Source organism: Geodermatophilus bullaregiensis, from assembly GCF_016907675.1.
GTDB classification, from domain to species: Bacteria; Actinomycetota; Actinomycetes; order Mycobacteriales; family Geodermatophilaceae; genus Geodermatophilus; species Geodermatophilus bullaregiensis.
In genome coordinates this window covers 400,442-631,127 of sequence record NZ_JAFBCJ010000001.1, presented here as the reverse complement: position 1 = coordinate 631,127, position 230,686 = coordinate 400,442, and the positions used below count along the sequence as shown (strand labels likewise).

The window sequence follows — 230,686 nt, the reverse complement described above, 5'->3', positions numbered from 1 at the left end:
GCGTGGCCGGGCCGGTGCAGGCCTTCCTCGACCGCGGCGAGGACTTCGTCACCGCCACGACCCTGCCCGAGCTGGTCGCCGGGATGAACCGCGTCACCGGCGGCGGCCCGGTGGTCGACCTCGCCACCGTCGAGCGCGAGGTGCTCGCCCGCGACCGCGAGGTGGCCAACGCGTTCACCAAGGACCTGCAGCTGACCGCCGTCCGCGGCGCCCGGCGCTACCTCGGCGACAAGCTCATCCGGGTCGCCCCGCCGCACCGGCTGCTCGACCCGGAGGCCGGCCCGCTCATCGCCGTCCGGCTCAACCTGCTCACCCGCAAGACCCTCGGCGGTCTGGAGACCGACCTGTCCGGCCGGGTGCTGCGGCCCGGCGGCGACCCGTTCCCCGGGCTGTACGCCGCCGGTGAGGTCGCCGGGTTCGGCGGCGGGGGGATGCACGGCTACCGGTCGCTGGAGGGCACCTTCCTCGGCGGCTGCCTGTTCTCCGGCCGCGTGGCCGGCCGGGCACTGGCGGCGGCGCTGTGAGCAGCCCCTGGTCGGACCCGGCCGCGCAGGCCGACCCGGTCGCCTACGCCGGCCCGCCCGTCACGGCGCCCGCGCCGTACGCGGCCGCCGCGTACCCCCCGCCGGGCCCGTACACGGCCGCCGCGTACCCGCACCCGGGGTACGGGTGGCCCGGCCACGGCGTCCCCGTGTGGGGTCCGCCGGCGCCGCTCCGCCCGCGCCGGCCGGGACAGGTCGTGGCCGCGGCGGTGCTGGCCTTCGTCCAGGCCGGCCTCGTGGCCGTCGCCTCGGCCTACGTGCTCCTGCTGGCCAGCACCTTCGGCTTCCTGGCCACCGTGCCGGGGGCGTCGGACGCCGACGAGGCGGGTGCGCTGGTGACCGAGGCCACCGTGCTGACGGTGGTCCAGCTGCTCTCGGCCATCGCGCTGGTCGTCGGCGGCGTCATGGTGCTCAACCGCCGCAGCCGGGCGTCCTGGCTGACCCTGGTCGCCGCCGTCGCCGCGCAGCTGGCCCTCGCCCTCTACTGGCTGGTGCGGCTGTCCGCGCTGGGCGGCTTCCTCGACGACACCACCGGCTCGGACCCCTCCGGCGTCCTCGTCGTCGGGGTGCTGTTCTTCGCCGCCGCCCCGGCGGTCGGCCTCGGGCTGCTGCTGGTCGGCGCCGTCCGCCGCTGGGCCGCGGGCGACGACGCCGCTCCCGGCACCGGCCGGTGACCCGGGGCGGCCGCCGGGGCCGCTGACCGGAGCGGTCCCCGCCCGGTGGGACGATCGACGGCATGTCCGCCGTCCCCGCCGCCGAGTCGGCGCTCGACCCCGCGGTCGCCGCGCTGCTGCGCCGCGACCCCGCCGGGCTGGTCGCCGCGGTCGTCCAGCAGCACGACACCGGTGAGGTGCTCATGGTCGCCTGGATGGACGACGAGGCGCTGCACCGCACGCTGAGCACCGGCCGGGCCACCTACTGGTCGCGCAGCCGCGGCGAGTACTGGGTGAAGGGGGAGACCTCCGGGCACCGGCAGTGGGTCCGCGACGTGCGGGTCGACTGCGACGGCGACGCGCTGCTCGTGCTCGTCGACCAGGAGGGCCCGGCCTGCCACACCGGCGAGCGCTCCTGCTTCCACCGCGGGCTGGAGGTGTCCGGTGCGGCTCGGTGAGACCAGCCCGGCGCGCGAGGAGTTCGCCGGGCTCGACCAGCCGGTGGTGCCGGTGACCCGGCGGCTGCTGGCCGACGGCGAGACCGCCGTCGGCATCTACCGCAAGCTGGCCGGCAACCGCCCCGGCACGGTGCTGCTGGAGTCCGCCGAGCAGGGCAAGCGCTGGTCGCGCTACAGCTTCGTCGGCGTCCGCGCCGCCGGGGTGCTCACCGAGCGCGACGGCGCCACCGTGTGGCTGGGCGACCCGCTGCCCGGGCTCACCGACGACCTGCCCGCCGACCCGCTGGCCGCCGTCCGCACGCTCGCCCGCCGGCTGCGCTCCCCGCGCCGCCCCGACCTGCCCCGGCTCACCGGCGGCCTGGTCGGCTACCTCGGCTACGACGTCGTCCGGCGGCTGGAGCGGCTGCCGACCACCAGCACCGACGACCTCGGCATGCCCGAGCTGGCGCTCATGCTGGTCACCGACCTCGCCGTGCTCGACCACACCGACGGCACGGTGCTGCTCATCGCCAACGCGCTGACCGGCTCCGGCGACCCCGGGGCCGCCTGGGACGACGCGGTCGCGCGGCTCGACGCGATGGCCGCCGACCTGAGCAAGGCCGTGCCCCCCGGCGTCGCCACGTTCACCCCGACCGAGCCGCCGCCGGTGACCAGCACGATGGCGCCCGGGGTCTACGAGGCCGGGGTGGAGACCGTCCGCGAGCACATCCGTGCCGGCGACGCCTTCCAGGTCGTGCTCGCCCAGCGCTTCGAGACCGAGACCGACGTCAAGGCGCTGGACCTCTACCGGGTGCTGCGGGCGACCAACCCCTCGCCGTACATGTACCTGCTGCGCTTCGCCGGCCGGGAGTCGCCCTTCGACGTCGTCGGCTCCTCGCCGGAGGCGCTGGTGACCGTCACGGGCACCGGCGCGGTCGTGCACCCGCCGGCCGGCACCCGCCCGCGCGGCGCCACCGAGGAGGAGGACCTGCGGCTGGCCGAGGGCCTGCTCGCCGACCCCAAGGAGCGTGCCGAGCACGTGATGCTGGTCGACCTGGCCCGCAACGACCTGGGCCGGGTGTGCGTGCCGGGCTCGGTCGAGGTGCCCGACTTCATGCGGGTCGAGCACTACAGCCACGTCATGCACCTGGTCTCGACGGTGTCGGGGGAGGTGGCGCCCGGCCGCGACGCGCTCGACGTCTTCGACGCCACGTTCCCGGCCGGCACCGTCTCCGGCGCCCCCAAGCCGCGGGCGATGGAGATCATCGAGTCGCTCGAGCCCACGCGGCGGGCGCTGTACGCGGGCACCGTCGGCTACGTCGACGCCAGCGGCGACATGGACATGGCCATCGCCATCCGCACCGCCGTGCTGCACCAGGGGCGGGCCTACGTGCAGGCCGGCGCGGGGGTCGTCGCCGACAGCGACCCCGCCACCGAGGAGGCCGAGACCCGGCACAAGGCCCGCGCGGTGCTCTCGGCCATCGCCACGGCCGAGGGGATGCGGGAGGTCCGGTGAGCGGCTCCGCCGTCCCGCCGGCTCCGCCGGACGGGAGCGGGCCCGGGACGCCGGACCCGCGCCGCGAGCTGGGTGCGGCCGTCGCCGGCTGCGCGCTCGCCGGCGGGCTGGCCCTGTCCGCGGGCGGGCAGACGTGGGCGACGGTCACCGTGACCCGCCCCCCGCCCCTGCCGCCGGTCACCGAGGCGCTCGCGGGGTCGGCCGTCGCCCCGCTGGCGACCGCCGCCGGGCTGCTGCTGCTGGCCGCGGCCGTCGCCGTCCTCGCCGTCCGCGGCGTCGGGCGGGCAGCCGTCGGCGTGCTCGTCGCCGCCGCCGGGGTGGTCCTCGCCTGGGCGGGCGGGCGGGTCCTGGTCGCGGGGCCGGACCCGGTGCCGACGGCGCCGGGGGAGACGGTGAGCACCGACCTGTCCGCCGGGTGGCCGGTGCTGTGCCTCGTCGCCGCCGCGGTCGCGCTGGCCGCCGGGCTGCTGGTCCTCGCCCGCGGACGGCGGTGGCCGGGCATGGGCCGCCGCTACGAGCGGACGCCGGGCGCCGCCGCACCCGCGCCGGCCCGCGCGCGCACCGACGAGGACCGCGCGCTGGACGCCTGGCGGGCCCTCGACCGCGGCGACGACCCGACCGACGACCCGACCGGGGACCCCACCGGCGACCTCGCCGGTGATCCGGTCGCCGATCCCGCACCCGGGGTCGCCGCGACCACCGACGACCCGGCGACCAGGGCTCCCGGCCGCCGCCCTTAGAGTGGGTCCACCCGTCCGGCGGGTTCGAGGCCGGCCCGGACGACTACCCGGTCCCGCGCGGGACGAACCGACCAGCAGCGAGGAGGCGGAGTGACCGTCCTCGACGAGATCGTCGCCGGCGTCCGCGAGGACGTCGCGGCGCGCGAGGTGGCCACCCCGCTGGCCGAGGTGAGGGCCGCCGCGCGGGACGCCCGGCCGGCCCTCGACGCCCTGGCGGCGCTGCGCGAGCCGGGCGTCGGCGTCATCGCCGAGGTCAAGCGCCGCAGCCCCAGCAAGGGCGCTCTCGCCGACATCCCCGACCCCGCCGTCCTCGCCGCCCAGTACGCCGACGGGGGCGCCCGGGTCATCAGCGTGCTCACCGAGCGCCGCCGCTTCGGCGGCTCGCACGCCGACCTGGCCGCCGTCCGCGCCGCCGTCGGTGTCCCGGTGCTGTGCAAGGACTTCGTGGTCAGCAGCTACCAGGTGCACGAGGCCCGGGCGCACGGCGCCGACGTCGTCCTGCTCATCGTCGCCGCGCTCGAGCAGAACGCCCTCACCGGCCTGCTCGAGCGGGTGGAGTCCCTGGGCATGACCGCGCTGGTGGAGGTGCACACCGAGGCCGAGGCCGACCGCGCGCTGGCCGCCGGGGCCTCGGTGATCGGCGTCAACGCCCGCGACCTCACCACCCTGGCCGTCGACCGCTCCACCTTCGAGCGGATCGCCCCCGGCCTGCCCTCGGAGGTGGTCAAGGTCGCCGAGTCCGGCGTCCGCGGCCCGCACGACCTCATCGCCTACGCCGGCGCCGGTGCCGACGCGGTGCTCGTCGGCGAGGGGCTGGTCACCGCCGGCGACGCCCGCCAGGCCGTCGCCGACCTGGTCACCGCCGGGTCGCACCCGGCCACCCCGCGCACCACCCGCTGACCTCGCCGCGGGCTCGGCCGGCCGGGTCGCCCAGCTCGGCCCGCGTGACCAGCGCCGTCACCGGGCCCAGCCGCACCCGGACGTCGTCGGGCAGCTCGTCGACCACCGGCGAGACGCCGACCAGCGCGGCGCCCGACCGGCGCACCAGCCCGGCCGCCGCCTCGGCCTGGCTGCCGCGCTCGGCCCAGTCGTCGACCAGCAGCACCCGGTCGCCCGGCCCGAGGACCGCCGGCAGGTGCAGCCCGGAGCGCCGGCCGCGGTGGTCGGGGGCGGTGGCCGTCGTGAGCGCCGGCCCGGGCAGCGGGCCCGCCCGACGGTAGGGGAGGGTCGGGCCCGGCCGGGTGGCGCACGACCCGCTGACCCCCTCCGCCACCAGGACGCCGCGGCGCGGGACACTGGGCCCATGACGACCAGCGCCGTGCACCCTCCCGAGCAGCGACTCGAGTCGGCGCGCCCCGCCTGGCCCGACGCCACCGGCCACTTCGGCGTCTTCGGCGGCCGCTTCGTCCCCGAGGCGCTGATCGCCGCGCTGGACGACCTCACCGCGGCCTACGAGGCCATGCGGGTCGACCCGGTGTTCATCGAGGAGTTCGCCGCGCTGCAGCGCGACTACACCGGCCGCCCCAGCCCGCTCACCGAGGTGCCCCGCTTCGCCGAGCACTGCGGCGGGGCGCGGGTGTTCCTCAAGCGCGAGGACCTCAACCACACCGGCTCGCACAAGATCAACAACGTGCTGGGCCAGGCGCTGCTGACCAAGCGGATCGGCAAGGAGCGGGTCATCGCCGAGACCGGCGCCGGCCAGCACGGCGTCGCGACGGCGACCGCGGCGGCGCTCATGGGGCTGTCGTGCACCGTCTACATGGGCGAGGAGGACACCCGCCGCCAGGCGCTCAACGTCGCCCGCATGCGGCTGCTCGGCGCCGAGGTCGTCCCGGTGACCACCGGCTCGCGCACCCTCAAGGACGCCATCAACGAGGCCTTCCGCGACTGGGTGACCAACGTCGAGACCACCAACTACGTCTTCGGCACCGTCGCCGGCCCGCACCCCTTCCCGGCGATGGTCCGCGACTTCCAGCGGGTGATCGGCGACGAGGCCCGCGCCCAGTTCCTCGAGCGGGAGGGCCGGCTGCCCGACGCCGTCCTCGCCTGCGTCGGCGGCGGCTCCAACGCGATCGGCATCTTCACCGCCTTCGTCCCCGACGAGGGCGTGCGGCTGGTCGGCCTGGAGGCCGGCGGGGACGGCGTGGACACCGGCCGGCACGCCGCGACGATCACCGGGGGAGCGCCGGGGGTGCTGCACGGCGCCCGCTCCTACCTGCTGCAGGACGACAACGGCCAGACCATCGAGTCGCACTCGATCAGCGCCGGCCTGGACTACCCGGGCGTGGGCCCCGAGCACTCCTTCCTGCACGACACCGGCCGCGCCGAGTACCGGCCGGTCACCGACGCCGAGGCCATGGAGGCCTTCGCGCTGCTGTGCCGCACCGAGGGGATCATCCCGGCCATCGAGTCCGCGCACGCCCTCGCCGGCACGATGCGGCTGGGCCGGGAGGTCGGTCCGGACGCGCTGCTGCTGGTGAACCTCTCCGGCCGCGGCGACAAGGACGTCGAGACGGCGTCGCGCTGGTTCGGGCTGGGCGACCGCAGCGAGGTCGACCCGGGCCCGGGCATGGACACCGACCAGCAGGCCACCGAGGGCGCGGTGTCCTCCGGCGACGCGGTGCCCGGCCGCGAGGCGGGGGAGACGGCGTGAGCCTGCTCGCCGACCGCATCGCCGCCGCCCGGGCCGAGGGCCGCGCCGCGCTGATCGCCTACCTCCCGGTCGGCTACCCCGACGTCGACACGTCGATCGAGGCGATGGTCGCGGCCATCGAGGGGGGCGCGGACGCCCTCGAGGTCGGTGTCCCGTACTCCGACCCCGGCATGGAGGGCCCGGTGATCCAGGAGGCCATGGACGTGGCCGTCCGGGCGGGCACCGGACTGCGCCACGTGCTGCCGGCCGTGCGTGCGGTCGCCGCGGCCGGCGGCGTGCCGGTGGTGATGAGCTACTGGAACCCCATTGAGCGCTACGGCGTCGACCGGTTCGCCGACGACCTGTCCGCCGCCGGGGGAGCGGGGGCGATCACGCCCGACCTCATCCCGGACGAGGCGGGGGCGTGGCTGGCCGCGACCGACCGCACCGGCCTCGACCGGGTCTTCCTGATCGCTCCGTCGTCCACCGACGCGCGGCTGGCCGCCACCGTCGCGGCGTCCCGGGGCTTCGTCTACGCCGCCTCCACCATGGGCGTCACGGGCACGCGGGCCACCGTCAGCACGGCCGCCGGCGAGCTCGTCGCCCGCACCCGCCCGGTGGCCGGGGACCTGCCGATCTGCGTCGGACTCGGCGTCTCCAACGGCGACCAGGCCGCCGAGGTGGCCGGCTTCGCCGACGGGGTCATCGTGGGCTCGGCCTACGTCCGCGAGATGCTCGACGGGCGCGGCGCGGAGGGGGTCCGGGCCCTCTCCGCGGAGCTGGCCGACGGGGTGCGCCGGGCGGGGGTGCGGGGGTGACCCTCGCGGCCATCCCCAGCCCCACCCGAGGCGTCTGGGAGCTCGGCCCGTTCCCGATCCGGGCCTACGCGCTGTGCATCATCGCCGGCATCGTCGCCGCCTGCTGGATCGCCGAGCGGCGCTGGGTCGCCCGCGGCGGCCGGCCCGGCGAGGTGCTCGACATCGCCGTCTGGGCGGTGCCCTCCGGCATCGTCGGCGGCCGGCTCTACCACGTGGTCACCACGCCGCAGCCCTACTTCGGCGAGGGTGGCGACCCGCTGCGGGCGTTCGCCATCTGGGAGGGCGGCCTGGGCATCTGGGGCGCGATCGCCCTCGGTGGCGTCGGCGCGTGGATCGCCTGCCGCCGCCGCGGCATCCCCCTGCCGGCGTTCGGCGACGCCATCGCCCCCGGCCTGCTGGTCGCCCAGGCGATCGGCCGGCTGGGCAACTGGTTCAACAACGAGCTCTACGGTTCCCCCACCGACCTGCCGTGGGCCCTGCGGGTCCACGAGTGGGACGGCGGGCGGGCCGCCCTCGGCGCCGACGGGCAGCCGGTCGTGGCCGGGCTGTTCCACCCGACCTTCCTCTACGAGCTGCTGTGGTGCCTCGCCGCCGCGGCCGTCGTCGTCTGGGCCGACCGGCGCTTCCGGCTCTCCCACGGCCGCGCGTTCGCCCTGTACGTGGCGCTGTACTGCGCGGGCCGGTTCTGGATCGAGCTGCTGCGCATCGACCCGGCGAACACCGTCCTCGGCGTCCGGCTCAACGTCGTCACCGCCGCCGTCGTCGGGCTGCTCGCCGTGGCCTACCTGGTCTGGCAGCGCGGCCGGCCGCGAGAGGTGATCCACCCCGGGGACCGGACCGGCGACGGTGCCGACGACGACACCGCCGGGACCGGTGGCGGGACCGCGGACGAGGCCCCGGGCAGCACCGACGCGCCCGGCGCCCGGCGGTCCGGTGACCGTTCCCACGACGCACCCGGACAGTCCTGACGGGACGCGCCGCGCGCCGTCTCTCGGCGGGTGAGCCGGGGGTCGCGGCTGTGTACCCTTCCGGTGAGACCTCCCAGTGATCCTGGTGGGTCGCACGTGTCGGACCGGGCCAGCGCTGCCCCGCGGACGACGACCCCGTGGCACCACCCGCGGGGCCGCTGACCCCAGTCGGCCCGGGCACACCGTGCTCCAGCCGGTCGCGGGCTCGACCGCAGTCCTCGCCTGCACCTCCGCCTGCACCGCCGCCGCACCGCCGCCGCACCGCCCCCTTGACCACCGGCCGGGCCCAGCGCCCCCGCGCCGTCCTCCTGAGGACGGCGCGGCAGCCGACGACGGGAGTTGTCATGCTCGGGTCTCCCGACCTCGCCCCCCAGGCCGCCGCCTCCGCGGCCACGTCCCCGGCCGTGCCGTTCTCCGCGGTCCCGTCCGCCACCGGTCTCTACGACCCGGCGAACGACTCGGACGCCTGTGGCGTGGCCTTCGTGGCCGACGCCCGGGGCCGCCGCTCCCGCACGATCGTCGCCGCGGGCCTGACCGCGCTGCACAACCTCGACCACCGCGGTGCCGCCGGGGCCGAGCCGAACTCCGGTGACGGCGCCGGCATCCTCACCCAGGTCCCCGACGGGCTCCTGCGGGACAGCGTCGACTTCGACCTGCCGCCCGTGGGCGAGTACTCCGTCGGCATCGCGTTCCTGCCCGTCGACGTGGACGAGCGCGCCGCCCGCGTCGAGGACGTGGCGCGCATCGCCGCCGAGGAGGGCCTGACCGTCCTCGGCTGGCGCGACGTGCCGGTCGACCCCGACGGCGCCGACCTCGGGCCCACCGCCCGCGCGGTCATGCCGCACTTCGCCCAGGTGTTCGTCGCCGAGACGATGGGCGCCCGCGCCGACGCCGCCGCGTTCGGCGGCCCGCGCGTGGTCAACGGCGTCACCCGCCTCGAGCGGCGCTCCTTCGTGCTGCGCAAGCGCGCCGAGCGCGAGGCCCGCGAGGCCGGCAGCTCCCTCTACGTCGTGTCCCTGTCGTCGCGGACGCTGACCTACAAGGGGATGCTGACCACCGACCAGCTGCCGGCGTTCTTCCCCGACCTGCGCGACGAGCGCTACGAGTCGGCGATCGCCCTGGTGCACAGCCGGTTCTCCACGAACACCTTCCCGAGCTGGCCGCTGGCCCACCCGTTCCGGTTCATCGCCCACAACGGCGAGATCAACACCATCAAGGGCAACCGCAACCGGATGCGCGCCCGCGAGGCCAAGCTCGAGACCGAGCTGTTCGACGGCCCCGCCGGCCCGGCGAGCGAGCTCGGCCTGGAGCGGGTCTTCCCGGTCACCGCCAGCGACTTCAGCGACTCGGCGACCTTCGACGAGGTGCTCGAGCTGCTGCACCTGTCCGGCCGCTCGCTGCCGCACGCGGTGCTGATGATGATCCCGGAGGCGTGGGAGAACCACGACGAGATGGACCCGGCCCGGCGGGCCTTCTACCGGTTCCACGCCTCGATCATGGAGCCCTGGGACGGGCCGGCCTGCGTGGCCTTCACCGACGGCACCGTCATCGGCGCCGTCCTCGACCGCAACGGCCTGCGCCCCGGCCGGTGGTGGCGGACGAAGGACGACCTGGTCGTCCTGGCCAGCGAGGCCGGCGTGCTCGACATCCCGGCCGGCGACGTCGTCGCCAAGGGCCGGCTGCAGCCGGGTCGGATGTTCCTCGTCGACACCACCTCCGGGCAGATCGTCTCCGACGAGGAGGTCAAGGGCGCCCTCGCCGGCGAGCACCCCTACGACGACTGGCTGCACGCGGGCCTGGTGCACCTGCCGCAGCTTCCCGAGCGGCGCCGCGCGCGGCCCAGCCACGAGTCCGTCGTCCGCCGGCAGATGCTGTTCGGCTACACCGAGGAGGACCTGCGCGTCCTGCTCACGCCGATGGCCTCCAGCGGGGCCGAGCCGATCGGCTCCATGGGCACCGACACCCCGATCGCGGCGCTGTCGGACCGCTCCCGGCAGCTCTACGACTACTTCGGGCAGCTGTTCGCCCAGGTGACCAACCCGCCGCTGGACGCCATCCGCGAGGAGCTGGTGACCAGCCTGGGCCGCACCTTCGGCCCGGAGCAGAACCTGCTCTCGGCCACCCCGGCGTCCTGCCGCCAGGTGTTCCTGCCCTACCCGGTCCTCGACAACGACGAGCTGGCCAAGATCCTGCACATCGACGACGACGGCGACCTGCCCGGCTTCGCCGCCGTCCGGATCACCGGCCACTTCGACGTCACCGGCGGCGGGCCGGCGCTCGTGCAGGCCGTCGAGGAGCTGCGGACCAAGGTCAGCAAGGCCATCGCGGCCGGTGCCCGGGTCATCGTGCTCTCCGACCGCGACTGCGACGAGCGGCGCGCGCCCATCCCCTCGCTGCTGATGACCGCCGCGGTCCACCACCACCTGGTGCGCGAGCGCACCCGCATGGAGGTCGGCCTCGTCGTCGAGTCCGGCGACTGCCGGGAGGTGCACCACGTCGCGCTGCTGCTCGGCTACGGCGCGGCCGCGGTCAACCCCTACCTCGCCTTCGAGTCGATCGAGGACCTGATCCGCGACGGCGTCCTCACCGGCGTCGAGCCGGCGCAGGCCGTGCGCAACGTGGTCAAGGCGCTCGGCAAGGGCGTCCTCAAGGTCATGAGCAAGATGGGCATCAGCACCGTCGGCTCGTACACGATGGCGCAGATCTTCGAGGCGGTCGGCCTCTCCCAGGAGGTCGTCGACGAGTACTTCACCGGCACCTCCTGCCCGCTGGGCGGCGTGGGCGTGGACGTGCTCGCCGAGGAGGTCGCCATGCGGCACCGGCGCGCCTACCCGGAGAACCCGACCGAGCGCGCGCACCGCCGGCTGGAGACCGGTGGCGAGTACCAGTGGCGCCGCGAGGGCGAGGTGCACCTGTTCAACCCCGAGACGGTGTTCCTCCTCCAGCACTCCACCCGCTCGCGGCAGTACGAGGTCTTCGAGCGGTACACGCAGACGGTCGACCAGCTGTCGGAGGACGCGGCCACCCTGCGCGGCCTGTTCACCGTCAGGAAGGGCGTGCGCCCGCCGGTGCCGATCGAGGAGGTCGAGCCGGTCAGCGAGATCGTCAAGCGGTTCCAGACCGGCGCGATGAGCTACGGCTCCATCTCGCAGGAGGCGCACGAGACCCTCGCCATCGGCATGAACCGGCTCGGCGGCCGGTCCAACACCGGCGAGGGCGGCGAGGACCCCGACCGGTTCGTGCCCGACCCCAACGGCGACCTGCGCCGCTCGGCGATCAAGCAGGTGGCCAGCGGCCGCTTCGGCGTCACCAGCGAGTACCTGGTCAACGCCGACGACATCCAGATCAAGATGGCGCAGGGCGCCAAGCCCGGGGAGGGCGGCCAGCTGCCCGGCGGCAAGGTCTACCCGTGGGTGGCCCGCACCCGGCACTCGACGCCCGGCGTCGGCCTGATCAGCCCGCCGCCGCACCACGACATCTACTCGATCGAGGACCTCAAGCAGCTCATCCACGACCTGAAGAACGCCAACGACGCAGCAAGGGTCAACGTCAAGCTGGTCGCCGAGGTCGGGGTCGGGACGGTCGCGGCCGGCGTCAGCAAGGCGCACGCCGACGTCGTGCTGATCTCCGGGCACGACGGCGGCACCGGTGCCGCCCCGCTGACCTCGCTCAAGCACGCCGGCTCGCCGTGGGAGCTGGGCCTGGCCGAGACGCAGCAGACGCTGCTGGCCAACGGCCTGCGCGACCGGATCGTGGTGCAGGTCGACGGCCAGATGAAGACCGGCCGCGACGTGGTCGTCGCGATGCTGCTCGGCGCCGAGGAGTACGGCTTCGCCACCGCCCCGCTGGTCGTGTCGGGCTGCATCATGATGCGGGTCTGCCACCTCGACACCTGCCCGGTCGGCGTGGCCACCCAGAACCCGGAGCTGCGCAAGCGGTTCACCGGCCGGCCCGAGTTCGTGGTGACGTTCTTCGAGTTCCTCGCCGAGCAGGTCCGCCAGTACCTCGCCGAGCTGGGCTTCCGCAGCGTCGAGGAGGCCGTCGGCCACGTCGAGCTGCTCGACACCCGCCAGGCGGTCGACCACTGGAAGGCCCGCGGCCTGGACCTGTCGAGGATGCTCGCCCTGCCCGAGCTCCCCGAGGGTGCTCCGCGGCGGGCGGTCCGCACCCAGGACCACGGCCTCGACGCCGCGCTGGACCAGACGCTGGTCCAGCTGTGCGAGGGCGCGCTGCTCGACGCGCGGCCGGTGACCCTCGAGCTGCCGGTGCGCAACGTCAACCGCACCGTCGGCACGATGCTCGGCTCGATGGTCACCCGCCGCTTCGGTGGCGAGGGCCTGCCCGACGGCACGATCGACTTGACCTTCACCGGGTCGGCCGGCCAGTCCTTCGGCGCCTTCGTGCCCCGTGGGATCACCATGCGGCTGCTCGGGGACGCCAACGACTACGTCGGCAAGGGCCTCTCCGGCGGGCGGATCGTCGTCCGGCCGGCGCGGGAGGCGAGCTTCGCCGCCGAGGACAACGTCATCGCCGGCAACGTCATCGGCTACGGCGCCACCGGCGGGGAGATCTTCCTGCGCGGGCGGGTCGGCGAGCGGTTCTGCGTCCGCAACTCCGGCGCGGTGGCCGTCGTCGAGGGCGTGGGCGACCACGCCCTGGAGTACATGACCGGCGGCCGCGCGGTGATCCTCGGCCGGACCGGCCGGAACATCGCGGCCGGCATGTCCGGCGGCATCGGCTACGTCCTCGACCTGGCCCGACACCGCGTCAACGCCGAGATGGTCGACGTCGAGCCGCTGGACGTCGAGTCCGCGCAGTGGCTGCGGGAGGTCCTCGTCCGGTACCAGGCCGAGACCGAGTCGACCGTGGCCGCGGCGCTGCTGGCCGACTGGGGCCGCTGGTCCGAGCAGTTCAGCGTGATCATGCCGCGCGACTACCGTCGCGCCCTGGAGGCCCGGCGCGCCGCCGAGGCCGCCGGCACGGACGTGGACCGCGCGGTCATGGAGGCGGCTCGTGGCTGACCCGCGCCCCCGACCCTGCAGCGCACCTCACGACGAGACGACGGAGGCCGCACGTGGCTGACTCCACGGGGTTCCTGAAGTACGAGCGGGCCATGCCGCCGCGGCGGCCGGTCGACGTCCGGATCCTGGACTGGAAGGACGTCTACCTCACCCGCGACAGCGGTGAGGACGCCGTCTACCCGGTCACGGCGCTGCGCCAGCAGGCCGCCCGGTGCATGGACTGCGGCATCCCGTTCTGCCACCACGGGTGCCCGCTGGGCAACCTGATCCCGGAGTGGAACGACCTCGCCCGCCGCGACGACTGGCGCGACGCCATCGAGCGGCTGCACGCGACCAACAACTTCCCGGAGTTCACCGGGAAGCTGTGCCCGGCCCCCTGCGAGGGCGCCTGCGTGCTGAACCTGCAGGACTCGCCGGTCACGATCAAGCAGATCGAGTGGGAGATCATCGACCAGGCCTTCGAGCGGGGCCACGTCCAGCCGCAGACACCGGCCGAGCGCACCGGCAAGAAGGTCGCCGTCGTCGGGTCGGGCCCGGCCGGGCTGGCCGCCGCCCAGCAGCTGACCCGCGCCGGCCACGACGTCACCGTCTACGAGCGCTCGGACCGGGTCGGCGGGCTGCTGCGCTACGGCATCCCCGAGTTCAAGATGGAGAAGGCCGTCCTCGACCGGCGGCTGGACCAGATGCGCGCCGAGGGCACCCGCTTCGTCACCGGCGTCGAGGTCGGGGGCAGCGGCGAGGCCGACCTGTCCACCGAGCAGCTGCGCGCCGAGTTCGACGCCGTCGTGCTGGCCGCCGGCGCCACCGTGGGCCGCGACCTGCCCGCGCCCGGCCGCGAGTTCGCCGGCATCCACCTGGCCATGGAGTTCCTGCCCTTCGGCAACCGCCAGGCGCTCGGCGAGCTGGACGACCCGCCGATCTCGGCGAAGGGCAAGGACGTCGTCATCATCGGCGGCGGTGACACCGGCGCGGACTGCCTGGGCACCTCGCACCGGCAGGGCGCCCGCTCGGTGACCCAGCTGGAGATCATGCCGGCGCCGCCGGACGAGCGGTCCGAGGGCAACCCCTGGCCCACCTACCCGATGATCATGCGGATCTCCTCGGCCCACGAGGAGGGCGGCGAGCGGCTGTACTCGGTCAACACCGAGCGCTTCCTCGGCGACGACGAGGGCCGCGTGCGCGCCCTGGTCATCCACGAGGTCGAGCGGGTCGACGGCCGCTTCCAGAAGATCGAGGGCACCGAGCGCGAGCTGCCGGCCCAGCTGGTGCTGCTGGCCATGGGCTTCACCGGCGCCCAGCGCGAGGGCCTCGTGGAGGCGCTCGGGCTGGAGGTGGACGCCCGCGGCAACGTCGCCCGCGACGCGGAGTTCATGGCCAGCGTCCCCGGCGTCTTCGTCGCCGGGGACGTCGGCCGCGGCCAGTCGCTCATCGTGTGGGCGATCGCCGAGGGCCGCGCCGCCGCCGGCGCCGTCGACGCGTTCCTCACCGGCAGCTCCATGCTGCCGCGGCCGGTGACCCCCACGGCGGTCGCCCTCCGCTGACGGAGGACCCCGTCCCGGGTCGAGGAGCCGGGTCCCGCGACACCGCGGGACCCGGCTCCTGCCCGTTCCCGACGGCCCGTCGGCAGTGACCCGCCGTGAGCCCGCGAGTGGTGGGGGGTCAGCAGGGGCCTTCTACTAGCGTCTACGGCATGAGCCGCCGCGCGAAGATCGTCTGCACACTGGGTCCGGCCACGAGCTCCCTGGAGCAGATCACCGCCCTCGTCGAGTCGGGGATGGACGTCGCCCGGCTCAACTTCAGCCACGGCTCGCACGCCGACCACGAGTCCGCCTACCTCAAGGTGCGCCAGGCCTCCGACACGACCGGTCACGCCGTCGCCGTCCTGGCCGACCTGCAGGGCCCGAAGATCCGCCTCGGCACGTTCACCGACGGGCCGGTCACCTGGGTCACCGGCAGCCGGGTCTGCATCACCGTCGACGACGTCCCGGGCACCGCCGAGCGCGTCTCGACGACCTACAAGGGCCTGGCCGCCGACGCCCGGGTCGGCGACCGCCTCCTGGTCGACGACGGCAAGCTGGCGCTGTCGGTGGTCTCCGTCGACGGCCCCGACGTGTGGTGCCTGGTCGTCGAGGGCGGGCAGGTCTCCAACAACAAGGGCCTGTCCCTGCCCGGCGTGGCCGTGAGCGTCCCGGCGCTGTCGGAGAAGGACGAGGAGGACCTCCGCTTCGCCCTGCACCTGTCGGTCGACTTCGTCGCCCTGTCCTTCGTCCGCTCGCCGGACGACGTCGAGCTGGTGCGCGACATCATGCGCCAGGAGGACATCAGCGTCCCGGTGATCGCCAAGCTGGAGAAGCCCGAGGCGGTGGAGAACCTCGAGGCCATCGTCGAGGCCTTCGACGGGATCATGGTCGCCCGCGGCGACCTCGGCGTGGAGCTGGCCCTGGAGACGGTGCCGCTGGTGCAGAAGCGCGCCGTGCAGGCCGCCCGCGAGCGCAACAAGCCGGTCATCGTGGCCACCCAGATGCTCGAGTCGATGATCGAGAACTCCCGGCCCACCCGCGCCGAGGCCTCCGACGTCGCCAACGCCGTCCTCGACGGCGCCGACGCGGTGATGCTGTCCGGGGAGACGTCGGTGGGCCGGTACGCGATCGGCGCCGTCCGCACGATGGAGCGGATCATCGACGCCGTCGAGAGCGACGACGCGTGGGTGCCCGACCTGCACCGCAAGTCGCGCTCCCGCTCCGGGGCGATCGTGCGCGCGGCCCGCGACATCGCCGAGGCGATGGACGTCAAGGCGCTCGCGACCTTCACGCAGACCGGCGACAGCGCCCGCCGGCTGGCCGCGCTGCACCCCCGGCAGCCGCTGCTGGCCTTCACCGTCGACGGGCGGGTCCGCAGCCAGCTGGCGCTGTCCTGGGGCGTGGAGACCTTCCTCGTGCCCTCCGTGCAGCACACCGACGACATGGTCCGCCAGGTGGACTTCTCCCTGCTGTCCATCGGCCGGCTCCGGGAGGGCGACCGCGTCGTCGTCGTGGCCGGCAGCCCGCCCAACACCCCCGGGTCGACCAACCTGATCCGCGTCCACGAAGTCGGGACCGACTCGTGAGCGGTGGCGGGTCCCAGGCCGCCGCCCTCATGACCGTCCTCGACCTCGAGGAGCGCGCCCCCGACGTCTTCGTCGGGCAGACGCCGACCACCCGGCTGCAGCGCATCTTCGGCGGGCAGGTGGCCGGGCAGGCGCTCGTGGCCGCCGGGCGGACGGTCGCCGGGGGCCGTGGCGTGCACTCGCTGCACTCCTACTTCCTGCGGCCCGGCGACCCGCACGAGGAGCTGCGCTACACCGTCGAGCGGATCCGCGACGGCCGGTCGTTCTCCTCGCGCCGCGTGATCGCCTGCCAGCGGCGCCGCGGGGAGGACGTCGCCGTCTTCGCGCTGACGGCGGACTTCCACGCCGGCGAGCACGCCGTCGTCGCGCACGCCCGGCCGATGCCCGACGTCCCGCGACCGGAGGAGCTGCCCTCGCTGGCCGACCACGCGGCCGGTCACGGGGAGCTGGCGGCGCCGGCGCTGGAGATCAGCCGGGCGGTGGAGCAGCGCCCGCTGGGCAACCCGTTCGCCCCCGAGCCGAAGACGCCGCCGCACACCCAGACCCACGCGTGGATGCGCGTGGCCGGCCGGCTGCCGGACGACGCCGCCGTGCACGCCGCCGCGCTGACCTTCGTCACCGACCTGACCCTGCTCTCGGCCGGGCTCGCGCGGGTCGGCGGTGGCTGGGGCGGCCGCTACGTGGGCGCCAGCCTCGACCACGCCGTGTGGTTCCACGCGCCGGTGCGCGCCGACGAGTGGTTCCTCTACGAGACCGACAGCCCGGCCGCCTCGGCCGGTCGCGCGCTGTGCTTCGGCAGCATCTGGTCCGCCGGCGGCACCCACGTGGCCACCGTCGCCCAGGAGGGGCTCATCCGGACACTGGGGGAGTGACCGGGGCCGCTCCCCACTCCTCCTCGGTGACCGTGTCCCCGGTGTCGGTCCGCTCCCCGGGCGCCGGCGGCTCCCCGGTCCGGGCCGCGCGAGCCACCTCGGCCTGCTGCTCGGTCCGCTGCTCGGCCTCGGCCAGGAGCCGGGCCTCGGCGAGGCGGTCCGCCTCCGCCTGACGGTCGGCCTCGGCCTGACGGTCGGCCTCGGCCTGCCGGCGGGCCTCCGCCCGGCGCTCGGCCTCGGCCCGGCGCTCGGCGTCGGCCCGCGCCCGCTCGGCGGCCTGCTCGGCGAAGTCGGCGGCCAGCCAGTCGTGGCCCTCGCACAGCAGCGCCCACGCCCGCTCGACGTGCGCCCGCGTCGTCGTCGGCGCGCCCACCGCCACCCGCAGCACCACCTGGCCGCGCACGGTGGTGTGGGTCAGGAAGACCTCGCCGCCGTCGTTGAGCCGCTCCAGCAGCGTCATGGTGGCCACGTCGGCGTCGACGTCGGCCGGCCAGCGCGGCCGCAGGCAGACCAGCGACAGCGGGTGCGGGGCGGCGACGTCGAAGCGGTCGTCGTCGGCGGCCCAGCCGGCCAGCTCCTGCGCCAGCGCCACGCCGGACCGGACGTGCGCGCGCAGCCCCTCGGCGCCGTACCAGCGCAGCACCGCCCAGAGCTTCAGCGCCCGGAAGCGGCGGCCCAGCTCGATCTGCCAGTCGCGGTAGTCGACGACGGCGCCGGCGTCGGTGGCCGCGTTGCGCAGGTACTCCGGCAGGATCGCCAGCGCGCCGGTGAGCGCCGCCCGGTCGGCGACCCAGAAGAGCGTGGCGTCGAAGCCGGTGAGCAGCCACTTGTGCGCGTCGGTGGTGTAGCTGTCGGCCTCCTCGACGCCGGCCTGCAGCGACCGCAGCTCCGGCGCCACGGCGCTCACCCCGGCGTAGGCGGCGTCGACGTGCAGCCAGGCGCCGTGGCGGCGGCAGACCGGCCCCAGCTCGGCCAGCGGGTCGATCGCGGTGGTCGACGTCGTCCCGACGGTGGCGCAGACGAGCACCGGCCGCAGTCCGCGGGCGGTGTCGCGCTCGAGCCGCGCGGCCAGGGCGGCCGGGCGCATCGCCAGGTCGCCGTCGACCTCCACCACCCGGATCGCGTCGGTGCCCAGGCCCGCGATGCGGACGGCCTTCTCCATGGACGAGTGCGTCTCGGCGGAGACGTAGACCGTGTACTCCTCGGGCCGCACGCCCTGCCGGACGGTGCCGCCGCCGCTGGCCCGGTGCAGGGCCGCCAGCAGTGCGACCAGGTTGGCGCCGGAGCTGGAGTCCTGGACGACGCCGCCACCGCTGCCGGTCGACCGGAACGACGCCGGCAGCCCGAGCAGGTCGGCCAGCCAGTCCATGACGTGCTGCTCGAGCTCGGTGGCCGCCGGGCTGGTCACCCACGACATGCCCTGCACGCCGAGGCCGGCCGAGAGCAGGTCGCCGAGCACGGAGGGCCCGGAGGTGTTGGCCGGGAAGTAGGCGAGGAACCCCGGGTGCTGCCAGTGGGTGACCCCGGGCAGGACGACGCGGTCGAGGTCGGCCAGGACGGCGGAGAAGGGCTCGCCCTGCTCGGGTGCCGACGGCGGCAGCGCGGCCCGCACGTCGCCGGGGGAGACCCGCGAGCGGACCGGGAAGGACTCCAGCCGCGTCCAGTAGTCGGCGATCCAGTCGACCACCTCGTGACCGTGCTGCCGGAACTGCTCGGGGGTCATGTGGGGCACGGGCTCGCTCACGGGACCCACCGTATGGCGGGGGTCACCCGTGCTCTCGCGCGACCCGGCCGGGACGGCGGTGTCCGGTGCCCCCGGTGCGACTCGAACGCACACTGCGCGGGTTTTGAGTCCGCTCCCTCTGCCGATTGGGGTACGGGGGCCCGCCGCGACCGATGTCACGGCGGGTGCAGCCTAACCGGGCAGCCGGGACCGCCCGTCGTCGCTAGGCTCCCCGGCGTGAGCAGCGAGCCGACCCGGGTCCTCATCGCCGAGGACGAGGCGCTCATCCGCCTCGACCTCAAGGAGATGCTGGAGGAGGAGGGGTACGTGGTCGTTGCCGAGGCCGGCGACGGCCAGACCGCCGTCGACCGCGCCCGGGAGCTGACGCCCGACCTGGTCATCCTCGACATCCAGATGCCCGTGCTCGACGGGCTCGCGGCCGCCGAGCAGATCGCCTCGGCGCGGATCGCGCCGGTCATCGTCCTGACCGCCTTCAGCCAGCGCGAGCTGGTGGAGCGGGCCCGTGACGCGGGCGCGATGGCCTACCTGGTCAAGCCGTTCTCCAAGAACGACCTCGTGCCGGCCATCGAGGTGGCCCGCGCCCGGTTCACCGAGATGGCCGCCCTCGACGGCGAGGTGCGCACGCTCGAGGAGCGGCTGGAGACCCGCAAGGTCGTGGAGCGGGCCAAGGGCCGGCTCATGAGCGAGCAGGGCATGACCGAGGCCGAGGCGTTCCGCTTCATCCAGCGCACCGCCATGAACGAGCGGACGTCGATGAAGGCGCTCGCCGAGCGGATCCTCGCGCCCGACACGCCGATCCCCACGGACGGTGCACCCGCCTGAGCGACAGGGTCACCCGACCGGAACACCCGAGGTCACGACACCGTATCGGTGTCCTGCCGGCCGGCTCGATCTCCCAGGACAGCAGTTAGGTTCGGCGGGCTGACGGGGCCGGCGCTCCTGCGCCGGCCCCCGGACCGACGTACGACAACTGGGAGTTGCTGGATGCGCACGCGTACCTACGCCCGCAGCATCGCCGTCACCTCTGCCGCCCTGGTCGCCCTCACCGCGTGCGGTGGCGGCGACGAGGGCGGCGGCGAATCGGGCGGCGACGCCTCGGGCGGCGGCGAGAAGCAGGTCAACATCTACGGCACCGACGGCAACATGGGCTCCACCCTCGGCGACGACTTCGAGGAGGAGGGTGCCCTGGCCGGCATGAAGGGCACCACGCCCCTGACCGAGCTGGCGGGTGACTTCCGCGACCAGCTGCTGGCGATCGACCCCGACCTGGGGAACACCTTCAACTACGCCGGTGAGACCTACGACGCCGTCGTGATCACCGCGCTGGCCGCGCAGCGGGCGGGCACCAACGACGCCAACGTCTTCAAGGCCTACGTCAACGGCATCACCGCCGGTGGCGAGAAGTGCGACTCGTACCAGGCCTGCCTCGACATCATCAACGCCGGTGGCAACCCCGACTACGACGGCCGCAGCGGCCCGCTGGCCTTCGTCGACGCCGGTGAGCCGGCCGCGGCGAGCTTCGGCATCCTGCAGTTCGGCGACGACAACGTCATCGACGACTCGCAGACCGAGTACGTGCTCGCCGGCGACGAGGCCAACGCCACCACCGACGAGGGCCCGGCCCCCGCGGCACCCGGCACCACCGGTGAGCCGCTGGTCATCGGCACCCTGCTGCCGCTGACCGGTGACCTCGCCTTCCTCGGCCCCCCGGAGGTCGCCGGCGCCCGCCTGGCCGTGCAGGACATCAACGGCGCGGGCGGTGTCCTCGGCCAGGACGTCCGCCTCGAGGAGGGTGACTCGGGCGACGCCACGACCGACACCGCCACCCAGACCGTGGACCGCCTGCTGCAGGCCGGCGTCAGCGCGATCGTGGGTGCGGCGTCCTCGGGCGTGAGCCTCAACGTCATCGACCGGATCACCGGTGCCGGTGTCATGCAGATCAGCCCGGCCAACACGTCGGACCAGTTCACCGAGTACGCCGACAACGGGCTGTACTTCCGCACCGCCCCGCCGGACGTCCTGCAGGCCCGCGCCCTGGCCGACCTGATCGCCGCCGACGGCAACAACACCGTCGGGATCCTCGCCCGCAACGACCCGTACGGCACCGGTCTCGCCGAGAACACCGTCGAGAACCTGCTGGCCGGCGGTCTGTCCGAGGACCAGGTCGTGAGCATCACCTACGACCCGAACGCGGCGAACTTCGACTCCGAGGTCCAGCAGATGGTGGACCTCAACCCCGACGGCATCGTCGTCATCGGGTTCGAGGAGTCCTCGCGGATCATCCAGGGGCTCAACGAGAACGGCATCGGCCCCCAGCGCTGAGGCACGAGGCGCTGGAGTGACCCGGCGCTGAGGCAGCTCGGCACCGGCAGCGGCCCGGTACCCCTCAGGGGGTGCCGGGCCGCTGTCGTGCGGCCGGTGCTGCAGGGACCGGCCCCCGAGCGCCCGGGCGGTGGAGCGCCCCGGTGGTCGGAGGACTCCCCGGCCCACCGCCACCGGCTGAGGCGGGGCGGTGGGCACGGGCACGCGGGAGGAGCCGCCGGCGGTCATCGCCGGCCCCGCACCGGCGCCCGGCACGACGGAGGCCGGCGTCCCGGGGGTCGGGACGCCGGCCTCCGTTCGGGGCCTCAGGCGCTCACCGGGCCTTGGCGAGGGTCCCCAGGTAGAGCTCGATGACCTTCGGGTCGGTCATCAGCGAGCGGCCGGTGTCGGTGTAGGCGTTGCGGCCCTGGTCGAGCACGTAGCCGCGGTCGCAGATCTGCAGGCAGCGCCGGGCGTTCTGCTCGACCATGATGATCGAGACGCCGGTGGCGTTGATCCGCCGGCAGCGGATGAACACCTCGTCCTGGTAGGCCGGCGAGAGGCCCGCGGACGGCTCGTCGAGCAGCAGCACCGACGGGTCCATCATCAGCGCGCGGCCCATGGCGACCATCTGCCGCTCGCCGCCCGACAGCGAGCCGGCCTTGCCCTTGCGCCGCTCGCCGAGCAGCGGGAACAGGTCGATGACGTAGTCGAAGCGCTCCTTGAACGTCTTCGACCGCAGGTAGACGCCCATCTGCATGTTCTCCTCGATGGTGAGCGAGGGGAACACGTTGTTGTTCTGCGGCACGTACCCGACGCCGAGGGACACCAGCCGGTGCGCGGGGGCCGAGGTGATGTCCTCGCCGCGCAGCGTGACGTTGCCCGAGCGGACGGGGATGAGCCCGAAGAGCGTCTTGAGCAGCGTCGACTTCCCGGCCCCGTTCGGGCCGATGATGCCGACGAGCTCGCCCTCCTGCAGGTAGAAGTCGCAGCCGCGCAGGATGTTGACCCCGGGCACGTAGCCGGCGACGAGGTCGTCGGCGCGCACCAGGGCGCCCTCGGCCAGCCGCAGGTGCTCCTCGCGGGTGGCCGCCTTCTCCGCGGGGGTGAGCTCGGTGGCGCCCGCGGCGGCCTCGTCGGCCCGGGTGACGTCCTCCCCGGACTCGTCGACGTCGAACAGCGGCTCGCTCATCGGTCGGCCTTCCCGGTGCTGGTGGTGTCGGTCCCGAGGACCTCGCCCTCGCCGTGCTCCTCACGCGCGATGCGCGCCTCCGCCTCGGCGAGGACCCGGTCCTCCTCCTCGACGGTGAGCGGCGCGTCGTGGTGGGCGCCGAGGTAGGCGTCGACGACCGCCTGGTTCTGGCTGATCGACTCGGGCGGGCCCTCGGCGATCACCCGGCCGGCGGCCATGACGACCACCCAGTCGCTGATGTCGCGGACGACGTCCATGTCGTGTTCGACGAAGATGACCGTCATGCCCTCCTCGCGGAGGTCCTTGACGTGCCCGAGCAGGCTCTGCGTCAGCGCCGGGTTCACCCCCGCCATGGGCTCGTCGAGCATGACGACCTTCGGGTCGCTCATCAGCGCCCGCGCCATCTCCAGCAGCTTGCGCTGGCCGCCGGAGAGGGTGCCGGCGAACTCGTCCTTCTTGGCGTCGAGCTTGAACCGCCGCAGCAGGTCCATGGCCTTCTCGGTGTTGGCCGTCTCCTGCTTGCGCCAGGTGCCCGGGACCAGCGCCCGCAGGAAGCTCTCGCCGCGCTGCCCCTGCGCGCCCAGCAGCATGTTCTGCAGGACGGTGAGCCGGGACAGCGCCTTGGTGAGCTGGAAGGTGCGGACGACGCCGAGCCGGGCCACCTGGTGCGGCGCGAGCTTGCCCAGAGGCTGGCCGTCGAAGCTCCACGTGCCGGTGTTGGGCTGGTCGAACCCGGTGAGCAGGTTGAACAGCGTCGTCTTGCCGGCGCCGTTGGGCCCGATCAGGCCGGTGATGCCACCGCGCTGGATCTCCAGGCGGTCGACCGACACCGCGGTCAGGCCACCGAAGCTGCGGGTGACGTTCTCGACGACGACCACCGGGTCGGGCTTGGCGACGCCCACCTCCCAGGGCAGGTCGCGCAGCGCCGCCTGAGCCAGGCGCTGCGGCGCGTGGCCGGGAGCGGGCGAGCCCTTCTGCAGGGACGCCGCCGTCGCGCCGGTGGGCTGCTCCGCGTTGTCAGCGGGCATCGAGCATCACCTCTCGTCGGTCGCCGAAGATGCCCTGCGGCCGGAAGACGAGCAGCAGCATCAGGCCCAGCCCCACCAGGACGAACCGGATCTGCGCCACGTCGGTGGCCGACAGCAGCCCCTCCGGGATGACGCCGTTGGTGATCAGTGCCCGCAGACCGGTGTCGGCGAACTGGATCACGAACAGCAGGATGACCGCGCCCACGACCGGGCCGAGCACGCGCGCGGCGCCGCCGAGGATGAGCACGGTGTAGGCCAGGAAGGTGTTGGCGTTCTGGAACTGGTCCGGGTTCGCCGCGCCGGTGGCCACCACGTAGACCATGCCACCGAGGGCGCCCATGACGCCGCCGAGCACCAGCGACTGCATCTTGTACAGGTAGACGTTCTTGCCGAGGGCGCGGACGGCGTCCTCGTCCTCGCGGATCGCCTTGAGCACCCGCCCCCACGGGCTGCGCATGAGCAGCCACACGAGCAGGCACAGCAGGCCGACCAGCAGCCAGCCCACCAGGGCGACCCACAGCTCGCCGCCGCTCCAGCGGGTGCCGAGGATCGGGTAGCGGCGGCTGGTGTCCCACGGCGCGAGGCTGATGAAGTCGCCGTTGAAGGCCGCCAGCCCGCGGGTGCCCCCGGTGACGGGGCTGGCCGACACCGACCGGAAGAGCAGTCGGAGCCCCTCGGCCGCGGCGATGGTGGCGATGGCCAGGTAGTCGGCCCGCAGCCGCAGCGTCGGCAGGCCGAGCAGCAGCGCCAGGACGACGGCGGCGACGATGCCGACGAGGACGCCCACCCAGAAGGGCAGCCCCCACTGGGTCACCGAGATGGCGATGCCGAAGCCGCCGAGCATCGCGAAGCCGATCTGCCCGAAGTTCAGCAGGCCGGTGTAGCCGAAGTGCACGTTGAGGCCGATGGCCAGCAGCGCGAAGAACACCGCCTGGAAGCCGAGCGCCGACTTGCCGGCGACGGCCAGTGCGTTGAGGAGGTCGCCCATGGCTCAGCCGATCCGTGCGCGGCTGCCCAGGATCCCCTGGGGCCGGATGACGAGGATGACGATGAGGAGCAGCAGCCCGCCGACGTACTTGACGTCGTTGGGGATGACCAGGGTCGACATCTGCACGAAGACGCCGACGATGACGCTGCCGACGAGGGCGCCGTAGGCGGTGCCCAGGCCGCCGAGGGTGACCCCGGCGAACATGAGCAGCAGCAGCTGGAAGCCCATGTCCCACCGGACCTGGTCGGACAGGCCCAGCAGCACGCCGCCGAGCGCGGCCAGCGCGCCACCCATCATCCAGACGACCAGGATCACCCGGTTCACGTTGATGCCCGAGGAGGCCGCGAGGTCGCGGTTGTCCGACACCGCCCGCATCGCCTTGCCGATCTTGGTGCGCTGCAGCATGAGCGCGACCAGCACCAGCACGACGACCGAGATGACGATCGACACCAGCGACTGGTTGGTCAGGCGGAACAGGCCGTAGTCCACCGCCCGCGAGGTGCCGAGTCCCGAGTAGGGGTTGGAGAACCCGCCGTAGACGATCTGGATGAGGTAGCGCAGCAGCAGCGACAGGCCGATCGAGACGACGAGCGCGGCGACCAGCCCCGTGCCGCGGCGGCGCAGCGGCCGCCACAGGCCGAGCTCGTTGAGCGCACCGAAGGCCGCGCCGCCGATCATGGCGATGATCCCCGCCGGGATGATCGGCACGCCCAGGCCGGTGTTGACCCACCACGCGAACAGCGCGCCGATGGTGACCAGCTCGCCGTGGGCGAAGTTGGTCAGCCCGGTGGTGCCGAAGATCAGCGACAGACCCACCGCGGAGATCGCGATGAGCAGGCCGAAGCGCAGCCCGTCGACCAGCAGCTGGATCGCCTCGACGTTGCTGCTCCCGGCGCCCCGGCTGCCGTCGTCGAGACCGAACTGCACCGGCTGGCGTCGTCCGGCGTCGACGGTGACCGTCCGGCTGTCCTCGCCGGTGATCACGACGCCCTCGGGCAGGGAGTCGGCGTCGATGCTGACGGTGTACTGACCCGGCCCGGGGACGTCGATGGCGAACCGGCCGTCCTCGTCGGTCTCGACGCTCTCGACCTCGTCCCCGGTGGTGGTCGCGACCGTCACCTCGATGCCCTCGATCGGGCCGCTGCGGCTGGTCTGCAGCGTGCCGATGACCTGCTCACCCCCCTGGGCGCTCGCGGTCCCGGGGACCAGGACGGCCAGGCCGGTCGCGGCGACGAGGACCAGCAGGAGCCGCAGCAGCACCTGGCGCGCGGCCGTCCCGGGGCCGGAGCGGATCGCGCTCCGGACGTCCCTGGTCCGCCCGGCACGGGCTGACGGGTGCCTCACACAACCTCCCAGGTCGTGGCAGTGGAGCCCGGACGGTAACCCAGTCACGTCACGTCGCCGTTCCCTGTCGCCCAGCTGTGACCGAAGAGCGACACGCCCGCGGTGTCACTCCCGTCCCACGACCGGCGCGTCGGCCCGGTCGGGAGACGACCCGGGTGCACGCTCCTCCCACCGTCCAGGGGAGGACTCCCGTGTCAGGAACCGGTCAGCGGTCCCGCGTGGTGACGCGCACGGCGCGTCCCGACGACCTGCCCGCCGTCCTCGCGCTCGTGCGACAGCACCGCGTCGAGGCGCACGCGGAGGGGGTGCTCACCGGGCAGACACCGGGTGCCGCGGCCGCCGCGGGCTTCCGCCGGCTGCTGGCCGACCCCGGGTACCGCGTGGTGATCGCCGTCCTCCCGGGGGCCAACGCGCCCGACCCGGGCGCGGCGCGCACGGGGGAGGTGGCCGTGGGCCTGGCCGTCCTGGGGCTCGACCCGCTGTCGGCGCTGCTCGGCGTCCCGCAGGTCACCGTGGACAACCTCGTCGTCCACCGCGACCACCGGCGCCGCGGTGTGGGCGCGGCGCTGCTGGCCGCGGCCGCGGCGCACGCCGGGGACGTCGGCGCCGACCACGTGGTGGCCGCCGTCGGCGGGCACGAGGCCGAGCGGCAGCGCTTCTTCGCCCGCATGGGCTTCGCGCCGCTGACCGCCCGCCGGATCGTCCCCCGCGAGACGCTGGTCCGGTCGCTGGCCGCCTGGCAGCGCGGGGGCGTCGCACCGCCGCGGCGGCCGGTGCCCCACCGCCGGCCCCTGCCGCGCAGCCTGCCCGCGCTCGGCGCCGCCGCCGAGGCCTGAGGCCCCGCCGCGGTGCGGCGCGGCGCGGCGGGGTGCTCCCTCAGGCCGGGACGATGGCGCAGGTGAGCCGGGCGCTGGCGGTGGGCCGCCCGCGCTCGTCGGTGACCTCGACGAGGAAGGTGGCCAGCGTCCGGCCGCGGCGCACCGGCGTGCAGACGGCGGTGACGGTGCCCTCGGTGGCCGGGCGCAGGTAGCTGGCGTTGAGCTCGACGCCGACGGCGCGGTTGCCCGGGCCGGCCCCGATGACCGCCGCCCACGAGCCGATGGTCTCCACCAGCGAGCAGGTGGCGCCCCCGTGCAGCAGGCCGAAGGGCTGCTCGTTGCCCGACACGGGCATGGTCGCCACCAGCCGGTCGGGGGAGTAGTCGAGGACCTCGATGCCGAGCTTGTCGTCGAGGGGGCTGCGCGCGTCCTGGGGGATCCAGGCCGGGGGAGACGTCGTCACGCCCGGCACGGTAGCCAGCCGCGGCCCCGCTGCCGGGACCCGACCCGAGCGTGCGAGGGCCGGGAGGCAGCGGGGTCCTCTCACTAGGATCGGTGGCGATGTCCGCTCCGGTCACCACCTCCGCGCCCGCCGCCCCGCCGTCCGCCGGAGCCCAGCCCGCCCCGCCGAGGCCGCGGCTGCTGCTCCTCGACGGGCACTCGCTGGCCTACCGCGCCTTCTTCGCCCTGCCCGTGGAGAACTTCTCCACGACGACGGGCCAGCCGACCAACGCCGTCTACGGCTTCACGTCGATGCTGATCAACGTGCTGCGCGACGAGCAGCCCACGCACCTGGCGGTCGCCTTCGACGTCGGGCGGCAGACCTTCCGCAGCGAGATCTACGCCGAGTACAAGGCCAACCGCAGCGAGAGCCCCACCGACTTCCGCGGCCAGGTCAGCCTCATCCAGGAGGTGCTCGCGGCGCTGCACGTCCCGGTGATCACCGCGCCCGGCTACGAGGCCGACGACGTCATCGCCACGCTCACCGTGCAGGCCGTCGAGCAGGGCATGGACGTGCTCATCTGCACCGGCGACCGCGACGCGCTGCAGCTGGTCGGCGAGCACGTGACCGTCCTGTACCCGCGCAAGGGCGTCTCCGACCTCACCCGGTTCACCCCCGAGGAGGTCGAGGCCAAGTACGGGCTCACCCCGGCCCAGTACCCCGACTTCGCCGCCCTGCGGGGGGACCCGAGCGACAACCTGCCCAGCATCCCGAGCGTGGGGGAGAAGACCGCGGCCAAGTGGGTCCGCGAGTACGGCTCGCTCGACGAGCTGGTCGACCGGGTGGACACGGTCAAGGGCAAGGTCGGCGAGAAGCTGCGCGAGCACCTGTCCTCGGTGCTGCAGAACCGCCGGCTCACCGAGCTGGACCGCTCCGTGGCCCTCGACCTCGGCCCGCAGGACCTCGCCGTGCGCCCCTGGGACCGCAACGAGGTGCACACCCTCTTCGACAACCTGCAGTTCCGGGTGCTGCGCGACCGGCTGTTCGCCACGCTGACCAGCGCCGAGCCCGAGGTGGACGGCGGCTTCGACGTCACCGCCGACGACGTCCCGGCCGGGCAGCTGTCGGCCTGGCTGGACGCGCACGCCCGCACCGGGCGCACCGGCGTCGTCTTCCGGGGCACGTGGGGCCGGGGTACCGGCGAGCTGACCGGCCTGGCGCTGGCCGCGGGCGACGACCACGCCGTCTTCGTCGACGTGGGCCCCGACCTCGACGTCGCCGACGAGCAGGCGCTGGCCGACTGGCTGGCCGACCCGGCCGCGGGCAAGGTCGTGCACGACGTCAAGGGGCCGCTGCTGGCGGTGTGGGCCCGCGGCTGGGAGCTGCAGGGCCTGGTCAGCGACACCGCGCTGGCCGCCTACCTGGCGCTGCCCGGGCAGCGCTCCTTCGACCTCGCCGACCTCGCCGTCCGCTACCTGCGGCGCGAGCTCAAGGACGACGCAGCCCCCGAGGCGCAGCTGACCCTCGACGGGCTGGGCCCGAGCGAGGCCGACCTCGCCGCCGAGGCCGCGCACGCCGACGTCCTCAAGGCCGTGGCGGTCAACGACCTCTCCGACGCCCTCGAGCAGGTGCTCGGGCAGAAGGGCGGCGACCACCTGCTCGGGGAGATCGAGCTGCCGCTGACCGTGGTGCTCGCCGGCATGGAGCGCCGCGGCATCGCCGTCGACGTCGACCTGCTCACCGAGCTGCAGCGCGAGTTCGCCGAGGGGGTGGCCGCCGCGGCCGCCGAGGCCTACGCCGTGATCGGACACGAGATCAACCTGGGCTCGCCCAAGCAGCTGCAGGCGGTGCTGTTCGACGAGCTGGGGCTGCCGAAGACCAAGAAGATCAAGTCCGGGTACACCACCGACGCCGACGCGCTGACCAGCCTGCTGGCCTCGACCGGCCACCCGTTCCTCGAGCACCTGCTGCGCCACCGCGACGTGACCCGGCTGCGCACGGTCATCGACGGGCTGATCCCGATGGTCGACGACGCCGGCCGCATCCACACGACGTTCCAGCAGACGATCGCCGCCACCGGCCGGCTGTCCTCGATCGACCCGAACCTGCAGAACATCCCGATCCGCACGGCGGAGGGGCGGCGGATCCGGCAGGCCTTCGTCGTCGGGCAGGGCTACGAGTCGCTGATGACGGCGGACTACAGCCAGATCGAGATGCGGATCATGGCCCACCTGTCCGAGGACGCCGGGCTGATCGAGGCCTTCACCTCCGGGGAGGACCTGCACTCCTTCGTCGCCTCGCGGGCCTACGACATCCCGATCGAGCAGGTCGACCCGGAGATGCGCCGGCGGATCAAGGCGATGAGCTACGGCCTGGCCTACGGGCTGTCGGCCTACGGGCTGGCCCAGCAGCTGCGCATCTCCCCGGAGGAGGCGCGCGAGCAGATGCACGCCTACTTCGAGCGCTTCGGCGGGATCCGCGAGTACCTCGACGGTGTCGTCGACGACGCCCGGCAGACCGGCTACACCGAGACGACGCTCGGCCGCCGCCGCTACCTGCCCGACCTCACCAGCGACAACCACCAGCGGCGGCAGATGGCCGAGCGGATGGCGCTCAACGCCCCGATCCAGGGGTCGGCCGCCGACGTCATGAAGGTGGCCATGCTCGGCGTCGAGCGCGCGATCCGCGCCGAGGGGCTGTCCTCGCGGATGCTGCTGCAGGTGCACGACGAGCTCGTGCTCGAGGTCGCGCCGGGGGAGCGGGAGGCGCTGGAGACCCTGGTCCGCCGCGAGATGGCCGGAGCGGCGCAGCTGTCGGTGCCGCTGGAGGTCTCGGTCGGCCTGGGCGCCAGCTGGGACGCCGCTGCCCACTGAGGGAGGACCCCGGTGCTCCCGACCGGCGTGCAGCGGGTCCTCGTCGCCGGGAGCCCGGGTGCGGGCAAGACGACGCTCGCCCGCGAGCTCGCCCGCCGGCTCGACCTGCCGCACACCGAGATGGACGCCCTGTTCCACGGGCCCGGCTGGGTGCCGCGACCGGAGTTCGAGGCCGACGTCGACGCCCTGCTCGCCTCGGGCCGGTGGGTGACGGAGTACCAGTACCCGTCGGTGCAGCCGCGGCTGCTCGCCGCCGCCGAGGCCGTCGTCTGGCTGGACCACCCGTGGTGGCTGGTCGCGGGGCGGCTGGCGCGCCGCACCGTCGTCCGGGCGGTGGACCGCCGGCCGCTCTACAACGGCAACACCGAGCGGGTGCGCAACTGGGCCCGGCCGTCGCACCCGCTGTGGGTCGTGCACGGCCGGGGGTTCGCGGCGATCCGGCGGAGCAACGCCCAGGCCTTCGGCGCGGCCGCGCGGACCCGCGGGCTGGTCGTCGTCCGGCTGCGCGGCGCGCGGGCCGCCGAGCGCTGGCTCGCCGCCCAGGGCCGCACCTGAGCCTCGACCTCAGGTCGACGGTCAGGGTCGGTGCGCGACGAGGACGAGCGTGCCCGGGACCAGGGCGCCGCGGGCCGGCGACCACTGGCCCCACTCCTGCGTGCGGCCCGGCGTCCACTCCGGCTCGACCAGGTCGTCGAGCACCAGTCCGGCACCGACGACGGCGCGCACCCAGTCACCGACGGTGCGGTGGTGCTCGACGTAGACCGTGCGCCCCTCGCCGTCGGTCTCCACGTAGGGGCGGCGGTCGAAGTAGGAGGACACGACGCGCAGGTCGCCGGGGTCGGGGGAGTCCGGCAGCGGCCAGCGGAACGGGTGGTTGACCGAGGCGGCCAGCCGCCCGCCCGGTCGCAGCACCCGCGCCGCCTCGACCAGGGCGCCCTCGACGTCGGCGACGAACGGCAGCCCGCCGAACGCCGAGCAGACGACGTCGAACGACGCCCCGGCCAGCGGCAGCGCGCCGACGTCGGCCTGCAGCAGGGGGACGTCGATCCCGGTGGCGCGGCCGAGCGCGGCGGCGCGGGCCAGCATCCCGGCGGACAGGTCGAGCGCGACGACCTCGGCGCCGGCGCGGCGCAGCCAGCGGGCGCAGGGCGCCGAGCCGCAGCCCACCTCGAGCACCCTCCGCCCGGCGACGTCCCCGAGCAGGTGCGCCTGCGCCTCGCGCAGCCCCTCGGGGCACCAGAGGAAGTCGACGTCGCCCAGGTCCTCGCCGTGCTCGGCGAGGTAGGCCGGCGCCGCGGCGTCCCACCAGCCGCGGTTGGCGCGCACCGACTCGGCCGTCCCGGCCGTGCGGCGCTCGACGCCACCGGCCGCGGGGTAGCCGTCGGGACCCAGGGGGAGAGCGGGCGGCGGGGTCATGACACGCCGATCGTGACACGCCGCGGAGGGCGGGCAGAGGTCGCCCACCCAGGTGGACCCGCGCGCGCTCGCGTCCGTACCATGGAGCGGCGCCAGAGGTCTGTCAGTGCTGTACCCGCAAGGGATCGGCCCGCGCCGGCTCTCCCCGCCCCCGCGGTCACCCGGCCGCGGTACCCCCGTCCCTACGCACCCCCCGTCCGGAGCACTCGACCACATGACCTCCACCCAGGTCCGTCCTGACAGCACCCCCCAGATCGCGGTGAACGACATCGGCACCGCCGAGGACTTCCTCGCCGCGATCGACCAGACGATCAAGTACTTCAACGACGGCGACATCGTCGAAGGCGTCATCGTCAAGGTCGACAGGGACGAGGTGCTGCTGGACATCGGCTACAAGACCGAGGGCGTCATCCCCTCGCGAGAGCTGTCCATCAAGCACGACGTCGACCCCAACGAGGTCGTCAAGGTCGGCGACGAGGTGGAAGCCCTCGTCCTCCAGAAGGAGGACAAGGAAGGCCGCCTGATCCTGTCCAAGAAGCGCGCCCAGTACGAGCGCGCCTGGGGCACGATCGAGGCCAAGAAGGAAGCCGACGAGGTCGTCACCGGCACCGTCATCGAGGTCGTCAAGGGCGGTCTCATCCTCGACATCGGCCTGCGCGGGTTCCTCCCCGCCTCGCTGGTCGAGATGCGCCGCGTCCGCGACCTGCAGCCCTACGTGGGCCGCGAGCTCGAGGCGAAGATCATCGAGCTCGACAAGAACCGCAACAACGTCGTCCTGTCCCGCCGGCAGTGGCTGGAGCAGACGCAGTCCGAGGTCCGCAGCGAGTTCCTCAACAAGCTCGCCCGCGGCCAGGTGCGCACCGGCGTCGTCTCCTCGATCGTCAACTTCGGCGCGTTCGTCGACCTGGGTGGCGTGGACGGCCTCGTGCACGTCTCCGAGCTGTCCTGGAAGCACATCGACCACCCCTCCGAGGTCGTCGAGGTGGGCCAGGAGGTCACCGTCGAGGTCCTCGACGTCGACCTCGACCGCGAGCGGGTCTCCCTGTCGCTGAAGGCGACGCAGGAGGACCCGTGGCGTCAGTTCGCCCGCACCCACCAGATCGGCCAGGTCGTGCCGGGCAAGGTCACCAAGCTGGTGCCCTTCGGTGCGTTCGTCCGGGTCGACGAGGGCATCGAGGGCCTGGTCCACATCTCCGAGCTGGCCGAGCGCCACGTGGAGATCCCGGAGCAGGTCGTGCAGGTCGGCGACGAGATCCTGGTCAAGGTCATCGACATCGACCTCGACCGGCGGCGGATCTCGCTGTCGCTCAAGCAGGCCAACGAGGGTGTCATCGGAGACGAGGAGCAGTTCGACCCCGCCGCCTACGGCATGGCCGCGGCCTACGACGAGCAGGGCAACTACATCTACCCCGAGGGCTTCGACCCGGAGACCGGCGAGTGGCTCGAGGGCTACGACGAGGCCCGCGAGACGTGGGAGCGGCAGTACGCCGAGGCCCAGTCCCGCTTCGAGGCGCACCGCAAGCAGATCGCGGCGGCCCGCGAGGCCGACGCCGAGGCTGCGGCCGGTGGCAACTACTCCTCCGGTGGCGACACCGCCAGCCCCGAGGCCCCGTCGGGCGGCACGCTGGCCAGCGACGAGGCGCTCGCCGCGCTGCGGGCCAAGCTCGCCGGTGGGGAGTGACCTGCTGACCGCACGCTGACGGTCACCGAGACGACGGAGGCCCAGGACCTGCGAGGTCCTGGGCCTCCGTCGTGTCCGGGGACGGACAGGGGGAGCGACGCCCGCCCGGCTTCCCCGACCGGGCGGGCGCCGCGGCTCAGAGGCTGAGGATGATCGCGAAGGCCGAGCGCGGCCGGCCGCCGGCGGCGGCCAGGCCCTGCCAGGTGTGCCGGCCGGCGGGCGCGGCGTCGAGCAGCCAGCGGAGGAAGGTGCGGCGCGGCGGAGCGGCCTCGCGCAGGGCCAGGCGCTCGCGGACGGCGGGCAGGTCGGCCACCCGGACGCCGCCCGCACGCTCGATCCGGTGCCGACCGGCGGCGCGCGAGCGCGGAGCGACCGACGGGGGAGCGGTGCGGGTCTGCGACATCGGGGTGCCTGCCTTCCTGGGCTTCGGTCCGGCGGGGGGATCGCCGAGGCGGACGTTAGGAGCTGTGACTGGTGTGACTGGTGCGACGCGCCGGGCAGGACGGGCGGGTGTTACCGGTCCGTGACCGCGGACGGCGTGCTGGCTACCGTCCGTGCATGCTGCGGATCGGGTTGACCGGTGGGATCGGGTCGGGCAAGAGCACGGTGGCGGCGCTGCTCGCGGCCCGCGGTGCGGTGGTCGTCGACGCCGACCGCATCGCCCGCGAGGTCGTCGAGCCGGGCACGCCGGGGCTCGCCGCTGTCGTCGGCGCCTTCGGGCCCGGCGTGCTGGCCGGGGACGGCTCGCTGGACCGGGCCGCGCTGGCGTCGATCGTCTTCGCCGACCCCGAGGCCCGGGCGCGCCTGGACGGGATCGTGCACCCGCTGGTGCGGGCGAGGGCGCGGGAGGTCATCGAGCGGGCCGACCCGGACGCCGTCGTCGTCCAGGACGTGCCGCTGCTGGTGGAGACGGGGCAGGCCGGCGCGCACGACCTGGTGCTCGTCGTCGAGGTCGACCTCGAGACCCGGGTGGCCCGGCTGGTCCTGCGGGGCCTGCGCGAGGAGGACGCCCGTGCCCGGATCGCCGCCCAGGCCACCGACGAGCAGCGGCGGGCGGTGGCCGACGTCGTCCTGGACAACAGCGGCGGGCCGGAGTCGCTGGCCGAGCAGGTCGACCGCTTCTGGACCGAGCGCGTCCTCCCGCGCACCGGGGGAGCCGCCGGTGACTCGTGAGCGGCGGCCGCCACGGGACCACCGGACGGCGGGCCCCGCGAACGGACCAGGGCCCCAGGTCGACGACCTGGGGCCCTGCTGGTGTGGGCGATACTGGGTTCGAACCAGTGACCTCTACCGTGTCAAGGTAGCGCTCTACCACTGAGCCAATCGCCCGAGTCCGGTCTGCCGACCGACCCGCTCCACCGGCGCGGAGGCGAGGTGGAGACGGGATTTGAACCCGTGTAGACGGCTTTGCAGGCCGTTGCCTCGCCTCTCGGCCACTCCACCGCACACACGGGCGCCGGTCTCGCGACCAGCGCCCGAGGTCCCGAGCGGACGACGGGATTCGAACCCGCGACCCTCACCTTGGCAAGGTGATGCTCTACCAGCTGAGCCACGTCCGCGTTGCTGTCGTACGGGAGAGACCATACCCGACCTCGAGGACCCCTTTCACGCGGGGTGCCCCGCAGGTCAGCGCGCTCCGGGGTCGGCGCCGCCGTTGGACAGCAGGGCGGCCAGCTCCTCGTCGACGTCGAGGGCGGCCGTCTCCTGACCGGTGGGCACCAGCGTCTCGGTCCGCTGCAGGAAGGCGGCCACCGTCGCCCGCGACAGCTCGAACAGCGCCTCGCCCGAGGGCGCGCGCAGGTGCAGGTACAGGACGTCACCGCTGGCGCGCCCCGGCCACAGGCGCACGTCCCCGTCCCCGGCGGGGCGCTCGAGGCCGGCGGCGAGCAGCTCGCGGCCCAGCAGCCAGGTGATGCCGTCGTCGGCCGCGTCGTCGGCGTCCCCGAAGCCGATGCGGACCGCGAAGGGGTCGTCGACCGCGTAGCGGAGGACCGCGGGGACCTCGGTCCAGGACGTCGGACCGACCAGGTGCAGCGTCGTGGGGACGGTGTACCCGAGGGGAGCTCGGTGGGCCATGACGGGTAGAACGACCGGAGCCGCCGGATGTTGCGCACCCTCGTCCCCGGGCGTGTCGCCCGTCCGGGTGGTCCCCGGCGGCGCCGTCCCGGCGTGGTGAACCGAGGTGGCTGCGCCGCACGAACGCGGCGTGTGACGATGGGAGCCGTGACGCGTCCGGCACGACGCCCGGAGGGCGACCCCGGTGACGCGGACCTCGTGGCGCGCGTGCGCGCCGGGGAACGGGGAGCCGTCGACGACCTCTACGACCGGTTCCGCCGGCCGGCCTTCGCCCTGGCCCGCCGTGTCCTCGCCGACGACACCCTCGCCGAGGACGTCGTCCAGGACGTGTTCCTCAGCGTCTGGCGCGACCCGCACGCCTACGACCGGGCGCGCGGCAGCTTCTCCTCCTGGCTGATGGCGATGGTGCACCACAAGGCGGTCGACGCGGTCCGGCGCGAGGAGTCCCACCGGCGCCGCCAGACGCGGGCCGGGGACGACCTGGCGCTGACCGCCCCGACCACCGCCCGGGACGTCGAGGACGAGGCGTGGGCCCGCGTGGTCTCCGAGCGGGTGCGCACCGCGCTCGGGACGCTGCCCGACGCCCAGCGGGAGGCGCTGACGCTGGCCTACTACGGCGGCTACACCCAGCGGGAGGTCGCCGCCCTGACCCGTGCCCCGCTGGGCACGGTGAAGACGCGCATGCTCGCCGGCATGCGCCGCCTCAAGGAGGAGCTCGGAGCGGTGGGCGGTGCCACGGCCGGGGGCGCGCTGAGCGACCCCGCCGCAGTCGACGGAGGCGCCCGGTGAGCGCGCGCCCCGACTCCCACGAGCCCTTCGACGAGCTCGCCGTCGGCTGGGCGCTGCACGCGCTCGAGCCCGAGGACGAGACCGTCTTCGGCGCCCACCTGCCGCAGTGCCCGCGCTGCGCGCGCACGGTCGCCGAGACCTCCGAGGTGATGTCCGCGCTGGCCTCCGACCTCCCGCCCGCCGAGCCCTCCCCGGACCTGCGCGACCGGCTGCGGGCCGCCGTCGAGCGCACCGAGCAGCTGCCGCCGCCGGCCGGGATCCGGGACCCGGCCCTGACCGACCCCGGCCTGCCGGCGCCGACCGGCCCCGCCGTGCCCGCGCCGCCCGGCCCGGCCGCCGGCCGGCGGCGGACCGACCGGCCCGCGGCCACCGGCTTCCCCGCCTACCGCCCACCGGCCGAGGACCCCGAGCGGACGGCGTGGCGCCGGGTGGTGCCCAACGCGCTGGCGGCCGCGGCGGTCGCGGCGATCCTCGCGCTGGGCACCTGGAACGTCGTCCTGGGGTCGGCGCGCGACGAGGCGCGGGCCGTGGCCGCCGAGCAGGCCGAGATCGTGGAGGCGCTGCTGCAGCCCGGCCGGGCGACGATCGCCCCCGTCACCGACGACGGCACCCCCGTGGCGACGGTCGTCGCGCGCGAGGGGCAGGTGGAGGTCGTCGCGCACGGCCTGCGGGTCAACGACAGCTCCGACTTCACGTACGTGCTGTGGGGCGTGCAGGGGGAGACCCCCGTGGCGCTCGGCACCTTCGACGTCGTCTCCCCACGGACGGACCTGCGGACCGTAGGCTCCGCGTCGACCGGTCTCGACGACTACGAGGCGTACGCCATCAGCATCGAGCCCGGTCGTCAGGCTCCGTCGGAACCGACGGACGTGGTGGCGAACGGGCAGGTGACCAGCTGAGCGGACAGGACACGGTGCCACCCGTCCCCCGGGAGCGGCGGGCACGACCGACCGTGGCGCAGCGGCGGGAGCACGTCGCGCAGGACGGTCACCACAGCCTCCGCGAGCGGGTCGCGGGGACCCGCTGGCGCAGGCGGGTGGCCGCCCGCCGGACGCTGGACTCCGGCTACCGGCTCGGCGTCGGCATCACCGGCGGCCTGGTCGTCGCGGTCGGCCTGGTCACCATCCCGCTGCCCGGACCCGGGTGGCTCACCGTCATCGCCGGGCTGTTCGTGCTCGCCACCGAGTTCACGTGGGCCGAGCGGCTGCTGGAGTTCACCAAGCGCCACGTCAGCGCCTGGACCGAGTGGCTCGGCCGCCAGCCGGTGTGGGTGCGGCTGGGCATCGCGGCGCTGACGGCGGCCTTCGTCTACGGCGTGCTGGTCGTCGGCCTGCACGTCATGGGCGTCCCCGGCTGGGTGCCGGGGTGGGTACCGCTCTGGCGCTGAGCGTCTGGCATCATGGACGCCGCAGCGGGCGATTGGCTCAGTGGTAGAGCGCTTCGTTCACACCGAAGAGGTCACTGGTTCGAACCCAGTATCGCCCACCGGCACGACGGGCCAGGTGAACCCGGAGACGGGGGACCTGGCCCTTCGTCGTGTCCGGGGGAGTGCGCTCACCGGCCCCGGCCCTGTCCTCGGCAGGGCCGGGGCCGGGTGCGGCTCAGCGGGTCCGGTAGCGCGTGTAGACCAGTCCGCTGTCGAAGGCGCGCTCCTCGACCAGCTCGAGATCGAGGCGCACGCCGTCGGGGAAGAACCGCTTGCCGCCGCCGACCACGCTCGTCGTGACGAAGAGGTGGTACTCGTCCACCAGGCCGGCCGCGATCGCCTGGGCGGCGAGGTCCGGGCCGTCGACGGTGAGATCGGACCCCGCCTCGGCCTTGAGCCGGCGGACCGCGTCCGGGTCGAAGGTCCGCTCGATCCGGGTCTTCTCGCTCGACACCGACCCCAGCGTCGTGGAGTAGACGATCTTCTCGGCGGCCTGCCAGTCGCGCGCGTACTGCAGGACGTGCGGCGGCGCGGCGGGGTCGGTGTGCGCGGTCTCCCAGAAGACCATCGTCTCGTACATGCGCCGGCCGTAGAGGTACGTGCCGACGGAGCGGAAGACGTCGCCGATGAAGGCGTGCACCTCCGGGACCTCGGCCCCCGCGCCGAGGTCGCCCTCGGCTGCCTCGGCGTAGCCGTCGAGCGAGGTGATCATCGAGTAGATGAGCTTGGCCATGCGTCTCCTCCGGGTACGGGCGCGCCGGTCTCCGAGTCGTCCCGGAGGCTGGGACCTGCGCCGGACCGGGAACTCATCGATCGGCCGGCCGGTCCGTCCCGTCGACCGTCGGGACCCGTGCGGACCGCAGCCCGGGTCGTGCGCCCACCCGCACCGTTCCGGAGCCCACGGACCCGGCCGGCGTCAGCGCCGCCTGCGAGGCGAGGTGGTCCGGCGGTCACCGGTCCGGACCGGGTGTCGCCCGCGCACGCCGGAGGGCCGGGCTCCCGGACGGGTGCCCGGCCCTCTCGTCGTCCCGGGGTCAGCCGGCGGCCGGCCCGTAGGACAGGTGCGCCACGCCGTTGCTCAGGGCCTCGGCGCCCAGCAGCGACATCGGCGTCCTCGGCGCGCCGTCGGGGAACAGCCGGATCCCGGTGCCGACGGCCAGCGGGTAGACGTAGAGGTGCAGCTCGTCGACCAGCCCGTCGGCCAGCAGCGCCCGCACGAGCGTGGCGCTCCCGCTGACGTAGAGGTCGCCGTCCTCGCGCTCCTTGAGCTCCCGGATGCGGCCGGCGTCGTAGCCGCCGAGCACGCCGGAGTTGCGCCAGACCGACTCGGCGTCCGCCAGCGTGGCGGAGACGACGTGCTTGCGGGTGTCGTTGAAGAACGGCGCGCCGGGGTCGTCCTCCACGGTCCGGGTGGACCAGGCCGGCGCGAACATCTCGAAGGTCGTGCGCCCGAGCAGGATCCCGGACGCGGCGCCGGTGAGCGCGCCGATCGACTCGGACAGGTCGTCGGGGAAGCCGTAGTCGACCGTCCACATCGGGACGTCGACGACCCCGTCGACGGTGGTGAACTCGTGCACCTTGATCGCGCCCATGTCGTGCTCCTCGTCAGGTCGGTGGCCCGGGGCCCTCGTGCGCCGGCGGCTCGGTCGTGGAGGAGACGACGGCCGGCACCGGAACTCATCGCTGGTGGCGCGCCGACCCTGCCACGGCGCCCCGGGTGACCGGCGGGGGAGCCCGACCAGGGGTCCGGCCCCGACGCCGCCGCCCGTGCGCCGATCGGGCGCACCATGGGGGAGATGGCACTGGACAGGGCCGCTCGCCTGGAGGCGGCCGTGGAACGGGACGGCCCCACCTGCATCTGGTGCGGCCGCGCGCTCTCCGGGCAGGTGACCCCGACGACCGAGCACGTCGTCCCCCGGGTCAAGGGCGGCCCCTCGTGGCTGGAGAACGAGGTCGCCGCCTGCCGCCGCTGCAACGCCGCGCGCGGGCACACCGCGCCGGTCGAGTGGCTCGAGGAGTGCCTGCGCCGCGGCTGGCCGGCCGACGAGGAGCGGCTCGGCCGGGTCCTCGGCGAGCTGGCCGAGGCGATCACCGTCCGCGGCGGCCAGCGGCGCGCCCGGCCCTACCTCGACGCGCAGCTGCGCCGGCTGCGCCGCCGCAGCGGGCAGGCCGCCTGAGCCGCACCGGTCACCGCGCGGTGGCTACAGCCGCCGTAGCGTGGCGGTCGTGAGCGCGGGCACGGTCGTCACGGTCTCGGTCTACCCGGTGCGCGGGTGCGCCGGGACGCCCCTGCCGCGGGCCGACGTCGGTCCCGCGGGCCTGGCCGGCGACCGCGCGTGGGTCGCCGTCACCGGTGCCGGCCGGCAGCTGCGCGGCAAGGACGCGCCCGCGCTGGCCGGGGTCCGCGCCACCGGTGACCCCGCCGCCGACGCCGCCGCGATCACCGCCGCGCTCGGCGAGCGGGTGCGCCTGCAGCCGCTCGGGAGCCGGCCCGACGGCGGGGCGGCGGTGCACCTGGTCTCGCGGCAGGCGCTCGACCGCGCGGCCTCCGGCGTCGTCCCGGCCGGGTGCGGCGCCGACGACCCGCGCGCCAACCTCGTGCTCGACCTGCCCGGCGACGACGAGCGCGGGTGGGTGGGCCGGCGGCTGCGGCTGGGCTCGGCCGTGCTGGAGGTCACCCGCCTGCCGAGGCACTGCCTGGGCGTCTACGCGGAGGTGGTGCAGCCGGGCTCGGTCGCCGTCGGCGATCCCGTCACGACGGAGTAGCCGGGCCCCGTCGCGGCGTCGGGTGGCCCGGGGACGGCGGACGGGCTCGTTACGCTGGCCGGTGCCCGTCCGGACCGGACGGACGCCGACCCGCACCCCGAGCGACCTCCAGGAGACCCCGTGTCCGCCGCGCCCACCCCCGCCGCCGCCGCCCCGATCCGGGTGCCGGCCGGGACGACGGCCGAGCAGGCGCTCAAGGGCGCCGGGGTCGCGCTCAAGGGTCCCGACGGCGCCGTCGTCGTCCGTGACCTGGCCACCGGCGACCTGCGCGACCTGGCCTGGGCGCCCGGGGCCGACGCCGACGTCGAGCCGGTCGCGGCGGCCAGCCCGGAGGGGCGCGGGGTCATCCGGCACTCGACCGCGCACGTGCTCGCCCAGGCCGTGCAGGACCTCTTCCCGGGCACCCGCCTGGGCATCGGCCCGCCGGTCGAGAACGGCTTCTACTACGACTTCGACCCCGAGCGGCCCTTCACCCCCGACGACCTGCAGGCGCTGGAGAAGCGCATGCAGCAGATCGTGCGGGCCGGGCAGCGGTTCGCCCGCCGCGAGATCGACGACGACGCCGCCCGCGCCGAGCTGGCGCACGAGCCGTACAAGCTCGAGCTCATCGGCCTCAAGGGCGGCGCCGGAGAGGCCGCGGAGGGCGCCGACGTCGAGGTCGGCGGCGCGCAGCTGACCATGTACGACAACCTCGACGCCCGCACCGGCGACCGCGTGTGGACCGACCTGTGCCGCGGCCCGCACGTCGCGCGCACCAGCACCATCCCGGCCTTCAGCCTGACCCGCTCGGCGGCGGCCTACTGGCGCGGGAACGAGAAGAACCCGCAGCTGCAGCGGGTCTACGGCACCGCGTGGGAGAGCCGCGAGGCGCACAAGGCGTACCTGGAGCACCTGGCCGAGGCCGAGCGCCGCGACCACCGGCGGCTGGGCGCGGAGCTGGACCTGTTCAGCTTCCCCGACGAGATCGGCTCCGGCCTGCCCGTCTTCCACCCCAGGGGCGGCGTGGTCAAGCGGGAGATGGAGGACTACGTCCGCCGCCGGCACATCGAGTCGGGCTTCGAGTACGTCGGCACCCCGCACATCAGCAAGCGCGGGCTGTTCGAGACCTCCGGGCACCTGCCGTACTACGCCGACACCATGTTCCCGCCGATGGAGATGGAGAACAGCGAGTACTACCTCAAGGCCATGAACTGCCCGATGCACAACCTGGTCTTCCGGTCGCGCGGGCGGTCCTACCGCGAGCTGCCGCTGCGGCTGTTCGAGTTCGGCTCGGTCTACCGCTACGAGAAGTCCGGCGTCGTCCACGGGCTCACCCGGGTGCGCGGCTTCGCCCAGGACGACTCGCACAGCTACGTCACCCCGGAGCAGGCGCCCGGCGAGATCCGGCACCTGCTGTCGTTCGTCCTCGGCCTGCTGAGCGACTTCGGCCTGGACGACTTCTTCCTGGAGCTGTCGACCCGCGACGACTCCGACAAGTTCATCGGCTCCGAGGAGGAGTGGGCGGTGGCCACCGCGGTGCTGGAGGAGGCGGCGCGGGAGACCGGGCTCGAGCTCGTGCCCGACCCCGGCGGCGCGGCGTTCTACGGGCCGAAGATCTCGGTGCAGGCCCGCGACGCCATCGGGCGCACCTGGCAGATGTCGACCATCCAGTACGACTTCAACCAGCCGGCGCGCTTCGCCCTGGAGTACAGCGCCTCCGACGGCACCCGCCGGCAGCCGGTGATGATCCACTCGGCCAAGTTCGGCTCGATCGAGCGGTTCCTCGGCGTCCTCACCGAGCACTACGCCGGCGCGTTCCCGGCGTGGCTGGCGCCGGTGCAGGTCGTCGGCATCCCGGTCACCGACGAGCAGGTGCCCCACCTGCGCGACGTCGCGCTGCTGCTGCGGGAGCGCGGCTTGCGGGTCGAGGTCGACGACTCCGACGACCGCATGCAGAAGAAGATCCGCAACGCCAGCAAGCAGAAGGTGCCCTTCGTGCTGATCGCCGGGGCGACCGACGCCGAGGCCGGTGCGGTGTCCTTCCGCTACCGGGACGGCAGCCAGCGCAACGGCGTGCCGGTCGAGCAGGCCGTCGCGGCCGTCGCCGCGTGGGTGGGCGCGCGCCACAACGCCGACCCCACGGCCGAGACGCCGCTGGGGAGCGCGTGACCACCGGCCCGGACGGGTTCTCCGTCCCGGTCTCCAGCGACGACGGCGGCCCGGCCACCGTCTTCGAGCACCTGTGGACGCCGTACCGGATGGCCTACATCCGCGGCTCGGGCAAGCCCACCGGTGAGCACGACTGCCCGTTCTGCCTCATCCCGTCCATGCCGGACGAGGAGGGACTGGTCGTCGCCCGGGGCGAGACGGTGTTCGCCGTCCTGAACCTCTACCCCTACAACGCCGGACACCTCATGGTGGTCCCGTACCGGCACGTGCCCGACTACACCGACCTCACCGACGCCGAGGTCGCCGAGCTGGGCTCGTTCACGCAGACGGCGATGCGGGTGGTGCGACAGGTGACCGGCGCGCACGGCTTCAACATCGGGATGAACCAGGGCGCGGTGGCCGGCGCCGGCATCGCCGACCACCTGCACCAGCACGCGGTGCCGCGCTGGGGCGGTGACACCAACTTCATGCCGGTCCTCGGGCTGACCCGGGTCCTGCCGCAGGTCCTGGCCGAGACGCGGGCGCTGCTGGCCAAGAACTGGCCGGCGTCCCCGGTGCGGGAGGGCTGACGTGCTGGGGCAGGGAGCCCGCGCCGCCGTCGGCCGCTTCTGGGCGCCGGTGGTGGCGCAACTGGCCCGGGCCGGGGTGACCCCGGACATGGTCACGGTCACCGGCACGCTCGGCGCGATGGCCGGCGCGGTGCTGCTCATCGCGCACGGCTCGCTGTTCTGGGGCGCGTTCACCGTGACGCTGTTCGTGTTCCTCGACATGCTCGACGGCGCCCTGGCCCGGGCCCGCGGCGGCGGGTCGGCGTTCGGCGCCGTCCTCGACTCCACCTGCGACCGGGCCGTCGACGCCGCCGTCTTCGGGGCGCTGGTGTGGTGGTACACCGGCAGCGGCGGGAACCGGCTGCTCGCCCTGCTCGCCCTGCTCGGCCTCGTCCTCGGCGTGCTGACCAGCTACATCAAGGCCCGCGCCGAGGGAGTCGGCATCCCCTGCGACGTCGGGCTGGTCGAGCGCACCGAGCGGCTCATCCTGGTGCTCACCGGCACCGGCCTCACCGGCCTGGGCCTGCCCCACGCCGTCGACGTCGGCCTGTGGCTGCTGGTCGCCGGCGGTGCGGTGACCGTCGCGCAGCGGGTGGTCGCCGTGCACCGCGGCGCCCGCGGCGAGGCGGCGCCGGCGGCGTCCACGCCGGCGCGGTGAGCGGTGTGCGCGCCCGCGTGGCCGACCGGCTCACCGACCTCGGCTACGCGGCGGGCTGGCAGGCCGTGCAGCGGCTGCCGGAACCGGTGGCCCGCGGCGCGTTCGACGCCGGCGGCCGGTGGGCGGCCGGGCGCGACGGGCGCCGCGTGCGCCAGCTGCGGGCCAACCTGCGGGTGGCCACCGGGGGGCGGCTGAGCGAGGACGAGCTCGCCGACCTCACGGTCCGGGCGGTGCGCTCCTACGCCCGGTACTGGCAGGAGGCCTTCCGCCTGCCGCGGCTGCCCGGCGAGCGGATCGTGGCCGACACCGCCAGCTCCGGCGTCGAGCACCTCGAGAAGGCCCGGGCCGACGGCCGCGGCGTCGTCGTCGCCCTGCCGCACAGCGGGAACTGGGACGCCGCGGGGGTGTGGCTCGTCGACTGGCTGGGCGGGCCGTTCACGACCGTCGCCGAGCGGCTGCGGCCCGAGTCGCTCTACCGGCGGTTCCTCGACTACCGCGCGTCCCTCGGCATCGAGGTGCTGCCGCTGACCGGGGGAGCGCGGCCCAGCTCCGCCGTGCTGCGCGAGTGGCTGGCCGGCGGCGGCTTCAGCTGCCTGCTCGTCGACCGCGACCTGGGCTCCGGCGGCGTCCCCGTGGACCTCTTCGCCCGGCGGGCCACGATGCCCGGCGGCCCCGCGCTGCTGGCCGCCCAGACCGGCGCGGCGCTGCACCCGGCCGTCTGCCGCTTCACCGACCGCGGCTGGGAGTTCGCGGTCCGGCCCGAGGTGCCGGTCGACGGGCCGGGGAGGTTGCGCGACCGGGTCGCCGCCGCGATGCAGGGCGTCGCCGACGCCTTCACCCAGGACCTCGCCGTCCGCCCCGAGGACTGGCACGTGCTGGGCCGGATCTGGGCCGACGTGCCGCCGGACCCGCCGGCGGGGGAGCGCGGCTGATGCGGATCGGCCTGGTCTGCCCCTACCAGTGGGACGTCCCCGGCGGGGTCCAGTACCACGTGCGCGACCTCGCCGAGACGCTGCGCGGCCTGGGCCACCACGTCGAGGTGCTCACCCCTGCGGAGCACGAGGAGTCGCTGCCGGCCGAGCACGCGACCTGGGCCGGGCGCGCCGTGCCGGTCCCCTACAACGGCTCGATGGCCAGCCTGCAGCTCGGGCCGGTCAGCGCCACCCGCGTGCGGCGCTGGTTGCGAGAGGGCGACTTCGACGTCGTCCACGTGCACGAGCCGGCGACACCCTCGGTCTCCCTGGTCGTCTGCATGATCGCCACCGGCCCGATCGTGGCGACCTACCACGCCGCCACGATCCGCTCCAAGTGGCTGGCTGCCGTCGGCCCCCTCATCCGCCCGTGGCTGGAGAAGATCTCCGGGCGCATCGCGGTGTCGGACTCCGCCCGCCGGGTGCAGGTCGAGCACCTGGGCAACGACGCGGTGATCATCCCCAACGGGGTGCACGTCGCGCCCTTCGCGCAGGGCCCCTCGCTGCCCGGCCACACCCGCGGCGTGGACGGGCCGACGATCGGTTTCCTCGGCCGCTACGACGAGCCGCGCAAGGGCCTGCCGGTGCTGCTGGAGGCCATGCGCGGCGTCGTCCGCGAGCACCCCGGCGCGCGGCTGCTGATCGCCGGCCGGGGCGATCCCGACGCGGTCCGGGAGCTGCTCGGCGAGGACCTCGCCCCGCACGTGTCGTTGCTCGGCGAGCTCACCGAGGCGCAGAAGGCTGCCTTCCTGCGGTCGGTCGACGTGTACTGCGCGCCCAACCTGCTGGGTGAGTCCTTCGGGATCGTGCTCATCGAGGCGATGGCCGCCGGCGCGCCGATCGTGGCCAGCGACCTCGACGCCTTCGTCCGCGTGCTCGAGGACGGCGCGGCCGGCGTGCTGGTCCGCCGCGGCGACAGCGCCGCGCTGGCCCGGGCGCTGTCCGACCTGCTCACCGACCCCGACCGCCGGGCCCGCCTGTCCGCGACCGGCCGGGAGGTGGCGGCCGGCTACGACTGGCAGGTGGTGGCCCGCCGGGTGCTCGCCGTCTACGAGACCGTCGTCCTGCCCGGCGCCGGTGGGGTCACGGCCGCCGACGACGGGGACCTGGCCGCGGTGACCGATGACGGGGCGTGGCCGTCCCCGCCACGGGGGGTCCGCCGCTAGCGTGGGGTGAGTGACGCCCGACGCCCTGATGCTCCTCGCCGGCGTCGTCGTCCTCCTGCTGGCCTGGACGGCGTGGACGCTGACCCGCCTCCGTCGCCTCGAGGGACGCATGGCGCGGGCCTGGACGGTGCTCGACGCCCGGCTGCAGCAGCGCGCCGCGCTCGCCGCCGACCTGGCCTCCGAGCACTCCGCCGTCCTGGGCGAGGACCGCACCACCCGGCTCAAGACCGCCGCCCACGAGGCCCGCGAGCTCCCGGCCGGCGACCGCGAGCTGGCCGAGAACGCCCTCGGCCGGGAGCTGCGGGCCCTGCCGGCCGACCTGCCCGGCGTGCCGCCGGCGCTGCTGGGCGCGCTCGCCGAGGCCGAGGACCGCATCGCGCTGGCCCGCCGCTTCTACAACGACGCCGTCCGCGACACCCACCTGCTGCGCGAGCGGCGGCTGCCCCGGCTGCTCCGGCTGCACGCCGACCAGCCGCTGCCCCGGTTCTTCGACGTCGAGGACGGCCTGGACGCCGTGACCAGCGGCACCTCCGCCCTGCGCTGACCGCTCTACGATGGGCGGGCCGTGCGCCGTGTCCGGCCCGGCCGTACCCCTCCTGGAGCAGCCCGTGTCCTCGCACGCCGACGTCCCCGCCTCCCCGACCGCCGTGCCGGCCACGGGCACCGACCGCGTCAAGCGCGGCCTCGCCGAGCAGCTCAAGGGCGGCGTGATCATGGACGTCGTCACGCCCGAGCAGGCGCGGATCGCCGAGGACGCCGGCGCGGTCGCGGTCATGGCGCTCGAGCGGGTGCCCGCCGACATCCGCGCGCAGGGCGGCATCGCGCGCATGAGCGACCCCGACCTGGTCCAGGGGATCATCGACGCGGTGTCCATCCCGGTGATGGCCAAGGCCCGCATCGGCCACTTCGTCGAGGCCCAGGTGCTGCAGAGCCTCGGTGTCGACTACATCGACGAGTCCGAGGTGCTCACCCCGGCCGACGAGGCCCACCACATCGCCAAGCGCGACTTCACCGTGCCCTTCGTCTGCGGCGCCACCGACCTGGGCGAGGCGCTGCGCCGGATCGCCGAGGGCGCGGCGATGATCCGGTCGAAGGGCGAGGCCGGCACGGGCAACGTCGTCGAGGCCACCCGGCACATGCGCGCGCTGCGCACCGGCATCAAGCGGCTGGCCACCCTCGACGAGACGGAGCTGTACGTCGCGGCGAAGGAGCTCTCGGCGCCGCACGACCTCGTCGTCGAGGTCGCCCGGCGCGGGGAGCTGCCGGTGGTGCTGTTCACCGCCGGCGGGATCGCCACCCCGGCCGACGCCGCGATGATGATGCAGCTGGGCGCCGAGGGCGTCTTCGTCGGCTCGGGCGTCTTCAAGTCCGGCGACCCGGCCCAGCGCGCCGCGGCGATCGTGCAGGCCACCACGTTCTTCGACGACCCCGCCGTGATCGCCAAGGTCTCCCGCGGGCTCGGCGAGCCGATGGTCGGCATCGACGTGGCGACGCTGCCGCCGAGCGAGCGGTACGCCACCCGCGGCTGGTGAACCGGGCGTGACGGCGCAGCGGGAGGCCGTCGGGGACGCCGGCGCGCCCGCCGGTCCGGAGCCGGTCGCCCCGACCGGACGGCGGGTCGCCGGTCTCGACGTCGCCCGCGGGCTGGCCGTCCTCGGCATGTTCGGCGCCCACCTGGGCGACACCGGCGACCTCGGCTGGGACCCGGCCACGTGGCGGGCGCTCGTCGACGGCCGCTCGTCGATCCTGTTCGCCACGATGGCCGGGATCTCCATCGCGCTGCTGTCCGGCGGCCGCACCCCGTTCGCCGGCCGCGAGCTCGCCCGGGCCCGCACCCGCGTGCTGGTCCGGGCCGCGTGGGTGTTCGCCATCGGCGGCGTCCTGGAGCTGCTCGACACCTTCGTGGCGATCGTCCTCGGCGTCTACGCGGTGCTCTTCGTCCTGGCGCTGCCGTTCCTGCGCTGGTCGCCCCCGCGGCTGCTGCTCGCCGCGGGCGTCGTCGTCCTGGCCGCGCCGCCGCTCACCGTCGCCGTCGGGCAGTACGCCACCGAGCACGACGCGGAGGGCGACGCGTTCACCTTCCTGCTGTTCACCGGCTACTACCCGGCGGCGGTCTGGCTGGCCTTCGTGCTGGTCGGGCTGGCGGTGGGTCGGCTGGACCTGCGGGCCGCCCGGGTGCGCGCGGGCCTGGTCGCCGCCGGGTCGGCCGCCGCGGTGCTGGGGTACCTCGGTGGCCTGCTGAGCACCCGGGAGCTCGCGCCCGGGAGGCGGCTGGTCGGGATCGAGGCCGGCTTCGGCTCCTCCGGCGAGTGGGACCCGGCGTGGTTCGCCGGCGCGCAACCGCACAGCGGCACGCCGTTCGAGGTGGTCGGCTCGGGCGGGTTCGCGGTCGCCGTCGTCGGGGGGTGCCTGGTGCTCGCCGACCTGCTGCCGCGGCTGACGTACCCGCTGGCGTCGGTGGGCGCGCTGGCGCTGTCGGTCTACACCGCGCAGATCGTCGCCATCCGGGTGGTGGAGTCGGGGTCCTCCGCCGACTGGGGTCAGTGGGTGCGCTTCACCCTCACCGCCCTGCTGCTGGCCACGGCGTGGCGGCTGCGGCTGGGCCGCGGCCCGCTGGAGCGGCTGCTGACCTGGAGCTCGCAGCGGGCGGCCGGGCCGTGAGGGGCGCGCCGTAGCCTGGTCCCTCGTGTCCCGGACCCCCGTCGTCGGTGTGCTGGCCCTGCAGGGCGACGTCCGCGAGCACCTCGCCGTCCTGGCCGCCCTCGGTGCCGAGGCGGTGCCCGTCCGGCGTCCCGACGAGCTGGCCGCCGTCGACGGGCTGGTCCTGCCGGGCGGTGAGTCGACGACGATGACGAAGCTCGCCGTCCGCACCGGCCTGCTCGAGCCGCTGCGCGCCGCCGTCCGCGGCGGGCTGCCCGCCTACGGCACCTGCGCGGGCCTGGTGCTGCTGGCCGACCGGCTGCTCGACGCCCCGCCGGACCAGCCGACCGTCGGCGGCCTCGACGTCACCGTGCGGCGCAACGCGTTCGGCCGGCAGGCCGACTCCTTCGAGTCGCGGGTCGCGCTGGACGGCGTGCCGGGCGGGCCGCTGTCGGCGGTGTTCATCCGCGCGCCCTGGGTGGAGGAGGCCGGGCCGGGGGTGCAGGTGCTCGGGCGGGTCGTGGGCGGACCGGCCGACGGTAGGATCGTCGCGGTGCGCCAGGGCGACGTCGTGGCCACCAGCTTCCACCCCGAGCTGACCGGGGACACCCGGGTCCACGCGCTGTTCGTGGGGATCGTGCGGCACAGGGCCGCGGTCGGCCGGGCGGTGGCAGTCCCCAGTGGCGCCGGCGCCGGCGCCCCCGACCTCGGAGGAGAGCAGTGAGCGGCCATTCCAAGTGGGCGACCACGAAGCACAAGAAGGCCGGGATCGACGCCAAGCGCGGCAAGCTCTTCGCCAAGCTGATCAAGAACATCGAGGTCGCCGCCCGCACCGGCGGCGGCGACCCGGCGGGCAACCCCACGCTGTTCGACGCCATCCAGAAGGCGAAGAAGAGCTCGGTGCCCAACGACAACATCGACCGGGCGGTCAAGCGGGGCGCCGGCCTCGAGGCCGGTGGCGTCGACTACCAGACGATCACCTACGAGGGCTACGCGGCCGGCGGCGTCGCCGTCCTCGTCGAGTGCCTGACGGACAACAAGAACCGCTCGGCCATGGAGGTCCGCACCGCCATGACCCGCAACGGCGGGTCGATGGCCGACCCCGGCTCGGTCTCCTACCTCTTCTCGCGCAAGGGCGTCGTGGTCGTGCCGCGGAGCGGCGGCGTCGACGAGGACACCGTGCTCGTGGCGGTGCTCGACGCCGGCGCCGAGGAGGTCCGCGACCTCGGCGACACGTTCGAGGTGGTCTGCGAGCCCGGCGACCTCGTCGCCGTCCGCACCGCGCTGCAGGACGCCGGCATCGACTACGACTCGGCCGAGGCCGGCTTCGTCCCGAGCGTCACCGTCGAGCTCGACGAGGAGGGCGCCGGGAAGGTGTTCCGCCTCATCGACGCGCTCGAGGACTGCGACGACGTGCAGAACGTCTACGCCAACTACGACGTCTCCGACGAGGTGCTCGAGAAGGTGGGCTGAGGGAGGACCCCGCTGCCCCCCACCCCTCGCAGGCTCGCCGCGGGCCCCTGCAGCGGGGCCGTTCCAGCAACGTCACCAGGCTCGCCGCGGGCCCCTGCACGGAGGCGCGGGCGTGTCGCGCCGTCACGTCGTCCCGGGCGGTTAGCCTTCCGTCGAACACCAGTTCGGGCTTTCGGAGGCGGCTTCACATGCGGGTGCTCGGCATCGACCCGGGGCTGACCCGGTGCGGCTGGGGCGTGGTCGACGGCCGCCCCGGCGCCCGCCCGGCCGCCGTCGGGGTGGGGGTCATCCGCAGCTCCGCCGAGCTCGACCTGGAGCTGCGGCTGCTCGAGCTGCACACCCAGGTGACGGCGCTGCTGCGCGAGCACCGGCCCGACGTCGTGGCCATCGAGCGGGTGTTCACCCAGAACAACAAGGGCACCGCCACCGGCACCGCCCAGGCGGCCGGGGTCGCGGCGCTGGCCGCCGCGCAGGCCGACCGGCCGGTCGCCTGGCACACGCCGAGCGAGGTCAAGGCGGCCATCTCCGGCAACGGCCGCGCGGACAAGGAGCAGGTCACCCTCATGGTCACCCGGGTGCTGGGCCTCCCGGCCGCCCCGAAGCCGGCCGACGCCGCCGACGCCCTGGCGCTGGCGGTCTGCCACGTGTGGCGCGGCCCGGCGCAGGACCGGCTGCGGGTCGCCGCGATCGCCGGTGGCATCGGCGCGCCGGTGCGCTCGACGACGCTGCCGCGGTGGACGGGGGTGTCCCGGTGATCGCCAGCGTCAACGGCCGGGTGGCCGCGGTCTCGCCCGACGGCGCGGTGGTCGAGGTCGGCGGGGTCGGCCTGGCCGTGCAGTGCACGCCGGGCACCATCGCCCGCCTCACGGTGGGCCAGGACGCGCGGCTGGCCACCAGCCTCGTCGTCCGCGAGGACTCCCTCACCCTCTACGGCTTCGCCGACGACGACGAGCGCCAGCTGTTCGAGCTGCTGCAGACGGCCAACGGCGTCGGCCCGCGGCTGGCCCAGGCGGTGCTGGCCATCCACCCGCCGCGGGAGGTCCGCCGCGCGGTGTCGATGGCCGACGTCAAGGCGCTGATGCAGGTGCCCGGCATCGGCAGGAAGGGCGCCGAGCGGCTGATCCTCGAGCTGCGCGACCGGCTGGGGACGACGACGGCGGACACCCAGCTCGACGGTCCGGCGTCGGCGCCGGCCGGGCTCGCCCCGCTCACGCCGGTGGCGCCGTGGCGGGACCAGCTCGCCTCGGCGCTGGTCGGGCTGGGCTGGAGCAGCCGCGAGGCCGACACCGCGATCACCGCGCTCACGCCGGTGGCCGACGAGCAGCTCACCACCACCGGCCGGGTCGACGTCGCGCTGCTGCTGCGCCAGGCCCTGCAGCTGCTGGGCCGGTCGTGAGCGGCCCGGCTGACCCGCCGGCCGGCAGCGGACGGGAGGCACCGTGAGCGCGCCGTTCGACCGGGGGCTCGCCGGCGAGGTCGAGGCCGGTCCGGGCCGGGAGCTCGGCGTCTCGCCGCAGGCCGGTGACGAGGAGCGGGTGGTCGAGTCGGCGCTGCGGCCGCACTCGCTGCACGACTTCATCGGCCAGCCCAAGGTGGCCCGCCAGCTCGCGCTGGTGCTCGAGGGCGCCAAGCGCCGGGGCCGGCCGCCGGACCACGTGCTGCTGTCGGGCCCGCCGGGGCTCGGCAAGACCAGCCTGGCGCTGATCATCGGCTCCGAGCTGGGCACCTCGGTGAAGATCACCAGCGGTCCGGCGATCGAGCGCTCCGGCGACCTCGCCGCGATGCTGTCCAACCTCGGCCCCGGCGACGTGCTGTTCATCGACGAGATCCACCGCATCGCGCGGCCGGCCGAGGAACTGCTGTACATGGCGATGGAGGACTTCCGCGTCGACGTCGTCGTCGGCAAGGGGCCCGGCGCCACCGCCATCCCGCTGGAGATCAACCCGTTCACCCTGGTCGGCGCGACCACCCGGGCCGGGCTGCTCACCGGGCCGCTGCGCGACCGCTTCGGCTTCGTCGGGCAGATGGAGTTCTACGAGCCCGCGGAGCTGCAGCTGGTGCTCGCCCGCAGCGCGGAGCTGCTCGGCGTCGAGCTGACCGAGGACGGGTCGGCCGAGATCGCCGGCCGCTCCCGCGGCACGCCGCGCATCGCCAACCGGCTGCTGCGGCGGGTGCGCGACTACGCCGAGGTCGAGGGCGACGGCCGGGTGACCCGCGCCGTCGCGCAGGCCGCGCTGGCGCTCTACGACGTCGACGACCTCGGTCTCGACCGGCTCGACCGCGCGGTGCTCGAGGCGCTCGTCGCCCGGTTCAACGGCGGCCCGGTGGGTGTGAGCACCCTCGCGGTCGCGGTGGGGGAGGAGTCGCACACCGTGGAGGAGGTGTGCGAGCCGTTCCTCGTGCGGGCCGGCCTGCTGGCGCGCACGCCGCGCGGGCGGGTGGCCACGGAGGCGGCCTGGCGGCACCTCGGCCGGCCGGTGCCGCGCGGCGGGATCCCCCTCGGCGGGGTCACAGCCGTCCCGCGCGACCCGGGTTCGTCGTCGGAACCGTTGTTCGACGCCTAGACTCGACCGCGCTGGCGCGCAACTCGACCCTCGCGGGTCGACCCGGTCCCGGCCGCGCGACCCGTGTGTCGGCGGCCGGTCGCCGTGCGCGCCGTGACCGACGTACCCGAGCGGTCCCGACCCGGGCCGCACCGACCGCGTGCACGCGAGCGCGGTAGAGAGGCACTCCCGTCGTGGAACTGTTCCCCCTGCTCCTGCTGGTGCTGGCGTTCGTGGCGCTGGTCGTCCTGCCGGCGCGGGCCCGCAAGCGCCAGCAGAACCAGACGCAGTCGGCCCTCGCCGTCGGCGTCCCGGTCACCATGGCCGGCGGCGTGTACGCCACGGTCGCGGGTCTCGACGACCCGGCCACCATCCAGGTCGAGATCGCCCCCGGCGTCGTGGTCACCTACGCGCGCCAGGCGGTCGTCCAGGTGCGCCAGCCGCTGGTGGCCGGCCCCGTCGACCCGGCGGTCGACCCCGTGGCCGACGAGCTGCCGGCCCGGGACGACCGTCCCGGTGACGGCCCCTCCGGCAAGACCCTCTGACCGGAGGACCCGTGGCCAACCGCGCCCTCCCCGCGCGCCGCTACTTCGGCGCGCTGGTCCTGATCACGGCCGTCATGTACGGCCTGATCTTCTTCACCGGCACCGACCGGACGCCGCAGCTGGGCCTGGACCTGCGCGGCGGGACGACCGTCACGCTGACCGCCCGCACCCCCGACGGCCAGGCGCCCGACCCCGAGGACCTCGAGCTGGCCCGCCAGATCATCGAGCAGCGGGTCAACGGCCTCGGCGTGGCCGAGGCCGAGGTGGTCACCGAGGGCGAGTCCAACATCGTCATCTCCGTCCCCGGCGACGACGGCGAGCAGGCCCGCGAGCTGGGCCAGACGGCGCAACTGCGCTTCCGGCCGGTGCTGGCCGGCCCCGAGCCGGCCGCCCCGGCCGAGCCCACGGACGGCGCCGAGGCCACTGACAGCGCGGCCCCGGCCGACCAGGCGACGGCGGGCGACGGCACCACCCCGACCGACCCCGCGGCCCCGACCGACGGTGCGGCCCCGGCGGACCCCGCGACGCCGACCGACAGCGCGACGCCCGCCGACGGCGCGGCCGCGGAGACCACCTCGGCCGACGGCGCGGTCGAGGACCCCTCCATCCCGGACGCCGACGCCCCCGCCGTCACCCAGGAGGAGGCCGCCGCCGAGTACGCCACGCTGACCTGCTCGCCCGAGGAGGTCGCGGGCAGCGTGGACCGGTCGATCGACCACGTGGCGGCCTGCAGCGAGGACGGCGCCCTGAAGTACCTGCTCGGCCCGGCGATCCTCGAGGGCACCGACATCGCCGACGCCAGCGCCGGCACCCAGCAGGCCACCGGCGAGTGGGTCGTCCTGCTCGACTTCAACTCCAGCGGCCGGGCCACCTGGGCCGAGTACACGGCCACCAACGTCGGCAGCAACGTGGCCTTCACGCTCGACGGCCGGGTCGTCTCCGCGCCGACGATCCAGGGCGCGATCAACGGCCAGACCACGATCACCGGCCAGTTCGACCAGCAGAGCGCCGAGGAGCTGGCCAACCAGCTGCGCTACGGCGCGCTGCCGCTGACCTTCACCCAGGCCACCGCGCAGTCGATCTCCACCGAGCTCGGCGCCGAGCAGCTGCGGGCCGGCCTCATCGCCGGCGCGATCGGCATCGCGCTGGTGTTCCTCTACGCGCTGGTCTACTACCGCCTGCTCGGGCTGGTGATGATCGTCAGCCTGCTCCTGTCGGCGGTCGTGGTCTACGCCAGCCTGGTGCTGCTCGGCCGGGAGATCGGCTTCACGCTCAGCCTCGCCGGCATCGCCGGGTTCATCGTGTCCATCGGCATCACCGCCGACTCGTTCGTCGTCTACTTCGAGCGTCTGAAGGACGAGATCCGCGAGGGCCGCACCCTGCGCTCGGCGGTGCCGCGCGCCTGGGTGCGCGCCCGCCGCACGATCCTCTCGGCCGACGCGGTGAGCTTCCTGGCCGCGGCGATCCTCTACTGGCTGGCGATCGGCGACGTCAAGGGCTTCGCGTTCACCCTGGGCCTGTCCACGGTGCTCGACCTGGTCGTCGTCTTCCTCTTCACCCACCCGCTGATGGCCGTGCTGGCCCGCTTCCGGACCTTCGGCACGAGCCGGTTCTCCGGCCTCGGCCGGGTCGACCGGACACTGCGGACCACCGGCCCGCGGAGCCCCGCCGAGCGGGAGCTGGTCGGGGCCGGCAGCGGCCGTGGCACCCGTGGACCGCAGGACAGGAGCCGGGCATGAGCCGCGAGCAGGACACCGGGACCGACGCCGAGCTGCCCGTGGGCACCGCGGCCGACGAGGCCCGGGCCGCCGGTGCCGCCGGCTCGGCGGCCGACGACGCCGCCGCGGCTGCGGACGACACCGCGCTGGCCGACGCCGGCCTGCCCGCCGAGGGCGGCGCGGCCCCCGCCGGCGGGTCGCACCGCCGGGCGTCCCTGGCGCACCGGCTCTACAACGGCGAGGCGGGCCTGGACGTCGTCGGCCGCAGCCGGCTGATCTACAAGGTCACCGCCGTGCTGCTGCTGGTCTGCATCGCGTCGATGGTGTTCCGCGGCTTCAACTTCGGCATCGACTTCGCCGGCGGCAACAGCTTCCGGCTGCCGGGCACCGGCGCCGAGCTCGAGCAGGTGCGCGACGCGGCCACCGACGCGGGGGCCGACGTCGCCTCGGCCCAGGTGGTCGGCGGCAACTCCCTGCTGCTGCGCACCGGCGCGCTGGACAACGACGAGGAGCGGGCGGTCGTCGACGCCGTCGCCGGCGCCGCGGGCATCGCCCCCGAGGACGTCAGCCCCGAGGCGGTGAGCGCCGAGTGGGGGCAGGACATCACCGACCAGGCGCTGCTGGCGCTCGCGGTCTTCCTCGTCGCCGTCATCGCGTTCCTGGCCGTCCGGTTCCAGCCCAAGATGGCGATCGGCGCGATCGCCGCGCTGCTGCACGACCTGGTGGTCACCGCCGGCGTGTACTCGCTGATCGGCTTCGAGGTCACGCCGTCGACGGTCATCGGCCTGCTGACCATCCTCGGCTTCTCGCTGTACGACACCGTCGTCGTCTTCGACAAGGTCGACGAGAACACCCGCGGCCTGGCCGCCGGCGCCCGCATGACCTGGGGCGAGGCGGCCAACCTCGCGGTCAACCAGACGCTCATGCGCTCGATCAACACCTCGGTGATCGCGCTGCTGCCGGTCGCGGGGCTGCTGTTCGTCGGAGCCGGCCTGCTCGGCGTGGGCACGCTCAAGGACCTCGCGCTGGTGCTCTTCGTCGGCCTGGCCGCCGGCGCCTACTCGTCGATCTTCCTGGCCACGCCGATCGTCGCCGACCTCAAGGAGCGCGAGCCCGAGGTCCAGGCGCTGCGCCGCCGCGTGCTCGCCCGCCGCTCTGCGGCCGCCCGGCAGGGCGCCCGGGCCGCCGCCGGCCCGGTCGCCAGCGCCCGCCGCAACCGCGGCGCCGCCCGCGGCGCGGTCGCCCTCGCCGAGCGGGACCCCGGCGAGCTCGGCCCGGCGCAGGCCGACGTCGTCGTCGAGTCGCCGGCCTCCGTGGGCCCGGAGCCGGCCCGCGGCCCCCGCCCCGGTACCCGCGGCGCCACCGCCGCGCCGCGGCCCGGCCAGCGTCCCCAGCGGCCCGGCGGCCGCTCCGGGAGCACCAGCAGCAAGAAGCGCCGGTGAGCGCTGCCGGGGCGCTGCAGCCGCTCGACGGGCTGATCGCCAGCCTCGCCGTCGACATCCCGGACTTCCCGGTCCCCGGGGTGGTCTTCCGGGACCTGACGCCGGTCTTCGCCGACGGCCCGGCGTTCCGCCGGATGGTGGAGGGCCTGGCCGCGCCGCAGGCGGCCGACCCCCGGGCGGCCGCGGTGGGGCACACCGCCGACGGCGGCCCGCGCGACCCCGGCTTCGACGTCGTCGTCGGGGTCGAGGCCCGCGGCTTCCTGCTGGCCGCGGCCGTCGCGCTGCACGCCGGCGTCGGCGTCGTCCCGGTGCGCAAGGCCGGCAAGCTCCCGCGCGAGCGGGTGAGCGCCGACTACGCGCTGGAGTACGGCACGGCGACCGTCGAGATGCACACCGACTCGCTGTGGCGGGGGCAGCGGGTGCTCCTCGTCGACGACGTCCTCGCCACCGGCGGCACGCTCGGCGCCGCCATCGCCCTGATCGAGGAGCTGGGTGCGGTGGTCACGGCGGTGTCGGTGGTCATCGAGCTGGCCGACCTCGGCGGGCGCCAACGGATCGCCCCGCACGCCGTGCACGCCCTCTGGACCACCTGAGGGGGAGGTCTCCCGCGCCGTCCGGCCTGTCCGGGGCCGGTCGCGGCTAGCATGGGGACAGCCGTTCCTCCTCAACAGCGCAGGAGTCGCCGTGGCCCCCGACGCGCCCGCCACCAACGTGGCTGGTGCGCGGCCCGAGGAGCCGGCCGGTGCCCAGCCCGACCAGCGCGCGCCGCTCCCCAGCCGGCCGGTGGTCCGCCGTCCCGAGGACGTCGGCAGCGAGCCCCCCGACGAGGGCGGCGCCCCGCGCCCGCGCCGGGTCCGCGACCGGCTGGCGCGGCGGATCGTCACCGGGCAGCGCAGCAGCGTGGTGCGCCCGGTGCTCGAGCCGCTGGCCTCGCTGCACCGGCAGAGCCACCCCAAGGCCGACCTGGTGCTGCTGCAGCGCGCCTACGACGTCGCCGAGGCCGCGCACGCGACGCAGAAGCGCAAGAGCGGCGACCCCTACATCACCCACCCGCTGGCCGTGGCCACCGTCCTGGCCGGGCTGGGGATGGACACCACCACGCTGGTCGCCGCCCTGCTGCACGACACCGTCGAGGACACCGGCAAGACGCTGGAGGCCATCAGCGCCGACTTCGGCCCCGAGGTCGCGCACCTCGTCGACGGCGTCACCAAGATCGACAAGGTGAAGCTGGGCGACGCCGCCCAGGCCGAGACGATCCGCAAGATGATCGTCGCGATGGCCCGGGACCCGCGGGTGCTGGTCATCAAGCTCGCCGACCGGCTGCACAACATGCGCACGCTGCGCTTCCTCCCGCCGGAGAAGCAGGAGAAGAAGGCGCGCGAGACGCTGGAGATCCTCGCCCCGCTGGCCCACCGCCTGGGCATGAACACGATCAAGTGGGAGCTCGAGGACCTCGCGTTCGCCACGCTCTACCCCAAGCGGTACGACGAGATCGTCCGCCTGGTCGCCGAGCGCGCGCCCTCGCGGGACACCTACCTGGCCGAGGTCACCGCCTCGGTCACCGAGCAGCTCAAGGCCGCCGGCATCGAGGCGGTCGTCACCGGCCGGCCCAAGCACTACTACTCGATCTACCAGAAGATGATCGTCCGCGGCCGGGACTTCACCGACATCTGGGACCTCGTCGGCATCCGCATCCTGGTCGACACCGTCCGCGACTGCTACGCGGCGCTGGGCATCATGCACGCGCACTGGCAGCCGGTGCCGGGACGGTTCAAGGACTTCGTGGCGATGCCGAAGTTCAACATGTACCAGTCGCTGCACACGACGGTGATCGGCCCGCAGGGCAAGCCGGTCGAGCTGCAGATCCGCACGCACGACATGCACCGCACCGCCGAGTACGGCATCGCCGCGCACTGGAAGTACAAGGAGAAGGCGCGGGCCGGCGGGCGGCCGGGGCCGGGTGAGCTGGGGGCGGCGAAGGTCGGCTCGCCCGACGACATGCTGTGGCTGCGCCAGCTGCTGGACTGGCAGCGCGAGGCACAGGAGCCCGGCGAGTTCCTCGAGACCCTGCGCTACGACCTCGGTCCGCAGGAGGTCTTCGTCTTCACGCCCAAGGGGGACGTGATCAGCCTGCCCGGCGAGTCGACGCCGGTCGACTTCGCCTACGCGGTGCACACCGAGGTCGGGCACCGCTGCATCGGTGCGCGGGTCAACGGCACGCTGGTCAGCCTGGACAGCCGGCTGTCCAACGGCGACGTCGTCGAGATCTTCACCTCCCGCTCACCGACGGCCGGCCCGTCGAAGGACTGGCTGGGCTTCGTCGGCTCCTCGCGGGCGCGCACCAAGATCCGGCAGTGGTTCACCAAGGAGCGCCGTGACGACGCGGTGGAGGCCGGCAAGGAGGCCCTGACCCGGGCCATGCGCAAGTCGGGCCTGCCGCTGCAGCGGCTGCTCGGTGGCGACGCCCTGGTCACCCTGGCCAAGGACCTCCGCTACGCCGACGTCACCGCGCTGTACGCCGCGGTGGGCGAGAACCAGATCTCGGCGGCGTCGGTGGTCGAGAAGCTGATCACCGCGCTGGGCGGTGCCGAGGGCGCGGCGGAGGACATCGCCGAGACGGCGATCCCCACCCGGGCGCCGGCGCACCGCCGCCCGGCCAGCGGCGACCCGGGCATCGTCGTCCACGGGATGAGCGACGTCTGGGCCAAGCTCGCCAAGTGCTGCACCCCGGTGCCCGGCGACGACGTCCTCGGGTTCGTCACCCGTGGCGGCGGCGTGAGCGTGCACCGCACCGACTGCACCAACGCCGGTGACCTCCAGCGCAAGCCCGAGCGGCTGGTGGAGGTCGAGTGGGCCCGTCAGCCCGGCTCGGTGTTCCTCGTCTCGATCCAGGTCGAGGCGCTCGACCGGCACCGGCTGCTCTCCGACGTCACCAGGGCGCTGGCCGACGAGCGGGTCAACATCCTGTCGGCGTCGGTGCAGACCAGCCGCGACCGGGTGGCGGTCAGCCGGTTCACCTTCGAGCTGGCCGACCCGGCCCACCTCGGCGCGGTGCTGCAGACGGTGCGCAACGTCGAGGGCGTCTTCGACGTCGAGCGCGTCACCGCCTAGCGGACGTCGCGGCGGCCGCTGCGGGGGAGCACCAGCTCGATGCGGGCCGGCAGGTCGGGGCGGCCGACCGCCTGCCGGGCGTGCGCGACGGCGTTGCCGACGATCCGCGTGTGCAGCTCCCCGGCGTCGGCCCGGCCGTCGAGGGTGACGGTGAGGGTGAGCAGCGGCGCGGTCCTGGCGCCGGAGAGCCCGGCACGCGCCCGGGTGACGCCGCGGTAGCCCTCCACCTCGTCCTCCACCGCGCCGGTCAGCGCGGCGGCGTCGAGGTCGGTGTACCCCTGCCGGGGATCGCGGGACAGCGGCAGCCCGGCCACGCGGTCGGAGCGCGCCTGGACCAGCAGCCACCACAGGCACAGCAGCGCCAGCACGCCGCCGGCCACGGCCACCACCGGCCAGAACCACGGGCTGGCGTCGACGAACTCCGACACCGGTGAGTCGAGCACGGGCCGGTCGCTGCGCCGCGAGCCGAACGGACCGGCCGCCGCGGCGAGCGCGGCGGCACCGGCCGCGGTCAGGAGCAGCCCCAGCAGGGCCAGCACGACGCGGTTGGCCCGCACCACACCGCGAGCCCGGGTGCGCGGCCGCAGCGCGGCCGGGCCCGAGGTGACGGGCCGGTCGGACGCGGGGGCCGGGCGGTCCTCGGTGGTGGTCATCGGGCCTCCTGTCGGGTACGGACCCGGAGCTTCGGCGTCCGGCGCAGCTGCAGTTCCTCGAGCGCGGACGTGGCGTTGGCCTCCGCCTCCCGGCCGATGCGGGCCACCTCGGCGGCGTCGCGGACCGGGATGTGGACCGACAACCGCGCCCGGCGCGCCCGGGCGCGGGCGGAGGCCCGCTCGACGCCGGGGGTGGCCGTGGCGGCGGTCTCGAGGAGGCGGCCCAGGCTGCGGGTGGACAGCGTGGTGGTCACGGCGGGGTCGTGCTCGGTCAGCACGAGGTCGGTGCGGCGGCGGGGCGTGAGCTCGGCGAGCAGCAGGACCAGGCCGAGCACCAGCAGCGCGACGGCGATCGCGACGACGATGCCGGCGGACCACGGGTTCTCCCGCAGCCACCCGGCCACCGGGCCGTGGGGGAGGACGACGGCGGGCCGGCCGAGGGCGGCGACCACCACCTCCACGACGACGAGGCCGCCGAGCAGCAGCCCGGCCACGGCCAGCAGGACGGCGAGGACGCGGTCGAACGTGCGCACCTCAGCTCACCCGCCGATCGCCGGAGCGGGGCCCCGGCAGGGCCGTGACCCGGATGTCGACGCCGGCCGTCCGGACGCCGGCCAGCGTGGCCAGCCGCTCCACGACGTGCCGCCGGACCTGCTCGGTCACCTCGAGCACCGGCGCCGGCCAGGCGACCGACATGACGACGGAGACGGTCGCGACCGGCCAGTCGACCTGGGCGCTGACCTGCGGGCGCTCGTCGGCCGACCCGAGCGCCACACCCAGCACGCGGCGCGGCGAGCCGGTGGCGCGGTCGACCTCGGTGGCGGCCTGCGCGGCGATCTTCTCGACCACCCGGTCGGCCACGTCGAGTCGGCCGCGGTCGTCGAGGGGCCCGGGGACGGGACCGTCGGGCAGGAGGGCCCCGGACGTCGTCGCCGGAGTGGCCCCGGAAGCCGTCCCGGTCGGTGACGCGGGTGCCGACGAGGGGGCGGTCACCGCCGCCCACCGCTGCCGGTGAGGTAGGAGGACAGGTCGATCCGGCCCTCGACGACCTGGCCGACGAGGAACCCGACGGCGCCGAGGACGGCGACCAGCAGGAAGGCGTCGAACCCGCCGAGGGCGCCGGCGAGACCGAGGACGAGACCGACCAGCAGGCCGGTGAGGCTGGGGCGCATGGGGAGCTCCTGAGGGGAACGGTTCAGTGGAGGGTGCGGGCGGGCCGGCGGGGCCCGAGCAGGCGGCGCAGCCAGGCGCGGGGCCCGCGGCTGCGGACGACCGTGACCCGCGGCCGGGGAGGGGTGGCGCCCGGCAGGCCGGCGTCCGGGGGGAGACCGGCGCGCAGGGCGGCCAGCCCGGCGGCGAACACCGCCGGGTCGCCGCCGACGTCGGGGTGGTGCGTGCGGATCCAGGCCCGGGCGGCCCGGCGGTGCTCACGTGCCGCCGGGCCGTCCGGGCCGGACGGCGCAGTCATGGGGTGCCGTCCGCGAGGGGGTCGAGCACGTCCTCGATCGCGACGTCGACCGGCGAGCCGGGTGCCAGCGGCGCGACCGCCGTCCGGACCTGGCCGGCCACCTCGCCGACCGGCACGCCGGTGCGGGCGACGACGTGCACCGCCACCCGCGCCGGGCCGCCCGGCGCGGGCCGGACGGCGACGCCGGCCACCCGCCGGCCCGGCAGGTAGCTGCCCGCCCCCGCGCGGCCGGCGGTCAGCCGGGCCACGGCGGGACAGGCGGTCACCGCGGCGGCCACCGCGTCGACGTCGACGCCGTCGACGAGGGCGGGAGCGGCCGGGGACGTCACGCGACGCGGCTGGGCTGCGGCTGCTGCTCGGTGTCCTCGTCGGTGGGCAGGTGCACGTCGTTGACGCTGATGTTCACCTCGACGACCTCGAGACCGGTCATCCGCTCCAGGCTGCTGATGACGTTGCGGCGGATGCCCGATGCCAGGTCGGCGATCGGGACGCCGTACTCGGCGACGATGTCGATGTCGACGGCGGCCTGGGTCTCGCCGACCTCGACCGAGACGCCCTGGGAGACGTTGGGGCCGCCGGAGCCGGGGATGCGCTCGCGGATGGCGCCGAAGGCGCGGGCGACGCCGCCGCCGAGCCGGTGGACGCCGTTGACCTCACGGGTGGCCATGCCGGCGATCTTCGACACGACGGTGTCGGCGATCGTGGTCCTGCCCTGCGTGGTGGTGAGCTGGGTGCCGCTGGTGGTCCCGGCGTTCTGCTTGGTGGCCACGGCGGTGCTGGCGCTGGTGGACGTGGCGGTGGGGGAGCTCATGGGTTTCCTCCTCAGGACCCGCGGTGCGGGATCGGATGACGTGGCACTCGGTAGGACACGTCACTTCCCGCTTCGTCACGGTGCCGCCCGGGATCGACGCTGTGAGCCACCTCCTCCGCTCGTGTCGGTACGGGCAGTGACGGACCAGTGTCACGGTGGTGTCGGACCTCGGGCCCGGGGGTGCCCGCACGCCGGGGCGCTGGGACAGTGGCCGGGTGCACGAGGGGGAGGGCTGACCGCGGCGGGAGCCGGGGACCGCCCGGACGACGAGGTCCCCGACGCCGACCTCGCGGCCCGGGCACGCGCCGGCGACGAGCGGGCGTTCGAGGTCCTGGTGCGGCGCTACCAGGCCCCGCTCCACCGGCTCGCGGTGCGGCTGCTCGACGACCGGCAGGAGGCCGAGGACGTGGTGCAGGACGTGTTCGTGACCGCGTGGCGGCGGCTGCCGGCACTGCGCGACGACGCCGCCGTCGGGGGCTGGCTCTACCGCAGCGCGACCAACCGCTGCCTCAACCACCTCCGGGACCGCCGCACGGTGCCCGACGCGGAGCTGGAACGGCTGCCCGACGCGCGTCCCGACGGGCGGCCGGAGCGGGTGGTCGAGGCCGCCGCGGGCGTGCACGCGCTCGCTGCCGCGCTGCGGCGGCTGACGCCCGACCAGCGCGCCGTCTGGGTGCTGCGGGAGCTGCACGAGCGGTCCTACGACGAGATCGCCGGGACGCTCGGCACCACCCCGGTGGCCGTGCGCGGGCGACTGGCGCGGGCCCGCGCGGACCTGGCGGAGGCGATGGCCCCGTGGCGCTGACCCCGGACGGCGCGACCCCCGCCGACGACGGTGCGGAGCCGCCGGTCCCCGACCTGCTGGCCGCCGCCACCGAGGCCGTCCGCCGCGAGGACGCCGCCCTGCCCCCGCCGCCCGACCTGCTGCGCCGGGTGATGGACGTCGTCCGTGCCGAGCCGCGGCGCCCGGGCCTCGCGCTCGTGCTGTCGGACACCCCGGGAGCCCGGGTCGAGGTGGCCGAGGCGGCCGCCGTCCGGGTGCTGCGGGCCGCGGTCGACGGGCTCGGGGACGTCCGTGCCGGCGCGTGCCGGGTCGCCGTCGACGCGACGGCCGGCGAGCGGGTGCTGCGGGTGACCCTCACGGTGACCGCCCGCGCCGGCGTGCCGCTGCCGGAGCTGACCGAGCGGGTGCGGGCCCGCGTGGCCGCGGCGGGGGAGGAGGCGCTCGGGCTGCCGGTGGCCGCCGTGGACGTCACCGTCGCGGACGTGACCTGAGCCGGCTCAGCGGGCGGTGGCGACCACGGCGTAGAGCGGGTCGCCGACGCCGGGCTCGGTGCGCAGCTCGACCACCGGCTCGGTGAACCGGCCGGTGCGGCGGACCAGCTCGGCGACGATCGTGCCGTGCTGGGCGTCGTCGGTGAGCAGCCAGCCGCGGACGGCCTTGGTGGGGAAGCAGCGGTCGGAGAAGGTGACGGCCAGCGTCCCGCCCGGCCGCAGCACCCGCCCGACCTCGGCGAGCACCTCGATCGGCCGGGTCAGGTAGTCGATCGACACGCAGCAGACGGCGGCGTCGACGTCGTCGTCGGGCAGCGGCAGCCGCGGGTCGGCGTTGAGGTCGTGCACGACCCGCTCGGTGGCGGCCGGGTTGGCGGCCAGCTCGTCGGCGTTCATGCCGAGCACCACGAGCTCGGCCGGCGGCGTGCGGAAGTGCGAGACCCAGGAGGACATCAGGTCGAGCACCCGGCGCGGTGCGCGCGCCGACCCGTCGATGCCCAGCTCGGCGTACAGGTCGCCGACGGCGGCGGTCGCGGCGTCGTCGATGTGCGTGACCAGCCGCGGCGGGCCGTAGAAGTCGGCGTCGGGCCGCTCGTCGTCGCGGGCGAAGAAGCCGGGTGGGAAGCCGGTGTAGGGGTCGTGGTGGTCGGCGCGGTCGGGAGCGGGGTCGGCGGACACCGCACCCAGTCTGCACCGGCGGGACCGCCGGCCAGCGGAGCGGCCCTCAGCCCACCGGGACCACCGCGGTGATCGTCACCGGGACGGTCGGTGCGCCGCCGCCGGGGCTGGGGTCGAGCGAGCCGTCGTTGCCGTTGGCCGCGACGACGTCCAGGACGGCCAGCCCGGCGTCGTCCACCGTGCCGACGACGGTGTAGTCCGGCGGCAGCAGGCTGTCGCCCCAGACGAGGAAGAACTGGCTGCCGTCGAGGCCCTGCCCGCTGTTGGCCATCGCGACGGTGCCGCGCCGGTAGGTCTCCGAGCCGTCGACGTCGGTGGGGAAGGCGTAGGTCGGCCCGCCGGCGCCGGTGCCGGTGGGGTCGCCGCACTGCAGGACCTGCAGGCCCTCGCTGTCGACCTCGCGGTGGCACGGGGAGTCGTCGAAGAACCCCTCCTCGGCCAGGTGCAGCGTGCTCGCCGCCGCGCAGGGGGCACCGGCCCGGTCGAGGGTCAGCGTGAGCTCGCCGAGCGTGGTGGTCACCCGCAGCGCCGCGGTGCCCTCCGCGGGGACCTCCTCCGGCGGCGGGGCGACCTCCACGGCGTAGGGGTTGCCCGACCGGGCGGCCACCCAGTCGCAGGTCGCCGTCTCCGCCTGCCCGCCGCTGCCGGCCGCGGCGTCCCCGGCGGCGTCCCCCTCGGAGGCCGCCGGGCCGGCCGCGGTGCCGCCGCACGCGGCCAGCGACAGCAGCACCCCGGCCAGCGCGGCGGCCGACGCCCGGCGGGTCACGCGACGACGGTCATCGAGGTGATGGTCACCGGCACGTTCGGCGCACCGCCGCCGGGGCTCGGCTCGAAGGAGCCGTCGTTGCCCGCCGCGGCGATCGTGTCGAGCACCGCGAGCCCGGTCTCGTCCACCGTGCCGACGACCGTGTAGTCGGGCGGCAGCTGCGAGTCGGTGAAGACGAGGAAGAACTGGCTGGCGGTGGAGCCGGGCGCCCCGCTGTTGGCCATGGCGATCGTGCCGCGGGGGTAGGTGGTCTCGGGCGTGACCTCCTCCGCGTAGGTGTAGGAGGGGCCGCCGGAGCCGGTGCCGGACGGGTCGCCGCACTGCAGCACGCCGAAGGTGGGCTGGTTGACCTCGCGGTGGCAGATCGTCCCGTCGAAGAACTGCTGCGAGGCCAGGTGGGTGAAGCTGGCCGCGGCGCACGGCGCCTTCGCGCGGTCGAGGGTGAGCGGGATGTCGCCCTGGCTGGTGCTCATCAGCACCGGGACGGTGCCCGTGGCCGGCGTCGAGGCGGGGTCGGGCGGCGTGCCGACGTCGACCAGGTCGGTGTTCCCCGAGGTGTCGGGCGCGTAGGTGCAGGTGACCGTGCCGTCGGCGTTCGTCGTCGCCGGGGCGGCGGTGGCCGCGGCGCTGCTGCTGGCGGCGGCGTCGGCGCCCGGGTCGTCCTCGCCCCCGAGGCCGGCCACCAGGGCCACCGCCCCGGCCACGAGCACGACGGCGACGACGGTCACCACGACGAGCAGGTTGCGGCGGCGCCTGCGGGCCAGCTCGGCACGCCGCTCGAGCTGCTTCTGCAGGCGGCGCTGCGCGGCAACCCGGCGCTGCTTGTTGGTCGGCACGGGTCGGACACTCCTCGGACGGACGGCTGCTCGGCGGGGCGTCGGGCCGCTGCGGCTCCCGGCCGCGCCGCGGTGCCCCGCTGGTCGGCCGCGAGTCTAGGTGCGCTCCCTGAGCGGCCCCGGTCGCCGGACCGGAGGGGCGCGAGGATCACCCGCGTAACCTGCACGGGTGCTCATCCGCTCGTTCCCGGCCGGCGCCTTCGGCACCAACTGCTACGCCGTCGCCTCCGGGCCCCGCTCGGAGTGCGTCGTGGTCGACCCGGGCATGGACGCGGTGGAGCCGCTGGCGCGGATGCTGGCCGACGACGGCCTCAAGCCCGTCGCCGTCGTGCTGACGCACGGCCACCTCGACCACACCTTCTCCGTCCTGCCGGTGTGCGACGGCTACGACGTCCCGGCCTACCTGCACCCGGACGACCTCGGCATGCTCAGCGACCCCGCGCGCTGGCACGGCCCGGCGCTGGCCCCGCTGATCACCGGCGTGCGGCTGCCCGACCCGTCGGAGGTGCGCCCGCTCGACGACGGCGCCGTCCTGTCGCTGGCCGGGGTGGAGCTGACGGTGCGGCACGCGCCGGGGCACACGCGGGGCTCGGTCGTGTTCTCCCTCGACCTCGGCGAGGCGCCCGGGCTGCTGGCCGGTGACGTGCTCTTCGCGGGCTCGGTGGGCCGCGTCGACCTGCCCGGCGGCTCCTGGGAGGCGATGCTGACCTCGCTGCGCGACGTCGTCCTGCCGCTGGCCGACGAGACGGTGGTGCTGCCCGGCCACGGCCCGGCGACGACGATCGGCCGGGAGCGGGCGACCAACCCCTACCTCGCCGAGGCCGGCGCGGCGGCGCCGGGGGGGCGCGGGCTGTGAGCGGTCTGACCGCGCCGAAGGGGACCTTCGACGTCCTGCCGCCGGAGTCGGCGCGCTTCCTCGCCGTCCGCGACGCGCTCACCGCGCCGCTGCGGCGGGCCGGGTACGGCTACGTCGAGACGCCGGTGTTCGAGGAGACCGCCGTCTTCAGCCGCGGGGTGGGGGAGTCCACCGACGTCGTGACGAAGGAGATGTACACCTTCGACGACCGCGGCGGCCGCTCGCTGACGCTGCGCCCGGAGCTCACCGCCGGGCTGGTGCGGGCCTTCATCGAGCACCGGCTGCACACCGGCGCGCTGCCGGTGAAGCTGTGGACGGTCGGCTCGGCGTTCCGCTACGAGCGCCCGCAGGCCGGCCGCTACCGGCACTTCACCCAGGTCGACATGGAGGCCCTCGGCGTCGACGACCCGGCGCTGGACGCCGAGGTCGTGGCGCTGTGCGTGCAGGGGTACCGCGACCTCGGGCTGACCGACTTCGAACTGCTGCTCACCTCGCTGGGCGACGCGACCTGCCGGCCGCAGTACCGCGAGCTGCTGGTCGAGTACCTGGCGGAGCTGGACCTCGACGAGGAGACCCGGCGCCGCGCGGAGATCAACCCGCTGCGCGTGCTCGACGACAAGCGGCCGGAGGTGCAGGCCCAGCTCGACGACGCCCCGCTGATGGTCGACCACCTCTCGGACTCGACGAGGGCGCACTACGACGCCGTCCGCCAGCACCTCACCGACCTCGGCGTCGCCTGGGCCGAGGCGCCCCGCCTGGTGCGCGGGCTGGACTACTACACGAAGACGACGTTCGAGGTCGTGCACCGCGGCCTGGGCGCGCAGTCGGCGATCGGGGGCGGAGGCCGCTTCGACGGCCTCTCGGCCGCACTCGGCGGGCCCGACGTCTCCGGCATCGGCTACGCCGTCGGCGTCGACCGGACGCTGCTGGCGGTGCAGGCCGAGGGGCTCGACGTCGCGGCCCCGGCCGGGGTGCAGGCGTTCGTCGTCCCGCTGGGCGCCGAGGCCAAGCGGCTGGCGGTGACGCTCGTGGGGCGGCTGCGCGCGATCGGGATCGCGGCCGACACCGTCTACGGCGACCGCGGGCTCAAGGGCGCGATGCGGGCCGCCGAGCGGTCGGGTGCCTCGCACGCGGTCGTCGTCGGCGACCGCGACCTGGCCGAGGGCGTCGGCCAGCTCAAGGACCTGCGCACCGGGGACCAGCGCGCCGTCCCGGTGGGCGACCTGTTCGAGGCGCTGCGGACGGCGGTGACGGGTTGATGGAGCAGAGGCCCCTCGGGCGGACCGGCGCGGAGGTCTCCGTCGTCGGCCTGGGCACGTGGCAGCTGGGCGGGGACTGGGGCGACGTCGACGAGCAGACCGCCGGCGAGGTGCTCGCCGCGGCGCTGGACTCCGGGGTGACGCTGCTCGACACCGCCGACGTCTACGGCGACGGGCGGTCGGAGGAGCGGATCCGCAAGGCCCTGGCCGACCGGGGCGCGCGGCCGTTCGTCGCGACCAAGGCCGGCCGGCGCGCCGACCCCTTCGAGGCGGCGTCCTTCACGCCGGAGGACCTGCGGGCCTGGGTCGACCGGTCGCGGCGCAACCTCGGCGTGGACACCCTCGACCTCGTGCAGCTGCACTGCCCGCCGCCCGCCGTCTACTCGGACCGGCGGGTGTACGACGCGCTGGACTCCCTCGTGGCGGACGGCGCGATCGCGGCCTACGGCGTGTCGGTGGAGACCGTCGCCGAGGGGCTGACCGCGCTGCAGCACCCGGGCGTGCAGACGATCCAGGTGATCCTCAACGTGTTCCGCCGCAAGCCGCTGGAGGAGCTGCTGCCCGCGGCCGCCGCGGCCGGCGTCGGGGTCCTGGCGCGGGTGCCGCTGGCCAGCGGCCTGCTGTCGGGCAGGTACACCGAGTCGACGACGTTCGCCGCCGACGACCACCGGAACTTCAACCGCAACGGCGAGGCCTTCGACGTCGGCGAGACCTTCGCCGGCGTGCCCTACGACGTCGGTGTGGCCGCGGCGCGGGAGTTCGTGGCGATCTGCGGCGACCGCACGCCCAGCGCCGTCGCGCTGCGCTGGGTCATCCAGCAGCCCGGCGTCACCTGCGTCATCCCCGGTGCCCGCTCCGTCGAGCAGGCCCGCGGCAACGCCGCGGCCGCGGACCTCCCGCCGCTGACCGACGCCGAGCTCGCCGACCTCGAGCGGCTCTACGACGAGCGCATCCGCGAGCACGTGCACGACCGCTGGTGAGCCGACCACCCCCCGACCCCGAGAGGCCCTCCTTTGCTCCGCACCCATGACGCCGGCACCCTGCGCGCCTCCGACGCCGGCTCCACGGTGACCCTCGCCGGCTGGGTGGCCCGCCGGCGCGACCACGGCGGCGTCGTCTTCGTCGACCTGCGCGACGCCTCCGGCTACGTCCAGGTCGTCGTCCGGGAGGAGGAGGCGCACGCCCTCCGCAACGAGTTCTGCGTGCAGGTCACCGGCGAGGTCCGGCAGCGCCCGGCCGGCAACGAGAACCCCGAGCTGCCCACCGGCGCGATCGAGGTGGCCGCGGCCGCGCTGACCGTGCTGTCGACCGCCGCGCCGCTGCCGTTCCCGATCGAGACCGACGCCGCCGCCTCCGACGACGTCCGCTACCGGTACCGCTACCTCGACCTGCGCCGGCAGGGCCCGGCCCGGGTGCTGCGGCTGCGCAGCGAGGTCAACCGGATCGCCCGCGGGGTCATGGCGCGGCACGGCTTCGTCGAGGTGGAGACGCCGACGCTGACCCGCTCGACGCCCGAGGGGGCCCGCGACTTCGTCGTCCCGGTGCGGCTGCAGCCGGGGAAGTGGTACGCGCTGCCGCAGTCGCCGCAGCTGTTCAAGCAGCTGCTGATGATCAGCGGCCTGGAGCGCTACTACCAGATCGCCCGCTGCTTCCGGGACGAGGACTTCCGCGCCGACCGGCAGCCGGAGTTCACCCAGCTGGACTTCGAGATGAGCTTCGTCGAGCGCGACGACGTGCTCGCCGTCGCCGAGGACGTCGTCGGCACGCTGTGGCGGGAGCTGGCCTCCTACGAGGTGCCCGAGATCCCGCGGATGACCTACCGCGAGGCGATGGACCGGTTCGGGTCGGACAAGCCCGACCTGCGGTTCGGCATCGAGCTCACCGAGCTGACCTCCTACTTCGCCGACACGCCGTTCCGCGTGTTCCAGGCGCCCTACGTCGGCGCGGTGGTCATGCCCGGCGGCGGGTCGCAGCCGCGGCGGGCGTTCGACGCCTGGCAGGACTGGGCGCGCTCCCGGGGCTCGCGCGGGCTGGCCTACGTGACCATCGCCGAGGACGGCACCCTCGGCGGGCCGGTGGCCAAGAACATCTCCGAGGCCGAGCGGTCCGGCCTGGTCCAGGCCGTCGGCGCGCAGCCGGGGGACTGCGTCTTCTTCGCCGCGGGCACCCGCCGGACCTCGCAGGAGCTGCTCGGCGCGGCCCGCAACGAGATCGCCCGGCGGCTGGAGCTCATCGAGCCCGGCTCCTGGTCCTTCCTGTTCGTCGTCGACTTCCCGATGTTCGAGCAGACCGAGGACGGCGACTGGACCTTCATGCACCACCCGTTCACCTCGCCCACCCCGGAGTGGCGGGAGCGGTTCCCCGAGGACAGGGGCGCGGCGCTGTCGGACGCCTACGACCTGGTGTGCAACGGCAACGAGCTGATGAGCGGCTCGGTCCGCATCCACGACGCCGCGCTGCAGGAGCGGGTGTTCGAGACCCTCGGGATGTCGCGCGAGGAGGCCCGGGAGCGGTTCGGCTTCTTCCTCGAGGCGTTCGCCTACGGCCCGCCGCCGCACGCCGGTGCCGCCCTGGGCTGGGACCGGCTGACCGCGCTGCTGGCCGGGGTCGACTCGATCCGCGAGGTCATCTCCTTCCCCAAGACCGGTGCCGGCTACGACCCGCTGACCGGTGCGCCGACGCCGATCACCGAGGCGCAGCGCAAGGAGGCCGGCATCGACACGGTGGCCGACGAGCCGCCGCTGCCGGGCCCCACCGACCCGACCGGCTGAGGGCGTCGCCTGCCTGCCTGCCCAGTTGATCATCGGGTCGTTACCGCTGACACGCGCCGACGCGCCGGCGCGAGCGGCAAGGACCCGATGATCATCTCCGAGGCGGCGGTCGGTCCACAGGCGTCGCCTCGTCCACAACCGGCCGCCACGGCCCGACCGGTGCCCGGGTCGACGGCACGGTCCCGGACGTGGACGACGTCGAACTCCCGCTGGTCTACACGTGGGTGCAGGCGCGGAGGGCCGGAGCGCGCCGCCGGCAGGTGGCTGCCGACGGGCACCGGCTGACGCGGGGCCTGTACCTCTCCCGGGCCGCGGACGACGGGCTGGCCACCCGCTGCAGTGCCTGGACCCGTCTGCTGCCACCGGACGCGGCCTTCGGCCTCGGCACCGCAGCGGCCCTGCTCGGGGCGGGGACTGACCCTCCACCTGAGGTCGAGGTCGTCCTGCGGCCCCGGCCGGTGCTCCCGCAGCGACGCGGGCTCGCGGTGCACGTCCGCGACCTGCGCGCGGAGGACGTGGTGGAGGCCGGCGGCCTGCGCGTCACCTCCGGTGCCCAGACCTTCCTCGACCTCGCCGCCCGCCTCCCGCCGGCCGAGCTCGTGGCGACGGGGGACGCACTCCTCCGCGCGGGCGCCCTGGACGCGGCCTCCCTGCAGCGGCGTCTCACCAGGGCCGGTCGGGTCCGCGGTGTGGTCAGCGCCCGGACCTGCGCGGGGTTGCTGTCGCCCGGTGCCGTGTCCCGGCCGGAGAGCCTGCTGCGGTACTGGCTGACCACCGGCGACCTGCCCGCGCCCGAGGTGCAGGTGCCGGTCCTCGACCGCCGGGGCCGGGTCGTCGCGCACGCCGACCTCGGTTACGCGCGGTACCGGGTGGCCGTCGAGTACGAGGGGCGGCACCACGCCGACGTCGGCCAGTTCGGCCGGGACGTCGACCGGTACTCGCTCATGGCCGCGGACGGGTGGCTGGTGCTGCGGTTCGCCGGACGGCACCTGGCGGGTCCGGCCGCCGTGGTCGGGCGCACGCGGCGGGCGCTGCTCAGCCGGGGATGGCGGCCGACGAGCCGATGACCGACGCGACGGCAACGCAGCTGTGTCAGGCGTCCAGGCGGGAGAGCTGGTCGGGGGTCAGCTGCAGGTCCGCGGCAGCGGCGGAGTCCTGGATGGACGCCGGCCGCGACGCCCCCGGGATCGGCACCACGACGTCGGCCTGCGCGAGGTGCCAGGCCAGCGTCACCCGGTACACCGACACGCCGAGCTCGTCGGCCACCTCCGCGAAGGCCGGCGCGGTCGACGGCAGCGACCCGGCCGCGCTCACCCCGCCGAACGGGCTCCACGGCAGGAACGCCAGCCCGTGCGCGGCGCAGTGCGCCACCTCGTCGGCCGAGAACCGCCAGCCCGGCGAGAACTGGTTCTGCACGCTCACCAGCGCCCGGCCGACGATCGACCGGGCGACGTCGATCTGCGCGACGTCGGCGTTGGAGACGCCGACCATCTGCACCAGGCCGTCGTCGGCGAGCTGCCGCAGCGCGCCCATCGAGTCCTCCCACGGCGTGTCCGGGTCGGGCCGGTGGAACTGGTAGAGCCCGACCGAGTCGACGCCGAGCCGCCGCAGCGAGGCCTCGCACGCCTGCCGCAGGTGGGACGGCGACCCGTCGAGCAGCCAGTCGCTGCCGCGCCGCGTGTGCCCGCCCTTGGTCGCCACCAGCACGTCGCGGGCACCGTCGCCGTAGGCCGCCAGCGCCTCGGCCACCAGCGACTCGTTGTGGCCGAACTCCGACTCGTCGTGGGCGTAGGCGTCGGCGGTGTCGACGAGCGTCACGCCGGCGTCGAGCGCGGCGTGCACGGTGGCGATCGCGTCCTCCCGGGAGGGTCGGTCGGTCTTGCTGGAGAGGGGCATCGCGCCCAGACCGATGGCACTGACGGGCACGTCCCCGATGCGTCGCTGCTGCACGGGAGGTGTCGTGCCCCGCGGGTAGCGTCGGCAAGCGTGACCAGCCTGTTCGACGACCCGGCGCCGGACGACGGCCCCGCCGGCGTCGACCCGGGCGCGCCGCTGGCGGTGCGCGTGCGGCCCCGCTCGCTCGACGAGGTGGTCGGCCAGTCGCACCTGCTCGGCCCCCGTGCGCCGCTGCGCCGGCTGGTCGAGGGCGACGAGCCGATGTCGCTGGTCCTCCACGGCCCGCCCGGCACCGGCAAGACGACGCTCGCGCACGTCATCTCGCTGGCCACCAAGCGCCAGTTCGTGCAGCTGTCGGCGCTCGACGCCGGGGTCAAGGAGGTCCGCGCGGTCATCGCGAGCGCCAAGCGCGAGCTGACCTACGCCGGCCGGCGCACGGTGCTGTTCATCGACGAGGTGCACCGGTTCTCCAAGACGCAGCAGGACAGCCTGCTGTCCGCGGTCGAGGACCGGATCGTCAGCCTGATCGCCGCCACCACCGAGAACCCGTTCTTCTCCGTGGTCAGCCCGCTGCTGTCCCGCAGCCTGGTGCTGGCCCTGCAGCCGCTGTCCGACGACGACGTCCGCACGCTGCTGCGCCGCGCACTGACCAGCGACCGCGGCCTGGACGGCGCGGTGACCCTCACCGGGGAGGCCGAGGACCACCTGGTCCGCATCGCGGGCGGGGACGGGCGCAAGTCGCTCACGGCGCTGGAGTCCGGCGCCGGGGCGGCGCTGGCGGCCGGGCAGACGGTGATCGACCTCGCCACGCTGGAGACGGCGGTCGCCCAGGCCGCGGTGCGCTACGACCGGCAGGGCGACCAGCACTACGACGTCGCCAGCGCGCTGATCAAGTCCATCCGCGGCAGCGACGTCGACGCCGCGCTGCACTACCTGGCGCGCATGGTCGAGGCGGGGGAGGACCCCCGTTTCATCGCCCGCCGCCTGGTCATCGCCGCCAGCGAGGACATCGGCATGGCCGACCCCACGGCGCTGCTCACCGCGGTCGCCGCCGCCGACGCGGTCGCCTTCATCGGCATGCCGGAGGGCCACTTCCCGCTGGCGCAGGCCGTCGTCCACCTGGCCACCGCGCCGAAGTCCAACGCCGTCACCACGGCCATGGGCGAGTCCGTCGCCGACGTGCGCGCCGGGCTGGCCGGCCCGGTGCCCGCGGGCCTGCGCGACGCCCACTACGCGGGGGCGAGGAAGCTCGGCCACGGCGGCACCTACGTGTACCCGCACGCCCACCCCGACGGCGTGGTGCCGCAGCAGTACCCGCCGGACGCCCTGGTCGGGCGGGACTACTACCGGCCCACCAACCGCGGCGCCGAGGCGACGATCGGGGCGCGGCTGGCGAAGCTGCGCGCCATCGTCCGCCGCTCCCGGTGACGGATCGGCCCGCGACTACTGTGACCACGCCGGGGCGGGGCGACCACCCCGGACAGCGACGAGCAAGCCGACGAGCAAGAGGAGACGCCGCGTGTCCGCAGGAGAGTGGGCCGGACTGATCGCCGCCCTGGCGCTGGTGCTGCTGGTGGTGCTGCTCGCCGTCCCGTTGCTCAAGCTGGGGCGCACCCTCGACGAGGCCACGCTGACCATCCGGCAGACGCGGGAGCAGAGCGGGCCGATCCTCAGCCAGGCGCAGACGACGGTGGCCCACGTCAACAGCAACCTCGAGCGGGTCGACGACATCACCGGCAACGCGGCCAACGTGTCGAGCAACGTCGCGGCGCTGACCAGCGTCGTCGCCGCCACCGTCGGCAGCCCGCTGATCAAGGTCGCCGCCTTCAGCTACGGCGTGCGCAGCGCGACGAAGAAGCGCCGCGAGGGGCAGGCGATCGCCGAGGCCGCCGCCCGTGACAAGGCCTCGCGCCGCGAGCGCCGCGGTGCCCGTCGCGATGCCCGGCGGGCCGCCTGATGCGCCGGCTGTTCTGGCTGGCCATGGGCATCACCATCGGTGCCCTCGTCGTCCGCAAGCTGTCCCGCGCCGCCGAGCGGATGACGCCCGCCGGCATCGGCGCCTCGATCGCCGACGGGCTGCGCGACCTCGCCGACGCCATCGGCGACTTCGGTGCCGACGTGCGCGCCGCGGCGGCGGTGCGCGAGGAGGAGCTGCGCAGCGGCACCGGCCTCGACGCACCGCTGCCCGAGCGCGACCAGGTCCAGCTGCCCGGACGGCAGCTGCCCGGTCGCCAGCTGCCCGGTCGCGGGGCCCACGCCGCCGACCGCTGACCTCCCGGCGGCGGCGCGCCTCTCCGCGCACCGCCGCCACCCCTCGCAGGAGACCCGAGTCCAGATGCAGACCGCCGAGATCCGCCGCCGCTTCCTGCAGCACTTCGAGCAGCGTGGGCACACCGTCGTCCCCAGCGCGTCGCTGGTGTCGCCGGACCCCTCGCTGCTGTTCACCGTCGCCGGCATGGTGCCGTTCATCCCGTACCTGACCGGCCGCGAGCCGGCTCCGTTCCCGCGGGCCACCAGCGTGCAGAAGTGCGTGCGCACCCTCGACATCGAGGAGGTGGGCAAGACCACCCGCCACGGCACGTTCTTCCAGATGAACGGCAACTTCTCCTTCGGCGACTACTTCAAGGACGGCGCGATCCGGCACGCCTGGGAGCTGGTGACCGGGCCGCTGGCCGAGGGCGGGCTCGGCTTCGACCCCGACCGCATCTGGGTGACCGTCTACCTCGACGACGACGAGGCCGCCGACGCCTGGCACCGCATCGCCGGGCTGCCCGTCGAGCGGATCCAGCGGCTGGGCAAGAAGGACAACTACTGGCACACCGGCGCCGACGGTCCGGGCGGCCCCTGCTCGGAGATCTACTTCGACCGGGGCCCGGAGTTCGGCCCGGACGGCGGCCCGCTGGTCGACACCGCCGGCGACCGGTTCCTCGAGATCTGGAACCTCGTCTTCATGCAGTACGAGCTCACCGACGTCCGGAGCAAGGAGGACTTCCGGGTCGTCGGTGAGCTGCCGAAGAAGAACATCGACACCGGCATGGGCATGGAGCGGGTCGCCTTCCTGCTCCAGGGTGTCGACAACATGTACGAGATCGACGAGGTCGCGCCGGTGCTGCGCCGCGGCGCCGAGCTCGCCGGCGTCACCTACGGCAAGGACCACGAGGCCGACGTCCGGCTGCGCGTGGTGGCCGACCACGTCCGCAGCGGGCTGATGCTCATCGGCGACGGCGTCACCCCCGGCAACGAGGGCCGCGGCTACATCCTGCGCCGCCTGCTGCGCCGCGCCGTCCGCTCGATGAAGCTGCTCGGCGTCGACACCGCCACCCTGCCCGAGCTGCTGCCGGTCTCCCGCGACGCGATGAGCGGCAGCTACCCGGAGCTGGCGACCGACTTCGAGCGCATCTCCGCGGTCGCCTACGCCGAGGAGGAGGCCTTCCGCCGCACGCTGACCTCCGGGACGGCGCTGTTCGACACCGCCGTGGCCCAGGCCAAGGCCGCCGGCACCCCGGCGCTGTCGGGCGAGCAGGCCTTCTCCCTGCACGACACCTACGGCTTCCCGATCGACGTCACCCTCGAGATGGCCGCCGAGCAGGACGTGACCGTCGACGAGGCCGGTTTCCGGGCGCTCATGCAGCAGCAGCGCGACCGCGCCCGCGCCGACGCCCGCGCCAAGCGCACCGGCTCGGTCGACGTCCTGGCCTACCGGCGGCTGCTGGCCGAGCACGGCCCGACCGACTGGCGCGCCTACGACACCCTGCGCACCGACTCCCGCGTGCTCGGGCTGGTGGCCGAGCTCGACGGCGAGGACGGCGGCCCGGCCGAGGCCGGCGCCGGCGAGGTCGTGCGCGTGGTGCTCGACCGCACGCCGTTCTACGCCGAGTCCGGCGGCCAGGTCGCCGACGCCGGCAGCCTGACCTGGGACGGCGGCCGCGCCGAGGTGCTCGACGTCCAGCGCCCGGTCAAGGGCCTGGTGGTGCACCAGGTGCGGGTGCTCGAGGGGGCGCTGGGCCAGGGCGCCGAGCTCACCGCCGAGGTCGACCGCGAGTGGCGGCTGTCGGCCTGCCAGGCGCACTCGGGCACCCACGTGGTGCACGCAGCGCTGCGCCAGGTGCTCGGCCCGCAGGCGCTGCAGTCGGGCTCCTACAACCGGCCCGGCTACCTGCGGCTGGACTTCGCCTGGCAGGGTGCGCTCAGCGCGCAGCAGCGCTCCGACATCGAGGACGTCGCCAACGCCGCGGTGCGCGCCGACCACCGGGTCCGCGCCTCCTTCATGACGCTGCCGGAGGCCCGGGCCATCGGCGCGCTGGCGCTGTTCGGCGAGACCTACGGCGAGCAGGTGCGCGTCGTCGAGATCGGCGGCCCCTGGTCGCGCGAGCTCTGCGGCGGCACGCACGTGGCCGGCAGCGCGCAGGTCGGCACGCTGGCGCTGACCGGGGAGTCCTCGGTCGGCGCGGGCTCGCGCCGCGTGGAGGCCGTCGTCGGGCTGGAGGGGTTCCGCTACCTCGCCCGCGAGCGCGACCTGGTCCGCCAGCTCGGCGAGCTGCTCAAGTCACCGACCGACGGCCTGCTCGACCGGGTGGGCGGCATCGTGTCCCGGCTCCGCGAGGTCGACCGCGAGATCGCCGAGCTGCGCGCCCAGCAGTCCCAGGCCGCGGCCGGCCAGCTGGCCGCGCAGGCGCGTGACGTCGGCGGGGTCGCCGTGGTCGCGGGGTCGCCGTCCGGGCTGTCGGGGGGTGACCTGCGCACGCTCGCCCTCGACGTCCGCGGGCGTCTCGGGGACCGCCCGGGAGTCGTCTTGCTCGCCTCGGAGTCGGGGGGCAAGGTGGCTCTCGTCGCGGCGCTCAACCCCGCCGCGCAGCAGCGCGGCCTGTCGGCGAACGACGTGCTGCGCGCCGCGGCCGGCCCGGTCGGTGGCCGCGGCGGTGGCAAGACCGACGTCGCCCAGGGCGGCGGTACGGACCCGGGCGGCATCCCCGCCGCCCTCCAGGCGGGTGAACAGGCGGTCGCGACCGCCGCAGGGAGGTGACCGGAGTGCCCGAGCAGCGCCCCGACGAGACCGGCGACATGGGCGAGCGGCGCGTGCAGGGCCGCCCGGCGGTACCCCCGTCGCGCCCGCGGCGGACCCCGCCGCAGCAGCCGGTGCACCACCCCACCGAGGCGATCGACCTGCGCGGGGCCTTCCCGCCGGTCCGCCACGAGACGACCGAGATCGACCTGTCGCAGGGCCTGCCCGCCGGCCTGCCGCTGCCCCCGCGGCGCTCCCGCCAGGGCCGCCGGCTGGGGCTCGACGTCGGCACCGTGCGCGTCGGCGTCGCGCTGTCGGACCCCACCGGCACGCTGGCCACCCCGCTGGAGACCGTGGAGCGCGCCCGCGACGGCGCCGACCTCGAGCGGATCGCGGCGCTCGTGGTGGAACACGAGGTGACAGAGGTGATCGTGGGGGAGCCGAGGCACCTCTCGGGTGCGTCGGGCGCCTCGGCGCGCGAGGCCCGTGCCTACTCTCGGGCACTCGCCGGGCGCATCGGCAGCGTGCCCGTGCACCTCGTCGACGAGAGGCTCTCCACCGTGACCGCAGCCAGTTCCCTGCGGGCGAACGGGCTCGACAGCCGTGCCCAGCGCCCCGTGATCGACCAGGCCGCCGCGGTGGTCATCCTCCAGGCCTATCTGGACGCCCAGCGGGGGCGCTCGTGACCGGTCCGGTGCCGCCGTTCGGGCGGGGCCGGCACGCAGGGCCCGACACCCTCGGTGGCACCGGCAGCCTGTGGGACACCCCGGGCCGCGGCCGGCCGGCCGACGTCCCCCCGACCTCCCGCCTCCCGGTCGGCCCCGTCCCCACCCACCCCGGCGGCTCCGGTCGCGGCGCGGGCCTGCTCGAGCGGGGCCTGCCGGTCCTCAGCGGCCGGCACTCCGCCCCCGGCGACGACGACCGCACCGGCCCGCTGCCCGGCGGCAGCCAGCCCATGCCGCCCGGGACAGGGCTCCCGCCCCGCCCGGCGGGCGCGTGGTCGCGGCTGCAGCGCCGCGACGCCGCCCCGCCCGACGCGGCGGAGACCCGCCACATCGAGGCCGTCGACGTGCCCACCCAGGCGCACCCGGCCGTCGATCCGCACGACTCCCCCGCGGCCACCCGCTGGGACGCCCACCGGGACGACGCGCACCCCGACGACGCGAACCCCGACGACCACTGGGACGAGGACGCCACCGGCGGGCTCGAGGTCATCGGCTCCGGTCGCGGCGACGAGGGCCGCCGGCGCGGCCGCCGCGCCCGCCGCGCGGCGCCGGCCGAGCACGCCGACGCCGACCACCACGACGACGACCACCACGGCGACGACGACCACCGCGACGTCCTCGGCGGCCACCACGACGACCACGGACGTGGTGCCCGGTCCGGACGCCGCCGTCGCAGCCCCCTGGCCAACCTGCTCGCGCTGGTCGTGCTCGCCGGCGTGATCGCCGGCGTCGTCCTCGGCGGACGGGCGCTGATCGGCCTGGTCAACCCCGCGGACGAGGACTACGCCGGCGCGGGCACCGGCACCGTCGAGGTGCGCGTCGGGGGTGGCGACACCCTCAGCGACATCGCCCGCACGCTCGTCGAGCAGGACGTCATCGCCTCCGCCGGCCCCTTCGTCGACGCCGCCGAGGCCGATCCCGACTCGATGGGCATCCAGCCCGGCGTCTACTCCCTGCGCGCGCAGATGAGCGGCCAGGCGGCGCTGGACCTCCTGCTCGACCCGGCCAGCCGGCTGGTCTCGCGGGTCACCGTCCCGGAGGGCTTCACCGTCGCGGCGACCCTGCAGCGCGTCGCCGAGGCCACCGGGCTGCCGATCGAGGAGGTGCAGGCGGCCGCCGCCGACACCGCCTCCCTCGGCCTGCCGGCCTACGCCGACGGCCAGCTGGAGGGCTTCCTCTTCCCGGCCACCTACGACGTCGAGCCCGACGACACCGCCACCGAGGTGCTGCGCGCCATGGTCGGCCGGTTCACCGAGGTCGCCACCGACCTGCAGCTCGAGCAGCGCGCCGCCGCGTCGGGCCGCTCGCCCTACGACGTGGTCGTCGTCGCCTCGATGATCCAGTCGGAGACCCGGCTGGACGAGGAGCGCCCGGACGTCGCGCAGGTGGTCTACAACCGGCTCGCGCAGGGCATCCCGCTCGGCATCGACGCCACGCTGGCCTACGGCCTGCAGAAGAACGGCAACGACCTCACCGTCACCGACCTGCAGACCGACAGCCCGTACAACACCCGCACGCGGGCCGGGCTGCCGCCGACGCCGGTCAGCTCCCCGGGCGAGGCGAGCCTCGAGGCGGCGCTGTCCCCGACCACCGGCGACCTCCTGTACTACGTCCTGGAGTCCGAGGACGGCCGGCACTTCTTCACCAGCGACTACGCGGAGTTCCAGGCCGCGCGGCAGCGGTGCGCCGACGCCGGCCTCGGGTGCGGTGGCTGACCGGCCGGTGCCCGCAGCCCCGTCCGCCGGCCGGGCGGCCGTCCTCGGCCGCCCGGTCACGCACTCCCTGTCGCCGCTGCTGCACCGGGCGGCCTACGCCGCGCTCGACCTGTCCGGCTGGACCTACGACGCGCTCGACCTCGGTCCCGAGGACCTGCCCGTCCTGCTGGCCGGCCTCGGCCCCGAGTGGCGCGGCTTCTCGGTGACCATGCCGTGCAAGCAGGCGGCGGTGGCCGTCGCCGACGCCGTCGAGCCGCTGCCCCGGCTGCTGGGTGCGGCCAACACCCTGGTGCACACCGCCGCGGGGTGGCGGGCGGAGAACACCGACGTCCACGGCGTCGGCATGGCGCTGCAGACCGGCGGGGTCGAGCGGGTCGCGCACGCCGCGATCGTCGGTGCCGGCGGGACGGCGGCCGCCGCGGCCGTGGCCCTGGCCGAGCTCGGTGCCGAGCACGTCGACGTCCTGGTCCGGGCGCCCGACCGCGCCGCCGACGTCGTCCGGGTGCTCGGCGCGCTCGGTGTCGCCGCGGAGGTCCGGCGGCTCACGCCGGGTGCCGTCGACGCCCCCGTGGTCGTCAGCACGGTGCCGATCGGCGCCCACCCCGACCTCGGCGGCCTCGGCTGGCGGGCCGGGCAGACGCTGCTCGACGTCCTCTACGCCCCCTGGCCCACCCCGGTGGCCGAGCGGGCGGCGGCGGCCGGCACCCGCGTCATCAGCGGCATCGAGGTGCTGTTCTGGCAGGCGACCGTCCAGGTGGAGCTCATGACGGGCCAGCCGGCGCCGATCGGCCCGATGCGCGCCGCCCTGGACGCCGCTCTCCCCGGGTGACCGTGCACCGGTGACCCCCGCCGTCCCCCGCGAGGTGCTGCTCGCGGCCGCCGTGCTGGCCGCCGTCCTCGTCGGGCCGCTGCTCGCCCGGGCCGCCGTCCGGCTGGCCACCCGCGACGCCGCCGCCCGGCCCTCGGCCGCCCGGGTGCTGGTCACCTGTGTCCTGCTGGCGGCCCTGCTGTGCGGCGCGGTCCTGCTCACCGGCGCCCGCCCGGCCGGCCTCGCGCTGGCCTGGGCCGCCGGCGCCGGCGTCGTCCTCGCGCAGGTCGACCTCGCCGTCCACCGGCTGCCCGACCGCGTCACCCTGCCGGCCGGGGCCGTGTGCGCGGCCGCGCTGCTGGCCGACGCCGCCCTCCTCGGCACCTGGCCCGCGCTGCTGCGCGCCCTGCTCGCCGGGGCCGCCGCCGGGGGCATCGCGCTGCTGGCCGCCCTGGCCGCCCCGGCCGGGCTCGGTCTCGGCGACGTCAAGCTGCTCGCCCTGCTCGGGCTGGTGCTGGGCTGGGCCGGGTGGGGCGTGCTGCTGGCCGGCGTCCTCCTCGGCCTGCTGGCCGGCGCGGCCGTCTCGCTGCTGCTGGTGGCCACCCGCCGGGCGGGCTGGCGCACCGCGCTGCCGTTCGGCCCGCCGCTGCTGCTCGGCGCGGCGCTCGCCCTGGCGGTGCAGGGCCCGCTGCCCTGAACCGGGCCGCCCTGCGCGATGACCGGGGTCCCTGATCGTCGCGCGTCCTCCCCGACGTCCCACGGTCGGGGAGGACGCTGCACGATCAGGGACCTGATCGTGTCGGCCGCGCCCCGGGAGGGCGCGAGCAGCCCGGCTGGCACAATCCCAGGCATGTTGCGCTGGCTGACCGCCGGTGAGTCGCACGGCCAGCAGCTCACCGCCATCCTCGAGGGCCTGCCCGCCGGCGTGCAGGTCCAGACCGCCGACCTCGACGTCGACCTGGCCCGCCGCCGGCTCGGTCACGGCCGCGGTGCCCGCATGTCCTTCGAGCAGGACGTCGTCACCCTGACCGGAGGCGTCCGGCACGGCGTCACCCAGGGCGGCCCGATAGCGGTGCAGGTCGGCAACACCGAGTGGCCCAAGTGGCAGACGGTCATGGCCGCCGACCCGGTCGACCCCGAGGTGCTCGCCGGCCAGGCGCGCAATGCCCCGCTGACCCGGCCGCGCCCCGGCCACGCCGACCTCGCCGGCATGCAGAAGTACGGCTTCGACGACGCCCGCCCGGTGCTCGAGCGGGCCAGCGCCCGGGAGACCGCCGCCCGCGTCGCCCTCGGCGCCATCGCGAAGGCCTTCCTGCGGCAGACGCTGGACGTCGACGTCGTCAGCCACGTCGTCGCCATCGGCCCGGTCGCCGTGCCCGACGGCGTGCTGCCCGGCCCGCAGGACAACCCGGGCATCGACGACGACCCGGTGCGCTGCGCCGACCCGGCCACCAGCGAGGTGATGGTCGCCGAGGTCGACGACGCCCGGAAGAACGGCGACACCCTCGGCGGGGTCGTCGAGGTCGTCGTCCACGGCCTGCCGCCGGGCCTGGGCAGCCACGTGCACTGGGACCGCCGGCTGGACTCCCGCCTGGCCGCCGCGCTCATGGGCGTGCAGTCGGTCAAGGCGGTCGAGGTCGGCGACGGCCTGGAGACCGCGCGCCGCCGCGGCTCGGTCGCGCACGACGAGATCGTCAGCGAGGACGGCCGGCTGCGGCGGGTCACCGACCGCGCCGGCGGCATCGAGGGCGGCATGACCAACGGCGAGGCGCTGCGGGTCCGCGCGGCGATGAAGCCGATCTCCACCGTGCCGCGGGCCCTGGCCACCGTCGACGTCGCCACCGGGGACGCCGCGGTCGCCATCAACCAGCGCAGCGACGCCTGCGCCGTGCCGCGCGGCAGCGTGGTGATGGAGGCGATGGTCGCCCTCGTCCTGGCCGACGCCGCGCTGGAGAAGTTCGGCGGCGACTCGGTGGCCGAGACCCGCCGCAACGCGCGGGCCTACCTCGACGCGCTGCCGTACCGGTGAGCGCGCCGCTGCTGGTGCTGGTGGGCCCCCCGGCCTCGGGCAAGACGACCGTCGGGACGGCGGTGGCGACGGCGCTCGGCGCTCCGTTCCGCGACACCGACACCGACGTCGAGGCCGTCGCCGGCACCACCGTCGCCGACCTGTTCATCTCCTACGGCGAGCCGCACTTCCGCGCGATGGAGGAGCAGGCGGTGGCCCGGGCGCTGGCCGAGCACGCCGGCGTGCTGGCCCTGGGCGGCGGCGCGGTGCTCAGCGCGGCCAGCCGGCAGCTGCTGGTCGCCTACGGCCGCGACGGCGGGACCGTCGTCCACCTCGACGTCGACCTGCCCTCGGCGGCCAAGCGGGCGGGTCTGGCCCGCGACCGCCCGATCCTCGGCGTCAACCCGCGGGCCATGCTGCGCACCCTGCTCGAGCAGCGCGCGCCGCTCTACGCCGAGGTGGCCACCGTCGTGGTGTCCACCGGCGGCCGCGACCCGCAGGACGTCGTCGCCGAGGTCCTCGCCGCCCTCCCCGCCGGAGCCGACCGGTGAGGCGCGTGACCGTCGCGGGGGACGAGCCGTACGACGTCGTCATCGGCCCCGGCGCGCAGGTCGAGCTGGGCCTGGTACTGGCCGGGACACCGAGGGCCGCCGTCGTGCACACCCCGCCGCTGGCGGCGCTGGCCGGGGCCGCCGTCGAGACGCTGCAGACCGCCGGGGTGGCCGCCGAGGCCGTCGTCGTCCCCGACGGGGAGGCGGCCAAGACCGCCGAGGTCGCCGCCGGCGTGTGGGACGAGCTCGGCCGCCTGGGGCTGACCCGCTCGGACGCCGTCGTCGGCGTGGGCGGGGGAGCGGTCACCGACCTCGCCGGGTTCGTCGCCGCCACCTGGCTGCGCGGCGTGCGCGTCGTCCAGGTGCCCACCAGCGTGCTCGGCATGGTCGACGCCGCCGTCGGCGGGAAGACCGGCATCAACACCGCCGCGGGCAAGAACCTGGTCGGCGCGTTCCACCCGCCGGCCGGCGTGCTGGCCGACACCGACGCCCTCGGCGGCCTGTCGGAGGCGGAGTTCCGCTCCGGCATGGCCGAGGTGGTCAAGTGCGGCCTCATCGCCGACGCCGGCATCCTCGACCTGCTCGACGCCGACCCGACCGGCCGCCGCGACACCGAGGAGCTCATCGAGCGGGCGGTGCGGGTCAAGGCCGACGCCGTGGGGGAGGACCTGCACGACACGGGCGTGCGCGAGTTCCTCAACTACGGGCACACGCTGGCCCACGCCATCGAGCGGGTCGAGGACTTCGGCTGGCGGCACGGCGAGGCGGTCGCCGTCGGGCTGGTCTTCGCCGCCGAGCTGGCCGGGCAGGCCGGGCTGCTGAGCCGCGCCGACGTCGACCGGCACCGCGACCTGGTCGCCGCGATGGGGCTGCCCACCCGCTGCGCCGGCGACTGGGCCGCGCTGCAGGCGGTCATGCGGGTGGACAAGAAAGCCCGGGGCGCGACGCTGCGGTTCGTCGTCCTGGACGGGCTCGGCAACCCGCGGATCCTCGCCGACCCCGACCAGGCCTGGCTCGACGCGGCGTGGGCCGCAGTATCGGAGACGACGTGACCATCCAGGTGCTCAACGGCGCCAACCTCGGCCGGCTCGGCACCCGCGAGCCGGAGAAGTACGGGACGACGACGTACGCGCAGCTGGTGTCACGGGTCGAGGAGGTCGCCGGGGAGCTCGGCGTGCAGGTGCAGGTCCGGCAGACCGACGACGAGGGCGAGCTGATCGGCTGGGTGCACGCCGCGGCCGACGCCGGGGACGCCGTCGTGGTCAACCCGGCCGGCTGGTCGCACACCTCCGTCGTCCTGCGCGACGCGCTCGCGACGCTGACCGCCCCGCTCGTCGAGGTGCACATCAGCAACATCCACCGGCGCGAGGAGTTCCGGCACCACTCCTACGTCTCGGGGGTCGCCGACGGCGTGATCGCCGGGCTCGGTGTGCAGGGCTACGAGCTGGCGCTGCGCTACCTCGCCGCGCAGGGCGCGCGATGAGCCGCGCGGCCGAGCGGCGGGAGCGGCTCCGGGCGACGGCGGCCGAGCGGGGGCTGGACGCCGTCCTGGTGACGAACCTGCTCAACGTGCGCTACCTGACCGGGTTCACCGGCTCCAACGGCGCGCTGCTGCTGCGCACCGACCCGTCCTCCGCCCACCCGGACCTCTTCGGCACCGACGGCCGCTACACCACCCAGGCCGGCACGCAGGTGCCCGACGTCGCGCTGCTCGTCGACCGCGGCACCGTCCCGGCGCTGGCCCGCGAGGCCGTGCGCGGGGGAGCGGGCCGGATCGGGTACGAGAGCCACGAGGTCACCGTCGACGACCTCGGCCAGCTGGAGCGCGTGCTCACCGACGGCGCGGCCGGCGCGGCGGTGCCCGAGCTGGTGTCGGTGCGCCGGGTGGTCGAGGAGCCGCGCGCGGTCAAGGACGCCGAGGAGGTCGAGTCGCTGCGCCGGGCGTGCGCGGTGGCCGACCTGGCGCTGGCCGAGCTCGCCGCCGAGGGCGCGCTGCGGCCCGGGCGCACCGAGCTGCAGGTGGGCCGCGAGCTCGACGCGCGGATGCTCGCGCTGGGCGCCGAGGCGCCGTCGTTCGAGACGATCGTCGCCGCGGGCGCCAACTCGGCGATCCCGCACCACCGGCCCGACGGGACCGAGCTGCGGCCGGGCGACCTCCTGAAGCTGGACTTCGGCGCGACCGTCGACGGCTACCACTCCGACATGACCCGCACCGTCGTCCTGGGGCACGCCGCCGACTGGCAGCGCGAGGTCTACGAGCTGGTCGCCGCGGCGCAGGCGGCCGGGCGGGCGGCGCTGGCCGTGGGCGCCGACGTCGTCGCCGTCGACGCGGCCTCCCGCGACGTCATCGCCGCCGCCGGCCACGCCGACCACTTCACGCACGGGCTCGGCCACGGGGTGGGGCTGGAGATCCACGAGGCCCCGGGCATCGGCCCGCTGGGCGCGGGTACCCTGGCCGCCGGCATGGCCGTCACCGTGGAGCCGGGGGTCTACCTCCCCGGCCACGGCGGTGTCCGGATCGAGGACACGCTCGTCGTCACGGCGGACGCGCCCGAGTTGTTGACCCTCACGAGCAAGGAACTGCTGGTCCTCTAGATGGCTACCACCAACGACCTCAAGAACGGCATGGTCCTCAACCTCGACGGCCAGCTGTGGGCCGTCACCGAGTTCCAGCACGTCAAGCCCGGCAAGGGCGGCGCGTTCGTGCGGACGACGCTGAAGAACGTGCTCTCGGGCAAGGTCGTGGACAAGACCTTCAACGCCGGCACCAAGGTCGAGACCGCCACGGTCGACAAGCGGAACATGACCTACCTGTACAAGGACGGCACCGACTTCGTCTTCATGGACGGCGACACGTTCGACCAGATCCCGGTGGCGGCGGAGACGGTCGGCTCGGGTGCGGACTACCTGCTGGAGAACACCGAGGCCGTCGTCGCCGTCCACGAGGGGACGCCGCTCTACGTCGAGCTGCCGGTGACCATGGAGCTCGTGGTCGAGCACACCGACCCGGGCCTGCAGGGCGACCGCTCCACCGGCGGCACCAAGCCGGCCACCCTGGAGACCGGCGCGCAGATCCAGGTGCCCCTGTTCGTCAACACCGGCGACCGGCTCAAGGTCGACACCCGCGACGGCCGGTACCTCGGCCGCGCCAACTGACGCCCGCCCGGACCTCCTGACATGGCCGCCCGCACCAAGGCGCGCAAGCGCGCCGTCGACGTCCTCTACGAGGCCGACCTGCGGGGTGCCGACCCGATCGAGCTGCTCCGGGAGCGGGTCGCCGACCCCTCGCCGCCGGTGCCCGACCACGCCGTCCGGCTGGTCGAGGGGGTGGCCGCGCACGCCGGGCGGATCGACGAGCTGATCGGCCGGCACGCCTCGGGCTGGTCGCTGGAGCGGCTGCCCGACGTCGACCGGGCGATCCTGCGGATGGCGGTCTTCGAGCTGCTCTGGGCCGACGACGTGCCCGACGCCGTCGTCATCGACGAGGCCGTGGAGCTGGCCAAGACGCTGTCGACCGACGAGTCGCCGGCCTACGTCAACGGCGTCCTCGGCGCCATCCTCGACGCCGAGGTGCCCACCTCCTCCTGAGCCCGGCTCAGGAGCGGCAGCCGGCCTCGGCGGCGGCCAGCATCGCGACCGCGCGGGCCCCGGCGTCGCGCCGCTGTGCGCGGCGCAGCGCCGCCCGGCGGTTCGCGGCCAGCAGGGTGTCGCGGTCGGACGTCGGGACGGGCGGGACGGTGCTCACGACTGCTCCTCGGGCTGCGCGTTCTCGGCGCCGCCGACGCTAGGTCCGCCCACCGACAGTTCCCGGTGCCGTCCCCGTGACCCCGCCCTCCCTCAGCGGGGGGAGCGGCGGCGGTCGCCCCAGTTCTCGTCCTCGTCGTCGAGGCCGGCGGCGCCGTTGTCCATGCCGGGGTTGAGCACGCCCCACTCGATGAGCCGGGTGGTCAGCTCGTCGGGGCTCATGTCGTAGATGATCGCCAGCGACTTGAGGTCCTCGGCGCGGATGGAGAGCACCTTGCCGTTGTAGTCGTGGCGCTGCGCCTGGATGGTCGAGGCGTAGCGGGCCAGCGGGCCGGCCTCGTCGGCGGGCAGGGAGCCCAGCGACTCGAGGTTCAGCACGATCTTCGTCGTCGAGGTGACCGCGGACGACGGCCGGGGGTCGGGCAGCAGCTCCGACACCGGCACGCCGTAGAACACGGCCAGCTCCGAGAGCCGCTGGACGGTCACCGCGCGGTCGCCACGCTCGTAGGAGCCGACGACCACGGCCTTCCAGCGTCCGTGGGATTTGTCCTCCACACCCTGCAGGGACAGGCCCTGCTGGTTGCGGATCGCGCGAAGTCGGGCACCGAGGGCCCGCGAGTAGTCGGTGCTCATGGGTGTCCGCTCACTGTCCGTCGTCGTGTCTGGCCGTCAGTCGTCACGCAGCGTACTTGCTGATCCGGAACGGCGACAGCGCCCGTCCCCTGGACGTGCATCCTCGGACAGCCTCCCCACCTGCGCACCCACGATGCGCGACGGCGGTCACACCATCGGGTGCAGTACGGTCGGCGGCGGTCCACCCACTCCTTTAACGACCCGTCCCGTGAGGCGGGGAAGGAGGCCTGATGGCCAGCTCGCCCGAGCCTGCCCAGAGCCAGTCCGCTCCCGGGGTGCTGCTCGCCCCCGCCGACGTCGCCCGCGTGGTCGACCGGATGGCCCACCAGCTGATCGAGAAGTGCGCCGGGGGCGGTGGGGTGGGTGAGGACGCAGCCGGTCTGGCCGACCTCGTCCTGGTCGGCATCCCCACCCGCGGCGCCCCGCTGGCCCGGCGGCTGGCCGCCCGCGTCGAGGCCTTCAGCGGCACCGCGGTCGACGTCGGCACCGTCGACATCACGCTCTACCGCGACGACCTGCGGCTGCGCGGTGTCCGCGCGCTGGAGGACACCGTCCTCCCACCCGCCGGGATCGACGGCCGGCTGGTCGTCCTCGTCGACGACGTGCTGTTCTCCGGCCGCTCGGTGCGCGCCGCCCTCGACGCGCTGCGCGACCTGGGCCGGCCGCGGGCGGTGCAGCTCGCCGTCCTGGTCGACCGCGGCCACCGCGAGCTGCCGATCCGCGCCGACTACGTGGGCAAGAACGTGCCCACGGCGCGCACCCAGCAGGTGCGGGTCCACCTGACCGAGGTCGACGGCACCGACGAGGTCCTCGTCACGGAGGGAGCCGCGTGAAGCGGCACCTGCTGGACGCCGCGGACCTCGACCGGGCCGACGCGACGCTCGTCCTCGACACCGCCGCGCAGATCGACCAGGCGCTGGCCGGCCGCGAGGTCAAGAAGCTGCCCACGCTGCGCGGCCGCACGGTGGTCAACCTCTTCTACGAGGACTCCACCCGCACCCGCATCTCCTTCGAGCTGGCGGCCAAGCGGCTGTCCGCCGACGTCATCAACTTCTCCGCCAAGGGCAGCAGCGTCTCCAAGGGCGAGAGCCTCAAGGACACCGCGCTCACGCTCGAGGCGATGGGCAGCGACGCGATCGTCGTCCGGCACGGCGCGTCCGGCGCCCCGCACCGGCTGGCGCACTGGGTCCGCGGCAGCGTCGTCAACGCCGGCGACGGCACCCACGAGCACCCCACCCAGGCGCTGCTGGACGCCTACACGATCCGGCACCGGCTGGGCCGCCTGGACGGCGTCCGGGTCGTGATCGTCGGCGACGTGCTGCACAGCCGGGTGGCCCGCTCCAACGTCTGGCTGCTGAGCACACTCGGCGCGCAGGTCACCCTCGTCGCGCCGCCGACGCTGCTGCCGGTGGGCGTCGGGTCCTGGCCGGTGGAGGTCTCCTACGACCTCGACGCCGTCCTGCCCAAGGCCGACGCGGTGATGATGCTGCGGGTTCAGGCCGAGCGGATGAACGCCTCGTTCTTCCCCAGCGCGCGGGAGTACAGCCGCCGCTACGGCCTCGACGCCCACCGCATGGCCGCGCTCTCCGACGACGCGATCGTCATGCACCCCGGCCCGATGAACCGCGGCATGGAGATCGCCGCCGACGTCGCCGACTCGGTCCGCTCGACGATCGTCGAGCAGGTCGGCAACGGCGTCAGCGTCCGCATGGCCGTGCTCTACCTGCTGCTCGGAGGCGCATCCTCGTGACCACGCTGATCAAGGGGGCGCGCGTCCTCGGCGGGCAGTCCGCCGACCTGCTGCTCGAGGACGGCCGGATCGCCGCCGTCGGGCAGCGGCTCGGCGTTACCGGGGCCGACGTCGTCGACGCCGGCGGGCTGGTCGCGCTCCCGGGCCTGGTCGACCTGCACACCCACCTGCGCGAGCCCGGCCGCGAGGACGCCGAGACCGTCGAGACCGGCAGCCGCGCCGCCGCGCTGGGCGGCTACACCGCGGTGCACGCGATGGCCAACACCGACCCGGTCGCCGACACCGCCGGCGTCGTCGAGCAGGTGTGGCGGCTCGGGCAGGAGGCCGGCCTGGTCGACGTCGTCCCGGTCGGGGCGGTCACCGTCGGGCTGCGCGGCGAGCGGCTGGCCGAGCTCGGCGCGATGGCCGACTCCGCCGCCCGGGTGCGGGTGTTCTCCGACGACGGGCACTGCGTGGCCGACCCCGCGCTCATGCGCCGCGCGCTGGAGTACGTCAAGGCCTTCGACGGCGTCGTCGCCCAGCACGCCGAGGAGCCGCGGCTGACCGTCGGCGCGCAGATGAACGAGGGCGACCTGTCGGCCCGGCTGGGCCTGACCGGCTGGCCGGCCGCCGCCGAGGAGGCGGTCATCGCCCGCGACGTGCTGCTGGCCGAGCACGTGGGCGCGCGGCTGCACGTGTGCCACGTGTCCACCGCCGGGTCGGTGGAGATCCTGCGGTGGGCGAAGTCGCGCGGCGTCCAGGTGACCGCCGAGGTGACACCGCACCACCTGCTGCTCACCGAGGCCTGCGCGCAGAGCTACGACCCGGTGTTCAAGGTCAACCCGCCGCTGCGCACCGACGAGGACGTGCAGGCCCTGCGCGCCGGGCTGGCCGACGGCACGATCGACGCCGTCGCCACCGACCACGCGCCGCACGCGGTGGAGGACAAGGAGAGCGAGTGGGCGCAGGCCCGGCCCGGCATGCTGGGGCTGGAGCAGGCGCTCTCGGTCGTCGTCGAGACGCTGGTGGAGCCCGGCCTGCTCGACTGGGCCGGCGTCGCCGACCGGATGTCGGTGCGCCCCGCGGCCATCGGCCGCCTCGACGGTCACGGCCGCCCGCTGGCGCCCGGCGAGCCGGCGAACCTGCTGCTGCTGGACCCCGCCGCCCGGGCCGTCGTCGACCCGGCCGCGCTGGCCAGCCGCAGCCGCAACAGCCCCTACGCCGGCCGGGAGCTGCCCGGCCGGGTGGTCGCCACGTTCCTGCGGGGGACGGCGACCGTGCGAGACGGGAAGGCAGTGCGTTGACAGACGCGATCCTCGTGCTCGAGGACGGCAGGACGTTCCGCGGCGAGGCCTACGGCAGCATCGGGACGACGGTCGGCGAGGCGGTGTTCGCCACCGGGATGACCGGCTACCAGGAGACGCTCACCGACCCCAGCTACGCCGGCCAGATCGTCACGATGACCGCGCCGCACATCGGCAACACCGGCGTCAACGACGAGGACGACGAGAGCCGCCGCATGTGGGTGGCCGGCTTCGTCGTCCGCGACCCCGCCCGCCGCCCGGCCAACTGGCGGGCCACCGGCAGCCTGGACGACGAGCTGCGCGCGCAGGGCGTGGTCGGGATCAGCGGCGTGGACACCCGGGCGCTGACCCGGCACCTGCGCGAGCGCGGCGCCATGCGCGCGGGCATCAGCAGCGAACTGGGTGGCCTGGGCGGGGATCCGGCCGGTGCGCTGCTCACCCGGGTGCGCGCCGCCGAGGGCATGGTCGGTGCCGACCTCGCGCCGCGGGTCAGCACCGCCGAGCCCTACGTGGTGCCCGCGGTGGGGGAGCGGCGGTTCACCATCGCCGCGCTCGACCTCGGCATCAAGACCGCCACCCCGCGCCACCTCGCCGAGCTCGGCGTCGAGACGCACGTGCTGCCCTCCACCGCGACGGCCGAGGACCTGCTGGCCGCCGGTCCCGACGGCGTCTTCCTGTCCAACGGCCCCGGCGACCCGGCCGCGGCCGACTACGCGGTCGCCGCGGTGCGCGGGGTGCTCGACGCGGGCCGGCCGCTGTTCGGCATCTGCTTCGGCAACCAGATCCTCGGCCGCGCGCTGGGCCTGGGCACCTACAAGCTGCGCTTCGGCCACCGCGGCCTCAACCAGCCGGTGCTCGACCGGGTCAGCGGCACCGTGCGGGTGACCAGCCACAACCACGGCTTCGCCGTCGACGCGCCGCTGGACCGCCCCACCGACACCCCCCACGGCCGGGTCGAGGTCAGCCACGTGGGCCTCAACGACGACGTCGTCGAGGGGCTGCGGCTGCTGGACGCGCCGGCCTTCAGCGTGCAGTTCCACCCGGAGTCGGCGGCCGGCCCGCACGACGCCGCACCGCTGTTCCAGCGCTTCGTCGACCTCATGGACGCCTCCCGCGGCGGCGGGCCGGCGGTCAGCCCGCCGACCACGGTCCGGCACAGCACCGGGGAGAACGCCTGATGCCCAAGCGCACCGACATCGCGCACGTCCTGGTCATCGGCTCGGGGCCGATCCTCATCGGGCAGGCCGCCGAGTTCGACTACTCCGGCACCCAGGCCTGCCGGGTGCTGCGCGCCGAGGGCCTGCGGGTCAGCCTGGTCAACAGCAACCCGGCGACGATCATGACCGACCCCGACGTCGCCGACGCCACCTACGTCGAGCCGCTGACGCCGGAGTTCGTCGAGCGGGTCATCGCGAAGGAGCGCCCGGACGCGCTGCTGGCCACCCTCGGCGGGCAGACGGCGCTCAACATCGCCATCGGCCTGTACGAGAGCGGCGTCCTCGAGCGCTACGGCGTCCGGCTGATCGGTGCCGACGTCGACGCGATCAACCGCGGCGAGGACCGGCAGATGTTCAAGGACATCGTCCGCTCGATCGGCGCCGACGCCCCGCGCTCGCGGGTGTGCGGCAGCGTCGAGGAGGCGCTGGAGACGGCGGAGGAGGTCGGCTACCCCGTCGTCATCCGACCCAGCTTCACCATGGGCGGCCTCGGCTCGGGCATCGCCACCGACGAGCCGATGCTGCGCCGCATGGCCGGCCACGGCCTGGCCGACTCCCCGGTGTCGACCGTCCTCATCGAGGAGTCGGTGCTGGGCTGGAAGGAGTACGAGCTCGAGCTGATGCGCGACCGCAGCGACAACGTGGTCGTCATCTGCTCGATCGAGAACGTCGACGCGATGGGCGTGCACACCGGCGACTCGGTCACCGTCGCCCCGGCGATGACGCTCACCGACCGCGAGTACCAGCGGATGCGCGACGTCGGCATCGCGGTGCTGCGGGAGGTCGGCGTCGACACCGGCGGCTGCAACATCCAGTTCGCCGTCCACCCGGACACCGGCCGGCTGGTCGTCATCGAGATGAACCCGCGCGTCTCCCGGTCGAGCGCGCTGGCGTCGAAGGCCACCGGCTTCCCGATCGCCAAGATCGCCGCGAAGCTGGCCATCGGCTACACGCTCGACGAGATCACCAACGACATCACCGGCGTCACCCCGGCGAGCTTCGAGCCGGCGCTGGACTACGTCGTGGTGAAGATCCCGCGGTTCGCGTTCGAGAAGTTCCCCGGCGCCGACCCGCGGCTGACCACGACGATGAAGAGCGTCGGCGAGGTCATGGCGATGGGCCGCAACTTCCCGGAGGCGCTGGGCAAGGCGATGCGGTCCACCGAGACGAAGGTGGCCGGCTTCTGGACCGGCCCGGAGGACGGGTCCAGCGCGGAGGAGCTGCTCGAGGCGCTGCGCACGCCGGTCGACGGGCGGCTCTACCTCGCCGAGCGGGCGCTGGCCGCCGGCGCCACGGTCGAGCAGGTGGCGCAGGCCAGCGGCTTCGACCCGTGGTTCGTCGACCAGATCGCGCTCGTGCGCGAGGTCGGCGAGGCCGTGCGCGACGCCCCGGCGCTGACCCCGGAGCTGCTGCGCCGGGCCAAGCGGCACGGGCTGTCCGACCGGCAGGTGGCCGCGCTGCGCCCGGAGCTGTCCGGGGAGGACGGCGTCCGGCTGCTGCGGCACCGGCTCGGCATCCGGCCGGTCTACAAGACCGTCGACACCTGCGCCGCGGAGTTCGCCGCCCGCACGCCGTACCACTACTCCTCCTACGACGAGGAGACCGAGGTCGAGCCGCGGGAGAAGCCCGCGGTGCTGATCCTCGGCTCGGGTCCCAACCGGATCGGGCAGGGCATCGAGTTCGACTACTCGTGCGTGCACGCGGTGATGGCGCTGCAGGACGCCGGCTACGAGGCCGTGATGGTCAACTGCAACCCCGAGACCGTGTCCACCGACTACGACACCGCCGACCGGCTGTACTTCGAGCCGCTGACCTTCGAGGACGTCCTCGAGGTGGTCGAGGCCGAGCGCGCGGCCGGGCCGGTGGCCGGGGTCATCTGCACCCTCGGCGGGCAGACGCCGCTGGGCCTGGCGCAGCGGCTCAAGGACGCCGGCGTCCCGGTGCTGGGCACCTCGCCGGAGGCCATCGACGACGCCGAGCACCGCGGGGCCTTCTCCCGGGTGCTCGCCGACACCGGGCTGACCGCCCCGAAGCACGGCACCGCCACGACCTTCGCCGAGGCGCGGGAGATCGCCGCCGGCATCGGCTACCCGGTGCTGGTCCGCCCGTCCTACGTGCTCGGCGGGCGCGGGATGGAGATCGTCTACGAGGAGGCCTCGCTGGAGGCCTACATCGCCAAGGCCACCGACGTCAGCCCCGAGCACCCCGTGCTGGTCGACCGGTTCCTCGAGGACGCCGTCGAGATCGACGTCGACGCGCTCTACGACGGCGCCGAGCTCTACCTCGGCGGGGTCATGGAGCACATCGAGGAGGCCGGCATCCACTCCGGCGACTCGGCCTGCGCGCTGCCGCCGATCACCCTCGGCTCGGCCGACCTGGCACAGATCCGGCGGGCCACCGAGGCGCTGGCCGCCCGCATCGGCGTGCGCGGACTGGTCAACGTGCAGTACGCGATCAAGGACGACGTCCTGCACGTCATCGAGGCCAACCCGCGGGCGTCGCGCACGGTGCCGTTCGTGTCGAAGGCGACCGCCGTCCAGCTGGCCAAGGCCGCCGCGCGGATCGCCGTCGGGCAGTCGATCGCCGAGCTGCGCGGCGCGGGCGTGCTGCCGGCGACCGGCGACGGCACCGACCTGCCCGAGGACGCCCCGATCGCGGTCAAGGAGGCGGTGCTGCCCTTCCACCGCTTCCGCACCGTCGAGGGCCACGGCGTCGACACGGTCCTGTCGCCGGAGATGAAGTCGACCGGCGAGGTCATGGGCCTCGACGACGGGTTCGGCACCGCGTTCGCCAAGTCGCAGGCCGCCGCCTACGGCTCGCTGCCCACCTCGGGGACGGTCTTCGTGTCGCTGGCCAACCGCGACAAGCGGGCCGCGGTCTTCCCGGTCAAGCGGCTGGCCGACCTCGGCTTCCGGGTCCTGGCGACGAGCGGGACCGCGCAGGTGCTGCGCCGCAACGGCGTGGCGTGCGAGGTGGTCGGCAAGTACAGCGAGGGCCCGGGCAACTGCGTGGAGCGGATCCTCGCCGGGGACGTCGACATCGTCGTCAACACGCCCTTCGGCTCGCCGGGCAACAGCGGGCCGCGGCTGGACGGCTACGAGATCCGCACGGCCGCGGTGACCGCCGGCATCCCGTGCATCACCACGGTGCAGGGGATGGCCGCGGCGGTGCAGGGCGTGGAGGCACTGCGCCGCGGCGACCTCGGCGTCCGCAGCCTGCAGGAGTTCCACGCGGCGCTCACCCCGCGCCCGTGAGCAGCCCCTCGCGCGGGGGCGGCGGCCCGGTCGAGGACGTGCGGGGCGAGCTGGTCGCCCGCGGGCTGGTTGACGGGCTGCCGCGGGCGTTCCTCGCCGGCGTCACCCGCTTCGCCCGCCCGCCGCAGGCCGAGCTCGACGGGCTGACCGCGGCCGCCGAGGGGCTCGCCGCCCGGCTGGCCGCGGGGGAGGCCGGCGAGGACGACCTGCCGCTGCTCACCCGCGTGCTCTTCTCCGCCGGCCACGGTGGGCTGCTGGCCGCCTGCGGGGTGCGGACGCCGTCCTACGACGTGCTGGGCTCCTACCGCGACAACCTGCGGACGCCGATCGGGCCGCGGCTGCCCGAGCGGCCGCGCGCGGGCGACCGCCGCTGGCGGGTGCTCGGCCGCGACGTCGGGTTCCCGGTCGGCGTGCCCGCGTGCGTGCTGAACGGCGGCGAGGAGTGGGTGCGCCTCCACGCCGGCAACGGCTTCAGCGTGCTCACCTACAAGACGGTGCGCAGCCGCGCCCACGAGCCCAACGCGCAGCCGAACTGGACCTTCGCGCCCCGGCCGCCGGGCGACGTGGTCGTCTCCGACCCGTGGGACTGGGTCGAGCCCGGCTCGCCGGGCGTCAGCACGGTCAACTCCTTCGGCGTCCCCTCGCCGGCGCCGGAGGAGTGGGGGCCCGACCTCGAGCGGTCGCTGGCCGCCGTGGACGACGACCAGCTGCTGCTGGTCAGCGTCATGGGGGAGGGCGACGGGACGGCCCTGGTCGACGACTTCGCGCGGACGGCGCTGCTGGCGCAGGAGGCCGGCGCGACCGTGGTCGAGCTCAACCTGTCCTGCCCCAACACGCTGGCCGCGACCGCCGACGGCGTGAAGCCGCCGCTGTGCCTGGACGCCGGGGCGACGCTCGCCGTGGTCGAGGGCGTGCGTCGGGCGCTGGACGACCGCACCGGCCTGGTGGCCAAGCTCTCCTGGCTCGACGAGCAGCGCCTGGCCGCGCTGGTGCCGCGGCTGGGCCCGCTGGTCGACGGCGTGGCGGGCATCAACACCGTGCCGAGCCGGGTGGTGCGCAGCGACGGGGAGCCGACGTTCCCCGGCCGCGCGGTGGCGGGGTTGTCGGGCGCCGCGGTCCGCGGGCCCGCTCTCGACCTCACCCGCCGGCTGGTCGCGCTGCGCGAGGCCGGCGGGCACTCCTTCGCCGTGCTGGCGATGGGCGGGGTCACCGACGTCGCCTCGTTCGCGGCGCTGTACGAGGCGGGCGCGGACGCCGTCCAGTCGGCCTCGGGCGCCTTCGCCGACCCCTTCCTCGCCCGCGACTGCATCGCCGCGCTCGGCGACACCCTGCCGCGGGCGGTGGCCCGGTGAGCGCGCCGTTCGGGCAGCGGCTCGCCGACGCGGTGGCCGCCCGCGGGCCGCTGTGCGTCGGCATCGACCCGCACGTGCCGCTCCTGGAGCGCTGGGGCCTGCCCGACGCCCCGGAGGGGCTGGCCCGCTTCACCGACGCCGTCGTCGACGCGCTGGCCGGCGAGGTCGCCGTCCTCAAGCCGCAGATCGCCTTCTACGAGCGGCACGGCTCGCGCGGCCTGGCGGTGCTCGAGGACGCCGTCGCCCGGGCCCGCGCGGCCGGGGCGCTGGTGCTGCTCGACGCCAAGCGCGGCGACATCGGCTCGACGATGGACGCCTACGCCGAGGTGCTGCGCCCCGGCCACCCGCTGGCCGTCGACGCGCTGACCGTCAGCCCCTACCTCGGCCCCGGCTCGCTGCAGCCGGCCGTCGACACCGCGCGCCGGCACGGCGGCGGCCTCTTCGTGCTGGCCAGGACGTCCAACCCCGACGCCGGCACGCTGCAGCACGCGCTGGTGGGGGAGCGGACCGTCGCGCAGGCCGTGGTCGACGCCGTCCGCGGCTGGAACACCCCCGGCTGGGTGGTCGGCGACCCGCTGCCCGACCTGGGCGCGGTGCAGGACCTGTCCAGCCGCTGGGGCGCCGCGACCGGCAGCGTCGGCGTCGTCATCGGGGCGACGCTGCGCGACCTCGACGTCGACCTCGACGGCCTCGGCGGGCCGGTGCTCGCGCCCGGCCTCGGCGCGCAGGGCGGCTCGGCGGCCGACCTGCGCCGCCTCTTCGGCACCGGCCGGGCCGTCGTCCCCACCGTCTCCCGCGACGTGCTCGCCGCCGGGCCGGACCCCGCCGCGCTGCGCGCCGCCGCCGCCCGGTGGGCGGCGGAGCTCACCGCCTGAGGCGCCCTGCCGCAGGTGGACGCAGCACCCGGTCGGTGGTCCGCGGGGGCCCGACCCACCCCTCCGGGCCCCCGCGCACGGGCACACCGGCGTGTCGCCGTCCTGGCGTGTCCCGGACGGCCGGGAGAACGAATGCGTTTCGTATACTTGCTGAACAGGAGCCATTCCGGAGCGTGACGGCGAGGTCGCACGCTGCGTGATCGGCGGTCGGCGGAGAGATCGAAGACGTGCGCCGGTGTGGGCGTGACCTGCGGATTCCCGGTTACTAGGTTGATCGCCGGGCTCGAGACCACGGGCACCGACAACCCCTCGAGACAGCGCACAGAGACGCCGGGGCCGTCCCCGGCGACGACACGATCGGACGCACCATGCCCCTCCCTGACCTGTCCCCGGAACAGCGCGCCGCCGCGCTGGAGAAGGCCGCTGCCGCCCGCAAGGCGCGCGCCGAGCTCCGCGAGCGGCTCAAGAGCAAGGGCACCACGGTCGGTGACGTCCTCCGCCAGGGCGAGACCGACGAGGTGATCGGCAAGATGCGGGTCTCCGCGGTCCTGGAGAGCCTGCCCGGCGTCGGCAAGGCACGGGCTGCGAAGATCATGGAGCGGCTCGAGATCTCCCCGACCCGCCGGGTGCGCGGCCTGGGCGCCAACCAGCGCCGGGCGCTCGAGTCGGAGTTCGGCGGCGAGCAGGTGGTCGCCGAGCAGGTGCCCGCCGACTCGACCGCCTGACCGGGAGCGCACCCGACACCCGCTCCACGACGCCGGCAGTACGGACGAGGACGACGCGTTGCCCAGTGCCCCCCAGCCCCCCGCCCCGGCGCGCCTGACGGTGCTCTCCGGCCCCTCGGGGGTCGGCAAGGGCACCGTCGTCGCCGAGCTCCGCCGCCGGTACCCCGAGGTGTGGGTGTCGGTGTCGGTGACCACCCGGGCCCGCCGGCCCGGTGAGGTGGACGGGGTGCACTACTCCTTCCTCACCGACGCCGAGTTCGACCGGCTGGTCGCCGAGGACGGCCTGCTGGAGTGGGCCGAGTACGCCGGCAACCGCTACGGGACGCCGGCCGCCCCGGTGCGCGAGCGACTCGCCACCGGGGCGCTGGCGCTGCTCGAGATCGAGCTGCAGGGCGCCCGCCAGGTGCGCGCCCGCGCTCCGGAGGCGCAGCTGGTCTTCCTCGCGCCGCCGTCGTGGGCCGAGCTGGAGAGCCGGCTGGCCGGCCGCGGCTCCGAGCCGCCGGCGGTGCAGGAGCGCCGGCTGGCCATCGCGCAGGCCGAGCTGGACGCCGCGGGGGAGTTCGACGCCGTGGTCGTCAACGACGACGTCGCCCGGGCCGCCGACGAGTTGGTAGGCTTGCTGACTGCGCCGTCGCCCGGTAGAGCGGTCGGCGCCTCCGAGTGACCGGGCCGTCCGAGGCCCCACCACTCCCGCCGATCGAACGAGGAGCACGCCCGCCCGTGTCCGGAGTCGCACCCGCCCCCGAGGGCATCACCAACCCGCCGATCGACGAGCTGCTCGAGCGCACCAGCAGCAAGTACGGCCTGGTGATCTTCGCCGCCAAGCGCGCGCGGCAGATCAACGCCTACTACAGCCAGCTCTCCGAGGGACTGCTCGAGTACGTCGGCCCGCTGGTCGACACCGCTCCCCAGGAGAAGCCCCTCTCGATCGCGCTGCGCGAGATCAACGAGGGCCTGCTCACCCACACCGCCGGCGAGAACTGAGCAAGGACCCCGGTCCCCCTCACCCCTCGCGAGCTCGGGGCGAGCCTCTGGACCGGGGCCGCGGCTGGTGGCGTCACACCTGGCGTTCCGGTCCCTTGCGAGTGACGACGCCCCTGGCCTGTGCCAGGGGCGTCGTCGTGTGTGCGGGAGGATCGTTCGCATGAGCCGGATCGTGCTGGGCGTGGGCGGCGGCGTGGCCGCGTACAAGGCGGCGCTGCTGCTGCGGGCGCTGACCGAGGCGGGCCACGAGGTGCGGGTCGTGCCGACCGAGTCGGCGCTGCACTTCGTCGGCGCGGCCACCTTCGAGGCGCTGTCGGGCAACCCCGTCACCACCGACGTGTGGTCGCACGTCCCCGAGGTCGCCCACGTCCGGATCGGGCAGACCGCCGACCTCGTCGTGGTCGCACCCGCCACCGCGGACCTGCTCGCCCGCGCCGCCGCCGGCCGCGCCGACGACCTGCTCACCGCCACGCTGCTGACCGCGCACTGCCCGGTCGTGTTCGTCCCCGCCATGCACACCGAGATGTGGCTGCACCCGGCCACCCAGGACAACGTCGCCACGCTGCGCCGCCGCGGGTCGATCGTGCTGCCGCCCGCGGTCGGCCGGCTGACCGGCCCCGATTCCGGCCCGGGCCGGCTGCCCGAGCCCGCCGACGTCGCCGCGCTGGCGCAGGTCGTGCTCACCGCGGGCGCCGGCGTGCTGCGCGCCGACCTCGCCGGCCGCCGCGTGGTCGTCAGCGCCGGCGGCACCCGCGAGCCGCTGGACCCGGTGCGCTACCTGGGCAACCGCTCGTCGGGCCGGCAGGGCTGGGCGCTGGCCCGGGTCGCCGCCGCCCGCGGTGCCGAGGTCGTGCTGGTCGCCGCCAACGTCGACGCGCCGGCCCCCTTCGGCGTGCGCGTCGTGCCCGTGGGGACGGCGGAGGAGCTGCGGACCGCGGTGCTGGCCGAGGCCCCGGACGCCGACGTCGTCGTCATGACCGCCGCGGTCGCCGACTTCCGGCCGGCCACGGTCGCGGCCACCAAGCTGAAGAAGAAGGACGACCCCTCCGAGGTCCCCGACGTGCCGCTGGTGCGCAACCCCGACGTGCTCGCCGAGCTGGTCACCAAGCGCACGCCCGGGCAGCTGGTGGTCGGGTTCGCCGCCGAGACCGGCGACGAGGCCGGCGACGTGCTCGCCCACGCCCGCGCCAAGCTCGCCCGCAAGGGCTGCGACCTGCTCGTGGTCAACGACGTCTCCGGCGGCGGCGTGTTCGGCCGGCCCGACAACGCCGCGGTCGTGCTCGCCGCCGACGGCAGCGCCACCGAGGTCCCGCGCAGCAGCAAGGACGCCGTGGCCGCGGCCGTGTGGGCGACCGTCCTGCCGCGGCTGCCCTGAGCCGCCGCCCGCCCCGACCACCGCCTCCTCGACCCCCGCGCGCTGCCGCCCGCCGGGCCACGCCGGTAACGTCACCGGGTGGCCGGGGCGAACCCGGCCGCGACCTCGTTCCCCGAGGGACCCCGTCACCGAAGCAGGGAGAACCGAGTGCCACGCCGCCTCTTCACGTCCGAGTCGGTGACCGAGGGCCACCCGGACAAGATCGCCGACCAGATCAGCGACGCGATCCTCGACCAGATGCTCGGGCAGGACCCGCGCAGCCGGGTCGCCGTCGAGACGATGATCACCACCGGCCAGGTGCACATCGCCGGCGAGGTCACCACCGCCGGCTACGTCGACATCGCCGACGTCGTCCGGAGGACCATCCTCGGCATCGGCTACGACTCCTCGCGCAAGGGCTTCGACGGTGCCTCCTGCGGGGTCAGCGTCTCCATCGGCGCCCAGTCGCCCGACATCGCGCAGGGCGTCGACACCGGCTACGAGGCGCGCACCGCCGGCGACACCGAGGACGCGATCGAGCGGCAGGGCGCCGGCGACCAGGGCCTGATGTTCGGCTACGCCACCGACGAGACCCCCGAGCTGATGCCGCTGCCGATCGCGCTGGCCCACCGGCTGGCCCGTCGGCTCTCGGCGGTCCGCAAGGACGGCTCGGTGCCCTACCTGCGGCCCGACGGCAAGACCCAGGTCACCGTGGTCTACGAGGACGACCGGCCCGTCGGTGTCGACACCGTGGTCGTCTCCTCGCAGCACGCCGAGGACATCTCCATCGAGCAGCTGCTCACCCCGGACGTCGAGGAGCTCGTCGTCGAGCCCGAGCTCGCCGCCCTCGGCCTGCCCACCACCGGTCACCGGCTGCTGGTCAACCCGACCGGCAAGTTCGTCATCGGCGGCCCGATGGGCGACGCCGGCCTGACCGGCCGCAAGATCATCGTCGACACCTACGGCGGCATGGCCCGCCACGGCGGCGGCGCGTTCTCCGGCAAGGACCCGTCGAAGGTCGACCGGTCGGGCGCCTACGCGATGCGCTGGGTGGCGAAGAACGTCGTCGCCGCGGGACTGGCCCGCCGCTGCGAGGTGCAGGTGGCCTACGCCATCGGCGCGGCCCACCCGGTGGGTCTGTTCGTCGACACCCACGGCACCGGCACTGTCGCCGACGACGTCCTCGAGAAGGCGGTCACCACGGTGTTCGACCTGCGCCCGGGCGCCATCGTGCGCGACCTGGACCTGCTCCGGCCGATCTACGGGCCGACCGCCGCCTACGGCCACTTCGGCCGCACGGACGTCGAGCTGCCCTGGGAGCGCACCGACCGCGTCGAGGCGCTGCGCTCCGCCGTCGGCGCGTGAAGGACCCCACTGCCCCCCGCCACTCGCAGGCTCGCGGCGGGACCCTGCAGTGGGGCCGCCGGCGTGCGCCACTCAACCTCAACGGGTCGTTGACAACGACTCGTTGAGGTCCCAGCCTGGTCGTCGTGGCCCCCGCCGACGACGACCAGGCCCGCGCGGCACGCGAGGCGGGTGCCCGTGCCCTCCTCCTCGGGGCGGGTGCGGCCGACCTGCCCCGGCCGCCGTGGCTGCACGGCACCCAGCCGCCGTCGGCGGCCGACCTCGTCCGGTTCGCCCTGTGGCGGGCCGGGGGAGAGGGCGCCGACCACGACGTGCTGCTGGCCGCCCTCGCGCTGCTGCCCGCCGTCCGCGCCGAGGCCGACCAGCTCGAGGCGGGGCTCCTGCTCACCGCGCGCGCCGCCGGCCTGTCCTGGCCGCGCATCTCCGCCGCCCTCGGGCTGGCCTCCCCGCAGGCCGCGCAGCAGCGCCTCGACCGGGTGAGCGGCCGCGTCGGGGAGCGCTCGTGACGCCGCACGCGAGCCCGGTCGAGGACCTCGCGCTGCACGGCGTCCGGGTGCTGGGCTTCCCGACGACCGCGCGCGTCGCCGGCCGCTTCCGGCTCGACCACGACGCCGTCGAGGAGGCCCTGCTCGACGCCGAGGCGCGCGGCTGGGTGCGCCGGCTCTCCTTCGGCGGCGGCACGGGCTGGTCGCTGAGCGACGCCGGCCGCGGGGAGGGTGAGCGCCGGCTCGCCGCCGAGCTGGACGCGCTCGGCGTCCGCGACGAGGTCGCCGGCGTGCACGCCCGCTTCCGGCCGCTCAACCGCCGCTTCGGCGCCGCGTGCACCGACTGGCAGGTGCACCCGACCCGGCTGGACCCGATGGCCCTCAACGACCACACCGACTGGCGCTGGGACGAGCGGGTGCTGCGGACCCTGACCTCGGTCCAGGGCTCCTTCGCCGCCCTCTGCGCCGAGCTGGCCGCCCGGCTGGCCCGCTTCGAGGGCTACGCCGGGCTCTACGACGCGGCCCTGCGCCGGGTGGGTGCCGGCGAGCGCGGCTGGGTCGACGGCCACGACCGGGACTCGCTGCACCTGGTCTGGATCCAGTTCCACGAGGACCTGCTGGCCACCCTGGGCATCCCGCGCGGCACCGACGCCTGAGCCGCGCCGGTCCTGTCGCCGCCCCTCGGTAGCGTGCCGGGACGTGCCGCCCGTCCCCGACGACCCCGCTCCCGAGCGGGCGGGAGCCCCTGCGCCGCGGGTGGCCCGGGTCGTCGTCGACGTGCCCCTGGCCCACCTCGACCGCACCTTCGACTACGCCGTCCCCGACACCATGGCCGGCGAGGTCCGGGCCGGCTGCCGGGTGCGGGTGCGCTTCGCCGGGCAGCTGGTCGACGGCGTGGTGCTCGAGCTGGCCGACTCCAGCGACACCGGCCGGGAGCTGGCGCCGCTGGCCAAGCTCGTCTCCTCCGAGCCGGTGCTGACCCCGGAGGTGGCCACGCTGGCCCGCTCGGTCGCGCAGCGGTGGGGAGGCACGCTGACCGACGTCCTGCGGCTGGCCCTCCCACCGCGCCGCGCCGCCGCGGAGAAGCGCCCGCCGGCCGAGCCCCCGCCGCCGCCGGAGCCGCCGGACCCGGCCGGCTTCGCCCGCTACCCGGCCGGCACCTCGCTGCTGGCCGCCGTCGCCACGGGCCGGCCGGCCCGCGCGGTGTGGACGGCCCTGCCCGGGGAGGACTGGCCGGCCCGGCTCGCCGAGCTGTGCCGGGCGGCGCTGTCGGGCGGGCGCGGCGCGCTGGTCGTCGTCCCCGACGGCCGCGACCTCGACCGGCTGGCGGCCGCGGCCGGCGCCACGCTGCCGCAGGGGGCCTTCGTCGTGCTGCGCGCCGACGCCGCGCCCGACGCCCGCTACCGCCGCTTCCTCGACGCCGCCCGCGGCAGCGCGAAGGTGGTGCTCGGCACCCGGGCGGCGGCGTTCGCGCCGGTCGCCGACCTCGGCCTGGTGGCGATCTGGGACGACGGCGACGACCTGCACGCCGAGCCCCGCGCCCCCTACGCCCACGCCCGCGACGTGCTCCTGCACCGCGCGCACCTCGCCTCCTGCGCCGCCGTCGTCGCGGCGACCGCGCGCACCGCCGAGGCCGCGCTGCTCGTGGCCAGCGGCTGGGCGCACGAGCTGGCCGCCGACCGCGCCACCCTGCGCGCCGCAGCGCCGCGGGTGCAGGCGCTCGGCGAGGACCACGAGCTGGCCCGCGACCCCGCCGCGCGCACCGCGCGGCTGCCCAGCCTCGCCCACCGGGTGGCCCGCCAGGCGCTCGCCGACGGCGCCCCGGTGCTGGTCCAGGTGCCCCGCGCCGGCTACGCGCCCGGGCTGTCGTGCGAGCGCTGCCGCGCGCCGGCCCGGTGCGCGGTGTGCTCGGGTCCCCTGGGCATCGCGCCGGCGCCCGGCCCCGGCGGCTCGCGGGTGCCCGCCTGCCGCTGGTGCGCCCGCCCGGCGGCCACCTTCGACTGCCCGCACTGCCACGGGACGAAGCTGCGGGCCTCCGTCGTCGGGGCTGCGCGCACCGCCGAGGAGCTGGGCCGGGCGTTCCCCGGGGCCGCCGTCCGGGTCTCGGGGCGGGGCTCGGGCGTGCTGCCGTCGGTGTCCGGTGGGCCGTCCCTCGTCGTCGCCACGCCCGGCGCCGAGCCGGTGGCCGAGGGGGGCTACGGCGCGGCGCTGCTGCTCGACTCCTGGGCGCTGCTGGGCCGCGCGGACCTGCGGGCGGGGGAGGAGACCCTGCGGCGCTGGATGAACGCGGCCGCCCTCGTCCGGCCCGCCGGGCAGGTCGTCGTCGCCGCGGACGCCGCCCACCCCGTCGTCCAGGCGCTGGTGCGCTGGGACCCGGGCTGGCTGGCCGAGCGGGAGCTGGCCGACCGCCGCGAGCTGGGCTTCCCCCCGGCGACCCGGATGGCGTCGCTGTCGGGGTCGCCGGCGGCGCTGGCGGAGTTCCTCGCGGCCGCCCGGCTGCCCGACGCCGCCGACCTGCTCGGCCCCGTGCCCGAGCCGTCGCGGCCCGGCCAGGAGGGCGAGCGGGAGCGCTTCCTGGTGCGGGTGCCGCGCGGCGAGGGCCTGGCGCTCGCGACGGCGCTGGCCGAGGTGCAGGGCGTGCGCAGCGCCCGGAAGGCCGCCGAGCACGTGCGGGTGCAGCTCGACCCCCTCGAGCTCTGAGAGGACCCTCCCGCCCCTCCGCCGCTCGCAGGCTCGGGGCGGGACCCTGCAGGAGGGCCGCATAACATCGACCGGTGAGCGTGACCCCCATCCGGCTGATGGGCGACCCGGTGCTGCGCACCCCCGCGGCCCCCGTCGCCGACTTCGACGCCGAGCTGCGCCGGCTGGTCGCCGACCTGACCGAGACCATGCACGCCGCCGGCGGCGCCGGGCTGGCCGCGCCGCAGATCGGCGTGGGACTGCGCGTGTTCACCTGGTACGTCGACGGCGAGGTCGGCCACCTGGTCAACCCCGAGGTCGACCTGGTCGGGGAGGAGACCGAGGAGGCGCCGGAGGGCTGCCTGTCCATCCCCGGCTACCGCTTCGACTGCCGCCGCCACCTGCACGTCGTGGCCAGGGGCTGGAACCAGCACGGCGACCCGGTCCGGGTGGAGGGCTCGCACCTGCTGGCCCGCGCGGTGCAGCACGAGGTCGACCACCTCGACGGCGTGCTGTTCGTCGACCGGCTCGACCCGGAGGCGCGCGCGGCCGCGCTGGCGGTGCTGGCCGAGGCCGAGTGGACCGGCGCGGGCGCCTGGGTCCCGCGCGTGGAGGTGAGCCCCCACTGAGGCTGCTCTTCGCCGGGACGCCGGAGCCCGCCGTCCCCTCGCTGGAGGCGCTGCTGGCCTCCGGTCACGAGGTCGTCGCCGTCCTCACCCGCCCCGACGCCCGCTCCGGCCGCGGCCGCAGGGTCAGCCGCTCGCCGGTGGCGGAGCGTGCCGACGCCGCCGGCCTGCCGGTGCTGCAGCCCCGCTCGCCGCGCGAACCGGAGTTCCTCGCGCAGCTCGCCGACCTCGCCGTCGACTGCGCCCCCGTAGTCGCCTACGGCGCGCTGGTGCCGCCCGCCGCGCTCGACCTGCCCGCGCACGGGTGGGTCAACCTGCACTTCTCGCTGCTGCCGGCCTGGCGCGGCGCCGCCCCGGTGCAGCACGCGCTCATGGCCGGCGACGAGGTCACCGGCGCCTGCACCTTCCGGCTCGAGCAGGGGCTGGACACCGGTCCGGTGTACGGCGTGGTCACCGAGCCGATCGGCCCGCGGGACACCGCCGGCGACCTGCTCGGCCGGCTCGCGGTCAGCGGCGCCCGGCTGCTGGTGGCCACCCTCGACGGCATCGCCGACGGCAGCCTCGTGCCGCAGCCGCAGCCGGCCGAGGGGGTCAGCCTGGCGCCGCGGATCGAGACCGCCGACGCGCGGGTCGACTGGACGCTGCCCGCGCACGTCGTCGACCGCCGGGTGCGCGGGGTGACCCCGGCGCCGGGCGCGTGGACGACGTGGCGCGGCGACCGGCTGCGGCTCGGCCCGGTCGAGCCCGTGCCGTCGTCGTCCCTGAGACCCGGTGCGCTCTCGGTGGGCCCCGACGGCGTCCTGGTGGGCACCGGCCGCGGCGCCGTCCGGCTCGGCGAGGTGCAGCCGGCGGGCAGGCGGGTGCTGCCGGCCGCCGACTGGGCCCGCGGGGCCCGTCCGGCGCCGGACGAGCGGCTGGGCGCGTGATAGGCCCGCCCCGGCGCCCGGCCGGTCCCCGCGGCGGCCGCCGCGACCGCTCGCCGCGCCGCCCGGTCCTCGACGGCGCCCGGCTGACCGCCTACGACGTGCTCGACGGCGTCTCCGCGCGGGAGGCCTACGCCAACCTGCTGCTGCCCCAGCTGCTGCGCGAGCGCCACCTCGAGCCGCGCGACGCTGGCTTCGCCACCCAGCTCGCCTACGGCGCGCTGCGCGCGCAGGGCACGCTCGACGCCGTCCTGGCGCGGCTGGTCGACCGGCCGCTGCCCGACCTCGACCGGCGCGTGCTCGACCTGCTCCGCCTCGGCGCCTACCAGCTGCTCGACCTGCGGGTGCCCGCGCACGCCGCCGTCGCCACCACCGTCGACCTCACCCGCGCGATCGTCGGCGCGGGCGCCTCCGGACTGGTCAACGCGGTGCTGCGCAAGGTGGCCACGGGCGGGAACCGGGCGGCGTGGCTGGCCGAGCTCGGGACCGACGGCGACCGGCGGCTGGCCCTGGCCACCGACCACCCCGAGTGGGTCGTCGCGGCGTGGCGGGACGCACTCGGCGGCGACGCCGAGCTCGAGGACGCGCTGCTGGCCGACGGCGCCCCGCCCGAGGTGCACCTGGTCGCGCGCCGCGTGCCCCGCGAGGTGCTGGCCGAGGAGTCCGGCGGGACGCCCGGACCGTGGTCGCCGTACGCGGTGCGGCTGGGCGGGGGGGACCCCGGCCGCATCCCGTCGGTGCGCGACGGCGCCGCCGCGGTGCAGGACGAGGGCAGCCAGCTCGCCGCGCTGCTGCTGGCCCGCGCGCCGCTGGAGGGCCCCGACGGCCGCTGGCTCGACGTCTGTGCCGGCCCCGGGGGCAAGGCCGGGCTGCTGGCCGCGGTCCGTCCGGCCGGCGTGCACCTGACCGCCGCCGACCGGGCGCCGCACCGCGCCGAGCTGGTGCGCGCGACGCTGCGCGACGAGGACGACGTCGAGGTGCTGGTGGCCGACGGGCGGCAGCCGCCGTGGGCGCCGGGGTCGTTCGACCGGGTGCTGCTCGACGCGCCGTGCACCGGGCTGGGCGCGCTGCGGCGGCGGCCCGAGGTGCGCTGGCGGCGCGGTCCCGAGGACGTCGGCCCGCTGGTGGAGCTGCAGACCGCGCTGCTCGACGCGGCGCTGACCTCGGTGCGGCCGGGCGGGGTGGTCGCCTACGTGACCTGCTCGCCGCACACCGCGGAGACGGTCGCGGTGGCCGACGCCGCGGCCGCCCGCGACGACGTCGACGTGCTGCCGGTGGCGCCGCTGTTCGACGGCGTGCCCGGCGTCGAGCGGGGACCCTACGGGCAGCTCTGGCCGCACCGGCACGGCACCGACGCGATGTTCATGGCCCTGCTGCGCCGCACCCGCTGAGCGAGGAGACGCCGTGACCCTGCACGTCGGCGTGGCCGGGGCCGGGATCGGCGGCCTCGTCCTCGCCCAGGCGCTGCGGGCGCGCGGCGTGCGGGTCACCGTCTTCGAGCGGGACGCCTCGGCCGCCGAGACCGCCGGCTACCGCCTGCACCTGGACGCACCGGCCATGGCCGCGCTGCGCCGCGTCCTCCCCGGCGGGCTGGTCGAGGCCCTGCGCGCCAGCGGGGTGGGTGCCGAGGCGTTCACCCGCTTCGCCGTCCTCGACTCCCGCGGCCGCACCCGCCTGCGGCTGCCGGTGGACGACGAGGGGGAGGTGCTGCTCATCGGCCGCCGGGCGCTGCGGCGGGTGCTGGCCGGCGGCCTGGACGGCGCCGTCCGCTGGGGCGACGCCGTCACCGACCACACCGAGCACCCCGACGGCGTGAGGGTGCGCACCGCCGGCGGCGCGCAGGTCGACGTCGGCGTCCTGGTCGGGGCCGACGGCGCCGGCTCACGGACCACCCGGCGCCTCACCGGAGCGCCGGCGGCCCGGCCGGCGGGGATCACCGCCATCGCGGGCACTGTGCCGCTCGACCGGCCCGCACCGCCGTTCCCGCGCACGCTCGAGCGCGGCCCGGCCTTCGCGATCGGTCCGGGCGCCGCCGGGGTCTTCCTCGCCGCGCACCTGCCGCGCCCGCGCCCGGCCGTCCCCGGTGCCGTTCCCGAGACGCCGTACCTCGTGTGGTCGGTCGCGCTGCCGGACGCGCGGTGGCCGGACGGCCTGCCGGCTGCGTCCGGTGCGGAGCTGGGCGCGGCGGCGGGGGCGGCGCTGGCCGGCTGGTCGCCGCGGTTCCGCGACCTGGTCGCCGCGGCGGAGCCCGGCTCGGTCGCCGCGTTCCCCTTCGTCCTCCCCGCGGGCCCGACACCCTGGCGCTCGGACCGGGTCACGCTGCTCGGCGACGCCGTCCACCCGGTGCCCCCGACCGCCGGGGCGGGCGCGAGCACCGCGGTGGCCGACGCCGCGGGCCTGGCCGAGGACCTGCTCTCCCGGCCGCTGCCCGAGGCGATGGCCGCCGCGCAGGAGCGGGTGCTCGCGGTGGCGCCGGCCGCCCTGCGGGAGGCGCTGCCCGTGCTGGCCTGGCAGCGCCGGCTGTCCTCACCGGTCCTCCGGGCGCTGGCGACCGGCCTCGCGCTCCCCGCCGTCGACGGGGCGCTGGCCCTGGGACGGCGGCTGCGCGGGGCGCCCCCGCCGTAGTCCCACCGGCCGGGAGGGGTGATCGGCGCACCTAGACTCGGCAGACGTGCCCCGGACCCCGATGATCGCGCCCAGCCTGCTGTCGGCGGACTTCGCCCGGCTGGCCGACGAGGTGGCCCGCGTGGCCGACGCCGACTGGCTGCACGTCGACGTCATGGACGCCCACTTCGTGCCCAACCTGACCCTCGGGCGCCCGGTGGTCGAGGCGATCCAGGCGGTCAGCCCGGTCCCGCTCGACTGCCACCTGATGATCGAGGCGCCCGAGCGCTGGGCGCCCGGCTACGCCGAGCTCGGCGCCCGCAATGTCACCGTGCACGCCGAGGCCTGCACCGGCGACCCCCGCGACGTCGCCCGCGACCTGCGCGCCGCCGGCGCCCTGGCCGGCCTGGCGCTCAAGCCGGGCACCCCACTGGAGCGCTACGAGGAGGTGCTCGGCGACTTCGACACCCTGCTGGTCATGACCGTCGAGCCGGGTTTCGGCGGCCAGGCGTTCATGGCCGAGGTGCTGCCCAAGGTCCGCCGCGCCCGCGAGCTGGTCGACACCGGCCACCTCACGCTGCTGGTCGAGGTCGACGGCGGCATCAACGCCGACACCATCGAGCAGGCCGCCGAGGCCGGCGCCGACGTCTTCGTCGCGGGCTCGGCGGTCTACGGCGCCGACGACCCCGCCCGGGCCATCGCCGCGCTGCGCGCCCAGGCCGCGTCGGCGGCGGGGTGACCGTCCCGGAGGCCGAGTCGGCGGCCATGGCCCGTGCCCGGCAGCTGGGGGAGGGGGTCCTCGGCACGACCAGCCCCAACCCGGCGGTCGGCGCCGTGGTCCTCGACGCCGCCGGCGCGGTCGTGGGGGAGGGCGCCACCTCCCCGCCCGGCGGCCCGCACGCCGAGGTGCACGCGCTGCGCCAGGCCGGCGAGCGCGCCCGTGGCGGCACCGCCGTCGTCACCCTCGAGCCGTGCGCGCACACCGGCCGCACCGGACCGTGCGCCGACGCGCTGCTGGCCGCCGGCGTCGCCCGGGTCGTCGTCGCCGTCCCGGAGCCGACCGGGCTGGCGGGGGGAGGGGCCGACCGGTTGCGCGCCGCCGGCGTCGACGTCGAGCTCGGCGTCGAACGGGAGGCCGCCGAGGAGGGCGCGCTCGGTGCCTGGCTGACCGGCGTGCGCGAGCAGCGGCCGCAGGTCGTCTGGAAGGTCGGGGCCACCCTCGACGGACGGGTCGCCGCTGCCGACGGGACCAGCCGCTGGATCACCGGCCCCACCGCTCGCGCTGCCGTCCACGCGCTGCGCGCCACCTGTGACGCCGTCGTCGTCGGCTCGGGGACGGCGCTGACCGACGACCCGCAGCTGACCGTCCGCGACGCCGAGGGCCGCGACGCCGCCCGCCAGCCCCTGCGCGTGGTGCACGACCGCCGCGGCCGGCTGCCGGCCACCGCGCGCGTGCTCGACGCCGCCGCCCCCACGCACGTCAGCGCCGCGGCCGGCCCGGCGGAGCTGCTCGCCGAGCTGTTCGACCGCGACGTCCGCCGGGTGCTGCTGGAGGGCGGCCCCACCCTGGCCGCGGCGTTCCTGCGCGACGGGCTGGTCGACGAGGCCGTCGTCCACCTGGCCCCGACGCTGCTCGGCGCCGGCCCCTCCCTGGTGGGCGACCTGGGAATCAGCACGATCTCCGCGGCGCTCTCCCTCGAGGTACGGGACGTCACCCTGCTGGGCGGGGACGTGCAGATCCGCCTGCGCCCCACCCGTCACACTGGGGACAGACCGCGCGCGCACGAGAGGGGCTGAGGTGTTCACCGGCATCGTCGAGGAGGTCGGCTCCCTCGCCACGCGCGAGGACGCCGGCGACGCCGCGGTCCTGCGCATCCGCGCCCGCCGCGTGCTCGAGGACGTCGCGCTGGGCGACTCGATCGCGGTCAACGGCGTCTGCCTCACCGTGACCGCCGTCGAGCCCGCCGCCGACGGCAGCGCCGTCTGGTCCACCGACGTCATGGCCGAGACGCTGCGCCGCAGCAGCCTCGGCGCGCTGGCCGACGGCGACCCGGTCAACCTCGAGCGGGCGGTCACCGCGCACACCCGCCTGGGCGGGCACCTGGTGCAGGGCCACGTCGACGGCGTCGGCCGGGTCGTGTCCCGGACGCCGGGCGAGCACTGGGAGGTCGTGCGGGTCGGGGTGCCGCCGGAGCTGGCCCGCTACGTCGTCGAGAAGGGCTCGATCACCGTCGACGGCGTCTCCCTGACCGTCAGCGCGCTCAGCGCGGCCGACGACCCCGACCCGTGGCTCGAGGTCAGCCTCATCCCCACCACCCTGCGCGAGACCACGCTGGGCGGGCGTGTCCCGGGGGACCCGGTCAACCTGGAGGTCGACGTGATCGCCAAGTACGTGGAACGCCTGCTGGGAGCGCGACGATGAGCGGTAGCGTCCGGCTGGACTCCGTCGAGAGCGCCATCGCGGCGGTCAAGGACGGCCGTCCGGTCGTGGTCATCGACGACGAGGACCGGGAGAACGAGGGCGACCTGATCTTCGCCTCGGAGCTGGTCACGCCCGAGCTGGTCGCGTTCATGGTCCGCTACACCTCGGGCTACATCTGCGTCTCGGTGACCGAGGCCGACGCCGACCGGCTCGACCTGCCACCGATGTTCCGGGTCAACCAGGACCGCCGCGGCACCGCCTACACCGTGACCGTCGACGCCCGCGAGGGCGTGACCACCGGCATCTCGGCGTCCGACCGCGCGCACACCATCCGGCTGCTCGCCGGCGCCGAGACGACCAGCGCCGACCTGGCGCGGCCCGGCCACATCGTGCCGCTGCGCGCCAAGGACGGCGGCGTGCTGCGCCGTCCCGGGCACACCGAGGCCGCCGTCGACCTCGCCGTCCTGGCCGGCCTGCGCCCGTCGGGCACGCTGTGCGAGCTGGTCAGCGAGAAGGACCCGACCGGCATGGCGCGCGCCGAGGAGCTGCGCGTCTTCGCCGACGAGCACGACCTGTGCCTGATCTCGATCGCCGACCTCATCGCCTACCGCAAGCGCTTCGACAAGCTCGTCGAGCGGGTCGCCGAGGCCACCGTGCCGCTGGCGCCGGGCACCTTCACCGCCGTCGGCTACCGCAGCTCCTACGACGAGCGCGAGCACGTCGCCTTCGTCTACGGCGACATCGGCACCGGCGAGGACGTCCTGGTGCGGGTGCACTCCGAGTGCCTCACCGGCGACGTCTTCGGCTCGCTGCGCTGCGACTGCGGTCCCCAGCTGCAGGCCGCGCTGGCCGCGGTCGCCCACGAGGGCCGCGGCATCGTGCTCTACATCCGGGGGCACGAGGGCCGGGGGATCGGCCTGCTGCACAAGCTGCAGGCCTACCAGCTGCAGGACGCCGGCATCGACACCGTCGACGCCAACCTCGACCTGGGCCTACCCGCCGACGCCCGCGACTACGGCACCGGCGCGCAGATCCTCGTCGACCTCGGCGTGCACACGATGCGGTTGCTGACCAACAACCCGGCCAAGCGGGCGGGGCTGGAGGGCTACGGCCTCAAGGTGACCGGCCGGGTGCCGCTGCCGAGCCACGTCACCGTCGAGAACCTGGCCTACCTGCGCACCAAGCGCGACCGGATGGGCCACCTGCTCGACATCATCGAGCCCGAGACCGAGTCCGGCCCGGCCGACGTCCCGGCCGGGATGACGGTGACCGCCGACGGCGGGACCACCGTGCCCGGCACCGACGTCCCCCTCGGGCAGCGGGAGCAGCAGCTGTGAGCGGCACGGGAGCGCCGGAGGTCCGCCCGGTCGACGCCGCCGGGCTGTCGCTGGGCATCGTGGCCACCACGTGGCACGCCGAGATCACCGAGAGCCTGCTGGCCCGCGCCGTCGAGGCCGCCCGGGCCAGCGGCGTCCCCGAGCCGACCGTCGTCCGCGCGCCCGGTGCGGTGGAGCTGCCCGTGGTCGCGCAGGCCCTGGCCGAGCGGCACGACGCCGTCGTCGCCCTCGGCGTGGTCGTCCGCGGCGGGACGCCGCACTTCGAGTACGTCTGCGACGCCGTCACCGCCGGCCTGACCCGGGTCGCCCTCGACGCCGGCCGGCCCGTGGGCAACGGCGTGCTCACCTGCGACACCGAGGAGCAGGCGCGCGACCGGGCCGGCCTGCCCGGCTCGGCCGAGGACAAGGGCTGGGAGGCCACGGTCGCCGCGCTGGCCACCGCCCTGACCCTGCGCGGCCTGCGCGCGCCGCAGCAGACCACCGGCTTCCAGGCGACGCCCGTCTCGCGGGGGCTGCGCGCGTGAAGACCTTCGACGAGCTGTTCGCCGAGCTGTCGGGCAAGGTCGCCGCGGGCGACCCCGCCTCGGGCACGGTGACCGCCGTCCGCGACGGCGTGCACGCGGCCGGCAAGAAGGTGGTCGAGGAGGCCGCGGAGTCCTGGATGGCCGCCGAGCACGAGGGCCCCGACCGGACGGCGGAGGAGATCAGCCAGCTGCTCTACCGGGTGCAGGTGCTGATGCTCGCCCGCGGGCTGACGCTCGACGACGTCTACACCCACCTCTAGAAGGACCCTCGCGCCCCCCACGGCACGCTCCGCGCGCCGCGGGCCCCTGCGCGAGGGCCGTTCCATCCGCTTCCCGAAGGAGACAGACCGTGCTGCGTGTCGCCGTCCCCAACAAGGGCGCCCTGAGCGAGCCCGCGGCCGAGATGCTCGACGAGAGCGGGTACCGCCAGCGGCGCAGCACCAAGGACCTCGCCGTGTACGACCCCGACAACGACACCGAGTTCTTCTACCTGCGCCCGCGCGACATCGCGGTCTACGTCGCCGCCGGCACGCTCGACGTCGGCATCACCGGCCGGGACATGCTGCTGGAGACCGCGCCGGCCGACGGCGAGGGCCACTCGGCGGTGGAGGTCATGCCGCTGGGCTTCGGCCGGTCCTCGTTCCGGTTCGCCAGCCCCGTGGAGTCGGGCATCGACGCGGTCGAGCAGCTGGCCGGCAAGCGGATCGCCACCGCCTACCCGGTGCTGCTGCAGCGCTTCCTCGACGAGTCGGGCATCAGGGCCGGGGTGGTCAAGCTCGACGGCGCGGTGGAGACCGCCTGCCGGCTGGGCGTGGCCGACGCGGTGTGCGACGTCGTCGAGACCGGGACGACGCTGCGCGCGGCGGGTCTGCGGATCATCGGCGAGCCGGTGCTGAGCAGCGAGGCCGTGCTGGTCCGCCGGGCGGGCGCCGAGGAGGTCCCCGCCGTCGCCCAGCTGCGCCGGCGGCTGCGCGGAGTGTTGGTCGCCCGGCAGTACGTGATGCTCGACTACGACTGCCCCAACGAGCTGCTGGAGAAGGCCACCGCGCTGACGCCCGGGCTGGAGGGCCCCACGGTCAGCCCGCTGCAGACGGAGAACTGGTCGGCGGTGCGGGCGATGGTCCGGCAGAGCGACACCAACCGGGTCATGGACGAGCTCTGGGAGCTCGGCGCCCGCGCCATCCTGGTGACCAGCATCCACGCCTGCCGGATCTGATGAAGGACCCCCGTGCGCCGGCTGCTGCTGCTCGCCGCGCTGGCGCTGCTGTGCGCGGCCTGCGCCGAGCAGGGCGGCGGCGCGGCACCGGGCACCACCGGCCCGGGGACGGCGACCGGTGACGAGCTGGTCGTCGAGGTCGACCGCGGCGACGGCAGCCCGCCCGAGCGGTACACGCTGACCTGCGGCGAGGTCCCCGGCGGGGACCACCCGGACCCGCAGGCGGCCTGCGCGCACCTGGCCGCGATGGACGACCCGTTCGCGCCGCTGGCGCCCGACCTGGTCTGCACCGAGGAGTACGGCGGCCCGCAGACCGCCCGCGTGACCGGGACCTGGCGCGGGTCCGGCGTCGACCTCGCGCTCTCGCGCACCGACGGCTGCCGGATCAGCCAGTGGGACTCTCTCGGCCCGCTGCTGCCCGGCCCGGTCGGCGTCGACGACCAGCTGCCCGACTGAGCCGCCTGCCCGGCCCGGCCGAGCGGGTGCGCCGACGCCGCACGACGGGCTCCGCGGTGCGGCGTCCGCGCACGTCGTCGCGACGCCGGTGGCCGTGCGCGTCGCGCAGACGACAGCGGCCCCCGCCCCGGGTGGGGAGGGGGCCGCGGCGGAGGACCGGCTCAGCGCACCCGCGTGGTCCGGTCGACCAGGTCGATGGCGGTGCACAGACCCAGCGCCATGGCCCGGCCGCTGGTGGAGCCGGTGGCCAGCAGGCCGGCGATGGCCGGGCCCAGCGGGCGCTCGCCGACCAGGCCGTGCAGCACCGCCGCGTACTCGCCGCTGACCCGGCCGGCCGCGGCGTGCCGCAGCAGCGCCCGGGACAGCTCCGTGGTGCGCCCGGCGGCCAGCGCGTAGACACCGGCGGCGAACCGCTCGGCGGACGGGTGCCCCAGCAGGACCAGCCCGGCCATGCAGCCGGCCATGACGTCGTCGCCGGCCGGGGTCAGGCCGGGACCGAGGCCCACGAGCCGCGCCGCGGTGCGCAGCGCCGCGTCGAGGTCGGCCCGGCGGACGGCGCCGCGCAGCGCGGCCAGCGGACCGCCCGGCCCCGCGGGCAGACCCGGCAGGGTGAACGCGCTGTGCGGGACGCCCTCGCCGTAGAGCGTGGTGCGCAGCTGCCGCACGCCCTCCGGCAGCAGCGCCGGGCGCAGGCTGGGCAGCCGCGGCCGCGGGTCCCACCACGCCGCGGCACGCACGACCAGGTCGCCGACGACGATGCGGCCACCGCCGACCTCGGCGGGCGCACCGGCCGGCAGGTTCACCAGCGGGCGGCCGTTGCTCGGGCGGAACAGCACGCAGCCCAGGGGCAGCCGGGCGGCGTCGCTGGTCAGCACGCCGACGACGTCGCTGCCGCGGTCGGTGGACACCTGCAGGTACACGGCGGCCGGTGCGCTCATGAGCACGCGCGCCGGGCGCACGGGTCCGCGGAGCAGGTCGGCGACGCCCGTGCTGGCCGAGGCCGGGACGGCCGACGCCGCGCGCGCCGGTGCCGCCGTGCGCACCGTCTCCTGGGCCGAGGCGCGGGGCAGGGGGATCGTGGGGACGCCCGCGCGGGCGGCGCGCCCGCGGACGGTGGCCTCGGAGTCGGTGGTCGTGTGGTCGATGGTGCGCATGGCAGGCCCTTCACCGTCGCTCGGCGGGGCGACCCTCCACTCGGGGCTCCCGCCCGGACCGGTCCTCCCGCCGTGGCAGCCGGGGCGCCGTGTGCGGCGACCGCCTACCATCCGACGGACGGAACGAACCGGGTCTCGAAGCTAAGCGGCGCGTCGCACGTCCTCGTATGGCGAATGTGGCCAAGAATGAGGGTGGCCGTCCAGGCACACCTGCCAGGTTCCTGCAACTCGACAAGGACGATGGCCGACGAGGAGGGCGAGTCGTGACTCAGGGTGAGGTCTCGATGACCTCAGGGCTGTACGCCGCCGCACCACTGCCGTTCCAGCGCAGGTGGCACGGCACCGGCGCGGCCCGGACCGCCGCGGCCCGCGACGAGCGGTCCGGGTGGCGCGACCGGGTCGGTCTGCGGGTCGACGAGGCCCTGCACCTGCCCCGGCTGGCCGGTGCCGAGGTGGTCGCCGGACGGGCCGGCGTGGAGCGGGTCGTCCGCCACATGGTCGTCGACGACCCGGCGGCACCGCTGGCCGCCGCGGCCCCCGACGTCCTCGTCGTCCTGGGTGCCCGGCTGCCCCCGGCCGACCCCGCCGACTGCCGGGCGCTGGTCGAGCGGCTCGACCAGCTCGGCACCGCCGCGCTGGCCTACCGCCGCACCGAGGGGCCGCCGCCGGTCCCGGCCGAGGTGCTCGCCGAGGCCGACCGGCGCGGGCTGCCCGTCGTCGCCCTGCCCGCGACCGTCCGGCTGGACGAGGCGGTCTCGGAGGTGCTGGGCGCGGTCGTGCGCAAGCAGGGCGAGGCGCTCGTGCTCTCGGCCCGCATGCACGACCAGTTCATCGACGTCGCGCTCTCCGGCGGGGGGCTGGCCGAGGTGACCGACCAGCTGGCCACCTTCCTCGAGGGCGCCGCGGTGCTGGGCCTGGGGCCCGACCGCGAGATCGTCACCACCGCTGGCCCGCCGGGCGAGGTCGCCGAGATCAGCGACTGGCTGTGGCTGCTCGACGCCGAGGCCGAGGACGAGCTGGCCCTCATGGCGCCCTCGAGCCGGGTCTCGGGCGTGCGCGCCGACCAGACCGTCGTCACCCCGGCCGACGTGCTCGCCGACGCCGACCTCTCGCCGGCCGACGGCATCCTGCTCGTCCCCGGCCACCACGAGCTGCCCGGCGGCATCGGGGAGTACGCCGTCGCGCCGATCATGGCCGGGGACCAGCGGCACGGCTGGCTGGTCGCCGTCCACCGGACCGGGCAGATGGTGGTCGGCGCCGGCGGTGTCCTCGAGCGGGCCGCGGTCGTCTCGGCGCTGTCGGTCATCCGGCAGCAGGCCGTGCACTCGGTCGAGCTGCGCTTCCAGGGCGACCTGGTGCGCCGGCTGGTCGCCGGGTCGCTGCGGCACACCGAGCGGGCCCTGGCCCAGACCCGCTCCTTCGGCTGGCGGCTCGACGGCCCGGTCGTCGTCCTGGTGACCGCGACCGAGACCGCCGCCGATCCGCAGGCCGACCCCACCCGCGCGCTCGACGTCCTCGACCGGCTGGCCGACGGCTGGCGGGCGGCGCTGGAGTCGGAGGTCTCCGGCGCCGCGGTGGCGGGGCTGTCCACCGAGATCGTCACGGTGCTCCCGCTCGACGAGCGGTCGCCGGAGGAGATCACCGCCCTGGTCACCGCGGTCACCTCGCGGGTGAACGCGCGGGTGCGCCGGGTGGGCCGCGTGCTGGCCACCGGCATCGGCCGCCCGGCGCTGTCGCTCTCGGCGCTGGGGGAGGCCCACCAGCAGGCGCAGCGGGCGCTCGGCGTGGGCCAGGAGATCCACGGGACGGCCGCGGTCACCCACTTCGACCAGCTCGGCGTCTTCCGGCTGCTGTCGCTCATCCCCGACAGCACGGAGCTGCGCACCTACGTCGACGAGGTGCTCGGGTCGCTGGCCGACGCCGCCGACCCCGACTCCGCCGACCTGCGCGAGACGCTGCGGGTGCTGCTGGAGACCAACCTCAACGTGGCCGAGTCGGCCCGCCGGCTGCACTTCCACTACAACACGATGCGCTACCGCATCGGCAAGCTCGAGCGGCTGCTCGGGCCCTTCACCACCGACCCCACGCTGCGGCTGAACCTCCTGCTGGCGCTGCACGCGGCGCGGATGCGCGGGCTGGACCAGCCGCACCGGCCGCCGGTCGACTCCGGTCTGCTGCCGCCCGACGACGGCTTCGACGCGCTGGTCTGAGGACGCCCGGGGGCGGGTGCCCCCGGGCTCGGGCACCATCGGCGGGGTGACCGCACCGGTGGAGGAGCTCGTCGGCCGGATGGAGGAGCTGCTGTCGGCGCTGGAGGCCGCCGGCGACCCGGGGCGCTTCTTCCTCGGCACCTACCTGCGCACCACCCGGGCGGTCGACGCCGCGATCGACGGCGGGCTGTTCGAGGACCCGGAGTGGGTGACCGCCTGGGACGTCGACTTCGCCGGGCTCTACCTCGACGCCCTGGAGGCGCACCGCCGCGACCCGGCCGCCCCGCCCGCGCCCTGGCGCGAGGCGTTCGGCACGGGCCCGGCCACCCGGCCGGAGGGGCACGTGCTGCTCGGCATGAACGCGCACATCAACTTCGACCTGCCGCAGTCGCTGGTGCGGGTGATCGGGCCGGCCGACCTCGCCGACGCGGCGGTGCTCGAGCGCCGGCGCCGTGACCACGAGCGCATCGACGCCGTCCTGGCCGGCCGGGTGGCGGAGGAGGACGTCGCCCTGCAGGCGGCCGGGAGCCGGCGGACGCCGGTCGACCGGCTCCTGGCCGGGGCCAACCGGACGGCGGCGAAGGTGCTGCTGCGCGAGTCCCGGCGCAAGGTCTGGGCCAACACGATGGTGCTGCACGAGGCGCGGCTGGCCGGCCCGGAGGCGTACGCCCGGCGGGTCGCCCAGCTCGAGGCGGTCAGCGCCGCGCGGGTCCACGACCTGCGCCGTCCGGGTCCGGTGCTGCTGCGGCTGGCCGTCCGCGGCTTCGGCGTCGAGCTGCCGGCGGCCCAGGAGCGCTGACCCCTGGCGGGATCGCGCGATCTCGTCCGCCGGGAGTGCCCGGGACGGACGAGATCACGCGATCTCGACGGGGGCGTCAGTCGGAGAAGACCTCGATGGAGGCGCCCATCTCGACCAGGCGCTCGTAGAGGTGCTCGTAGCCGCGGGCGATGATGTCGACGTTGCGCAGCACCGACGTGCCGCGCGCGGCCAGCATCGCCAGCAGGATGCACACGGCCGGGCGCAGCGCCGGCGGGCAGACCACCTCGGCGCTGCGCCAGCGGGTCGGGCCGGTGACGAGCACCCGGTGCGGGTCCATGAGCCGGACGTCGGCGCCCAGGCGGGTCAGGTCCGACAGGTGGATGGCGCGGTTGTCGTAGACCCAGTCGTGGATGAGCGTCGAGCCGGTGGCCGAGGCGGCGATGACCGCGAAGAACGGCAGGTGGTCGATGTTGAGGCCCGGGAACGGCATCGGGTGGATCTTGTCGATCGGGGCCTTGAGCTGGGACGGCGAGATGGTGACGTCGGCCAGCCGGGTGTGCCCGTTGTCGGCGCGGTACTCCGGGGAGAGCGTGTAGCGCAGCCCCATCTCGGCCAGCACGGCCAGCTCGATCTCCAGGAACTCGACCGGGGCGCGGCGGACGGTCAGCTCGGAGCCGGTGACGATCCCGGCGGTGAGCAGGCTCATCGCCTCCACCGGGTCCTCGCTGATCGTGTAGTCGACGTCGGCGTCGAGGACGGTGCAGCCGTGCACGGTCAGCGTCGTCGTCCCGAGGCCCTCGACGCCGACGCCGAGCAGCTGCAGGTACAGGCAGAGGTCCTGGACCATGTAGTTGGAGCTGGCGTTGCGGATGACCGTGGTGCCCTCGGTGCGGGCGGCGGCCAGCAGCGCGTTCTCGGTGACGGTGTCCCCGCGCTCGGTCAGCACGATCGTGCGCCGCGCGGTGGCCGTCGGGTCCACGCGGGCGTGGTACTCACCGGCGTGCGCCTCGATCGCCAGGCCGAACGGGCGCAGCGCGATCATGTGCGGCTCGACGGTGCGGGTGCCGAGGTCGCAGCCGCCGGCGTAGGGCAGCCGGAAGCTGCGGGCCCGGTGCAGCAGCGGACCGAGGAACATGATGATGCTGCGGGTCCGCCGGGCGGCATCGGCGTCGATGCCGGCCAGGTCCAGCTCGTCGGGCACCTGCAGGGTCAGGTCGCGGCCGGCGTCGTCCCAGGTGGCCGAGACGCCGATCGAGCGGAGGACGTCGAGGATCCGGTCGACCTCCACGATGCGGGCCACGTTGCGCAGCGTCGTCCGGCCGCGGTTGAGCAGCGAGGCGCACAGCAGGGCGACGGCGGCGTTCTTCGACGACTTCACCGTGACGCTGCCGCGCAGCGGCGTGCCTCCGGTGACCCGCAGGTGCGTGGGACCGGCGGGCCCGACGGCGACCAGCTCGCTGTCGAGGGCGTCGGAGAGCCGGCCGAGGAGCTCGAGGGTGAGGTGCTGCCCGCCCTGCTCGATGCGGGCGACGTCGCTCTGGCTGGTGCCCAGCCGCTCGGCGAGCTGCTGCTGGGTGAGCCCCCGGTGCCGCCGGGCGTCGCGCACCAGCAGGCCGATCCGGTGGGTCGCGCCGGCCGCGAGGACCGAGGGCGCGGACGTCGCGGGAGGGGTCGGGTCGGTCGCCGTCACGGGAGGCCACGTTATCTCGCAGGTGAGATGCCCCCGCAGGGGCGCGCCGGTGGAACGAGGCGGACCGGTCCGGCCACACTGCAGGAGTGGACGTACTGGTCACCGGAGGCAGTGGTCAGCTGGGCCGTGCGCTGGTCCCCGCGCTGCAGGGCGCGGGGCACCGGGTGCGGCAGATGTCGCGCCGCGGGACGGGGCCGGGCGGGGTGCGCGGCGACCTCGCCACCGGCCGCGACCTCGCGCAGGCGACGGCCGGGGCGGAGCTGGTGGTGCACGCCGCCAGCGACCCGCGCGGGGACCCCTGGCAGGTCGACGTCGCCGGCACCCGCCGGCTGGTGCAGGCGCTCGACCGCGGCCGGCTGCAGCACCTGGTGTACGTCTCGATCGTCGGCGTCGACCGGGTCCCCTACGGCTACTACCGGGCCAAGTTCGCCGCCGAGCAGGTGCTCCTGGCCTCCGGACTGCCGGTGACGCTGGTCCGGATCACGCAGTTCCACACCTTCGTCGACGAGATGCTCGCCACCGCCCGCCGCGGGCCGGTGCTGCCGGTGCCGATGAGCTGGCAGGCCGCGCCGGTCGACGTCGCCGAGGCCGCCGGCTTCCTGGCCGAGGTGGCCGGACGGCCGGCCACCGGTGACGTCGTCGAGTTCGGCGGGCCGGAGGTGCTGACGGCGGCCGACCTGGCGCGGGCGTGGGCGGCCGCCCGCGAGCCGGGCGTGCACGTGGTCGCCACGCCGCTGCCCGGCCGGCTCAGCGCGGCCTTCCGCGAGGGTGGCGTGCTGCCCGGGCCGCGCGCCGAGCGGGGACGGCGCACCTACGCCGAGCACCTCCGCGCCTGAGCGCGGCGTCCCTGCCCTTCTCCGCACCCGGGCTGCCACGTCCGGGAACCGCCGGCCGGCCGTCGTCCCCGGCACCTGGGGTCGGGACGTGACCCGGAGTCCTGCCGCGCCGGTGCCGGCCGCCGTCGTCGTCACCGTCCTGGCGTGGGCCTCGGCGTTCATCGGCATCCGCGCGGTCGGCGACGACCTCTCGCCCGGGCCGCTGGCGCTGGGCCGGCTGCTGGTCGGGACGGCGGTGCTCGCCCTGCTGTCCCTGCGGCGCGGCTGGGTGGCACCGACCCGTCGCGAGTGGGGTCTGGTCGCCGTCTGCGGGGCGGCCTGGTTCGGCGTGTACGACGTCGCCCTCAACGCCGCCGAGCAGCACCTCGACGCCGGGACGACGGCGATGCTGGTCAACACCGGCCCGATCCTCATCGCCGTCCTCGCCGGGGTGTGGCTGGGCGAGGGCTTCCCGCGGCGGCTGGTGGCCGGCCTGGTCGTCGCCTTCGCCGGGGTGCTGCTGATCGGCCTGGCCGGGCGCGACGGCGGGGCGGACCTGGCCGGCGTGGTGCTGTGCCTGGTCGCGGCGGTCACCTACGCGGTCGGCGTGGTGGCGCAGGAGCCGGTGCTGCGCCGGCTGCCGCCGCTGCAGGTCACGCTCACCGCCTGCGCGATCGGCGCGGTCCGCTGCCTGCCGTGGGCCGGCGTCCTGGCGCAGGAGCGGCCGCGGCGCCGGCGTCGTCGGTGCTCGGGACGGTCTACCCCGGTGTCGTGCCGACGGCGCTGGCGTTCAGCACGTGGGCCTCCGCGCTGGCGCGGACCCCGGCCGGCCGGCTCGGCGTCACCACCTACCTGGTGCCGCCGCTGGTGGTGCTGCCGTCGTGGCTGCTGCTCGACGAGGTGCCGCCCGCGCTCGCGGTCGCCGGTGGCGCCGTCTGCCTCGCCGGGGTGGCCCTGGCGCGCAGCCGCGGGCGGGTGCGCAGGCCGGCGCCGGCGGTGGCCGGGGCCGAGGTCGGGACCGCGGCCTGGAGGTAGGCGCGCGGGTCGACCGCCGGCGGCAGCTCGCCGGGCACGATCCGCCGCCCGCTCACCGACGTGGGGATGACCCGCAGCCAGCGGCCGTGCTCGACCGGCGCCCACGGCTGCACGCCGGTGGCCTCGGTGCGCGCGACCAGCTCGGCGCGGTGCCCGGGGCCGACCTCCTCGGCTACGCCGCGGACCAGCACGCTCCAGCCGCTGCGGGTGCGCGGGTCGATTCGTCGACCTCGAAGGTGACGTTGGCGTGGTCGGCCGCGGCCAGCTTGGTGCCCGGCGAGGTGCGGATGACGATCGTCGTGCCGTCCATCGCGTAGGTGACCGGGACGACCAGCGGGTGGTGCTCGGCGTTGACCGTGAGCCGGCCGATCTCCTGGGTGGCCAGGAGCCGGTGGCACTCGTCGGCGGGGAGCTCCTCCAGCGTGGGTCCGGTCTCCGCGGCGGTCATGCCCCCATCGTGGCCGGGGCGGGGACCGGCCGCGACCGGTTCCGGACCGCGCTACTGCCCGCGGCGCCGGCGGGGATCGGCCCAGGGGTCCTCGGGGTCGAGGTCGTCGTCGGCGCGGTCGTCGGCGCGGTCGTCGGCGGCGGTGCGGGTCACCGGCGCGGCCGGCGCGGCGGGGCGCTCCGGCGTCGCCGCGGACCGGCGGCCGGCGGCCTCGAGGGCGTCGTCGCGCTCGGCGGCGGCGCGGGCCCGGGCGTCGCGCTCCTGCTCCCGCTGCCGCGCCTTCTGCTCCCGGCGGGAGGGGCGGTCGGCGTCGGGCGTCGGGCGGGTGCGGGTGCGGGTGAACCGCCACAGCGTCGGCCCGGCCAGCGCCAGCCCGACCGGCAGCACGTAGGCCGCGGCCCGCTCGGTGCCGCCCTCGCCGAGGAACCCGACCACCCCGGCGCCGTAGAAGACGGTCATCGCCGTCCCGAACAGGCCGAGCAGCGCCAGCGTGGTGCCCAGCGCCTCCGACCACGGCCGGACGGCGTAGGCCAGCGCGATCAGCCCCAGCCCGCCGCCCACGAGGTACAGGGCGGCGCCGGCGGTGTGCAGCGACGGGGAGGTCAGCCGCGGGAAGACGCCGACCAGCAGCACGCCGAGCGCCGCCGTCCCCAGCAGCGCCACCGCCGGGCGCGCCGCCCTGCCGCGGAGCGCGGGGAGCAGGGCCACCGCGCCGGCGCCGATGAGACCGGCCTGCACGACGAAGGAGGCGTTCATCAGCGCCGAGCCGGGCCAGGTGGCGTCGCCGAGCGCGCTGACGACGTCGGCCGAGCGGGAGTAGGGCAGGCCGGCGCGCAGCTGGACGACCGTCTCGACGACGAAGAACTGCAGCGTCAGCAGCCAGGCGAGGGCACCCCCGGCGATCCGTCTCATCGGCACACGGTCCATGGTCCCAGCCTCCCCGTGGTCTCCCCGGGTGGTGCCTCAGCGCTGGCGGCGCCCGGGGAGGTGGGCGAGGACGGCGGCGTACTGGGCGGGCGTCAGGTACGAGGGGTTGCTCCCCGCCGGCATCCGCAGCACCTCGGCGTCACGGGCGACCGGGTCGGCCAGCAGGTCGGCCCGCGGGACGGGGGCGGGCAGCAGGGTCACCCGGACGTGCACCGACGGCCCGCCCGCGTCCTCGGTGACCTCCCCGGCCACCACGCCTGCGGCGTGCACGCCCGGGCGGTCGCGGCCGGAGAGCCACAGCAGGACCGGCTGGCCGGGTGCCATCAGCTCCAGCCGGTAGGAGCGGCGCAGGCAGCGGGAGAACGCGTGCTCCTCGCCGGCGCGCCAGCCGGGGACGACGGCCGACGGCGGGCGGGCGGTCTTCACCACCCAGCAGGCGACGTCGGCGGGCAGCAGGCGGGGCACCGGCCCATCCCAGCAGGCAGGCACGATGGGGCCGTGCGCCGCCTCCCCGTCCCGCCCGGGCCGCGGCGCTGACCGGGGGAGGGCCCGGGCTGCCGCACGGTCACCGCGCCGGGGAGCCGGGCCTGCGCCGCGCGTCGGTGGCGGTGTTCCTCGCCGGGCTCGCCGTCTTCGCCCTCCTCTACGCGCCGCAGGCCCTGCTGCCCGAGCTGACCCGCGCCTTCGGCGTCTCGCCGGCCGCCGCGACCCTGTCGGTCTCGGCGGCGACGGCGGGGCTGGCGGTCGGACTCCTCGTGCTCGGCCCGCTGTCGGACCGGATCGGCCGCACCCGCGTCCTGCGCACCGCGCTCGCGACGGCCACCGGGCTGGCGGTGCTGCTGGCGCTCGTGCCGGCGTGGGAACCGCTGCTGGTGCTGCGCGGCCTGCAGGGCTTCGCGCTGGCCGGGCTGCCCGCCGTCGGGGTGGCCTACCTGCGCGAGGAGCTCGACGCCTCGGTGAGCTCCCGGGCGATCGGGCTGTTCGTGGGCGGCACCGCGATCGGCGGCCTGAGCGGCCGGGTGGTGGCCGGGGCGCTGGCCGACCTCGGCGGCTGGCGGACGGCGCTGGGCGCCATCGCGGTCCTGGCGGTGGCCTGCACCGCCGCCGTCTGGGTGCTGCTGCCGGCGTCCCGCCGCTTCGTGCCGGTGCCGCGCGGGACGCCGGTGCTGCAGCAGCTCGCCCGCGGGTTCGGCGACCCGGTGCTGCTCGGGCTCTACGGGCTGGCCGCGCTGCTCATGGGCGGCAACGTCGCGGTCTACAACGCGGGCACGTTCCGGCTGGAGGCGCAGCCGTACGGGTTGTCGCCGACGCTGGCCGGGCTGGTGTTCCTCACCTACCTGCTGGGCTCGGTGAGCTCGCCGCTGGCCGGGGGGCTGGCCGAGCGCGTCGGTCGGCGGGTCGTCGTCCCCGTCGCGATCGTCGTGACCGGGGCCGGCCTGCTGCTCACGCTGGCCGCGCCGCTGGCGCTGTTCGTCGCCGGGCTGGCGGTCCTGACCGTCGGCTTCTTCGCCGCGCACGGCGTGGCCAGCGGCTGGGTGGCCGCCCGCGCGGCGCTCGGCGGGCGGGCGGTCGGGCAGGCGGCCTCGCTGTACTCGTTCTGGTACTACGCGGGGTCCTCGGTGGGCGGCACCCTGGCCGGCGAGGCCTGGGCGAGCGCCGGGTGGCCCGGGGCGGTCGCCGTGGCCGGGACCGGGGTGGGCGGCGCGCTCGTGCTGGCCCTGCTGCTCGGCCGCAGCCGGAGCCTGCCGGGCCGCTGACGCGGGCGGGCGCCGGCGCCGGCCGGCGCCCGCCCGTCCAGGGGCCCGCGCGGAGCCCGGTGAGGTGCTGGAACGGCCCTCCTGCAGGGGCCCGCGCCGAGCCCGGTGAGGTGCTGGAACGGCCGTCCTGCAGGGGCCCGCGCCGAGCCTGCGAGGCGTGGAGGCAGGAGGGTCCTTCCTCAGTCGGTGGCCGCGTGGAACTCGGCGCCGGCCGGGTCGGCGTCGTCGGAGTCGACCGCCTGGCGCTCCTGCTCGGTGCGGTGCTGCAGGGCCTCGTCGTTCGGGCGCGGGTCGGTCTTGCCGTGCTCCTGGCGGTCCCTGGGCGCCGACTCCTCGGTGTCCATGACGTCGTCGAGGGTGGGGCGGTCGGGTGGGGTGGTCATCGCGGTACCTCCGCTGCGTCGTCGTCGATCGGTCTCGACCGGAGGCCATAGCCGCCCCGCCGCGGGGGAAACCCGCTCACCGCTGCTCGAGCGACCCGGCCGGGAGCCACGCCTCGACCAGTACCGGGCCGTGCGGGCCGGGCACGGCGTAGGCCACCCGCCCCTGCCAGCCGCCGGGGCGCTGCCGCCACTCCACCAGGAGGCCCGGCACGGTGCCGGGCGCGCCGGGCGGGGCGTGCACCCAGCAGTGCCGGCCGGGGTCCTCCCGCGCGGAGGGCCCGCCGCCGACCGGGAGCGGCGGGGGAGCGGGGTCGACCGGGGGCGCGTCGAACCCCGGTGGCGGGCCGACGCCCGAGCCGGCGGCCCGCTCGCCCAGCGACGGTCGCGACCTGCCCCGGTGCATCCCGCCAGCCACCCCGGCAGTCTGGCACGACCGTCGAACACGTGTTCGGGTCGGCGGTCCCGGCGTTCGCGCTGGTCACGGCGCGTGTCGACTCGTCCACCTGGCGTGCCGAGGTGCCCTCGGGTCACACTGAGCGCACGGAGTCACCTGACCGTCACGTCCCGTTGCCGGGCAGGGCTCCGTGGACGGTCAGCCCGGCTCACGTCCCGGTACCGCTCGAAGGGGTCCTCCGTGCGCTCATCCCCCGGCTCCCGGTGCGTGCTCGCGCGCCGCGCCGCACTCGGCACCGCTGCCGCGTCCCTCGCCGTCGTCGGCCTCCCCGCGGTCGCCCAGGCCGCCCCGCCGGCCACGCCGTTCATCTCCGAGATCCACTACGACAACGCCGGTGCCGACGCGAACGAGTTCGTCGAGGTCCAGCTCCCGGCCGGCACGAGTTCCGCGGGCCTCTCGGTCGTCCTCTACAACGGCTCCGGCGGAGCCTCCTACGGCACGCTCGCGCTGCCCCCGGTCACCGCGCCCGCCGACGCCCCCGCCGTGGTCACCGTGAGCGGTCCGGGGACCGGCATCCAGAACGGTGCTCCGGACGGCCTCGCGCTGGTCGGCCCGGACGGCGTCCTGGAGTTCCTCTCCTACGAGGGGACCTTCACCGCGACCAACGGCCCGGCCGCCTCCACCCCGAGCACGGACATCGGGGTGGCCGAGGGCGACGGCACCTCGGCCACCCAGTCGCTGTCACGGACCCACGACGCCGCGGCGGACGCGCTGGTCTGGGCCGGGCCGGCCGCCGCCACGCGCGGCACTGTCAACCCCGCCGCCACGCCGACGCCGACCCCGACGACCACCTGCGACTCACCGCCGACCCACGAGATCGGCGCGGTCCAGGGCAGCGGTCCCGTGACACCGCTGGCGGGGCAGCAGGTCACCGTCCGCGGCGTCGTGGTGGGCGACGTCCCCGGCCTGTCGGGCTTCTACCTGCAGGACGCCGACGGCGACGGCGACGCGGCCACCTCCGACGGGATCTTCGTCTTCAGCCCCGTGGCGGTCGGCCTCGGCGACACGGTCGTGGTGACCGGCCAGGCCCAGGAGTTCGGCGGGGACCCGGGGCAGCCGGGGCAGACGCAGGTCGGCGCCGGCGGCAGCGCGGTGGTCTGTGCCGACGGCACCGAGGCCGACCTGCCCGACCCGGCGCCGCTCGACCTGCCCGCCGACGACGCCGCCCGCGAGCGGCTCGAGGGCGTGCTGGTCGACCCCGTCGACGACCTCACCGTCAGCGAGGTCTTCGACCTCACCAGCTTCGGCGAGCTGACCCTGTCGCAGGGCGGCGTCCTCGTGCAGCCCACCGAGCTGGCCCGGCCCGGCCCCGAGGCCGCGGCCATCGCCGCCGAGAACGCCCGGCGCAGCATCACGCTCGACGACGGCGTCAGCGCGCGGGTGTCGGTCACCACCCGGCCGTACCTGTCGCCGACCACGCCGGTCCGCGTCGGCGACGTCCTGACCTTCCGGCAGCCGCTCGTCCTGGGCCACGGCTTCGGCGCCTGGCGGTTGCAGCCGGCCGACGGCACCGCGGAGGGCACGTTCGACCCGCAGGACACCCGGCCCGGCGCGCCCGACGAGGTCGGCGGCGACGTGCGGATCGGCGCGTTCAACGTGCTCAACTACTTCCTCACCCTCAGCGGCTCGAGCGCCCGCGGCGCGACCAGCCCGGCGGAGCTCGAGCAGCAGGCGGGGAAGATCGTCCCGGCCGTCGACGCGCTCGACGCCGACGTCGTCACGCTGATGGAGATCGAGGACACCGCCTCCACCGGCTACGCCGAGACCGCCGACGCCGCCCTGGCCGACCTGGTGCGGCGGTTGAACGCGGACGCCGGGTACGAGAAGTGGGCGTTCGTCCCGATGCCGGAGGAGCTCTACGCGGTCGACCGCGACGTGATCCGCAACGCGATCATCTACCAGGCCGGCGTCGTGCAGCCGGTCGGCGACCCGGTCGGGCTGGTCGACGAGGACGTCTGGGACAACGCCCGCGAGCCGCAGGCGCAGACCTTCGGCAAGGACGGGGACCTGTTCACCGTCGTCGCCAACCACTTCAAGTCGAAGGGCTCCCCGGCCGGCGCCACCGGCGACGACGTGGACGCCGGGGACGGGCAGGGTGCCTGGAACGGCGACCGCGTCCGGCAGGCGGAGTCGCTGGCCGCGTTCATCGGGCAGCTGCGCGAACGCGACCCCGACGTCGTCTCGCTCGGCGACTACAACGCCTACACGCAGGAGGACCCGATCGAGACCCTGCGGCGCGCGGGGCTCACCGACCTGGGATCGGTGTCGGACCCGGAGCGGTTCAGCTACGTCTTCGACGCGCTGTCCGGATCGCTCGACCACGCGCTGGCCACCGCCGAGCTGACCGCCAAGGTGACCGGTGCGGTGCACTGGAACGTCAACTCGGTGGAGTCCTCCGCCTACCAGTACACCGGTGACGAGGGGCTCTACGCGCCGGACCCGTACCGCTCCAGCGACCACGACCCGCTGCTGGTCGGGATCGACCTGCAGGAGCGCTGCGACGGCCTCCTCCCGACGATCCGCGGCACCGCCGGGGACGACGTCCTCACCGGCACCGCCGGTGCCGACGTGGTCATGGGCCTGGGCGGGGACGACACGATCACCGGCGGCAACGCCGGCGACGTGCTCTGCGGCGGCACCGGGGACGACACGCTCGCCGGTGACAACGGCGCCGACGCGCTGCTCGGCGGCTTCGGCGCCGACGCCCTCGACGGCGGCACCGGCGACGACACGCTGGTCGGCGGTCCGGGCACCGACACCCTGACCCCGGGCCGCGGCGCGGGCACCGCGGACCAGGAGGGCGCGGAGTCCTGAGGACGCCTGCCCCCCGACGCTCGCGAGCGTCGGGGGGCAGGGTCCGTCCTCAGGCGCCCTCGCGGGCCTCCCCGCCGGGCTGCTCGCCGATGGCGTCCTCCTCCGGGTCGCGGGTAGCGGCCACGCCCTCGGCCAGCGTCCGGGCCACCTCCTGCAGCAGCCGGTGCGCGGCCAGGTCCTCCACGCGCACGGGCAGCGGCAGCGACCAGTTGGGCCGGTCGGTGGTCCCCGGCATGTTGGGACGGCGCCGTTCGGCGACCGCGTCGTCCAGGGTGGCCGACAGCAGCAGCGACGGTGCGCGGGCCAGCAGCTCGTGCGCCCGCCGGACCGCCGTCTCCGGCTTCGCGTTCCTCCGCAGCCCGGGCAGCTTCTCGAGCAGCGACCTCCGGCCGCGCTCGAGCTCCTCGTCGGTGCCGGTGCCGTACTCGCGCTGCTCCTCGACGTCGGCCCCGCTCCACAGCCCGGCGACCGTCGGCAGGTCGTGCGTGCTGATCGCGGCCATCGCCTCCGCGGGCCACTCGGCCGGGTCGTCGTCCTCGAACCACAGCAGCCGGTAGCCGAGGATCCCGTGCTCGGCGAGGGCCTCGCGGACGCCGTCCTCGACCGTGCCGAGGTCCTCGCCGACGACGACCGCCTGCGCCCGGTGGCTCTCCAGCGCGACGATGTCGAGCAGGTCCTCGGCCGGGTAGCGCACGTAGGCGCCGTCGGCGGCGGTGCCCTCGCCCGAGGGCACCCACCACAGCCGGAACAGGCCCATGACGTGGTCGATCCGCAGGCCGCCGGCGCCGGCCATGGTGGCGCGGATGGACTCGACGAACGGCTCGTAGTCGGCCTCGCGCAGCCGCCACGGGACCAGCGGGGGCGAGCCCCAGTCCTGCCCCTGCGAGTTGAACGCGTCCGGGGGTGCGCCCACCGAGGCACCGTCGGCCAGGACGCCCTGCCAGGTCCAGGCGTCGGCGCCGCCGCCGGCCACGCCGATCGGCAGGTCCTGGATGACGGTCATGCCCTCGGTCGCGCGCTCCAGCTGCAGGTGCAGCGCCCACTGCAGCCAGGCGTGGAAGGCGACGTCGTGCTCGTGCTCGGCGGCGAAGGCGGCGACGGCGTCGCCGCGCGGGTCGCGCAGCTCCTCGGGCCAGGTGTGCCAGTCGGGGCCGTGGACGTCGGCCAGGGCGCTCCAGGTGGCCCAGTCCTGCAGCTTCTGGCCCTGGAACCACCACCAGTCGGGGAAGGCGGGGTCGTCGCGGCCGGTGGCGTCGAAGACCCGGCGCAGCACTTCGCGCTTGCGGGCCCAGACGGCGTCGCGGTCGATCAGCTCGCCCTCCGACAGCGCCCGGCCGGCGTCCTCCTCCAGGTCGACGGCGTCGGCGCCGGGCACCTCCGATACGCGCAGGTACAGCGGGTTGCGGAAGCGGCGGGTGGCCGGCAGGTAGGGGCTGGCCTCCTGCTGCGGTGTCGGGGCGACGGCGTGCAGCGGGTTGACGAGCACGAAGCCGGCGCCCTGCCCGGCCGCCATCTCCCGGACCGCGCGCAGGTCGCCGAGGTCGCCGATGCCCCAGCTGTCGCGGCTGCGGGTGGCGTAGAGCTGCACCGCCCAGCCCCAGGCGCGGTCCTCGGGCAGCCAGCACCGGCCGGGGGAGACGACCAGCCGGCGCCGCGGGCCGTCGGGGACCTGCAGCCAGTGGTAACCCAGCGGGAAGTCCTCGGGCAGCTCGCCGTCGACGTGCCGGGTGGAGCCGTCCTCGAGGGTCACCTCGGCCTCGTCGACCTCCAGGACGTCGCCGGGGCGGGCGACGATCGGAGCGCGGGAGTCGAGGTCCTCGGGCGGTTCGCCGATCACCTCCCGCAGGCGCTCGATCGTGGCCTGGGCGACCTCGTGTTCCTCGTCGAGGGCGTCGAGCCAGGTGGCGTCGATGCCCCACCGGTCGGTGCTGGGGGTGCGTGTCACCCCCCGATCCTCACGGGGCGCGGGGGTGATCGCAGCGCAGACGGACGTGGTGCCGGTCTCGTCCGGTTGACCCTCCAGCGACTGGAGGGTGCAGGGTCCCCGGTGTGGACGACGGGACGCGCCGGACGATCGGCGAGGTGGCCGCCCGGCTCGGCGTGCCCGTGCGCACGGTGCGGTTCTGGACCGACGCCGGCCTGGTCGACCCGCCGGCCCGCTCGCCCGGCGGCTACCGCCTCTACGACGCCGCCGCCGTCGCCCGCCTGGACCTGGTGCGCACCCTGCGCGAGCTGGGCCTGGGCCTGACCGCCGTGCGGGAGCTGCTCGCCGCCCGCCGCACGGTGGCCGAGGTCGCCGCCGAGCACGTGCGCGCCCTCGACGCCGAGATCCGCCTGCTGCGGCTGCGCCGGACCCTGCTGCAGGTCGTCGCCCGCGCCGGCACCACCCCCGAGGAGATGAGGATCGTGTCCGACCTGGCCGCGCTGTCCGCCCGCGAGCGGCAGCAGATCATCGACGGGTTCGTCGACCGGGCCTTCGCCGGCCTGCCCGACGACGCCCCGGGCGCCGGGCTGGCCGGGCCCATGCGGTCGCTGCCGGCCGAGCTGCCCGAGGACCCCGGCCCGGAGCAGGTCGCCGCCTGGCTGGAGCTGGCCCGCCTGGTCGCCGACGACTCGTTCGCCGCGCGGGTGCGCCGGATGGCCGTCGCCGGCGCCGGCGCCACTCCCGGGGAGCCGGACCCCGGGGTGGACGCCGGCCGCCTGCAGATCCTCGGCCGCCGCGCGCTGGCCGACGGGGTGGCGCCGGGCAGCCCGGCCGCCGAGGCGCTGGTGGCCGAGCTGCTCGACGACGGCCGGACGACCGCGCCGGGACGCCGCGCCGCGCTCGCCGACCGGCTGGCCACCTTCACCGACGCCCGCGTCGAGCGGTACTGGCAGCTGCTCGGCGTGCTCAACGGCTGGCCACCGTTCGAGCCGGCGGTGCCGGCCGTGGAGTGGTGGATCGCCGCCCTGCGCGGGGCACCCTGAGGTCCGTGGACGACACCTGGCTGCTGGTGCACCCGCCGCTGCTCGGCCCCGCGGTCCTCGGGCCCCTGGCCGCCGAGCTGCGCGGCCGCGGTGCGACGGCCGCCGTCCCCGACCTGCGCGGGCAGGTCCAGGACCCCGCGGCACCGGGCCCGTCGGCGGCCGGCTGGGCGCGGCGGTGGGCGGCTGCGGTGGACGTCGCCGCGGACGTCGTCGTCGGGTTCTCCGGCGCCGGCATCGTCCTGCCGCTGGTCGCCGCCGCCGTCGGCGCCCGGCGGGTGGTGTGGCTCGACGCCGTCCTGCCCGACGAGGGGACGGGGCACTGGCCGGCGGAGGTGCGCGAGCTGGTGGCGCCGCTGGTCGCCGACGACGGCCGGGTCGCCGACTGGACGACGTGGTGGGGTCCCGACGCGATGACGCAGCTGCTGCCCGACGACGCCGTGCGGAGCGCCGTCCTCGCGGAAGGGCACCGGCTGCCGGCGGACCTGTGGTCGGTCGGCGTCCCGGTGCCCGGGGTGTCCGGCGAGCCCCGGTACGTGCACCTGTCGCCGGCCTACGACGGCGACGCCGCGGCCGCCCGCGCGCGGGGCTGGGCGGTGGCTGGGGACGGCCGCGGCGCCCACCTCGACGTCGCCACCGCCCCGGCGCGGGTGGCCGACCTGCTGGCCTGAGCGTCTGCGGCACCTCGCCGTCCCCTGGCCGGCGGGCCCCGGCTGCGGTAGGCACGACCGATGACAGTGATCGGCTTCCACAACTCGCACGAGCAGGTGCACCCGGCCGATCTCCTGGCCGCCGTCCAGCACGCGGAGGAGGTCGGCTTCACCGCGGCGATGTGCTCCGACCACTTCGCGCCCTGGAACCACGCGCAGGGCCACTCGGGGTTCGCCTGGTCCTGGCTCGGGGCCGCGCTGGCCACCACCGGCCTGCCCTGCGGCGTGGTGAACGCCCCGGGGCAGCGCTACCACCCGGCGGTGATCGCCCAGGGCGCCGCGACGCTGGCGGCGATGTTCCCCGGCCGCTTCTGGATGGCGCTCGGCAGCGGGCAGGTGATGAACGAGCGGATCACCGGCACGCCGTGGCCGCCCAAGCGGGTCCGCGACGCCCGGCTGCGCGAGTGCGTCGACGTCATCCGCGCGCTGCTGGCCGGCGAGGAGGTGACCCACCGCGGGCTGGTCGACGTCGAGCGGGCCAGGATCTGGTCGCTGCCCGAGCAGCAGCCCGCCCTCATCGGGCCGGCGATGAGCGTCCCGACGGCGCGGCGGCACGCCGACTGGGCCGACGGCTTCATCACCATCAACCAGCCGCACGACACGCTGCGCGAGCTGGTCGGCGCCTACCGGGACGCGGGCGGCCAGGGGCGGCTGGTGCTCCAGGTGCACCTGTGCTGGGACCCCGACCCGGAGCGCGCGACGGCCATCGCCTACGACCAGTGGTTCACCAACACCTTCCCGCCGCCGCTGTGCTGGGACCTCGACGGCCCGGAGGCCTTCGAGCAGGCCAGCCGGTACACGCCGCAGGAGGCGGTCGAGGGCGCCGTCCGGGTCAGCTCCGACCTCGGGCAGCACGCCGCCTGGCTGGCCGAGTACGTCGAGCTCGGCTTCGACGAGGTCTACCTGCACCACGTCGGCAAGGAGCAGAAGCCGTTCCTCGACGCCTTCGGGGAGCACGTGCTGCCGCAGCTGGGGGTCACCCGGCCGGCGCCCGCCGTCGCGCTCGACGGCCCGGGTGGGCCCCGCCGTCCGCGGCAGGAGCCCGAGCCGGTGCAGCCGACCGTCCTGCCGGAGGGTCGGCCGCCCGCGCGTTGACCTTCGGCTGCGTGCCGCTCGCGCCGGCGTGTCCGCGCGTGTCGCGTGCACGCAGCCGATGATCGACTGGCGGGGGGCGGCCGGAACGAGCCGACGGCGTCCACTTGCCACCGGTGCGGGTGATCGACAGGCTCGCTCGACATGCGGATCACCGACACGGCCGACCTGTGGTGGAAGACGGCGGTCGTCTACTGCCTCGACGTCGAGACCTACCTGGACTGGAACGGCGACGGGTGCGGTGACCTCGCGGGCCTGGCCCAGCGGATCGACCACCTGGCCGACCTCGGCGTCACGTGCCTGTGGCTGATGCCCTTCTACCCGACCGCCGAGCGCGACGACGGCTACGACATCACCGACTTCTACGGCGTGGACCCGCGGCTGGGCACGCACGGCGACCTGGTCGAGGTCATCCGCACGGCGAACGACCGCGGCATCCGGGTGATCGCCGACCTCGTCGTCAACCACACCAGCAGCCGGCACCCGTGGTTCGAGTCGGCGCGGGCCAGCAAGGACTCCCCGTACCGCGACTTCTACGTGTGGCGCGCCGACGAGCCGCCGGACACCAGCGACCAGGTCGTCTTCCCCGACCAGGAGGACTCGATCTGGACGCTGTCGGAGGAGACGGGGGAGTGGTACCTGCACCGGTTCTACAAGGAGCAGCCCGACCTCGACGTGAGCAACCCGCGGGTGCGCGACGAGGTCGCCAAGATCATGGGTTTCTGGCTGCAGCTGGGCCTGTCGGGCTTCCGCGTCGACGCCGTCCCCTTCTTCCTGGAGACGCAGGAGGGGGACGAGGACGTGTTCGCCGACCCGCACGAGTACCTGCGCGCGCTGCGCTCCTTCCTGGGCCGGCGCACCGGCAGCGGGGTGCTGCTCGGGGAGGTCAACCTGCCGCACGAGCAGCAGCGCGAGTTCTTCGGCGGCGGCGACGGCGACGAGCTGACCATGCTCTTCGACTTCATCGGCATGCAGGCGCTCTACCTGTCGATGGCCCGCGGGGACGCCGGCCCGCTGGTGCAGGCGCTCACCGGCCGCCCGCAGGTGGACCCGGACAGCCAGTGGGCCACCTTCGTCCGCAACCACGACGAGCTGACCCTGGACAAGCTCTCCGAGGAGGAGCGCGAGGAGGTCTTCGCCGCCTTCGGCCCCGAGGAGCGGATGCAGGTCTACGGCCGCGGCCTGCGCCGCCGGCTGCCGCCCATGCTGAACGGCGACCCGCGCCGCGTCCGCATGGTCTACAGCCTGCTGTTCTCGCTGCCCGGGACGCCGGTGCTCTTCTACGGCGAGGAGATCGGCATGGGCGAGGACCTCTCCGCCGAGGGCCGCCTCGCCGTCCGGACGCCGATGCAGTGGACGGCCGGCCCCAACGGCGGCTTCTCGAGCGCCGACCCCGACGCGCTGCCCGGTCCGGTGGTCTCCGGCGGCTTCGCGCCCGAGTTCGTCAACGTCGCCGACCAGCGCCGCGACGAGGACTCGCTGCTGTCGTTCATGAAGCTGCTCATCCGCCGCTACCGCGAGTCCCCCGAGCTCGGCTGGGGCTCCTTCCGCGTGCTCGAGCAGCCGCACGCCGCGGTCCTCGCGCACGTCTGCGAGTGGGACGACGGCACCCTGGTGGCGGTGCACAACCTCGGCGCCGAGCCGCGCACCGTGCCGCTCGTGCTCGACGGCTGTGACGCCTCGCACCGGCTGGAGGACCTGCTGGTCACCGAGTCGACGGTCATCGGCGACGACGGCGCGGTCGAGCTGACCCTCGACGGCTTCGGGTACCGCTGGCTGCGGGTCGTGGCCGGCGACAGCCGGCGCCTGCTCTGAGCTGCGGGTTCCCGCGACGGCCGGTCATGCCGCCGGGACGGCGCGTGGCCGCGCGCCGTGATCACCCGGCCGGCCACGGGTCCGGACCCGCCGCGCCCGGGGGGCCTGCGGGGACCGACGGGGGTCGCGCCTAGCGTGACCGTGGTGTCCGATCCCGCCGCTCCCGCCCCGTCCGCCCCGGTCCCGTCCGCCCCGGTCCCGTCCGGGCCGCCCACCGCCCCGGTGACCGTCCCGGCACCCGCCGGCACCTCCGGCGCACCCGGACCCACGACGGCGGGACCGGCCGGTGCGACCGCCGTCGGCGCGACCGCGGCCCCGGCCGGCCCACTCGGTGCCCCCGGCGCCCCGGCCGGGTCCGGTCCCGCGGCGGGTCCGGCGCCCGGCCCGCCGCCCGTGCCCCGGCCGGCCACCGTCGTCGCGCCCGCGACGCCCGGTCCCGTCCCACCGGTGCCCGCGGACGCCCCGGACGACACCGGCCCGCACGCGACCGGGCCGGTCACCGCCCGACCGCCGGCACCGCGTCCCCGCCGCCGCGACCCGCTCACGCGGATGGGCCCGTGGGCGCCGGCCGCCGGGGCGTTCGTCGGCCTGCTCGCCGGGCTGGTCGCCGTCCTGCTGCTGGCCGGGCGCGCCGACGCCTTCGGCGAGGGACTGGCGCTGGTCTTCCTCGTCGTCGGGCTGACCATGCTCGGCGCGGCCGCCGCGCTGCTGGCCGACGAGGTGCGGCTGGTGCGCCGGGGCGCCCGCGAGGCGAGCATCCGGCCCGCCTGGGTGGAGGCCACCGCGGGGCTGATCAACGGGCTCACCCCGGCCCGGCTGCTGCTGGGCAGCAGCGCCTTCGTGCTCTTCCTCGCCGCCTACGTCGGCCGCTGAGCCCCGCCGGCGCTCACTGCCCGCGGGCGTCCTCGCGCAGGTCCGCGGGGTCGAGCCGGCCGGTGACGATGTCGTCGGCGACGTCGTCGACCACCCGGCCGGTGACGAAGGCGTGTGCCCGCAGCACGGCGAGGGTGTCGACGACGTCCATGCCGAGCGCGACCGTCGCGACGCCGGTGGCCTGCCACACCCGGCTGCGGCGCCGGGCCGCGGGGGAGTCCCACCACCGGGCGGCACCGTCGTCGGACGGCACCGCCCCGGAGGCGCGCACCAGCTCCTCGGTCAGCGTGACCACGACCGCCTCGACGTCGTCGCGCGGGACCTTCGTCAGCGTCTCGGGCTCGCGGGCGTAGAGGTCGACGATCACCGTGGGACCCAGGGGTGGCGCCAGCGGCACCGAGAAGACGGCGCGGTAGGGCGTCTCGCCGAGCATCGCGGCGTGCAGGTCGGGCCAGTTGCGGGCGATGTCGTCGAGGTCGAAGACGATGGCGCTGCCGGTGTCGTGCGCGCGCAGGCAGGGACCGTCACCGGCGGTGAACTGCAGCTGCTCGGCGTGCGCGGTGTCGTGGTCGCTGGCGCCGATCGGCGTCCGCAGCCCGGCTCCCTCGTGGATGCTCAGCGCGGCGCCGTCCACCCCGACCGCGTGCGCGCAGGCCCGGGACAGCCGGGAGGGCACCATCTCGGGACCGTCCTCACCCGGCGGCGCGGGCTCGCGCAGCGCTTCGAGGAACCGTCCCGCAGCATCGCTCGTCTCCACCGTCGCCTTCCCTCGTCCCGTCGTCGTCCCGCTGCTCGTCCGGTGACGGACAGGGCACCAGCCTGGCCCTTTGCGCCCGCGAGCACCACACCGGGTCAGGCGTAGGCCTCCACGGCCAGCACGACGGCGAGTCCGAGCCCGGCGAGGGCGATGAGCCGGCGCAGCGCCGTCTGCGGCGCCCGGCGGACCACCCGGGGGCCCAGCCGGCCGCCGACGAGGCAGCCCAGCGCCAGCGGCAGGGCCGCGCTCCAGGCCACCGGCGACAGCAGCGCGAAGCCGACGGCGGCCACCGCGTTGGCGGTGCCGAGGACGACGTTCTTCACCGCGTTGCCACGCGGCAGGCCCTCGCCGGTGCCCAGCAGGAGGAGGGCCAGGAGGAGGACGCCGGCCGCGGCGCCGAAGTAGCCGCCGTAGACGGCCACGACGGCGACGCCCGGCGCCAGCCACCACGGGTCGCGCCGCCCGTGCGCGCGCCGGCCCTCGGCGGCCAGCTCGGCCGGCGGGCGCTGCAGGAGGATGGCCAGCGCCGCACCGCCGATCAGCCACGGCACCACCCGCTCGAAGGCCGCGGCCGGGGTGAGCAGGAGCAGCGCGGCGCCCGCGGCCCCGCCGAGGACGCCCGCGGCCACCAGCGGTGCCAGCCGCCGGCCCTGCCCGGCCAGCTCCGGCCGGGAGGCGCTGATCGAGCCGACGCTGGTCAGCACCAGGGACACCGTGTTGGTCACGTTCGCCGTCACCGGCGGCAGGCCGGTGGCCAGCAGCGCCGGGTAGCTCACCAGCGAGGCCAGCCCGGCGACGCTGCCGGCCAGTCCCGCGCCCACCCCGGCGAGGACGAGCAGGCCCCACTCGAGCGGGCTCACCGGGTCACCAGCACGCCGATGGCGACGCAGCCGAGCACGACGATCGCCGTCCGCAGCAGGGCCGCGGGCAGCCGCCGGCCGTAGCGGGCGCCGACCGTGCCGCCCACCACCGACCCCGCGGCCACCAGCGCGGCGGCCGTCCAGTCGACCCGGTCGGTGGCGACGACGACGTAGGCGAGGGCGGCGACCGCGTTGACCGTCGACGTCAGCACGTTCTTGATCGCGTTGAGCCGCTGCAGCGGCTCGGCGAGCAGCAGCCCGAACAGGCCGATCTGCAGCACGCCCTGGCTGGCGGCGAAGTAGCCGCCGTAGGCGCCGGTGGCGTAGGCGGCGCCGACCAGGCCGGTCAGCCGCCACCCGCGTGCGCGGGGCACCGGCGTGCCGGCCGCCGCGCGGCGGGTGGCCAGCCGGCGCGACAGCAGCGGCTGCACGGCGACCAGCACGACGGCGAGCCCCACCAGTGCGGGCACCACCGCCTCGAACGCCGCCGCGGGCAGGTGCAGCAGCAGGACCGCACCGGTGAGCGCGCCGAGCGCCGAGGCCGGCAGCAGCCGCAGCACCAGGCCGCGCTGCCCGGCCAGCTCCCGCCGGTAGCCCACCGCGCCGCTGACGCTGCCCGGCACCAGCCCCAGCGTGTTGGTCACCGTGGCCGTCACCGGGGGCAGCCCGGTGGCCAGCAGCACCGGGAAGGTCACCAGCGTCCCCGAGCCGACGACGGCGTTGATCGAGCCCGCGGCCAGCCCGGCAGCGGCGACCGCGAGCATCTCCAGCACGGTCATGCGGTCATCGCGTCGAGCCTGGCACGCCGCTCCCCGCGACGGGCGTGGGGGCCGGGACGGCCGCCCGGGCGACACCGGTCAGGCGAGCGCGGTGGTGCGCTCGAGCACCGCCGGGTCGAGCCGACGGTCGGCGTGGACCAGCCGGACGGCGGCCGGGTCGGGGTTGCCGGCGTCCGGACCGCGCCAGACCAGCCTCAGCCCGGCCCGCTCCGCCCGCCCCCGGGAGTCGACGTCGTGCTCCAGCAGGTAGGCGACGACCGGCCGGTCGGGGGCGACGGCGCGGGCGGCGTCCAGGGCGGCGGCCACGAGCTCGGCGGCCAGACCGCGGCCCCACGCCGGAGGGGTGGAGCGGTGGTAGAGGTTCCACCACGAGGTGCCGGGCGGGCACGCGCAGCCGCCGGTGCCCACCACCTGGCCGGGTCGCAGCCCCGGGACGTCGGCGTCGTCGCGCAGGCGGGCGGTCCAGTAGCCCCGCGTGCACCCAGTCCTCCAGCGAGTGCTCGATCCGGACGGCGACCTGCTCGGGGGACGTGAGCCGGCGCGAGGGGAGGTGGGCTCAGGTGCGCGGGTCGGACAGGAGGCGGAAGTGCTCGTCGAGGTCGCCGGGGACGACGGCGTCCAAGCGCAGCCGCGGCGTGGTGCGGTGCCGCCAGGTCACGAGTCCTTGCGGCCGGCGTCGACGACGCGCAGCACGACCGCCCCCTCCTCGTCGGAGGCCGCCAGGTCGACCTCGGCGTCGATGCCCCAGTCGTGGTCGCCGGCCGGGTCGTCGAGGACCTGCCGCACCCGCCAGACGCCGGGCGTCCCCTTGTCCCAGACCAGCAGCGCGGGACCGCGGGCGTCGGCTCCGGTGCCCAGCTCGTCGTGCTCGTCGAAGTAGGCCCGGACCACCTCGCCCCAGCGCTCGGCGTCCCAGCCGGAGCCGGCGTCGAGCTCGCCGAGGTCGTACCAGCGCCGGCGGGCCCACAGCTGCACCCGCTGGAACAGCGCGTTGCGCACCATCGCGGTGAACGCCCGCTCGTTGCCGGTGAGCGGCCGCGGCCGGGCGGGGACGGCGACCGGCTCGTCCAGCGGTGCGTCCGGGCTGGTCAGCTGCTCCCACTCGTCGAGCAGCGAGGAGTCGACCTGGCGGACCAGCTCACCGAGCCACTCGACGACGTCGGTGACCTCGTCGGTGCGCGCGGCGGTGGGCACGCCCGAGCGCAGCGCCTTGAAGGCGTCCGACAGGTAGCGCAGGACGGCGCCCTCGGACCGGGTCAGCCCGTAGGTGTTCACGAACTCGCGGAAGGTGGAGGCCCGCTCCCACATCTCGCGGACGACGGACTTCGGCGAGAGCTGCGCGTCCGCGGCCCACGGGTTGGTCTGCCGGTAGACGTCGTAGGCGTGGCCGAGCAGCTCCTCGAGCGGCTTGGGATGGCTGATCTCCTCGAGCAGCTCCATCCGCTCGTCGTACTCGATGCCCTCGGCCTTCATCCGCGCGACGGCCTCGCCCCTGGCCTTGTTCAGCTGGGCGGCGAGGACCTGCCGCGGGTCGTCGAGCGTCGCCTCGATCACCGAGACCACGTCCAGCGCGAACGTGTCCGACTCGGCGTCCAGCAGCTCGATCGCGGCCAGCGCGAAGGTGGACAGCGGCTGGTTCAGCGCGAAGTCCTCCGGCAGGTCGAGCGTCAGGTCGTAGCGCCGTCCGTCCGGCTCCGGCGGGTCCAGCCGCTCCAGGACGCCGGCCTGCAGCAGCGAGCGGGCGATGCCGATGGCCTCGCGGACGTGCTGCAGCTGCTTCCTGCGCGGCTCGTGGTTCTCGGTGAGCAGCCGGCGCATCGCGACGAACGGGTCCCCCGGCCGGTCGACGACGTCGAGGACCATCGACGTCGAGACGCGCATGTTGCTGGTCAGCTTCTCCGGCTCGGCCTCGATCAGCCGCCTCATCGTCGCCTCGCTCCAGGGCACCATGCCCTCGGGCGCCTTCTTGCGCACGAGCTTGCGGCGCTTCTTGGGGTCGTCGGACACCTTGGCGAACTGCTTGAGGTTCTCCACCTCGTGCTCGGGCGCCTGGACGACGACGGTGCCGGCGGTGTCGTAGCCGGCCCGCCCGGCGCGGCCGGCGATCTGGTGGAACTCGCGGACCTGGAGCAGCCGGGTGCGGGTGCCGTCGTACTTCGACAGCGCGCTGAAGACGACGGTGCGGATCGGCACGTTGATGCCGACGCCGAGGGTGTCGGTGCCGCAGATGACCTTGAGCAGCCCGGCCTGGGCCAGCTGCTCCACCAGCCGCCGGTACTTGGGCAGCATCCCGGCGTGGTGGACGCCGATGCCGTGCCGGACCAGCCGCGACAGCGTCGTCCCGAAGGCCGAGGAGAACCGGAAGCCGCCGATCGTCTCGGCGATCGCCGCCTTCTCCTCCTTCGAGCAGACGTTGACGCTCATCAGCGCCTGCGCGCGCTCGAGCGCCGAGGCCTGGGTGAAGTGGACGACGTAGACCGGCGCCTGCCTGGTGTCCAGCAGCTCCTGGATCGTCTCGTGCATCGGCGTCGTCGCGTAGTAGTGGTGCAGCGGCACCGGGCGCTCGGCGTTCGCGACCAGCGCGGTGGGCCGGCCGGTGCGCCGGGTGAGGTCCTCGCGGAGGAACGTGACGTCGCCGAGGGTGGCGCTCATCAGCAGGAACTGGGCCCTCGGCAGCTCCAGCAGCGGCACCTGCCAGGCCCAGCCGCGGTCGGGGTCGCCGTAGAAGTGGAACTCGTCCATGACCACCAGCCCGACGTCGGCGTCGGGGCCCTCGCGCAGCGCGATGTTCGCGAGCACCTCCGCGGTGCACGCGATGATCGGGGCGTCGTGGTTGACCGCCGCGTCGCCGGTGAGCATGCCGACGTTGGCCGCGCCGAAGACGCCGCACAGCGCGAAGAACTTCTCGCTGACCAGGGCCTTGATCGGGGCGGTGTAGAAGCTGCGCCGTCCGCCGGCCAGCGCGGCGTACTGCACGCCGGTGGCCACCAGCGACTTGCCCGAGCCGGTCGGCGTCGCCAGGACGACGTTCGCGCCGCTGACCAGTTCGATCAGCGCCTCCTCCTGCGCCGGGTACAGCGGCGTGCCGCCCGCCTCGGCCCACGCGGCGAAGGACGTGAACAGCTCATCGGGGTCGGCGCCGCCGGCCCGCAGCGCGGAGAGGTCGCCGGGGTCGTCGAGGAGGGGGAGGGGCGCGGTCGCGGTCATCGTGCCGTGCAGCGTGCCCGACCCGCGCGGCCTTCCCGCCGCCGGGCCGCCGGACGGTCCCGGTCACGATCCGGTCACGACACCTGTGGTCGGGGCTCGCTTCTGTCGTTCCCCTGAGGCAAGGTGAACGGCAGGTGAACGAGAGGTGGCTGCACGATGCGCGTCGAGGAACGTCCGCTGGTCCGCTGGGTCCCCGTCGTCGACCGGGACGGTCGCCGGCACATGGAGATGCGCTGGGCGCTGCCCACGGTGGCCGAGGCGCCGCAGGCCCCGCGGGCGGCCTGACCCGGCCGACCGCCGCCGGCGGCCGGGCCGGTTCCGCGAGAGCGGAGCCGGGTAGGCGGGACGGCGACGCGACACGGGGGGAGACGACCCCCGGTGACGCGCGCACCCGACCTGAGGAGAGCCCGTGTCGTCACCCCGCCCCGAGTCCCAGCCCGAGCAGCAGCAGACCCCGCCCGGGACGCTGGGGGAGATGGACCCCAGGCCCGACCACGGTGAGGAGAGCTACCGCGGCTCCGGGAGGCTGACCGGCAAGGCCGCCGTCGTCACCGGCGGCGACAGCGGCATCGGCCGCGCCGTCGCGATCGCCTTCGCCCGCGAGGGCGCCGACGTCCTGATCTCCTACCTGTCCGAGCACGAGGACGCCGAGGACACCGCGAAGTACGTGCGCGAGGCCGGCCGCACGTGCGTCCTCGTCCCCGGGGACATCTCCGACCGCGCGCACGCGAAGACGATCATCCCCGCCGCGGTCGAGGCGTTCGGCAAGGTCGACGTCCTGGTGAACAACGCCGCCTTCCAGATGTCGCACGACACGCTGGAGGAGGTCTCGGACGAGGAGTGGGACCACACCGTCGCCACCAACCTGACGGCGATGTTCACCCTCTGCAAGGACGCCGTCCCGCACATGCCCTCGGGTGGGTCGATCATCAACTCGTCGTCGGTGAACTCGGACATGCCGAGTCCCAGCCTGGCGCCGTACGCGATGACCAAGGCCGGCATCGCCAACTTCACGGCCAGCCTGGCGCAGATGTACGCGGAGAAGGGCATCCGGGCCAACAGCGTCGCGCCCGGCCCGGTGTGGACGCCGCTGATCCCCGCGACCATGCCCGAGGAGAAGGTGGCCAGCTTCGGTCAGCAGGTGCCGATGGGCCGCGCGGCCCAGCCGGCCGAGCTCGCGCCGGTCTACGTGCTGCTGGCCGGCGACGAGGCCTCCTACGTCTCCGGCGCGCGGGTCGCCGTCACCGGGGGCAACCCGATCCTCTGAGGCACCGCGACGATCAGGGGACCTGATCCCAGCGCGTCCTCCCCGGCGGTGCACGGTGGGGGAGGACGCGCGACGATCAGGTCCCCTGATCCCCGCGACGGCGTGCCTGGGTCAGGCCGGGGTCTGCGAGGTGACCCGGACGGGGCCGGTCCACGGGGTGGCCGTGCCGTCCGCGCCGACCGCCCGCACGCGGTAGGCCAGGCCGGCGGCGTCGGAGAGCTGGATCTCGCGGTTGAGCAGCCCCCGGTCGGCCGGGTTCACTCCGGTGGCGACCTCGAGGTCCACGCAGCCGTCCGGGAGCACCTCGAGCTGCGGTGAGGCGCCCTCCGGCGTGACCAGCCGCGCCTCCCAGCGGGCCAGCTCGGCCGGGGAGCCCTCCGCCGGGGCGAAGCAGGCCCGCCAGGTGGTGGTCCAGCTGATCCGCCCGTCGTCCGCGGGGACGACGGTGTCCTCGAGCGTCGCCGACACCAGGCGCACCGGCTCGCCGGCCACGGCGGGCCCGGCCGGTGCCGACGAGGTGGCCGCGGAGGTCGTCGGGGACGCCGTCCCCGGCGGGACCTCCGCGGACGTGCACCCGGCGAGCGCCACCGCCAGCACGAGCAACGCGGCCGCGGCGCCCGCCGGGCGCCCGGGGGTCAGCCGCACGTCACCACTCGACGGCGCCGAACTCCTCGCCGTTGAGGACGACCACGCGGTCCGGGACGACCGTGCCCGGCGGCAGGTCGGTGCCGACGACGGCGCTGCGCTCACCGATCGTGGCCCCCTCGCCGATCGTGCTGCGGAAGACCACGGCCTCGTCCTCGAGGGTCACGCCGTCGTGGATGACGGTCGGCTCCTCGGGCTGGCCGGCGACCACGACGCGGCCACCGCCGTGGGCGATGACGCCCGCGCCGTAGGTCACGTCGTCGCCGACGACGAGGTCGGTGTCCTCCAGTGCGTGGAAGACCACGTCGTCGCCCATGCCCTCGACGTGGCCGACGCTGAAGTCCTCGCCCTCGTCGGCGCGCAGCGAGACGTCGTCACCGGCGACGGCGTCGAAGTGGCTGAACGGGTCGGCGAAGTCGACCTCGCCGATGACCCGGTTGCGGTGCCCCGGCACGGCCAGGTCCTCCCCGGCGAAGTCGGGCAGGTCGCGGTCCGGGTTGAACTCCGTGCCGCCGGGGTCGACGTTCACGCCGTGCAGGGCGTCGGGGTCCTCGCGGTACAGCTCGGTGTACTCGCGGGCGAAGGCGACGTTGACCTCGATCACGGCCTCGTTGAACGCGACGTCGGCCTCGGTGATCGCGCGCACCTTGCCCAGCGCCGGGTCGTCCGCCTCGGCCTGGGTGGTGACGTTCTTGCCCGGGAGGACGAGCGTGCCGCTGCGCAGGGTCACGCCCGGGCCGACCCGGCCGAGCGCCGAGATGCCGGTGTTCCGCTCGAGGACGGCGCCGTCGACCTGGCTGCCGAAGGAGAGGAAGACCTCCTGGTCGTCGTCCGGGTCGGCCGGGATGTCGCCGCCGCCCACGCCGACCGTGGCCGGACCGATCACCGAGGAGCCGTGCGCGAGGATGACGCGGTCGGCGATCTCGACCCCGTCCCCGCCGGTCTCGGCTCCGTCCTGGGGACCCTCGACCAGCTCGCGGGAGGCGATGACGGAGACGTTGTCCTGGATGTTGCTCTCCGCGCCCACGGAGATCGGCGCCTCCTCCGAGGCGACCAGCTGGGCGAAGGGGCCGACGTAGACCTGCTCGGCCAGGGTCACGTGCCGGCCACCGACGACCTCGGTGGACGGGTCCAGGAAGCTGGCGGTCTCCGCCGGGGCGTCGGCCGGGCAGACGGGCACGTCGGCCCCCTCGGGGGAGCAGCCCTCGGCCCCCACCGGGTCGCCACCCGCCGGGTCGCCCGGAGGACCGTCGTCCGCCGCGGCGGACAACGGTGTCAGCGCGCCCAGTGCCATGACGGTGGCGGCGGCGGTCGTGAGGATCGTCCTGCGCATCGGAGCGGTCGTCCTTCCTCGCGGGGGACGCGCGCGGGGTCTGCGACGCACGTCCTGCGGGAGCGTGCCGGGGCGTCACCCGTTCGGGCGAACAGCAGGGGCCGGGGAGCCGGCCGGAGCGCGCGTGGCGGTGACGCGCTGTCAGAGGCCGCGGTGGCCCAGGTCACGTCGTCCGACCCGGTTCCCGACCGTGCGGGCGAGCGCGGCGATGCCGGCCGGCCCGACGCGGCAGCAGCCACCGACCAGCCGCGCCCCGGCCGTCATCCACCCCTGGGCGGCGGCGGGGTCGACCCCGCCGGTCCCCGTCCACCGCCGGGCGCCGGCGTCCCAGCTCTCGCCGCTGTTCGGATAGGCCACCAGGGGCGTCCCGGCCGCGGCGGCGGCCGCCAGGGCGGTGCCCACCGCCGCCGGGTCCGTGCAGTTGACGCCGACGGCCACCACGGCACCGGCGCCGCGGGCCATGGCGAACACGTCCGCGGCCGGCTCGCCGCGCCGGGTGCGCGCGACCCCCGCCTCGTCGACGACGGTGGTCAGCGACAGCCACACCGGGACGCCGAGCACCTCGGCCTCGGCCAGCAGCGCCTCGGCCTCCGCGGCGGCGGGCACCGTCTCGCAGGCCAGGACGTCGGCGCCCGCCCCGGCCAGCGCGGCCATCCGCGGCCGGTGGAAGGCCCGCAGCTCGGCGACCGTGAGGCCGCCGCCGGCGCGTCCGGTCCAGCCGGGGTCGGCGTAGGCGCCGGTGTACTCCGAGCCGTCGGCCAGCGCCGCGCCGTAGGGCCCGACCGACCCGGCCACCCAGCCGCCGGGGGCGCCGCGCCGCGCCAGCTCCACCGAGCGGGCCACCAGCGCCAGCGCCTCGTCCCGGTCGACCCCGGCGGCGCCGAAGCCCTCGACGGTGGCCTGGTAGCTCGCCGTCGTCGCCACCTGCGCGCCCGCGGCGGCGAAGGCGGCGTGCGCGGCCACGACGGCGTCGGGCTCGTCGCGCAGCAGCCGGGCCGACCACAGCGCCGAGGACACGTCGTGCCCGCGGGCCTCCAGCTCGGTGGACAGCCCGCCGTCGAGGACGACGGGACCGGCGGCGAGCGCGTCGGCGAGGGGAGGCAGCACGCCGTCCATCCTCCCGGCCGTTCTGCGGGCGCACCGCCGGGCCAGCAGGATCCGCGGTGTGGTGTTCATCTGGAGCAGCAACTGGCGGCCGCGACGCCGCCGCCGCGGGTACGGCCCCCGGCCCGGCTGGCGGTACGGGTACGGCCGCCGGTACGGCCCGCCGCCGGGCTACGGGTACCGGCGGCACCACCGCGACGACCGCGACGGCGGCTGCCTGCGCGACCTGCTGTTCCTCAACACCGGCTGCTGCCTGGCCAACGCCATCGGCTGCAGCGTGGACGGGCTGTTCCTCGTGCCGACGACGGTGCGGCACGTGCACGCCGCCGGCACCGGGACGCGCGGCTCGCGGATGGCCGAGCGGATGGTCGCCGCCGTCCGCGTCTACCAGCGCGAGGTCAGCCCGGCGCGGCCGCCGTGCTGCTCGTTCACCCCGACCTGCTCGGCCTACGCCGTCGAGGCCATCGAGCGGCACGGCGCCCGGCGCGGCGGCCGGCTGACCCTGCGCCGGCTGCTCCGCTGCCGGCCGGGCGCGGCCGGCGGGGCCGACCCGGTGCCCGCCGCGGCCTGACGCCCGCTCAGCGGACCGGGCGGTACCGGTTGACCAGGACGCCGGTGGTGGTGGGCACCGACTCGACCAGCTCCCACCGCAGCTGCGCGCCGGCCGGGAAGAGGGTGCGGCCGGCGCCCACGACCACTGGCGCGACGGCCAGCACCAGCTCGTCGACCAGCCCGGCCGGCAGCAGCGTGGCCAGCAGGTCGGGACTGCCCAGCACGGTGAGGTCGAGGTCGGTCGTGGCCTTGAGCCCGGCCACCGTCGTCGCGGCGTCGCCGGCGAGCAGCGTGGAGTTCGCCCAGCCGGCGGCGTAGCCGGGGTCGCGGGAGACGACGTACTTCGGCTTGGCGTCGAGCACCGGGCCGAAGGGGTTCTCGGTGGTCCCGGCCCAGGCGGCGCGCAGGCTCTCGTAGGTGCGGCGGCCGAACAGCATGCCGCCGTCGGCCTGCAGGCCCCGGCCCATGACCTCGCCGAGGACGGCGTCGGGGTAGGGGGCGAACCAGCCGCCGCGGTCGAAGCCGCCGCGGGTGTCCTCGTCTGGACCGGCCGGGCCCTGCGCGACGCCGTCCAGGCTGACGTTCTCGACTGCGGTGATGGTGGCCACGGGAACTCCTCGGCTCGGCTGGCAACTACGCAATCAGTAGTAGTCACTACGGATGGCGTAGCGCAAGGGGTAGGCTCGGCCGCGTGTCCGACCGGCGCAGCTACGACGACCCCTGCGGGGTGGCCCGCGCCCTCGACGTGGTGGGTGAGCGCTGGGCGCTGCTCGTCGTGCGCGAGCTGCTGCTCGGCCCCAAGCGCTACACCGACCTCGCCCGCGGCCTGCCCGGCAGCAGCCCGACCGTGCTCAGCCAGCGGCTGCGCGACCTCGAGACGGCCGGCATCGTGCGCCGGTCGGCCGCCGGGCCGCCGGGCGGCGGCCGGGTCTACGAGCTCACGCCACGCGGGCACGACCTCGAGGACGTGCTCGTCGCCCTGGGCCGCTGGGGCTCGCGGACGGTGCAGACCTCGGCCGGGGACCTCGGCACCGACGCCTTCGTGCTCGCGCTGCGCACCACCGCCGACCCGGCGCGGCTGGCCGGCTGGTCGGCGCGGGTGGAGCTGCGCGTGGAGGACCCGGCCGGCCCCGACCGGGTCGCGCTCACCGTCGACGGCGGGCGGCTGAGCGCCGTCCGGGGGACGGCGGGCGCCCCGGACGCCGTCCTCGCCGGGCCGCCGGCGGTGCTGCGCGCGGTCGCCTTCGGCCGCCGGTCGCTGGACGCGGCGCTCGACGACGGCGCGGTGCGGATTGAGGGTGACGACGCGGCGGTGCGCCGGCTGCTGGCCGCCGTCGTCCCGCCGGTCCCGGCCTGAGCGACACTGGGGCCGTGCCCGCCGCCGACGACGCCGCCGGTGACCTCCCGGTCTCCGGCTCCCTCGTCGTGCCCGCCGCGGCGCTGGCGTGGCGGTTCTCCCGCTCGTCGGGGCCCGGCGGGCAGGGCGTCAACACCGCGGACTCGCGGGTCGAGCTCTCCGTCACGCCGCTGGACCTGCCCGGGCTGACCGACGCCCAGCGGGCCCGGCTGGCCGAGCGGCTGGGGTCCCGGCTGGTCGACGGCGTCCTGACCGTGGCGGCCAGCGAGCACCGCCAGCAGCTGCGCAACCGGCAGGCCGCCCGCGAGCGGCTGGCCGCGGTGCTGCGCGCCGCGCTGGCCCCGCCGGTGCCGGCCCGGCGCCGCACGAAGCCGACGCGCGGTTCGCAGGAGCGGCGGATCGCGGCCAAGAAGCGCCGCGGCGAGCTCAAGCGCCGCCGCGGGAGCTGGGACTAGAGCTCCGGCATCGGCACGCCGGGCGGCCGGACGACCACCCACAGCGGCAGCTGGCCGTCGGCCGAGCGGGTCGCCTGCACCACCTCGAAGCCCAGTCCGCGGGCGAAGCGCACGACCGCCCAGGCCGGCGCCACCAGGGCCGCGGGCACGCCGTCGGTGTCGCAGCGGCGCAGCACCGGCGCCAGCACCGCGCCGCCCAGCCCGCGGCGGCGGGAGCGGGGCCGGGTGGCCAGTGCCCGCAGCCGCCAGTGCGGCCCGTCGGGCAGCGCCGCCGCCAGCTCCGCCTCGGTGCGGGCGACCGCGTCGGCGCGCTCGGCGTGCAGCCGGGGCGTCTCGCGGTCCAGCGCCGCGCGGACGTCGGCGGGCACGGGCGCCGCCGCCCCCTCGGGCGCCGCCCAGGAGGCGACCGCGTCGACGTCCTCGCTGACCCAGGTGGTGCCGGTCGTGACGCCGCGGTGGCCCTCCAGCTCGGCCAGGCGGGTCAGCCGCTGGGTGCGCCCGTCGAGCGGCAGCGCCCAGCGCACCCAGCGCGACTCGGCGAACGCGACGGTGAGGGTGGCGGCGATGCGCGGGACGTCGCGCGGCTCGGCCGGCCGCACCAGCGGGACGCCGACGTGGACCGTCGGCCCGGGCTCGCTCATGACCCGATCAGATCACGCGTGCCGCGGGCGCGCCGTCCCCGCACACGACGACGGGGCCGGCCCTCCAGGAGGACCGGCCCCGTCGAGGGGAGCTGTGGTGGCCTCCCTGCTGGGTCCCGCCGCGAGCGTGCGAGTGGCGGGGGCAGGGAGGACCTCTCAGAAGCCGGCGCGGTCGACCTTGCGGTGGTACCGGGTGCCGAGCTTGCCGCCGAGGACGGCGCCGACCAGGGTCGCGACCAGGACGGCGGCCAGCGCGACGATGCCGGCGGTGGTCAGGGTGTCGCCGCTGATCGGCAGGCTCGGCAGGTTCAGCTGCGAGAGCACGTTGTACTGGGAGCCCAGCACGGCGCCGGCGATCCCGAGGAGCACGGCGACGAGCAGGCCGATGACCCAGACCGCCAGACCCTGCTTGACGCCGTCGAAGCGGGCCATGCGGCCGGCGACGTAGCCGCCGGCGAGGTAGGCGAGGAACAGGACCACCAGCAGGGCGATGCCGCCGGTGAGCCCGATGGTGTCGGCCGCGGCGGTCGCCTCGTCGGCGGCCTGGTCGACGCTGGAGACCTGGGTCAGCCCGAAGGCGACGCCGGCGGCCGACAGCAGGGCGAGCAGGACGACCGCTAGGCCGTTGGCCGACAGCCAGCCGAAGAACGCCGCGCCCCACTTGATCCCGCCGAAGCGGGCGTGCTGGGCGTCGACGGCGTCACGGGCGGCGCCGCGCGTGGCGGAGGCGCCGTCGGTGGTCGTGCGCGCGGCATCGCCGCCGAGGGAGCTGCTCATGGTGCCTTCCTGGAGCGGTGGGGCCGGGCCCCGCCGGAGCGTCGTGTCGCGAGGGCGCGGACCGGCCGGGAGCCGGCCGGTCCGCGACGTCCTCAGCGGCGGCGGGTCGTCGGGTCGACGTCGCCGTCGACCTCGATCTGCTCCTTGCGGACCTCGCCGCTGACCGTCTCCTGCTCGGTGACGGTCTGGGTGTCGAGGCGGACGCGCTCGACCGGGGTGGCCTCCGTGGAGACGACGGGACGCTCGGCGTGCAGCGTGACCTCGTGCTCCTCCTCGGAGATGGCCGGGCCGTCGAGGGCGTTGCCGACGTTCGCGTCGGTGATCGGCTCGCGCTCGACCCGGACCTCCTCGCGCGAGACCGGCACGGTGGCGCTCTCGGTCTCGGTCACGACGTACTTGCGCAGCCGCGCCTTCCCGGCCTCGACGCGCTGGGTGCCGACCTCGAGGTGCTCCTCGGAGCGGGTCATCGCGTTGTCGGTCGTCGGGCCCGAGGTGTCGCGGCCCACGGTGCCGGCCTGTCCGCTCAGGTCCTGGCGACCCGAGGTGCCGGTGCGGCCCTCGAGCGAGTCCGGGATGCCGTCACGGTCGCTGTCGCGGCCGGTGGTGCCGGTGGTGGTGCCGGCGACGCCCTGACCGGTCGTCGTGCCGCCCGTGCCGAGGCCGTAGTAGGCGTAGAGCTCCGACTCCTCCTCGGGGGAGAGGTGGCCGGCGGAGACGTCGACGTGCGGCGCGCCCTTGACCTTGGCCTTGTCGTAGGGGAGGCGCAGCTCGTCGCCCTCGACGGTGGCCTCGGCCAGGGGCACGAAGGCCTCCTTGGTGCCGAACAGGCCGGTGCGGACGGTGGCCCACTCGGGGCGGCCGGTCTCGTCGTCGAGGAAGACCTCGCCGACGCTGCCGTGCTTGCCGTCGGGGCCGACGGCGGTGCTGCCGATGACGCTGCTGATCTGCTGTTCGGTGATCACGGGTGCTCCTCAGCTGGTGGCGTTCGGGGGTGGCCCGGCTCCCTCGCGGCGGTCGTGCCGGGGCTCAGCGGGCCACTTGCTGGGTGCCCGTTCCTTTACGCCGTAAACCCGATCCGGTCGACGTCCTCAGTCGCCCGGGGCCCGCCCCTCCTGCCGGACGGTCTCCAGCCGGCCGAGCAGGTTCTCGAGGGCCTCCTCGAACTCGGCGGCCGTCTCGTCACGCGACAGCAGCGACTCCAGGCGCACCACCGAGGGGTAGGACCGCAGGTCGGTGCGAGGGGACGCGTCGCCGTCCCCCGGCACGTCCTCCGCGTTGATGGCCACCCCCTTCTGGCTCACCTCCAACAGCAGGTGTCCCAGGAGGAAGCTCGAGTAGGCGCGGTAGGCGCCGACCGCCGCCTCGTCGGAGAAGCCGCTGTCGGTCATCGCGGTGAGGAAGGACTCCACCCAGCGCAGGCTGCGCAGCGGCGGGCGGACCCACGGCGCGGCCGGCGGGCGGGTGGCCACGAGCGGGAAGACCTCCGGGTGGGCCAGCGCGATCCGCCGCACGCCGTGCGCCAGCCGCTGCAGGAAGTCCTGCCAGCCGTGCGCGGCCTCCATGTGCACGTCCGGGTCGCCGTAGAGCTCGTCGATGACGGTCTCGACGACGCCGTCGAGCAGCTGCTCGCGGCCGGGCACGTACCGGTAGAGCGCCATGGCCTCCACGCCCAGCGCCGCGCCCAGCCGGCGCATGGTCAGCGCCGCGAGGCCGTGCCGGTCGATGTACTCGACCGCCGCGCCGAGGACCCGGCGGCGGTCCAGCGGCGTCCGCCCGTTCGGCGCGGGGCCGGCCGGCAGCACCGCGGTCGCACCCCGCGCCGCCGGACCGGCCCGGTCGGGGGCGTCGCCGGCGGGGGCGTCGCCGGCGGGGGCGTCGCCGGCGGGGTCGCCGGCGGGGTCGTCGGAGGGCACGTCGTCGGAGGGCACGTCGTCGCACAGTTCTCCCTGCACGGGCCCATCGTTCCCCGCCGGGACGACGGACAGGGCGGGCTCCGGCGCGTCGCCCGCGCCACGCCGCGTGGCGTCCGCCGCACCGTCCGGCACCGCCGGCGGTGAGGTCTCCGGAACCCAGGCTTGACGCCGGCGCCGCTGCGGGGAAACCGGGCCCCCCGAACCTCGAGGACGTGCCCGCAGCCGTCGTCCCCGGTGCCGCCCCGGCCGGTCCCCGCACGCGGACCACCGAGACCCACTGCCCGTACTGCTCGCTGCAGTGCGGGATGGCGGTGACCGCCGGCGACCGGCCGGCCACCCTGGTCCCGCTCGACTTCCCGACCAACCGGGGTGGGCTCTGCTCGAAGGGCTGGTCGTCCACCGAGCTGCTCGACCACCCCGAGCGGCTGCTCCGCCCGCTGGTCCGCAGCACCCCGGGGGACCGGACCAGCCCGCTGGTCGAGGCCACGTGGGACGAGGCCCTGGGCCGGCTGGTCGACGCCGTCGAGCGCACGCAGGCCCGGTACGGCCGCGACGCCGTCGGCTGCTTCGGCGGGGGCTCGCTGACCAACGAGCAGGCCTACCAGTTCGGCAAGTTCGCCCGGGTGGCGCTGCGGACCAGCGCCATCGACTACAACGGCCGCTTCTGCATGTCCTCGGCCGCGGGCGCCGCCAACCGCGCGTTCGGCCTGGACCGCGGGATGCCGTTCCCGCTCGCCGACATCGCCGAGGCCGACGTCGTCGTCCTGGTGGGCAGCAACCCGGCCGACACGATGCCGCCGGCGATGCAGTACTTCGACGCCGGCCGCGAGCGGGGCGCGCAGCACGTCGTCGTCGACCCCCGGCGCACCGCGACCGCCCGCAACGCCGCGCTGCACCTGCAGCCGCTGCCGGGCACCGACCTCGCGCTGGCCAACGGTCTGCTGCACATCGCCCTGGCCGAGGACCTGGTCGACGAGGAGTACGTCGCCGCCCGCACCACCGGCTTCGACGACGTCCGGTCCGGCGTCGCCGCGTACTGGCCCGACCGGGTCGAACGGATCACCGGGGTGCCGGTGGCCGACCAGCGGCGCACCGTGTTCGCCCTGGCCCGGGCGCCGCGGGCGATCGTCCTGACCGCCCGCGGCGCCGAGCAGCACCGGAGCGGCACCGACACCGCCCAGGCGTGGATCAACCTCGCGCTCGCCCTGGGTCTCCCCGGCCGGCCGGGGAGCGGCTGGGGCACCGTCACCGGGCAGGGCAACGGGCAGGGCGGCCGCGAGCACGGGCAGAAGGCCGACCAGCTGCCCGGCTACCGCAGCCTGGCCGACCCTGCCGCCCGCGCCCACGTGGCGGCGGTGTGGGGGATCGACCCCGACGACCTGCCGGTGCCCGGGCGGTCGGCCTTCGAGCTGCTCGACGCGCTGGGCACCGACGGCGGCGTCCGCACCCTGCTCGTGCTGGCCTCCAACGTGGCGGTGAGCGCCCCCGACGCACGGCGGGTCGTCAGCCGGCTCGGCGACCTGGACTTCCTGGCCGTCAGCGACTTCTTCCTGTCCGAGACCGCCGAGCTCGCCGACGTCGTCCTGCCCAGCGCCATGTGGGCCGAGGAGGACGGGACGATGACCAACCTCGAGGGCCGGGTGATCCGCCGGCGGAAGTCGCTCGACCCGCCCAGCGGCGTGCCCGACGACCTCCGGCTCCTGGCGGTGCTGGCCGAGCGGCTGGGCGCCGGGGAGCACTTCAGCAGCGACCCCGAGACGGTGTTCGACGAGCTGCGCCGGGCCAGTGCGGGGGGAGCCGCGGACTACTCCGGCATCAGCTACCGCCGCATCGACGCCGAGGAGGGCGTCTTCTGGCCCTGCCCGCGGGAGGACCACCCCGGCACGCCCCGGCTGTTCACCGAGCGGTTCGCCACCCCCGACGGTCGGGCGCGGTTCCTCCGCGTCGAGCACGTCGACGTCCACGAGCGCCCCGACGCCGACTACCCCTACGTGCTCACCACCGGCCGGGTGCTCGCCCAGTACCAGTCGGGCACCCAGACCCGGCGCACCCGCAGCCTGCAGATGGTCGCGCCGACCCCGCGCGCGGAGCTGCACCCCGACCTCGCCCGGCGGCTCGGCATCGGCCCCGACGACGTCGTCGAGCTGAGCACCCGCCGGGGCCGCGCCCGCTTCCACGCCTGGGTCACCGACGCCGTCCGCCCGGACGTCGTCTTCGCGCCGTTCCACTGGGGCGGCGGCTCCAGCGCCAACGCGCTGACCGACGCCGACGCCCTCGACCCCACCTCCAAGATGCCTGCCTTCAAGGTCTGCGCGGTCGCCGTCGCCCGCGCCGGCGGTCCCGACGAGCTCATCGCGCCTCCCGTCCCCGCGACCCAGCCGCAGCCCCGCGGCCACGAACGGCCCGCCACCCCCGCCCCGCGCCACCCCACCCGCACGAGGAGCACCCGCGTGAAGAGCACCCCACGCTTCCTGCAAGGCGTCTTCCCGATCACCGGCGAGGGCCTGGCCAAGCCAGGGCCGATCGACGCCGCGCTGCGCTACACGGTCCCGAACGGGCAGTCCGCCCAGGCCCTGTACTTCCGCGGCGGCAACTCCACCGGCGAGCTGGTCTACGTCCTGCTGGTCCGCGACGGCGAGCCGATGCGCTGGTTCCCCATCGGCGCCAGGGGCGACGTGCACGTGCCGCTGCGGGTGGTCGAGGACCTCACCGGCGGCACCGTCGTGGAGCTGCACGCGGCGGCGCCCGAGGGCGTGACCGGTGAGCTCGTGGTCGACCTCGGTCTGGTGGAGGTGTGATGACGGCGGTGCTGGGCGGTCGGCCCGAGGGCCTGACCTCGATCTCCCTGGACGACGACCTCGACCCCCGCGCGCGCCTGGTCGTCGTGGGCAACGGCATGGCCGGCGCCCGCTTCGTCGAGGAGGTCCTCGAGCGCGGTGGCGGCGAGCAGTTCCGGATCACCGTCTTCGGCGACGAGCCGCACGGCAACTACAACCGGATCATGCTCAGCCCGGTGCTGGCCGGGGAGGCGCACGAGGACGAGATCGTCCTCAACAGCCACGACTGGTACGCCGACAACGGCGTGATCCTGCGCGCCGGCGTCCGCGTCGAGCGCCTCGACACCGCGGCCAAGCTCGTCCACGCCGCCGACGGCACGGCCACGCCCTACGACCACCTGGTCCTGGCCACGGGCAGCTACTCGTTCATCCCGCCGATGACCGGCGTCCGGCGCGAGGACGGCGACCTGCTGCCCGGCGTGTACGGCTTCCGCACCATCGACGAGACCCGCGAGATGCTCGCCGCGACGTCCCGGTGCCGGAAGGCCGTCGTCATGGGCGGCGGGTTGCTCGGGCTGGAGGCGGCCCGCGCGCTGCAGGGCCACGGGATGCAGGTGGAGCTCGTGCACGCGATGCCGCACCTGATGAACGCCCAGCTCGACGCCGAGGCCGGCGCCATCCTCAAGAGGAGCGTCGAGTCGCTCGGCATCGGCGTGCACCTCGACTCGCTGGCCAGCGAGGTCCTCGGCAGCGAGCACGTCGAGGGGGTGCTGCTCCAGGACGGGCGGCGGCTCGACTGCGACCTGCTCGTCGTCGCCGCCGGCGTCCGGCCGCACACCGACGTCGCCGTCCGCTCGGGCCTGGAGGTCGAGCGCGGCGTCGTCGTCGACGACCAGCTGCGCACCGACGACCCCGACGTCTACGCCATCGGCGAGTGCGCCCAGCACCGCGGCTCGGTCTACGGGCTGGTGGCCCCGGCGTGGGAGCACGCGACCGTGCTCGCCGACGTCCTCACCGGCACCGACCCGACGGCGGAGTACCTCGGCAGCCGGACGGCGACCAAGCTCAAGGTCGCCGGGGTCGACGTCGCCACCATGGGCGTGAACACCCCCGAGCGCGACGACGACGAGTTCCTCGTCATCTCCGAGCCCAGGCGCGGCGTGCACATGTCGGTGGTCATCCGCGACGACCGGCTGGTCGGCGCCACGCTGCTCGGCGACACCCGCAAGGTCGCCTTCCTGACCCAGGCCTTCGACCGCGGCAGCCCGCTGCCCGAGGAGCGGATCCGGCTGCTGGTCGATCTCACCGACGGCAAGGAGGAGGTCGGCGTCGCGGACATGCCGGCCGACAGCCAGGTCTGCAACTGCAACGGCGTCACCAAGGGCGCGATCTGCGGCGCGGTGGCCGACGGCTGCGGCAGCGTCGGGGCGGTCATGGACCGCACCCGCGCCGGCAAGGGCTGCGGCTCGTGCAAGCCGCTCGTGAAGCAGGTCGTCGAGTGGGCCGCCGACGGCGACGTCGCCGAGGACCCCGCGGCCTCGTACTACGTGCCGGGCATCCCGCTGGCCAAGCCGGCGCTCGTGGCCGCCATCCGCGAGCAGGACCTGCGCAGCGTCTCGGCGGTCTTCGCCGCGCTCGCACCCGGCGGCGCGGAGGAGGCGAGGTCGAAGATGGGGCTGACCTCGCTGCTGAAGATGGTCTGGGGCGTGGACTTCGTCCCGGAGAAGGACGGCGAGTTCATCAACGACCGGGTGCACGCCAACATCCAGCGCGACGGCACCTTCTCCGTCGTCCCGCAGATCAAGGGCGGGGTGACCACGCCGGCGCAGCTGAAGAAGATCGCCGAGGTGGCCGAGAAGTACGAGGTCCCCATGGTCAAGATCACCGGGGGGCAGCGGCTGGACCTGCTCGGCGTCCGCAAGGAGGACCTGCCCGCCGTCTGGGACGACCTGGGGATGCCCTCGGGCTACGCGTACGGCAAGAGCTTCCGCACCGTGAAGACCTGCGTGGGCAGCGACTTCTGCCGCTTCGGCCTGGGCGACTCCACCCAGCTCGGCATCGACCTCGAGACGCGGTTCCAGGGCATCGAGAGCCCGGCGAAGATGAAGCTCGCCGTCGTCGGGTGCCCGCGCAACTGCGCCGAGGCCTACGTCAAGGACGTCGGTGTCGTGGCGATCGGCAACGGCAGGTGGGAGGTCTACGTCGGCGGCGCCGCCGGGGCCTCGGTGCGCAAGGGCGACCTGCTGGCCACCGTCGACTCGCCGGAGGCGGTGCTCGAGCTGACCGGCCGGTTCCTGCAGTACTACCGCGAGAACGCCAACTGGCTCGAGCGCACCTACGACTTCGTGCCGCGCGTCGGGCTCGAGCACATCCGGCGGGTGCTGCTCGAGGACAGCGAGGGCGTCGTGGCCGACCTCGACGCGGGCATGCAGGCCTCGATCGACGCCTACCGCGACCCGTGGGGGCAGGACGCCGGGGAGCCGGCGACGCCGGGGCAGTTCCGCTCGTCGCTGCCGCTGGTCCCGCTGCCGCAGGTGCCGGTCCGGTGAGCGTCTCGACGCAGGCTCCCGAGGCGCCGACCACGCCCGGCACGGAGACCGGGACGCCGGCCACCGGGGTCGCCGTCCCCGGCACCGCCGCGCCGCCGGCCGGGCGGGCGTACGCCGTCGGCCGGGCCGCCGACGTGCCGCCGGGGGAGGGGCGGGCCTTCGTCGCCGGGGACGTGCAGGTCGCCGTCTTCCGGCTGCGTGACGGCGCGCTGCACGCCACGCAGGCCGCCTGCCCGCACGCCGGCGGGCCGCTGGCCGACGGGCAGACCGACGCCGACGTGCTCGTCTGCCCGCTGCACCTCTACGCCTACCGGTGGAGCGACGGCTCCTCGCCCGGCGGCGCCGGGCCGCTGCGGCGCTACCCGGTCCGCGAGGTGGACGGGGTGCTCGTCGTCGACGTGTAGGCGCGTCGCCGCGTCGTGTGCACGTGTCGCGGCGGGCGGGCCCGGCCGGTCGCGACCCGTGCACACCCCGCGAGCCGGGTCTGACCGCCGGTCCCGATCCGCGGGCGGTCAGGCCAGGCCGGCCAGGGCGGCGGCGACCGCCTCGTCGCGGACGAAGTCCAGCGCCAGCAGCCGGTGCACCAGCACCCCGCGGCGGGTCAGCCGCAGGTCGGCCGGGCGCAGCCGGGGCAGCGCCGCGCCGCCCGGGCGGGGCTGCGCCGGCGGCGGGTCGAGCAGGCCGCGCCGCTGCAGGTCGGAGAGGTCCTCCAGCGCACCCCACGCCGTCCAGCCGCGCGGGTCCTGCGGCACCGGCGTCATCGGCAGGGGCACCCGGTCGCGCCGGGCGACCGCGGCCAGCAGCACCCACTGGCGGGCGGTGAGGTCGGTGGCCAGCCGCAGCCCGCGGCCGACCACGGCGGCGTCGAGGTCGGGGGAGACGGCGGCCTCGGCGAGCAGGTAGCCCAGGTGCCGGACCCGCCACTCCTCGGGCGTGACCCGGGCGGTCAGGACGACGCCCTCGGCCAGCTCGTCGGCCCGCGCGCGGTCGCCGGGACCCGGGGCGAGGAGGCCGTCGGTGCGCACCGCCCGGCCCTGCGCGGCGCGGGTCACCGACAGCTCGACGGCGAAGGCCAGCGCGGCACCGGCCCGGCAGCGCGCGCGGCCGGGGACGGGCGCGGGCGGGTCGACGTCGGCCGCCGTCGCCGTCCGCCGCAGCCATGCCGCCAGCCCGGCGTCGAGCTGCACCCGCGACGACCCCGCGTCGAACAGCAACCCCGCCGCCGTGCGCGCCATCGACCCGGCCACCAGCTCGCCGGACTCCACCAGCGCGCGCCCGGGCGCTGCCTCCGCGTTCTCCTGCACGACAGCGATCATCGCCGGTCGCGGCGTCCGGCGTCGGGGCGCGCCCGGCGTCCTCACCACAGCGGGGCACGGGCGGTGAGCACAACGGAACAGAAGGACAGCCCGACGGCGACGGCGGGGAAACGGCCGGCGGCGACGCTCCCGGACCATGGCCGCCCCCACCCGCACGTCCCCACCTGCCGTCGCCGCGGCGCCCGCCCCACCTCGCGGCGGGCGCTGGATCGACGACTGGCGCCCCGAGGACCCCGCCTTCTGGGAGTCCACCGGCAGGCGCGTCGCCCGCCGCAACCTGTTCTTCTCGGTGTTCTCCGAGCACGTCGGCTTCTCGATCTGGAGCCTGTGGTCGGTCGTCGTCCTCTTCCTGCCCGAGTCGGTGTACGGCATCGACCCGGCCGGCAAGTTCCTGCTCACCACGCTGCCCACCGCGCTGGGCGCGTTCGTCCGGCTGCCCTACACCTTCGCCGTCGCGAAGTTCGGCGGCCGCAACTGGACGATCGTCAGTGCCGCGCTGCTGCTGGTGCCCACGATCGCGACCGCCGTCGTCCTCGAGCCCGGCGTCTCCTACACGACCCTGCTGGTGGTCTCCTGCCTGGCCGGGGTGGGCGGTGGCAACTTCGCCAGCTCGATGGCCAACATCAACGCCTTCTACCCCGACCGGCTCAAGGGCTGGGCGCTGGGCCTCAACGCCGGCGGGGGCAACCTCGGCGTCCCGGTCATCCAGCTCGTCGGCCTGCTCGTGCTCGCCACCGCCGGTGCCGAGCACCCGCGCACCGTGCTGGTGGTCTACCTGCCGCTCGTCGTCGTCGCCGCCGTCGGCGCGGCGCTGCTCATGGACAACCTGAGCACGGCCCGCAACCAGCCGCGGGCCATGCGCGAGGCCACCCGCGAGCCGCACACCTGGATCATGTCGTTCCTCTACATCGGCACCTTCGGCTCGTTCATCGGCTTCGGGTTCGCCTTCGGCCAGGTGCTGCAGAACCAGTTCGCGAGCGACTTCGCCACCCCGCTGGCCGCGGCGTCGCTGACCTGGCTCGGGCCGCTGCTGGGCAGCCTCATCCGCCCGCTCGGCGGCTCGCTGGCCGACCGGTTCGGTGGCGCCCGCATCACCTTCTGGAACTTCGTCGCCATGGCCGCCGGCGCCGGTGTCGTCCTCACCGCCAGCCGCGTGGGGTCGCTGCCGCTGTTCGTCGTCGGGTTCGTGCTGCTGTTCGTGCTCAGCGGCCTCGGCAACGGCTCGACCTACAAGATGATCCCGGCGATCTTCCGCACCCAGGCCCAGCAGGCCGTCGCCGCGGGCGCCGACGGCGCGGACGCCGACCGCCGGGCGCTGCGCATGTCGGGAGCGCTCATCGGCATCGCCGGCGCGGTGGGCGCCTTCGGCGGGGTGCTGGTCAACCTGGCCTTCCGCCAGTCGTTCCTCACCACCGGCAGCGGGGACGGCGCCTACCTCGCGTTCATCGCCTTCTACGCCGTCTGCGTCGTCGTCACCTGGGTGGTCTACCTGCGGCCGACCTCCCGCACCGCCGGCGTGTAGCGGGAGGAGACCCTGCGGGCCCCCGAGCGGGGGCCCGCAGGGTCTCCCGAGGGGGAGCCGCGGTCGGGCTCAGCGGCGGTCAGGGACGGCAGGTGGCCGCGGTGGGAGCCCGGTGGGGCGACGGATCACGGGGCGAGGCGGTAGCCGCGCTTGACCACCGTCTCGACGACGCCGGGGCCCAGCGCGGCCCGCAGCCGGGTCACGGCCATCTCGACGGCGTGGCCGTCCCCGCCGCCGGGCAGCCCGTGCACCAGGTCGGCCTTGGCGACGACGGTCCCCGGACGTGCGGCCAGAGCCCGCAGCACCGCCATCGAGCCCGGCGGCAGCTCGACCAGCCGGCCGTCGAGCACCGCGGCGTACCCCCGCACCTGCAGGTCCGCGCCGCCCACGCGCAGCACCGGGTCGCGCTCGGGCAGGCGGGCGACGACCTCGCGGGCCAGCGCGCCGAGCCGGGAGCGCTCGGGCTGCACGGTCGGCACGCCGGCGGCGGTCAGCGGCCCGGCGGTCGTCGCGCCGACGGCCACGGCCAGCACCGGACCGGTCAGCGCGGCGACCACCTCGTCGTGCAGCCCCAGGTCGGCGGCCGTGCGCAGCAGGCTCGCGGCGGCGGGGGCGCTGGTGAACGTCACGGCGTCGACGGCGCCGGCCACCACCGAGCCGACCAGCCGGCGCAGCGGCGCGACGTCCTCGGGCAGCACCCACCGGTAGACGGGGACGGTGAGCACCTCGGCGCCGGCGGCCCGCAGCGCGCCGACGACGTCGGAGAGCGGGTCACCGTGCAGCTGGACGGCGATGCGCCGCCCGGCCAGCGGCCCCTCGGCGCCGGAGAGCAGGTGCTCGAGCACCTCGGCCGAGGACTCCGACGGCGGCGACCACGCGTCGACCAGCCCGCCGCCGCGGATCGCCCCGCGCGCCTTGGGTCCACGGGCGAGCACCCGGGCCGGGCGCAGGTGCTCGACCAGCGGCAGGTCCCAGGCGTCGGCGGCCTCGAGCCATCCCCGGAACCCGACCCCGGTCGTGGCGACGACGAGGTCGACGGGCGCGGCCAGCACCGCCTCGGTGGCGGCGACCAGCTCGGCGTCGTCGGCCAGCGGGACGATCCGGATCGCGGGGGCGTAGACGACCCGTGCCCCGCGGCGGTCGAGCAGCGCGCCGAGCTCCTCGCGGCGCCGCGCGGCGGTCACGGCCACCGTGTAGCCGGCCAGCGGCGCCGGCCCGGGAGCCACCTGCTCGGGTGCGGGCGCCTGCTCGGGAGCGGTGGGGGTGGAGGTCACGTGCCCATGGTCCGTGCTCCGCGTTGCCGTCGTGTGACGCCGCGGTGTGACGTCGCCGGTGCGGTCAACGCGCGGCCCAGCACGCGAGCAGCACGCTCGCGTCGTCCTGCAGCAACCCGCCCTGGTGCTCGAGCACCGCGCGCATCAGCCGGCGCGCGGTCTCCGGTGGCGGCTGCCCGTCCGCAGCGGCCCGGGTCAGGAACTCGACCAGTCGCTGCTCGCCGAACCACTGCCCCGCGGCGTCACGCGCCTCGGTGACGCCGTCGGTGTAGAGCGCCAGCCAGTCCCCGGGCTCGAGCACCTCCTCGGCCACGGCGAAGTCCGCCGTCTGGATCCCGAAGGGCATCCGCCGGCCCCCGCTCAGCTCCTTGACGACCCGCCCGTCCCGCAGCAGGAGCGGTGCGGGGTGACCGGCGCTCAGATAGCGCAGCCGGCCGGAGGCGACGTCGAGCTCGGCCAGCACGCCGGTGACGAAGGCGCTGCCGGGGAACGTGGTGGCGACCACCTCGTCGACGGTGCGGGCCTGGTCGTGGATGCCGCGTCCGTCCCGCCGGGCGCTGCGGGCGGCGGCGAGGACCGCGGCGGCCATCAGCCCGGATCCCAGGCCGTGCCCCATCGCGTCGAGGACGGTCATCGACACGCTGTCCTCGGCCAGTGCGTAGTCGAAGGCGTCGCCGCCCACGTCGCTGCTGGGCTCGAGCAGGCCGGCCAGGACGAAGCCGTCGGTGGCGGCGGTGAGCGGGGGCAGCTGCTGCCAGATCAGCTCGGCCGACGGCGAGCGCGGGCGGCTGCGCCGGGCACGCTCCAGGACGTCGCCGTAGACCCCCGTCGAGGACAGCAGGTGCGCGACCATCGAGGCCAGCCACCAACACTGCTCGCGCAGGCCGGGGTCCTCCAGGTCGCGGACGTCGGGCACCCGTGCCTCGAGGACGCCGACCCGGTCGGCACCGTCGAGCAGCGGCACCCACAGGCGCGGGAGGCCCCCGGCCTCCGAGGGCAGGAGCCGTCCCGACCGGTAGACGCGGCCGGGCAGGGTGCCGTCGACGGCGACCGGTCCGGTGGGCGGCAGGCCGTCGCCGGGGAGCCGCACCAGCCGGTGCTGGTCGTGGTCGACCACGTGCACGGCGATCTCGACGCCGAGGACCTGTGCGGCCCGCACAGCGAGCGGGACCAGCCGGTCCGGCGGGACGGTGCGCGCGGCCTCGAGCAGCTGCAGCAGGGCCGCGAGCGGGCCGGTGGTGGGTCGGGGCGGGCGCAGCGGCCGGGAGTACGGCACCCGGCGTGCTGCGCAGAGCTCGTCGAGGCGCTCGTTGACCGCGACCGCCAGCAGGTCGCCGTCGGCGTCCGGGAGGCGCACCAGCCCGGCCAGGTGCGCCTCGACGTCGATGAGGTCCGCGTTGCCGCCGTAGGCGAAGTACCGCGTCCACAACTGCTCGAGGGTGAGGTCGGCGTGCCGGAGCGCGGCCCGCAGTCCGGTGCGTTGGGTGTCCACGGGGACCCGACCCTGCGGCGCCGTCACCGGCGCCGGCGGGCGGTCGAGTCGACCACGGACCGGGCCGCCTGCCGCAGCGTCACGCCCTCCCCACCGGAGCGGGACAGCAGCATGGTCAGCGCGGTCTCCTCCCCGACGCCGTGCCGGGCCATCAGCACGCCCTTGGCGGTGCTCACCAGGTCTCGGGACGACAGTGCCTGCCGCAGCTCGTCGCTGGCCCGCCGTGCCCGCTCCCGGGTCATGACCTGCGTGATCAGCAGGGCCGCCTGGGCCGCGGACAGGGTGAGCACCGGGACGTCGTGGTCGGTGAAGGCGCCGGGCTCGGCGCCGTAGACCTTGAGGGCGCCCAGGACGCGGTCCCCGGCCACCATGGGCGCGCTCATCACGGACAGCAGCCCCAGCTCCGCGGCGGCCGCCGCCCAGCGCGGCCAGCGCGGCTCGGCGGAGAGGTCGTCGGCGCGCACGAGCGTGCGGCCGGCGGCCGCGGCCAGGCAGGGGCCCTCGTCGAGCTCGTACTGCAGCGCGTCGGCGTGCTCGACCCGCGGGTCGGTCGACCCCGACGAGCGCCGCCCCGAGTCGTCGACGATCGAGACCCCGGCTCCCACCGCCCCCCGGACGGTCTCCCGCGTCAGCGAGCTGAGCAGGCCCACCGTGGTGGCCACGGTCTCCTCCGACAGCAGCAGACCGGACATGCGCGCGAAGACGGCCGACAGCTCGTCGGCCAGGGGGAGGGATCGGCTGGCGTCCTGGTGCACGGGCACCTCATCGCTACCGGCCGGGGCGCCACCGTGGGCTCGAGGTGCTGCGGCCTGTGGGGGCCCCAGGTTACCGCCCGGACCGCCCTCAGCGGACCGGCGCCGCCGTCCAGACCGGGACCGTGCCGCCGTCGCCGGCGACGAGCCCGCGGCTGGCCAGCAGTCGCAGGTGGGCGTCGGTCTCGGTGACGGCGAAGATCCGCATCCGCCGCTCGTACTGCGCCCACGGCCGGGACCAGGTCAGGTGCGCGGCCAGGTCCCACGGCGTGCTGCCCGGGTGCGCGCGGACGGCGGCCAGCAGCTCGGCCAGCCGGCGCTCGTGGTGCTCGCGCAGCTCGCGGGTGCGCTCGGCCAGCCCGCGGAACCGCCACTCGTGGCCGGGCAGCACCTCGCCGGCCTCACGCCCGCCGACGCCGGCCAGCGCGCCGAGGTAGTCGCGCAGCGGGTCGGCGGCGCCGCCCGCGTGCGTGGAGATGTTCGGGCTGATCCGGGGGAGCACGTGGTCGCCGGCGAAGAACAGCCCGGTCGCCTCGTCGGCGAAGCACAGGTGACCGGCGGTGTGCCCGGGCGTGTGGACGGCGCGCAGCGACCAGCCGGGCAGGTCGGCCCGGTCGCCGTCCTCCAGGAGCCGGTCGGGGCGGGCCACCCGGCGCAGGCCGATCCACTGCTCGGGTGTGCCGGCATCGGCCCGTGCGTCCTCCGGCGGCGCGCCCAGCCCGATGAGGAAGGCGACCTCCTCGGCCCACATCTGCTCGGGCGTGCGATCGGTGAACGTGGCGATGCCCTCGGCGTCGGCGGGGTGCATCGCCACCCAGGCGCCGGAGGCCTCCCGGACCCGCGCGGCCAGGCCGACGTGGTCGAGGTGCAGGTGGGTGACGAGGACCCCGCGCACGTCGGTGACGTCCCCGCCGATCGCGGTCAGGCCCGCGCGCAGTGCCGCCCAGCTCTCGTCGGCGTCCCAGCCGGTGTCCACGAGGCCGAGGCCGCCGCCGGCGAGCTCCAGGACGTAGGCGTTGACCCAGCGCAGCGGCCCGCCCATGGGCACCGGCACCGACCACAGTCCCCGCCGCACGTGCTCGACCGGCGGCAGCGTCCGCTCCTGCCAGGCCGCCCGCTGAGCGTCTCCGGTGACCTCCACGCCCGGCACTCTGCCAGCCGCCGGGCTGGGATCATGGGGGTGTGCCGACCCCACCGCCCGACCGCGTCACCGCCGTCCCGCGCCGCCTGCGGCTGCTCTGCGCGCTCGTCGCCGCGGTGGTCGTGGCGGTCATGGCGGTCGTCGCGGCGCTCCTGCCGTCGTCCTCGACCGGCGTGGTGACCTTCGGCCTCGCCGACCAGGTCGCGGTGCTGGGCCTCGGCCTGTTCGTCGGCGGCGGCATCCTGCTCCTCGGCCGGGCGCGGCTGGACGCCGACGCCGCCGGCGTGCGGGTCCGCAACGTGCTGGGCCGGCACGAGCTGCCCTGGGACGTCGTCCGGGCGGTGCGCTTCGACCGGTCCGCCCGGTGGGCGAGCCTGGAGCTGGCCAACGGCGACGAGGTCGCCGTCGTGGCCGTGCAGGCCGCCGACGGCGAGCGCGCGGCGGACGCCGTCGAGGGGCTGCGGGCGCTGCTGGCGGCCCACCGCGCCGCCCACCCCAGCCCGGCCACCGGTCCGCTGCTCTGGGACTGACGTAAGGACCCCCGTGCCCCCCACCCTTCCCAGGCTCGCGGCGGGCCCCGGCACGGGGGCCGCGCTCCTCCCCACCTTCCGCAGTCCCAGGGTGGTGCCCGGTGGGAGGGGAATGACCGGCGGGCGACGGGCGCTGTAGCATGGGCGAGCCTCCCCGCTACACGAGGCGCGCGAACCACTCACAGCGGCCCTGCCCCGGGCCGCTGACCAAGAGGAGCCCGCTCCCACCTGGCGCCGTCGAGGCGTCCAGGTCCCGGATCGCGACGGTCCGGCCCGCCCCGGCCGGTCGGTCGCGACGTGCACGACCCCTCGCGGGTCCGTGCCGCACCGGCGAACGGGCCCTGTGAGCACCTGCTCACGGGGCCCGCGTCGCTCCGGCGCCCGGGCGGGTGCGACTCCTCACCGTGCAGAAGCAGAGGAGAGGCCATCACCGAGCCCCGTATCAACGACCGTATCCGCGTCCCCGAGGTCCGCCTGGTCGGACCCGAGGGCGAGCAGGTCGGCATCGTGCCGATCGGCGAGGCGCTGCGACTGGCGCAGGACTCCGAGCTGGACCTCGTCGAGGTCGCGCCCATGGCCCGGCCGCCGGTCGTCAAGCTGATGGACTACGGGAAGTTCAAGTACGAGTCCGCCCAGAAGGCCCGCGAGGCCCGGCGGAACCAGGCGCTCACCGTCATCAAGGAGATGCGGCTGCGCCTGAAGATCGACCCGCACGACTACGAGACCAAGAAGGGCCACGTCGAGCGCTTCCTCAAGGGCGGCGACAAGGTCAAGATCACCGTGATGTTCCGCGGTCGCGAGCAGTCGCGCCCGGAGATGGGCTACCGCCTGCTGCAGCGGCTGGCCGCCGACGTCCAGGAGCTGGGCGTCGTCGAGTCCAACCCGAAGCAGGACGGCCGCAACATGGTCATGGTGATCGCCCCGCACCGGAACCAGGCCGCCACCGACGGCGCCCGCCGCCAGGCGAAGGCCGACCGGGCTGCCGAGGGTCAGGCCCCGACGGGCTGACCGGTCGGGCCGCAGGACCGCACCACCACAGACGGACGGTGCCGTGCGGCAGCTGTGTGCTGCCGCACGGCGCGAGCGCCGGCCGAGAGACCGACGAACAGGACGACGAGGACATGCCGAAGCAGAAGACCCACAAGGGCACCGCCAAGCGGGTGCGCGTGACGGGGACGGGCAAGCTCATGCGCGAGCAGGCCAACAACCAGCACAAGTTCGAGCACAAGTCCTCGCGGCGCAAGCGCCGGCTGGAGAAGGACCAGGTCATCTCCCCGGCCGACACCAAGAACCTCAAGAAGCTGCTGGGCATCTGAGCCCCCGCCTCCCCGACCAGAGAGGAGACTTCACGTGGCACGCGTGAAGCGGGCGGTCAACGCCCAGAAGAAGCGCCGGACGACCCTCGAGGCCGCCAGCGGGTACCGCGGTCAGCGTTCGCGCCTGTACCGCAAGGCCAAGGAGCAGATCCTCCACTCGGCCACCTACAACTACCGCGACCGCAAGGTGCGCAAGGGTGACTTCCGCAAGCTGTGGATCACCCGCATCAACGCCGCGGCACGTCAGAACGACATGACCTACAACCGGTTCATGCAGGGCCTGAAGCTGGCCGGCATCGAGCTCGACCGCCGCGTGCTCGCCGAGCTCGCGGTCAACGAGCCGGCCGCCTTCGCCGCGCTGGTGGAGACCGCCCGCGCCGCCGTCGCCGCGGCTCCCGCAGGTGGCGAGCAGGCCGCCTGATCCAGCACCTCCCGGCGCCGTCGGTGACCGGCCCTCCCGGGCCGGCGCCGGCGGCGTCGGCGTGTGCGGGGACGCCCCCGCCGCCGAGATCGCGCGATCTCGGCGTCTCGGGGCGCCGTGGACGCCGAGATCGCGCGATCTCGACCGGACCGGGGAGGACGACGACGTGGGCGAGCCGCTGACCGAGCGGTCGGGTCGGGTGGCCGCCGCCCGCAGGCTGACCCGGCGCGCCGGCCGCGACGCCGCCGGTGCCTTCCTCGCCGAGGGCCGCCAGGCCGTGTCCGAGGCGCTGGCGACCGCGCCCGGCGACGTCCGTGAGGTCTTCGCCACCGAGGCGGCCGCCGCGGCGCACGCCGACCTGCTGGCCGCCTCGCCCGTCCCCGTGCGGCTGGTCACCGACAGGGCCGCGGCCGGGTTGTCGGAGACGGTGACGCCGCAGGGGCTGGTCGCCGTCTGCGCGCTGCGCGACGTCCCGGCCGGGCGGCTGCTCGACGCCCCGCCGCCGCTGGCCGTGGGGCTGGCCGGCCTGGCCGACCCCGGCAACGCCGGCACGGTGCTGCGCACCGCCGACGCCTGCGGTGCCGGCGCGGTCGTCTTCGGCGCCGGCTCGGCCGACCCCTACGGCGGCAAGGCGGTCCGCTCCAGCGCCGGCAGCTTGTTCCACGTCGACGTCGTCCGCAGCGCCCCGCTCGGCCCGCTCGTGACCGGCCTCCAGGAGCGCGGCGTCAGGGTGCTGGCCGCCGACGGCGGGGGCGAGACCGGCCTCGACGACGCCGCGGCCACCGGGCTGCTGGCTGGGCCGGTGCTGTGGCTGTTCGGCAACGAGGCCCGCGGCGTACCGGCCGAGCTGGCCGGGGCCGCCGACGCCCGGGTGCGCATCCCGATGCGCGGTCGGGCGGAGAGCCTCAACCTCGCCGCCGCCGCGGCGATCTGCCTCTACGCCACCCAGCTCGCCCAGGGCTGAGGGGCCCCCTTCGACCCCGGTGCCGTGCTTGCCGTGCGGGCCAGGGTGGCACCCGTCTCGGGAGCGCCGACCGTGCCGCCGTGCACCCGCTGGTCCGGCCCGGTCCACGACTTCCCCGCATCCGAGTAGAGGCAGGGTCCCATGACCGCAGTCGCGCACCAGACCGGCAGTGCCATCCGTCCGTTCCACCTGCAGGTCCCGGAGGAGGACCTCGACGAGCTGCGCCGCCGGCTGGCCGCGACGCGCTGGCCCTCCCGGGAGCTGGTCCCGGACCGCTCGCAGGGCGTGCAGCTGGCGACGATGCGGGCGCTGGTCCGCTTCTGGGCGGAGGAGTACGACTGGCGCCGGTGCGAGGAGCGGCTGGACGCGCTGCCGCAGTTCACGACGGAGATCGACGGGGTGGACGTCCACTTCGTCCACGTGCGCTCGCCGCACGGGGACGCGTTGCCCCTGATCATGACGCACGGCTGGCCCGGCTCGGTCCTCGAGCTGCTCGGGACGATCGGCCCGCTCACCGACCCGCCTGCGTACGGCGGGCGCGCCGAGGACGCGTTCGACCTCGTGCTGCCGTCCCTGCCGGGTTACGGGTTCTCCGGCGAGCCGACCGAGCCCGGCTGGGACGTCGGCCGCATCGGGCGGGCGTGGGGCGAGCTCATGACGCGCCTCGGCTACACCCGCTACGTCGCCCAGGGTGGCGACGTGGGCGCCGGCGTCACCGACGCGATGGGCCGCCAGGCACCCGAGGGACTGCTCGGCATCCACGTCAACCTGCTCGTCACGGCGCTGGGCGGCCCCCTGCCGGCCGGGACCGAGGAGGAGCGCGCGGCGACCGAGGCGATCGCCACGTTCCGGGCGAGCGGCTTCGGCTACTTCCTGGAGATGGCCACGCGGCCCCAGACGATCGGCTACGCCCTGCTGGACTCACCGGTCGCCCTGGCCGCCTGGCTGCTCGACCACGACACGGACAGCTACGAGAAGATCTCGCGCGCCTTCGTCGACGGCCGGCCCGCGGGCCGGCTCACCCGGGAGTCGATCGTCGACAACGCCACGCTGTACTGGCTGACCGGCACCGGTGCCTCGGCGGCGCGGTCGTACTGGGACAGCTACGGAGTCGCTGCCTCGGCGGCGGCGGCCCGCCAGGCGCCATCGGAGGTCTCGGTCCCGGTCGGCTTCACCACGTTCCCCGGCGAGATCTGGCGGACGCCGCGCAGCTGGGCCGAGGGGTCCTATCCCACCCTGAGCTACTTCAACGAGGCGGACCGGGGCGGCCACTTCGCCGCCTGGGAGGAGCCCGAGCTGTTCGCGACCGAGGTCCGGGCGGCGTTCCGCCCGCTGCGCGCGCCGCGGATCCCCCGGCCGCGCCGCTGATCCCGCGGACCCGGGGCTCCGGGGGCGCTGTCGCCCCGGAGCCCCGGCCCCGCGGCGCCCCTGCCGGGCCGGCACCGGCTGGCAGGGTGGCCGGCGTGGACGAGACGACGGCCAAGGCGGTGCTGCACCGCTACCTGGTCACCTCGCGCGAGGCGCTGCTGTGGAAGCTCGAGGGGCTCTCGGAGTACGACGTCCGGCGGCCGCTGACCCCCACCGGCACCAACCTGCTCGGCCTGGTCAAGCACCTGGCCTGCGTGGAGGCCGGCTACCTCGGCTTCGTCGTGGGCCGGCCGTTCCCGGAGCCGATGCCCTGGGACGACGAGGACGCCGGTCCCGACGACGACCTGTGGGCGCGGGCCGACGAGAGCCGCGAGGACGTCCTCGCCCTGTACGCCCGGGCCACCGCGCACGCCGACGCCAGCGTCGAGGCGCTGCCGCTCGACGCTCCCGGCGAGGTGCCGTGGTGGCCCGAGGAGCGTCGGCACCCCACGCTGCACACGCTGCTGGTGCACGTCGTCGCCGAGGTCGCCCGGCACACCGGGCACGCCGACGTCCTGCGCGAGACGGTCGACGGCGCCGTCGGTCTGCGGCCGGACTCCGGCAACCTGACCCGCGACGGCGACGCGGACTGGGCCACCCACCGCGCGCGGGTCGAGCGGGCGGCCCGGGAGGCCTCCGGGCGGGCCTGAGCGCCGCCCGGCTGCCCGCCGGGCGCGGACGCCGTCGCTCCCCGCTCAGCCGGGCGGGGCCGGCACCGGCGCCGCGTCGGCCGGCGCCGCGCGGACCACGACGCGCCGCTCGGCCTTGCGGTCGTACATGTGCAGGTCGGCCCGGTGCAGCAGGTCGGCGAAGACGACGCCGTCGGCCGGGCAGACGCTGACGCCGATGCTGGCGCCCACGCCCACCTCGGTGCCGCGCAGCGACACCGGCCGGCGGATCGAGGTGGCCAGCTCCTCGGCCACCCGGCCGGCCTCGGCCGCCGCGGTCTCCGGCGAGAGGTCGGGCAGGGCGACCAGGAACTCGTCCCCGCCCAGGCGGGCCACCAGGTCGCGGCGGCGGACGCGGTCGCGCACCCGGCGCGCGACGACCTGCAGCAGCTCGTCGCCGGCGGCGTGGCCGAGCCGGTCGTTGACCGCCTTGAACCCGTCGAGGTCGACGAACAGCAGCCCGAGCGCGTCGCCGCGGGCGCGGGCCTCCCAGATGGCCGACTCGACCTGCTCCTCCAGCCGCCGCCGGTTGGGCAGGCCGGTGAGCGGGTCGGTCCAGGCCAGCTCCTGGATGCGGGCGAGTGCGGCCGACGTGCGGTCCCGCTCGCGCACCAGGGCGCGCTCGGCCTCCACGCGGGAGGTGACGTCGACCTGCACGCCGATGTACTGCACGACGCCGCCGTCGGCGTCGTGCACCGGCGCCAGGTGCAGCTCGTTCCACCACGGCGTGCGCTCCGGCCCGCGCAGGTTGAGCACGGTCTCCCGGCAGGACCGGCCCTCCGCGAGGGCCGCACGGATGCGGGCCACCGCGCCCGGGTCGGTGTCGGGGCTCTGCAGCAGCCGGCAGTTGCGGCCGAGGATCTCGCCGACGGGCAGGCCGGCGAGCTCGGCGAAGGCGGGGTTGGCGTAGACGATCGGCTGGTCGGGCAGCCGCGTGTCGACGACGGTCACCCCGCTCGGCGTGGCCTCCAGCGCGCGGCGCAGCAGCACCTCCGCCGCGGTGGTGCCCACCGCCAGGCCGGTGGCCGGCGGGCTCGCGGGGGCGGCGGCCGGGGGGACGGCGGACACCGCCGTCTCCGGGGCGGCGCCGGCGCGGGGCGCCACCCGGGACAGCAGCGAGGACGCCGCGCGGGACACGGTCGTGCGCTCGTAGGTCAGCGCGTACTCGAACGTGCGCTCGTGGTCGGGGCCCTCGTCGCCGAGGTCGCGGGCCAGCAGTGCGGCGCTGAAGTGCGGCGAGAGGACGGCGACGTCCCACTCCCCGCGCACCGGGTCGGCCGGGTCGAGGTGGGCGCCGCGCAGGCCGGGCAGCGGCTCGACCGGCAGGTCCTCGCCGAGCGCGCACACGAAGCCGGTGCGCTCGACCAGGTCGCGGTAGCGCTGGGTGGTCGACACGGTGAAGTGCCGGGCCTCCTGGAAGGTCGCGGCCACCACGCAGGTCTCGCCCAGGCGCATGGCCTCCCGCTCCAGCTGCTTGGACAGCTCGATGAGCAGCGCCTTGGGGGCGCGCCGCAGCGGCACGTCGTCGGGCAGGCACGCGAACGGCGAGACCGCGCCGACGGCGCCGGTGGGCCGGCCCGCACCCGGCAGCACCAGCTCGCCGACCGGCCGGTCGGCCACCGGGCCGGGCGCCGGGCGGCCGAACAGCCAGCCCTGGCCGAGCGTCGCGCCCAGCCCGCGCGCCGTCCGCAGGTGCCCCTCGTCCTCGATGCCCTCGGCCAGGACGACGGCGCCGCTGCGCTCGGCGTAGGCGTTGACCGCGTTCACGATCTCGGCCACCGCCGGCCCGGGGCGCTCCTGCACCAGGCGCAGGTCGAGCTTGACCACGTCGGGGCACAGCAGCGGCAGGAACGCCAGCGACATCGACTCCGCGCCGACGTCGTCCACGGCGATCGCCCAGCCCAGCTCGCGGACCCGCTCCACCGTCCGCAGCAGCTCGGCCGGGCGCGTGGCGATGGCCCGCTCGGTGATCTCCATGACCACCCGCAGGTCGCCCGGGGCGCGCTCGGCGATGGCCAGCAGGTCGGCCAGCGGTGCGGTGTCGAGCACCTCGGGCTCGACGTTGACGAAGACGGTCAGCGGCGCGACCAGGGCGGCGTCCACGGCGCCGCGGAAGGCGGCGGCCCGGCAGGCCTCGTCGAGCTCGGCCAGCCGGCCGGCGGCGCGCGCGGCGGCGAACAGCGCGTCGGGACGCTCCAGCGGGCCGACCGGTCCGCGGGCGAGCGCCTCGTAGGCCACCACCCGTCCCGTGTCGAGCTCGACGATCGGCTGGAAGACGCTGTGCACGCCGCGCAGGGCGTCGGCGAGCACCGGGTCGGTGAGGAGAGGCGTCCGTGCCTCCGGGGAGTGGCTCACCCTGGTCTCGTCGGCAGGACCGGGCCGGCGGACGGGTCGAACGGGCCGGCGGTCACCCGGACGGGGTACCGGCCCCGGTCAGGTGGGCAGTGTGATGAGGACGACGGCCGCCACCGCCACCCCCAGGCCGACCCGCTGGGCGCCGGCCAGCCGCTCGCGCAGCACCACCTGGGCCAGGACCACGGTGCTCACGGGGTACAGCGAGGCCAGCACGCCGGTGACCGCCAGCGACCCGCCGGCCTGGGTGGCCAGGAGGAACAGCGCGTTGGCCGCCATGTCGCCCACCCCGGCCAGCAGCACCACCGGCAGCGCCGGGCGCGGGACCCGCAGCGACCGCCGCGCGGCCAGTGCCAGCGTGCCGACCAGCAGCACAGACACCACGCGGGCGGCGACCAGCGGGCCGAGCCCGGAGTCCTCGCCGGTGCGGTCGAGCAGCACGAAGAACACCCCGAAGCCGGTGCCGGCGGCCAGCGCGGGGGCGACCGTGCCCAGCCGGGCCGCGCGCAGCGACGACAGCCCCCCCTCGGCGGCGACGAGCACCACCGCGCCCAGCGCCAGGACGATGCCGAGCGCGGCGAGCGGCCCGATCCGCTCGCCGAGCAGCAGCCCGCCGAGCACCGGCAGCGCCGCGGCCGACACCGCCGTCACCGGGGCCACCACGCTCATCACCCCGTCGGCCAGCGCCCGGTAGAACAGCAGCAGCGCGGCGGCCCCCGCGGTGCCGGCGGCCGCGCCCCACAGCAGGTCGGCCCGCCCCGGGTCCCCGCCGAGGACGGGCAGCAGCGGGACGAGCGCGACCAGCCCGGCGGCCTGCGACGCGGTGACCACGGCGACCGCGGCCGCGCGCCGGCTGGCCAGCCCGCCGCAGAAGTCGGCGATGCCGTAGACGACGGCCGACGCGAGGGCCAGCAGCATCGCCACGGCGCCCACTCTGCCGGGATCCCGAGAGCCGTCCCCGCCCGGGTCGAGCCGCCCCCACCGCGACGAGATCGGCGATCTCGTCGCTCCCTGGACCCCGGAGCGCACGAGACCGCCGATCTCGTCGCAGCGGCGCCCCGGCAAACCCGGGCGCGGCCGCCGCGGGGTGCCGGGCAGAATGGCCTCCCGTGTCCGGCGCCAACGACCCCTACGACCCCAAGCAGGTCGCCGCCCTGTCCGCCGAGGCCCTCGACGCCGCGGTCGCCGCCGCGCGGGAGGCCTTCGCGACGGCGGCCGACCTGCAGGCGCTGGCCGCCGTCCGCCCGGCCCACCTCGGTGACCGCGCGCCCGTGCCGCTGGCCCGCCGCGAGCTCGGCGCGCTGCCGCCGGCCGCTCGCGCGGACGCCGGCAAGCGGGTCAACGCCGCGCGGGTCGCCGTCACCGAGGCGTTCGAGGAGCGCAGGGCCGCGCTGGAGGCCGAGCGCGACGCCCGGGCGCTGGCCGAGGAGCGGGTCGACGTCACCCTGCCCTGGGACCGCACCCCCCGCGGCGCCCGGCACCCGCTGACCACGCTCGTGGAGCGGATCGCCGACGTCTTCGTCGGGATGGGCTACGAGGTCGCCGACGGTCCCGAGCTCGAGGCCGAGTGGCTCAACTTCGACGCCCTCAACATCCGCCCCGACCACCCGGCGCGCACGATGATGGACACCCTCTTCATCGCCCCCGAGGACTCCGGCCTGGTGCTGCGCACGCACACCAGCCCGGTGCAGGCCCGCACGCTGCTGGCCCGCCGGCCGCCGGTCTACGTCGTCGCGCCCGGGCGGGTGTACCGCACCGACGAGCTCGACGCGACGCACACCCCGGTGTTCCACCAGGTCGAGGGCCTGGCCGTCGACCGCGGCCTGACCATGGCGCACCTGCGCGGCACCCTCGACCACCTGGCGCGGTCGCTGTTCGGCCCCGAGGCGATCACCCGCTGGCGGCCGTCGTACTTCCCGTTCACCGAGCCCTCGGCGGAGTTCGACGTCTGGTTCCCCGAGCACCGCGACGGCCCGCGCTGGGTCGAGTGGGGCGGCTGCGGGATGGTCAACCCGCGGGTGCTGGTGGCCTGCGGGGTCGACCCGGAGGAGTACAGCGGCTTCGCCTTCGGCATGGGCATCGAGCGGGCGCTGCAGTTCCGCTCCGCCGTCGGCGACATGCGCGACATCGTCGAGGGCGACGTCCGGTTCACCAAGGCGTTCGGGGTGGACCAGTGAGGGTCCCGGTCGGCTGGCTGGCCGAGTACGTCGACGTCCCGGCGGGGACGACGGTCGAGGACCTCGACACCGCCTTCGTCCGCCTCGGCCTGGAGGTCGAGGAGGTGCACCGCCCGGCCGAGGTCACCGGCCCGCTGGTCGTCGGCCAGGTGCTCGGGATCGAGGAGCTGACCGGCTTCAAGAAGCCGATCCGGTACTGCCAGGTCGACGTCGGCGAGGGCACCCCGCGCGGCATCGTCTGCGGGGCGACCAACTTCGCCGTGGACGACACCGTCGTCGTCGCGCTGCCCGGGGCGGTGCTGCCCGGCGGGTTCGCGATCGCCGCCCGCACGACCTACGACCACGTCTCCGACGGCATGATCTGCTCGGCCCGCGAGCTGGGCATCGGCGAGGACCACGCCGGCATCCTGGTGCTCGGCACCGGCGGCGAGGGTCCCGAGCCCGGCGCCGACGCCGCGCCCGTGGTCGGTCTCGACGACGTCGTCATCGAGCTCAGCGTGACCCCCGACCGCGGCTACTGCCTGGCCATGCGCGGCATCGCCCGCGAGATGGGCACCGGCCTGGCCGTCGGCTGGCGCGACCCGGGTGCGGCGACGCCGCCGGCCTGGTCGGGCGAGCCGGCGTGGGAGGTCACCGTCGCCGACGCCGACCGCTGCGACCGGTTCTCGATGGTCGCGCTGGAGGGCCTGGACCCGACCGCGCCGAGCCCGTGGTGGATGCGCCGGCGCCTGGCCCAGTCGGGCATCCGCACCATCTCGCTGGCCGTCGACGTCACCAACTACGTGATGCTCGAGCTCGGCCAGCCGATGCACGCCTTCGACCGCGACGCCGTCAGCGGGCCGATCGTCGTCCGCCGGGCGCGCGAGGGGGAGCGGCTGACCACCCTGGACGGCGCCACCCGGGTGCTCGACGCCGACGACCTGCTCATCACCGACGACACCGGTCCGATCGGCCTGGCCGCGGTCATGGGCGGGGCCTCCACCGAGATCGGCAGGTCCACCGACGGCAGGGCCACGACCGCCGTCCTGCTCGAGGCCGCGCACTGGGAGGCGACCGGCGTCGCCCGCACCGCCCGCCGGCACCGGCTGCCCAGCGAGGCCGCCCGCCGCTTCGAGCGCGGCGTCGACCCGGAGATGACCCTCGCCGCGCTCGCCCGCGCCGCGGAGCTGCTGGCCGAGTACGGTGGCGCGCGCGTCGTCGGGGCCGCGGTCGACGTCGACACCCGCGCCCCGCGCCCGGCGATCGGGCTGGACGCGGACCGCCCCGCCCGCGTCGCCGGCGTCCCGTACGCCCCGGCGCGCGTGGTGGAGCTGCTCGGTGCGGTCGGCTGCGCGGTCGAGGGCGACGGCGGCCGGCTGTCGGTCACCCCGCCGTCGTGGCGGCCCGACCTCACCGACCCCGCCGACCTGGTCGAGGAGGTCGTCCGGCTGGCCGGCTACGACGACGTCCCCTCGGTGCTGCCCACCGCCCCGCCCGGGCGCGGCCTCACCGAGACCCAGCGCCGCCGCCGCGCGGTGGGCCGCGCGCTGGCCGAGGCCGGGTACGTGGAGGCGCCGTCCTACCCCTTCGTCGGCGCGCCGGCCCTCGACGCGCTCGGCCTGGCCGACGACGACCCGCGGCGCTCGGTGCTCCTGGTCCGCAACCCGCTCTCGGAGGAGGAGCCGGGCATGCGGACGACGCTGCTGCCCGGGCTGCTGGCCACGCTGGCCCGCAACCTCGCCCGCGGCCAGCGCGACGTCGCGCTGTTCGAGCACGGGTCGGTGTTCCCCGGCGGGGTCCGGGAGCCCGCGCCGCTGCCCGGCGTCGACCGCCGGCCCGACGACGAGACGCTGGCCGCGCTGCTCGGCGCGGTGCCCGAGCAGCCCTGGCACGTGGCCGTGGCGCTGACCGGCGCCCGCGAGCCGCGCGGCTGGTGGGGCCCGGGCCGCCCGGCCGGCTGGGCCGACGCCGTTCAGGCCGCCCGGCTGGTGGCCGCGGCCGCCGGCGTCGAGCTGTTCGTCCGCCCCGGTGAGCGCGCGCCCTGGCACCCCGGCCGCTGCGCCGAGCTGGTCGTGGACGACCGGGTGGTCGGTCACGCCGGCGAGCTGCACCCGCGGGTGTGCGCCGCGCTGGACCTCCCCGCCCGCACCTCGGTGACGGAGCTCGACGTCGACGCGCTGCCGGCCGCCGCCGTGCCGGTCGGGCCGCCGATCTCCACCTTCCCGCCGGTCTTCCTCGACCTGGCCTTCGTCGTGCCGGACGACGTCACCGCGTCGCACGTCGAGTCGCTGGTGCGCGGCGGAGCGGGGGAGCTGTTCGAGTCGGTGCGGCTCTTCGACGTCTACTCCGGCCCGCCGGTGCCCGCGGGCGCGCGCTCGCTGGCGTACTCGCTGGTGCTGCGGGCGCCGGACCGGACGCTGACCGCCGCCGACGTCGCGCACGTGCGCGAGGGGATCCTCGCGGTCGTCGGGATGCAGGGCATCACGCTGCGCAGCGGCGATGCCTGAGGGACCCGACCTCTCCGGTCTGGTCGCGCTCGTCACGGGCGCGTCGACCGGGATCGGCCGGCGTCTCGCCGAAGGGCTGGCCGCGCGCGGCGCGGCCGTCGCCGGGCTGGCCCGCGGCGCCGACCGGCTGACGGCGGCGATGGCCGAGGTCGCCGCGGCCACCGGCGCCCGCACGCTGGCGGTGGCCGCCGACGTCACCGATCGCGCCGCCGTCGACGCCGCCGTCGGGCGGGTGACCGGCGAGCTCGGTCCGGTGGGCCTGCTGGTCAACAACGCCGGCCTCATCGACGCCGCCGAGGTGCCGCTGTGGGAGGCCGACCCCGACCAGTGGTGGCAGGTGGTCGAGAGCCAGGTGCGCGGGCCGTTCCTCCTCGCCCGCGCCGTCCTGCCCGGGATGGTCGCGGCCGGTGGCGGGCGCGTGGTCGGCCTGGCCAGCGGGATCAGCACGCGGGCCAACCCGCACTACAGCGCCTACTCGGCGGGCAAGACCGCGCAGGTGCGGATCACCGAGTCGATCGACCTGGCCGGCGCCGCGCACGGCGTGCGGGCCTTCGACCTGGCGCCGGGCGTCGTCGACACGGCGATGACCCGCGCCATGCCGATGCACGCGGGCCGCACCGAGTGGACCCGCCCGGAGGACGTCGTCGACCTGGTGGTCGCGATGGCCGCGGGGGAGCTCGACCACTGGTCGGGCCGGTTCGTCCGCGCCGGCGTCGACGACCTGGCCACCCTGCGCGCCACCACCCCGGAGGGCGACGCCCGGAGGCTGCGGCTGCGGCCCTACGGGGACGGCGACCCGCTGGGCTGAGGGCCGGTCACCCCGCGCCGAGGGACCGGGCGGCGAGGACGAGCGCGGCGTTGCCCGGCGCCGGGCTCCCGTCGGGCAGCACCAGGGTGTCCTCCAGGCCGATGCGGCTGTCCAGCCCCCACCGCCGCGCGCAGCGCAGCGCCGGCCAGGTGCTGCTGCCCTCCCCGTGCAGCTGCACCGGCACACCGCCCGGCGTCCAGCCGTCCGGGCCGGCGCCGACGGCGACCAGCAGCTCCGCGGCCCGCTCCTCGGTAGCCGCCGCGTCCGGCCCGTCGGGCAGCTCCACGAGCACCCGGCAGCACCGGTCGCGCAGCGGGGAGGCCCGCCAGGCGCGGACGGCGTCGGCGTGCCACAGCCCCGCCTCGACGCCGACGCCACGGTCCAGCAGCGCGGCGGCGACGTCCTCGGCGCCGTCCTCGTGCCAGTTCACCGAGGCGGTGTCCGGCAGCGCGGTCCAGGACCGGACCGCGGACACCCGGCCGGCCGGGCCGGGCGCGGCCCACGCACCGGTGGTCACGCCGACCGGCAGTCCGGGCGCACGGGCCCGCACGGCGGCGAGGACGGCGGCCAGCTCCGCGGCGGACAGGGTGTCCGCACCGGCGGCGTCCTTGACGTGCAGGTGGACCGCTCCGGCTCCGCAGGCGCGGACGGCGGCGCCATCGGCGGCCAGCTGGTCCGGAGCGACCGGCAGCGCCGGGTGCTCCGGCGCACGGCGGGCACCGTTGAGGCAGGCCTGCAGCACGCTGCCATCCTGCTCCGCGGGTCCTCGTGCTCCGGTCCGCACCGGGGGCAGAGCACGACCGTCGTCGAGGGGGACCTCGGACCCCTCGTGAACGGTCATGCACGAACATGTATGGTCATGCACCGTGAGTACAGGGCAGACGTGGACGGTCGGGGTCACCGGCGCCACCGGGTACGCCGGGGGAGAGGTGTGCCGGCTGCTGGCCGGGCACCCGAGCCTCCGGCTGGCCGGGGTGCACGCCAACGCGAGCGCCGGCCGACGCCTGGGCGAGCTGCAGCCGCACCTGCTGCCCTACGCCGACCTCGAGGTGCGGCCCAGCGGTGCGGAGGACCTCGCCGGCTACGACGTCGTCGTCCTCGCCCTCCCGCACGGGGAGTCGGCCGCGATCGCCGCGCAGCTGCCCGACGACACCCTGGTCGTCGACTGCGGCGCCGACCACCGGCTCGACGACCCCGAGGCGTGGGCGCGGTGGTACGGCTCCGAGCACGCCGGCAGCTGGCCCTACGGCCTGCCCGAGCTGCCCGGCCAGCGGGAGCGGCTCGCCGGCGCCCGGCGGATCGCCGTCCCCGGCTGCTACCCGACCTCGGTGACCCTGGCGATGGCCCCGGCGCTGGCCACGGGCCTGGTCGAGCCCGAGGTCGTCGTGGTCGCCGCCAGTGGCACGTCGGGCGCCGGCAAGTCGGCCAAGCCGCACCTGCTCGGCAGCGAGGTGATGGGCTCGGTCAGCGCGTACGGCGTCGGCGGGGTGCACCGGCACACGCCGGAGATGGTGCAGAACCTCTCGCAGGCGGCCGGTGAGCCGGTCGGCGTCAGCTTCACGCCGACGCTGGTGCCGATGAGCCGGGGCATCCTCGCCACCTGCTCGGCGAAGGTGTCCCCGGGGACCGACGAGGCCGCCGTCCGCACCGCCTACGAGAAGGCCTACGCCGACGAGCCGTTCGTCCACCTGCTGCCCGAGGGGCAGTGGCCGACGACCGCGCAGGTGCTCGGCGCCAACACCGTCGCGCTGCAGGTCGCCGTCGACCCCGACGCCGGCCGGCTCGTCGTCATCGCCGCGGTCGACAACCTGACCAAGGGCACCGGGGGAGCGGCGGTCCAGTGCGCCAACCTCGCCCTCGGCCTGCCCGAGACCACCGGTCTGCCGCTCGTGGGGGTGGCCCCGTGAGCGTGACCTCCCCGAAGGGCTTCTCCGCGGCCGGCGTCGCGGCCGGGCTGAAGTCCAGCGGCGCCCCCGACGTCGCCGTCGTCCTCAACCACGGTCCCGACGACGCCGCGGCCGCCGTCTTCACCACCAACCGCTTCCCGGCCGCGCCGGTGCTGTGGAGCCGGCAGGTGCTCGCCGGTGAGCGGGCGCGGGCGGTCGTGCTCAACTCCGGCGGCGCCAACGCCTGCACCGGACCCGAGGGCTTCCAGGACACCCACGCCACCGCCGAGCACGCGGCGGCCGAGCTGGGCCTCGGCGCGATCGACGTCGCCGTCGCCTCCACCGGGCTGATCGGCGTCCGGCTGCCCATGGACAAGCTCACCGCCGGCGTCACCGCCGCGGTGGAGGCGCTCGGCGAGGACGGTGGACCCGACGCCGCCCGCGCGATCATGACCACCGACAGCGTGCCCAAGACCACCGTGCAGGCCCGGGACGGCTGGACCGTCGGCGGCATGGCCAAGGGCGCCGGCATGCTCGCGCCCAGCCTGGCCACCATGCTCGTCGTCCTCACCACCGACGCGGTGGTCGACGCCGGCACCCTGCGGGAGGCCCTCACGGCGGCCACCGCGGTCAGCTTCGAGCGGGTCGACTCCGACGGCTGCCTGTCCACCAACGACACGGTGGTCGTCCTGTCGTCGGGCGCCAGCGGCGTCACCCCGCCGGCCGAGGAGGTCACCGAGGCGCTGACCGCGGCCTGCACCGACCTGGCCATGCAGCTGCTGGCCGACGCCGAGGGCTCGACGAAGGACATCGCGATCACGGTGCGCAACGCCGCCAGCGTCGCGGACGCGCTCACCGCCGGCCGCGCCTGCGCCCGCAACAACCTGCTCAAGACGGCGCTGTTCGGCAACGACCCCAACTGGGGCCGGGTGCTCGCCGCCATCGGCACCACCGACGCCGCGTTCGAGCCGGGGCAGGTCGACGTCACGATCAACGGCGTGACCGTCTGCCGGGGCGGCGCGATCGGCGACCCCCGCGAGGGCGTCGACCTCACCGGCCGGGCGATCACCATCGACGTCGACCTCCGCGCAGGCGGCGAGCAGGCCACGATCTGGACCAACGACCTGTCCGTCGCCTACGTGCACGAGAACTCGGCGTACTCGACGTGAGCAGCGACGCCGGCACCCACCAGGACCCCACCCCGCCCGACGTCCGGGTCGCCGAGCCGGCACCGCCGACGCCCGCGAAGCGCCGGATCGGGACCAGCCGGGTCATGCGCACCCACGACCCCGAGGGCGACGCCCGCCGGATCGCCGTCCTCACCGGCGCGCTGCCGTGGCTCAAGGAGTTCCACGGCAACGTCGTGGTGATCAAGTACGGCGGCCACGCCATGGTCGACGACGAGTGCCGCCGTGCCTTCGCCGAGGACATGGTGTTCCTGCGGACCTGCGGGATCCTGCCCGTCGTCGTGCACGGCGGCGGGCCGCAGATCACCGGCATGCTCGACCGGCTCGGCATCGAGAGCGAGTTCCGCGGCGGCCTGCGGGTCACCACCGAGGAGACCATCGAGGTCGTCCGCATGGTGCTCACCGGCCAGGTCACCCCGGAGGTGGTCGGGCTGGTCAACCAGCACGGCCCGCTGGCGGTCGGCCTGTCCGGGGAGGACGGCGGCCTGTTCACCGCGGAGCGGACGACGGCGGTGGTCGGCGGGGAGCCGGTCGACGTCGGCCTGGTCGGGGACGTCGTCGCCGTCGACCCGACGCCGGTCACCGCGCTGCTGGAGCGGGGCAAGATCCCGGTGATCGCCACGGTCGCGCCCGACCGGGACGGCGTGGTGCACAACGTCAACGCCGACACCGCGGCCGCCGCGGTCGCCGTGGCGCTCGGCGCGGTGAAGCTCGTCGTCCTCACCGACGTCGAGGGCCTCTACGCCGACTGGCCGGACCGCGACTCGCTGGTGCAGCAGATCGACGCCGCCGAGCTCGCCGAGATCCTCCCCACGCTGGACGCGGGGATGGTCCCGAAGATGGCCGCCTGCCTGCGGGCGGTTGAGGGCGGGGTGAAGCGGGCGACCGTCGTCGACGGCCGGACCCCGCACGCCCTGCTGCTGGAGATGTTCACCACCGAGGGCACCGGGACGATGGTCGTCCCCGCCCACACCCTCACCCGGGAGGAGCCGGCATGACCCGCACGGAGGAGCTGGCCACCCGCTGGTCGGCGGTGATGATGGGCAACTACCGGACGCCGCCGGTCGCGCTGGCCCGCGGCGAGGGCGCGACCGTCTGGGACGTCGACGGCCGCGGGTACACCGACCTGCTCGGCGGCATCGCGACGACGATCCTCGGCCACGCCCACCCGCGGGTCGTCGAGGCGATCACCCGCCAGGCGCAGACCCTCGGCCACGTGTCCAACCTGGCGGTGCACGAGCCGGGTGTCCTGCTCGCCGAGCGGCTGGTGGAGCTGGCCGGCCGCCCCGGGCGCGTCTTCTTCTGCAACTCCGGCGCCGAGGCCAACGAGGCCGCCTTCAAGATCAGCCGGCTCACCGGCCGGCCCGAGGTGGTCACCGCCGAGGGCGCGTTCCACGGCCGCACCATGGGCGCGCTGGCGCTCACCGGCCAGCCGAGCAAGGCCGCGGCCTTCGCCCCGCTGCCCGGCGGCGTGCGGTACGTGCCCTACGGCGACGCCGGCGCGCTGGCCGGCGTCGTCGGCGAGCAGACGGCGATGGTGCTGCTCGAGCCGATGCTGGGAGAGGGCGGCGTGCTGCCCGCCCCGCCCGGCTACCTCGCCGCCGCGGCGCGCACGGCCGCCGGCGCCGGCGCCCTGTTCGCCGTCGACGAGGTGCAGACCGGCACCGGCCGCACCGGCCACTGGTTCGCGCACCAGGCCGACGGCCTGCAGCCCGACGTCATCACCGTGGCGAAGGCGATCGGCGGCGGGCTGCCGCTCGGCGCCACGCTCGCCTTCGGCGACGCCGCGGAGCTCATGACCGCCGGCTCGCACGGGTCCACCTTCGGCGGCAACCCGATCGCCGCGGCCGCCGCGCTGGCCGTCCTCGACACCATCCGGGACGAGGGGCTGCTCGAGCGGGCCAAGGAGCTCGAGCACCGGTTCACCGCCGGCATCGAGGGCCTCGGCCACGCGGCCGTGTCCGGCGTCCGGGGGAGGGGCGCGCTGCTCGGCGTCGTCCTCACCGCGCCGGTCGCCGCCGCGCTGGAGACGCACCTGCGCGGGGCCGGGTTCCTCGCCAACGCCGTCGCCCCCGACGTGCTGCGGCTGGCGCCGTCCCTGGTGCTCACCGACGCCCAGGTCGACGCCTTCGTCGCCGCGCTCCCGGCCGCCCTCGACGTGGCGGCGCAGCAGTGACCCGTCACCTCCTCCGGGACGACGACCTCTCACCCGCCGAGCAGGCCGAGGTCCTCGCCCTGGCCGCCGAGCTCAAGCGCACCCGGCACACCGACGCTGCGCCCGTCCCGCTGCGCGCGGCCAACGGGGTGCCGCGGGCGGTGGCGGTGGTCTTCGACAAGCCCTCGACCCGCACCCGGGTGAGCTTCTCCGTCGGTGTCGCCGAGCTCGGCGGCTACCCGCTGGTGGTCGACGCCGGCACCAGCCAGCTCGGCCGCGGCGAGCCGGTGGAGGACACCACCCGGGTGCTGGACCGGCAGGTCGCCGCGATCGTCTGGCGCACCTTCAACCAGGACCGCATCGAGGCGATGGCCGCCGTCAGCCGGGTCCCCGTGGTCAACGCGCTCACCGACGACTTCCACCCCTGCCAGATCCTCGCCGACCTGCAGACGGTCACCGAGCGCAGGGGGACGCTCGCCGGGCTGACGATGAGCTACCTCGGCGACGGCGCCAACAACATGGCGCACTCCTACCTGCTCGGCGGCGCCACCGCGGGCATGCACGTCCGCATCGGCTCGCCGGAGTCCTTCCAGCCCTCGGCGGAGGTGCTGAAGCGGGCCGGGGAGATCGCCGCCGAGACCGGCGGCTCGGTGCGCTGGACCCCCGACGCCGCGGCCGCCGCCGACGGTGCCGACGTCCTGGTCACCGACACCTGGGTCTCGATGGGGCAGGAGGACGAGTACGACGCCCGCGTCGCGCCGTTCCTGCCCTACGCCCTCGACGAGGCCGCCCTCGCCCGGGCCGCCGACGACGCCGTCGTCCTGCACTGCCTGCCGGCCTACCGCGGCAAGGAGATCGCCGCCGAGGTGATCGACGGGCCGCAGAGCGCGGTGTGGGACGAGGCGGAGAACCGGCTGCACGCCCAGAAGGCGGCGCTCATCTGGCTCCTGGAGCGATCCGCGTGACCTCGGCGCTCACCCGCTCGGCCCGCCAGGCGCGGGTGCGCGAGCTCATCGAGGCCCAGCCGGTCACCTCGCAGACCCAGCTGGCCGCACTGCTGGCCGAGTCGGGCATCGAGGTCACCCAGGCCACGCTCTCGCGCGACCTGGAGGAGCTCGGCGCGGTGAAGCTGCGCGGCTCCGACGGCGCCCCGGCGTCCTACGTGCTGCCGCCGGAGAACGCCCCGCTGCGCCCGGCGGTCTCGGCCACCGCCGCCCCGGCCCGGCTCACCCGGCTGCTGGCCGACCTGCTCACCAGCGCCGAGGGCAGCGCCAACCTCGCCGTCCTGCGCACCCCGCCCGGCGCCGCGCAGTTCCTCGCCTCCGCCCTGGACAAGGTCGGCCTCCCCGACGTCCTGGGCACCATCGCCGGGGACGACACTCTGCTGGCCGTCTCCCGCGAGCCGGGCGGTGGGCCGGCCCTGGCCGAGCGCCTGCTGGCGATGGCCCGGCGCACGCCGGCCGTGTACCCGGAACTGAAGGACGACCTGGAGGACAGCGCACCGTGAGCCCGGCCGACCCCGCCGCCGCACCCGGCACCCCCGCGGGGCCGTCGCAGACCCGGCTGTGGGGCGGCCGGTTCGGCGGCGGCCCGTCGCCGGCGATGGCGGCCCTGTCCAAGTCGACCGACGTCGACTGGCGGCTGGCGCCCTACGACCTGGCCGGCTCCCGGGCCCACGCCCGGGTGCTGCACCGGGCCGGCCTGCTCGCCGACGACGAGCTCGAGCAGGTGCTGGGCGCGCTCACCGAGCTCTCGGCCGAGGTCGCCGCCGGGACCTTCACGCCCGTCGAGGCCGACGAGGACGTGCACGAGGCGCTCGAGCGCGGCCTGCTCGGCAAGCTCGGCGCCCTGGGCGGCAAGCTGCGCGCCGGCCGCAGCCGCAACGACCAGGTCGCCACCGACCTGCGGCTGTACCTGCGGCACAACGTGCGCGCGCTGGTCGGCGAGCTGTCCTCGCTGGAGTACGCGCTGCTGGGCCTGGCCGAGCGGTACGCCGACGTCCCGGCGCCGGGCATGACCCACCTGCAGCACGCCCAGCCGGTGCTCATCGCCCACCAGCTGCTCGCCCACGCCCACTCCCTCGCCCGCGACGTCGACCGGCTGCAGGACTGGGACCGCCGCGCCGCCGTCAGCCCGCTCGGCTCCGGCGCGCTGGCCGGCTCCTCGCTGCCGCTGGACCCCGACGCCGTCGCCGCCGAGCTCGGCTTCGACCGCGCCGCCGACAACTCGATCGACGCGGTCAGCGACCGCGACTTCGCCGCGGAGTTCTGCTTCTGCGCCGCGATGGTCGGCGTCCACCTCTCCCGGCTGGGGGAGGAGGTGGTGCTCTGGACGTCGACCGAGTTCGGCTGGGCCCGCCTCGACGACGCCTGGGCCACGGGGTCGTCGATCATGCCGCAGAAGAAGAACCCGGACATCGCCGAGCTGGCGCGGGGCAAGTCCGGCCGCTTCGTCGGCAACCTCACCGGCCTGCTGACGATGCTCAAGGGGCTGCCGCTGGCCTACGACCGCGACCTGCAGGAGGACAAGGAGCCGGTCTTCGACTCCCTCGAGCAGCTGCTGCTCCTGCTCCCCGCCGTCACCGGCATGGTCGCCACGCTGACCCTGCGCCCCGAGGTGCTCGAGGCCGCGGCACCGCAGGGCTTCGCCCTGGCCACCGACGTCGCCGAGTGGCTGGTGAGGAACGGCGTCCCGTTCCGGTCGGCGCACGAGATCTCCGGCGCGATGGTGTCCGTCTGCGAGGAGGCCGGCCTGGAGCTCGAGGAGCTCGACGACGACCAGCTCGCCGGCATCGACGAGCGGCTCACCCCGGAGGTGCGCTCGGTGCTGTCGGTCCGCGGCGCGCTGGCCGCGCGCAGCACCCGCGGGGGGACGGCGCCCGAGCGGGTCGCCGGCCAGCTCGCCGCGCTGAGGGACGTCGTCGCCGCGCACGGCCGCTGGTCGGGCGACTCACCCGTGGCGGCCGCGCTCTGAACCTCCCTGCCCGCCTCGTCACCGCGGACGAGCTGCTCGGCCCGGTCGACGTCGTCGCGCCGGCGCTGCTCGGCTGCTGGGTGGTGGCCGACCGGCCGGAGGGGACCGTCGCCGTCCGGCTGACCGAGGTGGAGGCCTACTCGGGGGAGGGGACGGACCCCGCGGCGCACTCGCACCGCGGCCCCACCCCGCGCGCGGCGATCATGTTCGGCCCGCCCGGGCGGCTCTACGTCTACTTCAGCTACGGCGTGCACTGGTGCGCCAACGTCGTCGTCGGCCGGGAGGGCGTGGGGTCGGCGGTGCTGCTGCGCGCCGGGGAGGTCGTGGTGGGGGAGGAGCTGGCCCGCACCCGCCGCCCCTCGGCCCGGGTGGACCGCGACCTCGCCCGCGGCCCGGCGCGGCTGACCCAGGCCCTGGGGATCGGACCGGACGACAAGGGCGCCGACCTGCTCGACGCGACGTCGCCGGTCCGGCTGCACGCGGGGGACCCGGCGGCGCCGCTCGAGTCCGGGCCGCGGGTGGGGATCAGCGTGGCCACCGAGCTGCCGTGGCGGTACTGGGAGTCGGGGGCGCCGTCGGTGAGCCCCTTCCGCCCGGGGGGACGTCCACGGGCGCGGGCGCCCAGGCAGGATCGACCCCGTGACTGACGTGATCGACGAGCTGCACCGGCGAGGGCTGATCGCCCAGACCACCGACGAGGAGGCGCTGCGCGCGCACCTCGCCGCCGAGCCGGTCACCTACTACTGCGGCTTCGACCCGACCGCGCCCAGCCTGCACGTCGGTCACCTGGTGCAGTTCATGGTGCTGCGGGCCCTGCAGCGGGCCGGGCACCGGCCGATCGTGCTGGTCGGCGGCGCCACCGGCCTGATCGGCGACCCGCGCCCGTCGGCCGAGCGGCAGCTCAACGACCGCGCCACCGTCGCCGGCTGGGTGGAGAGCATCCGCCGCCAGGTGGCCCCCTTCCTCGACCTGCCCGCCGAGCGCGACGGCCTCCCGGCGCCGGTCTACGTCGACAACCTCACCTGGACCGCGCCGCTGTCGGCCATCGACCTCCTGCGCGACCTCGGCAAGCACTTCCGGGTCGGCCGGATGCTGGCCAAGGAGGCGGTGTCCGCGCGGCTGAACTCCGAGGCCGGGATCAGCTACACCGAGTTCAGCTACCAGATCCTGCAGGCCAACGACTTCCGCGAGCTGTTCCGGCGGCACGGCTGCACGCTGCAGAGCGGCGGCTCGGACCAGTGGGGCAACCTCACCGCCGGCATCGACCTGGTCCGCCGCACCGAGGGCGCGACCGTGCACGCGCTGTCCACGCAGCTGGTCACCAAGGCCGACGGGACCAAGTTCGGCAAGAGCGAGGGCGGGTCGGTCTGGCTCGACCCGGCGCTCACCTCGCCCTACGCCTTCTTCCAGTTCTGGCTCAACGCCGACGACGCCGACGCCCGCACCTGGCTGCGGCTGTTCTCCGAGCGCCCGGCCGAGGAGGTCGAGGCGCTGGTGGCCGAGAGCGTCGAGCGGCCGGCGGCCCGGGCGGCGCAGCGGGCGCTGGCCGAGGAGCTCACCGTCCTCGTCCACGGAGCCGGGGAGCTGCGCCAGGCCGAGGCGGCCGGACGCGCGCTCTTCGGGCGCGAGGACCTGGCCGCCCTGGGCCAGGAGACCCTCGGTGCGGCGCTGCGGGAGGCCGGCAGCGTCACCCTGGACGGCGCGACGCCCACCGTCGCGCAGCTGCTGCAGCGCACCGGGCTGGCCTCGAGCCTGTCCGACGCCCGCCGGACGGTGAAGGAGGGCGGCGCGTACCTGAACAACGAGCGGGTGACCGACGCCGACGCCGTCCCTGGGGAGGACGCCTGGCTGCCGGGGGGCTGGCTGGTCCTGCGCCGCGGGAAGCGCGCCGTGGCGGGGGTCCAGCGGCTCCTGCGCGACGCCGGCTGAGGCACCGCCGAGCACGTCAACGCGAGGGAACGCGCCGGTTCCGGATCCGTGTCCGGCGTCACCGCCGGGCCGGTTTGACACGGGTCCGGAGCCCACGTAACTTCTTCTCTGCGCGCCGCACGGCCCGGGAGGGCCGACGGGGAGGACCCAGCAGGGAACACCCGGTGCGGGCGCAGGGTTGGACAACAAGCCACCGAGGAAGCCCGTGAGGGTGGAGTTGGTGTGCGTCCGTTCCTTGAGAACTCAACAGCGTGCCGAAAGTCAGTGCCAAGTAACAATCCTCGTGCCGGGGTCCTTCGGGGTTCTGGTGGGGGTTTCTTTGAGGTTGTGTGTCCGAGATCTGTCAGGTCTCGGTTCTCGGCCTGGTGTCAAATCATCTACGGAGAGTTTGATCCTGGCTCAGGACGAACGCTGGCGGCGTGCTTAACACATGCAAGTCGAACGCTGATCCATCTTCGGGTGGTGATGAGTGGCGAACGGGTGAGTAACACGTGGGCAACCTGCCCCCGGCTCTGGGATAACTCCAAGAAATTGGGGCTAATACCGGATGTCCTCTGCTGGCCGCATGGTCTGGTGGTGGAAAGGGTTTCCGGCTGGGGATGGGCCCGCGGCCTATCAGCTTGTTGGTGGGGTAGTGGCCTACCAAGGCGACGACGGGTAGCCGGCCTGAGAGGGTGACCGGCCACACTGGGACTGAGACACGGCCCAGACTCCTACGGGAGGCAGCAGTGGGGAATATTGCGCAATGGGCGGAAGCCTGACGCAGCGACGCCGCGTGGGGGATGACGGCCTTCGGGTTGTAAACCTCTTTCAGCAGGGACGAAGCCGGAAGGTGACGGTACCTGCAGAAGAAGCACCGGCCAACTACGTGCCAGCAGCCGCGGTAATACGTAGGGTGCAAGCGTTGTCCGGAATTATTGGGCGTAAAGAGCTCGTAGGCGGTTCGTCGCGTCGGCTGTGAAAACCTGAGGCTCAACCTCAGGCCTGCAGTCGATACGGGCGGACTGGAGTTCGGCAGGGGAGACTGGAATTCCTGGTGTAGCGGTGAAATGCGCAGATATCAGGAGGAACACCGGTGGCGAAGGCGGGTCTCTGGGCCGATACTGACGCTGAGGAGCGAAAGCGTGGGGAGCGAACAGGATTAGATACCCTGGTAGTCCACGCCGTAAACGTTGGGCGCTAGGTGTGGGGGCCATTCCACGGTCTCCGTGCCGCAGCTAACGCATTAAGCGCCCCGCCTGGGGAGTACGGCCGCAAGGCTAAAACTCAAAGGAATTGACGGGGGCCCGCACAAGCGGCGGAGCATGTTGCTTAATTCGATGCAACGCGAAGAACCTTACCTAGGCTTGACATGCACGGAAATCTCGTAGAGATACGGGGTGCCTTTGGCGTCGTGCACAGGTGGTGCATGGTTGTCGTCAGCTCGTGTCGTGAGATGTTGGGTTAAGTCCCGCAACGAGCGCAACCCTCGTTCCATGTTGCCAGCACGTGATGGTGGGGACTCATGGGAGACTGCCGGGGTCAACTCGGAGGAAGGTGGGGATGACGTCAAATCATCATGCCCCTTATGTCTAGGGCTGCAAACATGCTACAATGGCCGGTACAAAGGGCTGCGATACCGCGAGGTGGAGCGAATCCCAAAAAGCCGGTCTCAGTTCGGATTGGGGTCTGCAACTCGACCCCATGAAGTTGGAGTCGCTAGTAATCGCAGATCAGCAACGCTGCGGTGAATACGTTCCCGGGCCTTGTACACACCGCCCGTCACGTCACGAAAGTCGGTAACGCCCGAAGCCGGTGGCCCAACCCCTCGTGGGAGGGAGCCGTCGAAGGCGGGATCGGCGATTGGGACGAAGTCGTAACAAGGTAGCCGTACCGGAAGGTGCGGCTGGATCACCTCCTTTCTAAGGAGCATCTCGCTCATCGGTTGTGCCGGTGGGTGCAGAGCCGCGCCCGGCCCGCGACGGGTCCTCGACTGTGGGGAACCGCGGGTGGTTGGGGTGGTGCTCGAGGGTGGAACGCTGACCAGTTCGGCCGGCAGCCGGTGGCTGCTCCTAGTACGGCGTCGTGCCCCCTGGCGGGGGGACGGGGTGAGGAACGGGGTGGGTGCGGGTGGGTCGGTCGTAGGCACGCTGTTGGGTCCTGAGGGAACGGGCCCCCGTGGTCGTGTCCGGTGTGTGCCGGGTGCGGGCGGGGGGTGGTTGTCTCTGGTCCGGGGCCTTCCTGGTCTCACATCGCTCGTCTCGTTGGTCCGCCGGTGGGCGGGTCGGTGGGGTGGGGTCTGGTGGGGTCGTGCGGAAGGTGACTGGTTGGTCGTTGAGAACTGCACAGTGGACGCGAGCATCTTTTGACCCGCGCGGGGGTTCCGGTTCGTCCGGAGTGTCCGTGCGGGGTCGAGTTTCTTGTAGGTGTCCCGCTCCGGTTGCCCCTCGTGGGTGGTTGGAGTGGGTTTTTGTGTGGCCAAGATGTTGAGGGCACACGGTGGATGCCTGGGCACCAGGAGCCGATGAAGGACGTGGGAGGCTGCGATATGCCTCGGGGAGCTGCCAACCGAGCGTTGATCCGAGGGTGTCCGAATGGGGGAACCCCGCACCAGTCATGTGGTGTGACCCGCGCCTGAACACATAGGGCGTGTGGAGGGAACGTGGGGAAGTGAAACATCTCAGTACCCACAGGAAGAGAAAACAACCGTGATTCCGTGAGTAGTGGCGAGCGAAAGCGGATGAGGCTAAACCGATCGCATGTGATAGCCGGCAGGCGTTGTGTGGTCGGGGTCGTGGGACGATTCTGTCGGGGCTGCCGCCCGGGCGGGGAGTGAGAAAGCGTCAGTGTTAGGGGAAGGCCTCTGGAAGGGGTCGCCGCAGAGGGTGAGAGCCCCGTACCCGAAAACGCTGCGTCTCCCGAGTCGTATCCCAAGTAGCACCGAGCCCGTGGAATTCGGTGTGAATCTGGCGGGACCACCCGCTAAGCCTGAATACTCCCTGGTGACCGATAGCGGACGAGTACCGTGAGGGAAAGGTGAAAAGTACCCCGGGAGGGGAGTGAAATAGTACCTGAAACCGTGTGCCTACAAGCCGTGAGAGCCGTGAAGCGCGCACCTTGGGGTGTGCGGCGGTGATTGCGTGCCTTTTGAAGAATGAGCCTGCGAGTTAGTGGTACGTGGCGAGGTTAACCCGTGGGGGGTAGCCGTAGCGAAAGCGAGTCCGAACAGGGCGGTGGCACTTCGGTGTCGACAGTCGCGTGTCCTAGACCCGAAGCCGAGTGATCTACCCATGGCCAGGTTGAAGCGCGGGTAAGACCGCGTGGAGGACCGAACCCACCAGGGTTGAAAACCTGGGGGATGAGCTGTGGGTAGGGGTGAAAGGCCAATCAAACTCGGTGATAGCTGGTTCTCCCCGAAATGCATTTAGGTGCAGCGTCGCGTGTTTCTTGCCGGAGGTAGAGCACTGGATGGCCGATGGGCCCCACAAGGTTACTGACGTCAACCAAACTCCGAATGCCGGTAAGTGAGAGCGCGGCAGTGAGACTGCGGGCGATAAGGTTCGTAGTCGAGAGGGAAACAGCCCAGATCATCGGCTAAGGCCCCTAAGCGTGTGCTAAGTGGAAAAGGATGTGGGATCGCAGAGACAACCAGGAGGTTGGCTTAGAAGCAGCCATCCTTGAAAGAGTGCGTAATAGCTCACTGGTCAAGTGGTTCCGCGCCGACAATGTAGCGGGGCTCAAGCACACCGCCGAAGCCGTGGCACTCCGCCGTGCACCCGTCTTCTGTCTTCGGACCGGAGGCCAGGTGGTGGGGTGGGTAGGGGAGCGTCGTGTGGCGGGTGAAGCGGCGGAGGAATCCAGCCGTGGACGCCATGCGAGTGAGAATGCAGGCATGAGTAGCGAGAGGGGAGTGAGAACCTCCCCCGCCGGAAGACCAAGGGTTCCTGGGCCAGGCTAATCCGCCCAGGGTGAGTCGGGACCTAAGGCGAGGCCGACAGGCGTAGTCGATGGACAACGGGTTGATATTCCCGTACCCGCGAAGGAACGCCCATGCTCAGGCCAGCGATGCTGACCCACCGAAACCGCTCCACGCCTTCGGGTGTGGGGTGGGAGTAGCTGGGGACCCGGACTGGTAGTAGGCAAGCGATGGGGTGACGCAGGAAGGTAGTCGGGCCGGTGAGTGGTAGTACCGGTGCAAGGGTGTGGCCCGTGGCGTAGGTAAATCCGCGCCGCACGCAGGGTGAGGCCTGACGCATAGCCGAATGAGGCGAATCCGATGATCCTATGCTGCCGAGAAAAGCCTCTAGCGAGTTCCGAGCGGCCCGTACCCCAAACCAACTCAGGTGGTCAGGTAGAGAATACCGAGGCGATCGAGCGAACTGTGGTTAAGGAACTCGGCAAAATGCCCCCGTAACTTCGGGAGAAGGGGGGCCGGTGGGTGTGAACACTCTTGCAGTGGGCAGCACCGGCCGGCCGCAGAGACCAGTGAGAAGCGACTGTTTACTAAAAACACAGGTCCGTGCGAAGTCGTAAGACGATGTATACGGACTGACGCCTGCCCGGTGCTGGAACGTTAAGGGGACGGGTTAGTGCGCCCTTCGGGTGTGCGAAGCTCAGAACTCAAGCGCCAGTAAACGGCGGTGGTAACTATAACCATCCTAAGGTAGCGAAATTCCTTGTCGGGTAAGTTCCGACCTGCACGAATGACGTAACGACTTCTCAGCTGTCTCAACCACAGGCTCGGCGAAATTGCACTACGAGTAAAGATGCTCGTTACGCGCGGCAGGACGGAAAGACCCCGGGACCTTCACTACAGCTTGATATTGGTGTTCGGTTCGGCTTGTGTAGGATAGGTGGGAGACCGTGAAGCGGGCACGCCAGTGTTCGTGGAGTCGCCGTTGAAATACCACTCTGGTCGAATTGGATGTCTAACCTCGGTCCGTGATCCGGATCAGGAACAGTGTCAGGTGGGTAGTTTAACTGGGGCGGTTGCCTCCCAAAATGTAACGGAGGCGCCCAAAGGTTCCCTCAGCCTGGTTGGCAATCAGGTGTCGAGTGCAAGTGCACAAGGGAGCTTGACTGTGAGACCGACGGGTCGAGCAGGAGCGAAAGCTGGGACTAGTGACCCGGCACCGGCAGGTGGAAGCGGTGTCGCTCAACGGATAAAAGGTACCCCGGGGATAACAGGCTGATCTTCCCCAAGAGTCCATATCGACGGGATGGTTTGGCACCTCGATGTCGGCTCGTCGCATCCTGGGGCTGGAGTAGGTCCCAAGGGTTGGGCTGTTCGCCCATTAAAGCGGTACGCGAGCTGGGTTTAGAACGTCGTGAGACAGTTCGGTCCCTATCCGCCGTGCGCGTAAGAGACTTGAGAAGAGCTGTCCCTAGTACGAGAGGACCGGGACGGACGAACCTCTGGTGTGCCAGTTGTACCGCCAGGTGCACTGCTGGTTGGCTACGTTCGGCAGGGATAACCGCTGAAAGCATCTAAGCGGGAAGCTCGCTTCGAGATGAGGTCTCTCACCCAGTCAATGGGGTAAGGCCCCCGCCCAGACCAGCGGGTTGATAGGCCGGAAGTGGAAGCACCGCGAGGTGTGGAGCTGACCGGTACTAACAGGCCGAGGGCTTGACCACACACACCACTCCTGTCAAGCAGACTCATGGGCCGGACAGGCTCATCGAGGGTGTCTCGCGTCCACTGTGCGGTTCTGAACGCACCCAACCACCCCCCCCCGCCTTCCCGGTGGCGGCCCGGGGGCGGACGGTTGGTCGTTCGTCGTGTTACGGCGGTCATGGCGAGAGGGAAACGCCCGGTCCCTTTCCGAACCCGGAAGCTAAGCCTCTCAGCGCCGATGGTACTGCCCTGGAGACGGGGTGGGAGAGTAGGACACCGCCGGACAACCATTCCCGGGAACGGGGGTCGGAGCCCTAGGGCTCCGACCCCCGTTTTCGCGTGTTCAGAGCCCGACACCCGACGCTGGCCGACGAGTGCAGCCCCACCGAGCGAGGTACTGACCACGACATGACGACCCCCCGACGCGGCTCCGCCGGACGCGGCCGCCCCGACGGCCCGAACGACCGTGCCCAGAGCCGATCCGGTCGAAACGACCGTCAGGGACCCCGGGCCACCGGTCGTCCCGGTGGAACGGGCCGCCGCGACGCTGCCGGCGGGCAGGGACGGCCAGGCAGTGGCGGGAGCGTCGACAGGTCCACCGGCCGTGACGACCGTGGCGGCGATCCCGCCCGAGCCCGCGGCGCAGGTGCCGACCGGACCGGGCGCCCGGGTCCGAGCGGTCGTTCCGGTGGGGCCCCGGGTGGGCGCAGCGAGCGCCCCGCGTACGGAGCGCGATCCGGTGGCGTGGGGCGGGACCGTCGTCCCGGCGGCCAGGGTGGGCGCACCGAACGCCCGGCGTTCGGCGAGCGGTCCGCGGGCGACTGGCGGGACCGCCGGCCCGGTGGCGGTCAGGCCCGTTCCACCGAGCGTCCCGCGTACGGGGAGAGGGGTGGCGGGGACCGCCGTCCCGGCGGGGACCACCCAGGCGGCGACTGGCGCGAACGCCGGCCCACCGGCCAGCGAGGAGCCGGGGACCGGCAGTACCGCGGGGCCGCCGGGGGACGGCCTGACGGTGAGCGGACCGACCGGCGGCCGTCCGGCGGGTCGGGTGGTGGCTGGCGCGACCGGCGGCCCGGCGGCGAGCGCCCGTCGGGCGACTGGCGCGACCGACGACCGTCGGGGGATCGAGGTACGGAGTCGCGCGACCGGCGACCGGGCGCCGACCGTCCCGCCGCGGGGCGGTCCACCGTCTCTCGGGACGAGAGGGCGCCGCGCGGCGAGGGGACGTGGCAGGACCGGCGACCGCGGCCTCAGGACGCCCCGCAGGGTGCTGCCCGGGGCGAGTGGCGCGACCGTCGTCCGCAGGGGGACCGTCCGGCCCGCAGCGGAGGGCAGCGTCCCGACGGTCGGGACCGGCGGCCCGAGGGAGGCGGCGCCCGTCCGCAGCGCAGCGGCGGTGGGCGCCCGGACCACGCCGGCGGCGGGGACTGGCGGGAACGCCGTCCCACGGCTGACCGGGGAGCGCGGACCGACCCGACGCCGCCGGTGGCGCCCAGACCCGACCTGCCCGACTGGGCCGACCCGCGGGAGCTCGACCCGTCCGTGCGCTCGGCACTGCGCGGCCTGGACGCCCGGAACGCCGAGCGGGTGGCCCGCCACCTCGTCGCCGCGGGCGCCCTGGTCGACGAGGACCCCGAGCAGGCGCTGGCCCACGCCCGCGCGGCCCGGGACCGTGCCTCCCGGATCGCCGTCGTGCGCGAGGCGGTCGGCGTCGCGGCCTACCACGCCGGCGACTACGCCGAGGCTTCCCGGGAACTGCGCGCGTACCGCCGGATGAGCGGTGATGCCGGTTACCGGGCGGTCCTGGCCGACTGCGAGCGGGCACTGGGCCGTCCCGAGGTGGCGCTTCGCCTGGTGCGGGAGGCCCTCGCCGAGGCACCCGACGCCGGGGAGACGGTCGAGCTGCAGCTGGTCGAGGCCGGGGCCCGGCAGGACCTCGGTGAGGTCCCCGCGGCGCGCCTGCTGCTCGAGGGCGCGCTGGGCGGTCGGCCGACCCCGACCGGCGTGGACCTCACCGACGAGAGCGCGCGACGCCTCGCGGCGGCCTACGCCGACCTGCTGACCGCCACCGACGACCCGGTGGCCGGGACGTGGCGCGACGCGGTCGCCGCTGCCTCACCCGAGGACGACGAGGACGTCGCGTTCGGCGAGGAGGACCTCCCGGTCCCCGCTGCGGACACCACGGACACCACGGACGCCGAGGGGTCCTCGCGCGCAACCGGCGAGACGCCCGTCGCCTCCCGGACCGGGGTCGGACCGACCGACGACGTCGCCGAGGCCGGCGACCCGGACATCGACGCCGACGTCGAGCGGGAGGTCGCCGAGCTGCTCGGCGAGGTCGAGCCGGACGACACCTCCGGGCACTGACCGCTGACGGGAGCGGCCGCGCCGTCCACACCGGTGGTCCGGGTCCACAACCGGGTCCGACGGGCTCCGGACGGCGCGGCGCCCGGTCAGGCTGCCGTCATGAGCGTGGCAGTGATCGACCGGAACGACGTGGTGCTCCGCGGGCGGGTGTCGGCCCCGGCGGAGCACAGGACCCTGCCCAGCGGGGACGAGCTGGTGACCTTCCGGCTGGTGGTGCGCCGGCCCGAGCCCCGGGCGCGCGGTTCGTCGGTGGACGTGCTGACGTGCGTCACCTACGACCGGGCGCTGCAGCGGCGCGTCGCGGCCTGGGAGGCCGGCGACGTGGTCGAGGTGGAGGGTGCGCTGCAGCGCCGGTTCTGGCGCACCCCGAACGGGACGGCCTCGGTGTGCGAGGTCAACTGCCGGCGTGGCCGCAAGGTGCCGAGGAGCTCGGCGGGCGGCTCCGCCCGGACCGCGTGAACGGCGGCCCGGCCCATGGCTGAGGACGGCCGGTCGTCAGCCGGCGTGCGGGCGCAGCACCAGGCCGGTGCGCGGCTTGGGCACGAACAGCGTCGACTTGCGCGGCATGCGGGCACCGGCCCGGGCCACCGCGGCGACGTCGGCGGGGGACGGCGGTCGCAGCAGCAGGGCGACGCCCGAGCGCTCGCCCGCGAGACGGAGCGCCTCGGACACGTCGTGGGCGACCAGCAGGGACGCCGGGTCGTCCGGCCGTCCCCAGAGCCCGGTGACCAGTCCGGTGGTGGCCAGGACGACGTCCAGCCGGCGCCAGGCGGCGGGCGCCTCGGCGGGGACCGTGGCGCGCACGCCGGGCGAGGGGTCGCTCAGCCGCAGCAGCCGCCGGCCGTCGGTGAGCAGGTAGGCCCCCTCGCCGGAGGCGTCCAGCAGGGCGTCGACGGCCGCGGCGGGGGCACCCGGCCCGCCGGGCGGGGACAGCTCCGTGATCGTGAACCCCCGTGCGGCCGCCGCCGCGGCCTCCCCGAGCGACAGGTCCGGCACCACCCGGTGGATCGCCTCGACCCGCAACCCCCCGGTGCCCATGGGGGTGAGCAGCGCCAGCACGCGGCAGTCGCCGTCGGGGTGGGTCCGGTGCAGCGCCTGGGCAGCGGCGAAGCGGTGGTGGCCGTCGGCGATGACCGCGCCCGTGCGTCCGAGTGCGCCGGTCAGCCGCCGCAGCACGCCGCCGTCGGTCACCCGCCACAGCCGGTGGCGGACACCGTCGGGATCGGCGACCTCCATCGCGGGCACGCCACCCAGGGCCTCGCGGGTCAGCTCGGCGACCTCCGCCTCCGGGTCGTGCGCCAGGACGATCGGCTCCAGGTCGGTGGCCGTGGCCGCCAGCAGCGCCCGCCGGCCCTCGACGGCCGCCGGGAAGGTGTCCTCGTGCGGCAGCACCGCCCGCCCGCCGCCGGCGACCGAGACCGCGCCCAGCCAGCCGACCGTGACCGGCCCCCCGGCCGGCTGCATCTCGTACAGCCAGAACGCGGACAGCTCGTCGCGGACGAGGACTCCGCCGTCCACCCACTCGCGCAGGGTGCGTGCCGCGTGGACGGCCTGTCCGTCGCCGTTCCGCACCAGGGTGCCGTCGCCGTCGGGTGCCCCGGCGGTGCCGGCACCGGACGTGCCGCCCGGCAGGATGAGGCGGACGATGTTGTGCGGGTCGGCGGCGGCCAGGCGGTCACGACCGTCCGGGGTCACCAGGTCGTAGGCTGGCGAGCTCACCCGGGCCAGGTGCCCGGGGTCGCAGTGCGTGTAGGTCAGGGCGCGGAAGGGCCGGACGTCCAGTCCCGTCGCTGCGGGGGGCGGGGGTCCCGCCGACGTCGCGTGCACGACGGGATCGTAGGAGCCGTCCGTCGCGGTCTGCCGCCCCGACCGGCCCGGGCGCCCGGGCCGCCCGGCGTGCCGGCCGCGCACGGCGGTCGGAGGAGCGGGAGGACAGCGGTGTCGACAGCAGGGACCCCGCCGGGAGGCACCACGGACGAGGGTGCTCCCGGGGGCGGGGTGTACGAGTGGTACCGGCGGGGCCTGGACCTGCTGGCCAGTGGTGACCCGGCGGCCGCGGCGACCCTGCTCGCACGCGCGGCGGAGGCCGAGCCGGGCTCCCGCAGCGTGCTCGAGGCCCTGGCCCGCGCCCAGTACGACACCGGGCGCTACCGCGAGGCCATCGACAGCTTCACCGAGCTGACCGCGGTCAACCCCACCGACGACTACGCCCAGTTCGGCCTCGGCATGGCCGCCAGCCGCGCCGGGCAGCTGGACCTGGCGGCCGAGCACCTGGCGCTGGCGGTGGCGATGCGTCCCGACCTCGGGCACTACGCGCGCGCCCTCCGCGGGGTCCGGGCCCGGCGCGCCGCCGGACCGGGGCCGGCGTGAGCCCCGGCCCGGTCTCCGGGGCCGTGAGCGGGGCGCACCGTCCACGCCTCGCGGCCGGCTGCGACCGTCCGCCCACCGAGGTCCACGACGTCGCGCTGCTCGACCTCGACGGCGTCGTCTACGTCGGTCCCGACGCGGTGCCGGGCGTCCCGGAGGCGCTGGCGGCGGCCCGGGGGGCGGGCATGCGCCTGGGCTTCGTCACCAACAACGCCGCCCGCCCGCCGGAGGAGGTCGCGCACCACCTCACCGACCTCGGCGTCCCCGCCCGGCCCGACGAGGTCATCACCAGCTCCCAGGCGGCGGCGTCGGTGGTGGCCGGGATGCTCGGTGAGGGTGCGCGCGTGCTGCCGGTGGGTGGCCCGGGCGTGGCCACGGCACTGCGCGCGGCGGGACTGACCGTCGTCGCCCGCGCCGAGGACGCGCCAGCCGCGGTCGTGCAGGGCTACGGCCGGGAGGTGGGCTGGGCGCAGCTGGCCGAGGCCGTCGTCGCCGTCCGCAACGGCGCCCGGCACGTGGCCACCAACGCCGACGCCACGATCCCCTCGCCCCGCGGGCCGCTGCCGGGCAACGGCGCGATGGTCGGCGTGGTCCGGGACGTCACCGGCCGCCCGCCGCTGATCACCGGGAAGCCGGACCCGGCGATGCACGCCGAGTGCGTCCGGCGGACCGGCGCCGAGCGGCCGGTGGTCGTCGGTGACCGGCTGGACACCGACATCGAGGGCAGTCACCGTGCGGGGGCGGCGAGCCTGCTGGTGCTCAGCGGTGTCTGCGACCCGGCCACGCTGCTCGCCGCCGGCCCCCTGCACCGGCCCGACCTGCTCGCGGCGGACGCGGCCGGGCTGCTCGTGCCGCACCCGCCGGTCGTCCCCGACGGCGCGGGCTGGCGGTGCGGCCGCTGGCTGGCGACCGCCGACGGCACCGGCCCACTGGAGCTGAGCGTGGTCGGCGACGGCGTGTCCGGAGGCGGTGCGCCAGGGGACGGCGACGGGCTCGACGGGCTGCGCGCCCTGTGCCTGGCGTCCTGGACGCGGGCGCCCGGGGGTGCGCCGGCGCAGGTGCGGGCCCGTGACGAGGAGGCCCGGACCGCGCTCGCCGGCTGGGGGCTGGCCGAGCCGTGACGCCCGGCGGCGCGGCGAGCGCAGCCGCAGCACGTCGCGCAGCCCGGCCTGCCCGCGCACGCGGCCCCAGGGCCAGCAGCCCTCCTCGGGGTCGGCCAGGCGGCCGGGAGGCAGGTGGGACGGGCGCCCGGCCGCGTCCGCGCCGGGCGGCCCGCGGGAGGCCGTCGATCCCGTTCGAGCCCCTGTCGGTGTCGTCCCCGGCCGGTACCCTCGCGGGCCGGAGGGATCGCAGTCCTCTGCCTCTCCGCCGTGCCGGTGCCGCCCGCCTGGCGACCCCCCGTCCCGTCCCCGTCCCGCTCCCCGTCCGAGAGGTGCGCGCCATGACCGAGCCGAGCCGACCGCGTCCGGTCCCCGGCCCGCCGCGGCCCGGTCCCGCCGGTCGGCCGGCGACCGGTGCGGCAGCGGCCGGCTCCGCGGCGACCGGTACCGGGCGGCCCGGGCGCGTGGACCCCGAGGGCGCTGCGGGTGGGGCGCCGGCCGCCGGCCGCGACGGTGCCGGGAGCCCCGGTGCCGGGAGCGAGGGCGCGAGCGGCCCGTACGCCGGGCTCGCCGGGCGTCCGGTCGCCGAGCACGTCGCCGTCTTCGAGGCCGAGCACGACCGCCTGCAGCGCGAGCTCGCCACGATCGACCAGCTCTGATGGCCCGTCGCAGCCGGCTGGACGCCGAGCTCGTGCGCCGCGGCCTGGCACGCTCCCGGGAGCACGCCGTCGAGCTGATCGCCGAGGGCCGCGTGGCCGTGTCGGGCCGGGCGGCCACCAAGCCGGCGACCGGCGTGGACGCCGGCACGCCGGTGGTCGTCCGCACCGATCCCGACGAGCACCGCTGGGTCTCCCGCGGCGCGCACAAGCTGCTCGGTGCCCTGCAGGCGTTCCCGGTGCCGGTCGAGGGCCGCCGCGCGCTGGACGCCGGCGCCTCCACCGGCGGCTTCACCGAGGTGCTGCTCACCCGCGGGGCGTGCGAGGTCGTCGCCGTCGACGTCGGCTACGGCGAGCTGGCCTGGTCGCTGCGCACCGACGAGCGGGTGCGGGTGCACGAGCGCACCAACGTCCGGACGCTGACGCCCGAGCAGATCCACGGCCCCGCCGACCTGGTCGTCGCCGACCTCTCCTTCATCTCCCTGCGGCTGGTCCTGCCCGCGCTCACCGCGTGTGCCACCGACGGCGCCGACCTGCTGCCCATGGTCAAGCCGCAGTTCGAGGTCGGCCGGGAGCGGCTGGGGGCCGGCGGCGTCGTCCGCGACCCGGCCGCCCGCGCGGCCGCCGTCCTGGAGGTGGCCACGGCCGCCGCCGACCTGGGCTGGGGGACCGCCGGCGTCGTCGCCAGCCCGCTGCCCGGCCCGGCCGGCAACGTCGAGTTCTTCCTGTGGCTGCGGCGCGACGCCGGCCGGCCCCGGGAGGACGACGTGCTGCGCGCCGTCGAGGAGGGACCGCGGTGAACGCCACCCGCCCCACCACGACGCCGGTGGCGTGGCAGGAGCACGCTGGGGACCGACGGCGTCCCACGACGCACAGCGAGGAGGACCGATGAGCGAGGCCGGCCAGTCCGAGTGGCGTCCCGGCGGCGGGCGGCACGTGCTGCTGGCGGTGCACACCGGGCGGCAGGACATCGTCGAGCTCGCCCGCAGCTCCGCCGCGCGGCTCGCGCGCGCCGGCATCACCGTGCGGGTGCTCGCCGACGAGGCCGCCGAGCTGCGGATCGAGGGGGCCGAGGTCGTCCCCACCGACGCCGAGGCCGCCCGCGGAGCCGAGATCGTCATGGTCTTCGGCGGTGACGGCACCTTCCTGCGCGCCGCCGAGCTAGCCCGCTACAGCCACGCCGCGCTCATGGGGGTCAACCTCGGCCGCGTCGGCTTCCTCGCCGAGACCGAGCCCGAGGCGGTCGAGGAGACGCTGACGGCCATCGAGGGCTGCGAGTACTCGGTGGAGAAGCGCCTGGCCATCGAGGTCGACGTCCTCGACGCGGCCGGCGGCGTCGTCGGCGGCACCTGGGCGCTCAACGAGGTCTCGGTGGAGAAGGCCGAGCGGTCGCGCGTCCTCGACGTCGTCATCGCCGTCGACGGCCGGCCGCTGACCAGCTTCGGCTGCGACGGACTGCTCTTCGCCACCCCCACCGGCTCGACCGCCTACGCGTTCTCCGCGGGCGGCCCGGTGGTGTGGCCCGACGTCGAGGCGCTGCTGCTGGTCCCGTCCAACGCCCACGCCCTGTTCGGCCGGCCGCTGGTCACCTCGCCGGACTCGGTGCTCTCGGTGGCCATCCCGCCCGACGGCAACCGCGCCCGGGTCTCCGCCGACGGCCGGCGCGCCCTCGACGTGCCCGACGGCGGCCGCGTCGACGTGCGCCGCGCCGCCCGGCCGGTGCGCATCGCCCGGGTGCACCCGGGCGCCTTCGGCGACCGGCTGGTGGCCAAGTTCGGCCTGCCCGTGCGCGGGTTCCGCGACGCCCGGCGGCACGACCCGGGCCACGAGCTGCGGCCCTCCCGCAACGTGCTGATGCGCGACGTCGTCTCGCTGCCCGGCGCGGACGCCGCGGCAGCACCGACCCGGGAGGAGGTGCGCGGTGGCGCCGCGGACCCCGACGCGTGAGCGCAGCGGCCGCAGCGGCCGCAGCGGCCGCGCCGGCATCGCCCCGGCCGAGGAGACCCGGACCGCCCCGGCCGGGGGGATCCCGGCTCCCGCACCGGCCGACGTCGCCGTGGACGGCGGCGCGCCGGCCCGGCGCGCGTCCGACGACGGCCGGGGCCGGCTCACCGAGCTGCGCATCCGCGGGCTCGGCGCCATCGACGACGTGACCCTCGAGCTCGGCCGCGGCCTGACCGTGGTCACCGGCGAGACCGGCGCCGGCAAGACGATGGTGGTCACCGGGCTGACGCTGCTCTTCGGCGGCCGCGCCGACCCCGGGCGGGTGCGCGCCACCGGCCGGGCTGGGGTGGAGGGCCGCCTGGAGCTGCCGCCGGACTCCCCGGTGTGGGCGCGGGCCGCCGACGCCGGCGCCGAGCCCGACGACGACGGCAGCCTCATCCTCGCCCGCACGGTCAGCGCCGAGGGCCGGTCGCGGGCGCACCTCGGCGGGCGCAGCGTGCCCGTCGGTGTGGTGTCCGAGCTGGCCGAGGGACTGCTGGCGGTGCACGGGCAGAGCGACCAGCTGCGGCTGTCCCGCCCGGCCGAGCAGCGCCACGCCCTCGACCGCTACGCCGGCGCCGCCCACCTGCAGCTGCTCGAGACCTACCGCGCCGCCTACGCCCGCTGGCGGGAGCTGGCCGCCGACCTCGACCGCCGCCGCGGCCAGGCCCGCGAGCTGGCGCAGGCCGCCGAGGTGCTGCGGCACGGCCTGGAGGAGATCGAGGGCCTCGCGCCAGAGCCCGGCGAGGACGAGGCGCTCGACGCCCAGGCCAGGCGGCTCGGCGACGCCGACGCGCTGCGCGCCGCCGTCGACGAGGCACGGATGGCCCTGGTCGGCGACGTCACCGGCGACCTCGGCGCCGAGGGGCTGCCGCAGGACGCCACCGCGGCCCTGGCCGGCGCCGAGCGGGCGCTCGCGCACACCGACGACCCCGCGCTGGTGCTGCTGGCCCGCGACCTCGCCGACGCCGTCGCCGTGGTCTCGGACGTGTCGGTGCAGCTGGCCGGGTACGTCGCCGACCTCGACGCCGACCCCGCGCGGCTGGCCGAGGTGCTCGACCGGCGGGCGGCGATCACCGCGCTGGTGCGCAAGTACGCCGACCCGGGGGAGGGGCTGGCCGGCGTGCTGGCCTGGGCCGACGACGCCCGGCGCAAGCTCGGGGAGCTCGACGTCTCCGACGAGGCGCTCGAGGCGCTCGAGGCCGCCCGCGACACCGCCCGCGCCGAGGTCGACGACCTCGGGGCCCGGGTGTCGGCCGGGCGCCGCGCCGCCGCCGACGGGTTCGCCGCGGAGGTGGGCCGGGAACTGGCCGGCCTGGCGATGAAGAGCGCCCGGGTGTCCTTCTCGATCGACAGCCACCCCGGCGAGCCCGGCCCCGACGGCGTCGACGAGGTCGCGCTGCTCATGGCCGCGCACCCCGGAGCCCCGCCGCGGCCGGTGCACCGCGGCGCCTCCGGTGGTGAGCTCTCGCGGGTCATGCTGGCCATCGAGGTCGTGTTCGCCGGCGCCGACCCGGTGCCGGTGATGGTGTTCGACGAGGTCGACGCCGGCGTCGGCGGCCAGGCGGCCGGTGAGATCGGCCGGCGGCTGGCCCGGCTGGCGCGCGAGCACCAGGTCGTCGTCGTCACCCACCTCGCGCAGGTCGCGGCCTTCGCCGACACCCACCTCGTCGTCGACAAGTCCCCGGACACCGCCGCCGGGGTCACCGCCACCGACATCCGCGCCGTCGACGGCGAGGACCGGATCCGCGAGCTGGCCCGCATGCTCTCCGGCCTGGCCGACAGCGACACCGGCCAGGCGCACGCGCGGGAGCTGATCGCCGTCGCCGCCGCGGCGCGGGTGGACTGAGCGGCGCAGCGGCCGAAGCGTGGCACACGACCGGGTGGTGGAACGCAGGAGTGTGGATCACCCGGGACGGGTAGGTCGCCGTCGTGCGTGCGCTGAAGCCGACCCCGAACCCGTCCCGCCCGGTCGCCCGGGCCCGCCGTGCCGGGGGCGTGCGATGAGCTGCTTCGACTCCGCCGACGAGTCGGCGCACTACGGCTTCTCCGTCTGCATGCTGCTGCAGCAGTACCGCGAGCAGCTGGGGTGGCAGTCCGCTCCGGTCGTCGAGCTGGGCACCGGTGACGCCTCGGCCATCGCCGACGTCGTCGCGGGCTTGCCGGGCCTGCGCGTGCACAGCTACGACATCAGCGCCGACTCCGTCGAGAGCGCCCGGGCCAACATCGCCGAGCGCGGCGTGTCCGACCGCTACACCGTCGAGCTCGGCGACTTCTTCGACCAGGCCGACGCGGTGGGCGGCGAGCCGGTGAGCACGGCGATCGCCAACCCGCCCTACATCCCGGCGCCCGACCGCGACATCCTCATGCCCGAGCTGTGGGGCGGGGTGCGCGGCAACGACCTGACGCTGCAGCTGCTCAAGGCCGGCTACGACAACGTGATCACCGCCGTCGCCAGCTACGCCGACCCGGTCACCACGCTGACGACGGCGGCCGACCTCGGCTACCGGGTGGTCAACTTCCTCGCGATGGGGCTGGACTACGGCCCCTACAGCAGCGAGCCCAAGGTGCGCGAGCACGTCCGGCGGCTCGTCGCCGAGGGCCGCGGCTGGGCCGGTGACGACGAGTACATGGTCGCCGTCGCGCTGCTCACGCGGGACCCCGCGATCCCCGGCGACCGCGCCGACCAGCTGCTGCACGCACTGCAGCTGGAGGTCTGAGCCCCCGCGTCAGCCGAGGGCAGGCAGAGCGCCGACGCGTCGTCGGCGCAGGCGCCCGACGCCACGGTGACCTCGTCCCACGGGACCGTGGCGTTCGAGCCGGCCTCGTTGCGGAGCCGGTCCAGCCGCACCACCAGGTCACTCGTCGGCGCCGCGTCCCGGGCGACGACGTACACGACCACGGTGGCCGCAGAGCCGGTCCCGGGGCCCGTCCCGATGCCCTCCGTGGTGGGCGTGGCCGTCCCCTGGCACCAGCGGGTGCCGGGCACCGAGGACCCGGCGAGGACGGCGGTGCCCGGGCGGGGCGGGCCGCCGTCGGCCGCGGTCAGCGTGACGTCCAGGGCCAGCCCGGACATCCCCCGGCCCGAGGTGTCGGCGAAGCCGACCTCCAGCGCGAGCGTCCGCACCGAGCCGTCGTCGGGGAGGGCGCAGTCGGCGGCCACGGACCCCCGGCAGCGGCGGCGGCCCCACGGTGACGGCGGAGCGGGTGACCCGCACGGACCCGGAGAACGCGATCCCGCCGTGGCGGTCGGTCAGCGATGCCGCGGCCACCTCGACGCCACGACGGCGGCTGCGCAGGTGAGGACCGCCGTCCGCTTCGGGGTGGTCACGGAGCCGGAGACAGCCGGAGCCGGGCCGCCCGCGGGGCAGCCGGACGGGTGGACCCGCGGTGTCGTCCGCGAGTCCGACGGGGTCAGCGCCGCTTGGCGTACCCGGCGAGCCCGAACTGCAGCAGCGACAGGCCGCGCCGCCCCGCCGCGCGCAGCTCGCCGGCGAGGTCCGGTCCGGTGACGCCGGCCAGCACCCGGTCGCGGGCGAGCTCCAGCAGCCGGCCGTAGAGGGCGGTGACCGCCGAGGCGGTCAGCTCGGGCTCCACCGCCCCGGCCGGCGCGCCGGTCTCCTCGCGGATCTGCGCGGCCAGCGCGGTGGTCAGCTCGCCGAGGATCTCCCGCTCGCGGACCTGCAGCGTCCGCGAGCCCCGCACCACCCGGGCCATCGCCGCCACGCCCTCGGCGGCCTCCGGGACCCCCAGTTGCGTCATCGCCGAGACCAGGAAGGTCCCCGCGGCCGCGGCCACCGACTCACCGGCCGGCCGTGACGCGACGGCGCCCAGCAGGGCGGCGCGCATCGGCGGGTCGGTGGACAGGACCAGCCCCTCCTTGACCGGGAAGTGGTTGAACACCGTCTTCTCCACGACGCCGGCGCGCTGGGCGATCTCGACGACGCTGACCGCGTCGAAGCCGCGCTCGGCGAACAGCTGCGCGGCCGCCTCGACGATCCGGTCGCGGGTCTCCAGCCGGCGCTGCTCGCGCACCCCGGCGCCCCGGCGCCGGCCGGGGGCGCGCTCACCGGCGACCGGCTCGGGGGCCGGGTCGACGGCGGGCGGCTCGGGGGCCGGGTCGACGGGCGCAGCGACAGGAGGCGCGGCGGCAGGCGGCGCGGCGGCCGGCGGCGGGAGGGCCGGTGCCGGAGCGGCGCCGCCGGGCACCGCGCGCATGACCGGCGGGGGCAGGGGCGTCCGCGCGTCGTCCGCGGCCCCGGGCGGGGTCGCCGGGACGCTGGCAGCTGGAGCCCCACGTGTCACGGCGGCGACGCTAGCCAGCGGAGCTGGGAGCTCCGGCGCGGCAGGTGGTGCAGGAGCGCCGGGCGTGTCGCCCTGTCCGTGGTGTCGGACACCCTCCGTGACCGGGTCGTCGCCGATGCGCGTCGGACGGCAGGTCTCCGAGGGCCCCGTGGGAGCATGCGTCAATGCGCATCGGCACCCTGCGACGGAGCCGGGCCCAGGAGACCGAACCGGGTGTGAGCGGCACCGTCCGGCTGGACCGTCGCACCAAGAACCTCACCAAGCGCCTGCGGCCCGGCGACATCGCCGTCATCGACCACGTCGACATCGACCGGGTCAGCGCCGACTCGCTGGTCTCCGCCGGCGTCGGCGCCGTGGTCAACGTCGCGCCGAGCATCTCCGGCCGCTATCCCAACCTCGGTCCGGAGATCCTCACCACCGCGGGCATCCCGCTGGTCGACGGCGTCGGCAAGGACGTGTTCGGCGCCCTCAAGGAGGGCGCGCAGGTCCGCGTCGAGGGCAACCGGCTGTTCACCGCCGACGGTCAGGTCGTCGCCGAGGGCACCGAGCAGACGCCGGACTCCGTCGCCGCCGCGATGACCGAGGCCAAGGCCGGCCTGTCCACGCAGTTGGAGGCCTTCGCCACCAACACGATGGAGTACATGAAGCGCGAGCGCGCGCTGCTGCTCGACGGCGTGGGCGTGCCCGACGTCGCCACGCCGATCGAGGGCCGGCACGTGCTGGTCGTCGTCCGCGGCTACGACTACAAGGAGGACCTGCAGGCGCTGCGGTCCTACATCCGCGACTACCGGCCCGTGCTCGTCGGCGTCGACGGCGGGGCGGACGCGCTGGTCGAGGCCGGCTACTCGCCCGACATGATCATCGGCGACATGGACTCGGTCAGCGACCACGTCCTCAAGAGCGGTGCCGAGGTCGTCGTGCACGCCTACGCCGACGGCCGCGCGCCCGGGCTCAAGCGGGTCCAGGACCTCGGCGTGGACGCCATCACCTTCCCCGCCGCGGCCACCAGCGAGGACATCGCGATGCTGCTGGCCGACGAGAAGGGCGCCAAGCTCATCGTCGCCGTCGGCACGCACGCCACGCTGGTGGAGTTCCTCGACAAGGGCCGCGGCGGCATGGCCTCGACGTTCCTCACCCGGCTGCGGCTGGGCGGCAAGCTGGTCGACGCCAAGGGCGTGAGCCGGCTCTACCGCAGCCGCATCTCCGGCGTCGCGCTGGTCGTGCTGGTCCTCGCCGCGCTGCTGGCGATCATGGCCGCCGTGGCCGTGACCACCGCCGGGCGCATCTACCTCGACCTGCTGGTCGACCAATGGGACAGCTTCGTGTTCTGGCTGGAGAACCTCTTCTCGTGATCGACTTCCGCTACCACCTGGTCTCGCTGATCGCGGTCTTCCTCGCCATCGCCCTCGGCCTGGTCATCGGCGCGACCCAGCTGTCCGGCCCGCTGCTGGACAACCTGCAGGGTCAGGTGACCTCGCTGCAGGAGGACAAGCGGGCCCTGGAGACCCAGACGCAGGACCTGCAGGCCCAGGCCGACACGAGCAACGCCTTCGAGTCCGCCGTCGCCCCGGCCCTCGTCCAGGGCACCCTCACCGACCGCAGCGTGCTGCTCGTGCTGGCCTCCGAGGACGTCACCACCGACACCGTCGAGGAGGTCACCGCGCTGGTGACCGAGGCCGGCGGCACGGTCAGCGGGCAGATCACCGTGCAGCCCGAGTACAGCGACCCGGCCAGCGAGCCGGGCCTGCAGAGCTACGTCACCGGCCCGGGCCGCCCGACCGGCGTGCAGCTGCCGGAGACCGACGACACCGGCCAGCTCGTCGGCGCGCTGCTCGCCCAGGTGCTGATGATCCCGGCCGACCCCGCGGCGCCGGCGCCCGACACCGCCGCCGTCTCCACCGTCTTCGCCGGGCTCTCCGCGCTGGAGGTCCTCTCGCAGGACTCCGACGCGGTGACGCCGGCCGACGTCGCCGTCGTGCTCACCGCCGGCGCCCCGGACGCCGAGGAGGCCGCCGACCGGACCGACTCCCTCGTCGACCTGGTCACCGCGCTGGACGCCGCGGGCTCGGGCGCCGTCGTCGCCGGGGACGGCGAGTCCGCAGGGGAGACCGGCCTGGTCGGCGTCGTCCGTGCCGACCCCCAGGTCTCCGCGGCGGTCTCCACCGTCGACAACGTGACCAGCCCCGCCGGCCAGATCAGCACCGTGCTGGCGCTGGGCCGCGAGGGCGAGGGCACCTCGGGCAAGTACGGCACCGGCGAGGACACCCAGCCGGTGCCGCCGGTGCCCGCCGCCGTCCCGTGACCCCCGGACGCCGCGCGCTGCTGGCCCTGGCCGGGGCGGCGGCCGCCCGCGCCGGCCTGGCCGCGGCGGCGGCGCTCGACGCCCGCCCCGCCGGCGCCCCGTGGCGGCGCACCAACTACGCCGGCCGGCCGGTCACCCTGCTCGGCGGCCCCGCGCTGGCCGCCGCCGCGACCGCCGGCGCCGCCCTCGGCGCGCCGGCGGGCACCCGCGGTGCCGCCGTCGTGGCCGGGGCGGTGTCCGGGCTGGTCGGCGGCTACGACGACCTCGCCGGCGCCCGGCCCGAGCAGGCGCGGGACAAGGGGCTGGCCGGGCACCTGCGCGCGCTGCGTGCCGGGCGGGTGTCGGCCGGGGCGGTCAAGGTCGCCGGGATCGGCGCCGCGGCCGCGGTGGCCGCGCTCCTCGTGGAGGACCCCGCTGCCCCCCGTGCCTCGCTCCGCTCGGCCCGGGACCCTGCAGCGGGGCCGTTGCACCGCCTCACCAGCGTCGACGCCGTCCTGACCACCGGGCTGGTCGCCGGCACGGCCAACCTGGTCAACCTGCTCGACCTGCGCCCGGGACGGGCGGCCAAGGCAGGCGCGCTGGCCGCGGCGGCCACCCTGGGCGGCCCGGCCGGCGACCTGGTCGCCGGGCCGCTGGGCGCGGCGCTGGCGGTGCTGCCGGCCGACCTCGGCGAGCGGGTGATGCTCGGCGACGCCGGCGCCAACGCCCTCGGCGCGGTCCTGGGGCTGCGGCTGGCCGCGGTCCCCGGGCGACCGGCGCGGGCGGCCCTGCTGGCCGCGGTCACCGCGCTCACCCTCGCCAGCGAGCGGGTGAGCTTCACGGCGGTCATCGAGGCCACGCCCGGCCTGCGCGAGCTCGACCGGCTCGGCCGCCGTCCGGCATGAGCCCGGGAGGGCCGGCGGCCACCGGGACCGCGCCGGGACGCCGCCGCCAGATCGCCCAGGGCGTGGCCGGCGCCGCGGCGCTGATCGCCGTCCTCACCGTGCTGGCCCGGCTGGCCGGCTTCGGCCGCACGCTGGTGTTCACCAACGCCGTCGGCGCCGGCAGCACCGGCGACACCTACACCGCCGCCAACACCGTCCCGAACATCGTCTTCGAGGTGGTCGCCGGCGGGGCGCTGGCCTCGCTGGTGGTGCCGATGCTGGCCGGGGGCATCGCCACCGGCGACCGCGAGCAGGTCCGCCGCACCGCCTCGGCGCTGCTGGGCTGGACGCTGCTGCTGCTGGTCCCGCTGGCCGCGCTGGTCGCCGTCCTCGCCGGGCCGATCGCCCGGCTGCTGCTGGGCGGTGGCACCGACGCCGAGGTCGCGCTGGCCGCCCGCTTCCTGCTCGTGTTCGCCCCGCAGGTCGTCCTCTACGGCATCGGTGTCGTGCTCACCGGCGTCCTGCAGGCCCACCGCCGCTTCGCCGGGCCGGCGATCGCGCCGCTGGTGTCCAGCGTCGTGGTCGCCGCGTCCTACGCGCTGTTCGCGGTCCTCGGTGGCGCCGGCTCGGTGCAGCGGCTCTCGGCGCCGGCCGAGCTGGTGCTGGGGGTGGGGACGACGCTCGGCGTGGCGGCGCTGGCGTGCTCGCTGGTGCTGCCGGTGCGCCGGCTGCGGCTGGGCCTGCGGCCGTCGCTGCGCTTCCCGGTCGGTGCCGCGCCGCGGGTGCGCCGGCTGGCCGTCGCGGGGGTGCTCACGCTGGCCGGCCAGCAGCTGGTGGCCGCGGTCGCCATCCGGCTGGCCAACGACGGCGCCCCCGACGGCACCCAGGTCGTCTACACCGCCGGGCTCACGCTGTTCCTGGTGCCGTGGGCCGCCGTCGCCGTGCCGCTGGCCACCTCGGCCTACCCGCTGCTGGCCGAGCGGGCCGACACCGGCGACGAGGCGGGCTACCGGCGGGCCCTGGCGCCGGTGACCGTGCTGGTGGTCGTCGCCACGCTCGCGGCGGCGGCCGTGCTCGTGGCCGTCGCCGGGCCCATGGCGCGCGTCTTCCTGGTCACCGGCAGCGCCGACGACGTCGCCGCGCTGCGCGACACCATCCTCGCCTTCGCGCCCGGGCTGGCCGGCTACGGGCTGGTCGCCGTCCTCACCCGGGCCCTGTACGCCCGCGGGCTGTGGAAGGCCCCGACGGCGTGCGTGCTCGGCGGCTGGCTGCTGGCCGTCGCCGCCGACGTCGTGCTCGCGGCGGCGCTGCCGGCGGCCGACCGGGCGCCGGCCCTGGCCGCCGGGCACAGCCTCGGCGTGACCGTCGCCGGCCTCGCGCTGCTGGCCGTGACCGCGCGGGTGACGGGGTCCGCGGGGCTGGCCGGGCTGGCCCGCTGCGGGCTGCCGGCGCTGCTCGCCGCGGTCCTCGGCGCCGCCGCCGGCCTGCTCGTGGCCCGGGCGCTGGACGCCGACCCGGTGCCCACCGGGTCGCTTCCCGCGACGGTGGGCAGCGGGCTGCTCGCCGCGGCGGCCGTGACCGTCGTGGCCGCGGCGGTCATGATGGGGACGGCGCGCCGGCCGCTGACCGCGGCGGTGCGCGCCCTGCGCACGCCCGGCCGGACGGAGGTGGACGGTGGCTGAGCAGGCCCCGCTGGCCGGCCGCCGGGTCGCCGAGGTGCTGGCCACCAGCACCGGTGGCGTCGGCACCCACCTGCGCTCGTTGCTGCCGGCGCTGGCCGGTGCGGGGGCGACGGTCACCGTCTGCGGGCCGGCCGCCACCGACGCGCTGTTCGGCTTCTCGTCGGCCGCCGCGTTCTCGCCGGTGGAGATCTCCGCCGGTCTCGACCCGGTCGCCGACGTCCGCGCCGGGGTGGCGCTGCGCCGGGCGCTGGCCGGCGCCGACCTGGTGCACGCCCACGGGCTGCGCGCCGGGCTGGTGGCCGCGGCCGCGGTGCGCCTCCGGGGCGGGCGCCGCCCCCTCGTCGTCACCCTGCACAACGCCCTGCCCGACCGCTCCGGCCCGCTGCGGCGGGTGCTCGCGCGGGCCGAGCGGGCCACCGTGCGCGCCGCCGACGTCGTCCTGGCCGCCTCCGGTGACCTCGCCGGCAACGCCCGCCGGCTCGGCGCCCGGGACGTGCGGGTGGCCCCGGTGGCCGCGCCGGCGCTGCCGCCCGCGACGCGCACCCGGGACGACGTCCGCGCCGAGCTGGGCCTGACCGACGGGCGCCCGCTGGTGCTCGCCGTCGGCCGGCTGCACCCGCAGAAGGGCTACGACGTCCTCCTCGACGCCGCGGCGACCTGGGCCGCCGCGCCGCGCCCGCCGCTGGTCGCCGTCGCCGGGGACGGGCCGCTGCAGGCCGAGCTGGCCGCCCGCGTCGACGCCGGGCGGCTGCCGGTGACCCTGCTCGGCCGCCGCACCGACGTCGCCGACCTGCTCGCCGCCGCCGACCTCGCCGTCCTGCCCTCGCGGTGGGAGGCGCGCTCGCTGACCGCGCAGGAGGCGCTGCGGGCCGGGACGCCGCTGGTGGCCAGCCGCGCCGGTGGCCTGCCCGAGCTGCTCGGCGACGCAGCCGAGCTGGTGCCGCCCGGGGACGCCGCGGCGCTGGCGGAGGCGGTGGGCGCGCTGCTCGCCGACCCCTCCCGCGCGACCGCGCTGGCCGCCGCCGGGCGGGAGCGGGCCGCCGGGTGGCCCGACGAGGCGGCCACCGCGCGGCAGCTGGTCGCCGTCTACCGAGAGCTGCTCGGGCCACCGGGAGGCGACGCGGGGTGAGGGCGCGATGAGGCGGGCGCTCGTCCTCCTGCTGGCGGTCCTGGCGGTGCTCGTGACCGGGCTGCCCGGGGCGCTCGCGGCCGAGGACGCCGCGGGGGACTGGCGCGCCGACCGGGTCCTCGTCGTCGGCGTCCCGGGGCTGCTGTGGAGCGACCTGGACCCCGAGCTCACCCCCGCGCTGTGGGAGCTGGCCGAGACCTCGCCGATGGGGGCGGTGTCGGTGCGCGCCGCCCGCTCGACCACCTGCCTGCTCGACGGCTGGGCCACCCTCGGCGCGGGCAACCGCGCGCGCTTCCCCTCACCGGACGAGACGCTGCCGCCGGTCCCGCCGCCCACCGTCCCGCTGCCCGGCGAGTCCGGCGGAACGCCGTCACCGGGGTCGGTCCCGGCCGGGCCGCCGGCCAGCCCGGAGCTGTCGTTCTGCGGCCTGCAGGAGCGGCTGGCCGACGTCGGGCTGGCCGATCCGCTCACCGCGGTGCGCGCCGTCGCCGAGGACCAGGCCACCTCCCGCTTCGGCGCGCAGCCCGCGGTCCTCGGCGAGGCGGCCGGCTGCGCCACCGTCGTCGGCCGGGCCCCGGTGGTCGCCGTCGCCGCGGCCGGTGTCGGGCTCACCCGGCAGGAGGGGCTGCCGCGGGACCCGGCCGCCGTCGCCACGCTGCTCGAGCCCTGCCCGCTGACCCTGGTCTCCCTCGACGGCCTGGTCGACGCCGGCGTCCCGGGGGAGGGCAGCGAGACCGGCACCGAGCCGCAGTCGCGCGAGGCCGCGGTGGCCGGGATCGACGAGGAGCTCGCCCGCCTGCGCGCCGCGGTGGCCGCGCTGCCCGGCGACACGCTGCTGCTCGTCCAGGGCGTGTCGGAGGTCAACGACGGGCGCCCGCAGCTGCACGTGGGTCTCGCGTCGGGCCCCGGCTTCACCGGCCCGGGCTGGCTCACCTCGGCCAGCACCGGCCGGGCGCCCTACACCCAGCTCATCGACGTCGCCCCGACCGTGCTGCGGGCGCTGGGCCTCGAGCGGCCGGCGTCGGTCAACGGGCAGCCGCTGACCGTCACCGGCGAGCACCCGGGCACCGCCGAGGCCGTCGCCGTCCTGGAGCGCGCCAACACCGCCGCGGTCACCCACCACCGCAGCGCCGGGACGTTCTTCGCCGCGCTGGTCGCCGTCGACGCCGCGGTCGTCGTGCTCGGCCTGCTGGTGCTCGGCGTGCGCCGCGACGCCCGGCCGCGCGCCCGCCTGCGCCCGCTGCTGGAGCTGGCCGCCCTCGGCGCCGCCGCGCTGCCCGTGGGCACCTACCTGGCCGGGCTGCTGCCGTGGGAGCGCGCCGGGTCACCGCGCCTCGCGCTGGCCGGCGCGGTGCTGCTGGCCAACGCCGCCGTGGTCGCCCTCGCCGCCCTGGGTCCCTGGCGGCGCCGCCGGCCGGGGCCGCTGCTCGCCGTCCTCGCCGTCACCGCGGCGACGCTGCTCGGGGACGTGCTCACCGGCTCGTCGCTGGAGCTGAACGGCCTGCTCGGCTACGACCCGATCGTCGCCGGGCGGTTCACCGGCTTCGGCAACCTCTCCTCGGGCCTGCTCGCCGGGAGCGCGCTGCTGCTCACCGCCGCGCTCGCCACGGCCGCGGGACGGCGCGCGGGCAGGGGACGCGACGACGGCGGACGGCGGCGGCGCCGCGTCACCGGGGCCGTCGTCCTCGCCGCGGGACTGCTCACCGTCGTCCTGGTCGGCGCGCCGGGCCTGGGCCGCGACTTCGGCGGTGTGCTCGCCCTGCTGCCTGGCTTCCTGCTGCTGGCCATGCTGCTCACCGGCGTGCGGGTGACGGCGGTGCGGCTGGGCGCGGTGCTCGCCGCCGGCGTGCTCGCGGTGGGCACGCTGGCCGTCCTGGACTGGCTGCGGCCGGCCGACGAGCGCACCCACCTCGGCCGGTTCGTCGAGCAGGTGCTCACCGGCGAGGCGTGGACGGTGGTCAGCCGCAAGGCGCAGGCCAACGTCGACATCCTCCTGGGCAGCGCGCTGTCGTGGGTGCTGCCGGTGGCGCTGGTCGCCGCCGTCTGGCTGGTCCGCCGCCGCGGCCCGCGCGGCACCGGGCCCGGGCTGCTGCGCCTCGGCGGTTCGGGGCTGCGGCCGGCCGACACCGCGGTGCTGCGCGCCGGGCTGCTGGCCACCGCGCTGAGCCTGGTGCTGGGCGCGGCGGTCAACGACTCCGGCGTGGCGCTGCCGGCCACCGCCGCGGCCCTGCTGGTGCCGCTGCTGGTGGCCATGGCCGCCCGGGCGCCGCGGGCGGCGGGGAGTGACGCAGACGTCCCCGGCGGCGGGCCGGGGGAGGGCGAGGACCGTGTTACGGTCGTCTCCCGTGGGTCGACCTGGAACACGTGATCAGTCCGCCTCGAGTCGCCTCCTCCACAACTCCCAGCCGACGAAGTTCGTCTTCGTCACCGGTGGGGTCGTCTCCTCCCTCGGCAAGGGCCTGACGGCCAGCTCGCTCGGTGCGCTGCTGTCCGGCCGCGGCCTGCGGGTGACCATGCAGAAGCTGGACCCGTACCTCAACGTCGACCCCGGGACGATGAACCCGTTCCAGCACGGCGAGGTCTTCGTGACCGAGGACGGCGCCGAGACCGACCTGGACATCGGTCACTACGAGCGCTTCCTCGACACCGACCTGACCGGGCGGTCGAACGTCACCACCGGGCAGGTCTACTCCGACGTGATCGCCAAGGAGCGGCGCGGGGAGTACCTGGGCGACACCGTGCAGGTCATCCCGCACATCACCAACGAGATCAAGGCCCGCATCCTGGCCGCGGCCGAGGCCGGCACCGACGACGACGAGTCCGTCGACGTGGTCATCACCGAGATCGGCGGCACGGTCGGCGACATCGAGTCGCTGCCCTTCCTGGAGGCCGCCCGGCAGGTGCGCCACGAGATCGGCCGCGACAACGTCTTCTTCCTGCACATCTCGCTGGTGCCCTACATCGCCCCCTCGGGCGAGCTGAAGACCAAGCCGACCCAGCACTCGGTGGCCGCGCTGCGCAACATCGGCATCCAGCCCGACGCGCTGGTCTGCCGGGCCGACCGCGAGATCGGCACCTCGCTCAAGCGCAAGATCAGCCTGATGTGCGACGTCGACAACGAGGGCGTCATCGCCTGCCCCGACGCGCCGTCCATCTACGACATCCCCAAGGTGCTGCACCGCGAGGGCCTCGACGCCTACGTCGTCCGCCGGCTGGGCCTGCCCTTCCGCGACGTGGACTGGACCGTGTGGGGCGACCTGCTCGACCGGGTGCACAGCCCGAAGCAGACGGTGACGATCGCGCTCGTCGGCAAGTACGTCGACCTGCCCGACGCCTACCTGTCGGTCAGCGAGGCGCTGCGCGCCGGCGGGTTCGCCCACCGCAGCCGGGTGCAGATCCGCTGGGTGCCGTCGGACGACTGCCGGACCCCCGAGGGTGCGGCGCACGCGCTCGGCGACGTCGACGGCGTCTGCGTGCCCGGCGGGTTCGGCGTCCGCGGCATCGAGGGCAAGCTCGGCGCCATCCGCTACGCCCGCACCAACGGCATCCCCACGCTCGGGCTGTGCCTGGGCCTGCAGTGCATGGTCATCGAGTACGCCCGGAACGTGACGGGCCTGGAGCGGGCCAACTCCGCCGAGTTCGACCCCGACACCACCGACCCCGTCATCGCCACCATGGCCACCCAGGTCGACGTCATCGCCGGCGAGCGCGGCATGGGCGGCACCATGCGGCTGGGCAGCTACCCGGCGGCGCTGCAGCGGGGCTCGGTCGTGGCGGCGGCCTACGGCTCGACGGAGATCACCGAGCGGCACCGGCACCGCTACGAGGTGGCCAACGCCTACCGCGAGCGCCTCGGCGAGGCCGGCCTGGTGTTCAGCGGCACCTCGCCCGACGGGCTGCTGGTCGAGTTCGCCGAGCTGCCGCGCGAGGTGCACCCGTTCTTCGTGGGCACCCAGGCCCACCCGGAGCTCAAGAGCCGCCCCACCCGGCCGCACCCGCTGTTCGCCGCGTTCGTGCAGGCCGCGATCGAGCGGCAGGAGTCCGCGCGGCTGCCCGTGCCGGTCGACGTCGACGCCGAGGCCGAGAAGGTCGGGATCTGACGATGAGCGAGCCGGCCGCCGACGGCGACTACCGGGTGCTGGGCACCGAGACCGTCTACGAGGGCCGGGTCATCACCCTGGTCCGCGACACCGTGGCCATGCCCGGGGGCGGCGACAGCGTCCGCGAGGTGGTCCGCCACCCGGGCGCGGTCGCCGTCGTCGCCCTGACCGACGACGGCGACGTCGTCCTGCTGCGGCAGTACCGGCACCCGGTCGGCGGGTACCTCTGGGAGCTGCCCGCCGGCCTGCGCGACGCCGACGGCGAGGCGCCGCTGCTCACCGCGCAGCGCGAGCTGGCCGAGGAGGTGCGCATGGCCGCGGAGCGCTGGTCGCTGCTCACCACCACCTACAGCACGCCGGGCTTCTGCGACGAGCAGGTGCTGGTCTACCTGGCCGAGGGGCTGTCCGACGTCGACCGGCCCGAGGGCTTCACCGTCGAGCACGAGGAGCTCGACATGACGGTGGAGACGGTGCCGCTGGCCGAGGCGGTGCAGCGGGTGTTCGACGGCGCGATCCGCAACTCCGCCGCCGTCGTCGGCCTGCTCGCCGCCGCCCAGCACCGCGCGTCGGGCACGCGGCTGCGCCCCGTCGACGCCACCTGAGGCCCCCGGCCGGCCTCACCCGATGACGACGGGGGAGGACCAGCCCACCTGCACGTACCCGGCGACGCCGGTGGCGGCGTCGAGCACGAGCTCCTCGAGCCAGAAGACGTAGGGCGCGCCGGACGTCAGCCCGGCCAGCGTCAGCCTCACCTCGCCGCAGTCGGCGCGCTGGGCGGCGGTGGCCTGCGGCGGCGGGGACTGCTCACCGGCCACCAGCTGCTGGCTGACCGCCGTCACCCGGTAGCCCTGCACCTCCTCGTGCCCGTCGGCCTGCCAGCTCACCGTCGCCGAGCCCGCGCCCGGCGCCACGCCCGGCGGGATCTGCCGCGGGTTGCCGTAGCCGCCGCAGACGGCCGGCGGCGGCGTGGTCTCCAGCGGCTCCCCGCGCGGCACCAGCGGGGTGGGCAGCTCCACCTGCAGCCGGCGCGGCGCCGGGACGGCGAGCACCGGGGTGTCGACCACCGGGTCGGGCACGCCGGTCCAGACCTCCGGCGACCCGACCACCGGGGCCGGCTCGGGCCCGTCGGCGGTGCCGGCGTTGCGGAACGGCGCCCACGAGGCGCTCACCTGCGCGGCGATCTCCGTGGCCGGCGCCGACAGCGCCACCAGGCCGACCGCCGTCCCCACCAGCAGCCGCCCGGCGACCCCGCCGGCCCGCGCCCCGCGGCGCGCGCGCGTGCCCCGGCGACGCCGTGCCGCGTCGCGTCCCGTCCGTCCCACGCCCACCTCCCGCATCGGTGGAGGACATCGGCACCGGGGGCGGCCGGGTCAACCCGAGATCGGCGGCGCCGTCGCACCCGACCCCCGGGCACCGGCCCCGGCGGCGTCGGGCGCGGGCAGCCGCAGGCCGAGCCGGCCCGCCTCCAGCGCGGCCAGTGCCCGCACCGCCGCGGGGTCGCCGGCCCGCCAGGCCGCGCCCGTCCCGGGCGGCAGCGCGGCCAGCCGCGGCAGGGGTGCGGTGGCGACCGCGCGCGCGGCCAGCAGCTCCAGGTCCGCCGGCCGGCCGCTCATCCGGGACACCACGGACGCCTCGCGCACCCAGCGCAGCCGCCACGGCAGCCAGCGCGCCAGCAGCCAGCCGACCGGCAGGACGACGAGGACGACGGCCAGCACGACGGCCAGCGTGGCGACGGCGTCCTGCGCGGACTGCCCGGCACCGCTCACCGAGCTCCCGGCCTCGCCCAGCGCCTCGAACGGCGCGGACAGCTCGTCGCCGACCACGGGCACGTCCTCGGCCGCCGAGGCCGCCGAGCCCATGCTGTCGGCCACCGAGCTCCCGAGGTCCTCCACCGCGCGGCCGGGTCCGGCCAGCACCAGCACCGCGCCGTGCACCACCCGCGCGACCAGCACCCACAGCACCGCCCACGCGAGCAGCCCGGCGTCGGCCAGGAGCTGGACCAGCCGGCGGTCGGGGCGGGAGGCGTAGAGGCGCATCGCGGGTGTCCTCCGGACGGATGAGGGAACGCGGACCTGCGCCATCGTCGGCGCTGTGCCGGGGTGCGGCAGCCCGGGTGCTGGCTAGGCTCCGGCCGGGTCGCCCCACCGGGTGGCCCAGGACACGAACCCACAGCGGGCGCGGACCGACGACCTCGGTCCGGCCGAGGGGACAGGAGCGGGTCGATGCAGGTCGGGGTGCCCCGAGAGGTCAAGAACAGGGAGTACCGGGTGGCGCTGACCCCGGCCGGGGTCACGGAGCTGACCCGGGCGGGGCACACGGTGCTCGTCGAGCAGGGCGCGGGGGAGGGCTCGTCCATCCCGGACGCCGACTTCGCCGCCGCCGGCGCGCGGATCGTCGCCGACGCCGACGACGTGTGGGCCGACGCCGACCTGCTGCTCAAGGTCAAGGAGCCGGTCGAGGAGGAGTACGGGCGGCTGCGCGCCGGGCAGACGCTGTTCACCTACCTGCACCTGGCCGCCTCGCGGGCCTGCACCGAGGCGCTGCTCGCCTCGGGCACCACGGCGATCGCCTACGAGACCGTGCAGACGGCGAACGGCGCCCTGCCGCTGCTGGCGCCGATGAGCGAGGTCGCCGGGCGGATGGCGCCGCAGGTCGGCGCGCACAGCCTGGAGCGCGCGCACGGCGGCCGCGGGGTGCTGCTCGGCGGGGTGTCGGGCGTCTACGCGGCGAAGGTCGTCGTCCTCGGCGCCGGGGTGTCGGGCATGAACGCCGCCGCCATCGCCCTGGGCATGCAGGCCGAGGTCGTCGTCCTCGACCGAGACGTGGACAAGCTGCGCGCCGCCGACCGGATCTACCAGGGCCACCTGCAGACCGTCGCGTCCAACTCCTACGAGGTCGAGCGCGCGGTGCTCGACGCCGACCTGGTCATCGGCGCGGTGCTGGTGCCGGGCGCGAAGGCACCCACGCTGGTGGGCAACGACCTGGTGAAGCGGATGAAGCCCGGGTCGGTGCTCGTCGACATCGCCGTCGACCAGGGCGGCTGCTTCGAGGACAGCCGGCCCACGACACACGACGAGCCGACCTTCCGCGTGCACGAGTCGGTGTTCTACTGCGTGGCGAACATGCCCGGTGCCGTCCCGAACACCTCGACGCACGCCCTGACCAACGTGACGCTGCCCTACGTCATGGCCCTGGCCGACCGGGGGACGCGGCCGGCGGTCACCGCCGACCCCGCGCTGGCGCACGGGGTCAACGTCGTCGCGGGGCAGGTCGTGCTGGCGGAGGTCGCCGAGGCGCACGGGATGAGCGCCGTGCCGTGGGAGGAGGTCCTGTCCTGACGACAGCGACGGGAGCTCCGCGCTCCGCGGCGGCGCCGGCCGGGCCGGACGTGGAGCGGGTGGTCACCGGCTACCTCGACCACCTCGCCGTCGAGCGCGGCCTGGCCGCCAACACCATCTCCTCCTACCGCCGCGACCTGCGCCGGTACGCGCGGTTCCTCGCCGACGGCGGGGTGCGGGGGCTCGGGGAGGTGGCCGAGAGCGACGTCTCCGGCTTCCTCGCCGCGCTGCGGGCCGGCGACGACGAGCACCCGCCGCTGTCGCCGACCTCGGCGGCGCGCGCGGTGGTCGCCGTCCGCGGGCTGCACCGCTTCGCGCTGCTCGACGGGCTGGTGCCCGGTGACGTCGCCGCCGAGGTCCGCCCGCCCTCACCGGCCCGCCGGCTGCCCAAGGCGATCCCGGTCGAGGCGGTGGTCGCGCTGATCGAGGCCGCCGGCTCGCTCGAGGGCCCGCGCGGGCTGCGCGACCGGGCGCTGCTGGAGGTCCTCTACGGCACCGGCGCGCGCATCTCCGAGGCCGTGGGACTGGCCGTCGACGACCTCGACCGCGGCCAGGCGGTGGTGCGGCTGGCCGGCAAGGGCGGCAAGGAGCGGATCGTGCCGGTCGGCAGCTACGCCCTGCGCGCGGTCGAGGAGTACCTGGTCCGCGCGCGGCCCGCGCTGGCCGCGGCGGGGAGGGGCGGCGTCCGCGGCGGCCGGCTGTTCCTCAACGCCCGCGGCGGTCCGCTGTCGCGGCAGAGCGCCTGGGCGATCCTGCGGACGGCGGCCGAGCGGGCCGGGGGAGCGGCGGGCCTCACCGCCGACCACGTCTCGCCGCACACGCTGCGGCACTCCTTCGCCACCCACCTGCTCGACGGCGGCGCCGACGTCCGTGTGGTGCAGGAGCTGCTCGGCCACGCCTCGGTGACCACGACGCAGGTCTACACGCTGGTCACCGTCGACAAGCTGCGGGAGGTCTACGCCAGCAGCCACCCGCGGGCCCTCAGCTGACGACGGCGGGCTGCCGCGGCTGGCACTTCTCGCCCACGGCATCCGGATGTCCGGTCGGGGCAACGGCAACACTCGCCAGACTCGGCGTGTCCTCCCGCGACCTGCGCGGCGACCTCCCTACCGTCTGTGACGACCCCAGCGGACAGGACGGCTGCCCGCGGCCGGCACCGCCGGCAGGGCAGCGGAGGAAGGGCGACTCATGGCGATCCGAGGAGACGCGGCCGGTCAGGCCCTCGCGCTCCCGGCCGAGAGCGGCAGCGTGACGGGCACGGAGATGGGTGCCGCCGCATCGCGGCTGGACCCGGCCCGCGCGCGGCAGCGCCGGCTCCCGGAGCCGCCGCCCCTCGAGCGGCACGGCCCCGCGCAGGTCATCGCGATGTGCAACCAGAAGGGCGGCGTCGGCAAGACGACGTCGACGATCAACCTGGGCGCCGCGCTGGTCGAGTACGGCCGCCGCGTGCTGCTGGTCGACCTCGACCCGCAGGGCGCGCTGTCGGTGGGCCTCGGCGTGCCGGCCCAGCAGCTCGAGCGCACCGTCTACAACGCCCTCATGGAGCGGCACACCACGCTGGCCGACGTCCGCGTGGGCACCGACGTGCCCGGCCTGGACCTGGTGCCCAGCAACATCGACCTGTCCGCCGCCGAGGTGCAGCTGGTCAGCGAGGTCGCCCGCGAGCAGACCCTGCTGCGCGCGCTGGACTCCGTGCGCGACGAGTACGACTACGTCCTCATCGACTGCCAGCCCTCGCTGGGCCTGCTGACGGTCAACGCGCTCACCGCCGCGCACGGCGTGATGATCCCGCTGGAGTGCGAGTTCTTCTCGCTGCGCGGGGTGGCGCTGCTGGTCGACACGATCGACAAGGTCAAGGAGCGGCTCAACCCCGAGCTGGAGATCTCCGGCATCCTCGCCACGATGTACGACTCGCGGACCGTGCACTGCCGCGAGGTGTTCAGCCGGGTGGTCGAGGCCTTCGGCGACACCGTGTTCCAGACGGTCATCCACCGCACCGTGCGCTTCCCGGAGACCACCGTCGCCGGCCAGCCCATCACCACCTGGGCGCCGACCTCCTCGGGCGCGGCCGCCTACCGCGACCTGGCCAAGGAGGTCATCGCACTGTGACCGAGCTCGCGAGGTCACCGATGGGAACCGGACGTCGCGGAGCGCGTCCGACGAGCGCCGGCGAGGAGGTCGCGTGACCCGCCGTCCCGTGCTCCCGGGTGCGGCGGAGCTGTTCCGGCGCACCGACACCCCGCCGGCGGCGGAGGTCACCGAGCTGCCGAACCTGGCCTCGGCCACCACCTCCTCCGCGCTGCGGGGCTCGGCCCGGCGCGCCGCCGAGCCGACGGCCGAGGAGCCCGCCCCGACCGGCCTGACCCTGGTCCCCGGCGGCGCGCAGGGCGACCCGCTGGCCGCCTACCGCGCTCCCGCCGCGCCGCCGCCGTCCGCGCCCGGGGCCCGCACGCGCGGCAAGGCCGCCCGCCCGCCCGGCGGCGCCCGCACCCGGCACGACGAGAAGATCACCGTCTACATCTCCGCGGAGGAGCTGCTGGCGCTGGAGAGCGCGCGGCTGTCGCTGCGCGCCGAGCACGGCGTGGCCGCCGACCGCGGCCGGATCGTGCGCGAGGCGATCGCGGTGCTGCTGGCCGACCTGGCCGACCACGGTGACACCTCGGTGCTCGTCCGCCGGCTGCGCGGCTGAGGCGCGCCTCTCGCGCGTGGATGGCGGGATCTGTCGGGGGCCGGCCGTAGCCTTGCGGTCCGTGAGCGGTGAGGGACGGGCGGTGGCAACGGCGGAGCGTGTCGCCGACGACGCGCCGCCGAGCCGGTTCACCGTCCACCTCACCAACTTCGAGGGCCCGTTCGACCTGCTGCTGCAGCTGATCGGCCGGCACCAGCTCGACGTCACCGAGATCGCCCTGTCGGTGGTCACCGACGAGTTCATCGCCCACCTGCGGGCGATGGGCGACGAGCTCGACCTCGACCAGGCCAGCGAGTTCCTCGTCGTCGCCTCCACCCTGCTCGACCTCAAGGCCGCCCGGCTGCTGCCGGCCGCCGAGATCGAGGACGAGGACGACCTCGAGCTGCTCGAGGCCCGCGACCTGCTCTTCGCCCGGCTGCTGCAGTACCGCGCCTACAAGCAGGCCGCGGCCTTCCTGCGTGAGCGCGAGGCCGGCGCCGTCCGCCGCCACGCCCGCGAGGTCCCGCTCGAGCCGCGCTTCGCCGAGCTGCTGCCCGAGGTGCTGCTCGGTGTGACGCCCGAGCGCTTCGCCGCCGTGGCCGCGAAGGCGCTGGCACCCAAGGAGCCGCCGACGGTCGGCGTCGCGCACCTGCACGCCCCGCCGGTGAGCGTGGCCGAGCAGCTGCTCGCCGTCCGCGGCGCCCTGGTCGGAGCCGGCACGCTGACCTTCCGCGCGCTGACCGGCGACTGCGCGACGACGATGGAGGTCGTCGCCCGTTTCCTCGCGCTGCTCGAGCTCTACCGGCAGCAGCGCGTCGTCTTCACGCAGCTGACGCCGCTCGGGGAGCTGCACGTGCGCTGGACCGGCCCCTCCGCCGTCCCCGCCGTCGCCGGACTCGGGGACGACGACCGGGAGGCGTCGTGACCGGCCCGGAGACCTCCCCGGACGACGAGCGGGCCCCGATCTCGTGGGAGACGCTGGCCGCCGAGCTGGCGGCCACCCGCGAGGAGACGGTGGGGCGTCCCGACGCCGACCCGACGGTCTGGGACGCCGTCGCCGCGGAGCTCGCCGCCCGCGTGGCCGAACGGCCGCCCCCGCCGGACGCCGGGCCGGCGCCGCTGCCGGAGGAGCCCGAGCCGCCGGCCGCCGCGGCCGGGCCGCGGCCGGAGCCCGAGCCGGAGGCGCTGTTCGAGCTGCCGGCCCCGCCGGAGCCCGAGCCAGACCCGGCCGAGCTGCGCGGCGGGCTGGAGGCGCTGCTGTTCGTCGCCGACGGCCCGGTCGACGAGGTCACGCTGGCCGACGCCCTGCGCTGCCCGCCCGGCCGGGTGCGCGCGGCGCTGACCGGCCTCGCCGCCGACTACGACGCCCGCCGCGCCGGCATCACGCTGCGCCGGGTCGGGGACGGGTGGCGGCTCTACACCCGCGAGGAGTTCGCCCCCGTCGTCGAGCGGCACCTCGCCGACGGCCAGCGCACCCGCCTCACCCAGGCCGCGCTGGAGACCCTCGCCGTCATCGCCTACCGCCAGCCGGTGACCCGCGCGCGGGTGTCGGCGATCCGCGGGGTCGGCGTCGACGGCGTCATGCGCACCCTGCTCGCCCGCGGGCTGGTGGCCGAGGTGGGCACCGACCCCGACAGCGGCGGCGGGCTGTACGGCACGACGCCGCTGTTCCTCGAGCGGCTCGGCCTGACCGGCCTCGACGAGCTGCCGCCGCTGGCGCCGCTGCTGCCCGACGCGGCCGGCGTCGCCGCCGAGTCCTTCCCGGAGGGGTGAGCGCGACCGGGGCGGGACGGCGGGCCGGGGACACCGCTGGTCCCGGCGTCGCAGCGCCGTCCGTCCCGGGCCGGCGGGGTGGGAGACTGGACGCGATGACCACCGCACCGCACCCCGACGAGCTCCCCGGCACCCCAGGCGGTGAGGGCTGGTCGGAGGACATGGACCTCGCCCCGGCCCACCCCGCCGACCGCGGGACCGCCGCCACGCCCGCGGAGCGTGAGGGGGAGCGGCTGCAGAAGGTGCTCGCCCGCGCCGGCGTCGGCTCCCGCCGCGTCTGCGAGGAGATGATCGACCGCGGCCGGATCAGCGTGAACGGCAGGACCGTGGCGGTCCAGGGCATGCGGGTCGACCCGGCCACCGACAAGATCGCCGTCGACGGGCGGCGGATCGAGCTGCGCGACGACCGCGTCACCTACGCGATCAACAAGCCCCCCGGCGTGCTCACCGCGATGAGCGACGACCGCGACCGGCCCACGATCGGCGACATGGTCGGCGACCTCGCGCCCGGGCTGGTGCACGTCGGCCGGCTCGACCAGGACACCGAGGGCCTGCTGCTGGTCACCAACGACGGCGAGCTGGCCCACCGGCTGGCCCACCCCTCCTACGGGGTCAAGAAGACCTACCTGGCGCAGGTGTCGGGCTCGGTGTCCCGCGAGGTGCACCGCCGGCTGCGCGCGGGCATCGAGCTCGAGGACGGCCCGGTCAAGGTCGACTCCTTCAAGGTCGTCGACACCCACGCGGGGCAGTCGGTGGTCGAGGTCGTGCTGCACGAGGGCCGCAAGCACATCGTGCGCCGGCTGCTGGCCGCCGTCGGCCTGCCGGTGTCGCGGCTGACCCGCACCGCCGTCGGCCCCGTGCAGCTGCAGCGGATGCGCAGCGGCTCGATCCGCCGGCTGACCCGGCAGGAGGTCGGGGCGCTCGAGGAGCTCGTCGGCCTCTGAAGGAGGACCCCGGCTCGGTCAGGACGCCTGCCCCGGCGGGGCGGTGGACGCCCGCAGGACGAAGGAGGTCGTCAGCGTGCGGTGCTGATCGGGGACCTCTCCGTCGGAGATGAGGGCCAGGAGCATCTCCGCGGCCTCCTTGCCCATCCGCCGGATCGGCTGCTGCACCGTGGTCAGCGGGGGCTCGGCGAGCGCGGACTCCGGGATGTTGTCGAAGCCCACGACCGAGAGCTGCCGCGGCACGTCGAGGCCGAGCTCGGTCGCGACCTCCAGGGTCGCCAGCGCCGAGAGGTCGTTGGCCGCGAAGACCGCGGTCGGCGGCTCGGGGTGCGAGAGCAGCTCGCGCGCCGCCTCGCGTGCCATCTCCGGATCGAAGCCGCCGGACCGCACCAGCGTCTCGTCCACGGGCAGTCCCGCCGCCACCAGCGCATCGCGGTAGCCCTGCTCGCGCTGCTGCGCGGACAGCAGGTCCGACCGTCCGGTGATCATGCCGATCCGGGTGTGCCCGGACGCGAGCAGGTGCTCCACGCCGACCCGGGCGCCCTGGAGGTTGTCCGCGGTCACCGAGGGCAGCCGCGACGGACCGGTGTGCGGATCGACCGCCACCACCGGTCCGTCGGCCTGCACGTCCGTCACGGTCGGCGTGACGAGCACGGCACCGTCGACGAGGGTCGCCATCAACCGGGTCAGCGAGCGGCGCTCCCACCCCACGTGCGCCTCGACGTGCCCGCCGGCGGAGTAGGCGATCAGTTCGTAGCCGGAGCCGTGGACGGCGTCGGCCACCCCCTTGAGGACCTCGGTGCTGAAGGGCTCGAAGTCCATGACGAGGACGCCGATGACGTTGGTGCGACGGTTGCGCAGGCTGCGCGCGACGAGGCTCGCCTCGTAGCCGAGCCGGTCGATGACCTGGGTGACGTGGCCGACGGTCTCGGCGGACACGCCGTACCGCCCGTTGATGACCTTCGACACGGTGGAGATCGAGACGCCGGCCTCCGCGGCCACCTGCTGCATCGTCACCCGGCCACGGAGGGACGGCACGGGAGGCTGCCCGTCGGGGGTCCCGTCGCCCGGACCCACGAGCAGGCCGGGGACGACGGCGTCGTCTCTCGGGGCGTCCAGTTCCATGGGTCAACCTCTTCTCGGTCGGGCCCTCGGTGGTCAGAGTGCCAGGGGAGGGGGCGGCGCTGTCCAGGACATCGGCGACGGAGGGCCCGGGCTGGAGCCGGTCCGCACGGCTCCGGGCGCGGGAGCCCGGCTCAGCCCTTGACCGCCCCCTGGAGCCCGCCCACGATGCGCCGCTGCATGGCCAGGAACAGCACCAGCGCCGGGATCATCGCGATGGTCGTGAACGCCAGCACCCCCGCGGTGTCGGCCGAGTGCTCGGTCGAGAAGTCCGCCACGCCCAGCGGCAGGGTGCGCATCTCGCCCTGGAGCAGGAGCAGCGGGAGGAGGTAGGCGTTCCAGGACGCGACGAAGGCGAGGACGCCGACCGTGACCAGCCCGGGCATCGACAGGGGCAGCGCGATCCGCCAGAAGATGCCGATCCGGGAGGCGCCGTCGATCATGGCCGCCTCCTCGACCTCCTTGGGCAGCGCCATCAGGAAGGGCCGCAGGATCACGACCGTCGTCGGCAGCGCGAACGCCGCCTGTGGCAGTGCGACCCCCCACCAGGTGTTGCCGAGCTGCAGGTCGCGCGTCACGAGGATGAACAGCGGGACGATCGCCACGGCCGCCGGGAAGAGCAGCCCCAGGACGAACACCAGGAACAGCGGTTCCCGGAACCTGAACTGGTAGCGCGCCAGGGGGTAGGCGGCCATCACGCCCGCGAGCACCGCCACCGCCGTGGTGATGAGGGCGATGGCCGTCGAGTTCAGCGCGTACTGCCAGAAGTCCGGGTTGCCGAGGACGCCCTCGTAGTTCCGCAGCAGCCACGGGTCGGGGAGCGCGGCGGGGTCGCGCGCCAGCTGCTCGTTGCTGCGGAAGCCGCCGAGCGCGCCGTAGAGCACCGGCCCCAGCGTGAGCGCGACGACCGCGAGCGCCACCAGGTAGACCAGCGGGCCACCCCGCCCGTACGTCATCGCCCGTCGGGCCATCACCGGGCCCTCCTCTCGCGTGTCTCGTCCACCGGGGTCACGTGTCCGCCTCCGTGTCGCGGCGCAGCACCAGGAACTGGTACGCGACGGCCAGCGCGAAGCCGATCAGGAACAGCACGACCGACGCGGCTCCGGCGATCCCGAAGTTGCTCCGCTGCGTGCCCTGGCTGACCAGGTAGGTCGCCATCGTCGTCGTCGCGTTCGCGGGACCCCCACCGGTGAGGATCCAGACCATGTCGAACAGCTGCAGGGAACCGATCATGGACAGGAAGCACCAGGTCCTGATCGTGGGCGCGAGCAGCGGGATCGCGATGCGGCGCTGGGCCTGCCACCACGAGGCGCCGTCGAGCTGCGCGGCTTCGTGGAGCTCGTCGGGGACCCCCTGCAGCCCGGCCAGGAAGAGGAGCACGGCCAGGCCGAGGTACTTCCACGTGAGCACGACGAAGACCGTGGCCAGGGCCAGGTCGGGGGTGCCGAGGAAGCCCTGCTCGGGGACCGGGAACCCCACCGACGTCAGCATGGTCTCGAGGAGGCCGGACCGGGGCTGCAGCAGCTGGAACCACACGACGCCGGCGATCACCTCGGCCAGCACGTACGGGACGAAGATGATCGTCCGCAGCAGGCCTCGCCCCCTGATGCGGCGGTTGAGCAGCAGCGCCAGCGCCAGACCCAGCGGCAGCTGCACGAGGATCGACGCGAAGACGATGACGAAGTTGTGCACGACCGCGTCGGTGAAGACGTCGTCGGCCAGCACGCGGACGTAGTTCTGGAGCCCGACGAAGTCCACCATCGGGCCGAAGCCCTTCCAGCGGTAGAACGACATCCTGGCTGCGGAGAAGACCGGGTAGACGACGAAGATCGCCATCAGCGCCAGGGCCGGCGCCACGAAGAAGAGGATCTCCAGGCGCTTGCGGCCCCTGTCACGACCGGGGCGGCCGGTCCCACGACCGGAACGGCCGGTCACCCGGCGCGCGTCCGCGCGCCGGGTGACCGCTGCCCCCGGGTCTGCCGCCGTCACGGCGCCCTGGGAGGTCATCGTCGGATCACTGCTCCTGGTCGGCGGCCTGCTGGGTCTGGTCCACGATGTCCTGCGGCGTCGCCTCGCCCGCGAACTGCAGCGCGATCGCGTCGTTCATCGCACCACCGACGGACGCCCCGAACGCGGTGTCGAAGTACAGCTGGACGTACGGCGCCGCGTCACGGACCTCGAGCAGCTGGGCGAGCGCCGGGTCGGAGACGGAGCCAGCGGCGGCCGGGATCGTCGGGAGACCCATGTCGTTCCCGGCGAAGCCCTGCTGCACCTCGTCGGAGAGCAGGTACTTCACGAGGTCGACCGCCGCGTCCGGAGCCTCCTGCGCGACGGCCCACGCGTCGCCACCACCGAGCTGGGCCTGGGGGTCACCCTCGCCGCCCTCGACCGCCGGGAACGGGAACCAGCCGGTCCTGTCGCCCAGGCCCTGGCCGTCCTCGGTGAGGCCCTGCATGACGCCGGGCTCCCAGTGGCCGGTCAGCTCCATCGCGACCTGCCCGGTCGCGAGCAGGCCGGAGGCCGACGTGGCACCCTCCTGCGCCGGCGTCGTCAGGAAGCCGGGGTTGAAGGGTTCGGTGTCGATCAGCGCCTGGACCTCCTCGCCCGCCTGGACGAAGCACGGGTCGGAGAAGTCGAGGCTGGTGACCGCGTCGGTCAGCACGTCCTCGGAGCACGCGCGCACCGCTGCGTAGTACCAGTAGTGGGCGGCAGGCCACTTGTCGCCCGCGCCGAGCGAGATCGGCGTGATGCCGGCGCCCTTCAGGGCCTCGATCGCGGAGGTCAGCTCCTCCATCGTGGCCGGTGGTGTCGTGATGCCCGCCTGCTGGAAGAGCTCGGTGTTGTACCAGAAGCCGACGACGCCGACGGAGAACGGCAGCGCGTAGGTCTGGCCCTCGACCTGCCAGCCGGCCGCGGAGCCGCCGATCTCGTCGATCTCCTCCGACGCGTCCTCGGACAGGTCGCGGACCAGGCCGGCCTCCACGTGGTCGGCGAGCTCACCGCCGCCGCGCTCCATGTAGACGTCCGGCACGTCGCCGCTCTGGAAGGCGGCCTCCAGCTTGTCCACCATGTCCTCGTGCGCCATGGCGACGACCTCGACCTCGACGCCGGGGTTCGCGGCCTCGAAGTCCGCGGCCACCTGCTCGTAGTAACCCCGGCCGGGCTCGTTGTTCGAGTTGTGCCACCAGGTGATCGTGTCGTCGTCGCCTCCCGAGGCGCTGCTGTCACCACCACCGCCGCAGGCAGTGGCCGTCAGCAGCACCGCACTGCTGCACAGCACCGAGAGAGCTGCTCGCCCCGAACGCCGCATGTCTGACCCCTTCGTCCTTCCGCACGCCGCCGTGGCGTGGAACACATTCGAAGAAGGTGGCAGCAAGGGCTTGCGCTGTCAATCGTTGTCGATAACGATTTCGGGGTGACCTGCTCCACATCCACCGACGCCGGCCGGTGCATCGACGGCACGCTGACCGTGCGCTTCGCCGACGGCTCGCCCTGCGCCGACAGGGACGTGCTGGTCCAGCAGGTGCGGCACGACTTCTCCTTCGGCAACACCGGCTTCGACTTCGTGGGGCTGGCCAACGGGGAGCGGGACGGGTCCCGCGAGAACGTCTTCGGCGGAGCCGACCCGGCGGCGGCCGAACGGCTCGAGGACCTCTGGCTCGACCTGTTCAACACCGCCACCCTCCCGTTCTACTGGGCCGGCTTCGAGCCGGTGCAGGGGCGGCC

The 230,686-nt window shown here is 75.6% G+C and carries 217 protein-coding genes, 5 tRNA genes, 3 rRNA genes and 2 pseudogenes (2 of these 227 cut by a window edge); 161 read left to right on the top strand and 66 right to left on the bottom strand.

Annotation, left to right across the window (positions count from 1 at the left end):
• The 6 genes from JOD57_RS02910 to trpC form a co-directional block, all read left to right on the top strand.
• Positions 1-524 carry the 3' end of an FAD-binding dehydrogenase gene (locus JOD57_RS02910; RefSeq protein WP_204690524.1) on the top strand. Its footprint begins 1,129 nt before the window's first position, so 524 of the gene's 1,653 nt are visible here — the last part of the coding sequence; the start codon falls outside the window, past its left edge; it ends in the stop codon at positions 522-524.
• On the top strand, positions 521-1,216 hold the full coding sequence (locus tag JOD57_RS02905) for a hypothetical protein (RefSeq protein ID WP_204690523.1): 696 nt from the start codon (positions 521-523) through the stop codon (positions 1,214-1,216). Before JOD57_RS02910 ends, JOD57_RS02905 begins: the two co-directional genes overlap by 4 nt.
• 62 nt (positions 1,217-1,278) lie before the next feature.
• Positions 1,279-1,653, top strand: a complete 375-nt coding sequence (gene hisI, locus JOD57_RS02900; protein ID WP_204690522.1) for a phosphoribosyl-AMP cyclohydrolase — start codon at positions 1,279-1,281, stop codon at positions 1,651-1,653.
• The gene (locus JOD57_RS02895) at positions 1,640-3,148 is read left to right on the top strand and encodes an anthranilate synthase component I (RefSeq protein ID WP_204690521.1); all 1,509 of its coding nucleotides are present in this window, start codon (positions 1,640-1,642) and stop codon (positions 3,146-3,148) included. The genes hisI and JOD57_RS02895 overlap by 14 nt, the downstream gene beginning before the upstream one ends.
• Positions 3,145-3,888, top strand: coding sequence for a Trp biosynthesis-associated membrane protein (locus tag JOD57_RS02890; RefSeq protein WP_204690520.1), 744 nt, complete (start codon positions 3,145-3,147; stop codon positions 3,886-3,888). Before JOD57_RS02895 ends, JOD57_RS02890 begins: the two co-directional genes overlap by 4 nt.
• Before the next feature lie 90 nt (positions 3,889-3,978).
• A complete protein-coding gene (gene trpC / locus JOD57_RS02885; protein ID WP_204690519.1) occupies positions 3,979-4,788 on the top strand; it encodes an indole-3-glycerol phosphate synthase TrpC in 810 nt (269 codons plus the stop codon).
• Here the strand turns inward: trpC and JOD57_RS02880 are convergent.
• Positions 4,745-5,161: a phosphoribosyltransferase gene (locus tag JOD57_RS02880; protein ID WP_204690518.1), complete on the bottom strand. Its 417-nt coding sequence runs from the start codon at positions 5,159-5,161 to the stop codon at positions 4,745-4,747. The genes trpC and JOD57_RS02880 overlap by 44 nt on opposite strands.
• Positions 5,162-5,191: 30 nt before the next feature.
• Here JOD57_RS02880 and trpB point away from each other — a divergent pair, with 30 nt between their 5' ends.
• The 7 genes from trpB to JOD57_RS02845 all read left to right on the top strand — a co-directional run bounded on the left by trpB (position 5,192) and on the right by JOD57_RS02845 (position 17,305).
• Positions 5,192-6,541 carry a tryptophan synthase subunit beta gene (gene trpB / locus JOD57_RS02875; RefSeq protein WP_204690517.1) on the top strand — a complete coding sequence of 450 codons (1,350 nt, stop codon included), beginning with the start codon at positions 5,192-5,194 and terminating at the stop codon, positions 6,539-6,541.
• Positions 6,538-7,338 carry a tryptophan synthase subunit alpha gene (gene trpA / locus JOD57_RS02870; RefSeq protein WP_204690516.1) on the top strand — a complete coding sequence of 267 codons (801 nt, stop codon included), beginning with the start codon at positions 6,538-6,540 and terminating at the stop codon, positions 7,336-7,338. The genes trpB and trpA overlap by 4 nt, the downstream gene beginning before the upstream one ends.
• A complete protein-coding gene (lgt, locus tag JOD57_RS02865; RefSeq protein WP_204690515.1) occupies positions 7,335-8,306 on the top strand; it encodes a prolipoprotein diacylglyceryl transferase in 972 nt (323 codons plus the stop codon). Before trpA ends, lgt begins: the two co-directional genes overlap by 4 nt.
• A gap of 344 nt (positions 8,307-8,650) precedes the next feature.
• A complete protein-coding gene (gltB, locus tag JOD57_RS02860) occupies positions 8,651-13,327 on the top strand; it encodes a glutamate synthase large subunit (RefSeq protein WP_239568073.1) in 4,677 nt (1,558 codons plus the stop codon).
• 53 nt (positions 13,328-13,380) lie between these two features.
• Complete coding sequence (locus JOD57_RS02855; RefSeq protein ID WP_204690514.1) at positions 13,381-14,868, top strand: glutamate synthase subunit beta; 1,488 nt, start codon at positions 13,381-13,383, stop codon at positions 14,866-14,868.
• 149 nt (positions 14,869-15,017) lie between these two features.
• A complete protein-coding gene (gene pyk / locus JOD57_RS02850; RefSeq protein WP_204690513.1) occupies positions 15,018-16,433 on the top strand; it encodes a pyruvate kinase in 1,416 nt (471 codons plus the stop codon).
• The gene (locus tag JOD57_RS02845; RefSeq protein WP_307824410.1) at positions 16,430-17,305 is read left to right on the top strand and encodes an acyl-CoA thioesterase; all 876 of its coding nucleotides are present in this window, start codon (positions 16,430-16,432) and stop codon (positions 17,303-17,305) included. The genes pyk and JOD57_RS02845 overlap by 4 nt, the downstream gene beginning before the upstream one ends.
• Here JOD57_RS02845 and JOD57_RS02840 read toward each other — a convergent pair.
• Both JOD57_RS02840 and JOD57_RS02835 read right to left on the bottom strand, forming a co-directional pair.
• Positions 17,283-19,049 carry an aminotransferase class V-fold PLP-dependent enzyme gene (locus JOD57_RS02840; protein ID WP_307824409.1) on the bottom strand — a complete coding sequence of 589 codons (1,767 nt, stop codon included), beginning with the start codon at positions 19,047-19,049 and terminating at the stop codon, positions 17,283-17,285. The two genes, JOD57_RS02845 and JOD57_RS02840, sit on opposite strands and share 23 nt — an antisense overlap.
• 66 nt (positions 19,050-19,115) lie before the next feature.
• Positions 19,116-19,189: transfer RNA gene (locus JOD57_RS02835), tRNA-Leu, on the bottom strand.
• A 76-nt stretch (positions 19,190-19,265) separates the two neighbouring features.
• Here JOD57_RS02835 and JOD57_RS26650 point away from each other — a divergent pair.
• Both JOD57_RS26650 and JOD57_RS02825 read left to right on the top strand, forming a co-directional pair.
• The gene (locus tag JOD57_RS26650) at positions 19,266-19,871 is read left to right on the top strand and encodes an ANTAR domain-containing response regulator (RefSeq protein ID WP_204690512.1); all 606 of its coding nucleotides are present in this window, start codon (positions 19,266-19,268) and stop codon (positions 19,869-19,871) included.
• A gap of 162 nt (positions 19,872-20,033) precedes the next feature.
• Positions 20,034-21,371, top strand: a complete 1,338-nt coding sequence (locus JOD57_RS02825; RefSeq protein ID WP_204690511.1) for an ABC transporter substrate-binding protein — start codon at positions 20,034-20,036, stop codon at positions 21,369-21,371.
• A gap of 313 nt (positions 21,372-21,684) precedes the next feature.
• On the opposite strand, the gene JOD57_RS02820 is transcribed toward JOD57_RS02825, so the two are convergent.
• Genes JOD57_RS02820 through JOD57_RS02805 form a run of 4 tightly spaced genes read right to left on the bottom strand, consistent with a single transcriptional unit; the run spans position 21,685 to position 25,902 of the window.
• Entirely contained in the window at positions 21,685-22,542 is an 858-nt protein-coding gene (locus JOD57_RS02820) for an ABC transporter ATP-binding protein (protein WP_204690510.1), read from the bottom strand.
• Complete coding sequence (locus JOD57_RS02815; protein ID WP_204690509.1) at positions 22,539-23,570, bottom strand: ABC transporter ATP-binding protein; 1,032 nt, start codon at positions 23,568-23,570, stop codon at positions 22,539-22,541. Before JOD57_RS02815 ends, JOD57_RS02820 begins: the two co-directional genes overlap by 4 nt.
• Entirely contained in the window at positions 23,560-24,558 is a 999-nt protein-coding gene (locus JOD57_RS02810; protein ID WP_204690508.1) for a branched-chain amino acid ABC transporter permease, read from the bottom strand. Before JOD57_RS02810 ends, JOD57_RS02815 begins: the two co-directional genes overlap by 11 nt.
• A 3-nt stretch (positions 24,559-24,561) precedes the next feature.
• Positions 24,562-25,902 carry a branched-chain amino acid ABC transporter permease gene (locus JOD57_RS02805; RefSeq protein WP_307824408.1) on the bottom strand — a complete coding sequence of 447 codons (1,341 nt, stop codon included), beginning with the start codon at positions 25,900-25,902 and terminating at the stop codon, positions 24,562-24,564.
• A 218-nt stretch (positions 25,903-26,120) separates the two neighbouring features.
• Here JOD57_RS02805 and JOD57_RS25055 point away from each other — a divergent pair, with 218 nt between their 5' ends.
• Positions 26,121-26,738, top strand: coding sequence for a GNAT family N-acetyltransferase (locus JOD57_RS25055; RefSeq protein ID WP_204690507.1), 618 nt, complete (start codon positions 26,121-26,123; stop codon positions 26,736-26,738).
• A 40-nt stretch (positions 26,739-26,778) separates the two neighbouring features.
• Here JOD57_RS25055 and JOD57_RS02795 read toward each other — a convergent pair whose 3' ends face one another.
• A complete protein-coding gene (locus JOD57_RS02795) occupies positions 26,779-27,183 on the bottom strand; it encodes a PaaI family thioesterase (protein WP_204690506.1) in 405 nt (134 codons plus the stop codon).
• A 98-nt stretch (positions 27,184-27,281) separates the two neighbouring features.
• On the opposite strand from JOD57_RS02795, the gene polA reads away from it, so the two are divergent.
• On the top strand, positions 27,282-30,035 hold the full coding sequence (polA, locus tag JOD57_RS02790; RefSeq protein WP_204690505.1) for a DNA polymerase I: 2,754 nt from the start codon (positions 27,282-27,284) through the stop codon (positions 30,033-30,035).
• Positions 30,036-30,047: 12 nt separating this feature from the next.
• Positions 30,048-30,590: an AAA family ATPase gene (locus tag JOD57_RS02785; RefSeq protein ID WP_204690504.1), complete on the top strand. Its 543-nt coding sequence runs from the start codon at positions 30,048-30,050 to the stop codon at positions 30,588-30,590.
• 21 nt (positions 30,591-30,611) lie between these two features.
• Here the strand turns inward: JOD57_RS02785 and JOD57_RS02780 are convergent, their stop codons facing one another.
• On the bottom strand, positions 30,612-31,451 hold the full coding sequence (locus JOD57_RS02780) for a class I SAM-dependent methyltransferase (protein WP_204690503.1): 840 nt from the start codon (positions 31,449-31,451) through the stop codon (positions 30,612-30,614).
• A gap of 214 nt (positions 31,452-31,665) precedes the next feature.
• On the opposite strand from JOD57_RS02780, the gene rpsA reads away from it, so the two are divergent.
• Positions 31,666-33,132, top strand: coding sequence for a 30S ribosomal protein S1 (gene rpsA, locus JOD57_RS02775; RefSeq protein WP_204690502.1), 1,467 nt, complete (start codon positions 31,666-31,668; stop codon positions 33,130-33,132).
• Between the two features lie 136 nt (positions 33,133-33,268).
• Here rpsA and JOD57_RS02770 read toward each other — a convergent pair whose 3' ends face one another.
• Positions 33,269-33,535, bottom strand: a complete 267-nt coding sequence (locus tag JOD57_RS02770) for a hypothetical protein (RefSeq protein WP_204690501.1) — start codon at positions 33,533-33,535, stop codon at positions 33,269-33,271.
• Positions 33,536-33,690: 155 nt separating this feature from the next.
• Between JOD57_RS02770 and coaE the strand changes: the two genes are divergently transcribed.
• Complete coding sequence (gene coaE / locus JOD57_RS02765; protein ID WP_204690500.1) at positions 33,691-34,305, top strand: dephospho-CoA kinase; 615 nt, start codon at positions 33,691-33,693, stop codon at positions 34,303-34,305.
• Positions 34,306-34,389: 84 nt separating this feature from the next.
• Here coaE and JOD57_RS02760 read toward each other — a convergent pair.
• The 4 genes from JOD57_RS02760 to JOD57_RS02745 form a co-directional block, all read right to left on the bottom strand.
• A tRNA-Val gene (locus tag JOD57_RS02760) sits at positions 34,390-34,461 on the bottom strand.
• Positions 34,462-34,504: 43 nt separating this feature from the next.
• Positions 34,505-34,575: transfer RNA gene (locus JOD57_RS02755), tRNA-Cys, on the bottom strand.
• A gap of 43 nt (positions 34,576-34,618) precedes the next feature.
• A tRNA-Gly gene (locus JOD57_RS02750) sits at positions 34,619-34,691 on the bottom strand.
• A 67-nt stretch (positions 34,692-34,758) separates the two neighbouring features.
• The gene (locus JOD57_RS02745) at positions 34,759-35,208 is read right to left on the bottom strand and encodes an SsgA family sporulation/cell division regulator (RefSeq protein WP_204690499.1); all 450 of its coding nucleotides are present in this window, start codon (positions 35,206-35,208) and stop codon (positions 34,759-34,761) included.
• Between the two features lie 138 nt (positions 35,209-35,346).
• Between JOD57_RS02745 and JOD57_RS02740 the strand changes: the two genes are divergently transcribed.
• The 4 genes from JOD57_RS02740 to JOD57_RS02725 all read left to right on the top strand — a co-directional run bounded on the left by JOD57_RS02740 (position 35,347) and on the right by JOD57_RS02725 (position 37,482).
• On the top strand, positions 35,347-35,997 hold the full coding sequence (locus tag JOD57_RS02740) for a sigma-70 family RNA polymerase sigma factor (RefSeq protein WP_239568070.1): 651 nt from the start codon (positions 35,347-35,349) through the stop codon (positions 35,995-35,997).
• Complete coding sequence (locus JOD57_RS02735; protein WP_204690497.1) at positions 35,994-36,896, top strand: anti-sigma factor domain-containing protein; 903 nt, start codon at positions 35,994-35,996, stop codon at positions 36,894-36,896. The genes JOD57_RS02740 and JOD57_RS02735 overlap by 4 nt, the downstream gene beginning before the upstream one ends.
• A 53-nt stretch (positions 36,897-36,949) precedes the next feature.
• Complete coding sequence (locus tag JOD57_RS02730) at positions 36,950-37,384, top strand: TIGR02611 family protein (RefSeq protein WP_204690496.1); 435 nt, start codon at positions 36,950-36,952, stop codon at positions 37,382-37,384.
• Between the two features lie 26 nt (positions 37,385-37,410).
• Positions 37,411-37,482: transfer RNA gene (locus tag JOD57_RS02725), tRNA-Val, on the top strand.
• A gap of 116 nt (positions 37,483-37,598) precedes the next feature.
• Here the strand turns inward: JOD57_RS02725 and JOD57_RS02720 are convergent.
• Together JOD57_RS02720 and JOD57_RS02715 are read right to left on the bottom strand one after the other, a co-directional pair.
• Positions 37,599-38,156, bottom strand: coding sequence for a dihydrofolate reductase family protein (locus JOD57_RS02720; protein WP_204690495.1), 558 nt, complete (start codon positions 38,154-38,156; stop codon positions 37,599-37,601).
• 301 nt (positions 38,157-38,457) lie between these two features.
• On the bottom strand, positions 38,458-39,015 hold the full coding sequence (locus JOD57_RS02715) for a dihydrofolate reductase family protein (protein WP_204690494.1): 558 nt from the start codon (positions 39,013-39,015) through the stop codon (positions 38,458-38,460).
• A 204-nt stretch (positions 39,016-39,219) separates the two neighbouring features.
• Between JOD57_RS02715 and JOD57_RS02710 the strand changes: the two genes are divergently transcribed.
• The 20 genes from JOD57_RS02710 to JOD57_RS02615 all read left to right on the top strand — a co-directional run bounded on the left by JOD57_RS02710 (position 39,220) and on the right by JOD57_RS02615 (position 59,152).
• Positions 39,220-39,600 carry an HNH endonuclease gene (locus JOD57_RS02710; RefSeq protein ID WP_204690493.1) on the top strand — a complete coding sequence of 127 codons (381 nt, stop codon included), beginning with the start codon at positions 39,220-39,222 and terminating at the stop codon, positions 39,598-39,600.
• Positions 39,601-39,649: 49 nt separating this feature from the next.
• Complete coding sequence (locus JOD57_RS02705; RefSeq protein WP_307824406.1) at positions 39,650-40,189, top strand: MOSC N-terminal beta barrel domain-containing protein; 540 nt, start codon at positions 39,650-39,652, stop codon at positions 40,187-40,189.
• A 120-nt stretch (positions 40,190-40,309) separates the two neighbouring features.
• Entirely contained in the window at positions 40,310-42,337 is a 2,028-nt protein-coding gene (thrS, locus tag JOD57_RS02700) for a threonine--tRNA ligase (RefSeq protein ID WP_307824405.1), read from the top strand.
• Positions 42,334-42,906, top strand: coding sequence for an HIT family protein (locus JOD57_RS02695; RefSeq protein WP_204690491.1), 573 nt, complete (start codon positions 42,334-42,336; stop codon positions 42,904-42,906). Before thrS ends, JOD57_RS02695 begins: the two co-directional genes overlap by 4 nt.
• Position 42,907: 1 nt before the next feature.
• Positions 42,908-43,543: a phosphatidylinositol phosphate synthase gene (pgsA, locus tag JOD57_RS02690; RefSeq protein WP_204690490.1), complete on the top strand. Its 636-nt coding sequence runs from the start codon at positions 42,908-42,910 to the stop codon at positions 43,541-43,543.
• Positions 43,540-44,475 carry a phosphatidylinositol mannoside acyltransferase gene (locus tag JOD57_RS02685; RefSeq protein ID WP_204690489.1) on the top strand — a complete coding sequence of 312 codons (936 nt, stop codon included), beginning with the start codon at positions 43,540-43,542 and terminating at the stop codon, positions 44,473-44,475. Before pgsA ends, JOD57_RS02685 begins: the two co-directional genes overlap by 4 nt.
• On the top strand, positions 44,475-45,680 hold the full coding sequence (locus JOD57_RS02680; protein WP_204690488.1) for a glycosyltransferase family 4 protein: 1,206 nt from the start codon (positions 44,475-44,477) through the stop codon (positions 45,678-45,680). Before JOD57_RS02685 ends, JOD57_RS02680 begins: the two co-directional genes overlap by 1 nt.
• 10 nt (positions 45,681-45,690) lie before the next feature.
• Entirely contained in the window at positions 45,691-46,224 is a 534-nt protein-coding gene (locus JOD57_RS02675; RefSeq protein ID WP_204690487.1) for a LemA family protein, read from the top strand.
• Between the two features lie 64 nt (positions 46,225-46,288).
• Complete coding sequence (gene pdxS, locus JOD57_RS02670) at positions 46,289-47,212, top strand: pyridoxal 5'-phosphate synthase lyase subunit PdxS (RefSeq protein ID WP_443667576.1); 924 nt, start codon at positions 46,289-46,291, stop codon at positions 47,210-47,212.
• A gap of 7 nt (positions 47,213-47,219) precedes the next feature.
• On the top strand, positions 47,220-48,341 hold the full coding sequence (locus tag JOD57_RS02665) for a heparan-alpha-glucosaminide N-acetyltransferase domain-containing protein (RefSeq protein WP_204690486.1): 1,122 nt from the start codon (positions 47,220-47,222) through the stop codon (positions 48,339-48,341).
• A gap of 25 nt (positions 48,342-48,366) precedes the next feature.
• Positions 48,367-49,044, top strand: a complete 678-nt coding sequence (gene pdxT, locus JOD57_RS02660; protein WP_204690485.1) for a pyridoxal 5'-phosphate synthase glutaminase subunit PdxT — start codon at positions 48,367-48,369, stop codon at positions 49,042-49,044.
• Complete coding sequence (locus JOD57_RS02655; RefSeq protein ID WP_204690484.1) at positions 49,041-49,793, top strand: YebC/PmpR family DNA-binding transcriptional regulator; 753 nt, start codon at positions 49,041-49,043, stop codon at positions 49,791-49,793. The genes pdxT and JOD57_RS02655 overlap by 4 nt, the downstream gene beginning before the upstream one ends.
• A 188-nt stretch (positions 49,794-49,981) precedes the next feature.
• Positions 49,982-50,548 (top strand): crossover junction endodeoxyribonuclease RuvC, encoded by a 567-nt coding sequence (gene ruvC / locus JOD57_RS02650; protein WP_204690483.1) that lies wholly within the window; start codon positions 49,982-49,984, stop codon positions 50,546-50,548.
• The gene (gene ruvA, locus JOD57_RS02645) at positions 50,545-51,189 is read left to right on the top strand and encodes a Holliday junction branch migration protein RuvA (protein ID WP_204690482.1); all 645 of its coding nucleotides are present in this window, start codon (positions 50,545-50,547) and stop codon (positions 51,187-51,189) included. The genes ruvC and ruvA overlap by 4 nt, the downstream gene beginning before the upstream one ends.
• A 43-nt stretch (positions 51,190-51,232) precedes the next feature.
• On the top strand, positions 51,233-52,357 hold the full coding sequence (gene ruvB / locus JOD57_RS02640) for a Holliday junction branch migration DNA helicase RuvB (RefSeq protein WP_204690481.1): 1,125 nt from the start codon (positions 51,233-51,235) through the stop codon (positions 52,355-52,357).
• A gap of 173 nt (positions 52,358-52,530) precedes the next feature.
• Positions 52,531-52,881, top strand: a complete 351-nt coding sequence (yajC, locus tag JOD57_RS02635; RefSeq protein WP_204690480.1) for a preprotein translocase subunit YajC — start codon at positions 52,531-52,533, stop codon at positions 52,879-52,881.
• 11 nt (positions 52,882-52,892) lie between these two features.
• Positions 52,893-54,620 carry a protein translocase subunit SecD gene (gene secD / locus JOD57_RS02630; protein ID WP_204690479.1) on the top strand — a complete coding sequence of 576 codons (1,728 nt, stop codon included), beginning with the start codon at positions 52,893-52,895 and terminating at the stop codon, positions 54,618-54,620.
• Positions 54,617-56,041 carry a protein translocase subunit SecF gene (gene secF / locus JOD57_RS02625; protein WP_239568067.1) on the top strand — a complete coding sequence of 475 codons (1,425 nt, stop codon included), beginning with the start codon at positions 54,617-54,619 and terminating at the stop codon, positions 56,039-56,041. Before secD ends, secF begins: the two co-directional genes overlap by 4 nt.
• Positions 56,038-56,634 carry an adenine phosphoribosyltransferase gene (locus JOD57_RS02620; protein ID WP_372440225.1) on the top strand — a complete coding sequence of 199 codons (597 nt, stop codon included), beginning with the start codon at positions 56,038-56,040 and terminating at the stop codon, positions 56,632-56,634. The genes secF and JOD57_RS02620 overlap by 4 nt, the downstream gene beginning before the upstream one ends.
• Positions 56,635-56,725: 91 nt before the next feature.
• Positions 56,726-59,152 (top strand): RelA/SpoT family protein, encoded by a 2,427-nt coding sequence (locus tag JOD57_RS02615; RefSeq protein WP_307824403.1) that lies wholly within the window; start codon positions 56,726-56,728, stop codon positions 59,150-59,152.
• On the opposite strand, the gene amaP is transcribed toward JOD57_RS02615, so the two are convergent.
• Genes amaP through JOD57_RS02580 form a run of 7 tightly spaced genes read right to left on the bottom strand, consistent with a single transcriptional unit; the run spans position 59,149 to position 62,084 of the window.
• The gene (gene amaP, locus JOD57_RS02610; RefSeq protein WP_204690478.1) at positions 59,149-59,805 is read right to left on the bottom strand and encodes an alkaline shock response membrane anchor protein AmaP; all 657 of its coding nucleotides are present in this window, start codon (positions 59,803-59,805) and stop codon (positions 59,149-59,151) included. The genes JOD57_RS02615 and amaP overlap by 4 nt on opposite strands.
• A complete protein-coding gene (locus JOD57_RS26645; protein WP_204690477.1) occupies positions 59,802-60,338 on the bottom strand; it encodes a DUF6286 domain-containing protein in 537 nt (178 codons plus the stop codon). Before JOD57_RS26645 ends, amaP begins: the two co-directional genes overlap by 4 nt.
• A 1-nt stretch (position 60,339) precedes the next feature.
• Positions 60,340-60,798 carry an Asp23/Gls24 family envelope stress response protein gene (locus tag JOD57_RS02600; RefSeq protein ID WP_307824401.1) on the bottom strand — a complete coding sequence of 153 codons (459 nt, stop codon included), beginning with the start codon at positions 60,796-60,798 and terminating at the stop codon, positions 60,340-60,342.
• Positions 60,795-60,977 carry a hypothetical protein gene (locus JOD57_RS02595; RefSeq protein WP_204690475.1) on the bottom strand — a complete coding sequence of 61 codons (183 nt, stop codon included), beginning with the start codon at positions 60,975-60,977 and terminating at the stop codon, positions 60,795-60,797. Before JOD57_RS02595 ends, JOD57_RS02600 begins: the two co-directional genes overlap by 4 nt.
• 23 nt (positions 60,978-61,000) lie before the next feature.
• Entirely contained in the window at positions 61,001-61,273 is a 273-nt protein-coding gene (locus JOD57_RS02590; RefSeq protein ID WP_204690474.1) for a hypothetical protein, read from the bottom strand.
• The gene (locus JOD57_RS02585) at positions 61,270-61,602 is read right to left on the bottom strand and encodes a hypothetical protein (protein WP_204690473.1); all 333 of its coding nucleotides are present in this window, start codon (positions 61,600-61,602) and stop codon (positions 61,270-61,272) included. The genes JOD57_RS02590 and JOD57_RS02585 overlap by 4 nt, the downstream gene beginning before the upstream one ends.
• Positions 61,599-62,084 (bottom strand): Asp23/Gls24 family envelope stress response protein, encoded by a 486-nt coding sequence (locus JOD57_RS02580; protein WP_204690472.1) that lies wholly within the window; start codon positions 62,082-62,084, stop codon positions 61,599-61,601. The genes JOD57_RS02585 and JOD57_RS02580 overlap by 4 nt, the downstream gene beginning before the upstream one ends.
• Between JOD57_RS02580 and JOD57_RS25045 the strand changes: the two genes are divergently transcribed.
• Positions 62,083-62,889 carry an RNA polymerase sigma factor gene (locus tag JOD57_RS25045; protein ID WP_239568064.1) on the top strand — a complete coding sequence of 269 codons (807 nt, stop codon included), beginning with the start codon at positions 62,083-62,085 and terminating at the stop codon, positions 62,887-62,889. The two genes, JOD57_RS02580 and JOD57_RS25045, sit on opposite strands and share 2 nt — an antisense overlap.
• Complete coding sequence (locus tag JOD57_RS02570; RefSeq protein ID WP_204690470.1) at positions 62,880-63,359, top strand: Asp23/Gls24 family envelope stress response protein; 480 nt, start codon at positions 62,880-62,882, stop codon at positions 63,357-63,359. Before JOD57_RS25045 ends, JOD57_RS02570 begins: the two co-directional genes overlap by 10 nt.
• Positions 63,360-63,365: 6 nt before the next feature.
• On the opposite strand, the gene JOD57_RS26640 is transcribed toward JOD57_RS02570, so the two are convergent.
• Genes JOD57_RS26640 through JOD57_RS02555 form a run of 3 tightly spaced genes read right to left on the bottom strand, consistent with a single transcriptional unit; the run spans position 63,366 to position 65,639 of the window.
• Positions 63,366-64,037, bottom strand: a complete 672-nt coding sequence (locus JOD57_RS26640; protein ID WP_204690469.1) for a class I SAM-dependent methyltransferase — start codon at positions 64,035-64,037, stop codon at positions 63,366-63,368.
• Between the two features lie 46 nt (positions 64,038-64,083).
• A complete protein-coding gene (locus tag JOD57_RS02560; RefSeq protein WP_204690468.1) occupies positions 64,084-64,803 on the bottom strand; it encodes a peptidylprolyl isomerase in 720 nt (239 codons plus the stop codon).
• Complete coding sequence (locus tag JOD57_RS02555; protein WP_204690467.1) at positions 64,800-65,639, bottom strand: peptidylprolyl isomerase; 840 nt, start codon at positions 65,637-65,639, stop codon at positions 64,800-64,802. The genes JOD57_RS02560 and JOD57_RS02555 overlap by 4 nt, the downstream gene beginning before the upstream one ends.
• A gap of 169 nt (positions 65,640-65,808) precedes the next feature.
• On the opposite strand from JOD57_RS02555, the gene JOD57_RS02550 reads away from it, so the two are divergent.
• The 5 genes from JOD57_RS02550 (at position 65,809) to JOD57_RS02530 (ending at position 71,592) form a co-directional block, all read left to right on the top strand.
• Positions 65,809-66,495 carry an MBL fold metallo-hydrolase gene (locus JOD57_RS02550; RefSeq protein WP_204690466.1) on the top strand — a complete coding sequence of 229 codons (687 nt, stop codon included), beginning with the start codon at positions 65,809-65,811 and terminating at the stop codon, positions 66,493-66,495.
• Entirely contained in the window at positions 66,492-67,754 is a 1,263-nt protein-coding gene (gene hisS, locus JOD57_RS02545) for a histidine--tRNA ligase (protein ID WP_204690465.1), read from the top strand. The genes JOD57_RS02550 and hisS overlap by 4 nt, the downstream gene beginning before the upstream one ends.
• Entirely contained in the window at positions 67,754-68,734 is a 981-nt protein-coding gene (locus tag JOD57_RS02540) for an aldo/keto reductase (RefSeq protein ID WP_204690464.1), read from the top strand. Before hisS ends, JOD57_RS02540 begins: the two co-directional genes overlap by 1 nt.
• Positions 68,735-68,767: 33 nt before the next feature.
• A complete protein-coding gene (gene aspS, locus JOD57_RS02535) occupies positions 68,768-70,525 on the top strand; it encodes an aspartate--tRNA ligase (protein ID WP_204690463.1) in 1,758 nt (585 codons plus the stop codon).
• A 188-nt stretch (positions 70,526-70,713) separates the two neighbouring features.
• Entirely contained in the window at positions 70,714-71,592 is an 879-nt protein-coding gene (locus tag JOD57_RS02530) for a type IV toxin-antitoxin system AbiEi family antitoxin (protein ID WP_204690462.1), read from the top strand.
• A 25-nt stretch (positions 71,593-71,617) separates the two neighbouring features.
• Here the strand turns inward: JOD57_RS02530 and JOD57_RS02525 are convergent, their stop codons facing one another.
• Positions 71,618-72,475, bottom strand: a complete 858-nt coding sequence (locus JOD57_RS02525; protein ID WP_204690461.1) for an aldo/keto reductase — start codon at positions 72,473-72,475, stop codon at positions 71,618-71,620.
• A 36-nt stretch (positions 72,476-72,511) separates the two neighbouring features.
• On the opposite strand from JOD57_RS02525, the gene JOD57_RS02520 reads away from it, so the two are divergent.
• The 15 genes from JOD57_RS02520 to nusB all read left to right on the top strand — a co-directional run bounded on the left by JOD57_RS02520 (position 72,512) and on the right by nusB (position 86,818).
• Positions 72,512-73,849 carry a replication-associated recombination protein A gene (locus JOD57_RS02520; RefSeq protein WP_204690460.1) on the top strand — a complete coding sequence of 446 codons (1,338 nt, stop codon included), beginning with the start codon at positions 72,512-72,514 and terminating at the stop codon, positions 73,847-73,849.
• Between the two features lie 91 nt (positions 73,850-73,940).
• Positions 73,941-74,378, top strand: coding sequence for a DUF948 domain-containing protein (locus JOD57_RS02515; protein WP_204690459.1), 438 nt, complete (start codon positions 73,941-73,943; stop codon positions 74,376-74,378).
• The gene (locus JOD57_RS02510; protein ID WP_204690458.1) at positions 74,378-74,692 is read left to right on the top strand and encodes a hypothetical protein; all 315 of its coding nucleotides are present in this window, start codon (positions 74,378-74,380) and stop codon (positions 74,690-74,692) included. The genes JOD57_RS02515 and JOD57_RS02510 overlap by 1 nt, the downstream gene beginning before the upstream one ends.
• Before the next feature lie 64 nt (positions 74,693-74,756).
• A complete protein-coding gene (gene alaS, locus JOD57_RS02505; RefSeq protein ID WP_204690457.1) occupies positions 74,757-77,444 on the top strand; it encodes an alanine--tRNA ligase in 2,688 nt (895 codons plus the stop codon).
• A gap of 5 nt (positions 77,445-77,449) precedes the next feature.
• Positions 77,450-78,109, top strand: coding sequence for a Holliday junction resolvase RuvX (ruvX, locus tag JOD57_RS02500; protein ID WP_307824400.1), 660 nt, complete (start codon positions 77,450-77,452; stop codon positions 78,107-78,109).
• On the top strand, positions 78,106-79,863 hold the full coding sequence (gene mltG / locus JOD57_RS02495; RefSeq protein ID WP_204690456.1) for an endolytic transglycosylase MltG: 1,758 nt from the start codon (positions 78,106-78,108) through the stop codon (positions 79,861-79,863). The genes ruvX and mltG overlap by 4 nt, the downstream gene beginning before the upstream one ends.
• A 7-nt stretch (positions 79,864-79,870) precedes the next feature.
• Positions 79,871-80,692 (top strand): shikimate dehydrogenase, encoded by an 822-nt coding sequence (locus JOD57_RS02490; protein WP_204690455.1) that lies wholly within the window; start codon positions 79,871-79,873, stop codon positions 80,690-80,692.
• A 10-nt stretch (positions 80,693-80,702) separates the two neighbouring features.
• Positions 80,703-81,368, top strand: a complete 666-nt coding sequence (locus JOD57_RS02485) for a prepilin peptidase (protein ID WP_204690454.1) — start codon at positions 80,703-80,705, stop codon at positions 81,366-81,368.
• Positions 81,369-81,521: 153 nt separating this feature from the next.
• A complete protein-coding gene (aroC, locus tag JOD57_RS02480) occupies positions 81,522-82,700 on the top strand; it encodes a chorismate synthase (protein ID WP_204690453.1) in 1,179 nt (392 codons plus the stop codon).
• Complete coding sequence (locus tag JOD57_RS02475; protein WP_204690452.1) at positions 82,697-83,230, top strand: shikimate kinase; 534 nt, start codon at positions 82,697-82,699, stop codon at positions 83,228-83,230. The genes aroC and JOD57_RS02475 overlap by 4 nt, the downstream gene beginning before the upstream one ends.
• 5 nt (positions 83,231-83,235) lie before the next feature.
• Complete coding sequence (aroB, locus tag JOD57_RS02470) at positions 83,236-84,282, top strand: 3-dehydroquinate synthase (RefSeq protein WP_307824398.1); 1,047 nt, start codon at positions 83,236-83,238, stop codon at positions 84,280-84,282.
• Positions 84,279-84,713 (top strand): type II 3-dehydroquinate dehydratase, encoded by a 435-nt coding sequence (gene aroQ, locus JOD57_RS02465; RefSeq protein ID WP_204690450.1) that lies wholly within the window; start codon positions 84,279-84,281, stop codon positions 84,711-84,713. Before aroB ends, aroQ begins: the two co-directional genes overlap by 4 nt.
• Positions 84,710-85,825: a M24 family metallopeptidase gene (locus JOD57_RS02460; protein ID WP_204690449.1), complete on the top strand. Its 1,116-nt coding sequence runs from the start codon at positions 84,710-84,712 to the stop codon at positions 85,823-85,825. Before aroQ ends, JOD57_RS02460 begins: the two co-directional genes overlap by 4 nt.
• The gene (efp, locus tag JOD57_RS02455) at positions 85,826-86,386 is read left to right on the top strand and encodes an elongation factor P (RefSeq protein ID WP_204690448.1); all 561 of its coding nucleotides are present in this window, start codon (positions 85,826-85,828) and stop codon (positions 86,384-86,386) included.
• A gap of 21 nt (positions 86,387-86,407) precedes the next feature.
• The gene (gene nusB / locus JOD57_RS02450) at positions 86,408-86,818 is read left to right on the top strand and encodes a transcription antitermination factor NusB (RefSeq protein WP_204690447.1); all 411 of its coding nucleotides are present in this window, start codon (positions 86,408-86,410) and stop codon (positions 86,816-86,818) included.
• Between the two features lie 7 nt (positions 86,819-86,825).
• Here the strand turns inward: nusB and JOD57_RS02445 are convergent, their stop codons facing one another.
• On the bottom strand, positions 86,826-86,975 hold the full coding sequence (locus JOD57_RS02445; RefSeq protein WP_204690446.1) for a hypothetical protein: 150 nt from the start codon (positions 86,973-86,975) through the stop codon (positions 86,826-86,828).
• 92 nt (positions 86,976-87,067) lie between these two features.
• On the bottom strand, positions 87,068-87,607 hold the full coding sequence (gene bldD / locus JOD57_RS02440) for a transcriptional regulator BldD (RefSeq protein WP_204690445.1): 540 nt from the start codon (positions 87,605-87,607) through the stop codon (positions 87,068-87,070).
• Between the two features lie 230 nt (positions 87,608-87,837).
• Here bldD and pyrR point away from each other — a divergent pair, with 230 nt between their 5' ends.
• The 27 genes from pyrR to JOD57_RS02305 all read left to right on the top strand — a co-directional run bounded on the left by pyrR (position 87,838) and on the right by JOD57_RS02305 (position 115,038).
• Positions 87,838-88,440, top strand: a complete 603-nt coding sequence (pyrR, locus tag JOD57_RS02435; RefSeq protein WP_204690444.1) for a bifunctional pyr operon transcriptional regulator/uracil phosphoribosyltransferase PyrR — start codon at positions 87,838-87,840, stop codon at positions 88,438-88,440.
• Positions 88,437-89,357 carry an aspartate carbamoyltransferase catalytic subunit gene (locus tag JOD57_RS02430; protein ID WP_204690443.1) on the top strand — a complete coding sequence of 307 codons (921 nt, stop codon included), beginning with the start codon at positions 88,437-88,439 and terminating at the stop codon, positions 89,355-89,357. The genes pyrR and JOD57_RS02430 overlap by 4 nt, the downstream gene beginning before the upstream one ends.
• On the top strand, positions 89,354-90,640 hold the full coding sequence (locus tag JOD57_RS02425) for a dihydroorotase (protein WP_204690442.1): 1,287 nt from the start codon (positions 89,354-89,356) through the stop codon (positions 90,638-90,640). The genes JOD57_RS02430 and JOD57_RS02425 overlap by 4 nt, the downstream gene beginning before the upstream one ends.
• Positions 90,637-91,818, top strand: a complete 1,182-nt coding sequence (gene carA / locus JOD57_RS02420; RefSeq protein ID WP_204690441.1) for a glutamine-hydrolyzing carbamoyl-phosphate synthase small subunit — start codon at positions 90,637-90,639, stop codon at positions 91,816-91,818. The genes JOD57_RS02425 and carA overlap by 4 nt, the downstream gene beginning before the upstream one ends.
• Positions 91,818-95,111, top strand: a complete 3,294-nt coding sequence (gene carB, locus JOD57_RS02415; protein WP_204690440.1) for a carbamoyl-phosphate synthase large subunit — start codon at positions 91,818-91,820, stop codon at positions 95,109-95,111. Before carA ends, carB begins: the two co-directional genes overlap by 1 nt.
• On the top strand, positions 95,108-96,463 hold the full coding sequence (locus JOD57_RS02410) for a beta/alpha barrel domain-containing protein (protein WP_307824396.1): 1,356 nt from the start codon (positions 95,108-95,110) through the stop codon (positions 96,461-96,463). The genes carB and JOD57_RS02410 overlap by 4 nt, the downstream gene beginning before the upstream one ends.
• Positions 96,460-97,338 carry an orotidine-5'-phosphate decarboxylase gene (gene pyrF / locus JOD57_RS02405; protein WP_204690439.1) on the top strand — a complete coding sequence of 293 codons (879 nt, stop codon included), beginning with the start codon at positions 96,460-96,462 and terminating at the stop codon, positions 97,336-97,338. Before JOD57_RS02410 ends, pyrF begins: the two co-directional genes overlap by 4 nt.
• Positions 97,339-97,706: 368 nt before the next feature.
• A complete protein-coding gene (gene mihF, locus JOD57_RS02400) occupies positions 97,707-98,063 on the top strand; it encodes an integration host factor, actinobacterial type (protein ID WP_204690438.1) in 357 nt (118 codons plus the stop codon).
• Between the two features lie 58 nt (positions 98,064-98,121).
• Positions 98,122-98,727 carry a guanylate kinase gene (gene gmk, locus JOD57_RS02395; RefSeq protein WP_204690437.1) on the top strand — a complete coding sequence of 202 codons (606 nt, stop codon included), beginning with the start codon at positions 98,122-98,124 and terminating at the stop codon, positions 98,725-98,727.
• 56 nt (positions 98,728-98,783) lie between these two features.
• Positions 98,784-99,047: a DNA-directed RNA polymerase subunit omega gene (gene rpoZ / locus JOD57_RS02390; protein WP_012949163.1), complete on the top strand. Its 264-nt coding sequence runs from the start codon at positions 98,784-98,786 to the stop codon at positions 99,045-99,047.
• 160 nt (positions 99,048-99,207) lie between these two features.
• On the top strand, positions 99,208-100,422 hold the full coding sequence (gene coaBC / locus JOD57_RS02385; protein WP_204690436.1) for a bifunctional phosphopantothenoylcysteine decarboxylase/phosphopantothenate--cysteine ligase CoaBC: 1,215 nt from the start codon (positions 99,208-99,210) through the stop codon (positions 100,420-100,422).
• A gap of 147 nt (positions 100,423-100,569) precedes the next feature.
• Positions 100,570-101,766, top strand: a complete 1,197-nt coding sequence (gene metK, locus JOD57_RS02380) for a methionine adenosyltransferase (RefSeq protein WP_204690435.1) — start codon at positions 100,570-100,572, stop codon at positions 101,764-101,766.
• Positions 101,767-101,891: 125 nt separating this feature from the next.
• On the top strand, positions 101,892-102,272 hold the full coding sequence (locus JOD57_RS02375) for a hypothetical protein (RefSeq protein ID WP_204690434.1): 381 nt from the start codon (positions 101,892-101,894) through the stop codon (positions 102,270-102,272).
• A complete protein-coding gene (locus JOD57_RS02370; RefSeq protein WP_204690433.1) occupies positions 102,269-102,907 on the top strand; it encodes a hypothetical protein in 639 nt (212 codons plus the stop codon). Before JOD57_RS02375 ends, JOD57_RS02370 begins: the two co-directional genes overlap by 4 nt.
• Positions 102,908-102,950: 43 nt before the next feature.
• On the top strand, positions 102,951-104,951 hold the full coding sequence (locus JOD57_RS02365) for a primosomal protein N' (protein WP_307824394.1): 2,001 nt from the start codon (positions 102,951-102,953) through the stop codon (positions 104,949-104,951).
• 74 nt (positions 104,952-105,025) lie between these two features.
• Positions 105,026-105,559: a peptide deformylase gene (gene def / locus JOD57_RS02360; RefSeq protein ID WP_204690432.1), complete on the top strand. Its 534-nt coding sequence runs from the start codon at positions 105,026-105,028 to the stop codon at positions 105,557-105,559.
• Positions 105,508-106,482 (top strand): methionyl-tRNA formyltransferase, encoded by a 975-nt coding sequence (gene fmt, locus JOD57_RS02355; RefSeq protein WP_307824392.1) that lies wholly within the window; start codon positions 105,508-105,510, stop codon positions 106,480-106,482. Before def ends, fmt begins: the two co-directional genes overlap by 52 nt.
• Entirely contained in the window at positions 106,479-107,870 is a 1,392-nt protein-coding gene (locus tag JOD57_RS02350) for an RsmB/NOP family class I SAM-dependent RNA methyltransferase (RefSeq protein ID WP_204690431.1), read from the top strand. The genes fmt and JOD57_RS02350 overlap by 4 nt, the downstream gene beginning before the upstream one ends.
• Before the next feature lie 13 nt (positions 107,871-107,883).
• Positions 107,884-109,104, top strand: a complete 1,221-nt coding sequence (locus JOD57_RS02345; RefSeq protein ID WP_204690430.1) for an FAD-dependent oxidoreductase — start codon at positions 107,884-107,886, stop codon at positions 109,102-109,104.
• 46 nt (positions 109,105-109,150) lie between these two features.
• On the top strand, positions 109,151-109,822 hold the full coding sequence (rpe, locus tag JOD57_RS02340) for a ribulose-phosphate 3-epimerase (RefSeq protein ID WP_307824391.1): 672 nt from the start codon (positions 109,151-109,153) through the stop codon (positions 109,820-109,822).
• Positions 109,819-110,880, top strand: a complete 1,062-nt coding sequence (ribD, locus tag JOD57_RS02335; RefSeq protein WP_307824390.1) for a bifunctional diaminohydroxyphosphoribosylaminopyrimidine deaminase/5-amino-6-(5-phosphoribosylamino)uracil reductase RibD — start codon at positions 109,819-109,821, stop codon at positions 110,878-110,880. Before rpe ends, ribD begins: the two co-directional genes overlap by 4 nt.
• Before the next feature lies 1 nt (position 110,881).
• On the top strand, positions 110,882-111,505 hold the full coding sequence (locus tag JOD57_RS02330) for a riboflavin synthase (RefSeq protein ID WP_204690429.1): 624 nt from the start codon (positions 110,882-110,884) through the stop codon (positions 111,503-111,505).
• Positions 111,502-112,842 (top strand): bifunctional 3,4-dihydroxy-2-butanone-4-phosphate synthase/GTP cyclohydrolase II, encoded by a 1,341-nt coding sequence (locus JOD57_RS02325; RefSeq protein WP_204690428.1) that lies wholly within the window; start codon positions 111,502-111,504, stop codon positions 112,840-112,842. Before JOD57_RS02330 ends, JOD57_RS02325 begins: the two co-directional genes overlap by 4 nt.
• Positions 112,839-113,366, top strand: coding sequence for a 6,7-dimethyl-8-ribityllumazine synthase (gene ribH, locus JOD57_RS02320; RefSeq protein ID WP_204690427.1), 528 nt, complete (start codon positions 112,839-112,841; stop codon positions 113,364-113,366). Before JOD57_RS02325 ends, ribH begins: the two co-directional genes overlap by 4 nt.
• The gene (locus tag JOD57_RS02315) at positions 113,363-113,626 is read left to right on the top strand and encodes a phosphoribosyl-ATP diphosphatase (RefSeq protein WP_204690426.1); all 264 of its coding nucleotides are present in this window, start codon (positions 113,363-113,365) and stop codon (positions 113,624-113,626) included. Before ribH ends, JOD57_RS02315 begins: the two co-directional genes overlap by 4 nt.
• An 89-nt stretch (positions 113,627-113,715) precedes the next feature.
• Entirely contained in the window at positions 113,716-114,582 is an 867-nt protein-coding gene (gene hisG, locus JOD57_RS02310) for an ATP phosphoribosyltransferase (RefSeq protein WP_204690425.1), read from the top strand.
• A 12-nt stretch (positions 114,583-114,594) separates the two neighbouring features.
• Positions 114,595-115,038, top strand: a complete 444-nt coding sequence (locus JOD57_RS02305) for an SSI family serine proteinase inhibitor (RefSeq protein ID WP_204690424.1) — start codon at positions 114,595-114,597, stop codon at positions 115,036-115,038.
• Positions 115,039-115,199: 161 nt separating this feature from the next.
• Here the strand turns inward: JOD57_RS02305 and JOD57_RS02300 are convergent, their stop codons facing one another.
• Positions 115,200-116,192 carry an oxamate carbamoyltransferase subunit AllH family protein gene (locus JOD57_RS02300; protein ID WP_204690423.1) on the bottom strand — a complete coding sequence of 331 codons (993 nt, stop codon included), beginning with the start codon at positions 116,190-116,192 and terminating at the stop codon, positions 115,200-115,202.
• Between the two features lie 284 nt (positions 116,193-116,476).
• Between JOD57_RS02300 and JOD57_RS02295 the strand changes: the two genes are divergently transcribed.
• Both JOD57_RS02295 and JOD57_RS02290 read left to right on the top strand, forming a co-directional pair.
• Positions 116,477-118,402, top strand: a complete 1,926-nt coding sequence (locus JOD57_RS02295; RefSeq protein WP_204690422.1) for a PucR family transcriptional regulator — start codon at positions 116,477-116,479, stop codon at positions 118,400-118,402.
• A 46-nt stretch (positions 118,403-118,448) separates the two neighbouring features.
• Positions 118,449-119,201: a DUF5995 family protein gene (locus JOD57_RS02290; RefSeq protein ID WP_204690421.1), complete on the top strand. Its 753-nt coding sequence runs from the start codon at positions 118,449-118,451 to the stop codon at positions 119,199-119,201.
• Positions 119,202-119,277: 76 nt separating this feature from the next.
• Here the strand turns inward: JOD57_RS02290 and JOD57_RS02285 are convergent, their stop codons facing one another.
• Positions 119,278-120,852: a UDP-N-acetylglucosamine 1-carboxyvinyltransferase gene (locus tag JOD57_RS02285; protein ID WP_204690420.1), complete on the bottom strand. Its 1,575-nt coding sequence runs from the start codon at positions 120,850-120,852 to the stop codon at positions 119,278-119,280.
• A gap of 86 nt (positions 120,853-120,938) precedes the next feature.
• On the opposite strand from JOD57_RS02285, the gene JOD57_RS02280 reads away from it, so the two are divergent.
• From JOD57_RS02280 to JOD57_RS27180, 3 genes and pseudogenes are all read left to right on the top strand, one after another.
• Entirely contained in the window at positions 120,939-121,688 is a 750-nt protein-coding gene (locus JOD57_RS02280) for an SDR family oxidoreductase (protein ID WP_204690419.1), read from the top strand.
• Positions 121,621-122,136 (top strand): annotated as a pseudogene (locus tag JOD57_RS27185) (DMT family transporter); the annotation flags it as partial. The gene JOD57_RS02280 and the pseudogene JOD57_RS27185, both read left to right, overlap by 68 nt.
• Complete coding sequence (locus JOD57_RS27180; protein ID WP_372440295.1) at positions 122,121-122,702, top strand: EamA family transporter; 582 nt, start codon at positions 122,121-122,123, stop codon at positions 122,700-122,702. The pseudogene JOD57_RS27185 and the gene JOD57_RS27180, both read left to right, overlap by 16 nt.
• 172 nt (positions 122,703-122,874) lie before the next feature.
• Here JOD57_RS27180 and JOD57_RS02270 read toward each other — a convergent pair whose 3' ends face one another.
• The 3 genes from JOD57_RS02270 to JOD57_RS02260 are packed head-to-tail and all read right to left on the bottom strand — an operon-like array spanning position 122,875 to position 124,542.
• Positions 122,875-123,150, bottom strand: a complete 276-nt coding sequence (locus JOD57_RS02270) for a pyridoxamine 5'-phosphate oxidase family protein (RefSeq protein ID WP_204690418.1) — start codon at positions 123,148-123,150, stop codon at positions 122,875-122,877.
• 51 nt (positions 123,151-123,201) lie between these two features.
• Positions 123,202-124,062, bottom strand: a complete 861-nt coding sequence (locus JOD57_RS02265) for a DUF998 domain-containing protein (RefSeq protein ID WP_239568061.1) — start codon at positions 124,060-124,062, stop codon at positions 123,202-123,204.
• A gap of 51 nt (positions 124,063-124,113) precedes the next feature.
• On the bottom strand, positions 124,114-124,542 hold the full coding sequence (locus JOD57_RS02260) for a hypothetical protein (protein WP_204690416.1): 429 nt from the start codon (positions 124,540-124,542) through the stop codon (positions 124,114-124,116).
• Between the two features lie 137 nt (positions 124,543-124,679).
• Between JOD57_RS02260 and JOD57_RS02255 the strand changes: the two genes are divergently transcribed.
• Positions 124,680-125,834, top strand: a complete 1,155-nt coding sequence (locus tag JOD57_RS02255) for an MFS transporter (RefSeq protein ID WP_307824388.1) — start codon at positions 124,680-124,682, stop codon at positions 125,832-125,834.
• 179 nt (positions 125,835-126,013) lie between these two features.
• Here the strand turns inward: JOD57_RS02255 and JOD57_RS02250 are convergent, their stop codons facing one another.
• Both JOD57_RS02250 and JOD57_RS02245 read right to left on the bottom strand, forming a co-directional pair.
• Positions 126,014-126,217, bottom strand: a complete 204-nt coding sequence (locus JOD57_RS02250) for a hypothetical protein (RefSeq protein WP_204690415.1) — start codon at positions 126,215-126,217, stop codon at positions 126,014-126,016.
• A gap of 76 nt (positions 126,218-126,293) precedes the next feature.
• Entirely contained in the window at positions 126,294-126,620 is a 327-nt protein-coding gene (locus JOD57_RS02245; RefSeq protein WP_204690414.1) for a hypothetical protein, read from the bottom strand.
• A gap of 231 nt (positions 126,621-126,851) precedes the next feature.
• Here JOD57_RS02245 and JOD57_RS02240 point away from each other — a divergent pair, with 231 nt between their 5' ends.
• On the top strand, positions 126,852-129,485 hold the full coding sequence (locus JOD57_RS02240; protein WP_307824387.1) for an ExeM/NucH family extracellular endonuclease: 2,634 nt from the start codon (positions 126,852-126,854) through the stop codon (positions 129,483-129,485).
• A gap of 49 nt (positions 129,486-129,534) precedes the next feature.
• Here JOD57_RS02240 and malQ read toward each other — a convergent pair whose 3' ends face one another.
• A complete protein-coding gene (malQ, locus tag JOD57_RS02235; RefSeq protein ID WP_204690413.1) occupies positions 129,535-131,430 on the bottom strand; it encodes a 4-alpha-glucanotransferase in 1,896 nt (631 codons plus the stop codon).
• Positions 131,431-131,534: 104 nt separating this feature from the next.
• Here malQ and JOD57_RS02230 point away from each other — a divergent pair, with 104 nt between their 5' ends.
• The 5 genes from JOD57_RS02230 to JOD57_RS02210 all read left to right on the top strand — a co-directional run bounded on the left by JOD57_RS02230 (position 131,535) and on the right by JOD57_RS02210 (position 136,939).
• Entirely contained in the window at positions 131,535-132,452 is a 918-nt protein-coding gene (locus JOD57_RS02230; protein ID WP_204690412.1) for a helix-turn-helix domain-containing protein, read from the top strand.
• Between the two features lie 5 nt (positions 132,453-132,457).
• Positions 132,458-133,120: a hypothetical protein gene (locus JOD57_RS02225; protein WP_204690411.1), complete on the top strand. Its 663-nt coding sequence runs from the start codon at positions 132,458-132,460 to the stop codon at positions 133,118-133,120.
• A 60-nt stretch (positions 133,121-133,180) separates the two neighbouring features.
• Positions 133,181-134,254 carry a TIGR03885 family FMN-dependent LLM class oxidoreductase gene (locus tag JOD57_RS02220; RefSeq protein WP_204690410.1) on the top strand — a complete coding sequence of 358 codons (1,074 nt, stop codon included), beginning with the start codon at positions 133,181-133,183 and terminating at the stop codon, positions 134,252-134,254.
• Positions 134,255-134,395: 141 nt separating this feature from the next.
• Entirely contained in the window at positions 134,396-136,066 is a 1,671-nt protein-coding gene (locus tag JOD57_RS02215; RefSeq protein WP_204690409.1) for an alpha-amylase family protein, read from the top strand.
• 447 nt (positions 136,067-136,513) lie between these two features.
• Positions 136,514-136,939: a hypothetical protein gene (locus JOD57_RS02210; protein ID WP_204690408.1), complete on the top strand. Its 426-nt coding sequence runs from the start codon at positions 136,514-136,516 to the stop codon at positions 136,937-136,939.
• A 13-nt stretch (positions 136,940-136,952) separates the two neighbouring features.
• Here JOD57_RS02210 and JOD57_RS02205 read toward each other — a convergent pair whose 3' ends face one another.
• The 5 genes and pseudogenes from JOD57_RS02205 to JOD57_RS02185 all read right to left on the bottom strand — a co-directional run bounded on the left by JOD57_RS02205 (position 136,953) and on the right by JOD57_RS02185 (position 142,542).
• Positions 136,953-137,696: a hypothetical protein gene (locus JOD57_RS02205; protein WP_204690407.1), complete on the bottom strand. Its 744-nt coding sequence runs from the start codon at positions 137,694-137,696 to the stop codon at positions 136,953-136,955.
• A gap of 95 nt (positions 137,697-137,791) precedes the next feature.
• Complete coding sequence (locus tag JOD57_RS02200; protein WP_204690406.1) at positions 137,792-138,556, bottom strand: sulfite exporter TauE/SafE family protein; 765 nt, start codon at positions 138,554-138,556, stop codon at positions 137,792-137,794.
• Positions 138,553-139,335, bottom strand: coding sequence for a sulfite exporter TauE/SafE family protein (locus JOD57_RS02195; RefSeq protein WP_204690405.1), 783 nt, complete (start codon positions 139,333-139,335; stop codon positions 138,553-138,555). Before JOD57_RS02195 ends, JOD57_RS02200 begins: the two co-directional genes overlap by 4 nt.
• A 78-nt stretch (positions 139,336-139,413) precedes the next feature.
• Positions 139,414-139,797, bottom strand: a pseudogene (locus JOD57_RS02190) (GNAT family N-acetyltransferase); the annotation flags it as partial.
• Between the two features lie 192 nt (positions 139,798-139,989).
• On the bottom strand, positions 139,990-142,542 hold the full coding sequence (locus JOD57_RS02185) for a DEAD/DEAH box helicase (protein ID WP_204690403.1): 2,553 nt from the start codon (positions 142,540-142,542) through the stop codon (positions 139,990-139,992).
• A 156-nt stretch (positions 142,543-142,698) separates the two neighbouring features.
• On the opposite strand from JOD57_RS02185, the gene JOD57_RS26030 reads away from it, so the two are divergent.
• Together JOD57_RS26030 and JOD57_RS02180 are read left to right on the top strand one after the other, a co-directional pair.
• A complete protein-coding gene (locus JOD57_RS26030) occupies positions 142,699-142,827 on the top strand; it encodes a hypothetical protein (RefSeq protein ID WP_275582051.1) in 129 nt (42 codons plus the stop codon).
• Between the two features lie 124 nt (positions 142,828-142,951).
• Positions 142,952-143,809, top strand: coding sequence for an SDR family oxidoreductase (locus JOD57_RS02180; RefSeq protein ID WP_307824386.1), 858 nt, complete (start codon positions 142,952-142,954; stop codon positions 143,807-143,809).
• 111 nt (positions 143,810-143,920) lie between these two features.
• On the opposite strand, the gene JOD57_RS02175 is transcribed toward JOD57_RS02180, so the two are convergent.
• The 3 genes from JOD57_RS02175 to mmuM form a co-directional block, all read right to left on the bottom strand.
• Positions 143,921-144,454: a hypothetical protein gene (locus tag JOD57_RS02175; RefSeq protein ID WP_204690402.1), complete on the bottom strand. Its 534-nt coding sequence runs from the start codon at positions 144,452-144,454 to the stop codon at positions 143,921-143,923.
• 1 nt (position 144,455) lies between these two features.
• Complete coding sequence (locus JOD57_RS02170) at positions 144,456-145,787, bottom strand: LbetaH domain-containing protein (protein WP_204690401.1); 1,332 nt, start codon at positions 145,785-145,787, stop codon at positions 144,456-144,458.
• Between the two features lie 141 nt (positions 145,788-145,928).
• Positions 145,929-146,903, bottom strand: a complete 975-nt coding sequence (gene mmuM / locus JOD57_RS02165; protein ID WP_204694523.1) for a homocysteine S-methyltransferase — start codon at positions 146,901-146,903, stop codon at positions 145,929-145,931.
• 49 nt (positions 146,904-146,952) lie between these two features.
• Between mmuM and yidD the strand changes: the two genes are divergently transcribed.
• Positions 146,953-147,462 (top strand): membrane protein insertion efficiency factor YidD, encoded by a 510-nt coding sequence (yidD, locus tag JOD57_RS26635; protein WP_204690400.1) that lies wholly within the window; start codon positions 146,953-146,955, stop codon positions 147,460-147,462.
• A gap of 7 nt (positions 147,463-147,469) precedes the next feature.
• On the opposite strand, the gene JOD57_RS02155 is transcribed toward yidD, so the two are convergent.
• Positions 147,470-148,051, bottom strand: coding sequence for a dihydrofolate reductase family protein (locus tag JOD57_RS02155; RefSeq protein ID WP_204690399.1), 582 nt, complete (start codon positions 148,049-148,051; stop codon positions 147,470-147,472).
• Between the two features lie 83 nt (positions 148,052-148,134).
• Between JOD57_RS02155 and JOD57_RS26630 the strand changes: the two genes are divergently transcribed.
• Complete coding sequence (locus JOD57_RS26630; RefSeq protein ID WP_204690398.1) at positions 148,135-148,800, top strand: winged helix-turn-helix transcriptional regulator; 666 nt, start codon at positions 148,135-148,137, stop codon at positions 148,798-148,800.
• A 14-nt stretch (positions 148,801-148,814) separates the two neighbouring features.
• Positions 148,815-149,255 carry an alternative ribosome rescue aminoacyl-tRNA hydrolase ArfB gene (gene arfB / locus JOD57_RS02145; protein ID WP_204690397.1) on the top strand — a complete coding sequence of 147 codons (441 nt, stop codon included), beginning with the start codon at positions 148,815-148,817 and terminating at the stop codon, positions 149,253-149,255.
• On the opposite strand, the gene JOD57_RS02140 is transcribed toward arfB, so the two are convergent.
• The 4 genes from JOD57_RS02140 to JOD57_RS02125 all read right to left on the bottom strand — a co-directional run bounded on the left by JOD57_RS02140 (position 149,252) and on the right by JOD57_RS02125 (position 152,625).
• Positions 149,252-149,896 carry a GNAT family N-acetyltransferase gene (locus tag JOD57_RS02140; RefSeq protein ID WP_204690396.1) on the bottom strand — a complete coding sequence of 215 codons (645 nt, stop codon included), beginning with the start codon at positions 149,894-149,896 and terminating at the stop codon, positions 149,252-149,254. The genes arfB and JOD57_RS02140 overlap by 4 nt on opposite strands.
• 156 nt (positions 149,897-150,052) lie before the next feature.
• Entirely contained in the window at positions 150,053-150,673 is a 621-nt protein-coding gene (locus JOD57_RS02135; RefSeq protein ID WP_204690395.1) for a hypothetical protein, read from the bottom strand.
• 92 nt (positions 150,674-150,765) lie between these two features.
• Positions 150,766-151,635 (bottom strand): DUF2382 domain-containing protein, encoded by an 870-nt coding sequence (locus JOD57_RS02130; protein WP_204690394.1) that lies wholly within the window; start codon positions 151,633-151,635, stop codon positions 150,766-150,768.
• Between the two features lie 126 nt (positions 151,636-151,761).
• On the bottom strand, positions 151,762-152,625 hold the full coding sequence (locus tag JOD57_RS02125) for a TetR/AcrR family transcriptional regulator C-terminal domain-containing protein (RefSeq protein WP_307824384.1): 864 nt from the start codon (positions 152,623-152,625) through the stop codon (positions 151,762-151,764).
• A gap of 173 nt (positions 152,626-152,798) precedes the next feature.
• On the opposite strand from JOD57_RS02125, the gene JOD57_RS02120 reads away from it, so the two are divergent.
• The 3 genes from JOD57_RS02120 to JOD57_RS25030 are packed head-to-tail and all read left to right on the top strand — an operon-like array spanning position 152,799 to position 158,316.
• A complete protein-coding gene (locus JOD57_RS02120; RefSeq protein ID WP_307824383.1) occupies positions 152,799-155,384 on the top strand; it encodes a molybdopterin oxidoreductase family protein in 2,586 nt (861 codons plus the stop codon).
• Complete coding sequence (nirB, locus tag JOD57_RS02115; RefSeq protein ID WP_204690393.1) at positions 155,384-157,912, top strand: nitrite reductase large subunit NirB; 2,529 nt, start codon at positions 155,384-155,386, stop codon at positions 157,910-157,912. The genes JOD57_RS02120 and nirB overlap by 1 nt, the downstream gene beginning before the upstream one ends.
• A complete protein-coding gene (locus JOD57_RS25030) occupies positions 157,909-158,316 on the top strand; it encodes a Rieske (2Fe-2S) protein (protein ID WP_204690392.1) in 408 nt (135 codons plus the stop codon). Before nirB ends, JOD57_RS25030 begins: the two co-directional genes overlap by 4 nt.
• Before the next feature lie 108 nt (positions 158,317-158,424).
• Here the strand turns inward: JOD57_RS25030 and JOD57_RS02105 are convergent, their stop codons facing one another.
• Positions 158,425-159,216 carry a hypothetical protein gene (locus tag JOD57_RS02105; RefSeq protein ID WP_307824382.1) on the bottom strand — a complete coding sequence of 264 codons (792 nt, stop codon included), beginning with the start codon at positions 159,214-159,216 and terminating at the stop codon, positions 158,425-158,427.
• A 148-nt stretch (positions 159,217-159,364) separates the two neighbouring features.
• On the opposite strand from JOD57_RS02105, the gene JOD57_RS02100 reads away from it, so the two are divergent.
• Positions 159,365-160,750, top strand: a complete 1,386-nt coding sequence (locus JOD57_RS02100; RefSeq protein ID WP_239568058.1) for a nitrate/nitrite transporter — start codon at positions 159,365-159,367, stop codon at positions 160,748-160,750.
• A 125-nt stretch (positions 160,751-160,875) separates the two neighbouring features.
• On the opposite strand, the gene JOD57_RS02095 is transcribed toward JOD57_RS02100, so the two are convergent.
• From JOD57_RS02095 to JOD57_RS02080, 4 genes are all read right to left on the bottom strand, one after another.
• Complete coding sequence (locus tag JOD57_RS02095) at positions 160,876-162,024, bottom strand: uroporphyrinogen-III synthase (protein ID WP_307824381.1); 1,149 nt, start codon at positions 162,022-162,024, stop codon at positions 160,876-160,878.
• Positions 162,025-162,088: 64 nt separating this feature from the next.
• Complete coding sequence (locus JOD57_RS02090) at positions 162,089-163,516, bottom strand: PP2C family protein-serine/threonine phosphatase (RefSeq protein ID WP_307824380.1); 1,428 nt, start codon at positions 163,514-163,516, stop codon at positions 162,089-162,091.
• Between the two features lie 23 nt (positions 163,517-163,539).
• On the bottom strand, positions 163,540-164,271 hold the full coding sequence (locus tag JOD57_RS02085) for a GAF and ANTAR domain-containing protein (protein WP_204690389.1): 732 nt from the start codon (positions 164,269-164,271) through the stop codon (positions 163,540-163,542).
• Positions 164,272-164,359: 88 nt separating this feature from the next.
• Positions 164,360-165,409: an MBL fold metallo-hydrolase gene (locus JOD57_RS02080; RefSeq protein WP_204690388.1), complete on the bottom strand. Its 1,050-nt coding sequence runs from the start codon at positions 165,407-165,409 to the stop codon at positions 164,360-164,362.
• 41 nt (positions 165,410-165,450) lie between these two features.
• On the opposite strand from JOD57_RS02080, the gene JOD57_RS02075 reads away from it, so the two are divergent.
• From JOD57_RS02075 to JOD57_RS02045, 7 genes are all read left to right on the top strand, one after another.
• Positions 165,451-165,939, top strand: a complete 489-nt coding sequence (locus JOD57_RS02075) for a PH domain-containing protein (protein WP_307824378.1) — start codon at positions 165,451-165,453, stop codon at positions 165,937-165,939.
• Positions 165,940-166,290: 351 nt separating this feature from the next.
• A complete protein-coding gene (infC, locus tag JOD57_RS02070; protein WP_204694517.1) occupies positions 166,291-166,947 on the top strand; it encodes a translation initiation factor IF-3 in 657 nt (218 codons plus the stop codon).
• A 113-nt stretch (positions 166,948-167,060) separates the two neighbouring features.
• A complete protein-coding gene (rpmI, locus tag JOD57_RS02065) occupies positions 167,061-167,255 on the top strand; it encodes a 50S ribosomal protein L35 (RefSeq protein ID WP_204690387.1) in 195 nt (64 codons plus the stop codon).
• Positions 167,256-167,289: 34 nt separating this feature from the next.
• Positions 167,290-167,676, top strand: coding sequence for a 50S ribosomal protein L20 (gene rplT / locus JOD57_RS02060; RefSeq protein ID WP_093579784.1), 387 nt, complete (start codon positions 167,290-167,292; stop codon positions 167,674-167,676).
• A 166-nt stretch (positions 167,677-167,842) separates the two neighbouring features.
• Entirely contained in the window at positions 167,843-168,640 is a 798-nt protein-coding gene (locus tag JOD57_RS02055; protein ID WP_204690386.1) for a TrmH family RNA methyltransferase, read from the top strand.
• A gap of 141 nt (positions 168,641-168,781) precedes the next feature.
• Positions 168,782-170,008 (top strand): epoxide hydrolase family protein, encoded by a 1,227-nt coding sequence (locus JOD57_RS02050; protein WP_204690385.1) that lies wholly within the window; start codon positions 168,782-168,784, stop codon positions 170,006-170,008.
• A gap of 95 nt (positions 170,009-170,103) precedes the next feature.
• On the top strand, positions 170,104-170,697 hold the full coding sequence (locus JOD57_RS02045; protein ID WP_204690384.1) for a DinB family protein: 594 nt from the start codon (positions 170,104-170,106) through the stop codon (positions 170,695-170,697).
• A gap of 45 nt (positions 170,698-170,742) precedes the next feature.
• On the opposite strand, the gene JOD57_RS02040 is transcribed toward JOD57_RS02045, so the two are convergent.
• The gene (locus tag JOD57_RS02040) at positions 170,743-173,070 is read right to left on the bottom strand and encodes a diguanylate cyclase domain-containing protein (RefSeq protein ID WP_307824377.1); all 2,328 of its coding nucleotides are present in this window, start codon (positions 173,068-173,070) and stop codon (positions 170,743-170,745) included.
• A gap of 78 nt (positions 173,071-173,148) precedes the next feature.
• Entirely contained in the window at positions 173,149-173,985 is an 837-nt protein-coding gene (locus JOD57_RS02035) for an EamA family transporter (protein ID WP_239569162.1), read from the bottom strand.
• A 191-nt stretch (positions 173,986-174,176) separates the two neighbouring features.
• Here JOD57_RS02035 and pheS point away from each other — a divergent pair, with 191 nt between their 5' ends.
• The 3 genes from pheS to JOD57_RS02020 are packed head-to-tail and all read left to right on the top strand — an operon-like array spanning position 174,177 to position 178,538.
• Positions 174,177-175,244 carry a phenylalanine--tRNA ligase subunit alpha gene (gene pheS, locus JOD57_RS02030; protein WP_204690382.1) on the top strand — a complete coding sequence of 356 codons (1,068 nt, stop codon included), beginning with the start codon at positions 174,177-174,179 and terminating at the stop codon, positions 175,242-175,244.
• Positions 175,241-177,730 carry a phenylalanine--tRNA ligase subunit beta gene (pheT, locus tag JOD57_RS02025; RefSeq protein ID WP_204690381.1) on the top strand — a complete coding sequence of 830 codons (2,490 nt, stop codon included), beginning with the start codon at positions 175,241-175,243 and terminating at the stop codon, positions 177,728-177,730. The genes pheS and pheT overlap by 4 nt, the downstream gene beginning before the upstream one ends.
• Positions 177,723-178,538: an SDR family NAD(P)-dependent oxidoreductase gene (locus JOD57_RS02020; protein WP_204690380.1), complete on the top strand. Its 816-nt coding sequence runs from the start codon at positions 177,723-177,725 to the stop codon at positions 178,536-178,538. Before pheT ends, JOD57_RS02020 begins: the two co-directional genes overlap by 8 nt.
• Before the next feature lie 7 nt (positions 178,539-178,545).
• Here JOD57_RS02020 and JOD57_RS02015 read toward each other — a convergent pair whose 3' ends face one another.
• Positions 178,546-179,280: a 3-keto-5-aminohexanoate cleavage protein gene (locus JOD57_RS02015; RefSeq protein ID WP_307824376.1), complete on the bottom strand. Its 735-nt coding sequence runs from the start codon at positions 179,278-179,280 to the stop codon at positions 178,546-178,548.
• A 124-nt stretch (positions 179,281-179,404) separates the two neighbouring features.
• Between JOD57_RS02015 and argC the strand changes: the two genes are divergently transcribed.
• The 14 genes from argC to JOD57_RS01945 all read left to right on the top strand — a co-directional run bounded on the left by argC (position 179,405) and on the right by JOD57_RS01945 (position 197,087).
• A complete protein-coding gene (gene argC, locus JOD57_RS02010; protein WP_307824375.1) occupies positions 179,405-180,445 on the top strand; it encodes an N-acetyl-gamma-glutamyl-phosphate reductase in 1,041 nt (346 codons plus the stop codon).
• Positions 180,442-181,593: a bifunctional glutamate N-acetyltransferase/amino-acid acetyltransferase ArgJ gene (gene argJ / locus JOD57_RS02005; RefSeq protein WP_204690377.1), complete on the top strand. Its 1,152-nt coding sequence runs from the start codon at positions 180,442-180,444 to the stop codon at positions 181,591-181,593. The genes argC and argJ overlap by 4 nt, the downstream gene beginning before the upstream one ends.
• On the top strand, positions 181,590-182,609 hold the full coding sequence (argB, locus tag JOD57_RS02000; protein WP_204690376.1) for an acetylglutamate kinase: 1,020 nt from the start codon (positions 181,590-181,592) through the stop codon (positions 182,607-182,609). Before argJ ends, argB begins: the two co-directional genes overlap by 4 nt.
• Positions 182,606-183,787: an acetylornithine transaminase gene (locus JOD57_RS01995; protein ID WP_204690375.1), complete on the top strand. Its 1,182-nt coding sequence runs from the start codon at positions 182,606-182,608 to the stop codon at positions 183,785-183,787. The genes argB and JOD57_RS01995 overlap by 4 nt, the downstream gene beginning before the upstream one ends.
• On the top strand, positions 183,784-184,731 hold the full coding sequence (argF, locus tag JOD57_RS01990; RefSeq protein WP_204690374.1) for an ornithine carbamoyltransferase: 948 nt from the start codon (positions 183,784-183,786) through the stop codon (positions 184,729-184,731). The genes JOD57_RS01995 and argF overlap by 4 nt, the downstream gene beginning before the upstream one ends.
• On the top strand, positions 184,728-185,273 hold the full coding sequence (locus tag JOD57_RS01985) for an arginine repressor (RefSeq protein WP_204690373.1): 546 nt from the start codon (positions 184,728-184,730) through the stop codon (positions 185,271-185,273). The genes argF and JOD57_RS01985 overlap by 4 nt, the downstream gene beginning before the upstream one ends.
• Complete coding sequence (argH, locus tag JOD57_RS01980; protein WP_204690372.1) at positions 185,270-186,739, top strand: argininosuccinate lyase; 1,470 nt, start codon at positions 185,270-185,272, stop codon at positions 186,737-186,739. The genes JOD57_RS01985 and argH overlap by 4 nt, the downstream gene beginning before the upstream one ends.
• Positions 186,703-187,386: a DNA-3-methyladenine glycosylase gene (locus tag JOD57_RS01975; RefSeq protein ID WP_307824934.1), complete on the top strand. Its 684-nt coding sequence runs from the start codon at positions 186,703-186,705 to the stop codon at positions 187,384-187,386. The genes argH and JOD57_RS01975 overlap by 37 nt, the downstream gene beginning before the upstream one ends.
• Entirely contained in the window at positions 187,379-188,668 is a 1,290-nt protein-coding gene (gene tyrS, locus JOD57_RS01970) for a tyrosine--tRNA ligase (RefSeq protein WP_204690371.1), read from the top strand. The genes JOD57_RS01975 and tyrS overlap by 8 nt, the downstream gene beginning before the upstream one ends.
• Positions 188,669-189,044: 376 nt before the next feature.
• A 16S ribosomal RNA gene (locus tag JOD57_RS01965) occupies positions 189,045-190,569 on the top strand.
• A 554-nt stretch (positions 190,570-191,123) separates the two neighbouring features.
• Positions 191,124-194,281 (top strand): 23S ribosomal RNA (locus tag JOD57_RS01960).
• A gap of 148 nt (positions 194,282-194,429) precedes the next feature.
• A 5S ribosomal RNA gene (rrf, locus tag JOD57_RS01955) occupies positions 194,430-194,546 on the top strand.
• Together the 16S, 23S and 5S rRNA genes form the textbook arrangement of a ribosomal RNA operon.
• A gap of 1,200 nt (positions 194,547-195,746) precedes the next feature.
• Positions 195,747-196,628 (top strand): hypothetical protein, encoded by an 882-nt coding sequence (locus JOD57_RS01950; RefSeq protein WP_204690370.1) that lies wholly within the window; start codon positions 195,747-195,749, stop codon positions 196,626-196,628.
• A 99-nt stretch (positions 196,629-196,727) separates the two neighbouring features.
• Entirely contained in the window at positions 196,728-197,087 is a 360-nt protein-coding gene (locus JOD57_RS01945; protein ID WP_204690369.1) for a single-stranded DNA-binding protein, read from the top strand.
• A 36-nt stretch (positions 197,088-197,123) separates the two neighbouring features.
• Here JOD57_RS01945 and JOD57_RS01940 read toward each other — a convergent pair whose 3' ends face one another.
• Entirely contained in the window at positions 197,124-198,455 is a 1,332-nt protein-coding gene (locus JOD57_RS01940; protein ID WP_204690368.1) for a DUF1015 domain-containing protein, read from the bottom strand.
• Between the two features lie 111 nt (positions 198,456-198,566).
• Between JOD57_RS01940 and JOD57_RS01935 the strand changes: the two genes are divergently transcribed.
• The 7 genes from JOD57_RS01935 (at position 198,567) to JOD57_RS01905 (ending at position 205,454) form a co-directional block, all read left to right on the top strand.
• Complete coding sequence (locus JOD57_RS01935; protein ID WP_204690367.1) at positions 198,567-198,998, top strand: tetratricopeptide repeat protein; 432 nt, start codon at positions 198,567-198,569, stop codon at positions 198,996-198,998.
• Between the two features lie 23 nt (positions 198,999-199,021).
• The gene (locus JOD57_RS01930) at positions 199,022-200,116 is read left to right on the top strand and encodes an HAD-IIA family hydrolase (protein WP_204690366.1); all 1,095 of its coding nucleotides are present in this window, start codon (positions 199,022-199,024) and stop codon (positions 200,114-200,116) included.
• A gap of 320 nt (positions 200,117-200,436) precedes the next feature.
• Entirely contained in the window at positions 200,437-200,754 is a 318-nt protein-coding gene (locus JOD57_RS01925; RefSeq protein WP_204690365.1) for a hypothetical protein, read from the top strand.
• Positions 200,754-201,551 (top strand): TlyA family RNA methyltransferase, encoded by a 798-nt coding sequence (locus JOD57_RS01920; protein ID WP_204690364.1) that lies wholly within the window; start codon positions 200,754-200,756, stop codon positions 201,549-201,551. The genes JOD57_RS01925 and JOD57_RS01920 overlap by 1 nt, the downstream gene beginning before the upstream one ends.
• 88 nt (positions 201,552-201,639) lie before the next feature.
• Complete coding sequence (locus JOD57_RS01915; RefSeq protein WP_204690363.1) at positions 201,640-202,698, top strand: NAD kinase; 1,059 nt, start codon at positions 201,640-201,642, stop codon at positions 202,696-202,698.
• Complete coding sequence (recN, locus tag JOD57_RS01910; protein ID WP_307824374.1) at positions 202,673-204,583, top strand: DNA repair protein RecN; 1,911 nt, start codon at positions 202,673-202,675, stop codon at positions 204,581-204,583. The genes JOD57_RS01915 and recN overlap by 26 nt, the downstream gene beginning before the upstream one ends.
• A 154-nt stretch (positions 204,584-204,737) precedes the next feature.
• Positions 204,738-205,454, top strand: a complete 717-nt coding sequence (locus JOD57_RS01905) for a class I SAM-dependent methyltransferase (protein ID WP_204690362.1) — start codon at positions 204,738-204,740, stop codon at positions 205,452-205,454.
• A gap of 694 nt (positions 205,455-206,148) precedes the next feature.
• On the opposite strand, the gene JOD57_RS01900 is transcribed toward JOD57_RS01905, so the two are convergent.
• Positions 206,149-207,039 (bottom strand): TetR/AcrR family transcriptional regulator, encoded by an 891-nt coding sequence (locus tag JOD57_RS01900; RefSeq protein ID WP_307824373.1) that lies wholly within the window; start codon positions 207,037-207,039, stop codon positions 206,149-206,151.
• A gap of 215 nt (positions 207,040-207,254) precedes the next feature.
• Here JOD57_RS01900 and steA point away from each other — a divergent pair, with 215 nt between their 5' ends.
• Genes steA through JOD57_RS01860 form a run of 8 tightly spaced genes read left to right on the top strand, consistent with a single transcriptional unit; the run spans position 207,255 to position 217,717 of the window.
• Positions 207,255-208,391 carry a putative cytokinetic ring protein SteA gene (gene steA, locus JOD57_RS01895; protein WP_307824372.1) on the top strand — a complete coding sequence of 379 codons (1,137 nt, stop codon included), beginning with the start codon at positions 207,255-207,257 and terminating at the stop codon, positions 208,389-208,391.
• Positions 208,388-209,341: a copper transporter gene (locus JOD57_RS01890; RefSeq protein ID WP_204690360.1), complete on the top strand. Its 954-nt coding sequence runs from the start codon at positions 208,388-208,390 to the stop codon at positions 209,339-209,341. Before steA ends, JOD57_RS01890 begins: the two co-directional genes overlap by 4 nt.
• Positions 209,338-210,225: a hypothetical protein gene (locus JOD57_RS01885; RefSeq protein WP_204690359.1), complete on the top strand. Its 888-nt coding sequence runs from the start codon at positions 209,338-209,340 to the stop codon at positions 210,223-210,225. The genes JOD57_RS01890 and JOD57_RS01885 overlap by 4 nt, the downstream gene beginning before the upstream one ends.
• Positions 210,222-211,886, top strand: coding sequence for a murein biosynthesis integral membrane protein MurJ (gene murJ / locus JOD57_RS01880; protein ID WP_204690358.1), 1,665 nt, complete (start codon positions 210,222-210,224; stop codon positions 211,884-211,886). The genes JOD57_RS01885 and murJ overlap by 4 nt, the downstream gene beginning before the upstream one ends.
• Positions 211,879-213,015, top strand: coding sequence for a glycosyltransferase family 4 protein (locus JOD57_RS01875; protein ID WP_204690357.1), 1,137 nt, complete (start codon positions 211,879-211,881; stop codon positions 213,013-213,015). Before murJ ends, JOD57_RS01875 begins: the two co-directional genes overlap by 8 nt.
• 7 nt (positions 213,016-213,022) lie before the next feature.
• Positions 213,023-215,383, top strand: coding sequence for a hypothetical protein (locus JOD57_RS01870; RefSeq protein WP_204690356.1), 2,361 nt, complete (start codon positions 213,023-213,025; stop codon positions 215,381-215,383).
• A complete protein-coding gene (gene pyrG, locus JOD57_RS01865; RefSeq protein ID WP_204690355.1) occupies positions 215,361-217,115 on the top strand; it encodes a CTP synthase in 1,755 nt (584 codons plus the stop codon). Before JOD57_RS01870 ends, pyrG begins: the two co-directional genes overlap by 23 nt.
• A gap of 2 nt (positions 217,116-217,117) precedes the next feature.
• Complete coding sequence (locus JOD57_RS01860) at positions 217,118-217,717, top strand: NUDIX domain-containing protein (RefSeq protein WP_204690354.1); 600 nt, start codon at positions 217,118-217,120, stop codon at positions 217,715-217,717.
• Positions 217,718-217,732: 15 nt separating this feature from the next.
• On the opposite strand, the gene JOD57_RS01855 is transcribed toward JOD57_RS01860, so the two are convergent.
• Positions 217,733-218,437 carry a hypothetical protein gene (locus JOD57_RS01855; protein WP_204690353.1) on the bottom strand — a complete coding sequence of 235 codons (705 nt, stop codon included), beginning with the start codon at positions 218,435-218,437 and terminating at the stop codon, positions 217,733-217,735.
• A 48-nt stretch (positions 218,438-218,485) separates the two neighbouring features.
• Positions 218,486-219,151, bottom strand: coding sequence for a hypothetical protein (locus tag JOD57_RS01850; protein ID WP_204690352.1), 666 nt, complete (start codon positions 219,149-219,151; stop codon positions 218,486-218,488).
• Between the two features lie 186 nt (positions 219,152-219,337).
• Between JOD57_RS01850 and ald the strand changes: the two genes are divergently transcribed.
• The 7 genes from ald (at position 219,338) to JOD57_RS01815 (ending at position 225,838) form a co-directional block, all read left to right on the top strand.
• On the top strand, positions 219,338-220,453 hold the full coding sequence (gene ald, locus JOD57_RS01845; RefSeq protein WP_204690351.1) for an alanine dehydrogenase: 1,116 nt from the start codon (positions 219,338-219,340) through the stop codon (positions 220,451-220,453).
• A 59-nt stretch (positions 220,454-220,512) separates the two neighbouring features.
• Positions 220,513-221,442 (top strand): site-specific tyrosine recombinase XerD, encoded by a 930-nt coding sequence (locus JOD57_RS01840; RefSeq protein WP_204690350.1) that lies wholly within the window; start codon positions 220,513-220,515, stop codon positions 221,440-221,442.
• A 199-nt stretch (positions 221,443-221,641) separates the two neighbouring features.
• A complete protein-coding gene (locus JOD57_RS01835; RefSeq protein WP_204690349.1) occupies positions 221,642-222,562 on the top strand; it encodes a ParA family protein in 921 nt (306 codons plus the stop codon).
• A 73-nt stretch (positions 222,563-222,635) separates the two neighbouring features.
• Positions 222,636-223,142, top strand: a complete 507-nt coding sequence (locus JOD57_RS01830; RefSeq protein WP_204690348.1) for a hypothetical protein — start codon at positions 222,636-222,638, stop codon at positions 223,140-223,142.
• A gap of 61 nt (positions 223,143-223,203) precedes the next feature.
• Positions 223,204-224,046 (top strand): segregation and condensation protein A, encoded by an 843-nt coding sequence (locus JOD57_RS01825; protein ID WP_307824371.1) that lies wholly within the window; start codon positions 223,204-223,206, stop codon positions 224,044-224,046.
• Positions 224,043-224,894 carry an SMC-Scp complex subunit ScpB gene (scpB, locus tag JOD57_RS01820; protein ID WP_204690347.1) on the top strand — a complete coding sequence of 284 codons (852 nt, stop codon included), beginning with the start codon at positions 224,043-224,045 and terminating at the stop codon, positions 224,892-224,894. The genes JOD57_RS01825 and scpB overlap by 4 nt, the downstream gene beginning before the upstream one ends.
• A 95-nt stretch (positions 224,895-224,989) precedes the next feature.
• Positions 224,990-225,838 (top strand): pseudouridine synthase, encoded by an 849-nt coding sequence (locus JOD57_RS01815; RefSeq protein WP_204690346.1) that lies wholly within the window; start codon positions 224,990-224,992, stop codon positions 225,836-225,838.
• Between the two features lie 18 nt (positions 225,839-225,856).
• Here the strand turns inward: JOD57_RS01815 and JOD57_RS01810 are convergent, their stop codons facing one another.
• The 4 genes from JOD57_RS01810 to JOD57_RS01795 form a co-directional block, all read right to left on the bottom strand.
• Entirely contained in the window at positions 225,857-226,963 is a 1,107-nt protein-coding gene (locus JOD57_RS01810) for a LacI family DNA-binding transcriptional regulator (protein WP_204690345.1), read from the bottom strand.
• 131 nt (positions 226,964-227,094) lie between these two features.
• Positions 227,095-227,931 carry a carbohydrate ABC transporter permease gene (locus JOD57_RS01805; protein WP_204690344.1) on the bottom strand — a complete coding sequence of 279 codons (837 nt, stop codon included), beginning with the start codon at positions 227,929-227,931 and terminating at the stop codon, positions 227,095-227,097.
• 37 nt (positions 227,932-227,968) lie between these two features.
• On the bottom strand, positions 227,969-228,967 hold the full coding sequence (locus tag JOD57_RS01800; RefSeq protein ID WP_204690343.1) for a carbohydrate ABC transporter permease: 999 nt from the start codon (positions 228,965-228,967) through the stop codon (positions 227,969-227,971).
• 7 nt (positions 228,968-228,974) lie between these two features.
• On the bottom strand, positions 228,975-230,240 hold the full coding sequence (locus tag JOD57_RS01795; protein ID WP_204690342.1) for an extracellular solute-binding protein: 1,266 nt from the start codon (positions 230,238-230,240) through the stop codon (positions 228,975-228,977).
• A 135-nt stretch (positions 230,241-230,375) separates the two neighbouring features.
• Here JOD57_RS01795 and JOD57_RS01790 point away from each other — a divergent pair, with 135 nt between their 5' ends.
• Positions 230,376-230,686, top strand: partial view of an endo-1,4-beta-xylanase gene (locus JOD57_RS01790; protein WP_204690341.1) — the 5' portion only. The gene runs 961 nt beyond the window's last position; the window shows 311 of its 1,272 coding nt (coding positions 1-311); its start codon is at positions 230,376-230,378; its stop codon lies off the right edge, out of view.

Bases quoted from the DNA above. Each gene is read 5' to 3' on its own strand.
- hisI (WP_204690522.1), top strand. From the start codon at position 1,279: ATGTCCGCCGTCCCCGCCGCCGAGTCGGCGCTCGACCCCGCGGTCGCC.
- trpB (WP_204690517.1), top strand. From the start codon at position 5,192: ATGACGACCAGCGCCGTGCACCCTCCCGAGCAGCGACTCGAGTCGGCG.
- gltB (WP_239568073.1), top strand. From the start codon at position 8,651: ATGCTCGGGTCTCCCGACCTCGCCCCCCAGGCCGCCGCCTCCGCGGCC.
- pyk (WP_204690513.1), top strand. From the start codon at position 15,018: ATGAGCCGCCGCGCGAAGATCGTCTGCACACTGGGTCCGGCCACGAGC.
- JOD57_RS02825 (WP_204690511.1), top strand. From the start codon at position 20,034: ATGCGCACGCGTACCTACGCCCGCAGCATCGCCGTCACCTCTGCCGCC.
- JOD57_RS02820 (WP_204690510.1), bottom strand. From the start codon at position 22,542: ATGAGCGAGCCGCTGTTCGACGTCGACGAGTCCGGGGAGGACGTCACC.
- JOD57_RS02815 (WP_204690509.1), bottom strand. From the start codon at position 23,570: ATGCCCGCTGACAACGCGGAGCAGCCCACCGGCGCGACGGCGGCGTCC.
- JOD57_RS02810 (WP_204690508.1), bottom strand. From the start codon at position 24,558: ATGGGCGACCTCCTCAACGCACTGGCCGTCGCCGGCAAGTCGGCGCTC.
- polA (WP_204690505.1), top strand. From the start codon at position 27,282: ATGTCCGCTCCGGTCACCACCTCCGCGCCCGCCGCCCCGCCGTCCGCC.
- JOD57_RS02780 (WP_204690503.1), bottom strand. From the start codon at position 31,451: ATGACCCCGCCGCCCGCTCTCCCCCTGGGTCCCGACGGCTACCCCGCG.
- rpsA (WP_204690502.1), top strand. From the start codon at position 31,666: ATGACCTCCACCCAGGTCCGTCCTGACAGCACCCCCCAGATCGCGGTG.
- JOD57_RS02770 (WP_204690501.1), bottom strand. From the start codon at position 33,535: ATGTCGCAGACCCGCACCGCTCCCCCGTCGGTCGCTCCGCGCTCGCGC.
- coaE (WP_204690500.1), top strand. From the start codon at position 33,691: ATGCTGCGGATCGGGTTGACCGGTGGGATCGGGTCGGGCAAGAGCACG.
- JOD57_RS02745 (WP_204690499.1), bottom strand. From the start codon at position 35,208: ATGGCCCACCGAGCTCCCCTCGGGTACACCGTCCCCACGACGCTGCAC.
- JOD57_RS02740 (WP_239568070.1), top strand. From the start codon at position 35,347: ATGGGAGCCGTGACGCGTCCGGCACGACGCCCGGAGGGCGACCCCGGT.
- JOD57_RS02720 (WP_204690495.1), bottom strand. From the start codon at position 38,156: ATGGCCAAGCTCATCTACTCGATGATCACCTCGCTCGACGGCTACGCC.
- JOD57_RS02715 (WP_204690494.1), bottom strand. From the start codon at position 39,015: ATGGGCGCGATCAAGGTGCACGAGTTCACCACCGTCGACGGGGTCGTC.
- JOD57_RS02710 (WP_204690493.1), top strand. From the start codon at position 39,220: ATGGCACTGGACAGGGCCGCTCGCCTGGAGGCGGCCGTGGAACGGGAC.
- JOD57_RS02680 (WP_204690488.1), top strand. From the start codon at position 44,475: ATGCGGATCGGCCTGGTCTGCCCCTACCAGTGGGACGTCCCCGGCGGG.
- ruvC (WP_204690483.1), top strand. From the start codon at position 49,982: ATGCGGGTGCTCGGCATCGACCCGGGGCTGACCCGGTGCGGCTGGGGC.
- secF (WP_239568067.1), top strand. From the start codon at position 54,617: ATGAGCCGCGAGCAGGACACCGGGACCGACGCCGAGCTGCCCGTGGGC.
- amaP (WP_204690478.1), bottom strand. From the start codon at position 59,805: ATGACCACCACCGAGGACCGCCCGGCCCCCGCGTCCGACCGGCCCGTC.
- JOD57_RS02595 (WP_204690475.1), bottom strand. From the start codon at position 60,977: ATGCGCCCCAGCCTCACCGGCCTGCTGGTCGGTCTCGTCCTCGGTCTC.
- JOD57_RS02590 (WP_204690474.1), bottom strand. From the start codon at position 61,273: ATGACTGCGCCGTCCGGCCCGGACGGCCCGGCGGCACGTGAGCACCGC.
- JOD57_RS25045 (WP_239568064.1), top strand. From the start codon at position 62,083: ATGGGTTTCCTCCTCAGGACCCGCGGTGCGGGATCGGATGACGTGGCA.
- JOD57_RS02580 (WP_204690472.1), bottom strand. From the start codon at position 62,084: ATGAGCTCCCCCACCGCCACGTCCACCAGCGCCAGCACCGCCGTGGCC.
- JOD57_RS02540 (WP_204690464.1), top strand. From the start codon at position 67,754: ATGGAGCAGAGGCCCCTCGGGCGGACCGGCGCGGAGGTCTCCGTCGTC.
- JOD57_RS02510 (WP_204690458.1), top strand. From the start codon at position 74,378: ATGCGCCGGCTGTTCTGGCTGGCCATGGGCATCACCATCGGTGCCCTC.
- alaS (WP_204690457.1), top strand. From the start codon at position 74,757: ATGCAGACCGCCGAGATCCGCCGCCGCTTCCTGCAGCACTTCGAGCAG.
- aroC (WP_204690453.1), top strand. From the start codon at position 81,522: ATGTTGCGCTGGCTGACCGCCGGTGAGTCGCACGGCCAGCAGCTCACC.
- JOD57_RS02460 (WP_204690449.1), top strand. From the start codon at position 84,710: ATGAGCCGCGCGGCCGAGCGGCGGGAGCGGCTCCGGGCGACGGCGGCC.
- efp (WP_204690448.1), top strand. From the start codon at position 85,826: ATGGCTACCACCAACGACCTCAAGAACGGCATGGTCCTCAACCTCGAC.
- nusB (WP_204690447.1), top strand. From the start codon at position 86,408: ATGGCCGCCCGCACCAAGGCGCGCAAGCGCGCCGTCGACGTCCTCTAC.
- bldD (WP_204690445.1), bottom strand. From the start codon at position 87,607: ATGAGCACCGACTACTCGCGGGCCCTCGGTGCCCGACTTCGCGCGATC.
- pyrR (WP_204690444.1), top strand. From the start codon at position 87,838: ATGGCCAGCTCGCCCGAGCCTGCCCAGAGCCAGTCCGCTCCCGGGGTG.
- carB (WP_204690440.1), top strand. From the start codon at position 91,818: ATGCCCAAGCGCACCGACATCGCGCACGTCCTGGTCATCGGCTCGGGG.
- mihF (WP_204690438.1), top strand. From the start codon at position 97,707: ATGCCCCTCCCTGACCTGTCCCCGGAACAGCGCGCCGCCGCGCTGGAG.
- coaBC (WP_204690436.1), top strand. From the start codon at position 99,208: ATGAGCCGGATCGTGCTGGGCGTGGGCGGCGGCGTGGCCGCGTACAAG.
- JOD57_RS02325 (WP_204690428.1), top strand. From the start codon at position 111,502: ATGAGCGGTAGCGTCCGGCTGGACTCCGTCGAGAGCGCCATCGCGGCG.
- JOD57_RS02300 (WP_204690423.1), bottom strand. From the start codon at position 116,192: ATGCGCACCATCGACCACACGACCACCGACTCCGAGGCCACCGTCCGC.
- JOD57_RS02295 (WP_204690422.1), top strand. From the start codon at position 116,477: ATGACCTCAGGGCTGTACGCCGCCGCACCACTGCCGTTCCAGCGCAGG.
- JOD57_RS02270 (WP_204690418.1), bottom strand. From the start codon at position 123,150: ATGACCGCCGCGGAGACCGGACCCACGCTGGAGGAGCTCCCCGCCGAC.
- JOD57_RS02265 (WP_239568061.1), bottom strand. From the start codon at position 124,062: ATGAGACGGATCGCCGGGGGTGCCCTCGCCTGGCTGCTGACGCTGCAG.
- JOD57_RS02250 (WP_204690415.1), bottom strand. From the start codon at position 126,217: ATGACCACCCCACCCGACCGCCCCACCCTCGACGACGTCATGGACACC.
- JOD57_RS02245 (WP_204690414.1), bottom strand. From the start codon at position 126,620: ATGCACCGGGGCAGGTCGCGACCGTCGCTGGGCGAGCGGGCCGCCGGC.
- JOD57_RS02220 (WP_204690410.1), top strand. From the start codon at position 133,181: ATGACAGTGATCGGCTTCCACAACTCGCACGAGCAGGTGCACCCGGCC.
- JOD57_RS02215 (WP_204690409.1), top strand. From the start codon at position 134,396: ATGCGGATCACCGACACGGCCGACCTGTGGTGGAAGACGGCGGTCGTC.
- JOD57_RS02195 (WP_204690405.1), bottom strand. From the start codon at position 139,335: ATGACCGTGCTGGAGATGCTCGCGGTCGCCGCTGCCGGGCTGGCCGCG.
- JOD57_RS02185 (WP_204690403.1), bottom strand. From the start codon at position 142,542: ATGACCGCGACCGCGCCCCTCCCCCTCCTCGACGACCCCGGCGACCTC.
- JOD57_RS26030 (WP_275582051.1), top strand. From the start codon at position 142,699: ATGCGCGTCGAGGAACGTCCGCTGGTCCGCTGGGTCCCCGTCGTCGAC.
- JOD57_RS02170 (WP_204690401.1), bottom strand. From the start codon at position 145,787: ATGCGCAGGACGATCCTCACGACCGCCGCCGCCACCGTCATGGCACTG.
- mmuM (WP_204694523.1), bottom strand. From the start codon at position 146,903: ATGGACGGCGTGCTGCCTCCCCTCGCCGACGCGCTCGCCGCCGGTCCC.
- JOD57_RS02140 (WP_204690396.1), bottom strand. From the start codon at position 149,896: ATGAGCGAGCCCGGGCCGACGGTCCACGTCGGCGTCCCGCTGGTGCGG.
- JOD57_RS02135 (WP_204690395.1), bottom strand. From the start codon at position 150,673: ATGAGCAGCTCCCTCGGCGGCGATGCCGCGCGCACGACCACCGACGGC.
- nirB (WP_204690393.1), top strand. From the start codon at position 155,384: ATGACGGCGGTGCTGGGCGGTCGGCCCGAGGGCCTGACCTCGATCTCC.
- JOD57_RS02100 (WP_239568058.1), top strand. From the start codon at position 159,365: ATGGCCGCCCCCACCCGCACGTCCCCACCTGCCGTCGCCGCGGCGCCC.
- rpmI (WP_204690387.1), top strand. From the start codon at position 167,061: ATGCCGAAGCAGAAGACCCACAAGGGCACCGCCAAGCGGGTGCGCGTG.
- JOD57_RS02050 (WP_204690385.1), top strand. From the start codon at position 168,782: ATGACCGCAGTCGCGCACCAGACCGGCAGTGCCATCCGTCCGTTCCAC.
- JOD57_RS02035 (WP_239569162.1), bottom strand. From the start codon at position 173,985: ATGCTGCTGGCCCTCGCGTCGGCCGTCGTCTACGGCATCGCCGACTTC.
- JOD57_RS02020 (WP_204690380.1), top strand. From the start codon at position 177,723: ATGCCTGAGGGACCCGACCTCTCCGGTCTGGTCGCGCTCGTCACGGGC.
- JOD57_RS01995 (WP_204690375.1), top strand. From the start codon at position 182,606: ATGACCCGCACGGAGGAGCTGGCCACCCGCTGGTCGGCGGTGATGATG.
- JOD57_RS01945 (WP_204690369.1), top strand. From the start codon at position 196,728: ATGAGCGTGGCAGTGATCGACCGGAACGACGTGGTGCTCCGCGGGCGG.
- JOD57_RS01925 (WP_204690365.1), top strand. From the start codon at position 200,437: ATGACCGAGCCGAGCCGACCGCGTCCGGTCCCCGGCCCGCCGCGGCCC.
- JOD57_RS01920 (WP_204690364.1), top strand. From the start codon at position 200,754: ATGGCCCGTCGCAGCCGGCTGGACGCCGAGCTCGTGCGCCGCGGCCTG.
- JOD57_RS01915 (WP_204690363.1), top strand. From the start codon at position 201,640: ATGAGCGAGGCCGGCCAGTCCGAGTGGCGTCCCGGCGGCGGGCGGCAC.
- JOD57_RS01905 (WP_204690362.1), top strand. From the start codon at position 204,738: ATGAGCTGCTTCGACTCCGCCGACGAGTCGGCGCACTACGGCTTCTCC.
- murJ (WP_204690358.1), top strand. From the start codon at position 210,222: ATGAGCCCGGGAGGGCCGGCGGCCACCGGGACCGCGCCGGGACGCCGC.
- JOD57_RS01870 (WP_204690356.1), top strand. From the start codon at position 213,023: ATGAGGCGGGCGCTCGTCCTCCTGCTGGCGGTCCTGGCGGTGCTCGTG.
- JOD57_RS01860 (WP_204690354.1), top strand. From the start codon at position 217,118: ATGAGCGAGCCGGCCGCCGACGGCGACTACCGGGTGCTGGGCACCGAG.
- JOD57_RS01850 (WP_204690352.1), bottom strand. From the start codon at position 219,151: ATGCGCCTCTACGCCTCCCGCCCCGACCGCCGGCTGGTCCAGCTCCTG.
- ald (WP_204690351.1), top strand. From the start codon at position 219,338: ATGCAGGTCGGGGTGCCCCGAGAGGTCAAGAACAGGGAGTACCGGGTG.
- JOD57_RS01835 (WP_204690349.1), top strand. From the start codon at position 221,642: ATGGCGATCCGAGGAGACGCGGCCGGTCAGGCCCTCGCGCTCCCGGCC.
- JOD57_RS01815 (WP_204690346.1), top strand. From the start codon at position 224,990: ATGACCACCGCACCGCACCCCGACGAGCTCCCCGGCACCCCAGGCGGT.
- JOD57_RS01810 (WP_204690345.1), bottom strand. From the start codon at position 226,963: ATGGAACTGGACGCCCCGAGAGACGACGCCGTCGTCCCCGGCCTGCTC.
- JOD57_RS01805 (WP_204690344.1), bottom strand. From the start codon at position 227,931: ATGGCCCGACGGGCGATGACGTACGGGCGGGGTGGCCCGCTGGTCTAC.
- JOD57_RS01800 (WP_204690343.1), bottom strand. From the start codon at position 228,967: ATGACCTCCCAGGGCGCCGTGACGGCGGCAGACCCGGGGGCAGCGGTC.